Origin of the sequence: Aeromonas sp., from assembly GCF_050252055.1 — a bacterium.
In the GTDB taxonomy this organism is placed as follows: domain Bacteria; phylum Pseudomonadota; class Gammaproteobacteria; order Enterobacterales; family Aeromonadaceae; genus Aeromonas; species Aeromonas caviae.
The window spans coordinates 668606-830616 of record NZ_JBFWLQ010000001.1 but is presented as its reverse complement, the minus strand read 5'-3'; the positions used below and the strand labels follow the sequence as shown (position 1 = coordinate 830616).

Here is a 162011-nt window from a genome sequence, read left to right as displayed (position 1 = left end):
TTCTCGTTGGTGGTCATACGGTGACTCCGGATAACACGGTAGGGGTACCGTTTTGTTATCCGGTTTGAAGCCGTATGACCACTCCCTTTTGTGGGCAACTGTCAGGTGAATACCATCTCCATACAAACCGTAGTCCTTGGGCTACGGTTTTTTTATACCTGATTTCGATTTAGCCAACCTCTTACACTGCTCTCCCCTTCGGCGGGATATGCGCCCGACATGAACACTAAAGCCACGGGCGGGCACGGTATTGGTTCCCCCTGCAAACCGCCGAGTCGAGTTCAACGGGTCAGGAGCGCCATCAGGGATGATAGCGCAGCCGCAGCCGGCACAGGGATGTGCAGTCTGCGGCGCTCCGTCCGACCCGTTGGACGAGACGAGGGAACCCGCGAAGCGGGTGGTTTGCCGGGGGAGAAGACCTTTGGTGACTTTGGGTCTTTCCAAAGTCACTCGCCCCAGCCCGAAGGGCGGGCGAAACCCTGTCGAGGGCAGCGCCCTCGTGTCCTGCATGGCAAAGCCATGCCATCCAAGCGTTGGCTGGCATTTCGCCGGGGAATGACGTTAGCTCCCCCTCACCCTGGCCCTCTCCCGCAAGGGGAGAGGGGATCTGAGCGAAGGATGCCGAGGCTTCGGCAAACCACAAACAAAAACCGCAGCCTTGAGCTGCAGTTTTTATTTCTATTCCCCAAACACGCTTTGGCCCAAGCCAAAGCCCTATTTCCCCAACCCCTTGCACAGCACTCCTCCTGCGGCGGGATAGGCGGTGAGCGTCTCATAGAGGGCGGCGCGCAGGCTGCCGGATTGGCAGAAATCACAGCTGCCGCCAGCGTCGATATCGGTGATGCGGGCGCCTTGCAGCCCCTCCTTCACCAGATAGGTGCTGACAAAACGGTAGGTGCCGCTGGGGGTGTCGAGCGGGGTGCCCGGCTCGCCAAAGGTGAAGCGCACCTTGACCTCGCTGCGATCCCGGCTGCCGGCGATGATGCGCGACGAGAGGATCTCCGAGCCCAGCAGGTTATCCCAGGCGTTGGGCAGGAAGGGGTTGCCCTCGACGAAGGGGGGCTTCTCGTCCGGGGCTTCGCGAGTGGCTATCTCCCGCGCCTTGGAGGCAGCATTAAGCAGGCAGAGCAGCTCGGGGGAGACGATGCCTGGCAGTGCGCCGCCGAGATCGCTCTGATAGAGGCCGCTCGGTTTGACTTGGCGCTCCCAGACCAGAAACTCGGCCACCTTGGCCCGTACTTGGGCCTGCATATCGGGGGCAGTGGCGGCCACAGACAGCCCGGACGCCAGCAGAGGCAGGGCCAGAAACGGCCTCCAGTTCAACTTCATGACGTCATCTCCTTGTTATTCTTGAAAAACAGAGCCGCCATCGGGCCGGTTTATGCCGTATATTGGCCCTCTCCCTACCACAAAGGAACTGCCTCTTGAGACCCTATCCCGCCCTGTTGCTCTTGCTGGCAACCACTGCCGTTCAGGCCGAACAGGATTGTACTGCGCCGGTGACACAAACCGACATGAACATCTGTGCGTTTCAGGATTACCAGCGAGCCGATGCCAAGCTCAATGCCGCCTATAAAAAGCGGGTTGCCTCCCTGGAGAAGGCACAGCTGGAGAGGCTGAGAACTGCGCAACGGGCCTGGATCGCCTTTCGCGATGCCCAGTGCCGTTACGAGGCCGGCGTCTATGAAGGGGGATCAATGGCGCCCATGGTCCACAGCAGTTGTCTCACCCAGTTGACCGAGGCGCGCACCAAATACCTGAACACACTGCCAGACCAGCCATGATCAGAGGAGCCAACCAGATCAGGTAGGAACTGGGGGCAAGCAACAGACGGCTTGCAGGCACTCCGGTGAGTAATGATGCGAGCCCCCTCACCCTGACCCTCTCCCCCAAGGGGCGAGGGGATCAGACCGAAGGATGTCGAGGCTTCGGCAGGCTACAAACAAAAACCGCAGCCCAAGGGCTGCGGTTTTTTTATTGGCTCAACCTGTTGGCACCAGGCACCAACAGGACAACCGGCCTTAGGCACGGCGCCAGCTGGTCTTGCCGGCGCTGTCTTCCAGCACGATACCCATCTCGGTGAGACGGTTGCGGGCGGCATCCGCCGCGGCCCAGTTCTTGTCGGCGCGTGCCTGATTGCGCTCGGCGATCAGGCGCTCGATCTCGGTAACCTCTTCGTCTGCTTCGTCACCCTTGAGGAAAGCCTCGGGGTCTTGTTGCAGGATGCCGAGCACGGCGCCCAGTTCCCGCAGACGGGCACCGAGGCCAGCGGCGACAGCGATGTCTTCACCCTTCTGGCGGTTGATCTCGCGCACCAGGTCGAACAGGGCGGAGTAGGCTTCCGGGGTGTTGAAGTCGTCGTCCATGGCATCAACGAAGCGAGCCACCTGCTCGTCACCACCGGCGGCGGCCGCCGCCGGCAGATCGCGCAGGGCGGTGTACATGCGCTCCAGGGCGGCGCGGGCTTGCTTCAAGTTATCTTCCGAGTAGTTGAGCTGGCTGCGGTAGTGGCCAGACATCAGGAAGTAACGGACGGTTTCGGCGTCGTAGTGGGCCAGCACATCACGGATGGTGAAGAAATTGCCAAGGGATTTGGACATCTTCTCTTTATCCACCATCACCATGCCGCTGTGCATCCAGGTGTTGACGTAGTCGCCGCCGTGGGCGCAGCAGGACTGGGCAATCTCGTTCTCGTGGTGGGGGAACTGCAGATCGGAGCCGCCGCCGTGGATGTCGAAATGGTTGCCAAGGTGCTTGGAGTTCATGGCGGAGCACTCGATGTGCCAGCCAGGGCGACCCGGGCCCCAGGGGCTGTCCCAGGTCGGTTCGCCGGGCTTGGACATCTTCCACAGCACGAAGTCGAGCGGGTTGCGCTTGGCATCCACCACGTCGACCCGGGCACCGGCCTGCAGCTGCTCCAGATCCTGGCCGGAGAGCTTGCCGTAGTCGGCGTAGGACTCGACGATGAACATCACATCGCCGTTGTCCGCCACGTAGGCGTGCCCTTTTTCCAGCAGGGTTTCAACCAGGGCGATGATCTCGCCGATGTGCTGGGTGGCGCGGGGTTCGATGTCCGGGCGCACCATGCCGAGGGCGTCGAAATCCTGGTGCATGTCGCCGATGAGGCGCTCGGTGAGATCGTCACAGGTCACGTGCGTTTCGGCGGCGCGCTTGATGATCTTGTCGTCCACGTCGGTGACGTTGCGCACATAGGTGAGGTCGTATCCTGCATAACGCAGGTAGCGAGCGACGACGTCGAAGGCGACGAAGGTACGGCCATGGCCGATATGACAGTGATCATAGATAGTGACGCCACACACATACATGCCCACCTTGCCCGGGTGGATAGGTTTGAATTCTTCTTTTTGACGAGTGAGTGTGTTGTATATCTTCAGCATCTTATGACCACTGCCTGTGAGTAAAATGGCCTGCCATTCTAACCGCATCCGGTATAGAAAACGAGGCAGAAAAAGCCCCCTCTCCCCCCTGCCATCTATGCCGCAGGGCCTTGATGGGCTAGAATTGCCACCACTTTATGCCATACACCTGCGGGCACCTTGCTGCCCGCGTCAAAATGAAAGGACAACTCATGGTTACTCTGCACACCAACCACGGCGACATCACCCTGACCCTGAACGCGGAAAAAGCCCCGGAGACCGTGGCCAACTTCCTGCAATACTGCCGTGACGGTCACTACGACAACACCATCTTCCACCGCGTCATCGACGGCTTCATGATCCAGGGTGGCGGCTATGCCCCGGGCTTTGAAGAGAAAGAGACCCGCGCTCCCATCAAGAACGAGGCGGCCAACGGTCTGTCCAACAAGGTCGGCACCATCGCCATGGCCCGCACCATGGAGCCGCACTCCGCCAGCGCCCAGTTCTTCATCAACGTGAACAACAACGACTTCCTGGACTTCAAGTCCGCCACCACCCAGGGCTTCGGCTACTGCGTGTTCGGTGAAGTGACCGCCGGCATGGACGTGGTCAACAAGATCAAGGGCGTGAAGACCGGCAACTACGGCCGCATGCACCAGGACGTTCCGACCGAAGACGTCGTCATCACCAAGGTGACCCTTGCCGAGTAATCCCTGCCGGCCAGGCTCTGACACAACTGCGGCCCCGGCCGCAGTTTTTCCATCTGCCGCCCCCAACTGGCGCCGCCTCGACTATCTGGCCCAGGGCAACGAGCGTCAGCGCTCGGCCCACGCCCTGCTGAGCGGCGGCCTGTGGGATGAGCTTGGCCCCCTGTGCAACGATCTGGCCCTGGTGAGCACGATCGCCATCGGGCTGGATAGGCCCGGCAGCGATCTCGACATCCTCTGCCAGCATCCGGACCCGGCCTTCCTTGCCGCGACACTGGCCGCACAAGGCTGGCAGGTGCGAAGCAAGGGCGAACAGGTCTGGATCGCCGAGCAGCAACGCCACGGGCCAGATGACCAGTGCTGGCCAGTCGAGCTCTACCTCACCCCTGATCCCCTCGAGATGTGTCATGGCTGGCGCCACCTCAGCCTGATGGCCGTCCTGCTTGAGCGCTTTGGCGCCCCCTTCCACCGGGAGGTGCTGCGCCTGCGTTTTGATGAAGGGCTCAAGGGGGAAGCGGCCATGTGCCGCCTGCTGGGTCTGTCCGGCGACCCTTACGAGGCGTTGCTGACCCTGGAGGGCGTCAACCTTGCGGGGCTCTGCTGCCCTTCCCTCCCCCACCCGCTCGACGAGCAAGGTCACAGGCCTTGTCCGCCCCCCAGGCGGGACTCTCTTACCATGATGCCCAGGAACTCATGAGCACCCTCTTTATCAGTGACATTCACCTCAGCCAAGGCAGGCCCGACATGACGGCGGCCCTGGTGCGCTTTCTGGCCGAAGACGCGCCCGGTGCCGACGCCCTCTATGTGCTGGGGGATCTGTTCGAATTCTGGATTGGGGACGACGACCCCAACCCGCTCCACCGCGAGGTGGCCGATGCCTTTCTCGCCCTGAGCCAGCAAGGGGTGCCCCTCTATTTCATTCACGGCAACCGCGACTTCCTCTTGGGGCGCCAGTTTGCCAAACGGGCCGGCATGACCCTGCTCGGCGACCCCTGCGTCATCGAGCTGTACGGCGAGCGGGTGCTGCTGAGCCACGGGGATCTGCTCTGCACCCGGGACGAGGGCTACCAGAAGTTTCGCCGCATCACCCAACAGAAGTGGCTGCGCTGGCTCTTCCTGCGCCTGCCGCTCTCGCGCCGCCAGGCCATCGCCCACAAGATGCGCGGCCAGAGCCAGATGGAGAATGCCCACAAGAGCCAGATCATCATGGACGTGACTCCGGAGGCGGTAGACGAGATGCTGCGCCAGCACGGCTGCCGCCTGATGATCCACGGCCACACTCACAGGCCCGCCATCCACGACTTCACCCTGGATGGACGTGCGGCGCGGCGCATCGTGCTGGGGGACTGGTTCGAGCAGGGGTCGGTGCTGGTGTGCTCCCCCGCCGGGCAGCGCCTCGACACCCGCGCGCTCGGCTGAGGCCCTCTGCCTGCCATGGTCATGAGCGAGTCTCATATGACCATTTCTGACTCACGCCGTGCTGTGGCGGGATACAAGCAGGATCCCTGCATATACTCTGGTTCTCTGCACATAACGAGGAGATGACCATGGGATTTCTTACTTGGGTGGTACTGGGGCTGATCGTCGGCATCTTGGCTAAATGGATCATGCCGGGCAAGGATGGCGGCGGTTTCTTCATGACAGTGATCCTGGGGGTGGTCGGTGCCATGGTGGGGGGCTATGTCAGCACCCTGCTCGGGATGGGAACGGTCACCGGCTTCAACCTGCCGAGCATCATCATCGCCACCGTTGGCGCCCTGATCGTGCTGTTTGTCTACAACAAGCTGCGCAGTTGAGACCCAGCCACCCATCGATGCGAGGGCGCCAGTGGCGCCCTCGCTGTTTTCTGCCCCGCTGGCTCCATCTTGCCAAGACCACCCGCTCTCATCCCCCGTGCCTTAGCCCGGCCCGGGCTTGCATCATTTCTAGTTGAGGCGTCTAATAACCCCCATGCCAACCAGCGACGCTCTGCCCCGCCGCCCTCGCGGCCGCCCTGCCCAGCACGGGCACACCTATGCCGACACCCGGGATCTGTTGATCCGCCGGGGCATGGAGCTGCTGACCGAACAGGGCATCGCCGCCACCTCCATCGAGCGGGTGTTGCAGTCGACCGGGATCCCCAAGGGCTCCTTCTATCACTACTTCGCCACCAAGCACGACTTCACCCTGGCGGTCATGGATGCCTATCACCATTACTTCTGCCGCAAGCTGACGCGCTATCTGGAGGATGAGAGCCTGCCCCCCCTGGCCCGTCTTGTCGCCTTCGTCGACAGCGCCTGCCGGGGCATGACCCGTTATGCGTTCCAGCGGGGCTGCCTTGTGGGCAACCTGGGTCAGGAGGTGGTGCAACTGCCCCCCGATCTGCGCCTGCGCCTCGAGCAGATCCTCCTCGACTGGGAGGCACTGCTCGCCCGCTGCCTGAGGGATGCGGTGACGGCGGGGGAGCTGCCCCCTGATTGTGACTGCCCTGCCCTCGCCCATCAGTTCTGGATCGGCTGGGAAGGGGCCGTACTGCGCGCACGACTGGTGGGCGATACCGAGCCCATGCTCTCTTTTCTCCGCTTTTTCATGACCTTGGCCAAATAGGTTTTTTACGAAGATTAATAGTCAGTCAGTCCAATTAATGGGAGTAGACAAGATGTTCAACGGTATTCTGATCGAGAAAGACGAGGCGGGTTATCGCGCCAGCTACCAGAGCCTCTCCGAGGAGATATTGCCTGCCGGGGATGTGACCGTGGCGGTACAGTGGTCTTCCCTCAACTACAAGGATGGCCTGGCCCTCACCGGTGCCTCCCCTGTGGTACGCCGCTTCCCTCTGATCCCCGGCATCGACTTTGCCGGTACCGTGCTGGAGAGCCAGCATCCCGACTGGCACCCCGGCGACAAGGTGGTGCTCAACGGATGGGGCGTGGGCGAGACCCACAGTGGCGGGCTGGCAGAGCGGGCACGGGTCCGGGGCGACTGGCTGGTCGCCCTGCCTGAGCGCTTCCAGCCCCGGGACGCCATGGCCATCGGCACCGCAGGGTACACCGCCATGCTCTGCGTGATGGCGTTGGAGAAGCACGGCATCACCCCCGGTGACGGTGACATTCTGGTGACGGGCGCCAACGGCGGTGTGGGCAGCGTGGCGATCACCCTCCTGGCCAAGCTGGGCTATCGGGTCGTGGCCGCCACCGGGCGGCTGCACGAGGCCGACTATCTGACGTCCCTCGGCGCCGCCGAGGTGATCGATCGCGCCGAACTGGCCACACCGGGACGCCCGCTGGGCAAGGAACGCTGGGCCGGCGTCATCGACACCGTCGGCAGCCACACCCTGGCCAATGCCTGCGCCACTACCCGCTACGGCGGCGCCGTGGCCGCCTGCGGTCTGGCGGGAGGGATGGACTTCCCCTCCACCGTCATGCCCTTCATCCTGCGCGGCGTTACCCTCTATGGCATCGACAGCGTGATGGCACCGCGCCCGCTGCGCCAGCAGGCCTGGGCCCGACTGGCCGAGGATCTCGACCTGACCCGCCTCCATCTCCTCACCCGGGAAGTGCCCCTCTCCCAGGTCGTGACCCTGGGGGATGCCTTCCTGGCAGGCCAGGTGCGCGGCCGGATCCTGGTCAATGTCCAGGGGTGATGACTGACGCGATATGAGCCGGCTCGCCTGACCAAGTCAGGCGAGCCTCTCCAGGGCATTTCGCAGCCACACGGAACGTCACCCCCCCTTCCCATCGTCCATGACAATGGACAACAGATGCGTTCAAACACTCAAGTGCAGGTTTCCCGGACAGAGGGACCGAGACATCTCTATAGGCAGCACCTTCCCGCTGCGCCCCATCCCCCATCGATGCAGACAACCGTCACGCCTCATCGACAAGCCCCTGCCCTGGATACCCGTATTCGCCGAAATGAGGCCCTGTTCGCCCACGACTGCGAACCATTGTCTTGCCCACTGACAGACCCCCGTTAAACAATCGATGCATCGAACAAATAATTCAGAATAGGAATACGTTTTATTTATCACCGCATATAAAAAGGGCGCATAACCTTGTATTAAACCTGTTTTTTGTATGGAAAAGCCCGAATCAAATGACAGGGGTGCATTACACTCAAAACGACGCTTCATACCCAGAAAGTGTGAAGAGTTCGTCAACGAAGAGATGTCGGATGATTCTATTTTCTTGGCTGGAGTGTGCTTATGTTCGACTCGAAACTTAAAAAAGAGCTGGCAGCAGAACGAGAGAGGGCCTTGAAAAGCGAGGCTCTGGATCATGCCATGCACGATCATCTTCCCATGATTGAATTCACCACCGATGGTTATATTCTCGATGCCAGCCCGCTTTTTCTTCATTCCGTCGGCTACTCCCTCAATGAGATCGTGCAGCAGCATCACGCCATGTTCTGCATGAAAGAAGATACCGACTCTCCCTCCTATCGGGAATTCTGGCGAGATCTGGCAAATGGGCACAGCCAGCATGGCACCTTCCACCGGGTTGGCAAACAAGGCAAGGAAATATGGCTGGAAGCCACCTATTTCCCCGTCAGCCAGGGCGGAAAAATAATCAAGATCATCAAAATAGCGTCAGATGTGACGGTGCAACATGATCTGCTCATGACTCAAAAAGCAATATTTGAGGCGTTGGATCGCTCCCTCGCCGTCATCGAGTTTGAACCAACTGGTGTTGTTATTTCCGCCAACCGTAATTTCCTTGATACCATGGGCTATCGACTCGATGAAATTAAAGGCCATCAACATCGCATGTTTTGTGATGAGCTGTTTTACCGGGAACATCCCGATTTCTGGCAGGAGCTGGCTCAGGGTACGTTCAAATCGGGGCGCTTTCAGCGATTTGATAAAAAAGGCCATGAAGTCTGGTTGGAGGCAACCTACAACGCTGTGCGGGGCAGCCATGGCAAGGTGATCAAGGTCATCAAGTTTGCTTCCAATATCACCCCGCAGATCAGCAAAGATCAGGCCGTACAACATGTGGCCAAGGTGGCAAATGAAACATCTGTCACAACCAAATCCTCCGCCATCAAAGGAGAGGACATGTTGACCACCGTCGTCTCCACTTCGGACAATATTGTCAGGCAGATGGAACATGCCAGCACCTTGATGAGCAAGCTTCACGCTCAATCCCAGAATATCACCGCCATCGTATCCACCATCAGCAGCATTGCAGACCAGACCAACCTGCTCGCGCTCAATGCCGCCATCGAAGCGGCGAGAGCCGGCGAACAAGGCAGAGGCTTTGCCGTCGTGGCCGATGAAGTTCGTCAACTGGCGGCAAGAACCTCCCTATCGACCAACGAAATAGCCAATGTCGTCAGCCAGAATCAGCAACTCACCAGGCAGGTCAGTGAGCAGATCCAGTCCGCGGCAGACGGCGCCATCCACGGGCAAAAGCAGATCGATGACGTTGCAAAAGTGATGGAGGAGATAAGACACGGAGCAGAAGAGGTATCGACCATCATCTCGGAACTCTAGATAAATCTGGGAAGCACTCAGGAGCCTGCCATCGAGCAGGCTCTTTGATGTTCACACCAGGGGTCGCAGCTTGGCACGTGCAGATTCAAGAGATGAACCGGCTCTTCAGGTCGCTGCCATTCTGGCAGTCAATTGACTAGAAACAAAAAGGCCACTATTGCTAGTGGCCTTAGTAACTCTTTGATTTTAATGGTGCCTGAGGCCGGAATCGAACCGGCACGACGCGAACGTCGAGGGATTTTAAATCCCTTGTGTCTACCGATTTCACCACTCAGGCACCGCAATCGGTATCAAGTCCGCGGGCGGGCTTGTCAATATGGAGGCACGTTCCGGAGTCGAACCGGACTAAACGGATTTGCAATCCGCTGCATAACCGCTTTGCTAACGCGCCATGCAAAAGAGAGGAACTCTCTATTGTCTGAATTTGGAGCGGGAAACGAGACTCGAACTCGCGACCCCGACCTTGGCAAGGTCGTGCTCTACCAACTGAGCTATTCCCGCATCGGTCTGGCTGACTGCCTGACTGTGAGAACGCATTCTAGCGATGTTCCCAGCCCAGTCAACCAAAAACATTTAATACGCTGATCGTTCGGGTGTTTTTTACCCTTTTCCCACACTTTTGCAGCTCATGGCCGTTTCTCGGCGCCAGTGGCAGAGAAACGGCCATCTTCCCGTTTGGACTAGAACCGGGAGTGGTAGCTCAGATCGCCCCAGGCGGCCTTCATGTACTGGAACATGGACCAGAAGGTGAGCACGGTGGCCACGTAGAGCAGCACATAGGCGAGCCACACCATCCAGATGTCGTATTGCCAGATGAGGCCGGTGAGCGACACCATCTGGATCATGGTCTTCCATTTGCCAATCCAGCTGACCGCCACCGAGGAGCGCTTGCCAAGCTCGGCCATCCATTCACGCAGGGCGGAGATGATGATCTCCCGGCCAATCATGGTCATGGCGGGGATGGTGACCCAGACGGTGTTGTAGTGCTCGACGATGACCACCAGGGCCGCCGCCACCATGATCTTGTCGGCCACCGGATCGAGGAAGGCGCCAAAGGCGGTGGACTGGTTCAGCTTGCGGGCAAGATAGCCGTCAAACCAGTCGGTTGCGGCCGCCAGGATAAAGACGATGGCCGCCGCCATGTAGGACCACTGATAGGGAAGGTAGAACAGGATGACGAAGACGGGGATGAGCAAAATCCGAAAGAACGTCAGCAGGTTAGGAATATTTGTCATTATTTTCAGCCACTTCTTGTATGCCGCTACATGGTAGCCCCAAGCCGATCGCGGATGCAACCGAACTGGCGCCCTCCTTGGTCCATTAATCCATCAATAACCTCAGGATGCCGGTCATTATGGCATTTGGGAGCCCCCTGCGTCACGGCTCTTGTGCGCAGGCGGCACGCCCTGATGCCCCCTGGCGTGACCTCCTTCACACCAAAGGCAGCGCTAGAGCGAGTGCAATGCGTCGTGAATGGACTGGGCCAGCTCCTGGCTGATGCCGGGCACCTTGGCGAGCTCGTCCACCCCGGCTTTTTTCACCTCCTGCAAGCCACCCAGGTATTTGAGCAGCGCCTGTCGCCGTTTCGGCCCCACCCCGGGAATGTCCTCCAGGGTACTGGTGGTGCGCGCCTTGGCGCGCCTGGCCCGGTGGCCCGTGATGGCAAAGCGATGGGATTCATCGCGAATGTGCTGGATGAGGTGCAAGGCGGGCATGTCCGCCGGCAAATGCAGCTCTTCGTGGCTGTCCCCCAGGATCAGGGTTTCCAACCCCGCCTTGCGGGTCACCCCCTTGGCGATGCCCACCAGCAGCGGGTATTTGCCGCCGAGAAACTCCAACTGGCGCGCCAGGATCTCCTCCGCGCGGCGCAACTGGCCGAGACCGCCGTCGATAAACAGCACATCCGGCACCTTGTCCGGCTCCTGCTGCTTGCCAAAGCGGCGCTCCAGCGCCTGCTCCATGGCGGCGTAGTCATCCCCGCCGGTGATACCGTCGATGTTGAAGCGGCGGTATTCCGAGGAGAGCGGCCCCTCCCGGTTGAACACCACGCAGGAGGCCACGGTGCGCTCCCCCATGGTGTGGGAGATATCGAAGCACTCCATGCGGGCGATGGGGCTCTCGAGCTCCAGCAGCTCCTCCAGCTGATCGTAACGGGCGGTGATGGTGCTCTTGTGGGCGAGGCGCGAGCGCAGCGCAGTCTGGGCGTTGATGGAGGCAAGCTTGATGAAGCGGGCCCGTTCGCTGCGCGTCCGGCTCACCACCCGCACCTTGTAGCCGGCGGTCTGGCTCAGGGTGTCGGCGATGACGCTCTCATCCTCAAGCGCCACGTCCAGCAGCACCTCGCTCGGGATCTGCCGTCCCCCCTGCCCCGACAGATAGAACTGCAGCAGGAAGGATTGCACCACCTCGTCAAGCGGGGTATCGGCCGGCACTTTCGGGAAGTAGCTGCGCGATCCCAGCACCTTGCCCTGGCGGATGAAGAGCACGTGGATGCAGGCGGTCCCCTGCTCGAAGGCCACCCCCACCACGTCGAGCTCGTCCAGCACGTTGCCGCTCACCGACTGCTGCTCGGTGACCCGGCGCAGCGCCTGGATCTGATCCCGGTAGCGGGCCGCCTCCTCGAAGCGCAGATCGCCGCTGGCGGACTCCATCTTGCCCACCAGTTCGCCGATCACCTGCTGGTTCTTGCCCGCGAGGAACAGCTTGGCCAGCGCCACCTGCTGGGCATACTCGGCCTCGCTCACCAGCCCCGCCACACAGGGGCCGGCGCAGCGCTTGAGCTGGTAGAGCAGGCAGGGGCGGGTACGGTTGGCATAGACGGCATCCTCGCACTGGCGCACCGGGAAGATCTTCTGCATCAGGTGCAGGCTCTCGCGTACCGCGCCGCCGGAGGGGTAAGGGCCGAAATACTCCCCCTTCACCTTGCGGGCGCCGCGATGGACGCCGATGCGCGGGTGCCGATGGTCGGTGATGATGATCCAGGGGTAGGACTTGTCATCCCGCAGCAGCACGTTGTAGCGGGGCTGGTACTGCTTGATGAGGTTGTGCTCGAGGATCAGCGCCTCGGTCTCGGTGTGGGTGACCGTTACCTGCACATCGGCAATCTGGCGCACCAGGGTGCGGGTCTTGATGCTGTCGACATTGGCCCGAAAGTAGGAGGCGAGCCGTTTCTTGAGATCCTTGGCCTTGCCCACGTAGATGACGGTGCCGCCGCTGTCGTACATGCGATAGACACCGCTCTGGTGGGTGACGGCGCTCAGAAATGCCTTGCTGTCAAAATGGGGCTCGGGAGAGAGGGTCATCGGCAACTCGACTCAACGGATGAATGCAAAAAGACGGGGAGAGCATACTGCCCACAGCCTGCAAAAAGCAAAAGGCGGCCGGTGCCGCCTTTGGTGTCCACACGCCCCCGTTACAGGGTATCGGCATCCAGCATGCCATAACGAATGGCCAGATGGGTCAGCTCCACGTCACCGTTGATCCCCAGCTTGCTGAACAGGCGGTAGCGGTAGCTGTTGACCGTCTTCGGGCTCAGGTTGAGCTGCTCGGAGATGTCGGTCACCTTCTGCCCCTTGGTGATCATCATCATGATCTGCAGCTCCCGCTCGGAGAGGGACTTGAAGGGGTTCTCGTCGGCGGAGGCGAACTGGCTCAGGGCCATCTGCTGGGCGATCTCCGGGGAGATGTAGCGCTGACCGGAGTGAACCAGGCGAATGGCGTGGATCATCTCGTCCGGCGCGGCCCCCTTGGTGAGGTACCCGGCGGCGCCCGCCTGCATCACCTTGGTGGGGAACGGATTTTCTGAATGAATGGTCAGCACTATGATGCGTACATCGGGGCGGATCCGCAGGATCTTGCGGGTCGCTTCCAGACCGCCGATGCCCGGCATGTTCATGTCCATCAGGATCACATCGGGGTGATGTTGCCGACAGAAGGCCACCGCGGTTTCCCCGCTCTGCGCCTCGCCCACCACCTTGATCCCGCGGACGTCTTCCAAAATGCGTCTTATCCCTGTACGCACCAACTCATGATCATCGACCAGGAATACATTAATCACCCAAACACCCCGTTTTTTATCTCGTTATATGCCAGTTAGGGTTAACACGGCGTCTTGCATCATAACCAAACTCGATGATTTGGCAAACCATGGGCGGGAAAAGTTTGAAATTGCTCGTAAAATCCGTTTTAAATCAAATTATTATACAAAGAATCAATTAAAAAACGGCGCCCTGGGGCGCCGTGTTGCATCAAAGCCGTTCCGCCAGCCTCAACCGGCCAGCAGCGCTCGCACCTTGTCGAGATCGGCCTGGGTGTCCACCCCCACCGGCGGGGCTTGCAGCGCCTGGGCCACGTGGATCTTCTCCCCGTACCAGAGCACCCGCAGCTGCTCCAGGGCTTCGACCTGCTCGAGCACGCTCGGTGCCCAGTCCACGTAACGCTGGATGAAGCCTGCGCGATAGGCGTAGATGCCGATGTGGCGCTGGTAGTGATCGCCAATCTGCTCGCGGCTTTGGGTAAAGCGGTCCCGATCCCAGGGGATGCTGGCGCGACTGAAATAGAGGGCATACCCCTCCCGGTCGGTCACCACCTTGACGGCATTGGGATTGAACGCCTCTTCGGCATCCCTGATCGGCACCGACAGCGTCGCCATGGGCGCGCTGGCCGCGGCCAGGTTGTCCGCCACCTGGCGGATGATGACGGGGGGAATGAGGGGCTCGTCCCCCTGCACGTTGACGATGATGGTGTCGGCGGCAAAGCCGTAGTGACGGCACACCTCGGCCAGACGCTCGGTGCCGGACTGGTGATCCGGTGAGGTCATGCACACCTCGAACCCGGCAGCGGCGGCAAAGGGAGCCAGAGCCTGCTGCACCCGCTCGTCATCGGTGGCGACGATCACCCGATCGGCGCCCGATTGCAGGGCCTTCTCCACCACGTGCTGCACCATGGGCTTGCCGTGAATGTCGGCCAGCGGCTTGCCCGGCAGCCGGGTGGAGGCGTAACGGGCAGGAATGACGACGACGAAACTCATGGCTTCAGCTCTTCCAGCGCCAGGTGACGGGCCCGGTTCTCCAGCAGCACCGGGATCCCCTCCTCCAGGGGATAGGCCAGTCTGTCGAAGCGGCAGATGAGCTCCTGAGGGCCCTCGGCGTGCGCTTGATAGTGCAGTTTCCCCTTGCAGACCGGGCAGGCGATGATGTCGAGCAGTTTAATATCCAGTGCCACAACGAAACTCCTTTAACGATTTCCCACAGGCGATCTTGCCTGGCATGTCAATGTGCAGGGCCAGCCCCCGAGTCCGGGCGCTGGCCGTCTGTTCCAATCCGGTGGCGCCCGTCAGGGCGCCTGGTGCCCGTCCCTTCTTCCGGGCTGCGGGCCCAGGGTGCGCAGCAGCGCCTCCCCCAGGGCATCGGGCAGCTCGGCGCTGACCGGCAGATACCACCAGTTGTCCGGGGCGAAGGGGCGGCACTTGACCGCATCCTTCTCGGTCATCAGCAAGGGGCGCTGGCCGAAGCGGGCCAGCAACTCGGCGGCGTCGAACGCCTGGTGATCCCCGTAGCCGACGCTCTGCACCAGCTCGTAACCAAGGGCGGTCAGGGTGGCGAAGAAACGGGGGGGATGGCCGATGCCCGCCAGGGCATCCACCGGCCCCGAGAGGGGGGCCGTGAGAGGCGCATCGTCGCACACCCGGCGCAGGGTATCCGGCACCAGGCGCATGGCGTACTCGCCACGGGCGGGTTCGCCGCCGTTGCAGATGATGGCGTCCACCCGCTTGAGGCGGGTCGTGGGCTCGCGCAGCGGCCCCATGGGCAGCAGACAGCCATTGCCAAAGCGGCGCGCACCGTCCACCACCACCAGTTCGATGTCACGGGCCAGGGCATAGTGCTGCAGGCCGTCGTCGGTGACAATGATGTCCACCTCACCGCTTTGCTCCAGCAACCGCACAGCATCGGCCCGTCTGGGGGCCACCGCCACGGGGCAGCCGCAGCGTCTTGCGATGAGCACGGGCTCATCCCCGGCCTCGGCCGGGGTGCTGCTCTCATCCAGTCGATAGGGGTAATGGGGCGCCTTGCCGCCATAGCCGCGGCTCACCACGCCGGGGCGCCAGCCCCGGGCCAGGAGTTGTTCCACCAGCCAGACCACCACCGGGGTCTTGCCGTTGCCCCCCACCGAGAGATTGCCCACCACCACCACCGGCAGGGTGGCCCGATAGGCGCTGAGCCAGCCCCGGCGATACCCCAGACGGCGGACGCCGCTGATCAGGGCAAACAGCAGGGCGAAGGGGGCCAGCCCCCAGCGCCAGAGGCTGTTCCCGTACCAGAGTCTGGCCAGCATCAGCCCTTGTTACCCGTGGCTGTATTACCAAACTGAATGGCCCGCAGCTGGGCATAAGTACCATGCATGTCCATCAGGGTTTGGTGGTTGCCGCGCTCGACGATGTGTCCCTCGTCGATCACCAGGATCTCGTCCGCCTTCTCGATGGTGGAGAGGCGGTGGGCGATCACGAGGGAAGTGCGCGCCTTGCACAGCTCGTCAATGGCCGCCTGGATGTGGCGCTCGGACTCGGTGTCCAGGGCCGAGGTGGCTTCGTCCAGCAGCAACACCGGAGAGTCCCGCAGCAGGGCGCGGGCGATGGCGATGCGCTGGCGCTGGCCGCCGGAGAGGGAGGCGCCGTTCTCGCCGATGACGGTGTCATAGCCTTCCGGCATCTTGCTGACGAAGTCGTCCGCATGGGCGATGCGGGCCGCCTGCTGGATCTCGTCGCGGCTGTACTTCTCTTCCGCCGCGTAGGCGATGTTGTTGGCCACCGAGTCGTTGAAGAGGTGCACGTGCTGGGAGACCAGGGCGTACTGCTTGCGCAGCTCGCTCAGGCGGTATTCGCGGATGTTGACGCCATCCAGCAGAATTTCCCCCTCTTCGATGTCATAGAAGCGGGTCAGGAGGCTCGCGATGGTGCTCTTGCCGGAGCCGGAACGACCCACCAGGGCCACCGATTTGCCCGCCTCCACCTTGAAGCTGATGTTGCGCAGCGCCGGTGTCTCCTTGGTCGGGTAGGTGAAGGTGACGTTGCGAAACTCGATTTCACCTCGGGCACGTTCCAGGGTGCGAGTGCCGGTGTCCTGCTCCGGAGTGGAGTCCAGCAGACCGAACAGGCTCTGGCAGGCGGTGATGCCGCGCTGGAACTGGTTGTTCACGTCGGTCAGGCTTTTCAGCGGCTTGAGCAGCATCATCATGGAGGTGACCATGACGGTGAAGGTGCCCGCGGTCAGGGTCGCCTTGACGCTGTCGATGGTGGCGACATAGAGGAAGACTGCAAGGGCCACGGAGGCCACCATCTGGACGATGGGGCTGCCGATGGCGTCGGCGGCGACCATCTTCATGGTCTGCTGGCGCATCCGGTTGCTCACCTGGTAGAAGCGCTTGTCCTCCACCTCCTGGCCCCCGAACATCAGCACCTCTTTGTGCCCCTTGAGCATCTGCTCGGTGGAGGTGGTGATGTCACCCACCGCCTGCTGGATGTGGCGGCTTATCTTGCGAAAACGTCGGCTGATGATGCTGATGAGGATCCCGACCAGGGGCCCCACCACCAGGAAGATCACCGACAACTGCCAGGAGTGCCAGAACATCAGGCCCAGCAGGCCGATGACGGTGGCCCCTTCCCGCACCAGGGAGACCAGGGTCGAGCTCGCGGCGGACGACACCTGACCGGCGTCATAGGTCACCTTGGAGAGCAGGTTGCCGGTGTTCTGGCGGTCGAAGAAGCTCATGGGCATGGCCATCAGGTGGCTGAACACCTGCTGCTGCAGGCGCATCACCACGTGGTTGCCGACCCAGGCCATGCAGTAGTTGGAGAGGAAGGCGGCGCAGCCGCGCAGAGCCACGATGCCGAGGACGAAGAAGGGCATCCACTTGAGCACGCTGCTGTCGTTGCCGTTGAGCCCCTGATCGATAAGCGGTTTGATGGAGTAGACGAAGGTGGTATCCACGGCCGCATAACCCAGCATGCCAATGATGCCGCCCACCAGACCCAGCTTGCGATCCCGGACATAACCGAGCAGGCGCTTGAAGACGGTCCAGCTCTCTTGTGAGGTTTCTTGTTGCATGAATAGCCGTTAATAAGGGAAATGACGGGCTATTCTAGCCAAACCTTGGAGCTACACCAAGCGCCGCTGGCGCGATGGCTACAACCCGGGTCACAAATGAAGGCCGCCACTTGCCGGGCTGGCTCACCGGCTCCTCACTCCCTTCCCCATACCTGCGGCTGCCACCAGGGGCCGCCACGCCTGTACCAGGGCCCCTGCTCCCGCTCGGCCCGGATCCTGAGCCCCGCGCCCCCCGGCTCGATCAGGATGGCGCCATCCTGCCCCGTGACCCACTGCCGCGCCCCCTGGTATCGCGCCACCACCTCGGGGCGGGGAAAGCCCCACTGGTTCATGAAGCCTGCGCTGTGCACCACGAAGGCAGGTTTCACCGCCGCCACGAAGGGGGCCGTGGAGGAGGTGCGACTGCCATGATGCGGGCTCACCAGCAGGGTGCAGGCCAGCCCCGCGCCCTCACCCTCCTCCAGCGCCAGTGCCAGCAGGCGGCGCTCTGCCTGCTGCTCGATGTCGCCGCTCAGCAGCAACCGATGACGCCCGTCGTCCAGCTGCACCACGCAACTGTCATTGTTGCGCCCCGCCCCGGCTGCCAGGGGCCAGAGCACCCGCACATCCAGTCCCTGCCAATGCCACTGCTGACCTCGGCGGCAGGCCTGGGTAGCCGGTGCAAAGGGGAAGGAGGAGAGCTCCCGGCGCACCGCCATGCTCTGCAGCAGAGCCTGCCGGTTGCCCGCGTGATCCCTGTCTCTGTGGCTGATGATCAGGGTGTCGATCACCCGGATGCCGAGCCGGTTGAGCAGGGGCAGGATGGCTGCATCCGCCATGTTGTAGCCCCCGGGGTAGCGATCCCCGGTATCAAACAGGATGGCCCGATCCCCCCGGGTGACGAGCACCGAGAGCCCCTGCCCCACGTCCAGCACCCGCACCTGCCAGGAAGCGGGAGCAGGCCAGAGGGCGAGCAGCAGGGCCGCCGCCACCGGCCCCCCCAGGGTGCGCCCTCCCGGCAGGTGCCATCCCGTCCACAGCAGGATCAGCAGGGCGCTGGCGGGCATCAGCCAGCCGGGCACCGGCCACCAGAGCTGCAGGCGATCCGCCAGCTGCGTGAGCCCCCACAGCACCCACTCCAGGCCGAAGGCGGAGACCCAGAGCAGGCCGTGGGCCAGCAACGTGGAGAGGGGCGCCACCAGCACGCCGATGAGCGCCAGGGGAATGATGACAAGGCAGAACAGCGGCAGTGCCAGCAGATTGAGCAGAAACGCCAGGGGCGCCATCCCCTCGAACAGCAGCAGTTGCAGGGGCAGCAATCCGAGTAGCAGCAGAAGTTGCAGCCGCACCAGGCCGGGGCGATCGTGCAGCAGGCTCGCCAGCAACAGCAGGGCCACCGCCAGAAAAGAGAGCCAGAACCCCGCAGAATAGAGGGCGAAAGGGTCCCACAATGTCAGTACCACAAAGGCCCACAGCCAGATCCGGTGGCTCGGCCAGTCCCGCTTTAGCCAGCGCAGCAGGCTCCACACCAGCACCATGATGAGGGCACGCTCGGTGGCCACCGCAAACCCCGCCAGCCAGCTGTAGGTGGCCGCGAACAGGAGTGACACGCAGATAGCCCCGCGCAGCCCGAACAGCCGCCCGAGCCACCAGCCGAGCACCGCTACCAGAGCGATATGCTGGCCCGAGATGGCGATGATGTGGGTCAGGCCGCTGCCGCGAAAGAGTTCCCACTGGGCATCCGTGATCCCTCCCTGTTCCCCGAAGGTGAGGGCCGCCAGCAGGGGGGCCTGCGCCATCCCCTCCCAGGCGCGACTCGCCGCCGCCAGCCAGCGATCGCGCACACCCGGGGGCACGGCATCCAGGGCGATGACCCGGCGCAGGTTGCCGGTGGCGGTGATCCCCTTGCCAAGGAGCAGGCGCCGCCCATCCATCCCCGCTTCGTTGGCCAGGCCATGGGCCGGCTTGAGAGAGGTCACCAGGGTGACGCGGCTGCCGGCAGGCAACGGCGGCAACACCTGATAGGCATTGACCCGCACCAGGGGTGGCACGATGAGGGGGCGATCGTCCAGGGTGTCGAGGCGCAGCAGCAGGCGCGCAAATTTATCCCCCTCTTTCTCTCCCGAAGACTCCGTACTTTGCACGTGTGCGGTTATGATGTGGCTCGTTTTTTTGCCAAGCTGATCCAGCCAGGCAAGCCGGTAGTGCAAATTCACCTGCATCCAGAGGATGCCGAGCAGCAGAAACAGCAGCCGCCAGCAACGACCACCGGCGAGGGGGAGCGCGAGCAGCAGCATCAGGCCACCCCATTCCCATGAAGGCAGCCATGGCCAAAGCAGTGAGGAGCTTGCCCCCAGGGCAAACGACAACAGACGCAGATCCATGGAGCAAGTATTTAGCAAGGTTCAGAACATGCCCAAACGAATCATACAGCGCTGGCTACCCGACCCGGCGACCCTCAAGGAACACAAGCACTTGCGACTCTTTGGCAAGCTGCTGCTGGATGCCAACCTCTGGCATCTCAACCGGCGCTCCGCCGCCGGTGCCTGTGCGGTCGGCCTCTTCATGGCCTGGGTTCCCCTCCCCTGCCAGATGCTGCTGGCCGCTGGCGGCGCCATCGCCTGCCGGGTCAACCTGCCCCTCTCGGTAGCCCTGGTCTGGCTCTCCAACCCCCTGACCATGCCACCGCTGTTTTATGGCGCCTATCTGGTGGGCTGCCAGTTGCTGGGGCAACCCTCCCAGCACATCGAGATCACCTTCACCTGGGCCTGGCTGGTGTCGGTGTTCGAGACGGTGGCCCCGCCGCTCTTGCTGGGCTCCCTGGTGCTTGCCCTGCTGAGCGCCCTCGTCGGCTATGTCCTGGTTCGCGCGGGCTGGCGCCTGAGCACGGTGCGCCAGTGGCAAAAACGCAAGGTGGCGCGCCCATGCTGAATCGCTGGTTGGCCCGCTTCAAGATTGACCCCGATACCCTGCGCCAACAGAAGTGGTTCGCCCTCTTTGGCGAGCGACTGCTGACCCCCGCCCTCTGGCAAGGGGGAACGCGGGCCCTCTGTGGCGCCGTGGCGGCCGGGCTGTTCGCCAGCTGGGTCCCCATGCCCATGCACTCCCTGGTGGCCGTCGCCCTGGTGCTGGCGTTCAGCTTCAACCTGCCGCTGGCCCTCTTGGCGGTCTGGTTCAACAACCCGCTGACGCTCCCCTTCATGTACCTCTACGCCTATCGTACCGGTTGCCTGGTGCTGAACGAGACGCCAGCCCCTTTCCATCTCACCTGGTCCCTGCACTGGCTGGAGCAGGAGGCAGCCACCCTGGTGCCCCCCTTCCTGCTCGGCAGCCTGCTGCTGGCGGTGCTGAGCGCCGCCGCCGGCGCCTTGCTCACCCTGCTGCTGTTACAACTGGGCAAGCTGACCCGCCCCCGCTAGGTTGCCAGCACGCCGTCCTTGTCTCGGGCGGCGTGCCTTGCCATCGTCTGCCTCTGCCACCACACTCCTTGTAACCCGTTGTTTTTCGACCCCCATTCGAAACAAGGAGCCCACCATGGCCGAACCGCTCACGCTGGCCCATGCCAATGGCAACCCCCTCTCCCTGCTCCCCGCCATGGCCAATCGCCACGGCCTTATCACCGGGGCCACCGGCACCGGCAAGACAGTCACCCTGCAGGTGCTGGCGGAGGGGTTTTCCCGCCTAGGCGTGCCGGTCTTTCTGGCAGACGTGAAGGGGGATCTGAGCGGCCTGGGCGCCGCCGGCACCCCCTCTGCCAAGCTGGATGCCCGTCTGGCCCAGCTCGGCCTTCAGGCACCCGACTTTGCCGCCAGCCCCACCCTGTTCTGGGATCTCTTCGCCGAAGAGGGCCACCCGGTGCGGGCCACCGTCTCCGACATGGGGCCTCTGTTGCTTGCACGCCTGCTCGGCCTCAACGACACCCAAAGCGGGGTGCTGGAGCTGGTGTTCAAGGTGGCGGACGACGAGGGGTTGCTGCTGCTCGATCTGAAAGACCTGCGGGCCATGGTGCAGTTTGCGGGGGAGCACGCCAAGACTCTCACCACCCGCTACGGCAATGTGTCGACCGCCTCCATCGGCGCCATCCTGCGCAACCTCCTCACCCTGGAGAGCGCGGGCGGCGATCACTTCTTCGGCGAGCCCATGCTGGACATCCAGGATCTGATGCAGACCGACGAGGCGGGCCACGGCCATATCAATGTGCTGGCCGCCGGCAAGCTCACCCAGTCCAGCCGCCTCTATGCCTGCTTCCTGCTCTGGCTGCTCTCCGAGCTGTTCGAACAGTTGCCCGAGATAGGGGATCCGGAAAAGCCCGTGCTGGTGTTCTTCTTCGACGAGGCCCACCTGCTGTTCAAGGATGCACCCAGGGCGCTGCTGGAGAAAATTGAGCTGGTGGTGCGCCTCATCCGCTCCAAGGGGGTGGGCGTCTATTTCGTGACCCAGAGCCCGGCCGACATCCCCGACAGCGTGCTGGGGCAGCTTGGCAACCGGGTGCAGCACGCCCTGCGCGCCTTCACCCCGAGCGATCAGAAGGCGGTGCGCATCGCCGCCAACACCCTGCGGGCCAACCCTGCCTTCGACGCCGCCGGAGCCATCACTGAACTGGGGGTCGGGGAGGCGCTCATCTCCCTGCTCGACGAGAAGGGGAGGCCCAGCGTGGTGGAGCGCGCCTTCATCGCGCCCCCGGCCAGCCGCATCGGCCCCCTGAGCGCGGCCGAGCGCCAGGCGCTTATTCAGGGCTCATTGCTCTACGGCAGATACGACACCCAGGAGGACAGGGAGTCCGCGTTCGAGCGACTTCAGGAGACATCGCCCGCCGCCGGTGACGAGACCGCTTCCCCACAGACCGACCAGGGCGGCGGTCTGCTGGATGCCTTGAATGGCATCCTGTTCGGTCGCACCGGCCCCCGTGGTGGCCAGCATGATGGGGTGGTGCAGACCGCCGCCAAGAGCGTGGCCCGCACCCTCGGCAACGAGGTGGGACGCCAGCTGATGCGCGGGGTGCTCGGCTCCCTGCTGGGGAGCAGCAAGCGGCGCCGCTGATGCCGGAAAATGAAAAAGCCCGCCGATGCGGCGGGCTTTTGATGGCTGAAGCAAGGCGCTTGGCGCAGATGCTTCTCTCTTACAACACCTTGGCAATGGCGTCGCAGAGGGGATCAATGTTGGCGCGGGTGATGCCTGCCACGCTGATCCGGCCGGAGCCGACGATGTAGATGGCGAATTCGCTCTTGAGGCGCTCCACCTGATCCTTGGAGAGACCGGAGAAGGAGAACATGCCGTTCTGTTCGCGGATGAAACTGAAATCCTGGTTCACCCCCCGCTCGGCCAGCTTCTCCACCAGCAGCTCGCGCATCTCGCGAATGCGCACCCGCATGGCGGCCACTTCTTCCACCCACTCCGCATAGAGGGCCGGGTCGCTCACCACGGTGGTGACAACGGCGGCGCCGTGTGACGGCGGGTTGGAGTAGTTGGCACGAATGACGGTCTTCACCTGGGTGAAGGCGACGTCGGCCACCGCCTTGGTCGCGCAGACCAGGGTGAAGGCGCCGACCCGCTCGTTGTAGAGGCCGAAGTTCTTGGAGAAGGAGCTCGCCACCAGCAGCTCGTCGTGGCACTCGGCGAAGATGCGAAGGCCTTCGGCATCCTCTTCGATACCCCGGGCGAAGCCTTGATAGGCGAAGTCAAAGAGCGGCAGCCAGCCGGCGGCGGCACTCTGCCTGGCCAGGGCGCGCCACTGCTCGGTGGTGGGGTCGATACCAGTCGGGTTGTGGCAGCAGCCGTGCAGCAGCACCAGATCCCCCGCCTGCGCGTCAGACAGGGAGGCCTGCATGGCGGCGAAGTCGAGTCCCTTGGTGGCGGCGTCGTAGTACTTGTACCACTTGACGGTCAAACCGGCCGCCTGGAACACGCTGACGTGGTTCGCCCAGGTGGGATCGGAGATCCAGATGGTCTTGGCGAGATTGTTGCGTACCACGAACTCGGCGGCGATGCGCAGGGCACCGGTACCGCCCGGCGCCTGCGCCGTCTTGGCGCGGCCGCTGGTCACCAGGGCGGCATCACGGCCGAACAGCAGTTGCTGCACGATGCGGCCGTATTCGATATTGCCTTCGATACCGAGGTAGTTCTTGGTCTTCTCGTCGGTCAAGAGCTTCTGCTCGGCTTGCTTGACGCAGTGAAGGATAGGAGTGGCACCGGTCTCATCCTTGTAGATACCGACCCCCAGATTGATCTTGTGGCTGCGAGTGTCGGCACGGAAGGCTTCGGTCAGGCCCAGGATCGGATCCGCTGGGGCGGCAACAACCTTTTCAAACATGGTATTCCCTGTAGTCCGTTGAGTTCGTTGGCTGGCAAAGTAGGTTGGCAAACAAAAGCGCCCGTCCAGGGAGCGCTTCGTCAGCTCTTTATACCACTGCCTTCCATAGGGGAAAACCGCTTTCTCGGCGCCGCCTCAACCAATCCCGTGCCAATCCGGTGCCAGGGCACACACCTCGACCGACAGACCCCGATTCGACTCCACCAGATCATTGCACTGCGCCAGCAGCGCACGGGGGATACGGCTCGGCTCCCAGGGCCGGCCATCCCCCAGGGGAACCCCGTAAGCCGCCTTGATGGGCACCAGATCCCGGGGCAACCACCAGCTCGCCGGTCTCCCCAACCGCTGGGCCAATGCCAGTACTCTGTCGACCCCGGCCGGATCCAGGGCAGTGAGGTGGCTCCAGAGGGTCTGGGGCGGCAAGGCGGCGATCAGGGGCTCCAGCGTGCCGGGATCCTCGGCGGGATACCAGACCAGCAGGGCGTCGGCGGGCAGTGGCAACTCGGCGAAGGCGCCGACGGCATCGGTCGTGATCACCAGCTGTATCTCCCCCTCTCCCCAGAGGATCTTGCCAAGCTGCGCCAGGGTGCGGGCTGGCAGCGCCACCTCCCCCAGGGTCTGGAGCCAGGGGGCGGCATCCAGCAGGGTGCCGCCGCTGAGAAACAGGCTGAACGGCCGTGCGGCCCGCAGACGAAGGGGCAGATCACTGCAAAGCCGGATCCCCTTGTCTTCGAAGTCGATCTGCTCGATGGGGCTGAAATGACCCTCCCCCTTGCGATACAGGGCCGCCAGCACCCGCTCGTTGACCCTCTCCCCCAGTTGCCAGCCGTGGGATTGCAGCCACTCCTCGGGTTCCGGCGGGGCACTGGCCATCTTCGCCAGCATCAGCTCCCGGGTCAGATAGCGGTGCCCAGCAGGGGTGAGCTCATAGTGATGATTGCCAAGGGCCAGCAGCAACTGGTTGTCCCGAAGCATGCCGATGAGCGGCTGCCATTGACGACCGCGAACAGCCTGGGGGCCGCCGCTCAGCAACTGCTGTGCCAGCGCGCGCCACTCGGGGTGGGTGAAATCGATCAAAGGCATCCTTCCCTATCGGCCAATCTGCTTCAACAAATTGAATAATCTAGCGATTTACCAGAGGAGAACCAAGGGTGCAAAGAAGACAACGTGATATGGCGCAGGGCCAGAGGACGAAAAGTGGTGAAGGGGCCAAAAAACAGAACGGCCAAGCAAGCTTGGCCGTTCATCAACTAAATCAGCGCAGAGGCTAGATTAGAAGTTGTATTGCAGGGCAACAGTGAACTCGTCGTCCTTGTCGTTGATACCCTGGATTTTGTACTCGGTGTACGCCTTGAACTTGGAAGTGAAGTTGTACTGCACGCCCAGCAGGGTTTCGTCGACGATGTCTTCGTAAGAAGAACCGGCGGAGTTGGACAGTACCTTGCCTTCGGCGAAGTTGTAACCGGCCAGGAAGGTCCAGGCGTCAACGTTGTAGGAAGCAGCCAGCTCGTAGCCACGGCCCTTGTCCTTGTTGTTGCCTTGGGTGGTGTTGTCGTAGCTCAGGTCACCCTGGGTGTACATACCGGCGAAGTAGAAACCGTTGATGGCGTAGTGTGCGCCCAGGGCCCACTCTTTCTTGTCGCCAGAAGCGGTGCTGACGGTGCTTTCCAGGTCGGAGTAAGCGTAACCGGCGTTCAGGCCCAGACCGAAGTCGAAGTCGTAGCCAGCAGCAGCGGCGTAGCCGTAGTTGCGCTTGACGTTCGGACCGTAGACGTCGGTTTCCTTGATGCCTTGACCGATGTCAGTAACCTTGACGGCTACGTCATCGTTGGTCTGGTAGGACACTTTGCCCTTGAAGCCACCGAAGGTGTTGGAGTAGATGATCTGGCCTTCTTGACGACCGTCGTAGAAGTTACCTACGTCACCCCATTCGTTGAAGATATCGGTCGGCTCCAGCACGTCGTAGAACGCGGTGTCGGTCTGGCCGAAGATGATCTTGCCGTACTGGGTACCGTCCAGGCCGACATAGATGTGACGGGAGTTGAACTTGTTGTCAGAGTTTTCGGCGGATACTTGCCACTCGGTCTTGGCGATACCGGACCAGGTGTTGTTCAGGCCGACTTTGCCGGACCAGCCCAGACGGGAGGAACCAACCAGTTCAGCGTCGGTGTCGTCGTGGTCTGCGTACATGTTGGCTTGTACACGGCCGTAGATGTCAAAGGAGGTGCCGTCTTTGTCGTAAACGACAGCAGCGTTGGCTGCGGATGCGAACAGAGCCGGGATAGCAATAGCCAGAATTGTCTTTTTCATAGTTTCCAATGCCTACTGTAATTAAACACTAAGTCCTTGTTATTCCCTGTGTTAGCGATGTTCTTTGCATCACTATGGCGCCGAGACTATCACCGGGTTTTCGAATCCGCAATGAAAAAACTTGGAACTTTTTATGAAAACCATAGTCACAGGGAAAAATTTGTGAGCTGAATCTCACAATGTTTGCCCCATCAGGGAAAACGTTTACAGCGATACTCTCTGCCTGAATCCCTCTTTTTTGGTGGTTTATTGCAACCCCCTGTTCCCTCATAACATATGTGCAAAGCCGGGGCTGACCCGACTGCTTCTCCCCTGCCTCGACCCGGGCCGCCTGTTGCGGGTATCCTGTTGCCATCCACACCGACACGGCCACACCTTCTTTATGCTATCGACTCGCCTCAAAGCCACCATCCGCAGTACCTATCGCCAGATAGCCGATGGTTTACCCGGTTTTGTGCCGCGCAAGGAGCAGAATTTCCTGGTTGCCGAAATCGCCAAGACCCTGACGGGAGAATATGACAGGAGTCGCCGCATCCTGGTGGCCGAGGCTGGCACCGGCATCGGCAAGTCCCTCTCCTATGCCCAGGGGGCCATACCAGTGGCACGGCTGACCCAGAAGAAGCTGGTGATCTCCACCGCCACCGTGGCCCTGCAGGAGCAGCTCATCCACAAGGATCTTCCCTTTTATCACCGTCACAGCGAGCTGCCGTTTCGTTTCATGCTGGTCAAGGGGCGCCAGCGCTACTGCTGCGAGCACCTGCTGGAGCAGGCGGCAAACGGCAGCGAGATGGCCAATTTCGAACTCGACTTCGGCGCATTGAGCAAACACAAGCCATCGGATGCTGACAAGGCGTGCTACCAGGGGCTGTGGCAGGCCTACACCGAAGGCAAGTGGGACGGGGATCGGGACAACTGGCCCAAACCCATTCCGGACCCTTGCTGGGATCGCATCGCAGCCGACCGCCACACCTGCAACAAGGCCCTGAGCCACCATCAGCACTGCCCCTTCCACCGCGCCCGCAACGACATGGACGCGGCAGACGTGCTGGTGGTCAACCACGCCCTGCTGCTCTCCGACCTCACCATGGGAGGCGGCATCATATTGCCGCCGCCGGACGAGTGCATCTATGTGCTGGACGAAGCCCATCACCTGCCCACCATCGCCCGGGATCACGGCGCCGCCAGCGCCAGCATCAAGGGATCCCGCCGCTGGCTGGAAAAGCTGGTGCAAAGCGCTGGCAAGCTGGCCAGGACGCTGAACAAGGAGAGCCTGCTCGATCCCCAGCTCAAACTGCAGGATGCCCTGGCCTCTCTCCAGCCGGATCTCAAGGCCCTCGAGCAGTGGCTCGCCAGCAATGATCACCTCTTTGGCGGCGAGCCCCACCACAGATTCGCCGATGGGGTGCTGCCGGATCCCCTGACCATGCTGGCGGAAAACCTCAAGGAGGCGAGCAAGAAGGCGTTGCGGGCGCTGGACAGAATGCAGGGGGCCATCGGCGAGGCGCTCAAGGATGGCGAAATTCGTCGCAAGGAGGCCGAGCCTCTGCTGGCGGAGAGCGGTTTTCACTTGCAACGGCTCGAGAGCTTCTGCGCCCTCTGGGAGATGCTGAGCCGCCATGTTCCCACCGGCAAGACCCCCCTCGCCCGCTGGATGGCCAGAAGCGAGGACGGGGACATTTGGCTGCACGCCTCCCCCATCGAGGTGGGGTATCTGCTGGAGGAATGGCTCTGGTCCCGCTGTCTCGGGGCCGTGCTGGTGTCGGCGACCCTCACCGCCCTCTCCTCCTTCAGTTATTTTCGCCACCAGGTAGGGCTCAAGGAGCATGACGGCACCCGCTATCTGCGGCTGCGCTCCCCCTTCGACTACCACAAGGCCGAACTCTATCTGCCCAAGATGGCCCATGAGCCCAGTGCCCCCGCCTTCACCCAGGAGTTGATCGATACCCTGCCCCGCCTGCTGGCAGGCAAGGAGGCCAGCCTGGTGCTCTTCTCCTCCTATCGCCAGATGAACGAGGTGGCGGTGGGGCTGCGAGCCAAGGGGATGTCGCTCCTGGTACAGGGGGAAGCGTCCCGCAGCGCCCTGCTCCTCTTGCACAAACAGAAGTGCGACGGCGGCCAGGCCAGCATCCTCTTTGGCACCGGCAGCTTCTCGGAAGGGCTGGATCTGCCTGGCCACTACCTCACCAACCTGGTGATCACCAAGCTCCCCTTCGCGGTGCCCAACTCCCCCGTGGAAGAGGCAACCGCCGAGTGGATAGAGCAGCGCGGCGGCAACCCCTTCCTGCAACTGACGGTGCCGGAGGCGTCGCGCAAGCTCATCCAGGCCTGTGGCCGCCTCATCCGAAAAGAGGCGGATAGGGGGCGGGTCACCATCCTGGACCGACGCCTGCTGACCAAGCGCTACGGCAAGGGCCTGCTGGACGCCCTCCCCCCCTTCACCCGACGCATCGAGTGACACGGCTGACGCCCGCCATGCGCTCCCCTGACCCTCATGTCAGGAGGGGGCAGGAAGATAGAAGAGCACGCTGCCCGCAGGACTCGGGGCAGCGGGATCCACACCCCGCACACCGGAAGGCGCCATAAACGGCTATTGCCGCTGTGGGGCAAACCTGTAAAAATGACCCCCTATTTTTCAGTGGGCAATTGCCTGACTGTTCAAGGAGATGAAATGAAACTGACTGTTCTGGTACCGGCCCTGGCTGGTCTGTTGTGGGCAGGTAGCGCCCTGGCCGCTAGCCAACTGGAAATTACGAATCCCTATGTCATCCAGCTGCTCGATGGCGAACCCGTCAACCCCCAGCTGCTCGACAAAGCCACCGTCTTCTCCCTGGAGCCCGGCAGGCACCAGGTCGTGGTCGCCTTCGAGGGCAACTACTCCAGCCGCAGTGAAACCAAGCTGGTCACCGCCGAGCCCCTGGTGATCAACTTCACCGCCGCCGACAACCAGCAACTCTTCCTCGACTTCAAGAAGCCCCGCAAGGAAGAAGAAGCCAAGCGTTTCGTCAAGGAACAGAACGTCGTTCTGAAAGACAAATCCACCGGCCAGGTCCTGAAATCCGAGCAGTTCGTCATGCCGACCGTGGGTGGCTTCCAGCTGACCCGTGACTATCAGCAGGAGCTGCTGAAGATGGGCAAGGCCTTCAACCAGCCCAAGACTGTGTCCGTCTCCACCGCCGCCGTGATGGCTGCCGCCAGCGCACCGGTGGAAGTGGCCCCGAGCAAGGCCATGAGCAACCCGGAAGCCCTGACCCAGCTGCAGAGCTGGTACAACAAGGCCGATGCGGAGACCCGCAAAGCCTTCCAGATCTGGGTGATCCAGCAGCAGTAAGGCGCATCGCACGCCTGCATCGAGGGGAGCCTGGCTCCCCTTTTTCATACCCGTTCATGGCCGATGCTTCATGTCACTGCGCATCTTCTATCACCCCCACTACTCCGCCCTGAGGCTGCCCGAGCGTCACCGCTTCCCCCTGGCCAAGTACCAGGCGCTGTTTGAACGCCTCGTCGCCCTCGACTATCCGCTGGCACAGGCCACCCCTGCCAGCCGTGAGCAGATAGAGAAGGTGCACGATGCGGCCTATGTACAGGCCGCCCTCACCGGTACCCTCGATGAAGGGGCCATTCGCCGGCTCGGCTTTCCCTGGTCTCCCCTGCTGATTGAACGTACCCTGCACTCGGTCGGCGCCACCCTGGCCGCCAGCCGCCACGCCCTTGCGCAGGGCTGCGGACTGCAGATTTCCGGCGGCTACCACCACGCACACCGGGGGTTTGGCAGCGGCTTCTGCCTCTTCAACGATCTGGTGATCGCGGCACGAACCTGCCTGGACGAGGGACTCTGCGAGCGGGTACTGATCGTTGATCTCGATGTCCATCAGGGGGATGGCAGCGCCGCCCTGTGCACGGGCAGCCGCGACATCATCACCCTCTCCCTGCACGGGGAACACAACTTCCCCCGCCACAAGCCGGCCTCCCATCTGGACTTTCCCCTGCCAAGCGGCATGGAGGACGACGCCTATCTCGAGACCCTGGACCAGGCCCTCGCCCTGGCTCATCGCCTCTACGCCCCTGACTTCATCCTCTATCAGGCCGGGGTGGATGTGCACCGGGACGACGAGCTAGGCTACCTCTCCCTGAGCGACTCCGGCGTGCGCCAGCGCGATGCCATGGTCTTTGACTCTGCGCTTCGCCACGGGCTGCCCATCACCGCCGTACCGGGAGGGGGTTACCGGCGAGACTGGCAGCAGTTGATCCCGCTGCACCTCTCGCTCTTTGAAGCAGCAAGGCACCGGTTTGGTTGAGCGGCACCACCCGGCCCATGACGAAAAAGAGGCGACCCTTGGGTCGCCTCTTCTATATCCGTGCACAGGGATGATGACGCCGTCTGCCCTCAGGCATGGGCCATCGGCGTCGGGTGCTCGCCCATCTTGCGCAGCAGCATCAGCAGATAGACCAGGGAGACCCCGGCAATCACCATGAACAGCAGATGATCCGAGTAGTGCTGCATCAAGAGCGCGGTCAGGGTCGGCCCGAGCAGGCTGCCGATGGTGTAGCTCAGCAGCAGCGCCTGGTTCATGGCCACCAGTTGATGCTGCTCGACCTTCTCGCAGGCCCAGGCCATGGCCACCGGATAGAGCGTGAAGCCCGCGGCCCCCAGAATGAACAGCGTCGGTCCCATGGCCGCGTTGCCGAGCATCGCCATGGCCCCCAGGATCACCACCAGCACCTGTACCCGCAGCACCGGCAGGCGCCCGAAACGATCTGCCAGACGCCCCACCGGCCATTGCCCCAGGATGCCGGCGCTCACCATCACCGCCATCCAGTAGCCGATGGCCCCGTCGCTCACCCCCTGGTGGTTCAGATAGAGCGGCATCAGACCATAAAGCACCCCCAGCACGATGCCGGAGAGGATGCAGCCGTTCACCCCCAGACGCGCCTGACGCAGGCGCAGCATCGGCCAGACCGGAGTCCTGGCCTGGTGGTTGCCTGACGGACTGGCGATGCGGGTGAACAAGAGCGGCAGCATGGCCGTCAACACCAGGGCGGTCACCCAGGGCAGCACCGCCATCAGCGACGTCGGCACCTTGCTCACCAGCAGTTGCCCAAGCACAGTGCCCACGTAATAGACCATCATGTAGGCGGCCAGCAGGCGACCCCGATTGCGGGCGTTGCCGCTGCACATCAGCGCGCTCTCCACCACCACCCAGATCATGGCGCAGCCGACACCGGCGATGAATCGCCAGGCGAGCCAGCTCCAGAACGCCACGGTAATGCCGAGCCCGACGCAGCCTGCGGCAAAGAGCGCACTGGCCAGGTAGTAACTGCGATTGAAGCCGCAGCGGGCGATGAGTCTGCCCGCCAGCAGGGTTCCCAGCAAGTTGCCGGTGAAATAGGAGGAGCCGACCATGCCGACCTGCCAGGTGGGCAGATGCTCATGGGCGAGCCAGAGCGGCACCAGGGTATTCAATACCGCGATGGCCAGGGTCAGCAACAGCAGGCCACAGAGCAGGAGCAGCACCGGGCGGGAGTATGTGGTCATGGATAGAACCGTGGGGAGAGGCAAAATGCGAGCGCATCATGCCACCGCCTGTGCCTTTGTCAATCGGCACTGAGGCCGGGTCGCAAGGTTTTTCTGCCCACCGTGATGGCAACGCGGCAAGGCCCTCCCCTGACGGGAGCCTCATCCCCTTGATTGGCCGGCACGTTGGTCATGATAAGGAGAAGCGGGCGGTTGAATATCGACCCTGTGTCTCCCTCACGCCAGAGCGCCATGACCAGAAGAGGCGACCCTGGGCCGCCTCTTCTTTCTATCAAGCACAACCTATCGTGCACAACGCCGGTCAGCGCTGGCGCTTCTTGGCGTACTTGCGACGAGCCCGGGCCTGGCGCTCCTCTTCCCGCTCCGCCTTCTCCCTGGCTTTCTGCTCAGCCTCGGCCTCGGCCTCCACAATCTCGACGCTCACCATCTCTGGCGTCTCCAGGGAGATCCGCCCCAGCATGCCGGACCGGAATTCATTGACCAGGATTTCCGAGGCCTTGTGCAGATCCGCAAGCCCCCCCTTGCGCATGAAGCCGCGCTGACGGGCAATGAGATCCAGCAGCTCGATCTCGGTCTCCGGCAGCTCGCTCAGCTGGTAGCGTGCCTTGATGCGCTCCGGATAGGCCTTGATGAAGTAGTCGGCGGCAAACATGGCGATGTCGGCGTAATCGAAGACGGTATCCTTGATGGCCGCCGTGATCGCCAGTCGATAACCGCAGGCGGGCGGGTTGAGCTTGGGCCACAGGAAGCCAGGGGTGTCCGTCAGGATGACGTGGTTGTCGAGCTTGATCCGCTGCTGGGACTTGGTCACCCCCGCCTCGTTGCCGGTCTTGGCGATGATGCGCCCCGCCAGGGTGTTGATCAGGGTGGACTTGCCCACATTGGGGATGCCCATGATCATGGCGCGCACCCCGCGCAGCTCGAAGTTGCGCTCCGGCAGCATCTCGTGGCACAGGGTCAGCAGTTGCTTGATCTTCTCCGGCTCCTGCTGGGTCAGGGGCAGTGCCTTGATCCCCTTCTCCTGCTCCATGTGGGCCACCCACAGCGCGGTGATCTCGGGGTCGGCAAGGTCTGCCTTGTTGAGCACCTTGATCACCGGCGTCTCCCCGCGCAGCTCCGGCACCAGGGGGTTCTCGCTGGAGAAGGGGATGCGGGCGTCGAGCATCTCGATGATGACATCGACCTGGGGCATGACCTCTGCAATCTCTTTGCGGGCCTTGTGCATGTGGCCGGGGAACCAGTTGATGGACATATCCGTTACTCTCTCATTGGCATGCGGTCCCCTCTCGGGGCTGCGGGCGCTCGGGGTTGCGGGTGCGTGGTGATGCGCCAGACCGCTGGCACTCATCGCAAGGGGGCGCATTTTACCTGCTGCGGCCCCGATTTGACAGGCTATTCTGGCCAGGTGTTGTCACCCGGGTGGCCGGATGCCCACCACGCCACCGGGAGGTGAGTGGCAGAACACAATCAACATAACCCATTGATATAAGATAACATTTACAAGGCACTTTCACCGCATTGTCATCTCTCTTCACTAAAAGTGTCATCTGCCCCCTCTAGGCTGCGCTCAGGTTTCACAAGGAGCGAACCCCAATGAGAAAGATGGCAGGACTTGCAGTGATGATAGGCGCCGCCCTGGCCGCCGGCTGCAACTCCAACAACGACAGCAACACCCCGGAACCCAGCGCCAAGAACGTGATCTTTTTCCTCGGCGACGGCATGGGTCTCAACACCCTGACCGCCTCCCGGATCTATGGCGTCGGCGAAGAGGGCAGCCTCACCATCGACACCCTGCCGGAAACGGCCTTCATCAAGACCTTCTCCCACGATGCCCAGGTGACCGACTCGGCCCCCTCCATGGCGGCCTACATGACCGGGGTCAAGAGCAACAACGGCGTCATCAGCATGGACAGCGACGCCACCCAGGAGAGCGATTGCAGCCAGAGCGGCGGCAAAGCGGTGACCACCTTGCTGGAGCTGGCCAAGGCCGATGGCCGTGGCACCGGCGTGGTCACCACCACCCGGGTCACCCACGCTACCCCGGCCGCCACCTATGCCCATATCTGCAACCGGGATCTGGAGGCTGATATCGCCGTCCAGATGGTGCCGGGGGGCAGCGGTTACAACAGCGCCCTGAAGGAGGGGCTGGACGTGGTGCTCGGGGGCGGCAGCAGCTTCTTCCTGCCCAGCGCCGACAAGGGCAAGCGGACCGATGGTCGCAACCTCATCGACGAGATGAAGGCGAAGGGCTATCAGTTTGCCGCCACCCTGGACGAGCTGAACCAGGCCGATGCGAGCAAGCCGCTGCTGGGCCTGTTTGGCTCAAGCCACATGAAATATGACCTGGACCGGCCCGCCAGCGAGCCGTCACTGGCCCAGATGACCCTGGCTGCCATCAAACAGCTCAAGGACAAAGAGAAGGGCTACTTCCTGATGGTGGAAGGGGGGCGCATCGATCACGCCCTGCACGACACCAACGCCAAGCGCGCCCTGCAGGATACCCTCGCCTTCGACAACGCCATCCAGGCCGCCATCAATGAAGTGAAGAAAACCGATCCCGAGCTGAAAAACACCCTGATCGTGGTCACCGCCGACCATGACCACACGCTTGTGCTCAACGGCTACGCCAAGCGCACCGGCAAGACCACGGCAGGCAATGCGGGCGTGCTCGGGCTGGTGAAGAACTACGAGACCGGCGAACCGAGCAAGGATAGCGATGGCATGCCCTACACCATCATCGGTTTTGGCAACGGCTACAACCGGGTGGACGGCCCGCGCAGCAGCGTGGCGGCCCTCGACGACGCCACCGCTTCCGCCGACGACTATCACCAGGAGGTGGTGGTCAAGGTGGGCGAGATAGGCAACGAGACCCACGGCGGTACCGATGTCTTCCTCGGCGCCATCGGCCAGGGGGCGGAGCGCTTCCACGGCTCTCTCGACAACACCGCCGTGTTCGGCAAGATCAAGGCTGCGGCCAAGCTGTAAGGGATTATCAGGATGAACATCACCATGAAAAAGACGCTGGTCTGCACCGCCCTGCTCGGCACGCTTGGCGGCCTCTCCCAGGCGCACGCCGCCGATGCCAAGAACGTCATCCTCTTTATCGGTGACGGCATGGGCCCCACCGTGCTCACCGCCACCCGCCTGTTCAAGGTGGGGGAAGAGGGGGATCTCGAGATGATGAAACTGCCCCAGAGCGCGCGCATCAAGACCTTCTCCCACGATGCCCAGACCACGGACTCCGCCCCCTCCATGGCGGCCTACACCACCGGCGTCAAGATGAACAACGAGGTGATCGCCATGAGCAGCGACACCAGGGCAGTGGCACCGTCCAAGGATGCCAACGGCAACAAGGGCATCAACAACTGCACCAGCGACAACGGGAGCCCGGTGCCCACCCTTCTCGAGCTGGCCAAGGCGGCGGGCAAGTCGGTGGGGGCCGTCACGACCACTGAGCTCACCCATGCCACCCCGGCGGCGACCTATTCCCATATCTGCCACCGGGATGCGGCCTACGCCATCGCCGAGCAGGCGGTACCAGGCGGAGCCGGCTTCAACCAGGCACTGGGGGATGGGGTCGATGTGCTGATGGGGGGCGGCGCCAACCACTGGACGCCCTACAGCGCCAGCAACAAGGGCGGCCGGGCCGACGGCCGGGATCTCACCGCCGAGCTGACCGCCCGGGGCTACCGCTATGTCACCACCAAGGATGAGCTCTCTGCCGTCAACTCGGGCAAGGTGCTGGGGCTGTTCAGCACCAAGTCCCACCTCGACTACGAACTGGACCGCGTCGCCAAGGGGGCGGCCAGTACCCAGCCGTCCCTCTCCGAGATGACCGCCAAGGCGATCGATCTGCTCAGCCAGAACAGCCAGGGCTACTTCCTGATGGTGGAGGGGGGGCGTATCGACCACGCCCTGCATGCCACCAACGCCAAGCGATCGCTGACCGATGCGGTGGCGCTGGACGAGGCGGTCAAGACGGCCCTCGGCAAAGTGGATTTGAGCGATACCCTGATCGTGGTTACCGCCGACCACGACCACACCATGACCATCAACGGCTATTCCGCCAAGGGCAACAAGGTGCTGGATCTTGTCAAGAACGCCGATGGCTCGACCCAGAACGACGCGGACGGCAAGCCGTTCACTACTCTGGTATTCGGCAACGGCCCCAACCGCCAGGACCAGCGCCCCACCCTTACCAGCGATGAGGTGATGGCGGATGACTACCTGCAGGAAACCGGAGTCAAGCTCGGCTCCGAGACTCACGGCGGCGGCGATGTGATGCTGTTCGCGGGCGGCGCAGGCAGCAGCCAGTTCAAGGGCACCCTCGACAACACCCGGGTGTTCGGCAAGCTCAGGGAGGCCCTCGGCCTGTGATAAAGGAGCCCGGCACCGCGCCGGGCACCTTTTCCGTCGAGCGAGAGACGATGATGAAATATCTGCTTTCTTTATGGCTGCTGGGCAGCGCCCTCTCCTTCCCCCTCCTGGCCGACGAGGTGCCCGATCTGGCCGCCCGCATCCGCTACGTGGACAGGGTGACCGGCAGCGACGGCATCACCCGGGAGAGCCAGTGGCAGGAGAAGTGGCTGCGGGTCGGTGACCAGGTGTGGAGCCAGCGGCTCATTCCCGTTCCCCTGGCCCGTGCCTATCACGCCACCCACGATGCCCGCCCCGGCCACAAGCACTTCACTCACCAGATGGCGGCGCGCTGGGTCACCCGCAGCGAGGGAGACGCACTCCAGTTGCGCTACGCCGATGCCTGGCACAACCAGCTGGTGGAGGTGCCGCAGGAGGAGTACGGCCAGGTGGCCTTCCAGCCGGAGTGGGCGCGGATCCGCCACCTCATCAACCCTTCCCTGTTAGAGGGAATGACACCGCTGGATGAGGCCGCCCCCGACCAGGCGAACTGGTATGAGACCCGTGAAGGTCGCCAGCGTACCCGCATCCTCTGGTCGAGCCGCTGGCAGTTGCCCCTGGTGGTGGAGTCGGCAAGCCTCGACGGTTATCGCAGCTACCGGATGGAGGTGACGCTCAAGCCGCTGCCAAAGACCCTCCCCTGGCAGCAACTGGCAGGGTACCAGACCCTTGATCTGCGGGATTTCTTCGACTGATCCCCCCAGGCGGCAATCGCCTGGCTGACATGGCGTAACGGGATGTTACACTCTCTGTACTCATCCCGGACCCGAACATCCATGCGCCTTGTTACTCTGCTTCTGCTGCTCTCCCCTCTGATCGTCTGCGCCTTTTCGGCCCGTGCCGTGGTCGTCGTGGCCGCGGACATTCCCCCCTATGTGATCCGCGCCCAGCAGGGTGCACCGAGCGGCATGGCCATCGAGGTGCTGGAGGAGGCTGCCCGCCGCCTCGGGGAACCGCTCGAGATCGAGTTGATGCCGCTGGCTCGCGCCCTCAGCCAGGCCAGCCACCGCCCGGATGTCCTGTTGTTGCCCCCGGCCCGAAATCCCCAGCGCGAACCACTGTTTCTCTGGATTGCCCCCCTGCTGGAGGAGGCCTTCGTGCTGGTCAGCCATCGCCGTCACCATCCAGCGCCGCTCTCCATGAAGACACTGCCAGGCCTCACCGTTGGCGTGATGCGTGGCTCCCATAGCCAGAGCCTGATCCAGCCGCTGACAGGGGTTACCCGGGAGCTGGTCACCGAGGAGGTCAGCAACGCCAGCAAGCTGGCGCGCGGCCGCATCCAGGCCTGGGCGGTGGCCTGGAACACCGCCCGTTACAACCAGCAGCGGGCGGGTCTGCCGCTCCCGGATCTGGTGCGGGGCGAGACCTTGCAGCAGAGCACCCTCTACCTGGCCGCCAGTCCCCGCTTCTCCCGCAGCGAGGCGCTGCGCTGGCGCCGGGTCATTCAGGAAATGAGGGAGGATGGCAGTCTCGCGCGCATCCTGCACCAGTACGATTACCAGGCTCCCTGATGAGAAAGTCAGCCCAATTGCCAAACCACCCCAGAATGGTTATGGTATCTCCATGAAAGCAATCATGATTTTTTCCAGTACGCTCACACCCCGCTGAGCCCCCGCCCTCGCCCCGCTGCGCGAGTCGCTCGGGGGCATCGCTTTTGCTGTCTGCTTTTTACCCTTGCACCGTTTTTTGTCGACCAGTCTGCCCGTCATCCTGGTCCCTTCAGTCATTGATAAGGAAATACCCTATGAAACAGCCTCATCTCGTCATCTCCAGCCTGGATCTGGATCGCATCGAACAGCTGCTTGGCAACCACCCCCAGCACCTTGCCCTGCAAGAGGAGCTGGATCGCGCCGAGATCCGCGAACCCGCCGACATGCCGCCGGACGTGGTGACCATGAACAGCACGGTGCGCTTCAAGATGCAAAACAGCGGCAACGACTTCTGCCTGACGCTGGTCTATCCGAAGGATGTGCAGGGGGACGAATCGAAGATCTCCGTGCTGGCGCCAGTGGGCAGCGCCCTGCTGGGGCTCAAGGTGGGTGACAGCATCGCCTGGCCGGGGCCGGCCGGTCGCACCATCCAGGTGGAGATCCTGGAAGTGGTCTATCAGCCGGAACGCGCGGGGGAGCTGCACCGCTGACAAGCTGACAGGCTGCCATTCTGGTCTGATGCGACCAGGTGGCTGACTCGGTATGCCTTTGTCCGGTCGGAGCCGACGGCCACCGGCCGGGCATGACCTGACGGGGGATCAGGCCCCCTGACAAATCCGGTTCTTGCCCTCCCGCTTGGCCTGATAGAGAGCGCGATCTGCCTGGCTGAACAGGGTGTCAAAGTGCCATTCGCGGGCGCTGGGCACCCACCCCAGGCTGGCCGTCACCCGGACCCCCTTCAGCCCCAGCGTTTCTATCCCCTGGCGGATCTGCTCGCAGCGCGCCTGCTGGGCCAGGGGGTCCCGCTCGGGCAACAGCAGCACAAACTCCTCCCCGCCGAAGCGGCTGGCCACCAGATCCCGCTGGCCGGCAAGATAGCGACCCACCGCCTCCAGCACCCTGTCCCCGGTCTCGTGACCGTGGCGATCGTTGATCTGCTTGAAGTCGTCGAGATCCAGCACCACCAGCGCCCCCTGCCTTGCCATCGTCACGCAGTGGTCCATGAAGCCGCGCCGGTTCAGGAGGCCGGTCAGGGGATCCTGGCTGGCCTGTCGACGCAGGGCCAGGGCCCGGTACTGGGTACAGAGCAGCAGCACCCCGAAGGTCGACAGATAGTTGCCCATCAGCATGGAGAGGAAAGGGAGCACATTGACCGCATGCTGATCCATCAGGACCCGCACCTCGCCGCCGAGCAGGGCCCCCATGCGCACCAGATTGAAACCGTAGAGCAGGATATTGACCACGGTGAACACCAGCACAGCAGGCAGATAGTCAGGGTAGCCATGGCGCCAGATGAGCCAGACAATCACCGCCCCCACCATCATGTAGCTCAGGCAGGCCAGCAGCACCCGGGGGGCCATCTTGTCGTTGAAGATGACGCTCCAGCAGAGGATCAGCAGGTAGACCAGCATGAAGAGGGTGAATGCCCGCCAGTTTGGCGGCTCCCCGAAGAAGCGCTGGATGGCAAGTGGCATCAGGGCGAGGCAGAAGGTGATGAGCAGGTTGGCCAGCCAGATCCCCGCGATATGGGGGGAAAATGCCTGCATGAAGAAGAGCGATTGCGCCGCCAGGGCACAGAGGCTGGACCACCACCAGAGCCCGAGACCGGGTATTTCCCTGTGGGTCGACCAGATGATGGAGAGGGTGATGAATCCCAGGCTGTAGCCCCCGAGGGCCATCAACATCAGGGTAAATACGTCCAGATTGAGCAGAATTGAGGCGTCCATTCCCGAACCTTCCAATGGGGATGGCTGAGTATATGGGAAGCCCATGACAAGACACAGAGGGAGCCTATTGGCCGGGCAAAAATATTTGCCCGACTCGCACGCCCCATTCCCCGTGAAGCGTGCCGGACAACACCCTGTCTGTGCCCGGATTTTCCACCGAGACGGCCGCCGGATATTTTGCACTTGAACCGGCGCCATTAGATAGATATGTTGTTTTCATGTGGTTTTATGAGTCACCACGAGGGATAAAAGTCTCCATAACTTATTGAGTCTTCTGGCACAAACAGGTTTTGGTACATTTTTCATCCAACGAACCATTCATAGAATCTCATATGGGGCTTTTGCCCCGACCAAGACAATAATCCTGTCTTGCCTGCTGCCGGATGCAGCAGTCTCTTGTGCCATGGAGTCGCACGGGAGCAGGTTCAAGGCCGACCACATTTACGACAGAGACGTCATTTATGATCAAAAAACTCATTCTTTCTACCCTGCTGCTGTGCGGGCTGGCCAACGCCGCGCCCACTTCCACCCTGGATGCCGTACTGGAACGCGGTGTGCTGCGGGTCGGCTTCGATGCCGGCTATCAACCCTTCGAGATGACCAACAAGCAGGGCCAGTACATCGGCTTTGACGTGGATCTCGCCAAGATGGTCGCCAAGGAGATGGGCGTGAAGGTGGAGTTCGTCAACACCGCCTGGGACGGCATCATCCCCGCGCTCTTGACCGACAAGTTCGACGTCATCATGGGCGGCATGACCGTCACTCCCCAGCGCAACCTGCGCGTGAACTTTGCCGATCCCTACATCGTCGTCGGCCAGACCATCGTGCTTCGCAAGGACAAGGCGGGCGAAATCAAATCCTTCCAGGACCTCAACGATCCCAAATACAAGATCGCGGTCAAACTCGGCACCACCGGCGAGCAAGCGGTCAAGCGCATGATCCCCAAGGCCACCCTGCTGCAGTTTGAAACCCAGGATGACGCCAAGCTGGAAGTGATCAACGGCAAGGTGGATGCCTTCGTCTACGACCTGCCCTACAACGCCATCTTCGCGTCCCAGAACCAGGGCGCCGTGGTGCACCTCGACAAGCCGTTCACCTTCGAGCCGCTGGCCTGGGCCATCCGCAAGGGGGATCAGGACACCCTCAACTGGTTCAACAACTACCTGCGCCAGATCAAGGGCGACGGCAGCTACGACCGTCTCTACAAGAAGTGGTTTGAATCCACCGCCTGGCTGAACCAGCTCAAATAACCTCTCAAAGGGGCGGCATGCCGCCCCTTCACGCAGACTCCCCACACGATAACGACAAAAGAGGTTGTGACAGTGATCAACCCCAAACTCACAAGACAGATGGAAAAACAGCCCAATCAGCTGCTCTGGCACGGGATCTTCCTGCTGCTGGTGCTGGCCGCCATTTTCGGCATCTACAAGGCCGTGCAGGCAGTGGATTACACCTGGCGCTGGGAACGCATTCCCCAGTACATCGCCTATCAGGCAGAACAGAAACACTATGCCGAGTTTGACGGCACCGTGGTGGCGGACAAGGGACAGCTCTTCCTGCAAGACGATCTCGACCCCAGCCGCCGTCAGGCCATCGCTCCCAAGGGCTCCCAGCTGGCTGAAGGGGATACCGTCTTCCTCGGCGATACCCTGGATGTGCAACTGAGCTGGACCGCCGGCCCCATTGCCTGGGGCGTCTGGGTCACGGTCAAGCTATCCCTGGTGGCGGGCATCTTCGCCATCCTGCTTGGCACCCTGGCCGGGCTCGCCCGCCTCTCCCCCAATCCGGCCCTGCGCAACCTGGCCGTGACCTATGTGGAGCTCATCCGTGGCACCCCGTTGCTGGTGCAGATCTTCATCGTCTATTTCTTTATCGGCACCGTGCTGAACCTCGACCGATTCACCGCTGGTGTGGCGGCGCTCGCGGTCTTCACCGGCGCCTACGTGGCGGAGATCGTGCGCGCCGGCATCAGCTCCATTCACAAGGGGCAGATGGAAGCGGGCAGAAGCCTTGGCATGACCTCGGCCCAGACCATGCGCTACGTCATCCTGCCCCAGGCCTTCAAACGGGTGCTGCCACCGCTCGCGGGTCAGTTCATCAACCTCATTAAGGACTCCTCTCTGGTCTCCGTCATCTCCATCACGGATCTCACCAAGGCGGGGCGCGAAGTGGTCAGCTCCACCTTCAGCCCGTTCGAAGTGTGGTTCACCGTGGCTCTGCTCTATCTGGTGCTGACCGGCACTCTCTCCTTCCTGGTGCGTCGTCTGGAGGTGAAATATGCGCGCAGCAACTGATCCCGTTATCAAGGCGCCATCGGTGTCGAAACGTTCTGCCATCACCGGCACTCCCTGCCCCTTCCCGGTGCGTCGTCTGGAGGTGAACTATGCGCGCAGCAACTGATCCCATCATCAAGGCGAGCGGTGTAGAGAAGTTCTACGGCACCGAGGTGCACGCCCTGAAAAACGTCAGCACCCAGGTGGCCGAAGGGGAAGTGGTGGTGATCGTGGGGCCGAGCGGCTCAGGCAAGTCCACCTTCCTGCGCACCCTCAACCAGCTGGAGACCATCAACGATGGCAATATCGTGGTCGACGGCATCAGCCTCACCGAACCCGGGGATGTCAACAAGCTGCGGGAAGAGGTGGGCATGGTGTTCCAGTCATTCAACCTCTTCCCTCACCTGACGGTGCTGGACAACATCACCCTGGCCCCCCAGAAGGTGAGAGGGCTCTCTCGCCAGGAGGCAGAGGAGCGAGCCAAGGCCCTGCTGCTCAAGGTCGGTCTCTCCAACAAGGCCCAGAGCTACCCCTCCCAGCTCTCCGGCGGCCAGCAGCAGCGGGTGGCCATCGCCCGGGCGCTCGCCATGCAGCCACGCATCATGCTGTTTGACGAGCCCACCAGCGCCCTCGACCCCGAAATGGTGGGAGAGGTGCTGGACGTCATGAAGGGGTTGGCCCGCGAAGGGATGACCATGGTGGTGGTGACTCACGAGATGGGCTTTGCCCGGGAAGTGGCGGACAGGGTGCTCTTCATGGAGAGCGGCGAGCTGCTGGTGGACGAGAAACCCGCCGACTTCTTCGACAATCCCCCCTCCCCGCGCCTGCGCCAGTTCCTGAGCCAGGTGCTATAACCCGCGATGCACCAACACGAAGAGGGAGCCCATGGCTCCCTCTTCTATGCTTGCCTTCCCCCCAGATCATCTCCCTGGCGCATTGCTTGCCACAGCCTTTTGCCATCGGGTTGTCACCACGCCAACGAGCAAGGATGTTAATGAAATTTTAAATTCATCCGGTATGCTGACATCCAACTGGTCCAACCGGATGGCTCACATGGATGTGCAACTGCTCCTGCTCTACCTCTCGCCCCTCTTTCTGGTCTTCATCGGCTGGGAGATGTTCTACCTGCGAAAACACGGCGCCGCCTATCCCACAGCGGGATACCAGTGGAAGGATCTCTTCGCCAATGCCACCCTGGCACTGATGCATCAGGGGGGCGATGCCCTGGCAGCCATTGCCATCGCCTATCTCTATGACACCCTCTGGGGCTGGCGACTATTCGATATCGAACTGAACCTCTGGAGCCTCTTGCTGCTCTTTCTGTTGCAGGATCTCTGCTACTGGCTGTTCCACTTCGCGAGCCACCATGTCCGCTGGCTCTGGGCCTCCCACGTGGTGCACCACAGCTCGGAGCGGCTCAACCTCTCCACCGCCTTTCGCCAGAGCCTGATGTACCCGGTCTCCGGTATGTGGCTGTTCTGGATCCCCATGATCCTCATCGGCTTCCCCCCCGAGGCGGTGGTGGCCACCGTGCTCTTGAGCCTGGGTTTTCAGTTCTTCGTCCACACCCAGGTGGTGGGCAAGCTGGGCAAACTTGAATGGATCTTCAACACCCCCTCCCACCACAGGGTTCACCACGCCAGCAACGCCAGATACATCGATCGCAACTTCGCTGGCGTGCTCATCATCTGGGACCGGCTGTTTGGCACCTTCGTGGAAGAAGACTTGGGTGAGCCGTGCCGTTTCGGCATCACCAAGCCAATCCACAGCTTCAACCCCCTCACCCTCACCTTCCACGAGTGGCGCGACATGCTGCAAGAGGCCCGGGGCCTCCCCTGGCGGCAAAAGCTCGCCGTGCTGTTTGGCAAACCGGCGGGCCCCACCAGCGGTTGACCCACCGACCAGGATAAAAAAAAGAGCGCCCAGGGGCGCTCTTTTTCATGACAGGGACACCCCCCGGGTCAGACGTGAACGAAGGACCAGACGGCGGGGATCAGGCTCAGCAGCGTCACCCCGGCCAGCAGCCGTTCGCGCCCGCTGAGCCGCTGTTCGGCGCCGAGCTGGCGACGGCTGTAGAGAAACAGCAGCAGACCCGGCCCGTAGAGCAGAAGCGACAGCAGCAGGTACTCCACCCCGGCGGCGTAGAGCAGCCAGAAACCATAACCGCTCGACACCAGCGCCACCACCCGCATCAGGCCGCGGCCCTGCCCCCCCTTGCCACTGAAGACCAGCTTGAGCAAGAAGAGGCCGATGAGCAGGTAGGGTACCAGGATCATGGAGGTGGAGATGAGCAGCAGGTTGGTGTACCCCTTGCCAAGCAGCCACACCAGCAACAAGCAGCCCTGCACGGTCAGGCTGGTGAGCCAGAGCGAGGCGATGGGGGTGCCGTTGCGGTTCTCACGCCGGAAGATGGCCGGGAAGGCCCCGTGACGCGCCGCGCTGAACGGCACCTCGGCCGAGAAGAGGGTCCAGCTCACGTAGGAGGCGAGCACCGACACGATGAGGCCGGCGCTGATGAGCAGCTTGCCCCAGGAACCCGTCATCTGGGCCATCAATCCCGCCATGGAGGGGTTGGGCAGGGCCGCAAGCTCCGGGCGGCTCAATATTCCGAGCGCCAGCACCGAGATGAGCACATAGAGCAGCAGCGCCAGCACCACGCCGAGCACGGTGGCGGTGCCCACATCCCGCTTGTTTCTCGCCCGGGCCGAGAGCACCGCTGCCCCTTCGATGCCGGTGAAGACCCAGAGGGTGATGAGCATGGTGTTGCGCACCTGCTCGGAGACCGGTACCGCCAGGGTGCTGCCCTCCTGATCCGCCGCAAAGGTGACCGGATCGAACCAGTAGCAGGCGAACAGGATGAACAGCAGCAGCGGCAGGCTCTTGGCCAGGGTCGCCACCAGATTGAACAGGGCCGCCTGCTGCACGCCGCGGGCCACCAGCAGGTGCACCGCCCAGAGGATGCAGGACTCGCCGATGAAGGCCGCCAGGGTGTTGCCCTCGCCAAACCAGACCCGCTCCGGCGTGTCGACGAAGCTGCCCAGCGCCGCGAAGGCGATCACCAGATAACCCACCACGCCGATGGTGGCACAGAGCCAGTATCCCCAGGCGGAGAAGAACCCCACCAGCTCGCCAAAGCCGGCTCGGGCATAGCTGTAGATGCCGCCGTCGAGCTCGGGTTTGAGCCGCGACAGGTAAAGGAAGCTCATGGCCAGCGCCAGTATGCCGACCCCGGTGACGGCCCAGCCGATCAGCACGGCGCGAGCGCCCGCCACATCGGCCATGTTCTGGGGCAGGCTGAAGATGCCGGCCCCCACCATGGAGCTGAACACCAGCGCAGTGAGGGACCAGAGCCCGATCTTGCTCTCTTTCATGGGCGCTCCTTAACGCAGCCGGCTGGCCAGCGCCTCGATGTGTTCCGGGCCGATGCCGCAGCAGCCGCCGATGAGGTTTGCCCCGGCTCTGCGCCAGCGCTCGGCCCAGCCGAGGTAATCCTGCGGCCCCAGATCGCTGCGGATCTCGTCCAGACCGTCATTGGCAGTCGCCTCCTTGGGCTGGGGCGGGAAGGCGTTGGCATAGGCGCCGAGGCGAACGTCGGTGCGCCCCTGAACCTGCAACGCGGCGACGGCCACCTTGAGCGCCCCTTCAATCACCTCGGGCTGGCAGCAGTTGAACAGGATGGCATCCACCCCGGCCGACGCCAACGCGGTCACGGCATCCGCCACCCGCTCGCCGGAGCGCAGGGTAGGCTCACTGCCCGGCGCCTCGTCTTCCAGAGTAAAGGAGACCCAGAACGGCTTGCCGTCCTCGGGCAGCAGGGCCTTGAGGGCCAGGGGCTCGGCGATGAGGCTCATGGTCTCCGCCAGCCAGAGATCCACATGGGGTGACAGGGCACGGATAAGCGGTGTCGCCAGCTCGCTCACCCGCTCGGCCTGATAGAGGTCCGCACGATAGGAGCCAAAGAGCGGCGGCAAGGAACCAGCCACCTTGACGGCTCCCCCCTGCTCGTCGGCCACGTCTCGGGCCAGTTGCCCGGCCAGAGCCGCAAGTGCCTCCCCTTGGGCGGCAAAGCGTGCCTCGCCGATATGGAAGGGCACCAGGGCATAGCTGTTGGTGGTGATCACCCGGGCACCGCTCGTCGCATAGGCCTGGTGTACCTCGCGCACCGTCTCGGGCGCTTCCATCAACGCCAGTGCCGACCACTCCGGTTGACGGAACGGCGCACCACGCCGCGCCAGTTCACGGCCCATCCCGCCATCGAGTACCCACAAATCCTGCTTGTCCATCTCTGTCTCTCTGCGTCTCCCCGCCATGACGGGTGTTTATTGTGTGAAACCACATTAAGCCATCAAAACATCTAGACGGCTAGAAATCCCAAATATCATGACCCAAAGTAGAACAAGAGGCAATCGGGGGCTACGAACAAATCCGGGCAAGCTCAGGATGATGGCGGCAAAGGGAGGTCTCCCCGGCACAGGCATCACCTGGCCAGGCACTGAAACGACAAGAGGCCACCCCGGGGGGTGGCCTCTTGTGAAACAGGGGATCAAGGCGGGCACAGCCGCCGATAACCAGGGGCTCAGCGCCCGGCCAGCACCCGCTTGGTCTGCTTGACCCAGTCGGAGACCCGGCCCTGCTGGGGATAGCCCTGCCAGATCTGCTCCCACTGGGCGGGGCTGAGGGGGCGGCCCAGCCGACGCTGCACCCCGGCATAGAGGTAGTCGTGGGCCGTGGTGCGTGCCTGGGCCGAGGTGAGGAACTTGGCAACAGGGTCAGTGAGACGCACGTCCCGCATGCCGAGCAGCGGATAGTCGCTGTGCACCGCCGCCAGCATGGTCTCGCGCATGGCGGATTCGATGTAACCCCGGGCAAACAGGGCGGTGACCGATTCAAGCGACCCTTGATCCGGGCCGTGATACTCCTCGTCGAACACCGGGCTGGGCTCTGCCACGGCGCTTTGCACCACCGCATCGGGATCCTGCTGCGGGACCACCACGGCAGGCTGGGGAGCGACGGGTTTGGCAGGCGTCACCGGCTTGCGCGGTGCGCTCTGGCTGCAGGCACCCAGTGCCAGGGCGAGCGCCACACAGGCCAGCGCACGGGAATGAGTCTTCATCTTCATGATTGCTAACGAACTCCTTTAGGATTCCTGAGCGGGCTTCTCATTGCTCGCAGGTTCTACCCGGGTGACCAGCAACTGGTCAATCTTGTAACTGTCGATGTCCACCACTTCGAACTTGTAACCGGCATATTTGACCGAGTCGGTGCGCTTGGGGATCTTGCGCAGCATGTACATGATGAAACCGGCGATGGTCTCGTAGTTCTGGTTTTCCGGGAACTCCTCGATGTCGAAGGCGCGCATCACGTCGGAGATGGGGGTCACCCCGTCCACCAGCCAGGAGTTCTCGTCCCGCTGGACGATCTGCTCTTCCACCACGTGGGTGGCCCACTCCCCCATGACGGTACTCATCAGATCATTCATGGTGACGATGCCCACCACCAGGGCGTATTCGTTCATCACCACCGCAAAATCGCCGCGATGGTTCTTGAAGTACTCCATTGCCTCGTAGAGGTTGAGGGTGTCGGGAATGATGATGACGTTCTGCACCAGGGAGCCGCTGTTGAGATCGATGCTCTGGCCGCTGATGACGCGGATCAGCAGCTCCTTGGCATCCACGAACCCCTTGATGCTGTCGAGGTTGTGGTCGCACACCAGGAACTTGTTGTGGGGGTGCTCGGCGATCTTCGCCTTGATGCTCTCCTCCCCCTCTTGCAGGGTGAAGTAGATGAGGCTCTCCCGCGCCGTCATGGCGGAAGTGACACCCAGAGACTGGAGCTCGAACACGTTCTCGATGAGCTGGTGCTCCTCGCGCTGGATGACACCGGCTTCGGCACCTGCATCCATCACCGCATAAATATCGTCGGAGGTGATCTCGTCGTTGCGCACCATGGAGATGCGCATCAGCCGGAACAGGCCGTTGGCCATGCCGTTGAACAGCCACACCAGCGGCATCAGCAAGGTGACGCACAGCATCATGGGACGCACCACCACCACGGCGATCCGCTCGGGCATGGTCATGGCAAGGCGCTTGGGCATCAGGTCCGCTATCAGGATGAACATGCCGGTGACGAAGACGAACGAGGCCGCGGAGCTAATCTGGCCGAGCCAGGGCCCCTGGTAAAAGCCGGCTATCAGCTCCCTGATGGCGGGATTGAGGGCTGACTCCCCCAGGATACCGCCGAGGATGGCGACGGTATTGAGGCCTATCTGCACCACGGTAAAGAAGTTGCCCGGCTGGGCCTGCAATGCCAGCACCTTCTCGGCGTGGCGGTTGCCCTCGTCGGCCATCACCTGCAACTTGATCTTGCGGGAGGCGGCAAGGGAGATCTCGGAGAGTGAGAAGAACACGCTGCCGGCGACCAGCAGCATCAGAAAGAACAAACTATCGGCAAAACTCATGATTAACCTATTGCTACAGCCGCCTTAGCACAAGACGGCAAACTGGGCCCGGGAAACCGGACCGTGATTCCATCCGGGACTCACACAGGGGCCATATTCTAGCAGAAAAGCGCCCGCTGGGTGGCGTTATCTTGAACTGCCGTGCCATGCAATGAAAAAGGCGCTCAAAGCGCCTTTTTATTCAATCAGGGCTGGATTCCCGTCGTGCAGCCGCGACGGGAGCTCCACCCAAGGCGCCCTATCAGCCCTTGCCCAGCAGATCGCTCAGGTCATCGGCCTTGGTGTGACGCACATCCTTGCCCTTGACGTAGTAGACGATGTACTCGCAGATGTGCTGGCAGCGATCACCGACCCGCTCGATGGCCCGTGCCGCCCACAAGACGTTCAGCACCTGCGGTATAGTGCGCGGATCTTCCATCATGTAGGTCATCAGCTCGCGGATGATGGACTCGTACTCCCGATCCACCTTGTCATCTTCCTTGTAGACCGCCAGGGCGGCATCCAGATCCATGCGGGCGAAGGCGTCCAGCACGTCGTGGAGCATCTTGATGGTGCGACGCCCCATGTTCTCCAGCGACACCAGCGGTGGCTGGGGCTTGTTGGCGTTGTCGGTCAGCATGCGGGCAATCTTGTCCGCCACGTCGCCAATCCGCTCCAGATCCGTGATGGTCTTGATGATGGCCATCACCAGCCGCAGGTCGGACGCGGTGGGCTGACGCTTGGCGATGATGCGGGTGCACTCCTCGTCGATCGCCACTTCCATGGCGTTGACCTTGTGGTCGTTGGCCACGATCTTGCGCGCCGCATCCAGATCCTGGCCATGGATGGCGGCGATGGCGTCGGTGAGTTGCTTCTCCACCAGCCCCCCCATCACCAGTACCTGGTTGCGCACGCTCTCAAGCTCGGCATTGAACTGACCGGAGATGTGTTTGTTGAGGTTCATATTGTCCATACCAGTAATCCTTGTTGCTCCGATTATGCCTTAGCCGTTGAACTGACTGCCAATCTGTTTGTTGATGCCCATCTTGTTCATCTCAATCACCCTTGTTGCACCAACATGCCTTAGCCGTTGAACTGACTGCCAATCTGCTTGTTGATGCTCAACTTGCTCATCTCAATCACCGGCATCCCTTAGCCGTAACGACCGGTAATGTAGTCTTCGGTCTTCTTCTTGGCCGGGGTGGTGAAGATGGTGTTGGTATTCGAGTACTCGATGAGTTCCCCCATGTACATGAACGCGGTCTGATCCGAGACCCGCGCCGCCTGCTGCATGTTGTGGGTTACGATCACCACGGTGAACTGGCTCTTGAGCTCGTTGATGAGCTCCTCGATGGTGAGGGTGGAGATGGGGTCCAGCGCCGAGGTCGGTTCATCGAGCAACAGCACTTCCGGCTCGATGGCGATGGCACGGGCAATCACCAGACGCTGCTGCTGACCGCCGGAGAGACCAAAGGCGTTGTCGTGCAGACGATCCTTCACCTCCTCCCACAGGGCAGCACCGCGCAGGGAACGCTCGGCGGCCTCGTCCAGGGTACGGCGGTCATTGATGCCCTGCAGGCGCAGGCCGTAGACCACGTTCTCGTAGATGGACTTGGGGAAGGGGTTGGGGCGCTGGAACACCATGCCCACCTGACGGCGCAGGGCGGAGACATCCACGCTCTTGTCGTAGATGTTGTGGCCGTGCAGCTGGATCTCCCCCTCGATGCGGCAAATCTCCACCAGGTCGTTCATCCGGTTGATGCAACGCAGCAAAGTGGACTTGCCGCAACCGGACGGGCCGATGAAGGCGGTGACCTGACCCTTGGGGATCTTCATGTTGACGTTGAACAGCGCCTGCTTGTTGCCGTAGTACAGGTTGAGATCCTTCACCTCCAGCGCAGTCTGCTCCGGGGTCAGGTTGAGCAGGTCGGTGGCGGTGTGCGGGGCCGAACTCGGTGTTACGTTGATCATCTGTTTACCTCAAATTCTCTTGGTGGCGGCGGGCAAACGTCTTGCCCGCTGCCGGAATATCTGGTTGGCAGGGAAGGTCCCTGCCCGTCTCTGTAATGGCTGGATTAATGTTCCAGCGACCGGAATTTCTCGCGCAGGTGGTTACGAATACCGATCGCCGTCAGGTTGAGGCCGACGATCACCGTCACCAGCAGGAAGGAGGTGGCGTAGACCAGAGGACGCGCCGCCTCGACGTTCGGGCTCTGGAAGCCCACGTCATAGATGTGGAAGCCCAGGTGCATGAACTTGCGCTCCACGTGCAGGTACGGGAAGTTGCCGTCCATCGGCAACGTGGGAGCAAGCTTCACCACCCCCACCAGCATCAGCGGCGCCACCTCGCCCGCCGCACGGGCGATGGCCAGGATAAGGCCGGTCATGATGGCCGGGCTTGCCATGGGCAGCACGATGCGCCACAGGGTCTCGGCCTGGGTGGCACCCAGCGCCAGCGAACCCTGGCGAATGGTGCTCGGGATCCGGGCCAGCCCCTCTTCGGTGGAGACGATCACCACCGGCAGGGTCAGAATGGCCAGGGTCAGAGCAGACCAGATGACACCGGGGGAGCCGAAGGTCGGGCTCGGCAGCGCTTCCGGGTAGAAGAGGCGGTCGATGCTGCCCCCCAGGGTGTAGACGAAGAAGCCCAGACCAAACACGCCATAGACGATGGAGGGCACCCCCGCCAGGTTGATCACCGCGATACGGATGATCTTGGTCAAGCTGTTCTTGCCCGCGTACTCATGCAGGTAGACCGCCGCCACCACCCCGAGCGGGGTCACGATGATGGCCATCAGGATCACCATGAAGACGGTGCCGAAGATGGCCGGGAAGACGCCACCCTCGGTGTTCGCCTCCCGAGGGTCATCGGAGACGAACTTGCCAATCTGGTGGAACCAGTGACCCACCTTGGCCATCAGGCTCATGTCGTTGGGCCAGACTACATCCAGCACCCGGGACATCGGCATGGTCACCAGCTCGCCGCGCATGTCCTTGACGGTGATGCTGTCTCTGTCCGCCTGGGTACGCAGGGAGAAGAGCTCTTTCTCCAGCACCTGGTAACGGTCGTTGAGCGCCTGACGCTCGCTCGCCAGCTCGGCTTTAAGCTGATCGGTCAGCTTGTCATCCAGCTCGGCCTTGCGCTCTTTCAGGCGCAGGCGCTCCAGCTGGTAGTTGATGCTGCCGATGGCCCCTTTTTGCAGGTCGTTGGCTTGGCTTGAGAGGCCGTTGGCACGGGCCAGCACCCGCTGCAAGGCGGGATGCAGATCCGTGGTCAGCTCCTGGCCATCTTCCTTCACCGAGGTGATGTAACCATAGAAGTTGCCGTTGGTGGCGCGTTCAACCATGGCGAGCTCCGCCGGCTGGGTGCGCGATTTGATATCGGTCTCCAGCACCCAGCGAAAATCGAGGTCCACGAACTCCCGGTTGCCGGTCTTGACCAGATAACGGGTAATCTCTTCGCGCTCCTCCCCTTCCAGCGCCTGGCCTGCGGCGCGCAGGCGCTCCAACGGCACCAGCTCCCGGTCGTTGATCTCGCCAATCAGGACGCTCTTGTTGCCGCTTGCATCTTCAAGTTGCCACTCATAGATGGGATGGGGCCAGAAATAGACCAGACCACGCCAGCCAATCAGCAACAACAGACCCAGTACGGCCACCAGACTCAGGCTGACGGCGCCCCCCGTCATCCAGATCCAGGGGGCCCCCGATTTAAACCACTTACCCATTGTCGATTCCTTAGTCCTTACAGAGAGCTGTACTTTTCACGCAACCGCTGGCGGACGAATTCAGCCAGGGTATTGAACAAGAAGGTGAACACAAACAGCACGAAGGCGGCGAGGAAGAGCACCCGGTAGTGGGAGCTGCCCACTTCCGATTCCGGCATCTCCACCGCGATGTTCGCCGCCAGGGTCCGCAGCCCCTGGAACATGGAAAAGTCCATGATGGGGGTGTTGCCTGTGGCCATCAGCACGATCATGGTCTCGCCCACGGCGCGGCCAAGGCCCATCATCACCGCCGAGAAGATGCCCGGGCTCGCGGTGAGGATCACCACCCGGCTCAGGGTCTGCCACGGGGTCGCCCCCAGCGCAAGCGAGCCCTGGGTCAGGTGCTTGGGCACCGAGAAGACCGCGTCTTCGGCGATGGAGAAGATGGTGGGGATGACCGCAAAGCCCATGGCGATACCGACCACCAGTGAGTTGCGCTGGTCAAACTTGATGCCCATGTCGTGGGTCAGCCAGATGCGCGAATCACCGTGCATGAAGGCGTTCTCGATGATGGGACTCAAGGCGAAGGCGCCCCATCCGATGAACAGCAGCACAGGGATAAGCAGGATGGCGTGCCAGCCTTCCGGCAGCCAGGTGCGGCCGCGCTCCGGCAGATAGTTCCACACCAGGGCGGTGAGCAGCATACCCATGGGCAGCAGGATCAGCAGCAGGATCACCCCGGGCAGGGCCCCTTCGATGATGGGAGCGAGCCACAGACCCGCCAGGAAGCCGAGGATGACGGTCGGCAGCGCCGCCATGATCTCCACCGTCGGCTTGACGTATTTGCGCAGCCCCGCCGACATGAAGTAGGCGGTATAGATGGCGCCGGCGACACCCAGGGGCACCGCGAACACCATGGCATAGAAGGAGGCTTTCAAGGTACCGAACACCAGGGGCACCAGGCTCAGCTTGGCTTCGAAGTCGTTGCTGGCGGAGGTGGACTGCCACACGTACTGGGGCTCGGGATAGCCTTCATACCACACCTGTTGCCAGAGGGCAGACCAGGTTACCTCGGGGTGATCGTTCTCGACGTCAAAGACCTTGAAGTCATCCCCCTGCTGGGTCAACAGCAGGTTGTGGCGAGGAGAGATGGCAACGGCAGCCAGGTTGCCCCCGTCAACCTTCTCGCCAAGCAGCTTGGCTTCGCCGGTGGCATGGAAGAAGTTGATGGTGCCGTCGCTGCCTGCGCTGATGAAGCCCTTGCGAAAGTGCTCGGGGGTCAGCAGGGCGACCGGCGCGTCACCCTTGAAGTCACGGATCTGGGTGAACTGGCGCTTGCCATCCTTTGCCACCTCGAACCACTGGGAGATGACGCCGTTGTCGTTGCCCACCAGCAGGGAGGACGCACCGGAGAGCAGGGCCACCTGGGTCACGCTGGCATTGGGGGCGTTGATCTCCATGACATCGCGCAGGGAGATGTCATTGAGGTTGTGAATGTCGTAAACGGAGAGGCGGTTGCCCTCGCGCACGAACAACAGGCGCAGGTTCGGGGTCAGCAGCATCTGGTCAACATGGCGTGGCAGGGACGGAATGGTGTAGGTCTGGTTGCTCCACTCGATTTCGCCGGAGAGGAAATTCTCCTCGCCGCTCATCACCATCAGCACACCACGACCATCTTCGGTCACGGCCGCGGTCGCCATCTTGTCCTTGGTCGCCTCGAAGACCATGCGCGTCAGCGCCTTGCCCTGGGGATCGATCACCACGGGGGTCTCGCCGAAGGGATATTGCAGGCTGGGCTCGATGACGCGCACGTCATTGGGATAGGAGATCTTGAAATAGGGTTGCACCACCTGGGCCTTGCCGTCGGCAAACCCATAGGCGATGAGTTTCTGGCCCGGCGCAGGCGGCGCGACCGCCGTGATCTCGCCGTTCACCTGCGCCTCGCCAATCACCTGTCCGGTCTTGATCTTGCCATCCGGTTGCACGGCAAAGAACTTGACCTTCCCCAGGTCGCTGAAGCGGTAACCTATCTCGTTTTGCTCCTCGACCCCGAGCCAGGCGGTCTTGCCCTTGATGGGCAGGGTGAAGGAAGCGGTGCTCTCCATGCTGGCGCCATTGAAGATGGGCTTCACCACATAAAGCAGGTAGAAGAAGATAAGCAACAGCGCCACCAGCACCAGGGCTCCCCCTGTGGTGACGCCATATTTGGCCAATTTATCCTTGATCCGGCGTTTTCGACTGCCCGCCATGACCAGATTTAACGATTCCGATGACATGCAAGACCTCAATGTGAGCTAGGCTTGGCGGCATTATATGGCGGATGCATGACAGTTTTGTTACATCAACAGCGGCAAAGAGCGCGGGCTTCATCGCAGGGGTGGCAGTTGATATTCGGTGGGAAGCAGGCCGCCGGTCTGGCAGTGAAATAAAAGCAAACGGGGCCATCAGGCCCCGCTGTCATCTTGAGGAAGCGCCTCTTTCGCGGCGAGTCTGGCCGCCTTCTTCTCGGCGCGGCGCCGTTTGAAGAAATCCGACAGCTGGGCCGAGCAGGCGTCGGCGAGCACCTCCCCCGTCAGTGCCACCTGGTGGTTGTGGCGAGGATCCAGCAGGATGTCGAACACAGACCCTGCCGCCCCCGTCTTCAAATCCCGGGCACCATAGACCACCCGCTTGACCCTGCTGTGGATGAGGGCGCCGGCACACATGCAGCAGGGCTCCAGCGTCACATAGAGGGTGGTGTCGAGCAGGCGATAGTTTTCAAGCTGCTTGCCCGCTTCCCGAAGCGCCATCACCTCGGCATGGGCGCAGGCGTCGTGCTCGCTGATGGAACGATTCCACCCCTCTGCCACTATCTTGTCCCCCAGCACCAGCACGGCGCCCACCGGGATCTCGCCTATCCCCTCTGCCCTGGCTGCCAGGGCCATGGCATGGCGCATCCAGCGTTCGTCCTGCTCGCGCTGGCTGATCTGTGCTGCAACTTCAGATGGTTTCACGCCCTGATCCTCTCGTCGATATGATGTCGGCTTGCCTGGCCCCTGCACGGCATCGGCCGCGCACTCCCGGATTGCTGCGTCCCGGCCCTGGGCACACCGGGCCCCTTCCCCCTCGCGCTAGCCGGTAGCCCACGGCAGAAGATGCTGTCAATGAAAGAGAGGCCAAAGGCCCCGGCGACATCGGAACGCCCCGAGTTGGGTGTTCGCCACCCTGTGTCCGCCTAAGGGGGCGGCGATTATGCCAAAACTCCGGCCAGGGCCCAAGTTGCATCTTGGCTGAACAATAAAGAAGCAGTCGGCATCTCCCTGATAAAAAAGGAGTTGCGCCCGCCAAATCATCCGATTAGACTTCCTCCCCGTCAGCCGAGCTGACTCCGTCGGTGTGTAGCGCAGCCAGGTAGCGCATCTGCATGGGGTGTAGAGGGTCGGAGGTTCGAATCCTCTCACACCGACCAAATTCCCCGAAAATAGCCCAGTCAAACGACTGGGCTATTTTTTTGCCTGCACGCCCGACGCTTGCCTCTTTTCCTCTCGCCTCCCCCGTTCATCGGGTCGCCACTTTTTATTGGCATGAATTTTATACAGAACCACTTGAAGCTTTCATAAAGTGCCGCTAGGATACGCAACTTTTCCGCCGGCCATAAAAACAGGGAGGTGGACACTAGGGTGATGGAATCACCAACCGGCTTGCAATCAATGAGGCAAGCATCCATGACCCAAGCTGTTGACTCCCAGCCCGTTCAGCCCCTGATCTCCCCCACGCCCTCCGAGCTCGATTCCGCAGAGCACGGGTTTGGCAGTTCAGTGCACCTCGATGTGATCGATCTCGCCGCCCCGGATGAAGATTACTGAGACGAGCCCGTGCCATAGTGCGGTTCAAGACGCCGGTTTTGCTGTCCGGCACCACCCTTGACCCCGGTCAACAGACCGCCACCGCAAATAACGACAAAATGCTAGTTTTTATTCAAAAATCAGTTTAATTGACCATCTTCTGCGCCCCAACCTCCCTCTCCTTCATGGACACGCCTTGATACAAACCTACGTTATTGCTCGTCATTTCCCTCTCTCATGTTCGTCTTCGCCATTTTGACCCAATTTGACATTTTAGTTTTAAACACCAGTTCACTACCCTGTCACTTCATAACCCTCATGCAGGCTGGATTGAACGAAGGCATTTCATACAGCTGTTTTTGCAAAGCTTGGAGTAATGTCGGGATTTGTTTTTGCATTTGTAATTTTATTACGTAATTAGTTACATTTTTAACCCATCCCCTCTACCGAAATCCTCCCCCCTGCCGCCCCGGCGACCCAAGAGCATAACCATCTGCAAAGAGCTTTTACACTAATCACATAAATCCATTTAAAACAGCATCTTAACTATCATCAAAAAACACCCGTTTTAAAAATCAAGTTGACGAATCCGCCATTCTTTTGCACCTTATGAATCGTGTTACCCCGCTGTTACGGGGAGTTTGAAAGAAAGGGATATAGACGTTAGTCGTAGTTAATAAATTCAAAATGTAACTTTTGGAGGAGTACCCACTATGTCGGCACCGGCCCAGACCATCAGCAGCACCCGCCTGCGCATTCAAGGCGAGATGCTTCCCGATTACGCGCAGATCCTGACGCCGGATGCGGTGGCCCTGGTGTCCGAACTGGTGGAACGTTTCGCTCCCCAACGCAATGAGCTGCTGAAGCAGCGAGTCGCACGCCAGGCCCGTATCGATGGCGGTGAGTTGCCGGACTTCCTGCCAGAGACCGCCCATATTCGCGATGGTGACTGGACCATTCGCGGCATCCCCGCCGATCTGCAGGACCGCCGTGTGGAGATCACCGGCCCGGTCGAGCGCAAAATGGTGATCAATGCCCTCAACGCCAACGTCAAGGTCTTCATGGCCGACTTCGAGGACTCCCTGGCCCCGGCCTGGAACAAGGTGATCGAGGGCCAGATCAACCTGCGCGATGCGGTCAACGGCACTATTGCCTACCAGAGCCCGGAGGGGAAGGCTTATACCTTGAATCCCAATCCGGCCGTACTCATCTGCCGGGTGCGCGGTCTGCATCTGCCGGAGAAGCACGTCACCTTTGATGGTGCCCCCATTCCCGGCGGCCTGTTCGACTTCGCCCTCTATTTCCTGCACAACCACAAGGCGTTGTTGGCCAAGGGCTCCGGTCCCTACTTCTACGTACCCAAGCTGCAGAGCCATCTGGAAGGGCGCTGGTGGAGCGAGGTGTTCGCCTGGACCGAGGACAAATTCGGTCTGCCCCGCGGTACCATCAAGGCCACCGTGCTCATCGAGACCCTGCCGGCGGTGTTCGAGATGGATGAGCTGCTCTATCAGATGAAGGATCACATCGTCGCCCTCAACTGCGGTCGCTGGGACTACATCTTCAGCTATATCAAGACCTTGAAGAACCACCCGGATCGCGTCCTGCCGGATCGTCAGGTGGTGACCATGGACAAGCCGTTCCTCTCTGCCTACTCGCGACTCCTCATCAAGACCTGCCACAAGCGCGGCGCGCTGGCGATGGGGGGCATGGCTGCCTTTATTCCGGCCAAGGACGCGGCCGTCAACGAACAGGTGTTTGCCAAGGTGCACGCGGACAAGCAGCGCGAGGCCGACAACGGCCACGATGGCACCTGGGTGGCCCACCCCGGTCTGGCCGATACCGCCATGGCGGTGTTCAACGCCACCATTCCGGCGGGTGCCCAGAACCAGATCGGCGTGCTGCGCGAGCAGGATGCCCCCATCACGGCCGCCGACCTGCTGGCCCCCTGTGAGGGTGATCGCACCGAGGCGGGCATGCGCACCAATATCCGCGTCGCCCTGCAATACCTGGAAGCCTGGATCAACGGCAATGGCTGCGTGCCCATCTACGGACTGATGGAAGATGCCGCCACCGCAGAGATCTCCCGCACCTCCATCTGGCAGTGGATCCGCCACGGCAAGACCCTCTCCAACGGTCAGGCGGTGACCAAGGCGCTGTTCCGCCAGATGCTGGCCGAGGAGCAGGAGGTGGTCAGAGGCGAAGTGGGCGAGGCCCGCTGGCAATCTGGCCGTTTCGCCGAGGCAAGCGCCCTGATGGACGAGATCACCTGCGCCGACACACTCATCGATTTTCTGACGCTGCCCGGCTACGAGCGGCTGTGAGATCCGGGCCGGTAACGGCCCCCATAACAAGTCAATGGAAACGTGAAATCAATGAAAGAGGGAACTGATATGGCACTGACCCGTGAGCAACAGATCCAGGCTATCGAGAAAGACTGGGCAGAAAACCCCCGCTGGAAAGGGATCAAGCGCGGCTACAGCGCCGAGGACGTGGTGAACCTGCGTGGCAGCCTGCAGCCGACACACACTCTGGCCCAACGCGGCGCCGACAAACTGTGGGAGCTGATCCACGGCGGCGCCAAGAAAGGCTATGTAAACTGCCTCGGCGCTCTGACCGGCGGCCAGGCGGTGCAGCAGGCCAAGGCCGGCATCGAAGCCATCTATCTCTCCGGCTGGCAGGTGGCGGCGGACAACAACCTCTCCTCCACCATGTACCCGGATCAGTCCCTCTACCCGGCCAACTCCGTCCCCTCCGTGGTGGAGCGCATCAACAACTCCTTCGCCCGGGCCGACCAGATCCAGTGGGCCAACAAGGTTGGACCAGAGGACAAAGGCTTCATCGACTACTTCCTGCCCATAGTAGCGGATGCGGAAGCCGGTTTCGGCGGCGTGCTGAACGCCTTCGAGCTGATGAAGGGGATGATTGAAGCGGGCGCCGCCGGCGTGCACTTCGAAGATCAGCTCGCGTCCGTGAAAAAGTGCGGCCACATGGGCGGCAAGGTACTGGTCCCGAGCCAGGAAGCGGTGCAAAAGCTCATCGCAGCGCGTCTGGCAGCCGACGTCTGCGGCACCACCACCCTGGTGATCGCCCGTACCGACGCCAACGCGGCAGATCTGCTGACCACGGATGCCGACCCCTACGATGCCGGCTTCCTGACCGGTGAGCGCACCAGCGAGGGCTTCTACAAGGTGCAGGCCGGCATCGAGCAGGCCATCTCCCGCGGCCTGGCCTACGCCCCTTACGCCGACATGGTGTGGTGCGAGACCGCCAAGCCCGATCTGGACGAGGCGCGTAAATTTGCCGAGGCCATCAAGGCCCAGTACCCGGACAAGATCCTGGCCTACAACTGCTCCCCGAGCTTCAACTGGAAGAAGAACCTGGACGATGCCACCATCGCCCGCTTCCAGCAGGAGCTCTCCGACATGGGCTACAAGTACCAGTTCATCACCCTGGCGGGTATCCACAACATGTGGTTCCACATGTACGAGCTGGCCTACCAGTACGCCCGTGGCGAGGGAATGAAGCACTATGTCGAGATGGTGCAGCAGCCCGAGTTCGCCGCTGCCGAACGTGGCTACACCTTCGTGGCACACCAGCAGGAAGTGGGTACGGGTTACTTCGACAAGGTGACCACCGTCATTCAGGGCGGCCAGTCCTCGGTGACCGCGCTGACCGGCTCCACCGAAGAAGATCAGTTCCACTGATAGCTGTGTAATGCTCGCAAACAAACCCCGGCCAAGTCCCGGGGTTTGTCGTTATGGGGCTTAGAACCTATCCCAGTAGGCGTAATCGTTGAAGGCAGTTTGAACACGGACAGCGCGCAGAAACCGGAGCGTACTGTAGTACGTGAGGATTTCGAGCACTGCCCAGGTTCAAAATGGCGAATAAGTTAGCCTAATGGGATAGGTTTTCAGAGCTCGAGGATCTCTTTGACAAAGGGAATGGTCAGCTTGCGCTTGGCACGGAAGGAGGCGTTGTCGAGACGATTGAGGGTGGCAAGCAGGGTGCGCATGTCGCGGGAGAGGCGGTTGAGCAGGAAACGGCCCACGTCGATGGGCAGCTTGAAACCCCGCAGCTCGGCGCGCAGTTGCAGGGCGCTGAGTTTGCCCTCGTCGTCCAGCTCGTCGAGGTGGAAGCTCACACCCCAGTCGAGACGGGACGCGAGATCCGGCAGTTGCAGCCCCAGCTTGCGTGGCGCGCTGCAGCCGGTAACGATGAGCGTCCCCTCCCCCTTCTCCTTCCAGCGATTGTAGAAGTCGAACAGGGCCCGCTCCCACAGGGCGTTGCCGGCGATCGCCTCCAGGCTGTCGAGACAGACCAGGGGCAGGCTCTCCAGGGCATCGAGCATGCTGGGGTCAAGCTGTTCGAACTGATCGAGGGAGAGATAGGCCGCCGCCGCGTCGCGGGCGTTGACCTCGGCACAGGTGGCATGGAGCAGATGGGAGCGGCCCGACCCCTTGGCTCCCCAGAAATAGAGGAAGGGTGAGCCCTGACCGATGGCCGCATTCTTGAGGGCGGTGATCAGATGGGCGTTGTTGCCGGGATAAAAACTGACGAAGGTTTCATCATCCGGTAGTTGTACGGCTAAAGACAGTTGGGCCGGTTGCTTCACTCGTTGGGCTTTGACTGTGATATTTGCGGGCAAGTGTATCACCAGCGGGGCAGATAGAGAACCGCCCGGACCATGCCGGGCGGTCAGGATCCTCCCCCGGGATCAGGGCTGCGACCATTGATAGCGCAGGCCGCTCTCGTTGTCTTCCACCTGATGCAGGCGGCTCTCAAGTTGCAACCCCCTCACCAGCTCGGCCTTGTCTCCCTGCAGCGAGAGGTTGAAGGTCACCTTGTCCCCTTCCAGCTTGCCGATGGCCACCTTGGTGACACTGGCCATCCCCTGCAGCAGCTTCTGGATCTGGATCATGCCATCGATGTCGGACAACCCCTCCACCACCAGGGTCTGGCTGGAGGCGACACCGGATAGACGGGTACCGTACTGCTGCACCAACCAACCGGCCAGGGCATCGGCAAAGCCCTTTGCCACCTCGGCCTGGGTACCTGAACCCGAGCCCTTGGTCAGCTCGGTCAGCTCTCCTGCCTGCGCCCCCGGCTTGGCCCCATAAAGACCCCAATCGATGCTCCAGGCCTCCCCCTCCGGGGTGAGTTTGCCGAGCACCACCATTTCAGCGCCGTAACGCTGGCTCGCCTTGAGCACGGGATCGGCAAAGCGGCCCCAGACATCGGTGGCATTGACCGCCATGTTGTCATCCAAGTCCATCAGCGGGAGACTGACCGGCAGCCCCATGGCCTGGGTCTGGGCACGCAGCGCCTCGGACCAGCCATCACCGGACTGATCCGGCAGAATGCGCCGCTCCCCTTCGTCGACCACCAGCCAGATGGCGACCTGCGGCCGCACCGGGCCCAGCAGGGCAAACTTGCTCTGGCCGACCAGGGCGTTCACCTTGGCCACATTGAAATCCGCCTTGAGAAACTTGACCGAGCCGATGTCCTGATAGCTGTATTGCTGCACATAATCCGCCGGCGCCGCCAGGGCCTTCACCACATCCGGCTGGGTGAGGATATCGCGCTTGCCCGTCACCTTGACGAGCACATCCCCCAGCGCCTGGGACTGGGCGGCCGTCATGTCGCCACTGGTGGGAGCCTTGCCCTGATAGAGGTCGGTTACCTGGGCGGCCGATACCACGAGTGGCAGACAGCAGCAGAGGAGAGTCGCTAAGCGTTTCAGCATAAAGAAGATTCTCGAAATGGGGGATGGTGCTTATGGTAGCGGCAAGGCGCGCATGGCAGCAAGCAAAGGGGGGAGAAACAGCGGAGCCGGCAGGGTGCCGGCTCCGTTTGCGCGCCTTGGGCGCGGCGATGGGGTGATGCTTACTTGGTGCCGAAGATCTTGTCGCCGGCATCCCCCAGACCCGGGACGATATAGCCCTTCTCGTTCAGCCCCTGGTCGATGGAGGCACAGAACAGCTCCACGTCCGGGTGAGCGGCTTCCAGCGCCTTGATGCCTTCCGGCGCTGCAACCAGCACCAGCACCTTGATGGACTGGCAACCTTTCTTCTTGAGCAGATCGATGGTGGCGATCATGGAGCCGCCGGTGGCCAGCATGGGGTCGATGACCAGGGCCAGACGCTCTTCGATGTTGCTGACGATCTTCTCGAAGTAGGGGACAGGCTGCAGGGTCTCTTCATCGCGATAGATACCGACCACGCTGACGCGGGCGCTCGGCATGTGCTCCAGCACCCCGTCCATCATGCCAAGACCGGCGCGCAGGATGGGCACGACGGTGACCTTCTTGCCCTTGATCTGGTCGACTTCCACAGGGCCGTTCCAGCCATCGATGGTCACTTTTTCGGTTTCGAAGTCAGAGGTCGCTTCGTAGGTCAACAAACTGCCCACTTCCTTGGCCAGTTCACGGAAACGCTTGGTGCTGATGTCGCCTTCGCGCATCAGGCCGATCTTGTGCTTGACCAGGGGGTGTTTGACTTCAACGACTTTCATTATTATCTCCTCTAACCGGCGCCAAAAAAATCGCGGAATCATACAACAAAAGTCACGGCTTGTAGAGCTTTTCGATTCAAAAACGCGCAAACGATTTTCTTTCTGGTTTTTCGTGCCCGCTGGTAGAATACGCCCCGAATTTTACCCTCCACTTCTTTATATGACGGGGAATACGCGTGACTGACAAAACCTCACTGAGCTACAAGGATGCTGGCGTAGATATCGATGCCGGCAATGCACTGGTTGAACGTATCAAGGGCGTGTCAAAACGCACTCGTCGTCCTGAAGTCCTTGGTGGTCTTGGCGGCTTTGGGGCCCTGTGTCAAATCCCTGCTGGCTACAAGGAACCGGTACTGGTCTCCGGTACCGACGGGGTGGGCACCAAGCTGCGTCTGGCCATCGACCTGAAGAAGCACGACACCGTGGGGATCGACTTGGTCGCCATGTGCGTCAATGACCTCATCGTGCAGGGCGCAGAGCCCCTCTTCTTCCTCGACTACTATGCCACCGGCAAGCTGGACGTGGACACTGCCGCTGCCGTGGTCACCGGCATCGGCGCCGGCTGCGAACAGTCCGGCTGTGCCCTGGTCGGCGGTGAAACTGCCGAAATGCCTGGCATGTATGAAGGGGAAGATTACGACATCGCCGGTTTCTGCGTCGGCGTGGTGGAAAAGAGCGAGATCATCGACGGCAGCAAGGTTGGCGAAGGGGATGCCCTGATCGCCCTGGCCGCCAGCGGTCCCCACTCCAACGGCTTCTCCCTCATTCGCAAGATCCTGGAAGTCTCCAAGGCCGACGTGCAGCAGCCGCTGGGTGATACCACCCTGGCCAACGCCCTGCTGGAGCCGACCCGCATCTACGTGAAGCCCGTGCTCAAGCTCATCAAGGAGTGCGAGATCCACGCCCTGTCCCACATCACCGGCGGCGGCTTCTGGGAGAACATCCCGCGCGTGCTGCCCGCCAACACCCAGGCGGTCATCGACGAGCAGAGCTGGCAGTGGCCGGCGGTGTTCAGCTGGCTGCAACAGGCAGGCAACGTCACCCGCCACGAGATGTATCGCACCTTCAACTGCGGCGTCGGCATGATCATCGCCCTGCCGGCGGATCAGCTGGACAAGGCCCTGGCCCTGCTCAAGGCCGAAGGCGAGAACGCCTGGCACATCGGCCACATCGCCAAGGCGGCCGATGGTGAGGAGCAGGTCATCATTCAATGAATGATCGGATCAACGGCCAGATGACTTCCCCTATGAAACGCATCCTCGTCCTCATCTCAGGCAGCGGCAGCAACCTGCAGGCCATCCTCGATGGCTGTGCCGGCGGCAAGATTGCCGGTCAGGTGGTCGGCGTCATCAGCAACAAGGCTGATGCCTATGGCCTGGTGCGTGCCAGGGAAGCCGGGGTGGCAACCGCCATCCTGGCCCAGCAGCAGTTCGCCAGCCGGGAGGAGTATGATGCCGCCCTGCTGGCCCTGATGGCGGATTATCAGCCGGATCTGGTGGTGCTGGCCGGCTTTATGCGGATCCTGAGCGCCGACCTCGTGCGCCACTTCGCGGGGAGGATGATCAACATCCACCCCTCGTTGCTGCCAAAATACCAGGGTCTGCACACCCACCAGCGCGCCATCGAAGCCGGTGATGACGAGCACGGCGCCAGCGTCCACTTCGTCACCGAAGAGCTCGACGGCGGCCCGGTGATCCTCCAGGCACGGGTCCCCATCTTCGAAGGGGACAGTGCCGACGAGGTGGCGGCCCGGGTCCAGGTGCAGGAGCACAGCATCTACCCCCTGGTGGTGCAGTGGTTCTGCGAAGGGCGCTTGCAGATGCGAGAAGGGTCTGCCTGCCTCGATGGCAAGCAGCTTGGCCTGGCAGGCTATGCCAGCGAGTAACCGCGAGCAGCAGTAAGACACCACAAGGGAGGCTCAGGCCTCCCTTGTCATTTCTATCGACCAGCGCAATGGCTGTCATCACGTCCGATGACGCCGCTGCGCGGCTAATCGGCCCTACACCGGATTGTCGATATCGATAAAGGTGACCTCCAGCCCGTGCACGGTGGCGAGCCACTCTCCCAGCGCCTTGACGCCGTAGCGCTCGGTGGCGTGATGGCCTGCGGCGTAGAAGTGCATGCCCATCTCCCGGGCGGTGTGAATGGTCTGCTCGGAGGCTTCGCCGGAGATGAAGGCATCGATGCCCTGCTCCGCCGCCTGGCTGATGTAGCTCTGACCACCGCCGGTGCACCAGGCCACGGAGCGGATGAGCTCGGGACCACTGTCACCACAATGAAGCGGCTCGCGACCGAGACGCTCGGCAATCAGCTTGGCAAAATCGCTGCCGCTCATGGGCTCCTCCAGCTTGCCCACCATGGCGACGCTCTTGCTGTTCCAGGGTTCGAGGCCGCGACGCACCTTGATGCCAAGCAGCCTGGCAAGCTGGGCGTTGTTCCCCACCTCGGGGTGCACGTCCAGCGGCAGGTGGTAGGCAAACAGGTTGATGTCGTGGGTCAAGAGGGTCTTGAGACGACGCTGCTTCATGCCGGTGATCTGGGCCGGCTCGCCGCTCCAGAAGTAGCCGTGATGGACCAGGATGGCGTCAGCATCGGCGGCCACGGCGGCATCGATGAGGGCCTGGCTGGCGGTGACGCCGGTCACCACCTTGCGAATGCGCTCGCGCCCCTCCACCTGCAGGCCGTTGGGGCAGTAATCCTTGATGGCATGGGGTTCGAGCAGGTGGTTGAGCAGGCTTTCCAGTTTACGATGAGAGATCATGGGGGTCTCCTAGCTGGGCTCCCCATGTACTGCGCGGGGAGCCGGATTCCGATCGTCAGGGCCCATGATAATCGAGCCGGACCGGCAAGGCCATGCGCTTGTCAGGACTAGGCGGGCAGCTCGATGCCGGCGTCACGCATCTGGGCCAGCTTGTAGCGCAGGGTGCGCGGGCTGATGCCGAGCTTGTCGGCCACCGCTTTGCGACTGCCGTTGCACTCCTGCAGGGTGTCCAGAATGATCTGGTGCTCCTGCTGCTTGAGTTCGCCACCGAGCCCCTCCCCTGACAGCCGCTCGAGCGGGCGCACCAGGGTCTCGTCCGTCTCCTCCAGGATCAGGTGCTCACAGTCGATGAGGCCGTCTGGACAGAGGATCAGGGCGCGCTGCACCACGTTGTCGAGCTCGCGCACGTTGCCGGGCCAGGGGTGAGCCATCAGACGCTCTCGGGCGTCCTCTGCGAGCTGCGGCGTCGGCAGCCCCATCTGGCTGGCATGCAGCGCCAGCAGATGCTCCGCCAGGGGAAGAATGTCCCCCGGGCGCTCCCAGAGCGCCGTCCAGCGCAGGGGGAAGACGTTGAGGCGGTAGTAGAGATCCTCGCGGAACAGCCCGTCCTGCACCGCTTTTTTCAGATCCCGGTTGCTGGTTGCAATGACCCGCACATCCAGGGGGATCATCTTGCGGCTGCCGAGCCGCTCCACCTCTTTCTCCTGCAAGACCCGCAGCAGCTTGGCCTGCAGCCCCAGATCCATCTCGGTGATCTCGTCGAGCAGCAGAGTTCCTCCCTGAGCCTGCTCGAACTTGCCAGGGCACCCCTGCACCGCACCGGTGAAAGCGCCCTTCTCGTAGCCAAACAGGGTCGCTTCCAGCATGTTCTCCGGAATGGCGGCGCAGTTGATGGCGACGAAGGCCTGTTCTGCCCGGCTGGAGTGGTCGTGAATGTAGCGAGCCAGCACCTCCTTGCCTGTCCCGCTCGGGCCGGTCACCATGACGGTGGCTTCGCTTCTCGCCACCCGGGTCGCCAGCTGGAACAGCTCCGCTGTCCTGGGGTCCCCGTACACCACGGCACGCTTCTCCACCTTCTGGGCCGGCACATAACGGCTGACCTGGTTGAGCAGCACCTCGGGGGAGAAGGGCTTGGCCAGATAGTCGATCGCCCCCTCGCGCATGGCGCGCACCGCCCCGTCGATGTTGGCGTAGGCAGTCATCAGGAGCACAGGCACCTGGGGATATTGCTGGCGGATGTTGGCGAGCAGGGTCAGACCATCCATGCCCCCCATCTGGATGTCGGAGATCACCATGTCAAAGCGCTGACGGGACAGAGCAAGCAGGGCCCGCTCGCCGCTGTCCACCTCGCGGCACTCATAGCCACCGAGCAGCAGGGTATCCACCAGCGCCTCGCGCAGGCCGTTGTCATCTTCCACCACCAGAATGCGAGCCTGGGTCATGCCACACCTCCTACAACCAACATGGCCTTGTCGAGAATCATCTTCACCGGCGCTCCGGCTTTTGCGCGCCTCATGCCACTCCCCCCAACTGAACCTGTTGCTGATGCAGGGGGAAGGACAGGGTAAAACAGGTGCCCTCGCCAAGGACCGAGGCCACGCTTACCTCCCCCTGATGAGCTCGTACCACCGACTGCACCACCGCAAGACCGAGGCCCGTGCCCTGGGATCGGGTGGTAAAGAAGGGTTCGAAGATCTGGTTGAGCAGGGAGGGGGCCATCCCCTTGCCGTTGTCGATGACCCGCATCTCCACCCGGTTGCCGCTGCGCACAGCGCTCACCAGGAGCGAATCGGCGCCGGCCTGCCGGGCATTGGCGATGAGGTTGTTGATGGCCCCCGCCAGGGCACTGCTGTTGGCAAGCAGACAGAGATCGGGCTCAGGGGCCTCCAGATGCAAGGCGCAGCCCTGCTGCTGGCAGAAGGCTTCGGCCCCCGCCTGCACTTCCGCCAGCAAGCCCTGCACCGAGAGGGGCGCCACCACCTGGTTGTCGCCATTGCGGGCAAACAGCAGGATGTCGTTGATCTGCTTCTCGAGATCCTGCAGGCGCGCCATCAATTTTTGCTGGAACTGGCTGCGGGATTCAGGCTTGAGGGTGCGGTTGGCCAGGTTGGCCGCATAGAGCATGGCCGCGGAGAGCGGGGTGCGGATCTGGTGCGCCAGGGAAGCCGCCATGTTGCCAAGGGCGGAGAGGCGCTTCATGTGGTTGACCCTGTCCTGCAACTGGCGGGTCTCGGTCAAGTCGGTAATGAACACCAGTTGGCCGGGCTGATCCGGCAGCGGCTGAGTCGACAGCTGGACCCGGCGGCCGTCGCGCAAGGAGATCTCGTGACCGTCATCCTCACGGGGTTCGAAACAGCGGGCGATGATCTGGCGCCAGGAAAGGCCTTCCAGTGGCTCTCCCAGCAGCGCCAGGGCGGCAGGGTTTGCGCGGGTGATCAGCCCCTCGCCATCGAGCAGCAGCACGCCGGTCGGCAGCGCCGTGAAGATGGCGTAAAGCTGACTCACTTCATGTGACTGGAGAGGGGCATCCTGCTGCAAGATTGTCATAAAGCTGACCTCAAACTGGCGATTGAGTCAGCTTATTCAATTTCCATGCCATCAAAATAGGCTTTATTTATCAATGCATTGGCTCAATGCGTCAAAGCATTGACCTCAATTGTCCTTGCTCATGCCGTACTTCTTCATCTTCTCCACCAGGGTAGTGCGGCGCATGCTGAGCAGGTCGGCGGCGCGGGCCACCACCCCGTCCTGGGACTCCAGGGCCTGGCGGATCAGCTCCACCTCGAGGTCAGCCAGCATCTCCTTGAGGTTGACTCCTTCCTGGGGCAACTGCATGGGCAGGGGCATGGCGATGCCGGGATCCAGCTCTGGTGGGGACTGGAACACGGCAGCCAGGGCGTCCCGCTCGTCCATCTCGGTGAGCCGTTCATCTCGTGGCTCGCAAGGCAGCAGGCGATAGCGGCCGGGCAGATCCGCCACATCGACGATCTGGTTCGGATAGAGGATGAGCAGGCGCTCGATGAGGTTGGACAGCTCGCGCACGTTGCCGGGCCAGGCGTACTGCATCAGGGACTCCATGGCGCGCTGGGTCAGACGGATGATCCCCTTGTGCTGTTCGGCATGGCGATTGAGCAGCTCCTGCAGCAGCAGCGGGATGTCATCGGCCCGATCCCGCAGGGGGGGCGTCTCGATGGGGAACACATTGAGGCGGTAGTAGAGATCTTCGCGAAATGCCTGGGTGCGGATCATGGCTTCCAGATCCCGGTGGGTCGCCGCGATCACCCTCACATCTGCCTGGACGGCCTTGCCGCCCCCGACCCGGTCGAACTGGCGCTCCTGCAGCACCCGCAGCAACTTGACCTGCATCGGCAGCGGCATGTCGCCGATTTCGTCGAGGAAGAGGGTGCCCCCCTGGGCCAGTTCGAAGCGGCCGCGCCGGGCGGCAATGGCACCGGTGAAGGCCCCCTTCTCGTGACCGAACAGCTCGCTCTCGAGCAGCTCCGCCGGAATGGCGCCGCAGTTGATGGGCACGAAGGGGCCCGCGCTTCGGGCGGACAGCTCGTGGATGGCGCGAGCCACCACCTCCTTGCCGGTCCCGGACTCACCGAGGATCAGTACGTTGGCGTCGGTCTCGGCCACCTGGCCGATGAGACGGCGCACCTCCTGAATGCCCCTCCCCTTGCCCACCAGCAGGCGCAGCAGGGTCTGACCCTTGTCGTGGGTCTGATGACGGGGATGCAGGGAGATGAAGGCCTGGCAGAAGTGAAGATGACGGGTGAGGGACTCATAGGTAAAGGGCGCCTCGGCCACCCCGATGAAGTTGCTGCAACCATGGCTCGCCGGCATCAGGGAGAGGAAGGGCAGACGAGGATGGGCGGCAAGCAGCTCACTCAGGGCGCGCTCGCGCAGTTCCCCGGCCAGAATCCCCTGCAAGGGCCCGGCAGTCTCGATGGCCACATCGAGATCGCTCTCCACCACCTCCTGCCAGGGGATCCCCATGAAGGAGAGCACAGTCCCCAGTTGCTGGCGCCGCACATCATCGGCATCAACAAGCAGCACACCCATAGCCATCCTATCCATATTTTCACACCTGACGCCAAGTTATTGTTTTTTAAGTGCTTATTAAAACCAATTTCGCACTGTGTCATAAGGGGGACAAAGTGCCAAAATTCTGGCGGATTGTCAAAACTTGTCGCATCCTCCCGGACCCTGGCGGGACGGGGATCACGCTTCCAGCCAGATTGAGTATCGGATGAAAACCAGCGAAGGGGAAAGAATGACGCCGACAGGGTGCGGCGTCAGAGGAGGGATCAGTGTTTCACGCTCTCCTGGGGAGCGGCATAGCGGCACTCGGGAAACCGGCTGCAGGCGAGGAACAGGCGACCGGCATGGGGACCCTTTCGTGCTTCCCGTGCCACCAGGGGCGCGGCACAGCGGGGGCAATGAGGGGTCGTCTCCCGGGGCTCCTCCTCATCCGGATCGAGGAAGGGATTCTCCTCCATCAACACGGGCATTGCCTCTTCGGCCTGGGAGGGCGGCACCTGGGGCTCCCTGGCAACCCCCGGGTGTGACGTGCCCAGATCGACACCATCGAGCAGCAGCGGGCTGAAGGTCGGTTCGCGGCGCTCGCCGGGCAGCAGGTCATCCACCGGCGCCGTCGTTCTCGCCAGCAGGGGCAGCAGTTGCTCCCGCAACTCGTCGACCTGGTAGTGGCTGCTGGCCGGGATCTGCAACAGCGGCAGACCGGCGCCATCGCAGGCCGCCTTCAGGAAAAGATCCCGCGCCTTGCGCTTCTGGTGGCGGTGCCCCTCGTCATCCAGCTCCACGGCACACAGGAAAGAGAGATCCGCCGGGTGGCAGAGCAGAAAATCGAAGTGCTTCTCCCCTATCTTGCCGAGCGCCTGCTGGCGCTTGCCCTTGCCAAGGTGCGCCTCGGGCGTCAGTACATAGGAGGCTCGTACCTTGGCAAAGACACGGGCCTTGTCCCCCACCGCCTGGTCCAGCACCCCGAAGAAGGTGCGCTCCGCTGGGCTCATCAAGGTTTCCTGCAGATCATAGGGCTCGGCCTTGCCCCCTTTCTCCCTGCGCCAGACGATCACCAGCAGGAGCAACCCCAGCAACACGGCTCCCGATACGACAAGGCTATTCATACACGCACATCCCGTTTACAAGACAAATTCAGTTCACACCAGAGGAAGGGGCACACTCTACCACGGGGAAAGCGACTCAGGCAGCGCAGAAATCAAGCCCGTCCCGGCATTCGCGTTTTTTCACTGAATTTGCGCAAGGCGGGCTTCATATGGCCTGTCACAGCAGGCACAATGCTAGAGCCCATGGACGTTCTGGCGCACTCCCCGTCGCCGCCAGGCGTCAACGGACCCCACGCAGCCCCATTCAAGGAGAGCAGGATGCAAAAGCAATTGGTCGTCACCGTGATCGGCGCAGACAAACCCGGCATCGTCGAGAGCCTGGCCGATACCATCACCCGGCAGCAGGGCAACTGGCTGGCCAGCTCCATGAGCGAGCTGGCGGGGCAATTTGCCGGCATTTTGCACGTCGCCGTGCCTGACGAGCATTACCGCAGCCTGTGCGAGGCCCTGGTGATGCTGCCTGGCCTCACCGTGAGCTTCGCCGAAGGGCAGCTCAGCCCGCAACCGGCCCATCAGGTGATGCTGAGCGTCACCGGCAACGACAGACCGGGCATCGTCCATGAAGTGGCCAGCATCCTGCGCCAACTCAACATCAACGTCGCCGACCTCACCACAGGTTGCGAACCTGCGCCCCACTCAGGCGCCCCCCTCTTCTATGCCCACGCTCTGGTGGCCCTGCCGCCGCAGCTCGAACTGGACGATCTCGTCACGGCCCTGGAGTCCCTCTCCGACGACCTCGTCGTCGACATCGATCAGGATCTGAGCGAATAGTGTCGCCTGTCATAAATTTGTCATGGTTTGACGCCATAACTTCCGCGCAGACGCAACCAGAGCAAAGAGGCACCAGATGAGCACCGACAAGCAGTATGAAGAGAAAGAACTTAGCTGGCTCTCATTCAATGAACGGGTGTTGCAAGAGGCGATGGACAAGACGGTACCCCTCATCGAGCGGGTCCGCTTCCTCGGGATTTTCTCCTCCAATCAGGACGAGTTCTTCAAGGTACGGGTGTCGGACGTCAAGCGCCGCATCCTCATCAACGAAGTCCACGGCGGCGACGACGAGGCCAAGGTGCTGCTGCGCGCCATCCAGCAGAAGGTGATGGCGCTCGGCGAGGCGTTCGACAACACCTACAAGGAGCTGCTGATCGCGCTGGCTCGCCACAACATCTTCCTGGTGAACGAAAGCCAGCTCTCCGAGTCCATCCAGCAGTGGCTGCGGATCTTCTTCCGGGAAAAGGTGCTGCGCCACATCATTCCCATCCTCCTCAACAAGGAGGTCAACCCGGTCAAGTTCCTGAAAGACGAGCACACCTATCTCGCCATCGAGATGAAGAAGAACGGCCAGGTGATCCAGTACGCCCTGGTGGAAGTACCCACCGACGATCTGCCCCGCTTCTTCCAGCTACCGCCGGAGGGCACCCGTCGCAAGAAGCAGATCATCATCCTGGACAACGTTATCCGCTTCTGTCTGGACGAGATCTTCAAGGGCTTCTTCGACTACGACGAGATTGCCGCCTACGCGGTCAAGCTGACCCGGGATGCCGAATATGACCTCTCCGACCAGTTGGACTTGAGCCTGGTGGACAAGATGAGTGACGGCTTGAAACAGCGCCTCACCGCCATGCCGGTGCGCTTCGTCTACGAGCGGGAGATGCCGGCGGCCATGATAAGCTTCTTGAAGCTCAAGCTGCAGATCAGCTCCTACGACGCCATCATGCCCGGTGGGCGCTATCACAACTTCAAGGATTTCATCGGCTTCCCTAATGTGGGCCGGGATTATTTGGAAAACCCCAAGCTGCCGGCCCTCGATTGCCGCGACTTTGACGGCTTCGTCAACGCCTTCGACGCCATCGCCAAGCAGGACATCCTGCTCTACTACCCGTACCACAAGTTCCACCACTTCACCGAGCTGGTGCGCCAGGCGGCCTTCGACCCGGCGGTCAGCGCCATTCGCATTAACATCTACCGGGTGGCCAAGAAGTCGCGGATCATCCACTCCCTCATCGACGCCGCCAACAACGGCAAGAAGGTGACCGTGGTGGTGGAGCTGCGCGCCCGCTTCGACGAGGCGGCCAACATCGACTGGGCCAACATCCTGACCGACGCAGGCGTCAAGGTGGTGTTCGGGGTGCCCAGCCTCAAGATCCACTCCAAGCTCTGCCTCATCACCCGCCACGAGAACGGCGAGGCGGTGCGCTACGCCCATATCGGGACCGGCAACTTCAACGAGAAGACCGCCAAGATCTACACCGACTTCTCCCTGCTGACCCGCCATCCGGACATCACCGCCGAGGTGGAAAGCGTGTTCGAGTACATCGAGTACCCCTATCGGCGCTACAAGTTCAACCACCTGCTGGTCTCCCCCATCAACAGCCGCCGCCAGCTCTATCGCCTCATCGATAACGAGCTGGCCAACGCCAAGGCGGGGCAACCCAGCGGCATCACCCTCAAGATCAACAATCTGGTGGACAGAGACCTCATCAACCGGCTCTATGCCGCCGGCCAGGCCGGGGTGCCCATCCAGATGATCATCCGGGGCATGTGCGCCCTGCGCCCGGGGGTGCCGGGTCTGAGCGACAACATCCGGGTCATCAGCATCATCGACCGTTTCCTCGAACATCCGCGGGTGATGGTGTTCCACAACAAGGGCAATCCCCAGCTCTATATCTCCAGTGCCGACTGGATGAGCCGCAACATCGACGGTCGCATCGAGGTGGGCACCCCCATCTATGACGAGCGGCTCAAGCAGCGCATCCTCGACATTCTCGAGCTACAACTGAGTGATACCTGCAAGGCGCGGGTGATCGATGCCGACCAGAAGAACGAGTACGTGAAGCGGGGCAACCGCCGCAAGGTCCGTTCCCAGGTGGCGATTTACGACTACCTCAAACGCATAGAGTCAAACCATGGACAATAGTCTGTACGCCGCTGTCGATCTGGGCTCGAACAGCTTCCACATGGTCATTGCCCGCCTCACCGAGGGGCGGATGCAGATCATCGATCGCATCAAGGAGCGAGTGCGCCTCGCCGAAGGGATGGATGAGCAGCGCCGCATGTCCCCGGAGGCCATGGCGCGCGGGCTGGACTGCCTCGCCCTGTTCGCCGAGCGGCTCACCAACATCAAGCCGGATCAGATCCGCATCGCCGGCACCTACACATTGCGCCGCGCCAGCAACGCTCGCGACTTCGTGCGCGAGGCGGCCAAGGTGCTCAACCACCCCATCGAGATCATCAGCGGCCAGGAAGAGGCCCGCCTCATCTATCAGGGGGTCGCCCATACCCAGCACATCGAGGGCCAGGTGCTGGTGGTGGACATCGGCGGCGGCAGCACCGAGCTCATCATCGGCGAAGGGTTTGAGCACAAGGCGCTCACCAGCCGCAAGATGGGCTGCGTGAGCTTCACCCAGAGCTTCTTTGGCAACGGCAAGCTCGGCGAGAAGGCCTTCAACGCCGCCGTGCTGGAAGCCCAGCACCAGCTCGCCCCCATCATCAACCAGTACCGCAAGCTGGGCTGGCAGAGCTGCCTCGGCAGCTCGGGCTCCATCCGCACCGTGCGCGACGTGTTGCAGGGGGAAGAGTGGACCGATGGTGCCATCACCCTGGCGGGACTGGAGCGGCTGAAGGAAGAGATGCTCAAGCACAAGCGGGTCGATCAGCTCAAACTGGCGGGCCTCACCGAGGAGCGTCAGGGGGTGTTCGCCGCCGCGGTGGCCATCCTGCTCGGGCTCTTCACCTCCCTGCCCATCGAGCGGATGGAGTACTCCGACGGCGCCCTGCGCGAAGGGTTACTCTACGAGTTCGAGGAGCGCCTGCAGCATCACGACATTCGCGAACGTACCGCGCTTGCACTCAGCACTCACTATCGCATCGACAAGCGCCAGGCCACCCGGGTAGAGAGCAGCGTCCTCTCCCTGTTCGACGTCCTGAGCGGCCCCTGGGAGATGCCGGAAGAGCCCTATCGCGCCATCCTCGGCTGGGCGGCGCGGCTGCACGAGATCGGCCTTGCCATCAACTACAGCGGCATCCACAAACACTCCGCCTACATCTTGCAAAACACCGACCTGCCCGGCTTCAACCAGGACGATCAGGCCCTGCTGGCGGCCCTGGTGCGCTTTCACCGCAAGGGGCTCAAGCTCTCCGAGCTGCCGGCCCTGCCCAACCACGACGAGCAGACGGTGCTGCGCTGCATCCGCATCCTGCGCCTCGCGGTGGCGGCCCACCACAGGCGTCAGGACAACCTGCTGCCCGAGTGGAACGTGCAGGCCGCCGGGGATCAACTGGTGGTCACCCTGCCCCTGGACTGGTGCGACGAGAACAAGTTGCTGATGCAGAACCTGGAAAAGGAGCACCGCTACTGCCACGAGCAGGGCTGGCCCCTGCTGTTCCAGCTCGGGTGATCCGCTCCTCTGTGCAAAAAGGCAGCCGATGGCTGCCTTTTTTGTCTCTTGTCCTTTCCTACTGCAGATCCGGCAGGATCAGCTTGGCTATCTCGAAGTAGATGATGAGGCCGGTACCGTCCACCAGGGTGGCGATGAAGGGGGCGGAGACCACCGCCGGGTCGATGCGAAAGCGACGCAGCACCATGGGTATCACCGAGGCGACAGTGGCGCTCCAGAGCACGATGGCGACGATGGTCAGGGTCACCACCATGCCGATCTCGGGCCCCACCCCCAGGCTCCAGGCCCGCACCCAGGCCGCCAGCGCGATGGCGGCCGAGATGAGCAGACCGGTGGAGATCTCCTTTTTCAGCACGGTGCCGAGGTTTTTCAGGCTCACCTCCCCCACCGCCATGGCACGCACTATGGTGGTGGTGATCTGGGTACCGCTGTTGCCACCGGTACCGATGAGGAGCGGGATGAAGAAGGCCAGGGCGATGGCTGCCTCCAGCTGCTCTTCAAAGGCCCGCAGCACGGTGCCTGTGTAGGCTTCCGCCACGAACAGGATCAGCAGCCAGCCCACCCGCTTGCGCCACAACTGCCAGGGGGTGGCCTGCAGATAGGGGGTATCCAGCGGCGAGGAGCCCCCTTGCAGCTCCGCATCCTCGGTGGACTCCAGCTCCAGGATGTCGGCGGCATCGTCCACGTGGAAGACCCCCACCAGACGACCCTGATCTTCCACCGGCAGGAGCGAGAGGTCGCGGTCAATGAGCAGGCGGGCCGCCAGCTCCTGATCCGCCCGGGCGTTGATGCGCACCGCCTCCCCCTCCATCAGCTCCCCTACCGGCAGCAGCGGATCGGCGATCAGCAGCGATTTGAGGGAGACGCTGCCAAGGAGGCGCTGCTCGCCGTCAACCACATAGAGATGACCGAACAGCCTGGCCTGATCCCAGGCCCCGTGGATCAGCTGCTTGGCGCTTTCCACCGTCGCATCGGACTCCACTGCCAGGTATTCGTGGCGCATGTTGGCCCCCACCGACTCGTTCGGCCAGGCCAGCAGGGACTGGAAGGCTTTACGGGCGGGGTCTGGCAGCCGGGCGAGCAGGGTCTTGCGATCGTGCTCGTCGAGCCTGCGCAGGATGGCCAGCAGGTCCCGACGGGCCAGGGTGCCCTGTAGTATTCCCACGATGCTGCCATGCAGCCTGAGCAGCAGATGGCCGGCACACTCCGCCGGGAGGGAGGCGAGCAAGGACGCCCCTTCCGGCATGGAGAGGGTATCGAAGATGCAGTTGAGCTCTTCCGGGCGCAGGGTCAGAAGCTGATCGGCACGGGCCACCGGATCCAGGTTGTGAGCCAGCCAGTTGCGCAGGGCAACCGGGTCGAGCAGTTGATGACGATTGAGCAGGGTGTGTGTTTTCTTCATCACAGATGTCCTCATGTGATTTCAGGCGAACCTGAACGCCTCCGGCACCTGGCCGGATGCAACGGCAAGAAAACAGCAATTTGATTGACGAGTAACAGGCAGGAAATGACGCCGTCCGGCGTGTTTTCATCCCCACGTACCAGCTTTAGCACTGCATAACGTATCCGGCATGCCGGAAGCCACTTGGGTTGACACCTTAATCCGATGAAAACTGTCCTGATCTTGGGCGTCTCTGGACGTCGTGAGATCAGTGGCCTGTGTTTATGCAGGAGCCTCGCCTAACGAGATGCTGCGAACATTGATTGCACGGCGCTACCGTGCGGGCGGCATCATCTGCCCAGGCGCAGGTCGAGTCAAGGCAAACGGGCCCCTGGCAACGGGTTGTTACAAATTGGCCGGACGGCGGGCTCTTCATGAAACGAGGCTCCCCCGTGCGTGGCACGGGGGAGCCTGCGGTCAACGGACGAACGTCAGCGGATATAGTCGAAGAGGGTCAGCTTGCTTATCTTGCTGAAGGCGAGCTGGGAGGCGCTCATGGCTGCATCCTCCTTGGAGAGGGCCGCGATCACCTCGTACATGTCCGCCTCGGACACCTTGGCCCGCGCCTGCTGGTTCAGGGTGCTGAGTCCGTCGTTGGAGCTCATCACCTGCTCCAGGCTGTTCATCCTTCCCCCCAGCTCCCCCAGTCCCCGGTCTATCTTGGTTCTGGCGTTGCTCATGTGGGTGGTGGCATCGGAGACCGCCAGCTGGAAATCGCTCTCGGACAGGGTCGGATCGCGCATGGCGGAGATGAAATCGGACATGCCATTGAGGATGTTGTCGTTTTTCGGGGTATCCAGCACGAAGTTCTGGGTCGCCGACCCCGCAGGGAGGTCGAGGGTGAGCGCCAGGCCGTTGAAGGGGATCTTGTTGCCCGCCACATAGTCGCCGCTTTGCAGCAGGGTGCCACCGCTGTCACGGATCTCGTAGGTGTCCGGCGGCCCGGCCAGGGTGCTGACCGCATACTGGTTGCTCGGCAGGGAAGCATCATAGTTGTTGCGATAGAAGCTCTCGAAGTTCCCCTGATCCGCCACCGACACCTGGATGTTGCCACTGGCGGCGCTGGCGGTGCGCCGGGTCGCCACCATCTCGAACAGATCGAAACCGGAGTCGTTGGCCGGGATCTGCACCGTGGGAGAGACCTGGATGTTGCGCTGCCCCGTGTCCCCCTGGAACACATAGTTGCCGCTGGCATCCTTGACGAAGGGCTGGGTCTTGCTCTGATTGCCGCCGAAGATGTACTCCCCCTGGGAGTTCTTGCTGTTCATCAGGTCGAACATCTGCTTTTGCAGCCCCTCGAGTTCGCTCGCGATGGCGTTGCGCTCCTCGGAGCCCATGGCGGAGTTGTTCGCCTTCTGGATCAGGGTCTGGGCACTCAGCATGGCGTTGTTGAGGGAGGTCAGCACCGTCTCCTCGTGGCCCAGGCTGTTCTCCAGCAGGCTGCCGTTGACGCCGTACTGCTTGAAGAGATCGATCTCCTTGGTCAGCGCCATCTTCTGGCTCATGCCGGCCGGGTCCTCCCCGGAGCGAGAGAATTTATCCCCCGTCATCAACTGGTTGTAGGCGGTGTTCTGGCGCTCGCTCACCTTGCTCATGGAGGCAAGGTTGCGGTCATAGATCATGTTGGTGGTGATGCGCATGACTTACCTCACGGAGGAGAGCAGGGTGTCGAAGATGGTCTTGGCGGTGTTCACTATCTGGGCCGAGGCCGCATAGGACTGCTGGAAGCGGATGAGGTTGGCCGCCTCCTCCTCCAGATTGACGCCGGAGACACTCTCGAAGATGGCGGTACTCTGGGTCAGCTTCGCCTCGTTGGCCTGCAGCAGGGTCTTGGCCTGGCTGGTCTTGTTGCCAATGCCGCTCACCAGACCCGAGTAGGCATCGTTGAAGGTCATCTTGTCGTTGCTGGTGGCGGCGTTGTTGTTCTTGCGCACCAGCTCCTTGTTCTGCAGCTCCGCCAGCGCCAGGCCGTTGGCGTTGTCCGCAAAGCCGTCCTTGTTGTAGCTGAGCGTGAAGCTGTCGCTGGCCTCCACCTTGCCGGTGATGCTGAACTCATAGCCCGGGCTCTGGGTCGGATCGGCGTAAACCTTGGGCCCCCCCAGGGGGCTCTCGAGGGCGGCCATCAGGTTCTTTCCCTTGCTGGAGGCGGGGGCCACACCGAGCAGGTTGTTGTTCTTGTCATAGACCTCGTAGTTGCCGCTGCCGTCGATCTTGATGACCTGGGGTGCACTCGGGTCCAGGGTGTTGGTGCCAAAACCCGAGCCCGTGCCGGTGTTGTAGACACCGCCCAGCGTTATCTCGCCCGAGCCCAGGTTCTGGGATCCCTTGTCCGCCTTCAGGGGGGATGCCAGCGCGATATCCTCGGGACGGGTGATCGCCTGCTCCAGGTTGGCAGCCGCATTCCGGGTGGGTTGCAACAAGATCTTGTCACCCGCGACCGGAGTGCCGGAGAGATCGATTTCGATGCCGTGCCCCGCCACCTCGAAGGTGGCTGGCGGCGTGGTCCCCGTGGCGAGCGAGGTACGCTGCCCGCTGCCGTCGATGGCGAATACCTCGTAACCGGTGGCGCTGTTGAACCGCACCTCGTAGTCGAAGGTGGTGACCTCACTCCCCTTGCCGGGGACGAAGTTGACGCTGGCCGCCCCGTTACCCTGGTTGCTGGCGTAGGGCAGCCCCTGGCTTCCCTTGAGGGTGAAGAGATCCCCCCCAAGCTCGTTGTCGAGATCCATCCCCAGCCGGTTCTGCTGGTTCATGGCATCCCCCAGGGCGACGGCCAGCTGCCCCAGCTCCCGCTTGGCGGGCTCCAGATCACGGCGCGCGGTGAAGAGGCCACCGATGGCACCGCCAATATCCTGGTCGTTGATGCTGGCCTGGTTCTTGCCCAGGGTCAGCTGCAGGGAAGGCTCACGGGAATCCGGGTCCCCCGGCACCACCTTGAACTGGGCCACGCCGCCATCGAGCACCAGGGAGTGCCCTGTGCTCATGTTGACCAGCATGCTGCCATTGGGCTGGGTCACGGTGCGGATCTCCATCTTCTCGGAGAGCTGGCGAATGGCCTCATCCCGCTGATCGAACAGCATCAGGTTCTCTTCAGGGGAGCCCTGGGTACGGACGATGGCCTGGTTCAGATCGTTGATGCTGTTCAGCAGGCTGTTCACCCTGTCCGTCTCGTCCCCTATGGTGGCATTGATGGTATCGGACTGCTTGTCGAGCTGGGCGGAGAGGGTATGGAATCTGTCCACCATGCCGCTCAGTTCACTCAGGGTCGTCTTGCGCCCCCCGATCTCGGACGGTGACTCGTTGGCGGTGTGGAAAGCCTTGAAGTAGGAGGTGATGGTGGTCCCCACGCTGTTGCTGGCATCACCGAGCAGGCTGTCGAGCCTGAACAGTTGATCGTAGCGGGTGTTGGCCGCCTGATAGGCGGACGTATCCCGGCGCACCTCGGCCTGGGCATAGGCGTTGATGATCCGCTCGCTCACCATGTCGCCCGTCCCCAATCCGACGGAATTGGTGTAGATCAGGGTGCGTTCACGTACATAGCCCTGGCTATTGACGTTCACTATGTTGTTGCTGGTGGTCTGCAGCAGTCGCTGCTGGGCCAACACACCCGAGGTCCCAATTCCAAGCAGATCGCTTGCCATAGCTTACAGCTCCATCTCTGTGTTCCTGTCTGCAATGTTGCCGGGCGTCGAGTAACCGGCGATGGCATCACTGCGCAACACTTGTTTAAGTTTCCTGGCGTACTGGGGATCGGTGGCATAACCGGCCTGCTGCAACGCCTCGAAGTAACGGTCCGGGCTGTCCACCTTGGCCAGCGCCCCCTTGTAGCGACTCCCAGAGGTCAGGAAATCCACGTAGTCGTTGAAGCTCTCTTCGAACGACTCGTAGGAGCGAAACGCCGCCTTCTGGCGCGAGGCCACCCCTTGCTCGTATTCCAGGGTGCTCACCACCGCCTTGGGGCCTTCCCAACGCGGATCGGCCTTGATGCCGAACAGGTTGTGCGTCACGTTTCCGTCTGCATCCTTGATCACCCGCTTGCCCCAGCCACTCTCAAGGGCGGCCTGGGCCACCAGCACCGCCGGGCTCAACCCCAGCTTGTCCGCCGCCTTCTTGGCCAGCGGCATCAGCCTGTCGACGAACTCTTCCGGGCTGTCAAACACCTTGGCGCTGCCATCCAGGGCCGAAGGCCTCTGGCTGCTGCCCATGGGCGGCACGGTGCGGTGGGGGCGTCTTGGCATGGCCAGCGTACGCTCGGCCCCATTCAGCTCACCCTTCATTTCGTTATCAGCAAAATCTTTGCCAACTTTGGAGGCAGCAATCAGATCGTTGGAGGTACTGGGGGGTTGATAGGGCTTGTAGACCCGCTCGGTACGCTGGGGCAGCTTGAGTACCCGGCCATCCTGATGGGTGAAGGTCTGCTCGGGTGAGAGCTGCCTGGCCACCATCTCGGCGATGCCCAGCCCCCCCTTGCTCGACATGTCGGCAACCCGCTGCTCGTCCAGCATCCCTTCATAGAACTGGGTGTAGCTGCTGTTCATCGGGTTGCCCTCGGTGAGCACCGAGTTGGCCTGGCGCATCCCCTTGAACAGGGTCTGGGTGAAGATGGATTCGAACTGGCGGGCGGCCGCCATCAGGGCCCCTTGCTTCCCCTCCTTGCTCAGGCTCATCTGGCGCAGTTTGTCCAGGTTCTGGACGTCCTGCACCATGCCAATATTGATACCGCTCTGGGTGTCGAACTCTGCCATAACCTACCTCTTTGCCGCCCGTGGCAACCGCTTGCCGCTCACGAAATTACAGAATGACCAGTTGGCCCTGGATCGCGCCCGCCTGCTGCAGCGCCTCCAGGATCGCCATCAGATCCCCGGGGGCGACCCCCACCTGGTTCACCGCCCGCACCAGGTCGTCCAGGGTCGCGCCGGTATCGAGCTTGAACATCCGACCGGGATCCTGCTGCACGTTGATGGTGGAGTTGTTGGTGACCGCCGTCTGCCCGCCAGCGAGCGGATTGGGTTGGGAGACCTGCTGGTTCTCGGCGATGGTCACCGTCAGCCCACCGTGGCTGATGGCCGCCGGGCGCAGCTTGACCTCGCTGCCAATGACGATGGTCCCGGTGCGCGAATTCACGATGATCTTGGCGGACTCGCTCGCCGGGTCCACTTCCAGGTTCTCGATGGTGGAGAGGTAGGAAACCCGCTGGGCCGGATCCCGCGGTGCGAATACCTTGATGGAGGTGGCGTCCATCGCCTGGGCGGTGTTCGGACCCACCAGATCGTTGACCACGTCCGCCAGACGGCGGGCGGTGGTGAAGTCCGGCCGGTTCAGGTTGAAGGTGATGGTGTCGCCCTGGCTGAAGGAGTTGGGAACCTCCCGCTCCACGGTCGCCCCGTTGGCGATCCGCCCCACTGTGGGCGTGTTCACCACCACCTTGGAGCCGTCCGCCCCTTCGGCCCCGAGGCCACCGACCACCAGGCTGCCCTGAGCTACCGCATAGACGCGGCCATCCAGCCCTTTCAGGAAGGTCTGGAGCAGGGTGCCGCCACGCAGGCTCTTCGCCTCGCCGATGGCGGAGACGGTGACGTCTATGGTCTGACCCGGCTTGGAGAAGGGGGGCAGATCCGCGTGGATGGCCACCGGCGCCACGTCCTTGATCTTGGGCTTGATGTTGTCAGGCACCTTGATGCCGAAGTTGTTGAGCATGGTCCTGAAGGTCTGCTCGGTGAAGGCGTTGTTCTTCTCCCCCGTGCCGGGCAGGCCCACCACCAGACCGTAACCGATCAGCTGGTTGCTGCGCACCCCTTCCACCGAGGCGAGGTCCTTGATGCGGGATGCGTGCGCCAGCCCGAAGGGCAGCAGGCAGCACAGCAGGGCAAGCAGACGGAATCGGTTCATGACATCTCCTAACAAAACCTTCCTGATCCGGGACCCGTGAACGCCCCGGACTCTTGAGTCTTAAATGGGCCACCAGGGGCCGTTGAAGAAGCTGGTGAGCCAGCCCTGTTCCTGGGTGTTCGCCAGATCCCCGGTACCGCCGTAATAGATACGCGCATTGGCCACCCGCTGGGAGGAGACGCTGTTTTCCGAGCTCACGTCCTCCGGGCGCACCAGACCGGTGATACGGATATATTCGTTGCCATTGTTGAGCATGATCCACTTCTCGCCGCGCACCAGCAGGTTGCCGTTTGGCAGTACCTTGACCACGCTGACCGAAATGTTGCCCTGCAGGCTGTTGCTCTGATCCGCCTTGGCCTGCCCCTTGAAGGCACTGTTCTGGCCGATGGAGGCCGACAGATCGTAGGGCCCCGCCGTGACCGGCACGCCACCCAGGGTGACGGGGTCGAGCGCCAGCTTGTTGTCCTTGCCGCTCTGGGTGTTGGCCTTTTTCGACGCCGAGGTCGACTCCGCCAACTGGATGGTGATGATGTCACCCACCCGGTGCGCCTTGATGTCCGAGTAGATGCCGTTGACCTGCTCGGGCTGGAAGATGGCGCCGGTCGGGCGCACCGACACCGGCTCCGACTCCCCGTAAACGGGGGCGAAATCCGGATCATCCGGTTTGGCGGTATTGGGGGTACTGGTGCAACCCGCCAGCGTCAGCAGTCCCAGCATCCATATGGCTTTCATCATGACACTCCTTTCATCAGGTCCGCTGGGTCAGGAAGGACATCATGGAGTCGACGGCGGAGATGACCTTGGAGTTCATCTCGTAGACCCGCTGAGCCTGGATGAGATTCACCAGCTCCTCGGTCACGTTGACGTTGGAGGTCTCCAGCATCCCCTGCTTGATCACCCCCAGCCCGTCCGCGCCGGCAGTCCCCTGAATGGGGGCGCCGCTGGACTGGGTCTCGAGGAAGAGGTTCTCCCCCATGGGCTGCAGGCCGGTGGGGTTGACGAAGTCCGTGGTGTTGATCTGGCCCACCACCTGGGATTGGCCATCCCCCTTGAGCTGGACGGAGACCTGGCCATCCTCCCCCACGGTGACGCTCTGGGCGTTCTCGGGGATCTGGATCTCCGGTTGCAGCGGGTAACCGTTGCCCGGGGTGACGATGGTCCCCTCATCGTTCAGGGTGAACTGGCCGTTGCGGGTATAGGCGGCACTGCCATCGGGCAGCTGGATTTCGAAGTAGCCGCGGCCGCTGATCATCAGGTCAAGGGAGTTGTCCGTGGTCTGGACGTTGCCCTGACTGTGGTTTTTCTGGGTGGCGACCACCTTGGCCCCCGCCCCCAGCATCAGGCCGGAAGGGAGCTCGGTGTCCGCAGAGGAGCGACCGCCAGGCTGGTTGATGTTCTGATAAAGCAGATCCTCGAAGATGGCCCGCGCCTTCTTGTAGCCCACGGTGCTGGCGTTCGCCAGGTTGTTCGAGGTGACCGAGATGTTGGTCTGCTGGGCATCGAGGCCAGTCTTGCTGATCCAGAGTGCAGGATTCATGGGGTGCTCCTTGATTAGCTGATACGCAGCAGCTGGGTTTGTGCCTCGTCGTTCTCCTCGGCGGTCTTCATGATCTTGACCTGAGTTTCAAACTGACGTTGCAAGCGAATAAGGTTGGTCATCTCGTCGACCACGTTGACGTTGCTCCCCTCAAGGGAGCCGGCGATCAGGCCCACATCCGCAGACGCGGCCTCATTCTGGCCATCCTTGCGGCGAAACAGGCCATCCTGGCCTTTCTCCACCACATCTGCCGCCGGATTGACCAGCTTGATACGCTGGAAATCTTCCGGCAGGTTGGCGGCGGCCCCCTCGGGGCGGCCGCTGATGGTACCGTCACGATTGATCTCAATTTTCTCCATGGGCAGGGGCAGCACGATGGGCTGACCGGCATCATCCACCACATTCAGACCGGTGGAAGTCTGCAGATTGCCGGTGGCATTGAGCTGCAAGTTGCCCATGCGGGTATAGGCTTCCGCGCCGTTGGGATCCTGCACCGCAATCCAGCCCGGCCCATCGACGGCAACGTCAAGATCCCGACCCGTGGTCATCAGCATGCCGTGCTGCAGGTTCTGGCCCGGCCGCTCGGTCATGGCGAACACCCGCGTGGGCAGCCCTTCGCCAAACGCCTGCATGCTGCGCGCCTGCTCGAAGTCAGACTTGAAGCCAATGGTGTTGGCGTTGGCAAGGTTGTTGCCACGAACAGCCAGACTGTTCATGTTCTCCTTGGCCCCGGACATGGCGATGTAAAGCAGGTGATCCATGGGATCCTCCGTCAAACAGATGACTCTCACAGCTCAACTGCAAGTTGAATGCCAAGAGAGATGACGAAGACGGAATGAAAGGAGGAAATGAGGCGGGACTGACACGACAAGGGGCGCCGAAGCGCCCCTTCCAACTACCCGCCGTCTTAGCGGATCTGCAGTATGTTCTGCTGCAGGGAGCTGTTCACTTCCAGGGAACGGGAGTTGGCCTGGAAGTTGCGCTGGGCAGTGATGAGGTCGACCAGCTCGGTGGTGAGATCCACGTTGGACTGCTCCAGTGCCGACGACTTGATGGAGCCGAACGTGCCGGAGTTCGGGGTGCCGGGCAAGGCATCGCCGGAGAGCAGGGACTGGCGCCAGGAGGTGTCGCCGACCTGGGTGAGCCCCTGGGCATTGGCAAACTTCGCCATGGCCACCATGGCCACCTTGACGGTGGTGGCGTTGCTGTAAGTGGCGGAGACTATGCCATCCGCCCCGATCTCCACCTTGGTCAGGCGACCGACGGTGGAGCCGTCCTGGGTCAGCTTGCTCACTTCAAAGGGGGAGGCGTACTGGGTCACGGTACCAAGCTTGAACTCAATCTCCTGGGTGCCATCGGCGCCATTGGTGATGATACCGGCCCCCGCCGCCCCCAGGGGTTCCGTCTTGATGACCGCCGGGGTGGTGGGTGTGACCATCTTGCCGGAGGCATCGAAGGTCACCCGGGCGCTCAGGGGGGCCTGGCTCAGACCGGTCGCCATGGTGGTGGCCGTACCGCCTACGATGTCGATGGGCTTGTCCCCTTCATAGAGGTACATGCGCCAGGCAGTCGGCACCGCCGCTTGGGTAGGATCGGTCGGATCCGCTTCCTTGGTGAAGTACTGGGTGATGGTGTGTGGCTCGCCCAGGGAGTCATAGACCACCACGGAGGTGGAGGAGGAGTAGGTGGTCGAGTCCGTGGGATCGAATTTGGAGGCATTGACATCCATCAGCGTTTTCGTGCTGGAAGGCAGGTTGAAGCCAGCCTCGACCGTCGTGGTCTGCACCGGCTCACCGGCCTTGTCCGGGATCTGGATGGGCTTGGTGGCATTGATGCTCACCGCCTTGGGGGTGCCATCAGAGTTGATCTCGTACCCTTGCAGATAACCGCCGGAGTTGCTGACCATGTAGCTGCTCTCATTGAGCTTGAAGGCGCCCGCACGGGTGTAGGTGCGATCCAGGTTGGTCAGGCCGTCCGAGGTCACGAAGAAGCCGTTGCCCTGGATGGCGAGATCCAGCGCGTTGTTGGTGAATTGCAGCGCGCCCTGATGGAACTGCTGGGCCACCGCGCCAGTCGCCACCCCGTTGCCGACCTGGGTCTTGGCGTTGACGAAGATGGAGTTGGCATAGACGTCGGCAAACTCGGCACGGGACTCCTTGAAGCCGGTGGTATTGACGTTGGCAATGTTGTTCGCGGTGACGTTCAGGTCTTTTTGAGCCGCATTGATGCCGCTGAGGGCATTGTTGAATGACATGTCTTTCTCCTTAGATCACTGCGTTAGAGGACGAAGCCGACTGGGTGGTGGTCTTGCCGGTCGTCGCGCCAATTTCCAATACATCGGTCAGGTAGATGCCGCCCAGTCCCTTGAGTTTGAGGGTGCTGGGGTTGGTGCTCGTTCCCAGGGTGACGCTCTCCACCTTGGCGTAAGTCAGGGCGGGGACGCTCTCCGACTTGCCGTCGACGGTGGCATGCGCCTCTATCGAATACTTGCCGCTCTTGGCCTCGTTGCCGGACTTGTCCTTGCCATCCCATTCAAAGGCCACGTTCCCCTTGTGGCTCCCTTCGATGGCGAACTCCCTGATGACCTGGCCGCTCTCGTCCTTCACCGTCACCTTGATGTTGCTGCCGCCATCGCCGGTGGCGATGACCCCCGTGAGGGTGCCTCCCTTCTCCACGTAACCCGTGTTGGACGGGATCAGCACGTTCTGTCCCACCAGCGCGGAGGCCTGCAGCGCCTGGCTGGAGGTCATCAGGCTGTTGAGGCTCTCCATCTGGGTGGAGAGGCTGCTGATCCCCTGAGACGTCGACATCGAGGTCATCTGGGAAAGCATCTGGGCGTTGTCCACCGGTTTGAACGGATCCTGATAGGAGAGCTGCATGGTCAGCAGCTTCAGGAAGGACTCCTGATCCAGCTCCTTTTTCTGGGTACTGGTGTTGACCGTACTGGTCTGGGCCGACGTCGTCCGGTTGACGCCCAGCAGGCTGTCATAGGTATCTGCCACTTATGCTCCCCTCTCTAGGGCGTGCCCACTGGGCCGATTGTTGCCGCCTGGCAGGCGATCACGGGTCACTCTCATCCGGGTTCACCTCTGTCAGGACTTGCCCAGACCCAGGGTCTGCTGCAACATTTTCTTGGCCGCATCGGCCACCTGGACGTTGGTCTGGTAGCTGCGCGACGCCGCTATCATGTCCGCCATCTCTTCCACCATGTTGACGTTGGGCTTGAAGATGAAGCCATCCTTGTCCGCCATGGGGTGATTCGGGTTGTACTCCTTGAGCAGGGGCGCATCACTCTCGACGATGCCCTTCACATCCACCCCGACCGAGGCCTGCTTGTCGGACATGGCCTGATCCAGCTGGGCGGCAAAGACTGGCCGCCTGGCGTGGTAAGTTTTTTCCACGCTGGAGCTGACGCTGTCAGCGTTGGCCATGTTGCTCGCCACCGTGTTGAGGCGAACGGACTGCGCGCTCATGGCAGAGCCTGCAATGTCAAAGACCTTGAACAAACTCATCCTTGCTCTCCTTTCAGTGCCTTGAGCAGGCCGCTTATCTTGCTGTTCATGAATTCAAGGGAGGCCTGGTATTCGAGGCTGTTACGCAGGAACTCGCTGCGCTCCTGCTGCACGTCCACCGTGTTGCCGTCACCGGTATCCGGTTGCAGGGGATTGCGGTACTGGGTCGTGCCCGGGGTATCCATCTGCAAGGCGAAGTGCTTCTCGCTGGTGGTGCTGAGCCCGAACCCTTGCTGGCCCTGGGCATCCTGCAACGCCTGTGAGAAGTCGATGTCACGAGCCTTGAAGCCCGGCGTGTCCGCATTGGCGATGTTGCTGGACAACACCTCGGCACGCTTGGCGCGCACGCTCAGCGTGTACTGATGAACACCGAATGCCTTGTCGAATGAAATTGCCATAGCACACCTCCTGCTTCATGAATATTTAGCAAGAGGTGTGCCAAGAGGGTATTGAGCGGGGTTATTTGACCTTGTAGACGATGCCGGGGTTGCAGCGGATCATCTCGAACTTGTCGGTGAGGCCGGCCAGAGACTCGGAGGCCCCCAGCATCAGGTAGCCGCCAGGATTGAGGCTGCTGGCGAACTGGTTGAGGATCTTGGATTTCACTTCGGGCGCAAAGTAGATGAGCACGTTGCGGCAGAAGATGATGTCAAACTTGCCGAGCAGGCTGTAGCTCTCCAGCAGGTTGAGGGGACGGAAGCTGGTCAATTTTCTGACACGCTCCACCACCCGCATCTTGTTGTCGCCACAGGGTTCGAAAAAGAGTCGCTTGCGCTCGGGGGAGAGCCCGCGGGCCAGCGCCAGGCTGTCGTAGACCCCCTCCTTGCACTGGTTGAGCATGGTGCTGGAGATATCGGTCCCCACTATCTGCACCCCGCCCGGCAAGGTACCCGGCCGCTTGACTTGCTGCTCCAGCGCCGTCATGGCGATGGAGTAGGGTTCCTGCCCGGATGAAGAGGCGGCAGACCATATCTTGATGGGACGACCGCTCTTGCCAAGCTCCGGGAAAATCTTGTCGCTCAGCAGCTGGAACGGATAGGTATCGCGAAACCACAGGGTCTCGTTGGTGGTCATGGCATCGACCACCGCCATCTTGAGCTCCCGCTCGCGCACGCTCATCGCCCGGGTGACCAGATCAGACAGACTCTCGATACCAAACTGAGTCATCAAGGGCGACAGGCGGCTCTTGACCAGATACTGTTTGTTGTCACCCAGCACTATGCCGCTCTGTTGCGCCAGAAAATTGCTGAATTGCCTGTATAAGTCGTCCGAAAGTGTCTTCATGCAGTTGTTCTTCTTGATTAGAGAGCGCCTTGTACGGCCTTGGCCAATTCATCCGGCTGGAATTTGGCAATGAAATTGTTCGCTCCGACTTTCTGCACCATGGCCTGATTGAACACCCCACTGAGGGAAGTGTGCAGGATAACATGCAAATCCTTGAGGTTGGGATTGTTGCGGATCTCGGCGGTGAAGGTATAACCGTCCATCTCCGGCATCTCGATGTCCGAAATGACCAGGGCTATCTGATCCTTGATGGGACCGTTCTTGGACATCTCCAGCAACATGTTGAGCGCTTCCCGTCCATCCTTGGCCAGCACGCACTGCACCCCGATTGCCTCCAGTGCCCGTTGAACTTGCTTGCGCGCCACCGAAGAGTCGTCCGCAACCAGCACGGGACGCCCGTGAGGATTGCGCTCCACGCTTGCTTCCACCAGTTCGGTGGACACCTCGGTGGAGACCGGCGAGATCTCGTTGAGAATGCGCTCCACATCCAGGATCTCCACCAGCTCACCATCTACCTCGGTCACCGCCGTCATGTAGTTGATGCGACCTGCCCCTTTGGGTGGCGGCAGGATGGACTCCCAGTTCATGTTGATGATGCGCTCGACCGAGTGGACCAGGAACCCCTGAATGGAGCGGTTGTACTCGGAGATGATGATGAAGCACTTGGAGAGGTCCTGGATGGGGCGCTTGCCCATCGCCATGCTGAGATCGATCACCGAGATGGTCTGGCCACGGATATGTGCCACGCCGCGAATGCAGGAGTTGAGCTTGGGCATGACGGTCAGAGGGGGACACTGCAGCACCTCGCGTACCTTGAATACGTTGATGCCAAATCTTTGACGTCCATTGAGACGAAACAACAGCAGCTCCAGCCTGTTTTGTCCCACTAGCTGGGTTCGCTGGTTGACCGAGTCCAGAATACTCGCCATAAACACTCCCTAAAAATGCTTGGCACTGATCGTGCATGTCATTATGCATGCACATTGGCTTGCATCAGATCATCGTTGTTTCAACAATCGAATAATTCTGGAGCAAGCATAGTTAACTACGGTGGTATACGTGAATAACTTATCGACCGGTAAGCAAAAATGATTAGTAGACTTTTCCTTATCTTACTGCCGTTTTGCAGTCTGTCTCACGCCATGGCGTCCGAGGTCACCGACTATCTGCAAGAACAGGCACAGGCGTTCGTGCTCGACCAGCTCGATATTCCCCTCGATGCACAGGCCGACGTCAAGGCCGGTACCATTGACGAGCGCCTCCCCCTCACGCGCTGCGAAGATGCCCTCACCATTTCCCTCCCCGCCAGGATGGAGATCCGTCGCAACACCACCGTCTACCTCAAGTGCGAGGGAGACAAATCCTGGGATCTCTATCTACCGGTCCGGGTCAGCATCCAGAAACCCTATGTCACCGTCGCCGTCCCGGTTGCCAAGGGAGACATTCTGAGTGAACCCATGCTGACCCTGGCATACCAGGATCAGACCCTGATCCGTGGCGACTACCTTACCGACCCGACCACCCTCATCGGGGTACGCAGCAAGCGTGAGCTCAAACCGGGTCAGCCAATCAGACTCACCCAGGTATGCGTGGTCTGCAAGGGGGACCAGGTCACCCTGAGCGCCGAAAACAGCAGCATGCAGATCAAAACCATGGCCCGCGCCTTGCAAGATGGCAGCTTCGGAGACATGATCCGGCTTGTCAACACGCGCTCGGGCAGAACGGTGCAAGGCCAGGTCAGTGCAGTGGGCTCCGTGGTCGTGACATTCTGACACATGAATGCACTGCGCAATTTTTTTCTAAAGTTCTGACCGCCGTCACCGATACACAGGTAAGCGAACAGCAAAGCAGACGAAGGTAAACCTTATGGCTATCAACAATATCAACAACTTGGCTAACAACCGCCTGCAAAACAGCGGCAGCAGCCAAGGTGTAGCCACCAAGTCGGCGACCTCCAGCGAGAGCAGCCGTGCGACGACCGTCAAGAGCGACTCTGTCTCCTTGACCAGTGAGGCGCAGCAATTGCAACAGATGCAGAAGACCCTCAACACCGCCTCCACCGGTAACGAGAGCCGCGTCGAGAGCCTGAAGAAGGCCGTGGCCAGTGGGGAGTACAAGGTCAACAGCGAAGCCGTGGCCAGAAAGATGTTCAGCTTCGAAGCCGATCTGGATAAACGGTTGGGATGATGGACCTCCCTTCGCTGCTGCGCGCTCAGGACGACAACCTCTCCCAGATGCAAGGCTTGCTGGCAGAGGAGTTCGACCTCCTCAAGGCTCACCGGGCCCTTGCCTTGCCGGCACTCTCCGATCGCAAGCAACAACTGCTGGTGGCCATCGAGATGCTGGACAAGACTCTGGCAGAGCTACCCGACCTGCAGCAACAGCTGGGCGCCTTCCCGACCCAATTGCAGGCCCTTCAAGCCAAGCTGGAAGCCTGTCAGGAGCAGAACAACCTCAACGGACGTCTGCTCGAACTCAGCATTGTCTCCAATCGCCGTCTCGCCAGCTTCCTCAGCAAGCTCAGAGACAGCAGCTCCCTGACCTATGACGCCAAAGGCAATACCCGCTCAGGCACCCGCTCTTTCGGGATCAAGGCCTGATCTCCTCTCCCTCTTCTGGTTTCCTCTCCTTGTCAGCCCCTCATCAGAGCACCAGCTGCATCAGGGTTTCTCCATCCTTGCAGGCATGGATGCTCATGCAGCCCTCGTCATAGCGCCCATAACTGGCCACCCACTCGCCCCTTGGAAAACAGATAGACCCCGGGTTCATCAGGATCATTTCTCCCTCCTGGCGCAGCACAGGCACATGGGTATGACCGCTGATGAACAGGCTCCCTGCTGGCAGGGGCACGTTGCCGGGCTCATAGAGATGACCGTGGCTGACAAACCAGCGCCGCCCATCCACCAGCAGCTGGTTGTAGGGCGCCGTGATGGGGAAGTGGAGCAGCATCTGGTCCACCTCCGAATCGCAATTGCCACGCACCGCCATGATGCGGGGGGCCAGCTCGTTGAGCCTTGCCGCCACGGCGGCAGGATCATACCCCGCCGGCACCGGATTGCGCGGCCCGTGATTGAGCAGATCCCCGAGCAGCAGATAGTGATCAGGCTGCCAGGGAGCGAGTTGCGCCAGCACCTGCTCGAGGGCAGTCAGACTGCCGTGCAGATCCGAGATAATGGCAATCTTCATTCCACACTCCTCATGGCTGGCTGAAATAGAGATCCTTGGTGGCGATGGCGCCCTTGAGGTTGCGGCTCGGCAAGCCGCGCAGTGCCGGGTCCACCAGTCGCATCTGGTTGTAGTGATAGACGGGGATGACGGGCACCTCCTCCATCAGCAGTTGCTCGGCCTGATGATAGATCCCGGACCGGGCGTTGGCATCCAGGGTCTCGGAGGCCTGCTGCAGCAGACCATCGAAGGCGGGGTTGCAGTAGCCGCTCTCGTTCTGGGGATCCTGGCAGCGGAAACTGCCAAGCATGGACGACGGCTCGACATAATCACCAAACAAAAATGAACGAGCCAGCATGAAATCACCACTGTCCTTGGCTACCTGATAGGCATTCCACTCCATGTTGTTGAGGGAGACCTCGACCCCCAGCGGTTTCCACATGGCCGCCACCGCCAGGGCCAGCTTCTTGTGGTTCTCCGACGTGTTGTAGGTCAGCGTCAGCCTGAGGGGATGGGCGCTGTTGTAGCCCGCCTGGGCCAACAGTGCGGCGGCCCGGGCCAACCGGGTCGGCTGGTCTTCCCGGGAGAGGGGGATATCCAGCTCGTCATAACCCGGCATGGCGGGCAGCAGTGACCAGGCAGAGCGCTCCCCCTGGCCGCTCACCTTCTCGGTCAGCAGGTGGCGATCGATGGCCATGGAGAGCGCCTGGCGCACCCGCACATCCTGCAACTCGGGGCGATTGAGATTGAAGGTGTAAAGATAGGTGCCAAGCAGCGGCAGACCCCAGATCCGCTCCGGTGCCTCCTGCATGGTCTTCTGGTAGTACTCCAGCGCCACCTTGTTGGTGAGCTGGATCTCCCCCGCTTCGTAACGCAGCCGCTCCCCATGCTGGGAAGCGAGCGGCAGGTAGGTCACCCGCTGGATCCGGGTATGGGCATCATCCCAGTACTGGGGGTTGCGTTCGGCTTCGATGCGCTCGTTCACCACCCAGCTCGCCAGCTTGTAGGGGCCATTGCTCACCATCTTGCCTGGCTGGGTCCACTGCTTGCCAAACTGGGCGATGACTCGCTCGTTGACCGGCACGAAGGGGCGCTGGCTGACCAGTTGCAGGAAATAGGGAACGGGGCGCTCCAGGGTCACTTTCAGGATCTGGTCGCTTTCTGCCTCCACCCCCAGGGCATCGAGGTCGAGCGCCCCGGCATAGATGGACTGGGCATTGTTGATGCCGGTCGCCAACAGCAGGCCGGCGGAGGGGGAAGCCTGCGCCGGGTTCAGCAGCCGCCGCCAGGCGTAGACGAAATCCCGGGCGGTGAGGGGCTCGCCGTTGGACCATTTGAGCTGGGGGCGCAGGAAGAAGCGCCACACCAGCCCATCCTCGCTGGTCTCCCAGCGCTGGGCCTGGGCGGGCACTATCTTGCCCTGACCATCCTCGCTCACCAGCCCCTCGAACAGGTCCACCAGCACCACCTCCCCCGGGAAACCGGAGCGGATCAGGGCCGGATCGAGGGACTCGGGTTCGGCGCCATTGCCCTTGACCAGGGTCTGCCTGTCCGACAGCACGGGCTGCTGCACCACGGTAGTGGCCTGAAGCGGCGGCACCGCCATCAACCCGAACAGCAAGGGAGAGAGCAAGCGGCGGGCTGGCCTGGCGGCGAAACGGTAAAACATGACATCAACCTCGTTCAATTCTTTTGACTGCAATGGGGGGAAGGCCGGCGGCGCGCCTGGAACCGAATGCATCATGCCGCGCTTGTTATCCCCGAAGACGACCCGTATTGTATCGGGCCTGCCCGATAGAGGGAGTCTTTCGGGCTATTTTTTTCAAGGTTTTATGACGACACGGCCGCCACGGGTGGGCGCAATCGCCAGAAGGCGCACTCCCCTGCCCCGTTGGCAATCGGACCGGGGCGATGTGTCGCCTGCAAGTCCGGTTGTCGTCTACCGTTTCAGGGGTCTTTATGGGTTACGAATGGCTGGCGCTGGCTGCCGCCAGTTTATGGGCGATCGCCGCCCTCATCTCCGTCAAACCGGCTCGCCATCTGGGGGCCTTTGCCTACAGCCGCTGGCGGATGTTCCTGGTCAGCCTGATGCTGGCCAGCGCAAGTCTGGTGACGGGAGGCTGGCAGACCCTCACCGAGAGCGCCCTTCCCCTGCTGGCCCTCTCCGGCCTCATCGGCATCTTCGTCGGCGACACCGCACTCTTTGCCTGCATGAACCGACTCGGCCCCAGGCGCAGCGGTCTGCTCTTCTCCTGCCACGCCCTCTTCTCCGCCCTGCTCGGGCTCTGGCTCTTTGGCGAGCGGCTCGATGGTTGGCGCCTGCCGGGCGCCTTGCTGGTCCTGGCCGGGGTCATGCTCGCCATCCTGTTTGGTCGTCGTGGCAACAATCAGCAGAACGAATGGGAGCAGGTGCGCGGCCGCCTCGTGGTCGGCATAGCCCTTGGCCTCACCGCAGCCCTGTGCCAGAGCCTGGGAGCCATCATCGCCAAGCCGGTGATGATGAGCGGCACCGTGGACGCGGTGAGCGCTTCCGGCGTGCGCATGGGCAGCGCCCTCTTGGCACACTGCGTCTTGCGGGCGCTGCGCCTGCCGCTCGCCATGCCGCACAACCCAATCAACCGGCAGGTGCTCGGCATGATAGGCATCAACGGATTTCTGGCGATGACGCTGGGAATGACCCTGATCCTGGTGGCCCTGCGTCAGGGAGATGTGGGCATGGTGGCCATCTTGTCTTCCACCACACCGGTCATTCTGCTGCCCTTGCTGTGGTGGCACTCGGGGATGCGTCCCTCGCTCCCCGCCTGGGCCGGAGCCCTGCTGGCCACCCTGGGCACGGCCCTGGTGCTGGGAATGGGGAACTGAGCCCCGTCTCTCCTGCAAGAAGGAAGGACCAACACGCCCATCGGCGGCACTGAGCCGCCGATGCTCCCCCTTGCCGGACAGGGAGAGAGGCGATCGCGTCCCTAGAACAGGGCCACTTCCTCTTCGGTCAGCTCCCGGTATTCCCCCGGTGCCAGCTCATCGTCCAGAGCCAGATCGCCAATGCGTTCCCGATGCAGCCCGACCACCTTGTTGCCGATGGCGGCGAACATCCGCTTCACCTGGTGATACTTGCCCTCGTGGATGGTCAGGCGTGCTTCCCGCTCGTCCAGGATTTCCAGCTCCGCAGGGCGGGTCTTGTCGTTCTCGTTGCGCAGGTAGATACCGTCGGCAAAGAGCGAGATAGCCTCTTCACTCACGGGATCAGCCAGCCAGACATGGTAGGTCTTCGCGCACTCGTGCCGGGGCGACGTGATGCGATGGGACCACTGGCCGTCATCGGTGATCAGCACCAGCCCGGTGGTATCGAGATCGAGGCGCCCCACCACATGCAGTTTGCCCATGGCCGGCTCGTCGAGCAGGTGGAACACGGTGGCGTGATCCGGGTCCTCGTTGGAGCAGACGTATCCTTCCGGCTTGTGCAGCATGAAATAGCGATTCTGCAGGTTCAGGGTCAAGGTGACACCGTCAAACTCGATCTGGTGTTGCTCATTGATGTGAAAGGCGGGCTGCTTGACCAGCACGCCGTCTACCAGCACTTCCCCCTGACGGATCAGCTTGCCCGCCTGGGAACGGGTCAAATCGGAGCAATCGCAAAGAAATTTGTCGAGCCGCATGCAAAAACCTCGGAATCCATCATGATTGGGGGCGACATTATATCGGTCAGACCCGACAACACCAGTACTAAGCGACAGGGACTCAAGATGGCGCCTGACGCCATGATGTGCCAGTGATAGACTGCCGTCAGCAGACCGACATCACACATAATAATAAGCCCAGGATGTACCCATGAAGCCGACGAAGTCTCACCCCGTCATCCCCGTCAGCCAGTTGAAACCTGGCATGTACGTCATTGCCATTGCCAGCCAGACCGGCGCCATGGAAATTGCCCAGACGGGCATGGTGACCAACCCTCAACAGGTGGAGGCGCTGATCCGGCGCGGCGTGCTGACGGTGCGGGTGGATCTTGCCCGCAGCAAGCTGCCGGGAGGGGGCACGGCAAGCCCGGCGGATGTGGTGACAAACGGGGCGGGCTCCTCTCGTCAGATCGGCAGTGGTGAAGGGCGCGAGCTCAAGATCCGTCGGCTCTATCAGGAGGCGCGCGAACTCCAGGGCAAGTTCATTCGCCATCTCAAGGCCGGAGAGCCCATCGACATCACGCCCCTTGCCGCCGTGGCCGAAGAGATGGTCGATACCATGTTCACCCACGGCGATGCCATGCTCTGTCTGGCGCGGATCCGTGCCAAGGATGCCTACCTGATGGAGCACTCCATGAATGTCGCCATCCTCCTGGCGAACTTTGGCCGCTACCTGGGGCTGGATCGCAGCGTGCTCAAGGAGCTGACCCTCGGTGGCCTGCTCCACGACGTGGGCAAGATCATGACCCCGGACGAGGTGCTCAACAAACCGGGCAAGCTCACCGATGAGGAGCTGGAGGTGATGCGCGAGCACGTGGTCCACAGCCACGACATCCTGGCCGCCACCGCCGGCATCACCCCCATCATGCTGGAGGTGGCCGCCAACCATCACGAGCGGATCGATGGCACCGGCTACCCGCGGCGCCTCAAGGGGGATCAGCTCTCCCTCTACACCCGCATGAGCGGCATCGTCGATGTCTACGATGCGGTGACGGCAGACAGGGTCTACAAACAGGGCATGCAGCCAACTCAGGCGTTTCGCATTCTGCTCAAGGGGGTTGATCTGCATTTTGATGCCGACCTGGTAACCAGGTTCATCAAGTGCATGGGGGTCTATCCGGTGGGTACCCTGGTGCAGCTCTCCAACCAGCGCCTGGCCATCGTGATGCAGCGCAACGAACAGCAACCGCTCAAGCCCGTGGTCAAGGTGATCTATCACGCAGGCCATCGCCATTATCTCGAGGTGCAGTGGCTGGATCTCGCCAAAAACGGGGTTCAGGAGACCATAGAGAGCACGGTGGACCCCAAGGAGTTTGGCATCAACCTGGCCAACTTCGTCTAACCTGTCCGGCTTGTTGGCGGCTGCTCGCGGCAATGGCGAATCAGGAACTCCTCATCCAGCGGGGAGAGATCGAAGCGCAGGCAGGCCTCTTCGATGGCCCGGATGTCGTGTTGATGGTGTTCGCTGAGCCAGCGCACCGCGCGGCGCAAGTCTTCACCATGGGGCAGCAGGGTATGGTCGCTCATGGAATACCTCCGATCAGCCATCGACGCCAGCCCGTCAATCCGGGCGCTCACTTTTTAGCTTAGCCCGCCCGCACTCGCCCGGCAGACACCTGCGCCCTTGACGGTGCCCACCCTGTAGCAGGTATGCTCGACCCCTTCGGCGCCCTGCCGTGCGGGCGCCGCTCAAACAAGGATGCCGCATGCAAACCAAGGACAAGTGTCTGGCCGCCCTGGTCATTCTCTGCTGGGGACTCAACTTCGTTGCCATCAAGTGGGGGCTGGAAGGCATCCCCCCACTGCTGCTGGGAGCACTGCGTTTCGTCGGAGTCGTCTTCCCCGCCATTCTGCTGGTCCCCAGGCCTGCCATGCCCTGGCGCTGGCTGCTGGCCTATGGCGGTGCGATCAGCCTGGGCCAGTTTGCCTTCCTGTTCTGCGCCATGAAATTCGGCATGCCCGCCGGCATGGCCTCCCTGGTGCTGCAATCCCAGGTGGTCTTCACCCTGCTGTTCGCCATGATCTGGCTGGGAGAGCGCTGGCAGCCCCACCACTGGGTAGCACTGCCGCTGGCGGGAGCAGGTCTTTATCTCATTGCCACCCATGGGGAGGGCAACCTCACCCTCATCGGATTTGTGCTGACGCTGTGCGCAGCCGCCTGCTGGGGCCTCGGCAACGTCATCAATCGCCAGATAGGTCTGCGCTATCGCACCTCTCTGCCGAGCCTGGTCGCCTGGGGCGGGCTGGTGCCCATCCTGCCCTTCTTCGCGCTCTCCTGGCTGTTCGAGGGGCCCGAACTCATCGCAAGCAGCCTGCTCAACATCCGTTGGCAGGGCGTCTTGTGCGTGCTCTATCTCTCGTTTATCGCCACCTGGCTCGGTTATGGCCTGTGGGGGAGGCTGCTGATGCGCTATCCGGTGGCCCAGGTTGCCCCCCTCTCCCTGCTGGTGCCCTGTGTCGGCATGGTGGCCGCCGCCCTGCTGCTCGATGAACACCCCACTCCCCTGCAATGGCTGGGCTCGGGTCTGGTACTGCTCGGCTTCGTGGTGCATCTGCTGGGGGGCAAGATGCGCTTCTTGAAGACCCAAACCGAGGATTGACCTCGCCCGGGAAACTTCCCATCATGGGTCAGGCCCTCTTGGGCCCACCCCGTTATTTCGGCAGGACGCCATCATCAGGAGAGCAAGGACATGCGTCATCCGTCACTTTCGATCATCCCCTCTTTACCAGGCATCATGCGGGTCACGGCCATGCTGCTCCCCTTCTGCTGGAGCCCGTTCGGCTGGAGTGCCACCCTGCCGGCAGATCTCAAATGGGAGAGCAACGACACCGACCCCGTCTATGCAGACCCCGAGGCCAAGCGAGGCGGCACCTTCCGGGATTTCATGTCGAGCTTTCCGCTCACCTTGCGCAAATACGGGCCGGATTCCAACGGCGGTTTTGCAGCCTACGTGCGCGAGACCAACCTGCCGCTCCTGAGCACCCATCCCGTGACGCGTAATCCCATCCCCATGCTGGCCAACCAGTGGGCTTTCGGCACGGATAACAAGACGCTCTATTTTCGCATCAACCCCAAGGCCCGCTGGTCGGACGGCCAGCCCGTCACTGCGGATGACTGGGTCTTCACCCTCAAGATGATGCGCAGCAAGGAGATCAACGACCCCTGGTACAACAACTACTACAGCACCCAGATAAGCGAAGTGACCAAGTTTGACGATCACACCCTCGCCATCACCAGCGGCACCGAGAAGAGCCGGGAAGATCTGCTCGAAGCTCTCCCCTTCACCCCGGAGCCCAGCCACGCCATCAAGCTGACCGCCAACTGGGTCAAGGAGTACAACTGGAAGGTGCTGCCGGTCACCGGCCCCTACCAGATTGGCGAGCTCAGGAAGGGCAAGTCGGTTACCTTCGACCGGGTCAAGGATTGGTGGGGGAACGACGAGCGCTACTTCCAGCACCGCTTCAATCCGGATCGCATCGAGATCAAGGTGCTCAGGGATCAGAACATCGCCTGGCAGCACTTCCTGCGCGGTGAGCTCGACACCTTCCCACTCGTGATGCCCAACTGGTGGCATGACAAGAGCAAGACCGCCGAATTCGAGAAGGGCTATATCGAGCGACTCTGGTTCTACAACCAGACGCCTCAGCCCCCCATGGGGCTCTATCTCAACACCGCCGATCCCTTGCTGAGCAATCTCGACGTCAGACTCGGCATCCAGCACGCCCTCGCCCTGGACAAGATGATCGCGACCCTGCTGCGGGGGGACTACCAGCGTCTCAACACCTATGGCTCGGGCCAGGGAGATTTCACCAATACCGACCTCAAGGCGCGCCCCTTCGATCCCGCACTTGCTCGCGAATTCTTTGCCAAGGCGGGCTTTACCAAGACCGGGCCGGATGGCATCTTGCGAAACGACAAGGGCCAGCCCCTCTCCCTCAGCATCACCTACACCACGGCGGAACATGCACAACGCCTCACCCTGCTGCGGGAAGAGGCGAAAAAGGCGGGGCTCAACCTCGAGCTCAATCTGATGGATGCGTCTGCCGGCTTCAAATCCATGCTGGAGAAAAAACACCAGAGTGCCTGGATGGCCTGGAGCGGCGGTCGCTATCCCGCCTATTGGGAACACTTCCACAGGGTCAATGCCAACAAGCCCCAGACCAACAACATCATGAACATCGATGACGACAGGATCTCGGCCCTGGTGGAGCAATACGACAAGGCGTTCGATTTCGGCAAGAAGGCCGACCTCTCCCGCCAGATCCAGCAGCGACTCTATGAGCTCGCCAGCTTCGTCCCCGCCTATCAGGTGCCCTATACCCGGGCCGGCGCCTGGCGCTGGGTACGCCTGCCCAAGGTGCCGGCAACCCCCCAGAGCGACTTGCTCTACTGGCCCCTCGACGGCTCCAACTCGGGTTACAGCTTCGGCGGCCTGCTCTGGATTGACGAAGCAGCAAAGGCGCAGACCCGGGCCGCCATCAAAGAGGGGCAGACCTTCCCGCCGGTGACCATCACGGATACCACCTACCAGCAAAAATAGGGCAGCTGGCACCGTCGGCCCCAAAACAAAAGACCCCGCACATTGGCGGGGTCTTTGTTACAACCGGGATGGCACCAGGCAGAGGGCACTCAGCCGCGTTTGGCCTGCTTTTGCGCAATGGCGTCAGCGACGTCGGCCGGGTCCAGCACAATGCCTTCCTGATCCGGTGTCGGGAACACGGCCACGCAGAGATCATCCTGCTCCATGCCGTCCACCCAGCGATCCAGCCACACCTTGAGGGTAATGGACTGCGGCTTGCACTCGGCCCACTCCCCTTCGGCCCAGGCCTTGGCGTAGTCGGGATGCGGCCATACCGGGATGCAGTCTTCCTCTTCGGTCGTCAGCATCATGACGCCGTGTTCGTCGGTCAGGACAAACAGCTCTTCGTGCTCGACCAGCTTGCTGATGAAGTGATCAAAGCGGTAATCGGCGTTCAGTTGCAGCGCGGCATTGCGCTCGGTGTCGCTAAGTTCATAGCTCATCGGTCAAGTCTCTCGTTCAATAAAGGGCGACATGTTCACATCTTGCCGACCCCTTGTCCAGCAGGAGTAATGGGTCATCCGTCTTTCCATCACCTCACCCCAGCTCGGGGGTCAACAGCCGGAGTCCCGCGGTCTCACCCAGTCGCTCCCTCAGCCAATAGGCGGACTCCACCTCCACAAAGCAGAGCTGATCCCGCCCCGCAGCGACCCCCACCATGATCTGCTCAAGCCGTGCTTGCTGGGCGGCACTCCAGGCAGCAACCAGCTTGCCGCCATGGGCCTCGTCCACCACCTCACGGCGCAGCTCGAACAGGTTATCGGTGATCGGGCTGTTTATCTTGCTCGGGTGGCGCCAGTACATCTGCAGGTTGTCCAGCATCTCCTCATCGTAACTTGCAAGCGCATCGAGCTCCGGCGTCTCTTTACTCTGGGCCGCGAATTCACACCAGCCTGCCGACAAGGTAGCCAGACTCTGGGCATCCTTGCCATGCTGACGCAGGGTTGTCACGTCTTCCCCGCGAATGGCCGGCAACCAGAGATCTCCTTGATGTTGCGCCAGGAGAGGGAGCAGCAAGGAGGGAGCATAAACAGGAAAACGGGGACCCAGAGAGTGCAGCAGAGAGACCAGAGTAACAGTGATCATGAGACGCGCCTTGAACAAGATGACCTGGCATCACGCCTGGTCATGAGGGTGAACGAGGGTGCCATTCTAGCATGTTTGCCTTGCTGGGGGCGTTTGCGTCCAGTCGGACCGGTGATAGATAGCGTCCAAAAAAGCAGCGTTTGAACCAGAGCGGCCCCGATAAAGGCCAATTGTTTGAGCCAGCGCCCACTAAAGAGGCACCGGGGATGCTAGGTTGCATACATCTTTAGCGTAAGGAGTGCATCCATGAGTGGGATCAACCAGGTTTCTGACGATTTTGTGAATGAGCTGAAAATACTGGCGTGTTTTGATCCGGCCAACATGAGCCTGGGGATCAAGCTGCGCAGCGACATGTCGGAAGCGCTTTGCCAGGCGGCAGCGCGCCTGCACAGCCAGGGCCTGATCACCGCAGCAGATGGCGGCTATCTGACCCCTTTCGGCATGACCATGCTGGAGCATCTCCAACACCTGCTGGTCGCACTCAAGCCGAATTGAGCGGTTGTGGTGCCCAGAGCGAGAAGTTGAGCAACTCCCAGCGCTCTCCTTGTCGCAGCAGACAAGCAAACAGCAAAGGACCTTCGGGTCCTTTTATCTTGCCATCGACCAGCCACTCTCCCGCCCGTTTTGGCACCGGCTGTACCCTGATCTCATCGGGTTTCACCGCGTTTCCCAGACGAACATGTACAAACTGTTGACACACGGACACGGCATCATTCACCGCAGGATCCGGCGTTGGCGTGCTGGCCTGACCGGTCAACGCCACGGTCAGCAAGAGGGAGGAGATCAGGGTCATGACGCGTATTGATGAAGCCATGAAAACAAAAAGCCGTGGCACCAGAGGTACCACGGCTTTCTTAAATTCTGCAAGAATTACAGAGCAGTTACGTTCTCAGCCTGCGGGCCTTTTTGACCTTGGGTCACAGAGAACTGTACGCGCTGACCTTCAGCCAGGGTACGGAAGCCGTTACCTTGGATGGCGCTGAAGTGAACGAAAACGTCCGGGCCGTTTTCTTGCTGGATGAAGCCAAAACCTTTGGTTTCGTTGAAAAACTTAACGGTACCGGTGATCATGTTAGACATATCTTTAAACCTGTATTCAAAATAATTACTTATGCTTTTCAGCGGGTAAAGCTCAAAAAACGGGATTACTTATGAACAACAGGAAAAGATGTAAAACATCATATTCATTGACATAACTATCGCCCTTTCAAGCTGGTTGAGATTATACGTGCCTTTGTCGATTACGCAAACAAATTTGTACCCCGCCAGCGGCGGGGTACGGCGGTTTAGACCTGTGCCGACTCCAGTGCCTGAACCAGGGCTTTGAGGAAGCGAGCCGCCTCTCCACCGGTGCAGGCTCTGTGGTCAAACGTCATCGACAGGGGAAGTGCACGCACCGGGCGCGCCTCGCCGTGGATGAACACCACCTTCTCGAACAACTTGCCCGCTCCTATGATGGCCACCTGGGGTGGTGTGACGATGGGGCTGGCGTAACGGCCAGCGATGGCGCCAAAGTTGGTGAGGGTGATGGTTGCCCCCTGCAGCATTTCCCGCGGCACGGCACGGGCCTTCACATCGGCGATCATCCGATCCAGCCCCTGCCGTATGTCAGCCGGGTCCCGCTCTGCCACGTTCTCCATCACGGGCACATAGAGCCCATGCTTGGAGTCGACTGCGATGGCCACATTGACCTCCCTGAACAGACGCCGCGACAGGGTCTCTCCGTCAAACCACGCATTCATGGAGGGTTCGGCCCGACACGCCACGCCGATCGCCTTGATGAGGCGCACCGTCACATCTTCATCCGGGCGCCAGTGGCGCAAGTCCACTTCGTCGGTGATGCTCACCGGCACCACAGTCCGGTGCGAGAGCTCCATCGCCTTGGCCATGGCCCGGCGCGAGCCTTTCAGGAACTCGTTGCCGCTCTCCTGCTGGGCCTCGAACGCCTGTTGCACATCCTGCTCGGTCACCATGCCAGCGCTGCCGGTTCCCTTGACCTTGTCGATGTCCAGCCCCAGTTTTTGCGCCAGCAGACGTACCGCTGGCATGGCTTGCACCAGCGTGCCGCCGGGCGCCATGGCCCCCACCACGAAATGATCCTCGATATGCTGCTGATGGGCGCTGACCTTGCCAACGACAGTGCCGTCATCCTCGCCCCCTTCAAACTCCACTAGCGGTGCCCCGATGTGGAGGATGTCCCCCTCCTGCCCGCACAATCTGGCGATGACCCCGGCCACCGGTGAGGGCACATCCACCAGCGCCTTGGCTGTCTCCACCGACAGCAGTACCTGATCTACCTGCACCGTATCACCGGCGCTCACCTTCCACTCGACGATCTCGGCCTCGGCCAGTCCTTCGCCCAGATCCGGCAATTTGAAAAATTTCATGACCTGCTCTCCCTCTGCTGGGACATCACCAAACATTGACAGACACCATGGAGCCCTGTGGCCCAGGCACTTGCGCATCCGTACCTGTCGTGCGTCATAGCCACTGGTTCTCCATCAGTTGCCGAGCCGCCTGCGCGATCTCCTGCTCGGTGATGAGGTAATACTCCTCGTTGCGATAGTAGGGGACGGCGGCATCCACGCCGGTGAGGCGTCTTGGCGGCGCCTTGAGGGCAGTCATCGCCTCTTCGGTCACCTGGGACACGATTTCGGCACCCACCCCGAAACTGCCACAGGCTTCGTGTACTACCAGCAACCTCCCGGTCTTGCGTACCGAGGTCAGGATGCTCTCCATGTCCAGGGGTTTGATGGTGGCAAGATCCAGCACCTCGCACTGGATGTCCTGCTCCGCCAGCAGGTTCGCCGCCCGCATGACTTCCTGGATGCAGGCTCCCCAGGCCACCACAGTGATGTCCCGGCCGGGACGCAGGGTGAAGCAGACATCCAGCGGCAGGCCGATGCCGTCATCCACCACATCCGACTTCATGGAGCGATAGATGCGATCCGGCTCGAAGAACATCACGGGATCCGGGTCCCGAATGGCCGACAGCAGCAGGCCGTAAGCCCGCTTCGGGCTCGAAGGGATCACAACCCGCAGCCCGGGGATATGGGCAAACAGGGCCTCGACGCTCTCGCTGTGGTGCTCGGGTGAATGGATGCCGGCACCATAGGGGGAGCGGTAGACGATGGGACAGGTGACGCGGCCACGGGTCCGGTTTCGCATCCGCGCCGCCTGGCAGATGATCTGCTCCATGCCCGGGAAGATGAAGCCCTGGAACTGGAATTCGGCCACGGGTTTGAGCCCCTGGGTCGCCATGCCCACCGCCACCCCGGCGATGAGTCCTTCGGCCAGCGGCGTATCGATGACCCGCTTGAACCCGAATTTATCGCGAAGCCCCACGGTGGCGCGAAACACACCGCCGTTGACCCCCACATCCTCCCCCAGCACCACCACATCAGGATCGCGTGCCATCTCGTGGTGCAACGCCAGATTGATCGCTTCGAGCAGCGTGATATCGCTCATAGTCCCTCCCCGCTCTGCTGCATGCCCTTGGCGATGATGCGCTGGCGCTGGGCAAGATAGGCCTTCGGCAGCTCGGCAAACTGGTAATCGAGCAGGGTCTCCGGCGCCTGGGGCGTGATGGCCTCGTAGGCGGCAACGGCGCGTTCCACTTCCCGGCCCGCCTCTGCCAGCAGCGCCTGTTCCTGCTGCTCGTCCCACCAGCCCCGTTCAAACATGAACTGGCGCAGCCGCTTGACCGGCTCCCTGGCCCAGGCCGCTTCCACCTCGGCGCCGTCACGATAGCGAGTCGCATCATCGGCGGTGGTGTGATCCCCGAGCCGGTAGCTGACGGCTTCGATAAGCGTCGGCCCCTTGCCGCTGCGAGCCCGCTCGACGGCGGCGCGGGTCGCCTCATAGACCGCCACCACGTCATTGCCGTCCACCTGGAGGCTGCGCACCCCGGCCCCGATACCCTTCTGGGCCAGGGTGGGCGCGCTCGACTGCAACTTGCGCGGCACCGAGATGGCCCACTGGTTGTTGTTGATGATCATCACCATGGGGAGATGCCAGACACCGGCACAGTTGAGCCCCTCGAGGAAGTCTCCCTTGGAGGTGCCGCCATCGCCGATGGTCACCACGGCGACCCTGGGCTGGTTGCGCAGCTTGAAGGCGGCCGCGATGCCGGCAGCATGGGTGATCTGGGTGGCGATGGGAACGCAGATGGGCAAGTCTTCCGACAACTCGCCATCGGCCTTGTAGAAGACGCTGCCACGCTCGTCCCCGCCCCAATACTGCAGGTTCTGCTCCATGGGCACGCCCCTCACGTAGAGAGTGGGCATGTCCCGGTAGTAGGGCACATAGACATCCTCTGACTGCATGGCGAGCCCGACCCCGATCCCCACCGCTTCCGCCCCAAGATGGGATGGAAAGGTGCCGAGTTTGCCGGTTCGCTGCAGTGCTATCGCTTTCTTGTCGTAACTGCGCACCATCACCATGTTGCGGTAGAAGGTGTGCAGCATCGCCTTGTCCAGCCAGGTCGGCAGTGTCGCGACCGGGCGCCCCTCCTCATCGAGGTAACGAAGGAAGGGGATGTCGACATGGGTCATAACTGGCTCCTTGCCGTTGTCAGCGTCACCACCATGAGGTGACATTTAAAATGTAAACAACATGTTAATCAAAGGGCAACGAGATTCATCCAGGTAAGACCAGTAGAAACTTCTTTTATTTTCGAAGGTAATCGGAATTTTCGGCGAGCAGAAACAAAGAAGGGAGCCTGTTCAGGCTCCCTGTCATATCGAGTTCGGGATCACGCCCATCACCGCCATGCTGCTTGCCACCGCCCGTGGCGCAGGATCAGCATGACAAAAAGGCGTCAATTCACTCCCACAAACGGGTGGGTACCACCAGCAGCATGGTGCGCTGTCCGATGGCCACGTTGGCGTTGGGGAAGACCACCGCCTCCCGCGGTTTCTCTACCCTGTATTGCTGATCCCCATCTTCTGCCAGCACAAAACCCTGGGGAAATTCGGTGAAATTGTCCACATCGCTGGCAAACAGGAAGCGGAACTGCTCCGACTGCTTGTTGATCACCCGATCTATGGCAAAAAGGGTGAAGTCATCGGCTCGCCATGGCTCGAGGGCCACCTCATCCCGGGTCACCAGCTCCTGCAATGTCTGGCGCACCTCGATGAAGCGGGTCATGTCGTTTTCACCGAAGGGCCGCACCTTGCCCAGCTCCACCGTAAAGGCATGGGCGCCGTGCTGGTGCGAGCTGTAATAGCTGAAGGTGGTGGTCGGGCCGCTCGAGAGCAGTATGGTGCGCACGCCGCAGGCACCGAGGAAACGTACCTGCTCCTTGCAGTGGGGGCGTTCGTGGGGGAAGGGATAGACGGCAAACTTCTCGTGGCGCGAGCCGCGAATGGCGGTATGGAGATCGTAGTGGTAACGGGGCCTGGCCGAGTCGGCAAAGAAGCGGCTCACATACTGCTCCAGACGCATGGCGCGGATGCGCTCCCGGTTGCACAGCCCCTCCCCCTTGCTGTGGGCGCCCGAGAAGAGGCGGTTCATGTTCTCTTCCACCTCCCTCACCCCCTGGTTCATGGCGGCGGGGTTGCCAAAGAGGAAGAGCACCCGGTGACGAACCTTGAGCTCCTCTGCGAGCAACCGGGTCAGCAACTGGTTGCAGATCTCGATGGGGGCGGTCTCGTTGCCGTGGATGCCGCAGGAGAGGACGATGTCCTTGTGCCCAGGTTGCCCCGCCTCGGAAGCGGGTTCCAGGCAGATCACGCCGGTATCCCACACGCTCACCCGGGTACCGTCGGTCAGATTGAAGGCGAAAGGCTCGAGCTGCCACTCATGGCGGCGCGTCAGGGCCAAAAAGTCATGCTGGGGAATCATCCGTCTCACCCTTTAGTCTGGAATGCCATGGCCGGATTATACGCAAGGCAACCGGGCTTAAAATCAGTTTTTAAACAAATTCAAACAGTAAGGATACAAAAATGGCGAGAATGAGTGACAACACATGCAACAGGATCAAGCGGGGGGAAACACGGGAGAGGGAAAGTGGTGAACGGGTATCGGCAAGTGAAGACAGCATGCCTTCGGCAGACGGGTGGGCAGAATGCCCCTGGGATCAGCAGAAAAACAAGGCATCCATGCCCGGCTGATCAACCACGCCAGAACGGCTTGGTGGTCTCTTGATAGCGGTCGGCTTCGTTCAGACCGATGTCCTTGAGCAGGTAGGCGGGCAGCTCGGAGAGCTGGCGACGGCTGCGGCTGCGTTCCAGCCAGGTCAGGACGGTCATCTTGACGCGAGCAACCAGATTCGATTCGCTGGAATGCTGGTAACCGGCTTCGGTATAAGTCATGTTGGCCATGATATGGCTCCTCTCTCTAGTTCTGCGCAAGGCTCGGATTTGATGCGCAAAGCTTAGTCAGGGCGGGGAGGTGCCTCAATTGACGAATTTTGATACATGACATTAGTAAAAGTAATGGTTGATATCGCCAGGGCAATAACCATAACCATATGATTTTAAAATGAAATAATGCTGAAACTTTCCCCCTTTCAACCTGGCAGCATTTTCTCCTGCGCCACCCACTTCTAACTATGCACTTTCCCACGCTAGCTATGCACGGCACGACGACGAGTCAGCAGGGTGCAAACTCTCTGTCACCAGGTTTTGTTAACAAATAGATCGCAACAAGATCGTTATTTAACAAAAAGATACGAACAGGCAACCTGAACCGGATGCCCCCATGTCACCCCCATCGTCAGGGTGGCACCGGACACTTGGCACCCTGCTATCATACTGGTATGGTTATTTATACAGTAGTTTATCATGCTGCCTCCCCACGTTGTCCCAATATCATGCTGAACAAGGGAGCGGCACACACACAGGATCTGCCGATGGACACCTTTACCCCCACCGCCGCCCTGCGTCAACAGATGGCCCTGCTGGAGGCGTCGCTGGCACGCCTTGCCCGGCAACTGGGCCAGCTCGACCTGCTGGAGGCTCATGTCTATCCCCTCCCGGCCGTGGCCCAGGGGGAAGAGCATGAGCCCATCGAGGCCATCGAGGTGGGCTATCTCTCGGGCGAGGCGGCCCTGGCCGCCACCCTCGCCGCCTTTCAGGACCACAGCGCCCGCCCCGGCTGCTCCACCAAGGCGACCCACCGTCTGCCCGGCTGGCTGCGCTTTCCTGCCGCCTGCGCCAGGGAGCTGGCACCCGTCATCGAGGAGATCAACGCGCACAAGCTCGCCTTCAAGGCCATGGTGCAGGCGGCGGGCGGGCGGGACGAGAAGTTCGAGCTGGTGCACGGCGCCCTGCCCGGCGTCATCACCCTGCAGGTCTATCGCAAGCTGACCTGGCTTCAGGGGGATCTCCATTCGCTGGGCTTCACCTGGGCCGACAAGCAGAGCATCAGCCGCCTCAGCCGGGAGCAGGTACTGGAGATGCTGGAGCGCAGCCGCCGGTATGTACCGGCGCTCTTTGACAACGAAGAGTGGAGCAAGATGGTGGATCAGGAGGTATACGACATTCGCCGCCTGCCAGCGGATGCCGGCCTGCGGATCCGCAGGCCGGTCAAGACCCACCCCATGATCAACCTGCTCTGGCAGGACCGGGAGCCCCGCAAGCAGCAGATCAAGGCGAGCCTTCCCCTGCTGCTCTGCTCCGATACCCAGCCGGCCGTCACCCATCTGGGCCACTACCCGCCCAAGCTGCGCCAGGCACGCCGGGATCGCAAGATTGGCGGTGACCCCATCATAGAGCGGCTGCACCTCTACCTCTATCAGGGGTAGCGCAGGCTCGGCACCGCCACAAACGACAAGGGGAGCATCACGGATGCTCCCCTTGTCACATCGGGCGACAGCCCATCGCCGTCAGCTCATCAGCAGTGCCCGCAGGCTCTCCACATCCAGCCCCTTCACCTCGGACTGGCCGCTCAGGAGGCCGTCGGCCAGTGCCCGCTTCTCGTCGTGCAGCGCCACTATCTTCTCCTCCACCGTCTGCTCGCACACCAGGCGATAGACGGTCACCGGCTGGGTCTGGCCCATGCGGTGCGCCCGATCGCTCGCCTGATCCTCCACCGCCGGGTTCCACCAGGGATCGAGGTGCAGCACGGTGTCGGCCTGGGTCAGGTTGAGGCCCGTGCCCCCCGCCTTGAGGCTGATGAGGAAGAGCGGCACCGCTTCGTGGCGAAAACGCAGGATGGACTCCTGACGGGACTTGGCCGAGCAGCCCCCATCCAGATAGCAGTAGTCCCACTGCCGCTGCTCGATACGGCTGCGCAGCAGGCTCAGCAGATCGACAAACTGGCTGAACACCAGCACCCGGTGGCCACCATCGATGGCTTCGTCCAGCAGCGCCATCGCCTCGTCCAGCTTGCTGCTGGTCTGGGACCACTCCGGCATCACCAGCTGGGGGGAGCAGCAGAGTCGGCGCAGCCGGGTCAGGCCGCTCAGCACATGCATCAGGGCACGGCCATCGGCACTTTGCACCTGCTGCACCACCTCGCGCCGGGTCGCCTCGTAGAGCTGACGCTCCTCGGGGGAGAGGCTGATGTGATGGATGATCTCGGTCTTGTCCGGCAGCTCCGTCAGCACCTGTTGCTTGAGGCGGCGCAGGATGAAGGGGCTGATCACCGCCCGCAGCATCGCCATGTGCTGGGGATCCTTGACCGCCTTGCCAAAGCGGCGCTTGAACTCCCCGAGGCTCCCGAGCAGGCCGGGGTTGATGAAGCTGAACAGGCTCCACAGCTCCCCCAGATGGTTCTCGATGGGGGTGCCGGAGAGGGCAAGGCGAAAATCCCCGTCGAGCTGGAACAGCAGCTTGGCGCGTTGGGTACCGGCATTCTTGATCTGCTGTGCCTCATCCAGCACCATGCTCGACCAACGGCGGGACTTGAGCGCCTGGGAGAGACTGCCGAGCATGCCGTAGTTGACCAGGACGATCTGTCCGGCCCTGGCCCCCTGGATCAGGGTCTCCCGCTCGGCGGGATGGTCGAACACCACCACCTCGAGCTCAGGGGCAAAGCGGGCCACCTCCTCCTGCCAGTTGGTGACCACTGACTTGGGCACCACCACCAGCGCCGGGCCCAGGTGCTGGCGCATACGCAGCACGATGAGGGCCTGCAAGGTCTTGCCCAGGCCCATGTCATCGGCCAGACAGGCGCCAAAGCCGTGATGGGCCAGGGTCGCCATCCAGCGTACCCCCTCCTTCTGATAGTCCCGCAGCGCCGTCAGCAGCTCGGGGGGACAGCTCACCTCCTGCTGCCACTCCTGCTGGAGATTCTGCCAGGCGGCATCCCCCTCGGTGGTGATGACGGAGAGCAGGCGGGCCAGCGGATAGGCCAGCTTGTTGTTGATGCGCTGCTCGTTGTCCAGCATGGCGCCGAGCACGGTGAGGCGTTCCACCAGCTTGTCGCTCAGCATCAGGCTGGTTTTCTCGTCGAGCTGCACCGTGCGCTGGCCCGGTGTCAGCTGGCGCAGGATGAGGCGAAGATCGAGGATCTGGTGCTCGTCCAACGAGAGCGCCCCCTCCACCTGGAACCAGTCCTGACGCCGCTCGATGCGCAGGCTCAGGGCCGCTTCATCGAGGCTCTTGAGGCGGGCGCTGTCCTGGTGCCAGTGCACCACCACACCGGCGTCCACCAGCTCCGGCAGGGCGTTGACCAGGGTAAGCGCCTGCTCCCCGTCCAGCTTCCACTCGTTGCCGGGCAGGCCGATGGGCAACTGGTTGCGAAGGCGCTGGGCATCGTCCTTCTCGGCAGCCAGATCCCGCTGCCAGTAGTGATACTCCCGGATACCCTGGCGCACGATGGCCTCCCCCTTGCCCAGAGGCAAGGGCGGCAGGTCCCCCTCCCGGGTCACCAGCTGGACCACGAGCTGCCCCTCCTGCCAGTCGAGCAGGACGGAGGGAACGCCGGGCCAGGGGGCCAGCTCGGCATTGCCCCTGAGCCCCGCCACCTGGCTGTGCCAGGGGAGATCGGGGATCGCATCCAGCGTGCGTTGCAGCTCCTCGAGCCCGGCCGGCGGCAATGCCGGAATGGCCTCCAGGGCCGGTAATCTGTCCAGCAGTGCCTGCGGTGTCAGAATAAGCTGCCACAAATCCTGAGCCAGAGGGACGATGTGCGCACCGCGGGCGGCGGGAGCAGGATGTAGCCTGGCGCTCATGCCCTCCCCGCTCTGTACCAGTTGCAGCAGGGGGGCGCTGACGGCCAGTTGCAGCTTCTGTCCCTTGGCATTGAAGAGGCGAGGATGGTTTGCCAGGGGCACCCAGGCATCCCGGGGCAGCTTGCCCATGTTGCGCGGCAGGGTGCGCACCAGTGCCCAGTCCGCCTCGTCCAGCAGGCTGGCGTACTGGGTGGAAAGCAGGGCCGGATCGACCCTTCGCCCGGCGGTCCACTCCCCCTTGGTGCTCTGCTTCTGGATCTTGCACTCAAGCTCAGGCCCCTCTGCGTGGAGCAGCCAGACCAGCCGCTCCTGGGGCTTGCGCACCCCGCTCGAGCGTCCCAACCCCTGCAGCCAGTTGAGCCAGCTTGCAGAGGCGGGGGCCTTGCCTTCCTCCTCGGTGGCATCCTCTTCCTCCCCTTGAGCAGGGCGCAGCGCGCGCAGGGGCCAATGGGCGGCCTCCCGGCCCAGCAGGAGTCGCAGCAGATCCTGGCAGAAGGCCATCAGTCGATGCCGGGGCTCGGCGTCCAGCACGTGGGAGAGGTCCCACTTGTGCAAGATGGTCACCTGGGGGCTCTGCTCGCCGTGGCGCGCCAGGGCGCAGAGATCGAGCCAGAGGTAACCCCAGTGGAGCTCCTCCAGCGGCAGTTGCAGGGTATCGAACAGGCCGACCGCCTGGCCGTGGCGATCTCCGGCCCACTGCCCCAGCAGATCGGCCAGCAGGGGGGAGTGATGGCCCAGACTGCGCTGCCACTTCTTGCGCTGCTCGCTCCCCTGCACCGGATCTGCCTGTTGCAACCAGCCGAGCCAGAGCAAGGCGCTGAACATCCGAGGCCAGGGCGACGCCTCTTGCCCCTGCCACTGGCCAAGCGCCCCCAGCAGCCGCTCGGCCAGGGGTTGCTCATCCCCCTGCTGCGCCAGTTGTTGCAGTGCAGGCCAGTGAGTGGTTACCTCGCCCCCAAATGAACCGCAGAGCCACTCCCATTCGCGGGCGCGAGCCTGGATCTGGCCAGAGAGCGCCGGGGAGCAGGAGGCGACCAGCGTTGCCAGCGGCCAGCCCTCGTCAGGCTCTGCGTCAAGCAGGGCCTGCAGGGCGAAGTGTTCGAGCAGCAGGGCCTGCCAGGCGGGGCTGGAGCCTGCCAGCAGGCGGGGAGCATCGGGGAGATCCAGGAGGCTCAGGAGCTCGGCACTCTGGTAATAGGCCGGGATCTGCCCCGCCTCCCCCAGACAGAGCTCGCGCACCACCTCCTGTGCCCGCTCCAGGCCCGTGACCGAGGGGATGCGGGACCACTGCGGCATGGGGCACTCCCCCGCACGCACCGCCAGGATCAGGGTCAGGGTTCCCTCTGCCGTCAGACTCCACTGCTGCTCCGTTCGTTGACGGACAAGCCCCCACTGCTGCAACTGATCGAGGGTGTCGAGCAGCGCACGCCCGGGTGCGCCCGGGGCATAGAGGGTGTCTTGCAGGTAACGAGTGCTGGCGGCGCGCTGCAATTGCAGCTCGCACAGCAGGGCATGGCAATCTGAAGAGAGGGTGAAGGCTGACATCAGAACTCACGGGCAAGTGCAAAGGCGGAATTTTAACGGGAAAGCGGCGGCGGCTCGACCCTTAAGCGCGAAATAGTGCAAAAAAGCTGGCGCCTTTGATGGGTACGCGAGCGACAGGGCTGACAGGGCACTCGTCCCTGCCACCGGGCAACGGGCTGCAGGAGGGGCGCGCTCATCAAAAAAGGCGCCGCAGCGCCTTCTGGAGACAGGTTGTTGGCTCAGCCTTCCAGCCGTGCCAGACGGGCTTCCAGCCCCTGCAACTGCCCCTTGAGGTGCTCGACCTCTTCTTCGAGCGCTGCCAGTCTGTCTGCCGCCGGTGACACAAGGTTGCCAGCGGGCGCCGCGTCGGCCAGCGCCTGCAGATCCACCTCGCCACTGAACAGGTGCGCGTAGCGGGATTCCCGCTTGCCCGGCTCACGGGGCAGCTTCACCACATAGGGCCCCCGTTCGATGAGGGTGGCCAGCACGGCATCCACTTCGGTCACATCGTCAAAGCTGCACAGCCGGTTGGTGCGCGAGCGCAGCTCACCCGGGGTCTGCGGGCCACGCAGCAAGAGTTCGCAGATAATGCCGAGCTCCTGGGCCGAGAACTTCAGCTCACCGAACTCGGTATTGCAGAAACGATGCTGATAGCGGGGCACCCTGGCGTTGAAACCGGCGGTATTGACCACCAGACGGCGGCGGATCAGCTCGTCGATCACGGCGCGAATATCCAGCTCGGCGAGCTCCAGCACGGGTTCCCGGTTGCTCTTCTGGTTGCAGGCATTGACCAGTGCATTGAGCGAGAGAGGGTACTGATCCGGCGTGCAGATCTCTTTCTCAATCAGGCAGCCGATCACGCGGGCCTCTAATGGGCCTAGTACTATCTCCATGTCATACTCCCTTGCCAAACAAGACGTTAAGACGGTTATCTTAGCCAAGGCGCTTGCGCCGTCCAGCAGATAACCCCATTTTTGCGAGCCGATGAAACCCTTGCTGCAACCTTGTACAGCAAAACGGCCTCGGTGCGCAGGCGAGGTGAAGGGATGGCCGGGAACCTCTTTGGCAACCAGCCCCCTCCCCCTTCAACGAGGCGGGCACAAAAACCATCACGGCCGCAAAGGCGGCCGTGATGGTTGACAGATTGAAACGCCCCTCATGAAGAGGGCTTGCGCTCCAGGGTCGCGGCCACCTTTCTTGCGGCCGACACGGTGAGCAAAGGCTCACCCGGATAGAGCATCAGGGCGCTTGTCCGCAGGTTGTCCGCCTCCGCCGTGCGCCCCAGGGCATTGAGGGCGATCACCATGTTGGCGTAGATGTTGGCCCTCGGGGTATGGCGCACGAAGGCCTGCCCCCAGTCAAGGTAGGCTTCAAGCTCCGCCTGGTTGTTGGCCTGCAGACCGACCATGAGGCGCACCGCGTTCACGTCGAACTCCACCCGGGTCAGCCAGGCCATGGGGTTGACGATGTCGAGCAGGAGCGCAGGCTGCTTGTAACCGCCCCGCTCATACTTGGTCACCACCCAGGCGGTATGCATGGCGGTCAGCATGAAGGGGATGACGATCAGGGGAATGGCGATGGCCATGAAGCGCAGCAGCAACCAGGGGCGGCACAGATGGTCGCGCCAGTTGCCGTGGCCTTGCTCCTCTACCTCCGCATCCATCGCATACAGGAGCAGCAGCAGCGCCCACCACAGGGCGATGGCGTGGTAGAAGGGGTATTCGGTCTGGGTGTGCAGCAAGATGGGGGTCACCAGCGCAAGCAAGGCGGCGCCCTTGACCCAGCCCGCCCGGCTCAGACGCCACAGGAGGGCCCCGCCCATCAGCACCATGCCCAGCATGGGGGCCAGACCCCCTTCCACCGCCCAGTAGAGAAACTCGTTGTGGGGGTGATCCAGGTTGTACTCGATCTGCACCATGGCCGGGTTCAGCGCCTTGTCGGCCATGTAGTGATGGAGAAACACCGACTCGAAGCTGCCATAGCCCCAACCGGTCCAGGGCATCTGGGCAATCAGCTTGGCGGCGTAGGGCCAGTAGATGGAGCGCATGCCGCCGGACTGGTAGATCTCCAGCCCTCGTCTGGCTCCGGCCATCAGGTATTGCGAGGCCAGCCCGAGCAGAATGCCCAGGGCCACCAGCGCGAGCATCCGGCCCAGCCGCCGCTCACGACCCAGCTGGGCAGACAGCAGCAAGAGAGCCATCACGCCGCCCAGTTGCCCGACTCGCGATTGCAGGACCACCAGCAGCAGAGAAGTGGCCAGGATCACCCCATAGCGCAGCCCCTTGAGCCAGGGGTTGGCATCACCGCGCAGCTCCAGCCAGATGGCCAGTGACAGGCCGGTCGCCATGAAGCTCGCCATCACGTTGGGTTGCTGGAAGATGCCATAGGGGCGGTTGGTCTGGGTGTCGTACCCAATCCAGTTGCCCGGCACCAGCAGGTAGTACTGCACCAGGCCGAGCAGCGCCTCGATGGCAACGGCCCCCAGCAGCAGATAGAGCAGCCTGTCTCGCGCCTCGCGGTCGAATCGCCATTGATAGAGGCTTGCCAGAAACAGCAGGCCGGCAAACAGCCCCAGCAGCCGGGGAATGGCATAGTCCTTGAGCTCGAATCCCGGATAGGCCATCGGCAGCAACAACAAGATCCCCCCCAGCCACTGGGCCGTCAGCAGCGGCGAGACCACCAGTCGCTGGCTGAGGGTCACATGCCACAGCCCCAGCGCCATCACCAGGCTGGCGAAGATCCAGCCCCAGGTATTGAACGGCAGATAGAGCCCTGCCCCGCCTGGGTTGTGCATGAAAAAATGCATGCCAAGCAACCAGTAAAGGAGGCTGACAACCCCCAATATCCCTGTCGTCGACGTCACCGTCACTGCTCCCTGTTGTGTCATGCTCATGCTCGTTTTCTTCCGACACGCCATACATGAAGGGGGGCAAAGCCCCCCTTGTTCACTTCAATCATCCTTGTGCCGATTCCGGTCGGCGAAACGCATGGCGCACCAGCACGATGCCCACCCCCAGCATGCCACCGAGCAGGGTAGCCAGCACCACGACCAGAGGGCGCTTGGGCTGCTCGCGGCTCAGGGGCTCACTCGGCGAAGCCAGATAGGCGAACGACTGGAAGGGCTGTGCCTCAAGCTTGAGGGCCTCAAGACTGCCCAATTGCAGGCGCAGGTCGCTCAGCGCCGGGTTGAGGAACTCGGGGTTCTTGATCTCCTTGAGGATCTTGAGCTTCTCGGAGAGGGCGCGCGCCCCCAGATCGATGGGAAGGCTCCCCTGCTCCTGCAGATTCTGCACCGGCGCCTCCAGCCCGGCCGCCTGTGTAATACGCAGACCATATTCGGTACGCAGAATATCGTCTTGCAACTGCTTGAGGGTATCGGCCTTGGCACTCTCGAACTGGGTCTGCAGCGTCTTGATGCGGTTCTGCCAGATGGTATACAGCTCCTTGCCCTTGGCCGCCGACTCCTGATGCTGGATAAAGGCGATGTACTGCTCCAGCCGGGATTTGGCCTCCCCCGCCGTGGCCGCGGCAAAGGAGAGCGTCACCTCTTCACGCAATTTGTCCGGTGCCTTGGCGCTGATCCCCTCGGCCATCTTCTTGAGCAGCAGCCGCTTGCCTTTGGGGTCTGTGACGTCGGCCTGCGCGGCCTCGGCATCCAGGTAACCCCTTTCTTGCAGGAACTGGCGCTTGTTGTTGAAGCTGTTGAAGTTGTTGACGAAGTCGCCATAGAGCGCCTTCTTGTCAAAGGCAGTAAAAGCCGCCACCGGTACCTGGGCATTGATCAGCTGATTGATGTTGAGCTCGAGGGACTCCACCTCCTTGAGGGTGGGCGACCTGATCTCGGCCTGGCTGACCCAGACCTGGGGGGCCAGCAGGGCATAGGCGATACCTGCTGCGGCAAAGACGCCTGCGACCAGCAGGATCAGTATTTTCTGGCGCCACAGGACCAGGATCAGCTCACGCAGATCGATTTCATCACCGGAAGAGGCTTGCCAACCCTGGGGCAGCTGACTGTCTGAATTATCGAATACTTGTTTGTTCATATCGGGCTCTGAAGATGAGGTGATTGCCAGAGAGGGGCGTGACGGTCTTTCTCTGACAAGCGTAATGGCACATTGTCCATGAGGGGCCACTCAATAGCCAGTGTCGGATCCGACCAGTGAAGGGAGGCTTCCAGCTCGGGAGCGTAATAGTCGGTGCATTTGTAGAGCACCTGGGCCCATTCGCTCTGAACATAAAAGCCGTGGGCAAAACCTGGCGGGATCCAGAGGGAGGTTCCCTCCTCGGCCGAGAGCGACACCCCCACCCACTGGCCCAGGGTCGGGCTCCCGGCGCGCACGTCGACGGCCACGTCGAAGATGGTGCCTGCCAGCACCTGTATCAGCTTGCCTTGGGGCCGCTGGCGTTGATAATGCAGCCCCCGTAGTGTCCCTTGTCGGGAACGACTCAGATTGTCCTGAACGAAGCAAAAATCACCGCATCTGCGGGTGAAGAGATCGTGGCGAAACAGCTCCATGAAGTCGCCCCGTTCATCTGGATGACGCTGGTGGCGGATCTGGATAACATCCGGAATCTTCAATGAAATAAAGTGCATAGGTGTTTTCTTTGGAATAATGGGCAAGGATATATCACCCAATGGAGTGCCTTATCAATCCCAATCGGGGTGCATTTTGCCAAAGGGCTCTTGCAGCAGACGCAACAGATAGGCGCCATACCCGCTTTTTGCCAGTGGCTGTGCCAGTGACGCCAGCGCCTCGTCAGAGATCCAGCCCTGGCGCCAGGCGATCTCCTCCGGAGCAGCCACCTTGAGCCCCTGGCGTTTCTCCAGGGTCTGGATGAAGCTGCTCGCCTCCTGCAGGCTGTCATGGGTCCCGGTATCCAGCCAGGCAGCACCACGCCCCATGAAACAGACCTCCAGACTTTGCTGTGCCAGATAATGGAGATTGACATCGGTGATCTCGAGCTCTCCCCGTGACGAAGGGCGCAGGCCCCGAGCAATCTCGCTTGCCGTGGCATCGTAGAAATAGATGCCCGTCACTGCGTATTGACTGGCAGGAGATGCCGGCTTCTCGACGATCGACTCGACCCGCCCCTCACCGTCGAACCCCAGTACACCGTAACGTTCGGGATCCTGTACATGATAGGCAAACAGGGTGGCGCCTTGCGTCTTGGCGCTCGCGCGCTGCAACTGGCGGGGCAGCTCGGTGCCATAGAAGATGTTGTCCCCCAGAATCAGGCAGCAGGGGTTGCCGGCCAGAAAGGGTTCGGCAATGAGCAGCGCCTGGGCCAGCCCGGCAGGCTCTTCCTGCACCGCGTAGCAAAATTGCATCCCCCACTGGCTGCCATCCCCCAACAGCAGCTCGAAGCGGGACAGATCCAGCGGCGTGCTGATGATGAGAATCTCGCGGATACCCGCCTGCATCAGGGTTGAGAGGGGGTAATAGATCATGGGCTTGTCATAGACCGGCAGCAGTTGCTTGCTGATGGCCAGCGTCGCCGGATAGAGACGGGTGGCGGATCCCCCGGCCAGGATGATGCCTTTACGCTGGTGCATGGAACACCTCCAGAGGAGAACAGAGAGCCATCAAGACACGCGTCACGTCATTCACCTTCACACTGACTGGCAAGCCAGCGGCTCATCAGCCCTTCCCAGGCCGGGATCTGGATCCCGAACACAGTGGCAAACCGTCGACAATCGAGCCTGGAGTTGGATGGCCGACGGGCTGCCTGGGGCCAGTTTGCAGATGGAATGGGTTTTATCGGAACGGGCTGCGCCAGCAGACCAAGCCGACAACCTTCCTCAACCAGGGCCGATGCAAAGCCATGCCAGCTCGTCTCGCCTGCGGGACAGAGATGATAGAGGCCGCCCTTGTCTGGCGCCTTCACGACCTGTGTCAGCGCCAGGAGAACGGACGTTGCCAGCCAGTCCACCTGGGTCGGCGCCCCCCACTGATCCGCCACCACCTCAAGGGGCTGGCCCTCGTTGGCACGGCGCAAGATGGCACGGGCGAAGTGTGCCCCTTCCCCACCATAAACCCAGCTGGTGCGCACGATCAGATGATGGGGACAGAGCCCCTGAATGGCCTGCTCTCCGGCCAGCTTGCTGGCACCGTAGACATTGAGCGGGGCAGGCACATCCACCTCGCGCCAGGGAGCGCTGCCGGAGCCATCGAACACATAGTCGGTGGAAAAATGTACCAGCAGCGCCCCCCTGGCACCGGCTTCCCGGGCAAGCAGTGCGACGGCCTGATGATTGATACGCTCTGCCAGCTCGGGCTGGCTCTGTGCGAGATCGACTGCCGTATAGGCCGCACCGTTCAGGATGACATCAGGCTGATGGCGGTTCAGGGCGCTGATCAGCGCACCGGGGTCGGTGATATCACACGCATCCCTGCCAAGGGCCGTCACCTGCCAATGGGGATAACCTCGGCAAAGGGCAGAAAAAAGGGCTCGTCCCAACTGGCCACGAGCCCCCAGCAACAAGATCCGCATCGGGATTACCGCGCGCCAAAACCGGTCAGGATGGTGCGGATGGTCTTGAATACGATGAGCACATCCAGCCAGAGGGAGAAGTGCTTGATGTAGTAAAAATCGTGCTCGATCTTGATGCGGGTATCATCGGCATCGGCGGCATAACCGTGGACCACTTGCGCCCAGCCACTGATCCCGGGCCGCACGATGTGACGGTACATGTAGAACGGGATCTCCCGTTCGAACTGATCGACGAACGTGCGCTGCTCCGGTCTTGGCCCAATCAGGCTCATGTCCCCTTTAAGGACGTTGAAGAACTGCGGCAGCTCGTCGATGCGCAGCTTGCGGATCACCTTGCCCACCCGGGTGACGCGCATGTCGCCGTCCTGGGCAAACTGGGCGCCGGCTTTTTCCGAATCCTTGCACATGCTGCGGAACTTGTAGATGCGAAAATCCTTGTTCCCCTTCCCTACCCGGTTTTGCAGGAACATCACGGGGCCCGGACTCTCCAGCTTGATGAGGATCGCCGTCACCAGCATCAGGGGGGAGAACAGCGGGATCGCGATCAACGCGGCCAGAATGTCCATTCCACGTTTGATGAAGGCATAGACGGGGGACGGCAAGAGGGAACCAAGCTGGTTCTCGTGCAGATGATCAATCTTCACGCGCCCGGTCAGGGTCTCGCTGATCTGCTTGATGTGGTAGACGGGGATATGCGCCAGGGCGCAGCGCGCCAGGAAACGCTCCCACTCACCCGCCAGCTTCTCATCCCGAAGGTCTGCCACCACTGCGTCATAACGCACGGCCCCGAGATCGGGTTTGTCCAGCAGACGCCACTGCACACACTCGTGCCGGGTCAGGGCCTGATAGTCCCCAAAGGGTAGCAAGGCGTATTTGGGGGTCCGGTAACGGCGGCCGATGAAGTAGGCGAGCCAGCAGCAAAGCAAGGCAACCAGATACGACTCAAACAATACCTGGCGGCTGTAAGGCAGCCGCAGGAAGAAGAGAACCCCCACCAAAGTACCGTAGAGCGTCGTGACAGTCGGGATCATATAGGCCACAGGACTCGCGCCCGGATAGCGCAGGAAGCGATGCAGCACAATCCCGGTCAGCAGAAACGCCACAAAGGCACCGCTCAGGGTATTGATCCGGACGGCATCGAGGTGATGCCAAAATTCCAGGCCCCATCGCTCAATGGCAGGCAGGCAAACCGCAAGCAAGGCCCCGAAGATGAACAAGGCAGGAGGGCTGAATAACACACGTTCATACCAGCGTGAGTGACGGCGTTGAAAGGACAAAGTTACCCCCAGAGATCGAAATAAAGGTCAAATAAATACATAACTTTCTAATTCTACTCGCGAATTCGTTTTTTCAACGCGATGACGACATAGCTGAGCCAATGATACAAACTATCTGGCAAACTTAACAACAACTTGTGCCGATAGATATGCCACTGCCATTTTGCTGCGGTCAATTTATTTGCAGATAATGAGTTTGAACTCAATCTATAACGAGCAACGATGTCTTGAACGCAGGCAGCCTTTTTTGCAACCTTCATTATTGCAAGCCACATCAGGTAATCTTCATGCCCACAGCGCTCTTGGTAAAATGTGCCAAGCAGTTCGCGGTTATATATTCCCGTCAGATTTCCGATCCGGTTGCTGTTCAGCATATCCTTGTAGCTGAATTCCATCGGACTGGTTCGCACTGCCACGGTGCGATCAATGTCATCAGAGAGAAAAGTAGAGTAATTGCCACACACCACAGCATACCCTTGCTCCAGCAAAGATATCTGTTTTTCCAGTTTGTTTGATTCCCAGAGATCATCACTATCCAGAAAAGCAATATACTTGCCCTTGGCTGATTGAATGCCGACATTGCGGGCATTGGCTACACCACCATTATCCTTGAGCAGGATATATTCGATTCTATCATCGTGGATATCTGCCACAACATTCGCTGTGTCATCTGTTGATGCATCATCAACAATATAGAGGCGCCAATCGCCAAATGATTGGGACAATACAGATTCAACACTATGCCTTATATATCTTGCCGCATTATAAGCGGGCATGATAATAGACACTGATTCAAATGGCATTTATATCAACCTCATCCACTGTTTGACAATGATCTCGGGTGAATAGCGCTCTGCTGCAGACAAGGCTGCGAGCTGCATGTTTCTTCGTGCATCATCCGAGTTCATTAAAAAGACCAACTTCTCCTTGTATGCCTCCATGTCACCATCCGATACCAGGAATCCATCAACACCTTCGCTGATAATTTCTCTTGGCCCGGTCTTGCAATCAAATGCAACCGCCGGCAATCCAAAAGACTTCGATTCTATCAATACCAGAGGAAGGCCTTCATAATGGGAGGTCATCGCCAGAATGCTCGCATTGGCATACTCAATGTCAATGTTCTTGGCAGCGGGGAGCAAGGAAACTGTGTCAGCAAGCGCATGATCATCGACAATCTTTTGCAACTTGTCGCGATCCTCTCCATCTCCGATGACACGCAGCTCCCACCCCTTTTTATCGTCGATAGCAGCCCAGATATGCAATAAACGATCAAATGCTTTTTGATAGGTGAGACGACCAACCGCCAGGACGACTTTTTTCTTTTGTGCCAGGCTATCTGCACCTTGCACCGGAAATGCACTGGCGTTGGAAATAACACTCACATTGGCTTTGACCTTTCCATCGAGAATGGATTGATCATGTTGTGTCAATAACACCAACTCATCCGAAAGATGATAGCTTAAGCGTTTTAAAGCACGAATCCAACAAGGTGAAGTTTCGTAGGCTACATGCTCACTTAGAATAATTTTACTCTTGTGGCGCAACAAGAAATGAATAATCGATAATTGAAATGAGAGCCGCCCCATGGAGATTGATATCAATATATCACAGCAATGATTTTTTAGAAATTTTGCCAAAGCATACTGTGATGTAGATCCAACTACTTGACATGTGACTGACTCATTTAGATGATAGTATGGCTCTTGTTTGTTTAGAGTTAAAGATATAAGTGCAACATCGTAGCCTAATAACGAAAAACTATTAGCCAAAAATGATGCTACGCGTTCCGTTCCACCTGAACAACTAATATCATTAATGAAGATAGATATTTTTTTATTTTTTTGCATAGTTTGCCACTATATAAACTAACGACCTAATGGTATGAAATACATATCAACAAGATAAGGTGATTGAAAACCAATCGATATAACTAGCTGTAATACAAACACCGCAATACAGATAAATGTTGCAACACCAGAAGAAAATCTACTTGCTATTACCATTGGTAGCATGAAGACTTCGGCATATGAAAATGCTGTTGACAAACGCCCACTCAGAATACCAAAATCAGAAAAACCTATTCTCGTTGATATTGCTACAGACTGCATAAAAAACATAAATCTAAATAAGTTGTCATTCCAAAGTTTCATGGGCGACATTATGAGCACAAAAACAAATATGCCTACTGTTCTAATAACAGGAAGGGTTAATATACCGACAGGATCTGAGAACTTTTCGGATGCAGCATAACTCTGCAATCTAGATGACATACCAATCAGCATATCAAGTAGTATAAATTTAAATACAACAATCAAAAATATCATCATCAATGAGCATAAAAATACAACTTTCTTTCCTTTAAAAAGGGATGATGAATTAAAAATAAAGAACACAAGAGAAAACAAAAACAATATGAATGCTGACTGATGAAAACACGATGCGCATAACATCAATGCAAATAGATAAGTAACTCTCTTGAATACAATATAATGCGAAATAGCAAAAAAAGCTATGCTAATAGCCAATCCTTGGCGCATCTGCATAAATTGCTGCATAAAAAAATATGAACTTGATATATAAAATAAAAAAATCAGGTGATATTTTACATGCGTTAGCTTTGTTGTTTTATATATGAAAATAAAATTCAAAAATGAAAACAATGAAAAAAGAACAAACGAAGAGTCAGAAATTAAAGATAGAACATAAGCATACCATCCAAAGCCAATCTCAACACCTGATAACATATAAAAATCAGATGGACTGAATAGTGGATAGCTATTTATATCAAGAAACAATCTGTAGTATATTTGTGTATCGGGAGTCCCACCCCTCATCCCAACTAAAATTATAAAGGGGAGTGTCATCAAAATTGATACCGCAAAGCTTTTTTTGATTATCATCGTAATACTCAGTTGCTATTAACCATAACAAAATATTTTGTATTTGCGGAGTGAGAACATCTTATATTCATTAGATATGTTACATCATATTTCATTATCTAAATGAATAACTTTAAATGATGAAGATTGCGGAATTGATTGGATAGCATTCTTGAAAGTAGGTGTCATTGCATCCAAATAAAATACATTATTAACAATCCTTTTGTTACATATCAGGTTGTATTGACAAGAGCTCAAAAAACCATATAAATATATTTTTTTATATTTCTTTAAAAGTAATGATATCTCTTTCTCGGCTATATATTTTGCGTTAACAGTTTCAATACCCCCCATATTGAAAGTCTTTGACTCTCTTGGATGTGGGATATAATAACTCTTTCTTTCCGTCTTAATAAAATAATCCCAACATTGATCAAGGATAGATTCTATATCAACACCAGCATTCAATATCTCAGAATAGACTGACCCAAGTATAACATTACAAGCAGTTTCCATAACATCACTATCAGCAAAAAAGTCATCACTTTCATTTAATAAATCAATATTGATTGTTCTGGGTATGATATTTTTGCTACCATCATAAATAGTATAATGATATTGACTGGTTTTTTTTATTGATTCCATATCGAACTGTATCATCAATACTGTTCTACAAACCTTTCCTATCACGCCCACTTTTTGTGATTGATAGTAGATACTGCCAGGAATGATATTTGCCGAACCATCATCAAATGTAAATAGATGATTGAAGCTAACTCTTGATAGAATAAAATGAATTAATATATTATTGATAGAGGAAACAAATACAGCGTCATAGCGTCGCTTAAAGAAATGTCTGAAAATAGCCGGAAAGTAGAGCGGATATTTCAACTTCATATGAATAAACGTCACTTTACCGCAAATTTCTCTCATGTCCTGCAGTGTGTTTTTTGTGACATCATTATCTATTTTACTGATATAAAATAGTTCCACATCGTCAGGAAGAAGATTCCGGTGAGCAATAATGCGTGATGCAATAACCAACTGGAGATGGGTGTAACAGACAAAAAGATTCATTGTTGGAGAGCCGCTGAGTTTATTGCAATATTATTTTTTATAGGTGATACGCCAGGAAACAGTACTGACCCGTGATGCCAGCCACCATGTGGCAAAAAATCGAATGAACATCGAGATAGCAAAAGCCATTGCAACGCCCACTATACCCATATGCTCGATCAGGTAGACAAGCAGCGCAATGTTCAACAATCCGGTGGAGATAGTGACGGCAGACAAGGCACCGGTTCTTCTGGCATAGAAGATATAATTGGCCACCATCAGATACATTCCGCCAAAGGCTTGCCCAAGGCATAGCCAGCCGATGACCGTCGTTGCCCTTTGATACTCGGCGCCTGCGACCCATGTGACCACCCAGGGGCCGACGATGAATGAAAGGGCTCCCAGACCGGAAACAATAACAAAGAACAGATAAGTGAACTTGACCAGTCGTTGCAACTGATGAGGGTTATTGTCCGACAGGGTTCTGAACAGCCAGGGTACCAGCGCCTTGTTGATGGCATCAAATACGACAGCCATCCCAAGACTGAGCTGTACGCCAAGCATATAGATACCCGCCTCTGCCACCCCCAACTGCCGGTTGATAAAGAACCTGTCTATCGAGCTCAACAAGAATATCCCAACCACATGTGGTACCAGGGGGACCCCAAAAGAAAGCGCCTCTTTGAAAAACGCCTTCTTCAGGGGCAATAAAACCAGCAAGCGATCCCGATAAAGCAACAGCAGTCCAAATACGGCATACACGACACTGGTCGCCATCAGCGCATCAACACGTCCGGTGGCACCCTGCTGAAACCCGATAATCAACGCCAATGACAATATCAGTACAAGGACACTCTGGCTGACTTGCATGACGCCGAAAGAAACGGCCCGCTCTCTGATTTGCCACTGTCCCAATCTGAACTGAATAATGAAATTGGCACTGGAAATAACAAGCGCAAAATACACCCATGAGGTGGGTATATTCAGCCATTGACTGAGCTCCGCCGACAAAAAGAAGCAGACAACCCCGAGGGTCAGTGAGCTGAGCAGCAGGATATGCAGGCAGGTGCCATTGAACAGGGCCAGGGCAGAAGCATCGTGCTTGTCATAGAATTTGCGGTTGGCAGCCCCTACTGCGTTTAGCCCCGTCAGTGCGGCCAGCCCCGTGATCAGTGTCTGAAACATGGCTATCTGACCGTATTCATCCGGGGTCAGATAGCGCGTCAATATGGGCAGTAACAGGAACGGGACTAAGGCATTTAATATATTAGAAGCCAAGTAAATCGTTGAGTTTCTCAGCAGCCCGGTCAGTTTCAACATGCCTCGTCATCCAGCCGTTTCACGATTTTCGCCGGGTTACCGCAGGCAACGACATGATTTTTACCAATACCGGCCTGCTTAACATCCAGATGCCCCTGCTGAATAATAGGCCTGGTCACGTCATTAAAGGCATGATTGGATACATAGATATGCCCCCCGGCCCCCAGCATTGCATTCTCTTCGATTGATATCTGGATAGATAAGTCTGATTGATGGGATGCAAACAGCATTGAACCTGGTCTTATGACGACATTTTTCCCCAAGGAAATCCTGCCGGTTTCAATCGCATAGGCACCAAGACGAAAATCAGCACCCTCCCCAAAATATGAAAATTTGCGCATGCAGATTTTATGGGCCAGTCTCCTCGAAAAACAGAGGAAGTAAGTCAGGGGCATGCCAGGCCCCAACCGAGGGGCCGACCAAAGAAATTTCAATCTATCTATTATTCTTCTCATAGCGAAAAACCATCATCCACTATGATATTTTGCCCAGTCACATATTTGGCCTGATCTGACAACAGGAACATGATGCTGCCAATGATCTCCGACACATCCAGCATGCCTGCACCATGGGTGTGGCTCTTGTATGCCTGACAAAATGCATCTGGCTGATGATCAAATATGCCACCCGGGCTCACATTGTTTACCCTGAAACGGCTGTCATTGACATATGCTACCGCATACTTGCTCAAATGCTGTATCGCGGATTTGATCGCCGCATACTCGACCGGCATGGTCATTTTGGTATTGTTGTAAATATCAAACTTAGGTGCAACAACACCATATATGGATGAAATATTGACTAATGAAAAGGCTGTTTCATGTGCTTTGAAATAAGACGCACATTGCTGGGTAAACAGGAAAGCACTGCCAAGATGGAGTGAAAGATTTTCATTGAAACTGGCAAGGGACACATCAAAAAAATGCGCGCCATAGGTTTTGTTTCTCGGATAGGTCGTGTTGACCGCCCCATCCATATGTTCTTGTTGCGCAAAAAATGCCTTGAGGCTTTCCTCACTGGTCACATCCAGCTGTATCAACGTCAGATTGTCGTCTGCCGTATCCACACCCTGAGTGGAAAGACGCTGGGCCATGGCATCGACATTGATATCTGCCGCGATAACTTTGCCGCCCTGGGCAAGAATGGCAGGCACCAGACGAGAGCCCAGCAAGCCGCCGGCACCGGCCACCAGAATGCGTTTTTCGTTCAACAGCTGTTCCATTATTTCTGCTCTCCTACGATAGCTTCTGCCAGTTTGAAGTCGTAAATATCGTCAATATCGACCGCTCGTTCTTTCGGCACTTCGATACTGGTGACTTTCCCCGAGAACAGCCCGTAGTGTTCAAGCACAAAGGCAGGTGTCGTCGCATATACCACTGTCGTGATATCAAAAACCGGAGGCGCATCCTGACGCCGAGCAACATCGCCCGCCGGTTTATTGACCAACTCGACCCAGCCATCCACCGTTTCCTTTACCATGTTGAAATAGGGGCTGCGGTTGGCTGGCGTAACGGAGATACAGATATCGGCATTTTGCTCACGACGTTTGGCAATGGCCGCTTCAACATCACTCACACTGCGCAGCGGGCTGGTTGCCGGCAAGCTGATGAAACCATCGAATGCCCCATAATGCGCGCTCGCCCATTCAATGGCATGTCGCCAGGACAGCCACTCCGGGCTGGTGTCTGTCGCCAATTCGGATGGGCGCTCAATAACCACCGCGCCGGATGAGATTGCAACGCTGGCAATGGCAGCATCATCCGTAGAAACAAACACCTGGCTAATCGATGGTGATGCCAGCGCCGTATCGATGGAATATTGCAACAATGGTTTTCCCGCCAATGGACGAATGTTCTTTCCTGGCAACCCTTTTGAGCCGCCCCGGGCGAAAATGAACGCAAAATTTTTCATCTGATTCGAGATCCGGTTAGGTGTTATCGATGATGAGAGAACGCTTTGATTGCTTCGATCAATGCAACCGTTCGTGTGGCGTCATCGATAGAGATGCTGTGATGCTTGGCACCCTGAATAAGATTGACAAAATCGGCAATCATGCCGAGGTACATCTGGTTTTTATCCCAGGCGGGCTCACAATGAATGACCTCAATACCGTTGGCCGAGCTCAATGAGACCGAATTTTGAATCAGGTCCCATTCCAACGTACCTTCACTGCCAATCACGCGGCATTTGCGATGTGCTTTTCGTTGGAGAAAATCCAGATGAACCGTGGCAATGGCGCCCGTTTTGTCGCCAAGCATGATATCGGCCATGTCCTCAACCGACAGGCCAAGCTCTTCGGAAGAAGACAGACTTGCGTATTTGACTTGAAGTGGTCCAAGCAGCCACTGGATATAATCGAACTCGTGACTGAGCTCCAGCAACACCCCTCCCCCCAACTCTGCACGAGCAGAAACGCTGTGCCGAAAATCTTTGCTGGGGCGCCAATCAGGCAGGTATTGCCCGGTTTCAACCTGGACATGGTAGCAGCGGCCCACTTTCTGCTCAGTCAACAGATCTTTCATGAGCATGGCCGACGGTAAATAACGCAGGCAATAACCGACAGCCACCGGAGTATTGTGCTCATGGCTGGCAGCCTGAATGGCCTCACAATCGGCAAGCGATGCCGCCAGAGGTTTTTCAATCAGAACGGGAATGCCCGCTTTTATCAGAGGGATGGCATGGGCAGCATGCAAGGTCGCAGGGGACGCGATGATCGCAAAATCAATGCGATGCTGGATAAGTTCCTCTACTGAAGAGACGAGTACATCACAATCACTGATATCCGCTGCGGCAGCCTGACCACTGGCTGACATGGCGTAGATGGAAGCGGATGGATAAAGGTGCTTTAAGTTTCTTCTGTGGCGAACCGAGATATTACCGAGGCCAACGACAGCAATACGTTCCATTATGAGAGTAGCCCCAGTGAAGATATATCCGATTGAGCACGATTGAAGTCTTCCATGCGACCGATATCCAACCAGTACTCATGAATAGGAAACATCAAGACTTGCTTATTTTTATTCATATGTTGTTCAAGCAGAGTTGGCATATCAATGCGTTCCCCTTTGGCCACAGATTGTACGACATGAGGTGCAACAACATAAATCCCGGCATTGACAAAGAAATGATGAACCGGCTTTTCAATCATGCTGGTGATCTTGTTTCCCTCACCCGTGATGACGCCGTAGGGAATTTGGTAATCATATTCACGCACACACATGGTGGCATCAGCACCGTTTTCCACATGAAAATCGAGCAGACGATTGAAATCCACTGTGGTCAGCACGTCGCCATTGATCATGATAAGCGGCAGGGCAGGGATGTCGCCAGGCAGCAGACCCAGGGCACCACCGGTTCCCAGCGGGGTCTCTTCATAGACGTAACGAATATTGGCCCCCCAGGCTGAACCATCACCAAAATAACTAGTGATCTGCTCGGGCATATAGTGGGTGGAGATGTAGATGTTCTTGAAGCCAGCCTTGAGGAACTGGTTGAGCAGGGTCTCCAGTATCGGCTTGTCACCCACCTTGAGCATGGGCTTGGGGCAATTGTCGGTCAGCGGGCGCAGCCGGGTACCAAATCCCCCCGCCATGATGAAGACGGGATTGTCATAGCTCGGCGCTTGCGCCGCCTGCTCCCAGGTTTCCAGCCCAATCAGCTTGCCCGCATCGTCGACCACTGGCAGGGAAAGAACGCTTCGCGCTCGCATGGTTTCCAGCAACTGCGCACGGGTCAGTTTGGCCGAGACAGTGATGGGGGTGGAATTCATCACGGCCGTGACACTTTGCGTCAGGGAAACATTGTTCAGGATGGCGCGGCGAACATCGCCATCGGTCACGACGCCCAGCAAGTGCCGCGCGTCATCCACGACCAGACAAACCCGCAGTGCCTCTTCATTGATCACGGCCAGGGCATCACGCACTGAGTGTGCCGGCGACAACACCACTTTTTCCCAATTTTTGCTCATCCAATCCATCCTTTACTGCTTGATAGGCATCACGCTGCCCCGGGCAACGTATGCAATCTGCTTTTCTCCAAGAGAGCGCGTCAGCGTGGCGCCGGCCCCGACCACGGCATCAGAGCCAATTGATATGCCCTGGATCACGGCAGCTCCCGTACCGATATGGACTCTCTCACCCGTTACCACACCGCCGGATAACACGGCGCCCGGTGCGATGTGATTGTCGCCTCCCAGATGGCAGTCGTGATCCACGATGGCGCCACTATTGATGATGCTGTTGGCACCTATCCGGGTACCCGCCTGAATGATGGCCCCCGCCATGACCTGGGCCCCCTCTTCCAGCACGGCGTAGTCAGAGACCATGGCCTGTGCGCTGACGACGCTTGCAAAGCGGTAACCAAGGGCGCGATAACGGGAAAACAGCGTGGCGCGCAGCGGGTTGCCCGGCAGGGAGCCGATGCCATTGACCAACACCACCTCATCCGGATGGTGGGTCAGTATTTCCTCATCATGCCAGAGGGGAATATCAGCCAGTGCGGCGCGCGCTGTACCTGCGGCGGGCGCAACCAGGGCGATGGGAACCACTCCCTGGCTGCGCAGCATGTCGACTAGCACCGAGGCGTGCCCCCCTGCCCCGAGGACGATAACCGGTTTATTCACGGATAGGCTCACCCGCCTGATAGGCACGTTTGGCCGGTTGCCCCAGGAGCTGCCAGTAGGCATAGGGGCTCATTCCATCGCCAGGGCGCTTGATGGCGAGGTTGTCGGCACAGAGGATGGCGCCCTCCTCAATGTCGCAGGCAGCGACCAGGCTCTTGCGTGCGATCTCCTTGTTCTTGATCTCGCTCGGGCGAGGCCCTTTGATGCCGTCTCCCAGTGCCAGCTCCACATCGCGGATCCCTTTCACCATGGCGGCCAGTTCATCGGGTTCAAGAGAAGCCTTGTGATCAGGCCCTTCCATGTTGCGATCCAGCGTGAAGTGCTTCTCGATGAGGCAGGCTCCACGGGCGACTGCCGCCACCGGGATGGTGATGCCCTGGCTGTGATCCGAATAACCGACCGGCAACCGGAAGGCGTGCGACAGGGTATCCATGGCTTTGAGGTTGATATCCACCATGGGCGCCGGATACTCGGTCGTGCAATGCAGCAGGGTCACCTTGTTGGCAAGAGCGGCCTGACCAGCCTCGCTGGCATAGGCAGCCATGAAGGCGGCCTCACCGGGCTGCGCATCCTGCGGCGCGGTCAATCCGAAGGCTATCACCCCCAGGGCCGCCTCCACTTCTGCCAACGTGGCCATACCGGTCGAGACGATCAACTCGCAACCGGTGCGAGCATGGGCCAGTACGAAAGGCGCATTGGTCAGTTCCCCGGACGGGATCTTGAGGGTCTGCAACTTCAACCGGTTCACCAGAAAGTCCAGGCTCTCGGTATCGAAGGCGGTAGACAGAAACGCGATACCGAGAGACTCGCAATGGGCGATCAGACGAAGATGGGCATCGAACGAAAGCTCAAGGCGGGAGAGCATGGCAAACTGGCTCTCTTCCTTGCCGGTGTTGGCGGTTTGATAAGCAGCCTGCTTGGCCTGGCGGGTCACCAGATTGGCCGCCTTGAAAGTCTGAAACTTGACGACATCGACGCCTGCCCGGTGGGCAGCATCGATCAGTGCCACGGCGAGTGCTTCGTCGCCATTATGGTTGACGCCGGCTTCGGCGATGATGCGGATCATGGCGACGGACTCCTGTCGAGATCATGGAACTGTTTGATGGTGGGGATGGCAAAATGCTTCAGGCGTGCCACGATTTGGCCGCTGGCGTCCCCTGCACCATAAGGATTGACATAAGCATCCGGGCCCATAGGCTGCAAGGCCTTGGCAATGCATTGCGTAATGGCCTCTGCCTTCGCGTCGCAATGAAGCACACTCTTCGCTGCCAGGCGCCCTTGTTGGCGTTGGCCGATATTGATGGTCGGGACACCCAGAGAAGGCACTTCGATGATGCCGCTCGACGAGTTGCCGATCACGGCGGCACAGTGTTTCACCGCGCTCAGGTAACGTCTGTAACCCAAAGACGGGATGGCCAGCACGCGTGCAGGATTGGCTGTCGCATACTGCTCAAGCAGTGGAATGATGGCTCGACCACCGTCATCTGCATTCGGGTACGTCAGGATAACCTGATGGTCGGGATAGTTATCCAACGCCGCCAGCAAGGCACTGAAACTCTCCCTGGCCGGTTCATCGGCCAGAGTCACGGGGTGATAGGTCACCACGAAGAACGGTGAGTCCAACGTAAACCCAAGAGAGGATTGCAGCTCGTCCATGGACAGCAGCGGTGTCTTGATGATGTGGTCCAGACCGACGGCACCCACGTTGAACACCCGTTCAGGCGCCTCCCCCAACTGAATGACTCGCTGTCGATAAGGCTCGGCGGCCGTGAAGTGCAGGTAGCTCAACTTGGTAATGGCATGGCGAATGGCGTCGTCATAAGCCCCCTCGGTGATCTCGCCACCATGGAGGTGTGCTACCGGTATGCGCTGCAACATGGCCGCCTGGGCTGCCGCCAGCGCTTCAAAGCGATCCCCCAGGATCACCAGCACATCCGGTTGCAAGCGGGCCAATGCATCTGCCAGCCCGAGCAAGGCCACGCCCATGCTTTTGACCACCCCCACAGAGGTATCGGAGGAGAGCAGCATCTCGATGCGCTCATCGATCTTGAAGCCATCCTGCTCTATCTGCTGATAGGTCAGGCCGAACTCGGGGGACAAGTGCGTACCCGAGACGATCAGCTTGAGCTCCAGGTCGGGATCCGCGGCAATGTCTTTCATCAACCAATAGAGCAGCCCGTATTCGGCGCGAGTACCGGTAAAGACGGCAATGGTGTTGGCCATGTTCAGACCTCGACAGGCGAGCTGGGCAGGTTGATAAGATGGGCTTCCAACCATTCGGCATTGTTAAGCTCCCCACGCAAGGCATGAGAGAACATGGGCAGGCGATGCATCAGCTTCCATACAGGCCGGGTCATGACACCAGCCTTGTTCAGCTCGGTCAGCAACGTATCCCGCTGGGTCTGATCTTCACAGACAATCGCATTGAGCCAGTAGTTGGAGCGTCCATAAGAAGGCTCGGTCACAAACTGGCATGCTTGTCCCTTGAAGAACTCGGCATAGTGCATGGCAAGCGCCCGCTTTTGCGCCAGGAATTGCGGCAGGGCTTCCATCTGGGCACATCCGAGGGCCGCATTCAGATTAGGCATCCGGTAGTTAAAACCGGGTTCATCATGATAGAACTCGAACGGATGGGGTACCTTGGCGGTGGTGGTAATGTGCTTGGTGCGCGCCCCCTGTTCGGCATTCTGGCAGAGCACCATGCCACCCCCCCCCGTGGTGATGATCTTGTTGCCATTGAAGCTCAGGGCGGAAAACGCACTCAGCGTCCCCGTGTGTTTGCCTTTGTAGTAGGAACCCAGGCTCTCGGCAGCATCTTCTACCAGGGCGATGCCCCAGGCCTCGCACACGGCCTGAAGCTCATCGAGTTCAACCGGATGACCAAAGGTGTGCATGGGCACGACGGCTTTGAGGCGGCGTCCGCTTGCCTTGTGGATGGCACCTGTCTCGGTGCGAGACGCATGCTCTTCCAGCCAGTTGGCCAGGGCAACGGGACACAGACCCAGGCTCTGGCGTGATACATCGACGAACACGGGTTCTGCGCCCATGTGATACAAGGCATTGCAGGTCGCCACAAAGGTCAGGGGCTGGGTGATCACCAGATCCCCTGCCTGCACACCTGCCATGTAGAGCGCGATATGCAGCGCCGCCGTGCCATTCATGGTGGCAACGGCACGGGCTGAACCGGTAAAGGTGGCTATTTGCTGCTCGAACTGCTCAACATAGGCACCGACACTGGAAACGAAGGTGCTTTCGAGGGTATCGAGCACATATTGACGTTCATTGCCGGCAAAGGTCGGGGCGTGAAGAGGGATGAAGTCATCGGTTTTGTAGGTATCACGAATAAAACGTATCAATTGAGTATGCATACCGATTCCTTACATCTTGCCGTCGAGATATTTGCCCGTTTCTTTGTGACCAAAATCCGGGATCATGGCGAAGAACAACTCGACGATCTCTTTCTTGTCCCAGGCGCGTTTTGTTTTCATGGCTGCAATGGTCTGCTCGAAATGGTTGAGCAGATCATTCTGATATGAGGGTTCATTCTTGATGATGCCCAGGTTCTCGAACCGGGCCATATCCAGCACTTCCTTGTCCGTGAAGAACTCTTCGAAGTCTTTTTCACCCGTGGTGTCACTCTCGGTAAAGAGGCAGGGCCACATCCCCTGCTCGGGCAGGCTCGCCATCAAGGCTCTGGCTTCATCCTCGTCCTTGCACAGATGCGGCTTGTAACCATGCTGCTCCAGATACTTCACGGCGATTTCGGCGAAGGTAATCAGGTGCAGGGATTCGCTGAGCTTGGGGAAGAAGATATCCCTGTTCTCACCGAAGATGCAGGACATCAGGCACAGCTCACCGGACTCCTGGGGAGTCACGAAGTAGCGTTTGATGTCGTTGGGGGCGACGATGGGCTGACGCTTTTGCAAGCGCTGGTTGAAGCCATGCAGCAAGGAGCCATCGGAGAAGGCCACGTTGGCAAAGCGCGCGGTTGAAATGGCAATCTGTTCGCTGCGGCGCATCAGGAACATCTCCATGATGCGCTTGGACGCCCCCATCATGTTGACCGGATTGGCCGCCTTGTCCGTCGAAACACAGAAATACTTTTTCACTCCCATGTCGATGGAGTGCTGGATGGTTTTGTCCGTGTTGAAGACGTTGACATCGATCATGCGCATCAACGTGAAAGGATCTTTCTCGCTGCGTACATGTTTGAGCGCAGAAAGATTGAGCACGTAATCATAGGCGCCGTCAGCTTTGATAAAGGCGTCATATTCAATGGAGCCGATATCCAGGGCGAACGTCTGGAAATCACCATCGATATACCCGAACGAGCTGCGGATATCGCGCACCAGCTCGACCATGTTGTTCTCGCTGATATCGACCACATGCAATTTACGTGGATTTCTCTTGAAGATCTCTTTGGTTACCGCCTGGCCAATAGAACCGGCGCCACCAAGCACAAGAAAACGGGACTGGCTGACGATATCAGACAGCTGTTGCTCATTTTTGCCGATGTCATCAACGAACAGGTCTTTATTACGACCAATGAGACTCAAAATATTACTCTTCATATAAAAGATACCAATCTCAAGTTCAGTCCACGCAGGACGTGCAATATATCAATGATGAATTCAATCAATGTCGCGCATTTGCGAGAGATGCCAGGTAATCGTCTTGGACAATCCTGACTCAAAACTCTCCTGCGGCAGCCATTTCAATTCAGTGGCTATTTTGCCGGCATCAATGGCGTAACGACGGTCATGGCCGGGCCTGTCGGCCACATGGGTGATTTGATCCCGATAGCTTTTCACCCTTTCCCCGGGCTTTTCTCCCTCAAGAGGAGATGGGGACAAGGGGACCAGTTCGTCGAGCAGATCGCAGATGGTCTGCACCACCTCCAGATTGCGCTTCTCATTGTGGCCCCCGATGTTGTAGGTCTCTCCCACTCGCCCTTTGGTCAGCACCAGCAACAGTGCTCTGACATGATCCTCCACATAGAGCCAGTCGCGGATCTGATCTCCCCGGCCATAAAGCGGGATGGGCTTGCCAGCCAGGGCGTGGGCGATCGTTTGTGGAATCAGTTTTTCCGCATGTTGCCAGGGCCCGTAATTGTTCGAGCAGTTGGTCACCAGCACGGGCAGCCCGTACGTTCGGTGCCAGGCGCGCACCAGATGATCGCTCGATGCCTTGGCGGCAGAATAGGGGCTGCTCGGCGCATACGAGGTAGTTTCGGTGAAAAACGGCAGCGCGGCTCCGGAAGTCAACTCATCCGGATGGAGCAAATCGCCGTATACCTCGTCGGTGGAGACATGATGGAAGCGAAATGCAGCCTTGCGTACCTCGTCCAGATCGTTCCAATAGGCGCGTGCCGCTTCCAGCAACATATAGGTGCCGACGATATTGGTCTGGATAAAATCGGCAGGGCCTGTGATGGAGCGATCAACGTGGCTCTCGGCGGCCAGGTGCATTACGGCATCGGGTTGATGGGTTGTAAAGACCCTGTCCACTTCAACGCGATTGCAGATGTCGACCTGCTCGAACACATAACGATCGCTCGTAGATACAGACGCCAGAGATGCCGGATCCGCCGCATAGGTCAGCTTGTCCAGATTGACAACTGAGTCCCGGGTATGCTGGATGATATGGCGGACAACGGCAGAACCGATAAAGCCGGCACCACCGGTAACAAGAATTTTCATATCAGTGGGTGTTCATGCATGGTCAGTGAATAGCTGAGTCAGGCAAGGCCATACTTGTATGACCAGTATTCGAGGTCAATATTGCCTGAGAAAACCACGACAGCCAGAAGCTGGCAACAGTGTTAGCTACCGCCCTTGGGTTACAGCCCCCAGTATGCTGCTTTTAACCTGATTGTCAGTGCTGTTGGCCATCACATCCTCCAGCTTCTTGTTTTGATTGATGTTTAACAATGTTGTCGCATTACATTGCACACCCAGGCAGTCCGCAGCCTGCATTGCTCACATCTTGGGCTATCTGCGCCCCAAACCCGATTCGGGGTCAGATTCTATCTTGTTTAACCCAAAGATGAACAGTCAAAACAATAGGAAAGCGCCTATTGAAATCAGGATTCAAAAAAAACCATTCATGTGATACTGCCCTCCGTGAATCCACTCAGCCGTTGCCGGGGATTGCCCTGCTTTGTTCCAGCATCCAGGCCAGGGCATGTAAACATGTTTAATTTCAAACAATTAAATTCATACCTCAAGCGCGTGCAGGCACTCGGGGATGGCCTGACGCCAGCAAGGCCCCCCGCCCCTGTGTACCGGCAGGCTGAAAGCGGCAAGCCGCTTGTGCGATAAGAATGGTCGCGACCAGCCCCTGCACCGGCTCTGACCCTCAACACCCAGAAACCGGCAGGCACGGATAGCGAGCCTGAACACGAGGCTGATGACACAGCGTTGCATCATGGGAAATGCATGAGGAAAGAAGGCAGGGATGATTCAGTCCCGATACAGCGGGGTCAGGTAGGATCCGGATTGACTCTCCCTCTTGTTGACCCTCTAATTGACAGCCTGGACCCTCATCATCATGCATCTTATGAAAATCCTACTGGTTGAAGACGACAAGCTGCTCAATCACCACCTCTCCACCCTGTTGACCGAGGCCCAGAACCAGGTTTACAGCACGGACAATGCCCAGGTGGCGCTGCACTACGCAGCAGACTACCCCATCGATGTCGCCATCATCGATCTGGGCCTGCCTGACATGGATGGCCTTCAGCTCATCACCCGCCTGCGCGAGCAGCAGATCCCCTTTCCCATCATTGTGCTGACGGCCAGAGGCAACTGGCAGGACAAGGTGGAAGGACTGGAGGCCGGGGCGGACGACTACCTGGTCAAACCCTTCCAGAAGGACGAACTGCTGGCCCGTCTCAATGCGCTGGTACGCCGCAGCGCCGGCTTCATCTCCCCCAGAGTGAAGGCGGGTGACTACGAGCTGGATCTCTCCCGCAAGGAGCTGACCATCGCCGGCGAGGTCACTGTGCTGACCAGTTTCGAATATCTGATCCTGGAATACCTGATGCGAAATGCCCGTCAGGTGGTCTCCAAACAGCAGTTGCTGGATCAGCTCTATGGGGATGGTGAAGGGGATCCCAACACCATCGAGGTGATGGTGAGCCGGCTTCGCAAAAAACTGGATCCGGAAGGGAGCATCCAGCCCATCTCCACCATCCGCCGCCAGGGCTACATCTTCAACCTCGCCTGCAGCTGATGCACCTTGCCATGTTGCATCCCCTGACCCTGATCCGCCGCTCCCTGCACCTCAAGCTGATGCTGAGTGCCATGCTGGTCATCGCGCTCATCATGGCCTTCTCCGTCTACATACTCTACCTCGGCCATGCCGAGGAGCAGGCCCAGAAAGCCAGTGTCCGCATGCAGGAGAACCTCTCCAAGCTGTTCTCGTCAAAGCAGCCGGAGCCCCACGCCATGACGGATCTAGGCAAGCTCACCCCGGATGCCATCGATCCCAATCTCGACACCCTGATCTGCCGCGCCGACGGAGTGCTGAGCTGGTCCAGCCTGCACATGCCGGAGGTGGTCTCCATCAAGGAGACCATCTGCCGGGATCTGATGAGATACCTGGGGGGACTGGATCAGGACTATTTCTTCAAGCTGCATACCATCAAGAACGGCGAGAGCTACTTCATCTACAGCCTGCGTTTCCTGCGCAATCATGGCGCCGGCCCCACCACCTACTACGTGGTGATGGTCGATTCCGCCCGGCGCTATCAGGCCCAGACCCGCGATTACCTCTACCGCTGCATTCGCCAGGCGCTGCTCGCCTACTGTCTGCTGGGCGCTCTGTTGCTGCTCACCAGTTTCTGGAGCCTCTCCTCCCTGCGCACCATGGCGCGCCAGATTGACGAGATCCGCGCCGGTACGCGAGAGGCGCTGTCAAACGACTACGAGCGCGAGCTGACCCCCCTGACAAGCTCGGTCAACCAGTTGCTGGAGAACGAACGCCAGCAGACCCAGCGCTACCAGCACGCCCTCAACGATCTCGCCCACAGCCTGAAAACCCGGCTGGCGCTCATCCAGATCACCGCCCAGGAGCTCAAGCTCGGCCACGACATCCATGACAACATCAATGAACAGATCACCACCATGGATCAGATCATCCAGTACCAGTTGCGCCGCGCCGTCACCGGGCGAAAGCGCCTCGCGAGCAAGGGCACCGAACCGGTTCCCCTCATCGAGAAGCTGCTGGCCAGCCTCGCCAAGGTCTATCGCCACAAGAAGCTGCAGACCGGCTTCCAGTTTGACGACGATGTCTTCTTTCACGGCGAGCAGGGCGATCTGATGGAGCTGATGGGCAACCTGCTGGACAACGCCTGCAAATTCGCCATCAGCGAGATCCGGGTTCATGTCCGCCACCGGGAGAGCGGCCTGCTCATCGTGGTGGAAGACGACGGCCCCGGCATCGCCCCCGGCAAATCGCAGCAGATCTTCCAGCGCGGCGTGCGGGCTGACAGCTCCCCCGGCCAGGGGATTGGCCTCGCCGTGGTGACCGAAATCGTGCACAGCTACGGCGGCGAGATCCGGGTGGATGACTCCCCGCTCGGCGGCGCGAGATTCCACATCACCCTCCCCTGACAGCGCAGGGGCCAAGTACTGGCCCCTGCCGCATTCGGGCATTGCCATCCCGGTGCTTTCCCTGTCTCACACCTCACTCCTTATGCTTCGACCAGGCCAAGCACATGGCAGCGAGGCTGACGAGCATCAGAAGCTGGCCTGCAGCTCCCCTCAGCCCCATGCTCGCGCAGAAACGACAGGCATAAAAAAACCGGCCGCGAGGGCCGGTAAAACAGTTCAGGCTTGTCAGGTGACAATGCGCACCCAGCGGATGAAGACCGGTTTCAATTCCCTATGAAGCCCCGTCCTCTTGAGTACGTAGGTTCACTTTACGCCCCGGTCACTGAATCGGGACTGAACCATGTTCACCCTGGCAAGGCTCAGAGACGGATCCCGAGGGACTGGCGCAGATAGGCTCCCGCCCCGAGCAGCCCCGGCCCTTCATGGGTGATGAGGAAGACCGGAATGTCTTTGAGATAAGGCTTGAAGCGCCCCTTGTCCTCGAAGGCGACCCGAAAGCCCGATCCGATGAAGAACTCCTGGAAGCGCGGCACTATGCCACCGGCGATGTAGACACCGCCGAAGGTGCCCATGTTGAGTGCCAGGTTGCCGGCAAAGCGGCCCATGAGCACGCAGAACAGGCTCAAGGTGCGGCGGCAATCGAGGCAATCCCCCGCCAGCGCGCGCTCGGTGATGTCCTTGGGGGCAAAGGGTTCGGGCTCGCGGCCATCGGATTTGACCAGGCCGCGATAGAGATTGACGAGCCCGGGGCCCGAGAGGAAACGCTCCGCCGACACATGGCCCAGCTCGCCGCGCATCACCTGCAGCACCGCATCTTCCTCTTCCGTGTTGGCGGAGAAATCCACGTGACCGCCCTCACCCGGCAGGCTCAGCCACTGCTCACCGGCCTGCACCAGGTGGGCGACGCCAAGGCCGGTCCCTGCGCCATAGATGGCGATAGGCTTGCCGGCCACCGGGGCCGCGCCCCCGAGCTGGATGCGATCGCTCTCGCCGAGCACGGGCACCGCCATGGAGACGGCAGTGAAATCGTTGATCACCTGCAGGCGTGCCAGGCCGAGGTTGGCCTGCATCTCGCGGATGGAGAACTCCCAGCTGTGGTTGGTCATGGCGACCCAGTCACCATTGATGGGACAGGCGATGGCGATGCACGCCTCGCCCACGGTGGCATCGTGCTCTTCGAGATAGAGGCGCACCACGGCCTCCAGGCTGGGATGGGCCAGCCCCGAATAGGTTTTTGCCTGGGAAATGGCGCCCGTCGCCAGTTCGCAGAGGGCCAGCCGGGCATTGGTACCGCCAACGTCGCCCACCAGCGCATGGGTATGCTGCATAACAAACTCCTTCGTTACCGACTCGGGGCGGCCCTTACCGTCCCGACATTATTATTTGGCTGCAATACTACTCGAGCCCGCAGCCGGGCTGCGCGATTTATGCAGACAAGTGTGCGCCCGCTCACAGTGTTGTTGCTTTGCAACATTTGTAAGCGTTTTCAAGACGCAAATGGAAGTTTGCAACTAAAAACACGAAATAATTAGACATGAGTCATACTTTGCAGGGCCGAGATTAGTTCCGATAAGCGCTTGTCTTGTATAGTCATCGCGGAGACTGGAAACCTGCTTGAGCTGTGAATTTAGTGCACAGACACTGAAGTTAAATTACAAAAATGCCTGGTGGTAATGATGAATACCCTCGATAAAATTACGAACAATCTGGAAAGTTTCAGTAAATCAGAGCGTAAGGTGGCTGAAGTGATCCTGGCCTCACCCCAGACCGCCATTCACTCCAGCATTGCTACCCTGGCCAAGCTGGCCGATGTGAGCGAACCGACCGTCAACCGTTTCTGCCGTCGCCTCGATACCAAGGGTTTTCCCGATTTCAAGCTGCACCTGGCCCAGAGTCTGGCCAACGGCACCCCTTATGTGAACCGCCACGTGGAAGCGGAAGACGGCCCGGATACCTATACCGCCAAGATCTTCGAATCCACCATGGCCTGCCTCGATGCCGCCAAGAACAGCCTGGACATCTCGGCCATCAACCGCTGCGTCGATATTCTGACCCAGTCCAAGAAGATCAGCTTCTTTGGTCTGGGCGCCTCCTCCGCCGTCGCCCGGGATGCCCAGAACAAGTTCTTCCGCTTCAATATCCCCGTGGTGAGCTTCGATGACATCGTCATGATGCGCATGAGCTGCATCAACAGCAGCGAAGGGGATGTGGTGGTCCTCATCTCCCACACCGGCCGCACCAAGGCCCTGGTGGAAATTGCCGCGCTGGCCCGGGAAAACGATGCCACCGTCATCGGCATGACCGCCAAGGACTCTCCCCTGGCCCGCGAATGCAACCTGGTGCTCTCCATGGACGTGCCGGAAGACACCGACGTCTACATGCCCATGGCCTCGCGCATCGCCCAGCTCGCCCTGGTGGACGTGCTGGCCACCGGTTTCACCCTGCGCCGTGGCATGAAATTTCGCGAAAACCTGAAGAAAGTCAAAGAAGGTTTGCGCGAATCCCGCTTTGATACCCCGCACTCCTCCTGATCATTCGGGGGTCCGCCCCCGACTGTCTATGCCAACGGGCTTGGTGTAGTATCGAAATTCAATCAAACAAGGCCACCCAGATGGCCTGCCAGTTGGCGCCATGCCACATGCTTGACGGGGCAGTATTTCAAGTCATATCAACTTCACATTGGAGTCTTTCATGCCAAGACGTACAAAGATTGTTACCACACTCGGTCCGGCGACCGATCGCGACGGCATTCTCGAGGGGATCATTCGCGCCGGTGCCGACATGGTGCGGATGAACTTCTCCCACGGCACTCCTGAAGATCATATCCAGCGCGCCAACCAGGTGCGTGACATCGCCGCCAAGCTGGGCCGCCACGTGGCCATCATGGGCGATCTGCAAGGCCCCAAGATCCGCGTCTCCACCTTCAAGGATGGCAAGATCTACCTCGCCATCGGTGACAAGTTCATTCTCGATGCCGCCCTCGGCAAGGGCGAAGGCTGCCAGGAGCAGGTCGGCATCGACTACAAGAGCCTGCCGCAGGACGTGGTATCCGGTGACATCCTGCTGCTGGACGATGGCCGCGTGCAACTGAAGGTCGAGCAGGTCGAAGGCACCCGCATCCACACCACGGTGACCGTGGCCGGCCCTCTCTCCAACAACAAGGGCATCAACAAGAAAGGTGGCGGCCTCTCCGCCCCGGCCTTGACCGAGAAGGACAAGGAAGACATCAAGACCGCCGCCCGCATGAACGTGGACTACTTGGCGGTCTCCTTCCCCCGCAGCGGCGATGATCTGCGCTACGCCCGCGAACTGGCCCGCGAAGCCGGCTCCAACGCCAAGATCGTGGCCAAGGTCGAGCGCGCCGAGACCGTCGCCAGCGACGAGGCGATGGAAGACATCATCCTCGGCTCCGATGCCGTCATGGTGGCCCGTGGTGACCTGGGTGTCGAAATCGGCGACCCCGAACTGGTGGGTGTGCAGAAGAAGCTCATTCGCCACTCCCGCCGCCTGAATCGCGTGGTCATCACCGCGACCCAGATGATGGAGTCCATGATCAACGCACCGCTCCCGACCCGTGCCGAAGTCATGGACGTGGCCAACGCCGTGCTGGACGGTACCGATGCGGTGATGCTCTCCGCCGAGACCGCCGCCGGCCAGTTCCCCATCGAGACCGTGACCTCCATGGCCAGCGTCTGTGTGGGCGCCGAGAAGCACCCGAGCCTGAACGTCTCCAACCACCGCATGAGCTACACCTTCACCTCGGTGGAAGAGGCGGTGGCCATGTCCACCATGTATGCGGCCAACCACCTGGAAGGGGTCAAGGCGATCGTGGCGCTGACCGAGTCTGGCACCACCCCGCTGCTGATGTCCCGCATCAGCTCCGGCCTGCCCATCTTCGCCATGTCTCCTCACAACAAGACCCTGGCCTGGGCCAACCTCTACCGCGGCGTCACCCCCGTGCTGTTTGATGGCGACGAGACCAAGCCGGTCTACGAGGTGTGCCGCGACGCGCTGGACGTGCTCAAGGCCAAGGGACTGCTGCAAAGCGGCGACATGGTATTGCTCACCCACGGCGACAAGATGGAGACCGTCGGCAGCACCAACACCTGCAAGGTGATGATGGTCGAGTAATCGCCCCTCCTCCCTGCCACAAAAACGGCTCCCGCGGGAGCCGTTTTTTTATGGGATCTGCCCAGGTTCAACCGCGAAACAGCTCCACCTTGTCTCCATCCTGCAGGCTGCCGGCGCCGCGCACTACCACCTTGTCTCCCTGCTTGAGAGCGCCGCTCACCGCCACCTCCCGGCTGTCCCCAAAGAGCACGGTGACCGGCACCCGGTTCACCGTGAGCGCCTCGCCGCGCTGCTCCACCTGATAGACCACGCTTCCCTCGGTGCCGAGCACCAGGGCATCCCGTGGCAGCAGCATGGTGTGCTGCTCTCCCATCGGCAGCGCCACCCGCACTGGCGAGCCGATGATGAACGTGCCCGCTTCCGGCTTGAGGCGCAGCTCGATGAGCCGGGACTTGGGATCGGCGCTCGCCGCCCGCTGGTAATAGATGGCGTGGCTGCTGAGCTGCTCCCCTTCCACCCGCAACCGGGTCTGGGTGGCCAGTTGCCGGGCCCAGGCAATAGGCGCACGCAACCGGATGTCCGGCTGGTCCGGATTGACCAGCTCAAGCGCCTGTTCGCCCACATCCACATGCTCCCCCGGCTGGATGAAGTGTTCATTCACCACCCCGTCAAACGGGGCAAAGATGCGGCTTCTGCGCAGCTGCTCCTCAATCTGGCGCACCTGCACCCGCGCCAGCTGCTCGGCCAGCTCAGCCTGCTCCACGTCATAGCGCGCCTTGTCATACTGGCTCTGGGAGGCACTCTTTTGCTGGTGCAAACGATCCAGGCGCTGGAACTCGGCGCGAGCGTAACGCAGGTTGCTCCCCTCTCTGGCTTGTTCAGCCCTCGCCTGCTCCAGCGAGAGGCGCAGAGTCGCGCTGTCCAGGCGCAGCAACTCGTCCCCCGCCTTCACCCGGCTGCCAAACTCGGCTATCCACTCCACCCGACCGCTCACTTCGGCGCTGAGCGCCGCCTGCTGGCGGCTCGCCACCGTGCCGCTGACCCAGATGCTGGCCCCCGCCTCTCCCTGGGCCACCTCCGCCAGCGTCACCATCTTGCTTTGTGCAAGCGCAGGCAGCCCGCCAGCCAGCAGCAGAGCCCCCACCACCATCCTTGTGAAACCTTGTGTCATCGATGAGCTCCTTGCTCAGGCACGCTGCCGAAGGGCGTGCGGTATGTCGGTCTGCTCCCCCAACCGCAGGAAGGCGGGCAACAGGATCAGGGTGAAGAGGGTGCTGCAACTCATGCCGCCGACGATGACGGTGGCCAGCCCCCGGTAGATTTCGCTCCCCTCGCTCGGACTCAGCATCAGGGGCAGCATGCCGAAGATGCTGGTGAGGCTGGTCATGGCGATGGGACGCATCCGGCTTTGCAGAGCATCGGTGACTGCCGACTGTCGGCTCATCCCCTCCCGCTCGGCCATCCTGGTCTGGTGCACCAGCAGAATGGCGTTGTTGACCACCAACCCGAGCAGGATGACGAAGCCGATGATGGTGAGCAAGTCCATCGGCAGCGGCGCCACCAGACCGCTCAGGTGCAGCGCCAGCACGCCGCCTACGGTGGCGAGCGGCAAGGTGAGCAACACCAGCACGGCATCCTTGAGGGAGGCGAAGACCCCCCACAGCAGAATGAGCAGTATCATCACGGCGAACAGGAAGATGCTGCCGAGGTTGCCCAGCGCCTGCTGCAGGCTGTCGGCATTGCCGGCGACCCGCAGCTCCCCCCCGGCCGGCAGCAACGGCCGGATGGCGGCAAAGCTCTTGTGCTGCAGGGTGTCGAGCACCTGCTCCATGCTCATCCCCGCAGGGGGCGAAATCTGCAGGCTGATGCTGCGCCGCCCATCGGATCGGAAGATGCTCTCAGGCCCGAGTTGCGGCTCCACCCGCAGCAGTTCCCCAAGGGGAACGATACGCCCGGACGGGGTAGCAAGCGGCACCGCCTTGAGCTCGTCCGGGTTGGCGGAGGCCTGCCCCATCAGCAGGATGTCGAGCCGCTCATCCCCGTCGAAATATTCGCCGACCCGCAGACCATCGCCAAAGGTCTGGATGATGGCGGGCATGGGGGAGCGATCCCAGCCCACCTCGGCCAGGCGCCTGTCCTGGGGCACCAGCCGAAGCTCGGGAGCGGTGAAATCGAGCCCGGGTTCTGGCCTGACCTGGGCGCCGGGCAAGTCCCGCTGCACTATGGTCATGCTCTCCCGGGCCGCCTGATAGAGTTCGGGCAGCCCACCCCCCTGGATCAGCAGGGAGATGCTGTTTTCACTGTCAAAACCGCCAAACAGGGACCCCTGACCGCCAAACACCCGGGTGTCGGGAATGCCCACCAGCAACTGCTTCATCAAGAGCTGCTCCAGTACCTTGATCTGGCTCTCCTCCTTTGGCCGCACCCCGATCTGGGCACCGCCCGGGTAGCGCAGGATGTAGTAGTTCTTGAGGACAGGATCCTTCTCCCCTTTCATATAGGGGTCGAGGCGAGCAATCAGGGTATCGATCACCTCTTCCCGCTGGGCCTTGAGATTGACCCCCGGGGTGAAACTCATCCAGACATCGATGGCGTCCCGCTTCACATCCGGCAGGTAGTTCATCTTGGGCAGCAGCAGCCAGCTCGCCAGCACAGGCCCCGTCATCATCAGGACGATGATGGCCCAGCGCCTGGGGGCGGTGGCAGTCCAGCGGATCACATGGCGAGTGGCGCGGCACCACAGGCGCTCAAAGGGATCAATCAGCCGCTCGTGCCCCATCCAGCGCGCCGCCACCGCAGGCAACACCGTGACCGCCACCACCATGGAGACGGTCACCGCGCAGGCGATGGTGAGCGCAAGATCGGCAAACAACTGCCCTTCCACGTCGTTGAGCAGGAGCACCGGCAGGAAGATGGCGACCGTGGTCAGGGTGGACGCCACCAGAGCGGTCCACACCCGGCGGGTGCCCTCCAGCGCCGCCTCTCCCTTGCTGATATCACCCCGCTCATGGCGCCGGTAGATGCTCTCCAGCACCACGATGGCGGCGTCGAGCACCATGCCGACCGCAAACGCAATGCCCGCCAGGGAGATGATATTGAGGGTCCGCCCCATCACCTTGAGCAGGCAGAAGGTGAGCATGATGCTGATGGGAATGGCGATCGCGATCATCAGGGTCGCCTTGAGCTGGCGCAGAAAGACCCAGAGGATGGCGCAGGAGAGCAGCACCCCGAGCCCCAGGTTGGCGGTCACCATGCTCACCGCCCGGTTGATGTAGAGAGAAGCGTCAAACGACTGCTCCATGTGCAGGCCGACCGGCTCCAGCACCTCCCGGTTGAGCTCCCCGACCTTGGCCTTGATCCCCTCGAGCGCCGCCAGGGCATTGGCACCGCTCTCCTTGAAGATCTGCGCCGCGATGGCAGTGTTGCCGTTCTGGATGCGCAGCACCGGGTTCTCCTCCCGGGCCACTCTGATCTCGGCTACGTCCCGCAGATAGATGGGCAGACCGTCACGCCAGTCCACCACCTTGTCCCCCAGGGCCGCCACGTCATAGCGACCGGCAAAGCGCAGCTTGTACTCCCATCGTCCGATGTCGAGGGTGCCGGCCGACACATCCCAGCCCGTCGTTGCCCGGCTGGCGAGCACCGGGATCTCCACCCCCAGCTCGGCGGCGCGGTAAGGGTCGAAGCGGATCTGGATCTGGCGCTCGTTGATCCCCTCGATGTCGACCGTGGACACCCCGGGGATCCGCTCCAGCTCGGGCTTGACCCTCGCCTCGATCAGCGCCTGGTGATCGTCTATCTCTCCCTTGGCGCCGGGCAGTTGCTGGATGAAGAAGAAGGTCAGGGTGTCGTTGCTGCTGTAGTTGTTGACGTAAGGGCCACCGATGTTGTCCGGCAGCCCCGAGACCCGGTTCAGGCGGGAGATGACGTCAAGCTGGGCCCGCTGCATGTCGGTGCCGAGGGCAAACTCCATGTCGATTTCGGTGAAGCCGGGGTAGCTGTTGCTGCTGAGACTCTTGAGCCCCTGTACCCCCTGCATCTCCTGCTCGATGGGATCGGTTATCTCCGACTCCATCTCCTGGGGCGAGGCCGAACGCCAGTCCACCGTGATGTTGAGGTGAGGACGGTCTATGTCGGGAAACAGCTGGACGGGCAGTCCCCGGATGCTGAGCAGGCCCAGCAAAAAAATCAGCACGACCGAGACCGCCACCCAGATGGGGCGTTCGATCGCCGTTTTGGCGAGGTTCATTCACTCTTCCTGAGTTGTTGTTATCGGCCATTCCGATGGCCTTGCTTCCTGCCCCAAGGGTGGGGGCCATTGCATTAAACTGGAATTAATCGACCTTGTAAATGCCTGGTTAAACAACAAAAAACCGGCCACTAGGGCCGGTTGTCGGTTTATGCTCGGGGTCAGGCTGCATGCTCGACCGGGTTCGGTTGAGACAAACCTTCCAGCTCGCCAGGAGCGAAGTTGTCCACCTGGATAGCCTCGTAGCGCAGGGCATCGGCGGCCAGCAGCTTGTCCGCCTCCTCCTTGCCGAGGATGGACTGGGACAGGGCCGCAGCCACCAGCTCAGGCAGCGCCAGCTTGCGGGGCAGTCTGCCCTCTTTCTGGGCCTGCACCAGCTTCTTCTCGATGGGCTGCACCGAGACCATGGCCTGGAAGGCACGCTCCATCAGCCCCACCGGATCCGCCTCGTCCTTGCCCACATAACAGAGCGCGGTCAGACGATCCCGGAACTCGCCCGGCGTCATCATGGCCAGACAGATGGCATGGCAGCGATCGTCCGCCGGCATCTTGTAACCGACGCCGAACGGGAACACCACCCGCTTGAGTACGGCACCCACCACCTTGTTCGGGAAGTTCTGGAAGAAGCCCTCGAACGCCTTGCCAATCAGGTAGAGGTTGCGCTCCACCGCGTACTGCACGAACGGCAGGTCAGAGACCATGCGGCCCTGATCCTCGTAATGCTTGAGGGTGGCGGAGGCCAGGTAGAGGTGGCTCAGCACGTCACCCAGACGGGCGGAGATCATCTCCTTGCGCTTGAGATCGCCACCCAGCATCAGCATGGAGACGTCGGCGCACAGGGCCAGCCCCTTGCTCATGCGGGAGAGTTGCTTGTAGTAGCGGGCGGTTTCACCAGCCACCGGCGCGCTGTTGAACTGGCCCAGGGTCAGCCCCTGGAACAGGGCACCGAAGAAGTTGCCGGTACCGAAGGCGATGTGTTTCATCAACAGGGCGTCAAACTTCTCGAGACCGCGATCCACGTCGGTGTCGGCCGCCGCTTCCAGCTCGGCAAACACATACGGATGGCAGCGGGTGGCCCCTTGCCCGAAGATCATCAGGTTGCGGGTCAGGATGTTGGCCCCTTCCACCGTGATGGCCACCGGAATGCCCATGTAGGCGTAGCCGGTGTAGTTTTTCGGGCCCAGCTGGATGGCGCGACCGGCGTGGATGTCCATGGAGTCATCCATCACCTGGCGGGCCATCTCGGTCATGTGGTACTTGGAAATCGCGGTGACGATGGCCGGTGCCTGACCCAAATCCAGGGAACCTGCGGTCATGCGACGAGCGCCTTCGAGCTGATAGGTGAGGCCGCCGATACGGGCCAGCGCTTCCTGCACCCCTTCAAACTTGCCGATGGACATGCCGAACTGTTTGCGCACGTAGGAGTAGGCGCCCACGGTGCGGCTCGCCATGTGACCACAGGCGGTGCCAAGGGCAGGCAGCGAGATGCCGCGACCGGCGGAGAGGCACTCCACCAGCATGCGCCAGCCGCGGCCGGCGTAATCCGGGCCACCGATGATCCAGTCGAGGGGAATGAACACATCCTTGCCGAAGGTCGGACCGTTCAGGAACGCCAGCCCCATGGGGTAGTGGCGATCGCCGACGCGCACGCCTGGGTGACTGGTCGGGATCAGCGCACAGGTGATGCCGATCTCTTCCTTGTCACCCAGCAGTTTTTCCGGGTCATAGAGCTTGAACGCCAGCCCCAGCACAGTGGCACGCGGCGCCAGGGTGATGTAGCGCTTGTTCCAGTTGAGGCGAATGCCCAGCACCTCTTCACCCTTGTGCATCCCCTTGCAGACGATCCCCTTGTCCGGGATGGCGCCCGCATCGGAGCCCGCTTCCGGCCCGGTCAGGGCGAAGCAGGGTACCTCCTTGCCGTTGGCCAGCCCCGGCAGCCAGAAATCTTTCTGGGCCTGGGTGCCGTAATGCATCAGCAACTCGCCCGGGCCGAGGGAGTTGGGCACCATGACGGTGACCGCGACGCTCAGGCTCTTGGTGGCGATACGGGTGACGATGGTGGAGTTGGCAATCGCCGAGAACTCGCGGCCGCCGTAGGATTTCGGGATGATCAGGGAGAAGAAGCCTTCTTTCTTCAGATAGTCCCACACCGGCTCCGGCAGGTCCTTGGTCTCGTTGACGATCTTGAAGTCGTCCACCATGGCGAGCAGGGTTTCGACCTGGTTGTCGATAAAGGCCTGCTCTTCTGCACTCAGCTCGGCCTTGCCGTAGCCGTGCAGTTTCTTCCAGTCCGGGTTGCCGCGAAACAGCTCCCCGTCCCACCAGACGGAGCCGGCCTCCATGGCCTCCCGCTCCGTGGCCGACAGGGGCGGCAGTATCTTCTTGAAGATGCCGAACACGGGGCGGGTCACCACCTTTTTACGGATGGCGGGGACACCGAGCACCACGGCTATCGCCAGCACCAGCAGGACAAGCAATGTGATCATACCGAAGTTCCTTCTATTTCACTGTTTCCGTTGATTATTGTTAGGTGTTACACGGCCAGGGAGAGCCTGGTCGACTCCACGGGCGCCCCGACACCGGACGCCAGATAAGGAATGACGTTGCGCACCAGCCCTTCCACATCGAGCTGCTGGCCAAAATCGGCCTGGGCGATGTCACGCAGGGCATCCGCAGAGGCCATGGTGAAGACGACGGTGCCCAGGGTGAAGTGCAGGCGCCAGAAGAGATCCGCTGGCGACAAATCCGGATTGGCCTTGGAGATGGCCTGGGTGATCCCGTGCAGGGTCGTCCCATAATGGGTGGTAATAAAGCGGCGCAGGTGGCCCTGACTGTCGATATAGCCGCGCCCCAGCAACTGCATGAAAAGCGCCGGGCCATTCGCCCTGACGGCCGACAGTTTCATCAGGGGTTCGACAAAGCTCTCGAACACCTGCAACAGGGTCAGCTGATCCTGCGCCATCAACGTCTGCAACCGCCCGTCCAGTGCCGGCATGAAGAGGCTCAAATAACGGTCGAGCACCGCCTGGATAAGCTCCTTCTTGGAGCCGAAGTGATAATTGACCGAAGCCAGATTCACATCGGCCTCGCTGGTGATCAGACGCAACGAGGTATCGGCGAACCCCCGCTCGGCAAACAGCACCTCGGCGGCGTCGAGAATACGGTTCTTGGTATCGATTTTACTCACTGGACACCTCACTTAAACGAATGTTTAAAAAGTACGTTTCACGCCCACTCATGTCAAGAGAATGTGAACAAGTGTTGGCTAAATGTTTTTAATCAAAAAAGAGGGAAGATGGCGGGAACTTCGCGGCGAGACGGCACTCTATATCTATGCCACTGCAATTAAACATTAAGTCTCGCCCAACCTGCGCCATGCTAGTTGGGCATTTTTTTGCCCTGCCGTCACCCGATGCGCTGAAAGAGAACCAAAAAAAAACCGTCGCAGGTGCGACGGCGGGGAAAACGGGTCTGACTATCCAGTGTCGACCCATCGATGGGTGTTCAGGCTTGCATCGATGTCGCCATCCTCGCAGTGAAACGTCATCAGACTTTGTCAGCACAGACCCAAATTGTGACAAAGTATGGCAACCAGCCACATGGCCCGGCTTCGCCAATCTTGCTATGCTGTCGCCTCATGCCAGAGGGGAGAGAAGATGAAGTATAAGGTCGATACCCACACGCACACCGTCGCCAGCACCCACGCCTACAGCACCATTCACGATTACCTGCCCATCGCCAAAGCCAAGGGGATCAAGCTGTTCGCCACAACGGACCATGGCCCGGACATGGCAGATGCCCCGCATTACTGGCATTTCGTCAATCTGCACGTGTTGCCCAGGGTCGTGGACGGGGTCGGTATCCTGCGCGGCATCGAAGCCAACATCAAGAACATCGACGGTGAAATAGACTTCCCCGAGCGCTACGAATCGCGGCTCGACATGATCATGGCGGGCTTTCACGAACCGGTGTTTCCCCCCTGCGATCAGGCGACCCACACCCAGGCCATGATCAACGCCATTCGAAGTGGTCGGGTCGACATGATAAGCCACCCCGGCAATCCCGCCTTCCCCATCGATATCCAGGCGGTGGTCAAGGCAGCGGCAGAGTATCGAGTGGCGCTGGAGGTCAACAACTCCTCGTTCAGTCACTCCCGTGCAGGCAGTGAAAGCAACTGCCGCGCCATCGTCGAGGCGGCGCGCGATCTGGGTGCCTACCTCACTTTCGGCTCCGACTCCCACGTGGCATTCAGCCTCGGCGACTTTGATCACTGCCATCGGCTGGTCACCGAAGCCAACTTCCCACATGAGCGGATCCTGGCCCGCTCCCCCCGCGCACTGCTCGATTTTCTCGAGAGCCGCGGCCGTGCTCACATCCCGGAGTTCATTGACCTCTGATATGCCTTAACATCATGAGCCAACTCATAAAATCGAGTTGGCTCAATTGACTTGTCCGGCTTTTTTCACGACTCTGAACATCAAACCGCCGGTATAGCTCAGTTGGTAGAGCAGCGCATTCGTAATGCGAAGGTCGTAGGTTCGACTCCTATTATCGGCACCAGACAGACGAAGGGTTGGCCTCAGTGCGAGGCCAACCCTTCGTGCTTTTTGTCCCGGGTCTCGGGCCAAGACGCCGGTGTGACTGCGCCAGAACACCCTCCCCCCTCCAGGACACCGCCATCCGCGACGGTCCTGTTCATCTAGCCTGACGCACCAACCTGACCCCACCAACAGAGAGGGCAGCCAGGCAGCCACGCCCCGGCTGCACCTGGGCGAGCATCGTTATCCCGGGGCGCCTCAGCGCTGGGCATAGATCTGGTCGAACACCCCGCCCTCCTTGAAGTGAGTGCGCTGGATCACAGGCCACGCGCCGAAGGTCTTCACCACGTCGAGGAAGGTGGCGTTCGGGAAACGGTCTGCAAACTCGGCGAGGATCGCCGGGTTGCGCGGGCGTAGATAGTTGCTGGCAGCAATGCGTTGGCCTTCGTCGGACCAGAGATAGGCCAGATAGGCTTCGGCCTCCTTGCGGGTACCCTGCTTGTCGACCACCTTGTCCACCACTGACACCGGCAGCTCGGCCACGGCGGTGACGCTCGGATAGACCACCTCGAAGCTGCCACGACCGAACTCCCGGGCAATCATCTCGGCTTCGTTTTCGAACGTGACCAGCACGTCCCCTATGCGGTTCTGGATGAAGGTGGTGGTGGCGGCGCGGCCGCCGGTGTCGAGCACGGGAACCTGCTTGAACAACTTGCCGACAAATGCCCTGGCCGCATCTTCATCGCCCCCCTGCTCCAGCACATACCCCCAGGCAGACAGATAGGTGTAGCGGCCGTTCCCCGAGGTCTTGGGGTTGGGCACGATGACCTGTACCCCCTCCTTGAGCAGATCAGGCCAATCCTTCAGCCCCTTGGGGTTGCCCTTTCGCACGATAAACACTGTGGCCGAGGTGAAGGGGGCGCTGTGATCCGGCAGGCGATCCGCCCACCCCTTGGGCACCAGGCCCCCATGCTCGGCGAGGGCGTTGATGTCGGTGGCCATGTTCATGGTGATGACATCGGCGGGCAGGCCGTCGATGACGGCGCGCGCCTGCTTGCTCGATCCGCCGTGGGACATGTTGATCTGCAGTGGCTCCCCGCCTTCTGCCTGCCAGTGCTTCAGGAAGGCTCCGTTGTACTCCTTGTAAAAATCGCGCATCACGTCATAGGAGGCGTTGAGCAGGGTGGTCGCCTGGGCCAGCGGGGCGAGAGCCAGTCCTGCAACAAGCAGGGTGGCGGGCACGAGTCGTTTCATTTCACATCCTTGGAATGAGGGGCGAGTGACTGACTATAAGAGCCGACCATTTATTCTTTGAAAGAATAATTACTGCTCAGCTTATGCGATAAATGGCATCTCCTGGGTCCGGCGCAACGGATGACGGCGATGAGATGGTCACCTCCAGGCGGGTTATTATGGCTGCAGAGGGCGGCGCCCATGAGCGTGGGGCTCCTCCTGCCCGCTCCCTGCCACGGGCAGGGAGCGCCGTTGTCACCTGCCTCGATTTGGCTTCTCGACATGACAGATAAAAAACGGGGCGAACCTAGTGGTTCGCCCCTGATGCTTTTTACGTCAACCCCGAGGGGTCAACCCTGTTTGTCTGATGCCGGCTCTGCGTCCTTCGGCGCCTGCCAGCCGCCACCGACGGCCTTGTAGAGGGCGACCTGGTTACTCAGCTGGGCGAGCCGGGTGCTGATGAGCCCCTGCTTGGCGCTGAATAGGGAGCGCTGGGCATCGAGGCGGGTCAGGTAGCTGTCCACCCCTTGCTCGTAACGCACCTCCGCCAGCCTGAAGTAAGTCTGGTTGGCATCCACCAGCGCCTGCTGCGCCTGCAGCTGCTGCGCGTAGTCAGCCTGGGCACCGAGGGTGTCCGCGACCTCCTTGAAGGCGGTCTGGATGCTCTTCTCGTAGCTCGCCACCGCCTGCCTGGTCCCCACCTCGGCCACGTCCAGATCCGCAACGCGCTTGCCGCCATCGAAGATGGGCAGATTGATCTGGGGCATGAAGGTCCAGGTGCCGGTGCCGCCGTCAAACAGACCGCTCAGCTGGTTGCTGGCGGTGCCCGCCGTCGCGGTGAGCGAGATGGTCGGGAAGAAGGCAGCGCGGGCCGCCCCTATGTTGGCGTTGGCCGCCTTCAGGTTGTGCTCCGCCGCCAGGATGTCCGGGCGTTGCTGCAACAGGCTGGAGGGAGCCCCCACCGGGATCGGCGCCAGTTTCACCTCGGCCAGGCTAGCCGGTTGTGCCGCCAGCACCGGAATATCGGTGCCAAGCAGCAGGGCCAGACCGTTTCTGTCCTGCTTCACCAGACGCTGGTATTGCGCCTGGCTGACCTTGGCGTTTTCCAGTGCCGTGCGCCCCTGGGCCAGCTCCATCTCGGAGGCGGCGCCCAGGCGGTATTTGTGCTCGGTCAGGGCATAGCTCTCCTGCTCGGTGGCGAGGGTCGCCTGGCTCAGGGCCAGCAACTCCTGATCCGCCAGCAGGGTGAAGTAGGCATTGGCCACCGAGGCCACCAGCGCAATCTGGGTGCTGCGCTGGGTCTCGATTTGCGCCAGATAGGTCTCAAGGGCCTGATCTTTCAGGCTCTGGATCCGGCCAAACAGATCCAGCTCATAGGCGGTGATGCCGATGTTGGCGCCGTACTGGCTGCTGATGGTGCCCTGCCCCGTACTACTGAGATCGTCGGATCCCTGCTGGCGGGTGCCGCTGCCACTGGCGGCCAGGGTCGGCAACTGGGCCGCCCGCTGGATGCGGTATTTCGCCTCGTAGGCCTCGACGTTGAGGGCTGCCAGGCGCAGATCCCGGTTGCTCTCAAGGGCGGTGCCGATCAGCGTCTGCAGGGCCGGGTCCTGGAACTGCTGGCGCCAGGGGGCAAGTTCCCCCTTGGCGGCCAGGTCAGCTTGCCAGGAGGCGCCTTGGGGCAGCTCGGGGCGCTGGTAGTCGGGGGCCATGGAGCAGCCCCCCATCATCAGGGTCACGCCCAGGGCGATCAGGGTCTTAGTCATGGTTGATCTCCTTGGTGTGGACACTCTCTTCCCCGGCATGCTTGCGTTCGGTGAAATAGCGCATCACCAGCACAAAGAACAGCGGCACGAAGAAGATGGCGAGCACGGTGGCACTGATCATCCCCCCCATCACGCCGGTCCCGATGGCGTTTCGGCTGCTGGCGCCCGCCCCGGTGCTGATCACCAGGGGCAGTACCCCCAGGATGAAGGCGAGCGAGGTCATCAGGATGGGGCGCAGGCGCTGACGCGAGGCCTCCACCACCGCATCCCCGAGCCTCATCCCCTTGTCGTGCAGCTCCTTGGCGAACTCGACGATGAGGATGGCGTTCTTGGCCGACAGCCCGATCGTGGTGAGCAGGCCCACCTGGAAGTAGACGTCATTCTCAAGCCCGCGCAGGGTCGCGGCCAAAATGGCCCCCAGCACCCCGAGCGGCACCACCAGCATGACCGAGAACGGAATGCTCCAGCTCTCGTAGAGGGCCGCCAGACAGAGGAAGACCACCAGGAGCGAGATGGCGTACAGGGCCGGCGCCTGGGAGCCTGCCTGACGTTCCTGGAAGGAGAGGCCGGTCCACTCGATGCCGATCCCTTCCGGCAACTGTTTCACCATCTCCTCGATGGCCGCCATGGCGTCACCCGTACTCTTGCCAGGGGCCGCCTCACCGACGATCTCCATGGCGGAGACACCGTTGTAGCGCTCAAGACGGGGCGAGCCGAAGCTCCACTCCGTGCTGGCAAAGGCGGAGAAGGGCACCATCTGGCCCGCGCTGTTGCGCACGTACCACAGCTTCAGATCTTCCGGGTTCATCCGGAAAGGGGCATCCGCCTGCAGATAGACCTTCTTGACCCGGCCTCTGTCGACGAAGTCGTTCACATAGGAGGAGCCCCAGGCCGCCGACAGGGTGTTGTTGATGTCGGTGATGGAGAGCCCCTGGGCCAGCGCCTTCTCGTAATCGATCTTGATGTCGAGCTGGGGCGTGTCTTCCATCCCGTTCGGGCGTACCCGCACCAGGTTGGGATCCTGCGACGCCATGCCGAGCAGCTGGTTGCGCGCCTGCATCAGCTTCTCGTGACCCAGACCGCCACGGTCCTGCAGGAAGAAGTCGAAGCCGGTGGCCGTGCCGAGTTCCGGAATGGGGGGCAGGTTGAAGGCGAAGACCTGGGCTTCCTTGATGCTGAACAGGAACCCCATGGCGCGGCCGATGATGGCATTGGCGCTGCGCTCTTCCCCCTTGCGCTCACTCCAGTCCTTGAGCTTGATGAAGGCCATGCCGCTGTTCTGACCGCTACCGGCGAAGCTGAAGCCCGCCACCGTCAGCACGGAGTCCACGTTCTCTTTCTCATTCTCGAGGAAGTAGTCGCGCATCTCCCCGAGCACCACCTCGGTCCGCTCCTTGGTCGCCCCCACCGGGAGCTGCACCATGGACATGATGACCCCCTGATCCTCTTCCGGCAGGAAGGAGGTGGGCATGCGCATGAAGAGCACCGCCAGCACCGCCAGCATGGCCAGATAGATGATGCCGTAGCGGGTGCCCTGCTTGATCACCTTGCGCACGCCGTTCTGGTAACGGTTGGCGTTGGTGTCGAAGAAGCGGTTGAACCAGCCGAAGAAGCCGCGCTGGGCGCCGAATTCACCGTGCTTCATGGGTTTGAGCAGGGTGGCGCACAGGGCCGGGGTCAGGATCAGCGCCACCAGCACCGAGAGCACCATGGCCGAGACGATGGTGAGGGAGAACTGGCGATAGATGGCACCGGTAGAGCCACCGAAGAAGGCCATGGGCACGAACACCGCCGACAGCACCAGGGCGATGCCCACCAGGGCGCCGGTGATCTGGGTCATGGACTTGCGGGTCGCCTCGAGGGGGGAGAGATCCTCCTCGCTCATCAGACGCTCCACGTTCTCCACCACCACGATGGCGTCATCCACCAAGAGGCCGATGGCGAGCACCAGACCGAACATGGTCAGGGTGTTGATGGAGAAGCCGAAGGCCGCCATCACCCCGAAGGTGCCGAGCAGGACCACGGGCACCGCGATGGTCGGAATCAGGGTTGCCCGGAAGTTCTGCAAGAACAGATACATGACGCAGAACACCAGGAAGATCGCCTCGATCAGGGTCTGCACCACCTCCTCGATGGAGATCTTCACGAACGGCGTGGTGTCGTAGGGATAGACGATCTCCATGTTGGCCGGGAAGTACTCGGAGAGTTCACCCAGCTTGGTCCGCACGTGCTCGGCGGTGTCCAGGGCGTTGGCACCGGTCGCCAGCTTGATGGCGACGGCGGCGGTGGCCTGGCCGTTGTAGAGCGCGGTCGCGTCGTAGTTTTCACCGGCAAGCTCGACCCGGGCCACGTCCTTGAGCTGGACCTTGGAGCCGTCCTGGTTCACCCGCAGCAGGATGTTGTTGAACTCCTCCACGGTGGAGAGCCGGGTCTGGCCCATGATGGTGGCGGTAAATTGCTGATCGCTCACCGCAGGGGTCCCCCCCAGCTTGCCGAAGGCAACCTGGGCGTTCTGGGCCTTGATGGCGGCCTGAATGTCGGCCGGGGTCATCTGCACCCGGTTGAGCTTGTGGGGATCGAGCCAGACGCGCATGGAGTACTGGCTGCCGAACAAGGTGATGTCACCGACCCCGTCCAGACGGCTCAGGGGCTCCTTGATGTTGGCTACCACATAGTCCGCCAGGTCATCGTTGGTCATGGCGCCATCGGTGGAGATGAAGGCGGCCACCATCAGGAAGCTGCTGGAGGTCTTCTGGACCCGCACGCCCTGTTGCTGCACCTCTTGGGGCAGGAGCGACATGGCCTGTTGCAGCTTGTTTTGCACCTGCACCTGGGCGATGTCGGGATCCGTGCCCGGCTTGAAGGTGAGGGTCACGCTGACGTTCCCTGACGAGTCGGATTGCGCCGACATGTAGAGCAGGTGATCCAGCCCGGTCATGTTCTGCTCGATGATCTGGGTCACCGAGTCTTCCACCGTCTTGGCGGAGGCCCCCGGGTAGCTGGCGGAGATGCCAACCGCCGGCGGGGCGATGGTCGGGTACTGGGCCACCGGCAGGCCGATGATGGCCATGGCCCCGGCCAGCATGATCACCAGGGCGATCACCCAGGCGAAAATGGGTCTATCTATGAAAAAACGTGCCATGAGGCGACTACTCCATCCTACTGCTTGGTTGCCGGGGTCTGTTGTGCGCTGTTGCCGGCACGTTCAGTGGGCGCCACCACGACCCCGGGTTTGACTTTCTGCAGACCGGCGACGATCACCTTCTCGCCAGCCTTGAGACCGGACTCCACCACCCAGCTGTCGCCGGACATGCGGCCGACCTGCACTTCACGCAGTTCCACCTTGTTGTCCGCCGTCACCACCATGACGGTGGCACCGCCCTTGGGGGTACGGGTCACGGCAGTCTGGGGCACCAGCAGGCCTTGCGGGCGCTCGCCCTCCTGCAAGGTGGCACGCATGAACATGCCGGGCAGCAGCAGTTGATCCGGGTTGGGCACGATCACCCGCAGGGTCACCATGCCGGTCGCCTCGTCCACGGTCACGTCGGAGAACTGGAGGGCCCCTTTCTCGCCATACTGGCTGCCATCTTCCAGCTGGAAGCTGACACCGGCCCCGTCCTTCTCCCCCTGGGTCAGCTTGCCCTCGGCCACCAGGCGCTTGAGGCGCAGCAGGTCGGCGGTGGACTGGCGCACGTCCACGTACATGGGATCGAGCTGGGAGATGGAGGTGAGGCTGTCCGCCTGCTGGGCGGTGACCAGGGCTCCCTCGGTCACCGCCGATTTGCCGATGCGGCCGCTGATGGGGGCCGTGATGCGGGTGTAGGCCAGATTGATGTTGGCGGTCTGCAATGCGGCCTTGGCGGCCCCGATCTCGGCCAGCTGCTGTTTCCAGGCCGCGTCGGCGTCGTCATACTCCTGGCTGCTGATGGCTTTCACCTTCACCAGCTCGGCGTAGCGCTGGGCCTTGAGGCGGGCGCTGCGCTCGTTGGCCTCGGCCTTGGCGAGGTTGGCCTTGGCGGAAGCCACTTCGGCCTGATAGACGGCGGGATCAATCTGATAGAGCAGTTGACCGGCCTTGACGTCGCTCCCCTCGGTGAACAGGCGCTTGAGGATGATGCCGTTCACCTGGGGACGCACCTCGGCCACCCGCAGGGGGGCGGTGCGGCCGGTGAGCTCGGACAACAGTTGCAGGGGGGCCGTATGCAGGGTGACCACGTCCACGGCGGCGGGAGGCATCTCCCCCATGGCCTGCTGGGCCCCGTCCTTGTCACCACAGCCAGCCAGCAGGCCGCTTGCCAGCAAGGCAAGGCCGACCGAACGTGCGAGAATATGTTTATGCATCAAGTCTCTGAACCTCAGTTTCAATCAAAAAGAAGTGACAAAACCACAGGGTTTATAAGGCCCCTGTTGGTAAAACGGCGAAGATGAGGCAATATACATACATTCATGAATGTATGTAAGAAACTTTTTTCACTTTTAAACAGGACCGGAGTCAATGGCCAGACGCACCAAAGAAGAGGCGCAGCAAACCCGCTGCAACATCATGAGCACGGCCCTGGATCTCTTCTGCCAACAGGGGCTGGCACGCACCAGCCTGACCGATATCGCCAAGGCGACGGACCTCACCCGGGGCGCCATCTACTGGCACTTCAAGAATAAAGAAGAGCTGTTCGTCACCCTGTGGGAGGAGCTGTGTGCCCCCCTCTCCCACCAGCTCGATGCCTGTGTCGACGAGGCGGAGCCGGATCCCCTGGGCAAGCTGCGCAGCTTTCTCAAGGAGGTGATGCTCAAGATCAGCACCGAGCCCGCCCACCAGCAGATGTTCACCATCATGTTCAATCTGGAATCCATGGAGGGAGAGGCCGCCGTCATGCGCGAGCACATGCACCTGCAATCCATGAATTTCTTCCGGGATCTGGAGATCACCCTGGCCAATGCCGTGCACCGCGGCCAACTGCCCGAGGGGCTGGATCTGCGCCGCGCCGCCACCCTGCTCCACTGCACTCTGGACGGCTACATCATCAATTGGCTGCACTTCCCGGATCGCATCGATCTGATTGAGGAGTCGGACTTCCTCCTCGATACCCTGTTCACCCTCATCGCGAGCCCCACCCTTCGCCGCCACCCCTGAGTCAGCAAGACGCGCCGCCCCCGCCAATGCTCAACAGCCGGGGGCAAACCTGCTAGAGTAACGCCCCCCACCACGATGAGCCCGACACCCTTGCCACACGCCCCCGCGCCGGCGCACGACGCCGCCCCTCGCCCCGCCCTCGTGGCAGGCGCCCATGCCCCCTTCCTGGCCCTGCTGGGCAACGGCCGTCATCTGCTGGAGGCCGGTTGCGGGGCAGGAGAGGATCTGCGCCTCTTTCGCCAGCAAGGCCTCACCGTGACCGCCTTCGATGCGAGCCGGGCGCAGGCCGCTGCCGCCTCGCGCCTGTGCGGTCAGCCGGTGCGAGTCTGCCGCGTCGAGCAGATGCAAAGCGTCGTTCCCTATGACGGCATCTGGGCCAGCGGCTCCCTCCCCTGTCTGCCCGAGCACGAGATAGCCCCGGCGCTCGGTCATCTGGCCACCCTGCTCAAGGCCGGGGGCCCCCTCTACGCCTCCTTCCCCCACGGGAAGGGCGAACCGCTGCCACGGTCGGGGGAATATCCCCTGCAGACCCGGCTCGACGAGGCGGGACTGCGACGCCTGATCGCTCCCCTCCCCTTCACCCTGCACCATGGCTGGGTGGGGGAAGATGAAGTGAACGGCCCCTGGCTGCACGCCTTGCTGGTGCGGCGCTGATCCGCGAAAGCCCCCGGGGACAGTGACACCTCACGGCATTCAGCCCGTTAACAATATTTAACCCTGGGTTAACCACCATAAAGCAGACAAGATGCGGTGTTTGTGTTAAAAAGCGGCATTAAAATCAAAATTAAATAACAAATCAGACACCAACACCTGGATTCCCCCATGAAACTCGTTCTCAATCTGGTTGCCGGTATCCTCGCCGGCCTGCTGCTCGGTCTCTATGCCCCCGAATGGGTCGCCCGCGTGCTGTTCACCGCCAAGACGGTGATAGGCCAGCTCATCACCTTCACCATCCCGCTCATCATCCTCTTCTTCATCATGAGCGGCATCGCCAGCCTGCCGAAGAACTCCGGCAAGCTGCTGGGCAAGACGGTGGGGCTCTCCTACTGCTCCACCATACTGGCGGGCCTGTTCGCCTTCACCGTGGCGAGCCACCTGATCCCGCACCTGACCACGGCCGCCGAGCCCACCGCCGAGGCAGCCACCAAGCTCGCTTCCTACATCGACCTCGAGATCCCGCCCCTGTTCGGGGTGATGTCGGCCCTGGCCGCCGCCTTCGTGTTCGGCATCGGCATCAGCGCCACCCAGGCCACCGACCTGCGCCGGGTCGCCGATCAGGGCCGTGACATCATCGACCGCCTGCTGGCACGCGTGATCATTCCCCTGCTCCCCTTCTACATCGCCGGCGTCTTCGTCGAGATGACGGTGGAAGGCACCGTCTTCGCCACCCTCAAGACCTTCGGAGTGGTGCTGGTGATGGCCATCGTCATGCACTGGATCTGGCTCTGCGTCCTGTTCGTTGGCACCGGCCTCGCCCAGGGGCGCTCCCCCGTCATGCTCATCAAGAACATGCTGCCCGCCTACTTCACCGCCCTTGGCACCATGTCCAGCGCCGCCACCATTCCGGTGGCCCTGCAAGCCAGCAAGCGCAACGGCGTGAGCGACGGCATCGCCAACTTCACCGTGCCCCTGTGCGCCACCATCCACCTGTGCGGCTCCACCATCACCCTGGTAACCTGCGCCACGGCGGTGATGTTCCTCTCCGAGCACCTGGCCATTCCGGGCTACGGTACCATGGTGCCCTTCATCATGATGCTGGGCGTCATCATGATTGCCGCGCCGGGCGCACCGGGTGGCGGTGTCATGTCCGCGCTCGGCCTGCTCACTTCCATGCTCGGCTTCGGTGAGGCCTCCATCGCCCTGATGATCGCCCTCTACCTGGCCCAGGACAGCTTCGGCACCGCCTGCAACGTCACCGGTGACGGCGTCATCGCCCTGTGGGCCGACCGCTTCGCCCGGGGCGAGCCAGCACTCAGCACCGAGCAGAACGCAGCCTGATAGCGCAGGCAATAAAAAACGGGAGCCATCGGCTCCCGTTTTTCGTTGGCTGCACGCGGCTTGTCAGCCCCGGCGGCGGATCACCCCTTCTTGCATGGTGCTCGCCACCAGCACGCCGTCGCGGGTGAAGAACTGGCCGCGCACCAGACCCCGACCGCCGCTGGCGCTCGGGCTGTCCACCACGTAGAGCAGCCAGTCGTCCAGCCGGAACTCCCGGTGGAACCACATGGAGTGATCGATGGTGGCCACCTGCATGTCCGGCTCCCAGTAGGAGACCCCGTGGGGCTGCAGGGCGGCGAACAGGAAGTG

At 60.9% G+C, this 162011-nt stretch carries 144 protein-coding genes, 5 tRNA genes and 1 riboswitch (1 of these 150 cut by a window edge); of the genes, 52 read left to right on the top strand and 97 right to left on the bottom strand.

Features of this window, described 5'->3' with window-relative positions; all coding sequences use genetic code 11:
• Nucleotides 1-714 precede the first annotated feature (714 nt).
• The gene (locus AB7E19_RS03750; RefSeq protein WP_427934629.1) at nt 715-1329 is read right to left on the bottom strand and encodes a hypothetical protein; all 615 of its coding nucleotides are present in this window, start codon (nt 1327-1329) and stop codon (nt 715-717) included.
• Nucleotides 1330-1424: 95 nt separating this feature from the next.
• On the opposite strand from AB7E19_RS03750, the gene AB7E19_RS03745 reads away from it, so the two are divergent.
• Entirely contained in the window at nt 1425-1784 is a 360-nt protein-coding gene (locus AB7E19_RS03745; RefSeq protein WP_408785870.1) for a lysozyme inhibitor LprI family protein, read from the top strand.
• 237 nt (nt 1785-2021) lie between these two features.
• Here the strand turns inward: AB7E19_RS03745 and cysS are convergent, their stop codons facing one another.
• Nucleotides 2022-3398, bottom strand: a complete 1377-nt coding sequence (gene cysS, locus AB7E19_RS03740; RefSeq protein WP_427934628.1) for a cysteine--tRNA ligase — start codon at nt 3396-3398, stop codon at nt 2022-2024.
• Nucleotides 3399-3589: 191 nt separating this feature from the next.
• On the opposite strand from cysS, the gene AB7E19_RS03735 reads away from it, so the two are divergent.
• The 7 genes from AB7E19_RS03735 (at nt 3590) to AB7E19_RS03705 (ending at nt 9557) form a co-directional block, all read left to right on the top strand.
• On the top strand, nt 3590-4087 hold the full coding sequence (locus tag AB7E19_RS03735; RefSeq protein ID WP_010675220.1) for a peptidylprolyl isomerase: 498 nt from the start codon (nt 3590-3592) through the stop codon (nt 4085-4087).
• Nucleotides 4077-4781 carry a DUF4269 domain-containing protein gene (locus AB7E19_RS03730; RefSeq protein WP_427934627.1) on the top strand — a complete coding sequence of 235 codons (705 nt, stop codon included), beginning with the start codon at nt 4077-4079 and terminating at the stop codon, nt 4779-4781. The genes AB7E19_RS03735 and AB7E19_RS03730 overlap by 11 nt, the downstream gene beginning before the upstream one ends.
• Nucleotides 4778-5503 carry a UDP-2,3-diacylglucosamine diphosphatase gene (gene lpxH, locus AB7E19_RS03725; protein ID WP_103242916.1) on the top strand — a complete coding sequence of 242 codons (726 nt, stop codon included), beginning with the start codon at nt 4778-4780 and terminating at the stop codon, nt 5501-5503. The genes AB7E19_RS03730 and lpxH overlap by 4 nt, the downstream gene beginning before the upstream one ends.
• Before the next feature lie 128 nt (nt 5504-5631).
• Entirely contained in the window at nt 5632-5880 is a 249-nt protein-coding gene (locus tag AB7E19_RS03720) for a GlsB/YeaQ/YmgE family stress response membrane protein (protein ID WP_010675223.1), read from the top strand.
• 154 nt (nt 5881-6034) lie between these two features.
• Complete coding sequence (locus AB7E19_RS03715; RefSeq protein WP_427934626.1) at nt 6035-6670, top strand: TetR/AcrR family transcriptional regulator; 636 nt, start codon at nt 6035-6037, stop codon at nt 6668-6670.
• A gap of 52 nt (nt 6671-6722) precedes the next feature.
• Nucleotides 6723-7706 (top strand): MDR family oxidoreductase, encoded by a 984-nt coding sequence (locus AB7E19_RS03710; RefSeq protein ID WP_427934625.1) that lies wholly within the window; start codon nt 6723-6725, stop codon nt 7704-7706.
• A gap of 561 nt (nt 7707-8267) precedes the next feature.
• Nucleotides 8268-9557: a methyl-accepting chemotaxis protein gene (locus AB7E19_RS03705; protein ID WP_161469689.1), complete on the top strand. Its 1290-nt coding sequence runs from the start codon at nt 8268-8270 to the stop codon at nt 9555-9557.
• Nucleotides 9558-9747: 190 nt separating this feature from the next.
• Here AB7E19_RS03705 and AB7E19_RS03700 read toward each other — a convergent pair.
• The 11 genes from AB7E19_RS03700 to AB7E19_RS03650 form a co-directional block, all read right to left on the bottom strand.
• Nucleotides 9748-9834 (bottom strand) — tRNA-Leu (locus AB7E19_RS03700).
• A 40-nt stretch (nt 9835-9874) separates the two neighbouring features.
• Nucleotides 9875-9948 (bottom strand) — tRNA-Cys (locus AB7E19_RS03695).
• A 34-nt stretch (nt 9949-9982) separates the two neighbouring features.
• Nucleotides 9983-10058: transfer RNA gene (locus AB7E19_RS03690), tRNA-Gly, on the bottom strand.
• Nucleotides 10059-10237: 179 nt separating this feature from the next.
• Complete coding sequence (gene pgsA, locus AB7E19_RS03685; protein ID WP_010675229.1) at nt 10238-10792, bottom strand: CDP-diacylglycerol--glycerol-3-phosphate 3-phosphatidyltransferase; 555 nt, start codon at nt 10790-10792, stop codon at nt 10238-10240.
• A gap of 213 nt (nt 10793-11005) precedes the next feature.
• A complete protein-coding gene (gene uvrC / locus AB7E19_RS03680) occupies nt 11006-12859 on the bottom strand; it encodes an excinuclease ABC subunit UvrC (protein ID WP_161653772.1) in 1854 nt (617 codons plus the stop codon).
• A 110-nt stretch (nt 12860-12969) separates the two neighbouring features.
• Nucleotides 12970-13614, bottom strand: a complete 645-nt coding sequence (uvrY, locus tag AB7E19_RS03675) for a UvrY/SirA/GacA family response regulator transcription factor (RefSeq protein WP_010675231.1) — start codon at nt 13612-13614, stop codon at nt 12970-12972.
• A gap of 210 nt (nt 13615-13824) precedes the next feature.
• Nucleotides 13825-14586, bottom strand: coding sequence for a 3-deoxy-manno-octulosonate cytidylyltransferase (kdsB, locus tag AB7E19_RS03670; RefSeq protein ID WP_103260399.1), 762 nt, complete (start codon nt 14584-14586; stop codon nt 13825-13827).
• Nucleotides 14583-14780, bottom strand: coding sequence for a Trm112 family protein (locus AB7E19_RS03665; protein WP_010675233.1), 198 nt, complete (start codon nt 14778-14780; stop codon nt 14583-14585). Before AB7E19_RS03665 ends, kdsB begins: the two co-directional genes overlap by 4 nt.
• A gap of 111 nt (nt 14781-14891) precedes the next feature.
• Nucleotides 14892-15890 (bottom strand): tetraacyldisaccharide 4'-kinase, encoded by a 999-nt coding sequence (gene lpxK, locus AB7E19_RS03660; RefSeq protein ID WP_322131660.1) that lies wholly within the window; start codon nt 15888-15890, stop codon nt 14892-14894.
• Complete coding sequence (msbA, locus tag AB7E19_RS03655; RefSeq protein WP_042014329.1) at nt 15890-17659, bottom strand: lipid A ABC transporter ATP-binding protein/permease MsbA; 1770 nt, start codon at nt 17657-17659, stop codon at nt 15890-15892. The genes lpxK and msbA overlap by 1 nt, the downstream gene beginning before the upstream one ends.
• A gap of 134 nt (nt 17660-17793) precedes the next feature.
• Nucleotides 17794-19935: a DNA internalization-related competence protein ComEC/Rec2 gene (locus tag AB7E19_RS03650; protein WP_322131661.1), complete on the bottom strand. Its 2142-nt coding sequence runs from the start codon at nt 19933-19935 to the stop codon at nt 17794-17796.
• Nucleotides 19936-20050: 115 nt separating this feature from the next.
• Here AB7E19_RS03650 and AB7E19_RS03645 point away from each other — a divergent pair, with 115 nt between their 5' ends.
• The 3 genes from AB7E19_RS03645 to AB7E19_RS03635 all read left to right on the top strand — a co-directional run bounded on the left by AB7E19_RS03645 (nt 20051) and on the right by AB7E19_RS03635 (nt 22678).
• Nucleotides 20051-20569: a DUF2062 domain-containing protein gene (locus tag AB7E19_RS03645; protein WP_010675237.1), complete on the top strand. Its 519-nt coding sequence runs from the start codon at nt 20051-20053 to the stop codon at nt 20567-20569.
• Nucleotides 20563-21057: a DUF2062 domain-containing protein gene (locus tag AB7E19_RS03640; protein ID WP_039040273.1), complete on the top strand. Its 495-nt coding sequence runs from the start codon at nt 20563-20565 to the stop codon at nt 21055-21057. The genes AB7E19_RS03645 and AB7E19_RS03640 overlap by 7 nt, the downstream gene beginning before the upstream one ends.
• A 115-nt stretch (nt 21058-21172) precedes the next feature.
• Nucleotides 21173-22678, top strand: a complete 1506-nt coding sequence (locus AB7E19_RS03635) for a helicase HerA-like domain-containing protein (protein WP_254231567.1) — start codon at nt 21173-21175, stop codon at nt 22676-22678.
• 79 nt (nt 22679-22757) lie between these two features.
• On the opposite strand, the gene AB7E19_RS03630 is transcribed toward AB7E19_RS03635, so the two are convergent.
• From AB7E19_RS03630 to AB7E19_RS03620, 3 genes are all read right to left on the bottom strand, one after another.
• Nucleotides 22758-23948 carry an amino acid aminotransferase gene (locus AB7E19_RS03630; protein ID WP_010675240.1) on the bottom strand — a complete coding sequence of 397 codons (1191 nt, stop codon included), beginning with the start codon at nt 23946-23948 and terminating at the stop codon, nt 22758-22760.
• Between the two features lie 135 nt (nt 23949-24083).
• Entirely contained in the window at nt 24084-25025 is a 942-nt protein-coding gene (locus AB7E19_RS03625) for a hypothetical protein (protein ID WP_322131663.1), read from the bottom strand.
• Nucleotides 25026-25220: 195 nt separating this feature from the next.
• Nucleotides 25221-26258 (bottom strand): porin, encoded by a 1038-nt coding sequence (locus AB7E19_RS03620; protein WP_041214891.1) that lies wholly within the window; start codon nt 26256-26258, stop codon nt 25221-25223.
• Between the two features lie 382 nt (nt 26259-26640).
• On the opposite strand from AB7E19_RS03620, the gene dinG reads away from it, so the two are divergent.
• The 3 genes from dinG to AB7E19_RS03605 all read left to right on the top strand — a co-directional run bounded on the left by dinG (nt 26641) and on the right by AB7E19_RS03605 (nt 30553).
• Nucleotides 26641-28713 (top strand): ATP-dependent DNA helicase DinG, encoded by a 2073-nt coding sequence (dinG, locus tag AB7E19_RS03615; protein WP_322131664.1) that lies wholly within the window; start codon nt 26641-26643, stop codon nt 28711-28713.
• A 213-nt stretch (nt 28714-28926) separates the two neighbouring features.
• Nucleotides 28927-29586, top strand: coding sequence for a YccT family protein (locus AB7E19_RS03610; protein WP_039040268.1), 660 nt, complete (start codon nt 28927-28929; stop codon nt 29584-29586).
• A 70-nt stretch (nt 29587-29656) separates the two neighbouring features.
• Nucleotides 29657-30553, top strand: a complete 897-nt coding sequence (locus tag AB7E19_RS03605) for a histone deacetylase family protein (RefSeq protein ID WP_161648048.1) — start codon at nt 29657-29659, stop codon at nt 30551-30553.
• Between the two features lie 89 nt (nt 30554-30642).
• Here AB7E19_RS03605 and AB7E19_RS03600 read toward each other — a convergent pair whose 3' ends face one another.
• Together AB7E19_RS03600 and ylqF are read right to left on the bottom strand one after the other, a co-directional pair.
• Nucleotides 30643-31791, bottom strand: a complete 1149-nt coding sequence (locus AB7E19_RS03600; RefSeq protein WP_041214889.1) for an MFS transporter — start codon at nt 31789-31791, stop codon at nt 30643-30645.
• Nucleotides 31792-32092: 301 nt separating this feature from the next.
• Nucleotides 32093-33043 (bottom strand): ribosome biogenesis GTPase YlqF, encoded by a 951-nt coding sequence (gene ylqF / locus AB7E19_RS03595; protein ID WP_322131665.1) that lies wholly within the window; start codon nt 33041-33043, stop codon nt 32093-32095.
• 341 nt (nt 33044-33384) lie between these two features.
• On the opposite strand from ylqF, the gene AB7E19_RS03590 reads away from it, so the two are divergent.
• The 5 genes from AB7E19_RS03590 (at nt 33385) to rnk (ending at nt 38347) form a co-directional block, all read left to right on the top strand.
• Nucleotides 33385-34776, top strand: a complete 1392-nt coding sequence (locus AB7E19_RS03590; protein ID WP_182958000.1) for an alkaline phosphatase — start codon at nt 33385-33387, stop codon at nt 34774-34776.
• 24 nt (nt 34777-34800) lie between these two features.
• Nucleotides 34801-36168, top strand: coding sequence for an alkaline phosphatase (locus AB7E19_RS03585; RefSeq protein ID WP_171865824.1), 1368 nt, complete (start codon nt 34801-34803; stop codon nt 36166-36168).
• A 50-nt stretch (nt 36169-36218) separates the two neighbouring features.
• Entirely contained in the window at nt 36219-36902 is a 684-nt protein-coding gene (locus AB7E19_RS03580; protein WP_319858902.1) for a hypothetical protein, read from the top strand.
• Nucleotides 36903-36983: 81 nt separating this feature from the next.
• Nucleotides 36984-37718: a substrate-binding periplasmic protein gene (locus AB7E19_RS03575; RefSeq protein ID WP_010675251.1), complete on the top strand. Its 735-nt coding sequence runs from the start codon at nt 36984-36986 to the stop codon at nt 37716-37718.
• Between the two features lie 233 nt (nt 37719-37951).
• On the top strand, nt 37952-38347 hold the full coding sequence (gene rnk, locus AB7E19_RS03570; RefSeq protein WP_010675253.1) for a nucleoside diphosphate kinase regulator: 396 nt from the start codon (nt 37952-37954) through the stop codon (nt 38345-38347).
• A 108-nt stretch (nt 38348-38455) separates the two neighbouring features.
• On the opposite strand, the gene AB7E19_RS03565 is transcribed toward rnk, so the two are convergent.
• Nucleotides 38456-39583, bottom strand: a complete 1128-nt coding sequence (locus AB7E19_RS03565; protein WP_111896762.1) for a GGDEF domain-containing protein — start codon at nt 39581-39583, stop codon at nt 38456-38458.
• Nucleotides 39584-40044: 461 nt separating this feature from the next.
• Between AB7E19_RS03565 and AB7E19_RS03560 the strand changes: the two genes are divergently transcribed.
• The 5 genes from AB7E19_RS03560 to AB7E19_RS03540 all read left to right on the top strand — a co-directional run bounded on the left by AB7E19_RS03560 (nt 40045) and on the right by AB7E19_RS03540 (nt 43749).
• The gene (locus AB7E19_RS03560; RefSeq protein ID WP_010675255.1) at nt 40045-40833 is read left to right on the top strand and encodes a transporter substrate-binding domain-containing protein; all 789 of its coding nucleotides are present in this window, start codon (nt 40045-40047) and stop codon (nt 40831-40833) included.
• Between the two features lie 99 nt (nt 40834-40932).
• Nucleotides 40933-41877, top strand: coding sequence for an amino acid ABC transporter permease (locus AB7E19_RS03555; RefSeq protein WP_041201654.1), 945 nt, complete (start codon nt 40933-40935; stop codon nt 41875-41877).
• The gene (locus tag AB7E19_RS03550) at nt 41861-41983 is read left to right on the top strand and encodes a hypothetical protein (protein ID WP_257707084.1); all 123 of its coding nucleotides are present in this window, start codon (nt 41861-41863) and stop codon (nt 41981-41983) included. The genes AB7E19_RS03555 and AB7E19_RS03550 overlap by 17 nt, the downstream gene beginning before the upstream one ends.
• On the top strand, nt 41967-42710 hold the full coding sequence (locus AB7E19_RS03545) for an amino acid ABC transporter ATP-binding protein (RefSeq protein ID WP_041213147.1): 744 nt from the start codon (nt 41967-41969) through the stop codon (nt 42708-42710). The genes AB7E19_RS03550 and AB7E19_RS03545 overlap by 17 nt, the downstream gene beginning before the upstream one ends.
• A 199-nt stretch (nt 42711-42909) precedes the next feature.
• The gene (locus tag AB7E19_RS03540; RefSeq protein WP_043153890.1) at nt 42910-43749 is read left to right on the top strand and encodes a sterol desaturase family protein; all 840 of its coding nucleotides are present in this window, start codon (nt 42910-42912) and stop codon (nt 43747-43749) included.
• A gap of 68 nt (nt 43750-43817) precedes the next feature.
• Here AB7E19_RS03540 and AB7E19_RS03535 read toward each other — a convergent pair whose 3' ends face one another.
• The 9 genes from AB7E19_RS03535 to tadA all read right to left on the bottom strand — a co-directional run bounded on the left by AB7E19_RS03535 (nt 43818) and on the right by tadA (nt 54989).
• Complete coding sequence (locus AB7E19_RS03535) at nt 43818-45227, bottom strand: basic amino acid/polyamine antiporter (protein WP_043153853.1); 1410 nt, start codon at nt 45225-45227, stop codon at nt 43818-43820.
• A gap of 9 nt (nt 45228-45236) precedes the next feature.
• Complete coding sequence (locus tag AB7E19_RS03530; RefSeq protein WP_322131666.1) at nt 45237-46139, bottom strand: homocysteine S-methyltransferase family protein; 903 nt, start codon at nt 46137-46139, stop codon at nt 45237-45239.
• 293 nt (nt 46140-46432) lie between these two features.
• Nucleotides 46433-46975, bottom strand: coding sequence for a hypothetical protein (locus AB7E19_RS03525; RefSeq protein ID WP_039040256.1), 543 nt, complete (start codon nt 46973-46975; stop codon nt 46433-46435).
• An 18-nt stretch (nt 46976-46993) separates the two neighbouring features.
• Complete coding sequence (locus AB7E19_RS03520; RefSeq protein WP_041213150.1) at nt 46994-48313, bottom strand: hemolysin family protein; 1320 nt, start codon at nt 48311-48313, stop codon at nt 46994-46996.
• A 241-nt stretch (nt 48314-48554) separates the two neighbouring features.
• On the bottom strand, nt 48555-49265 hold the full coding sequence (gene phoU, locus AB7E19_RS03515) for a phosphate signaling complex protein PhoU (RefSeq protein WP_029314752.1): 711 nt from the start codon (nt 49263-49265) through the stop codon (nt 48555-48557).
• Nucleotides 49266-49444: 179 nt separating this feature from the next.
• Entirely contained in the window at nt 49445-50263 is an 819-nt protein-coding gene (gene pstB / locus AB7E19_RS03510; RefSeq protein WP_010675264.1) for a phosphate ABC transporter ATP-binding protein PstB, read from the bottom strand.
• 104 nt (nt 50264-50367) lie between these two features.
• A complete protein-coding gene (pstA, locus tag AB7E19_RS03505; protein WP_322131667.1) occupies nt 50368-52017 on the bottom strand; it encodes a phosphate ABC transporter permease PstA in 1650 nt (549 codons plus the stop codon).
• Nucleotides 52018-52034: 17 nt separating this feature from the next.
• Complete coding sequence (locus AB7E19_RS03500; RefSeq protein WP_322131668.1) at nt 52035-54272, bottom strand: ABC transporter permease subunit; 2238 nt, start codon at nt 54270-54272, stop codon at nt 52035-52037.
• Nucleotides 54273-54440: 168 nt separating this feature from the next.
• Entirely contained in the window at nt 54441-54989 is a 549-nt protein-coding gene (gene tadA, locus AB7E19_RS03495; protein ID WP_080770013.1) for a tRNA adenosine(34) deaminase TadA, read from the bottom strand.
• Nucleotides 54990-55367: 378 nt separating this feature from the next.
• Here tadA and AB7E19_RS03490 point away from each other — a divergent pair.
• The 4 genes from AB7E19_RS03490 (at nt 55368) to aceA (ending at nt 59524) form a co-directional block, all read left to right on the top strand.
• Nucleotides 55368-55444: transfer RNA gene (locus tag AB7E19_RS03490), tRNA-Pro, on the top strand.
• Between the two features lie 256 nt (nt 55445-55700).
• Complete coding sequence (locus tag AB7E19_RS03485; protein ID WP_010675269.1) at nt 55701-55841, top strand: hypothetical protein; 141 nt, start codon at nt 55701-55703, stop codon at nt 55839-55841.
• A 692-nt stretch (nt 55842-56533) separates the two neighbouring features.
• Complete coding sequence (aceB, locus tag AB7E19_RS03480) at nt 56534-58141, top strand: malate synthase A (RefSeq protein WP_201921610.1); 1608 nt, start codon at nt 56534-56536, stop codon at nt 58139-58141.
• A 69-nt stretch (nt 58142-58210) separates the two neighbouring features.
• Nucleotides 58211-59524 (top strand): isocitrate lyase, encoded by a 1314-nt coding sequence (gene aceA, locus AB7E19_RS03475; protein ID WP_010675271.1) that lies wholly within the window; start codon nt 58211-58213, stop codon nt 59522-59524.
• Between the two features lie 206 nt (nt 59525-59730).
• On the opposite strand, the gene hda is transcribed toward aceA, so the two are convergent.
• The 3 genes from hda to upp all read right to left on the bottom strand — a co-directional run bounded on the left by hda (nt 59731) and on the right by upp (nt 62330).
• On the bottom strand, nt 59731-60432 hold the full coding sequence (hda, locus tag AB7E19_RS03470; protein ID WP_010675272.1) for a DnaA inactivator Hda: 702 nt from the start codon (nt 60430-60432) through the stop codon (nt 59731-59733).
• Nucleotides 60433-60534: 102 nt separating this feature from the next.
• Nucleotides 60535-61563 (bottom strand): DUF2066 domain-containing protein, encoded by a 1029-nt coding sequence (locus AB7E19_RS03465; protein ID WP_104454387.1) that lies wholly within the window; start codon nt 61561-61563, stop codon nt 60535-60537.
• 140 nt (nt 61564-61703) lie between these two features.
• Nucleotides 61704-62330, bottom strand: a complete 627-nt coding sequence (upp, locus tag AB7E19_RS03460; RefSeq protein ID WP_005302745.1) for a uracil phosphoribosyltransferase — start codon at nt 62328-62330, stop codon at nt 61704-61706.
• Nucleotides 62331-62506: 176 nt separating this feature from the next.
• Here upp and purM point away from each other — a divergent pair, with 176 nt between their 5' ends.
• A complete protein-coding gene (gene purM, locus AB7E19_RS03455; RefSeq protein ID WP_010675274.1) occupies nt 62507-63544 on the top strand; it encodes a phosphoribosylformylglycinamidine cyclo-ligase in 1038 nt (345 codons plus the stop codon).
• A 32-nt stretch (nt 63545-63576) separates the two neighbouring features.
• Nucleotides 63577-64215 carry a phosphoribosylglycinamide formyltransferase gene (gene purN / locus AB7E19_RS03450; protein WP_010675275.1) on the top strand — a complete coding sequence of 213 codons (639 nt, stop codon included), beginning with the start codon at nt 63577-63579 and terminating at the stop codon, nt 64213-64215.
• A gap of 114 nt (nt 64216-64329) precedes the next feature.
• Here the strand turns inward: purN and AB7E19_RS03445 are convergent, their stop codons facing one another.
• The 5 genes from AB7E19_RS03445 to AB7E19_RS03425 form a co-directional block, all read right to left on the bottom strand.
• Complete coding sequence (locus AB7E19_RS03445) at nt 64330-65091, bottom strand: Nif3-like dinuclear metal center hexameric protein (RefSeq protein ID WP_010675276.1); 762 nt, start codon at nt 65089-65091, stop codon at nt 64330-64332.
• 107 nt (nt 65092-65198) lie between these two features.
• A complete protein-coding gene (locus AB7E19_RS03440) occupies nt 65199-66533 on the bottom strand; it encodes a sigma-54-dependent transcriptional regulator (protein ID WP_010675277.1) in 1335 nt (444 codons plus the stop codon).
• Nucleotides 66534-66603: 70 nt separating this feature from the next.
• Nucleotides 66604-67638 carry a sensor histidine kinase gene (locus AB7E19_RS03435; protein ID WP_427934621.1) on the bottom strand — a complete coding sequence of 345 codons (1035 nt, stop codon included), beginning with the start codon at nt 67636-67638 and terminating at the stop codon, nt 66604-66606.
• A gap of 105 nt (nt 67639-67743) precedes the next feature.
• Complete coding sequence (locus tag AB7E19_RS03430) at nt 67744-69162, bottom strand: sigma-54 dependent transcriptional regulator (RefSeq protein ID WP_041213159.1); 1419 nt, start codon at nt 69160-69162, stop codon at nt 67744-67746.
• Nucleotides 69163-69401: 239 nt separating this feature from the next.
• Entirely contained in the window at nt 69402-70241 is an 840-nt protein-coding gene (locus AB7E19_RS03425; RefSeq protein WP_319907827.1) for a DUF2726 domain-containing protein, read from the bottom strand.
• 258 nt (nt 70242-70499) lie between these two features.
• Between AB7E19_RS03425 and AB7E19_RS03420 the strand changes: the two genes are divergently transcribed.
• The 3 genes from AB7E19_RS03420 (at nt 70500) to ppx (ending at nt 74638) form a co-directional block, all read left to right on the top strand.
• Nucleotides 70500-71012, top strand: coding sequence for a glycine cleavage system protein R (locus AB7E19_RS03420; RefSeq protein WP_010675281.1), 513 nt, complete (start codon nt 70500-70502; stop codon nt 71010-71012).
• Nucleotides 71013-71088: 76 nt separating this feature from the next.
• A complete protein-coding gene (ppk1, locus tag AB7E19_RS03415) occupies nt 71089-73158 on the top strand; it encodes a polyphosphate kinase 1 (protein ID WP_010675282.1) in 2070 nt (689 codons plus the stop codon).
• On the top strand, nt 73148-74638 hold the full coding sequence (gene ppx, locus AB7E19_RS03410) for an exopolyphosphatase (protein ID WP_171865630.1): 1491 nt from the start codon (nt 73148-73150) through the stop codon (nt 74636-74638). Before ppk1 ends, ppx begins: the two co-directional genes overlap by 11 nt.
• Before the next feature lie 58 nt (nt 74639-74696).
• Here the strand turns inward: ppx and mgtE are convergent, their stop codons facing one another.
• The 14 genes from mgtE to AB7E19_RS03340 all read right to left on the bottom strand — a co-directional run bounded on the left by mgtE (nt 74697) and on the right by AB7E19_RS03340 (nt 89230).
• Entirely contained in the window at nt 74697-76040 is a 1344-nt protein-coding gene (mgtE, locus tag AB7E19_RS03405; protein ID WP_427934619.1) for a magnesium transporter, read from the bottom strand.
• Between the two features lie 123 nt (nt 76041-76163).
• Nucleotides 76164-76333: riboswitch (M-box (ykoK) riboswitch) on the bottom strand.
• Nucleotides 76334-76510: 177 nt separating this feature from the next.
• A complete protein-coding gene (flgL, locus tag AB7E19_RS03400; RefSeq protein WP_010675285.1) occupies nt 76511-77719 on the bottom strand; it encodes a flagellar hook-associated protein FlgL in 1209 nt (402 codons plus the stop codon).
• A 3-nt stretch (nt 77720-77722) separates the two neighbouring features.
• Nucleotides 77723-79720: a flagellar hook-associated protein FlgK gene (flgK, locus tag AB7E19_RS03395; protein WP_048207975.1), complete on the bottom strand. Its 1998-nt coding sequence runs from the start codon at nt 79718-79720 to the stop codon at nt 77723-77725.
• 3 nt (nt 79721-79723) lie between these two features.
• Nucleotides 79724-80824 (bottom strand): flagellar assembly peptidoglycan hydrolase FlgJ, encoded by a 1101-nt coding sequence (gene flgJ, locus AB7E19_RS03390; RefSeq protein WP_427934617.1) that lies wholly within the window; start codon nt 80822-80824, stop codon nt 79724-79726.
• A 46-nt stretch (nt 80825-80870) separates the two neighbouring features.
• Complete coding sequence (locus tag AB7E19_RS03385) at nt 80871-81968, bottom strand: flagellar basal body P-ring protein FlgI (protein ID WP_010675288.1); 1098 nt, start codon at nt 81966-81968, stop codon at nt 80871-80873.
• A gap of 60 nt (nt 81969-82028) precedes the next feature.
• Complete coding sequence (flgH, locus tag AB7E19_RS03380; protein WP_010675289.1) at nt 82029-82700, bottom strand: flagellar basal body L-ring protein FlgH; 672 nt, start codon at nt 82698-82700, stop codon at nt 82029-82031.
• Nucleotides 82701-82716: 16 nt separating this feature from the next.
• Entirely contained in the window at nt 82717-83505 is a 789-nt protein-coding gene (gene flgG, locus AB7E19_RS03375; RefSeq protein ID WP_010675290.1) for a flagellar basal-body rod protein FlgG, read from the bottom strand.
• A gap of 14 nt (nt 83506-83519) precedes the next feature.
• Nucleotides 83520-84266: a flagellar basal body rod protein FlgF gene (locus AB7E19_RS03370; protein ID WP_427934615.1), complete on the bottom strand. Its 747-nt coding sequence runs from the start codon at nt 84264-84266 to the stop codon at nt 83520-83522.
• 146 nt (nt 84267-84412) lie between these two features.
• Nucleotides 84413-85759 carry a flagellar hook protein FlgE gene (gene flgE, locus AB7E19_RS03365; RefSeq protein ID WP_010675292.1) on the bottom strand — a complete coding sequence of 449 codons (1347 nt, stop codon included), beginning with the start codon at nt 85757-85759 and terminating at the stop codon, nt 84413-84415.
• Between the two features lie 10 nt (nt 85760-85769).
• The gene (locus AB7E19_RS03360; RefSeq protein ID WP_045524147.1) at nt 85770-86507 is read right to left on the bottom strand and encodes a flagellar hook assembly protein FlgD; all 738 of its coding nucleotides are present in this window, start codon (nt 86505-86507) and stop codon (nt 85770-85772) included.
• Nucleotides 86508-86597: 90 nt separating this feature from the next.
• Nucleotides 86598-87017 (bottom strand): flagellar basal body rod protein FlgC, encoded by a 420-nt coding sequence (gene flgC / locus AB7E19_RS03355; protein ID WP_005329775.1) that lies wholly within the window; start codon nt 87015-87017, stop codon nt 86598-86600.
• Nucleotides 87014-87415 (bottom strand): flagellar basal body rod protein FlgB, encoded by a 402-nt coding sequence (gene flgB / locus AB7E19_RS03350; RefSeq protein ID WP_010675294.1) that lies wholly within the window; start codon nt 87413-87415, stop codon nt 87014-87016. The genes flgC and flgB overlap by 4 nt, the downstream gene beginning before the upstream one ends.
• 61 nt (nt 87416-87476) lie before the next feature.
• Nucleotides 87477-88301, bottom strand: a complete 825-nt coding sequence (locus tag AB7E19_RS03345; protein ID WP_010675295.1) for a CheR family methyltransferase — start codon at nt 88299-88301, stop codon at nt 87477-87479.
• Nucleotides 88302-88318: 17 nt separating this feature from the next.
• Entirely contained in the window at nt 88319-89230 is a 912-nt protein-coding gene (locus AB7E19_RS03340) for a chemotaxis protein CheV (protein ID WP_010675296.1), read from the bottom strand.
• Nucleotides 89231-89467: 237 nt separating this feature from the next.
• On the opposite strand from AB7E19_RS03340, the gene flgA reads away from it, so the two are divergent.
• From flgA to AB7E19_RS03325, 3 genes are all read left to right on the top strand, one after another.
• The gene (flgA, locus tag AB7E19_RS03335) at nt 89468-90073 is read left to right on the top strand and encodes a flagellar basal body P-ring formation chaperone FlgA (protein ID WP_308444226.1); all 606 of its coding nucleotides are present in this window, start codon (nt 89468-89470) and stop codon (nt 90071-90073) included.
• A 94-nt stretch (nt 90074-90167) separates the two neighbouring features.
• Nucleotides 90168-90488 (top strand): flagellar biosynthesis anti-sigma factor FlgM, encoded by a 321-nt coding sequence (flgM, locus tag AB7E19_RS03330; RefSeq protein ID WP_010675298.1) that lies wholly within the window; start codon nt 90168-90170, stop codon nt 90486-90488.
• The gene (locus AB7E19_RS03325; RefSeq protein WP_322131173.1) at nt 90485-90901 is read left to right on the top strand and encodes a flagellar protein FlgN; all 417 of its coding nucleotides are present in this window, start codon (nt 90485-90487) and stop codon (nt 90899-90901) included. Before flgM ends, AB7E19_RS03325 begins: the two co-directional genes overlap by 4 nt.
• Before the next feature lie 43 nt (nt 90902-90944).
• Here the strand turns inward: AB7E19_RS03325 and yfcE are convergent, their stop codons facing one another.
• Nucleotides 90945-91487, bottom strand: a complete 543-nt coding sequence (yfcE, locus tag AB7E19_RS03320) for a phosphodiesterase (RefSeq protein WP_010675300.1) — start codon at nt 91485-91487, stop codon at nt 90945-90947.
• Nucleotides 91488-91497: 10 nt separating this feature from the next.
• Nucleotides 91498-93135, bottom strand: a complete 1638-nt coding sequence (locus tag AB7E19_RS03315) for a peptide ABC transporter substrate-binding protein (protein ID WP_408821649.1) — start codon at nt 93133-93135, stop codon at nt 91498-91500.
• 290 nt (nt 93136-93425) lie between these two features.
• On the opposite strand from AB7E19_RS03315, the gene AB7E19_RS03310 reads away from it, so the two are divergent.
• The gene (locus AB7E19_RS03310) at nt 93426-94328 is read left to right on the top strand and encodes a DMT family transporter (protein ID WP_128295957.1); all 903 of its coding nucleotides are present in this window, start codon (nt 93426-93428) and stop codon (nt 94326-94328) included.
• A gap of 101 nt (nt 94329-94429) precedes the next feature.
• On the opposite strand, the gene rsuA is transcribed toward AB7E19_RS03310, so the two are convergent.
• Nucleotides 94430-95122, bottom strand: coding sequence for a 16S rRNA pseudouridine(516) synthase RsuA (gene rsuA / locus AB7E19_RS03305; protein WP_039040228.1), 693 nt, complete (start codon nt 95120-95122; stop codon nt 94430-94432).
• Between the two features lie 172 nt (nt 95123-95294).
• Between rsuA and AB7E19_RS03300 the strand changes: the two genes are divergently transcribed.
• On the top strand, nt 95295-96485 hold the full coding sequence (locus tag AB7E19_RS03300) for an HD-GYP domain-containing protein (protein ID WP_041213169.1): 1191 nt from the start codon (nt 95295-95297) through the stop codon (nt 96483-96485).
• Here the strand turns inward: AB7E19_RS03300 and AB7E19_RS03295 are convergent.
• A complete protein-coding gene (locus AB7E19_RS03295; RefSeq protein WP_010675305.1) occupies nt 96482-96670 on the bottom strand; it encodes a hypothetical protein in 189 nt (62 codons plus the stop codon). The genes AB7E19_RS03300 and AB7E19_RS03295 overlap by 4 nt on opposite strands.
• A gap of 179 nt (nt 96671-96849) precedes the next feature.
• Here AB7E19_RS03295 and AB7E19_RS03290 point away from each other — a divergent pair, with 179 nt between their 5' ends.
• A complete protein-coding gene (locus tag AB7E19_RS03290; protein ID WP_010675306.1) occupies nt 96850-97743 on the top strand; it encodes an EamA family transporter in 894 nt (297 codons plus the stop codon).
• A 135-nt stretch (nt 97744-97878) separates the two neighbouring features.
• Entirely contained in the window at nt 97879-99684 is a 1806-nt protein-coding gene (locus tag AB7E19_RS03285) for an extracellular solute-binding protein (RefSeq protein WP_409070726.1), read from the top strand.
• An 89-nt stretch (nt 99685-99773) separates the two neighbouring features.
• On the opposite strand, the gene AB7E19_RS03280 is transcribed toward AB7E19_RS03285, so the two are convergent.
• A complete protein-coding gene (locus tag AB7E19_RS03280; protein WP_010675308.1) occupies nt 99774-100166 on the bottom strand; it encodes a DUF2750 domain-containing protein in 393 nt (130 codons plus the stop codon).
• Nucleotides 100167-100260: 94 nt separating this feature from the next.
• Complete coding sequence (locus AB7E19_RS03275; RefSeq protein ID WP_045524136.1) at nt 100261-100809, bottom strand: hypothetical protein; 549 nt, start codon at nt 100807-100809, stop codon at nt 100261-100263.
• A gap of 246 nt (nt 100810-101055) precedes the next feature.
• Between AB7E19_RS03275 and AB7E19_RS03270 the strand changes: the two genes are divergently transcribed.
• Nucleotides 101056-101304: a TIGR02647 family protein gene (locus AB7E19_RS03270; protein WP_010675310.1), complete on the top strand. Its 249-nt coding sequence runs from the start codon at nt 101056-101058 to the stop codon at nt 101302-101304.
• Here AB7E19_RS03270 and AB7E19_RS03265 read toward each other — a convergent pair.
• The 7 genes from AB7E19_RS03265 to AB7E19_RS03235 form a co-directional block, all read right to left on the bottom strand.
• Entirely contained in the window at nt 101291-101602 is a 312-nt protein-coding gene (locus tag AB7E19_RS03265; RefSeq protein WP_103254967.1) for a hypothetical protein, read from the bottom strand. The two genes, AB7E19_RS03270 and AB7E19_RS03265, sit on opposite strands and share 14 nt — an antisense overlap.
• A gap of 77 nt (nt 101603-101679) precedes the next feature.
• A complete protein-coding gene (locus AB7E19_RS03260; RefSeq protein WP_005302803.1) occupies nt 101680-101889 on the bottom strand; it encodes a cold-shock protein in 210 nt (69 codons plus the stop codon).
• A 206-nt stretch (nt 101890-102095) separates the two neighbouring features.
• Nucleotides 102096-103196, bottom strand: a complete 1101-nt coding sequence (locus AB7E19_RS03255; RefSeq protein ID WP_010675312.1) for a dihydrolipoamide acetyltransferase family protein — start codon at nt 103194-103196, stop codon at nt 102096-102098.
• A gap of 94 nt (nt 103197-103290) precedes the next feature.
• Entirely contained in the window at nt 103291-104277 is a 987-nt protein-coding gene (locus AB7E19_RS03250; protein ID WP_052814703.1) for an alpha-ketoacid dehydrogenase subunit beta, read from the bottom strand.
• A complete protein-coding gene (gene pdhA, locus AB7E19_RS03245) occupies nt 104274-105362 on the bottom strand; it encodes a pyruvate dehydrogenase (acetyl-transferring) E1 component subunit alpha (RefSeq protein WP_103244601.1) in 1089 nt (362 codons plus the stop codon). The genes AB7E19_RS03250 and pdhA overlap by 4 nt, the downstream gene beginning before the upstream one ends.
• A gap of 271 nt (nt 105363-105633) precedes the next feature.
• Entirely contained in the window at nt 105634-106653 is a 1020-nt protein-coding gene (gene astE / locus AB7E19_RS03240) for a succinylglutamate desuccinylase (protein WP_225159933.1), read from the bottom strand.
• A gap of 269 nt (nt 106654-106922) precedes the next feature.
• Nucleotides 106923-107132 (bottom strand): DUF1127 domain-containing protein, encoded by a 210-nt coding sequence (locus tag AB7E19_RS03235; RefSeq protein WP_010675316.1) that lies wholly within the window; start codon nt 107130-107132, stop codon nt 106923-106925.
• Nucleotides 107133-107662: 530 nt separating this feature from the next.
• On the opposite strand from AB7E19_RS03235, the gene AB7E19_RS03230 reads away from it, so the two are divergent.
• On the top strand, nt 107663-108556 hold the full coding sequence (locus AB7E19_RS03230) for a DNA replication terminus site-binding protein (protein ID WP_103261376.1): 894 nt from the start codon (nt 107663-107665) through the stop codon (nt 108554-108556).
• Between the two features lie 81 nt (nt 108557-108637).
• On the opposite strand, the gene AB7E19_RS03225 is transcribed toward AB7E19_RS03230, so the two are convergent.
• The 8 genes from AB7E19_RS03225 to AB7E19_RS03190 all read right to left on the bottom strand — a co-directional run bounded on the left by AB7E19_RS03225 (nt 108638) and on the right by AB7E19_RS03190 (nt 119976).
• Nucleotides 108638-112474: a DEAD/DEAH box helicase gene (locus AB7E19_RS03225; RefSeq protein ID WP_286701219.1), complete on the bottom strand. Its 3837-nt coding sequence runs from the start codon at nt 112472-112474 to the stop codon at nt 108638-108640.
• A gap of 218 nt (nt 112475-112692) precedes the next feature.
• A complete protein-coding gene (locus tag AB7E19_RS03220; RefSeq protein WP_039040218.1) occupies nt 112693-113346 on the bottom strand; it encodes a YceH family protein in 654 nt (217 codons plus the stop codon).
• 263 nt (nt 113347-113609) lie between these two features.
• Nucleotides 113610-115247 carry a PglL family O-oligosaccharyltransferase gene (locus tag AB7E19_RS03215; protein WP_409070725.1) on the bottom strand — a complete coding sequence of 546 codons (1638 nt, stop codon included), beginning with the start codon at nt 115245-115247 and terminating at the stop codon, nt 113610-113612.
• 160 nt (nt 115248-115407) lie between these two features.
• Nucleotides 115408-116496 (bottom strand): LPS O-antigen chain length determinant protein WzzB, encoded by a 1089-nt coding sequence (locus tag AB7E19_RS03210; protein WP_261999550.1) that lies wholly within the window; start codon nt 116494-116496, stop codon nt 115408-115410.
• The gene (gene rfbC, locus AB7E19_RS03205) at nt 116493-117047 is read right to left on the bottom strand and encodes a dTDP-4-dehydrorhamnose 3,5-epimerase (protein WP_042017517.1); all 555 of its coding nucleotides are present in this window, start codon (nt 117045-117047) and stop codon (nt 116493-116495) included. The genes AB7E19_RS03210 and rfbC overlap by 4 nt, the downstream gene beginning before the upstream one ends.
• 54 nt (nt 117048-117101) lie before the next feature.
• The gene (rfbA, locus tag AB7E19_RS03200; RefSeq protein ID WP_045524120.1) at nt 117102-118007 is read right to left on the bottom strand and encodes a glucose-1-phosphate thymidylyltransferase RfbA; all 906 of its coding nucleotides are present in this window, start codon (nt 118005-118007) and stop codon (nt 117102-117104) included.
• A gap of 47 nt (nt 118008-118054) precedes the next feature.
• Nucleotides 118055-118945, bottom strand: coding sequence for a dTDP-4-dehydrorhamnose reductase (rfbD, locus tag AB7E19_RS03195; RefSeq protein ID WP_322131170.1), 891 nt, complete (start codon nt 118943-118945; stop codon nt 118055-118057).
• A gap of 5 nt (nt 118946-118950) precedes the next feature.
• Nucleotides 118951-119976, bottom strand: a complete 1026-nt coding sequence (locus AB7E19_RS03190) for a sugar transferase (RefSeq protein WP_322131169.1) — start codon at nt 119974-119976, stop codon at nt 118951-118953.
• A 39-nt stretch (nt 119977-120015) separates the two neighbouring features.
• Here AB7E19_RS03190 and AB7E19_RS03185 point away from each other — a divergent pair, with 39 nt between their 5' ends.
• On the top strand, nt 120016-120180 hold the full coding sequence (locus AB7E19_RS03185; protein WP_225315731.1) for a hypothetical protein: 165 nt from the start codon (nt 120016-120018) through the stop codon (nt 120178-120180).
• Between the two features lie 95 nt (nt 120181-120275).
• On the opposite strand, the gene AB7E19_RS03180 is transcribed toward AB7E19_RS03185, so the two are convergent.
• From AB7E19_RS03180 to rfbB, 16 genes are all read right to left on the bottom strand, one after another.
• Nucleotides 120276-121025 carry a glycosyltransferase family 2 protein gene (locus tag AB7E19_RS03180; RefSeq protein ID WP_199770492.1) on the bottom strand — a complete coding sequence of 250 codons (750 nt, stop codon included), beginning with the start codon at nt 121023-121025 and terminating at the stop codon, nt 120276-120278.
• Entirely contained in the window at nt 121026-122072 is a 1047-nt protein-coding gene (locus AB7E19_RS03175) for a glycosyltransferase family 4 protein (protein WP_322131168.1), read from the bottom strand.
• Nucleotides 122073-122090: 18 nt separating this feature from the next.
• The gene (locus AB7E19_RS03170; RefSeq protein ID WP_322131167.1) at nt 122091-123125 is read right to left on the bottom strand and encodes an EpsG family protein; all 1035 of its coding nucleotides are present in this window, start codon (nt 123123-123125) and stop codon (nt 122091-122093) included.
• An 84-nt stretch (nt 123126-123209) separates the two neighbouring features.
• Entirely contained in the window at nt 123210-124181 is a 972-nt protein-coding gene (locus AB7E19_RS03165) for a glycosyltransferase family 52 (protein WP_427934612.1), read from the bottom strand.
• 30 nt (nt 124182-124211) lie between these two features.
• Entirely contained in the window at nt 124212-125480 is a 1269-nt protein-coding gene (locus tag AB7E19_RS03160) for a lipopolysaccharide biosynthesis protein (RefSeq protein WP_322131165.1), read from the bottom strand.
• Nucleotides 125474-125821, bottom strand: a complete 348-nt coding sequence (locus tag AB7E19_RS03155; protein ID WP_239053815.1) for an acyltransferase — start codon at nt 125819-125821, stop codon at nt 125474-125476. Before AB7E19_RS03155 ends, AB7E19_RS03160 begins: the two co-directional genes overlap by 7 nt.
• Nucleotides 125822-125931: 110 nt before the next feature.
• Nucleotides 125932-126702 (bottom strand): oxidoreductase, encoded by a 771-nt coding sequence (locus AB7E19_RS03150; RefSeq protein WP_048207994.1) that lies wholly within the window; start codon nt 126700-126702, stop codon nt 125932-125934.
• Nucleotides 126702-127391 (bottom strand): acylneuraminate cytidylyltransferase family protein, encoded by a 690-nt coding sequence (locus tag AB7E19_RS03145; protein ID WP_322131164.1) that lies wholly within the window; start codon nt 127389-127391, stop codon nt 126702-126704. The genes AB7E19_RS03150 and AB7E19_RS03145 overlap by 1 nt, the downstream gene beginning before the upstream one ends.
• Nucleotides 127392-127414: 23 nt before the next feature.
• Nucleotides 127415-128386: a Gfo/Idh/MocA family protein gene (locus tag AB7E19_RS03140; RefSeq protein WP_048207996.1), complete on the bottom strand. Its 972-nt coding sequence runs from the start codon at nt 128384-128386 to the stop codon at nt 127415-127417.
• Nucleotides 128386-129447: a nucleotidyltransferase family protein gene (locus AB7E19_RS03135; RefSeq protein ID WP_322131163.1), complete on the bottom strand. Its 1062-nt coding sequence runs from the start codon at nt 129445-129447 to the stop codon at nt 128386-128388. The genes AB7E19_RS03140 and AB7E19_RS03135 overlap by 1 nt, the downstream gene beginning before the upstream one ends.
• Before the next feature lie 12 nt (nt 129448-129459).
• Entirely contained in the window at nt 129460-130101 is a 642-nt protein-coding gene (locus AB7E19_RS03130) for an acetyltransferase (RefSeq protein ID WP_322131162.1), read from the bottom strand.
• Entirely contained in the window at nt 130094-131167 is a 1074-nt protein-coding gene (gene neuB / locus AB7E19_RS03125) for an N-acetylneuraminate synthase (RefSeq protein ID WP_151027371.1), read from the bottom strand. Before neuB ends, AB7E19_RS03130 begins: the two co-directional genes overlap by 8 nt.
• Complete coding sequence (gene neuC, locus AB7E19_RS03120; protein WP_045524096.1) at nt 131164-132324, bottom strand: UDP-N-acetylglucosamine 2-epimerase; 1161 nt, start codon at nt 132322-132324, stop codon at nt 131164-131166. The genes neuB and neuC overlap by 4 nt, the downstream gene beginning before the upstream one ends.
• A gap of 2 nt (nt 132325-132326) precedes the next feature.
• The gene (locus AB7E19_RS03115; RefSeq protein WP_048208001.1) at nt 132327-133469 is read right to left on the bottom strand and encodes a LegC family aminotransferase; all 1143 of its coding nucleotides are present in this window, start codon (nt 133467-133469) and stop codon (nt 132327-132329) included.
• Between the two features lie 9 nt (nt 133470-133478).
• Entirely contained in the window at nt 133479-134672 is a 1194-nt protein-coding gene (locus tag AB7E19_RS03110) for a UDP-N-acetylglucosamine 4,6-dehydratase (RefSeq protein ID WP_048208002.1), read from the bottom strand.
• A 60-nt stretch (nt 134673-134732) separates the two neighbouring features.
• Complete coding sequence (gene rfbB / locus AB7E19_RS03105; protein ID WP_427934610.1) at nt 134733-135800, bottom strand: dTDP-glucose 4,6-dehydratase; 1068 nt, start codon at nt 135798-135800, stop codon at nt 134733-134735.
• A gap of 859 nt (nt 135801-136659) precedes the next feature.
• Between rfbB and AB7E19_RS03100 the strand changes: the two genes are divergently transcribed.
• Nucleotides 136660-137334: a response regulator gene (locus AB7E19_RS03100; RefSeq protein ID WP_041207018.1), complete on the top strand. Its 675-nt coding sequence runs from the start codon at nt 136660-136662 to the stop codon at nt 137332-137334.
• Between the two features lie 11 nt (nt 137335-137345).
• Nucleotides 137346-138716 (top strand): ATP-binding protein, encoded by a 1371-nt coding sequence (locus tag AB7E19_RS03095; protein WP_375338741.1) that lies wholly within the window; start codon nt 137346-137348, stop codon nt 138714-138716.
• 359 nt (nt 138717-139075) lie between these two features.
• On the opposite strand, the gene glk is transcribed toward AB7E19_RS03095, so the two are convergent.
• The gene (glk, locus tag AB7E19_RS03090) at nt 139076-140044 is read right to left on the bottom strand and encodes a glucokinase (RefSeq protein ID WP_427934609.1); all 969 of its coding nucleotides are present in this window, start codon (nt 140042-140044) and stop codon (nt 139076-139078) included.
• 348 nt (nt 140045-140392) lie between these two features.
• Between glk and AB7E19_RS03085 the strand changes: the two genes are divergently transcribed.
• On the top strand, nt 140393-141247 hold the full coding sequence (locus tag AB7E19_RS03085; RefSeq protein ID WP_029314760.1) for a MurR/RpiR family transcriptional regulator: 855 nt from the start codon (nt 140393-140395) through the stop codon (nt 141245-141247).
• Between the two features lie 160 nt (nt 141248-141407).
• Nucleotides 141408-142847: a pyruvate kinase gene (pyk, locus tag AB7E19_RS03080; RefSeq protein WP_041214849.1), complete on the top strand. Its 1440-nt coding sequence runs from the start codon at nt 141408-141410 to the stop codon at nt 142845-142847.
• 67 nt (nt 142848-142914) lie between these two features.
• Here pyk and AB7E19_RS03075 read toward each other — a convergent pair whose 3' ends face one another.
• From AB7E19_RS03075 to AB7E19_RS03060, 4 genes are all read right to left on the bottom strand, one after another.
• On the bottom strand, nt 142915-143958 hold the full coding sequence (locus AB7E19_RS03075) for an efflux RND transporter periplasmic adaptor subunit (RefSeq protein ID WP_322131160.1): 1044 nt from the start codon (nt 143956-143958) through the stop codon (nt 142915-142917).
• Nucleotides 143959-143973: 15 nt separating this feature from the next.
• Nucleotides 143974-147036, bottom strand: a complete 3063-nt coding sequence (locus tag AB7E19_RS03070) for an efflux RND transporter permease subunit (RefSeq protein WP_109422032.1) — start codon at nt 147034-147036, stop codon at nt 143974-143976.
• Between the two features lie 161 nt (nt 147037-147197).
• Nucleotides 147198-149522, bottom strand: a complete 2325-nt coding sequence (locus tag AB7E19_RS03065) for an acyl-CoA dehydrogenase (RefSeq protein WP_322131159.1) — start codon at nt 149520-149522, stop codon at nt 147198-147200.
• Between the two features lie 47 nt (nt 149523-149569).
• Complete coding sequence (locus tag AB7E19_RS03060; RefSeq protein WP_427934607.1) at nt 149570-150223, bottom strand: TetR/AcrR family transcriptional regulator; 654 nt, start codon at nt 150221-150223, stop codon at nt 149570-149572.
• A gap of 469 nt (nt 150224-150692) precedes the next feature.
• Here AB7E19_RS03060 and AB7E19_RS03055 point away from each other — a divergent pair, with 469 nt between their 5' ends.
• Nucleotides 150693-151433 (top strand): phosphatase, encoded by a 741-nt coding sequence (locus AB7E19_RS03055; protein ID WP_427934606.1) that lies wholly within the window; start codon nt 150693-150695, stop codon nt 151431-151433.
• Between the two features lie 87 nt (nt 151434-151520).
• Nucleotides 151521-151596, top strand: a tRNA-Thr gene (locus AB7E19_RS03050).
• A 236-nt stretch (nt 151597-151832) separates the two neighbouring features.
• On the opposite strand, the gene AB7E19_RS03045 is transcribed toward AB7E19_RS03050, so the two are convergent.
• The 4 genes from AB7E19_RS03045 to AB7E19_RS03030 form a co-directional block, all read right to left on the bottom strand.
• A complete protein-coding gene (locus tag AB7E19_RS03045; RefSeq protein WP_042881496.1) occupies nt 151833-152828 on the bottom strand; it encodes a sulfate ABC transporter substrate-binding protein in 996 nt (331 codons plus the stop codon).
• Between the two features lie 329 nt (nt 152829-153157).
• Nucleotides 153158-154573, bottom strand: a complete 1416-nt coding sequence (locus tag AB7E19_RS03040) for an efflux transporter outer membrane subunit (RefSeq protein WP_427934605.1) — start codon at nt 154571-154573, stop codon at nt 153158-153160.
• A complete protein-coding gene (locus AB7E19_RS03035; RefSeq protein WP_010673711.1) occupies nt 154566-157715 on the bottom strand; it encodes an efflux RND transporter permease subunit in 3150 nt (1049 codons plus the stop codon). Before AB7E19_RS03035 ends, AB7E19_RS03040 begins: the two co-directional genes overlap by 8 nt.
• A gap of 17 nt (nt 157716-157732) precedes the next feature.
• Nucleotides 157733-158914, bottom strand: coding sequence for an efflux RND transporter periplasmic adaptor subunit (locus AB7E19_RS03030; RefSeq protein ID WP_010673710.1), 1182 nt, complete (start codon nt 158912-158914; stop codon nt 157733-157735).
• A gap of 154 nt (nt 158915-159068) precedes the next feature.
• On the opposite strand from AB7E19_RS03030, the gene AB7E19_RS03025 reads away from it, so the two are divergent.
• The 3 genes from AB7E19_RS03025 to AB7E19_RS03015 all read left to right on the top strand — a co-directional run bounded on the left by AB7E19_RS03025 (nt 159069) and on the right by AB7E19_RS03015 (nt 161702).
• Complete coding sequence (locus AB7E19_RS03025) at nt 159069-159704, top strand: TetR family transcriptional regulator (RefSeq protein ID WP_045524073.1); 636 nt, start codon at nt 159069-159071, stop codon at nt 159702-159704.
• Between the two features lie 90 nt (nt 159705-159794).
• Nucleotides 159795-160358 carry a class I SAM-dependent methyltransferase gene (locus AB7E19_RS03020; RefSeq protein WP_223954481.1) on the top strand — a complete coding sequence of 188 codons (564 nt, stop codon included), beginning with the start codon at nt 159795-159797 and terminating at the stop codon, nt 160356-160358.
• 168 nt (nt 160359-160526) lie between these two features.
• Entirely contained in the window at nt 160527-161702 is a 1176-nt protein-coding gene (locus tag AB7E19_RS03015; protein ID WP_427934604.1) for a dicarboxylate/amino acid:cation symporter, read from the top strand.
• A gap of 63 nt (nt 161703-161765) precedes the next feature.
• Here the strand turns inward: AB7E19_RS03015 and tesB are convergent, their stop codons facing one another.
• On the bottom strand, nt 161766-162011 hold the final stretch of the coding sequence (tesB, locus tag AB7E19_RS03010) for an acyl-CoA thioesterase II (RefSeq protein WP_041213207.1). It continues 618 nt past the right edge of the window; only the last 246 of its 864 coding nucleotides appear in the window; the start codon falls outside the window, past its right edge; it ends in the stop codon at nt 161766-161768.

Coding starts and splice junctions, on each gene's coding strand:
- AB7E19_RS03750 (WP_427934629.1), bottom strand. CDS start 1,329: ATGAAGTTGAACTGGAGGCCGTTTCTGGCCCTGCCTCTGCTGGCGTCC.
- cysS (WP_427934628.1), bottom strand. CDS start 3,398: ATGCTGAAGATATACAACACACTCACTCGTCAAAAAGAAGAATTCAAA.
- AB7E19_RS03735 (WP_010675220.1), top strand. CDS start 3,590: ATGGTTACTCTGCACACCAACCACGGCGACATCACCCTGACCCTGAAC.
- lpxH (WP_103242916.1), top strand. CDS start 4,778: ATGAGCACCCTCTTTATCAGTGACATTCACCTCAGCCAAGGCAGGCCC.
- AB7E19_RS03720 (WP_010675223.1), top strand. CDS start 5,632: ATGGGATTTCTTACTTGGGTGGTACTGGGGCTGATCGTCGGCATCTTG.
- AB7E19_RS03715 (WP_427934626.1), top strand. CDS start 6,035: ATGCCAACCAGCGACGCTCTGCCCCGCCGCCCTCGCGGCCGCCCTGCC.
- AB7E19_RS03710 (WP_427934625.1), top strand. CDS start 6,723: ATGTTCAACGGTATTCTGATCGAGAAAGACGAGGCGGGTTATCGCGCC.
- AB7E19_RS03705 (WP_161469689.1), top strand. CDS start 8,268: ATGTTCGACTCGAAACTTAAAAAAGAGCTGGCAGCAGAACGAGAGAGG.
- pgsA (WP_010675229.1), bottom strand. CDS start 10,792: ATGACAAATATTCCTAACCTGCTGACGTTCTTTCGGATTTTGCTCATC.
- uvrC (WP_161653772.1), bottom strand. CDS start 12,859: ATGACCCTCTCTCCCGAGCCCCATTTTGACAGCAAGGCATTTCTGAGC.
- kdsB (WP_103260399.1), bottom strand. CDS start 14,586: ATGAGTTTCGTCGTCGTCATTCCTGCCCGTTACGCCTCCACCCGGCTG.
- lpxK (WP_322131660.1), bottom strand. CDS start 15,890: ATGCTGGCCAGACTCTGGTACGGGAACAGCCTCTGGCGCTGGGGGCTG.
- msbA (WP_042014329.1), bottom strand. CDS start 17,659: ATGCAACAAGAAACCTCACAAGAGAGCTGGACCGTCTTCAAGCGCCTG.
- AB7E19_RS03650 (WP_322131661.1), bottom strand. CDS start 19,935: ATGCTGCTGCTCGCGCTCCCCCTCGCCGGTGGTCGTTGCTGGCGGCTG.
- AB7E19_RS03645 (WP_010675237.1), top strand. CDS start 20,051: ATGCCCAAACGAATCATACAGCGCTGGCTACCCGACCCGGCGACCCTC.
- AB7E19_RS03640 (WP_039040273.1), top strand. CDS start 20,563: ATGCTGAATCGCTGGTTGGCCCGCTTCAAGATTGACCCCGATACCCTG.
- AB7E19_RS03635 (WP_254231567.1), top strand. CDS start 21,173: ATGGCCGAACCGCTCACGCTGGCCCATGCCAATGGCAACCCCCTCTCC.
- AB7E19_RS03630 (WP_010675240.1), bottom strand. CDS start 23,948: ATGTTTGAAAAGGTTGTTGCCGCCCCAGCGGATCCGATCCTGGGCCTG.
- AB7E19_RS03620 (WP_041214891.1), bottom strand. CDS start 26,258: ATGAAAAAGACAATTCTGGCTATTGCTATCCCGGCTCTGTTCGCATCC.
- dinG (WP_322131664.1), top strand. CDS start 26,641: ATGCTATCGACTCGCCTCAAAGCCACCATCCGCAGTACCTATCGCCAG.
- AB7E19_RS03610 (WP_039040268.1), top strand. CDS start 28,927: ATGAAACTGACTGTTCTGGTACCGGCCCTGGCTGGTCTGTTGTGGGCA.
- AB7E19_RS03605 (WP_161648048.1), top strand. CDS start 29,657: ATGTCACTGCGCATCTTCTATCACCCCCACTACTCCGCCCTGAGGCTG.
- AB7E19_RS03600 (WP_041214889.1), bottom strand. CDS start 31,791: ATGACCACATACTCCCGCCCGGTGCTGCTCCTGCTCTGTGGCCTGCTG.
- ylqF (WP_322131665.1), bottom strand. CDS start 33,043: ATGTCCATCAACTGGTTCCCCGGCCACATGCACAAGGCCCGCAAAGAG.
- AB7E19_RS03590 (WP_182958000.1), top strand. CDS start 33,385: ATGAGAAAGATGGCAGGACTTGCAGTGATGATAGGCGCCGCCCTGGCC.
- AB7E19_RS03585 (WP_171865824.1), top strand. CDS start 34,801: ATGAAAAAGACGCTGGTCTGCACCGCCCTGCTCGGCACGCTTGGCGGC.
- AB7E19_RS03580 (WP_319858902.1), top strand. CDS start 36,219: ATGATGAAATATCTGCTTTCTTTATGGCTGCTGGGCAGCGCCCTCTCC.
- AB7E19_RS03575 (WP_010675251.1), top strand. CDS start 36,984: ATGCGCCTTGTTACTCTGCTTCTGCTGCTCTCCCCTCTGATCGTCTGC.
- rnk (WP_010675253.1), top strand. CDS start 37,952: ATGAAACAGCCTCATCTCGTCATCTCCAGCCTGGATCTGGATCGCATC.
- AB7E19_RS03565 (WP_111896762.1), bottom strand. CDS start 39,583: ATGGACGCCTCAATTCTGCTCAATCTGGACGTATTTACCCTGATGTTG.
- AB7E19_RS03560 (WP_010675255.1), top strand. CDS start 40,045: ATGATCAAAAAACTCATTCTTTCTACCCTGCTGCTGTGCGGGCTGGCC.
- AB7E19_RS03555 (WP_041201654.1), top strand. CDS start 40,933: ATGGAAAAACAGCCCAATCAGCTGCTCTGGCACGGGATCTTCCTGCTG.
- AB7E19_RS03550 (WP_257707084.1), top strand. CDS start 41,861: ATGCGCGCAGCAACTGATCCCGTTATCAAGGCGCCATCGGTGTCGAAA.
- AB7E19_RS03545 (WP_041213147.1), top strand. CDS start 41,967: ATGCGCGCAGCAACTGATCCCATCATCAAGGCGAGCGGTGTAGAGAAG.
- AB7E19_RS03540 (WP_043153890.1), top strand. CDS start 42,910: ATGGATGTGCAACTGCTCCTGCTCTACCTCTCGCCCCTCTTTCTGGTC.
- AB7E19_RS03535 (WP_043153853.1), bottom strand. CDS start 45,227: ATGAAAGAGAGCAAGATCGGGCTCTGGTCCCTCACTGCGCTGGTGTTC.
- AB7E19_RS03530 (WP_322131666.1), bottom strand. CDS start 46,139: ATGGACAAGCAGGATTTGTGGGTACTCGATGGCGGGATGGGCCGTGAA.
- AB7E19_RS03525 (WP_039040256.1), bottom strand. CDS start 46,975: ATGAAGATGAAGACTCATTCCCGTGCGCTGGCCTGTGTGGCGCTCGCC.
- AB7E19_RS03520 (WP_041213150.1), bottom strand. CDS start 48,313: ATGAGTTTTGCCGATAGTTTGTTCTTTCTGATGCTGCTGGTCGCCGGC.
- phoU (WP_029314752.1), bottom strand. CDS start 49,265: ATGGACAATATGAACCTCAACAAACACATCTCCGGTCAGTTCAATGCC.
- pstB (WP_010675264.1), bottom strand. CDS start 50,263: ATGATCAACGTAACACCGAGTTCGGCCCCGCACACCGCCACCGACCTG.
- pstA (WP_322131667.1), bottom strand. CDS start 52,017: ATGGGTAAGTGGTTTAAATCGGGGGCCCCCTGGATCTGGATGACGGGG.
- AB7E19_RS03500 (WP_322131668.1), bottom strand. CDS start 54,272: ATGTCATCGGAATCGTTAAATCTGGTCATGGCGGGCAGTCGAAAACGC.
- AB7E19_RS03485 (WP_010675269.1), top strand. CDS start 55,701: ATGACCCAAGCTGTTGACTCCCAGCCCGTTCAGCCCCTGATCTCCCCC.
- aceB (WP_201921610.1), top strand. CDS start 56,534: ATGTCGGCACCGGCCCAGACCATCAGCAGCACCCGCCTGCGCATTCAA.
- aceA (WP_010675271.1), top strand. CDS start 58,211: ATGGCACTGACCCGTGAGCAACAGATCCAGGCTATCGAGAAAGACTGG.
- AB7E19_RS03465 (WP_104454387.1), bottom strand. CDS start 61,563: ATGCTGAAACGCTTAGCGACTCTCCTCTGCTGCTGTCTGCCACTCGTG.
- upp (WP_005302745.1), bottom strand. CDS start 62,330: ATGAAAGTCGTTGAAGTCAAACACCCCCTGGTCAAGCACAAGATCGGC.
- purN (WP_010675275.1), top strand. CDS start 63,577: ATGAAACGCATCCTCGTCCTCATCTCAGGCAGCGGCAGCAACCTGCAG.
- AB7E19_RS03445 (WP_010675276.1), bottom strand. CDS start 65,091: ATGATCTCTCATCGTAAACTGGAAAGCCTGCTCAACCACCTGCTCGAA.
- AB7E19_RS03440 (WP_010675277.1), bottom strand. CDS start 66,533: ATGACCCAGGCTCGCATTCTGGTGGTGGAAGATGACAACGGCCTGCGC.
- AB7E19_RS03435 (WP_427934621.1), bottom strand. CDS start 67,638: ATGACAATCTTGCAGCAGGATGCCCCTCTCCAGTCACATGAAGTGAGT.
- AB7E19_RS03430 (WP_041213159.1), bottom strand. CDS start 69,162: ATGGCTATGGGTGTGCTGCTTGTTGATGCCGATGATGTGCGGCGCCAG.
- AB7E19_RS03425 (WP_319907827.1), bottom strand. CDS start 70,241: ATGAATAGCCTTGTCGTATCGGGAGCCGTGTTGCTGGGGTTGCTCCTG.
- AB7E19_RS03420 (WP_010675281.1), top strand. CDS start 70,500: ATGCAAAAGCAATTGGTCGTCACCGTGATCGGCGCAGACAAACCCGGC.
- ppk1 (WP_010675282.1), top strand. CDS start 71,089: ATGAGCACCGACAAGCAGTATGAAGAGAAAGAACTTAGCTGGCTCTCA.
- ppx (WP_171865630.1), top strand. CDS start 73,148: ATGGACAATAGTCTGTACGCCGCTGTCGATCTGGGCTCGAACAGCTTC.
- mgtE (WP_427934619.1), bottom strand. CDS start 76,040: ATGAAGAAAACACACACCCTGCTCAATCGTCATCAACTGCTCGACCCG.
- flgL (WP_010675285.1), bottom strand. CDS start 77,719: ATGCGCATCACCACCAACATGATCTATGACCGCAACCTTGCCTCCATG.
- flgK (WP_048207975.1), bottom strand. CDS start 79,720: ATGGCAAGCGATCTGCTTGGAATTGGGACCTCGGGTGTGTTGGCCCAG.
- flgJ (WP_427934617.1), bottom strand. CDS start 80,824: ATGGCAGAGTTCGACACCCAGAGCGGTATCAATATTGGCATGGTGCAG.
- AB7E19_RS03385 (WP_010675288.1), bottom strand. CDS start 81,968: ATGAACCGATTCCGTCTGCTTGCCCTGCTGTGCTGCCTGCTGCCCTTC.
- flgH (WP_010675289.1), bottom strand. CDS start 82,700: ATGAAAGCCATATGGATGCTGGGACTGCTGACGCTGGCGGGTTGCACC.
- flgG (WP_010675290.1), bottom strand. CDS start 83,505: ATGAATCCTGCACTCTGGATCAGCAAGACTGGCCTCGATGCCCAGCAG.
- AB7E19_RS03370 (WP_427934615.1), bottom strand. CDS start 84,266: ATGGATCACCTGCTTTACATCGCCATGTCCGGGGCCAAGGAGAACATG.
- flgE (WP_010675292.1), bottom strand. CDS start 85,759: ATGTCATTCAACAATGCCCTCAGCGGCATCAATGCGGCTCAAAAAGAC.
- flgC (WP_005329775.1), bottom strand. CDS start 87,017: ATGAGTTTGTTCAAGGTCTTTGACATTGCAGGCTCTGCCATGAGCGCG.
- flgB (WP_010675294.1), bottom strand. CDS start 87,415: ATGGCAATTTCATTCGACAAGGCATTCGGTGTTCATCAGTACACGCTG.
- AB7E19_RS03345 (WP_010675295.1), bottom strand. CDS start 88,301: ATGAAGACACTTTCGGACGACTTATACAGGCAATTCAGCAATTTTCTG.
- AB7E19_RS03340 (WP_010675296.1), bottom strand. CDS start 89,230: ATGGCGAGTATTCTGGACTCGGTCAACCAGCGAACCCAGCTAGTGGGA.
- flgM (WP_010675298.1), top strand. CDS start 90,168: ATGGCTATCAACAATATCAACAACTTGGCTAACAACCGCCTGCAAAAC.
- AB7E19_RS03325 (WP_322131173.1), top strand. CDS start 90,485: ATGATGGACCTCCCTTCGCTGCTGCGCGCTCAGGACGACAACCTCTCC.
- yfcE (WP_010675300.1), bottom strand. CDS start 91,487: ATGAAGATTGCCATTATCTCGGATCTGCACGGCAGTCTGACTGCCCTC.
- AB7E19_RS03315 (WP_408821649.1), bottom strand. CDS start 93,135: ATGTTTTACCGTTTCGCCGCCAGGCCAGCCCGCCGCTTGCTCTCTCCC.
- AB7E19_RS03310 (WP_128295957.1), top strand. CDS start 93,426: ATGGGTTACGAATGGCTGGCGCTGGCTGCCGCCAGTTTATGGGCGATC.
- rsuA (WP_039040228.1), bottom strand. CDS start 95,122: ATGCGGCTCGACAAATTTCTTTGCGATTGCTCCGATTTGACCCGTTCC.
- AB7E19_RS03300 (WP_041213169.1), top strand. CDS start 95,295: ATGAAGCCGACGAAGTCTCACCCCGTCATCCCCGTCAGCCAGTTGAAA.
- AB7E19_RS03295 (WP_010675305.1), bottom strand. CDS start 96,670: ATGAGCGACCATACCCTGCTGCCCCATGGTGAAGACTTGCGCCGCGCG.
- AB7E19_RS03290 (WP_010675306.1), top strand. CDS start 96,850: ATGCAAACCAAGGACAAGTGTCTGGCCGCCCTGGTCATTCTCTGCTGG.
- AB7E19_RS03285 (WP_409070726.1), top strand. CDS start 97,879: ATGCGGGTCACGGCCATGCTGCTCCCCTTCTGCTGGAGCCCGTTCGGC.
- AB7E19_RS03280 (WP_010675308.1), bottom strand. CDS start 100,166: ATGAGCTATGAACTTAGCGACACCGAGCGCAATGCCGCGCTGCAACTG.
- AB7E19_RS03275 (WP_045524136.1), bottom strand. CDS start 100,809: ATGATCACTGTTACTCTGGTCTCTCTGCTGCACTCTCTGGGTCCCCGT.
- AB7E19_RS03270 (WP_010675310.1), top strand. CDS start 101,056: ATGAGTGGGATCAACCAGGTTTCTGACGATTTTGTGAATGAGCTGAAA.
- AB7E19_RS03265 (WP_103254967.1), bottom strand. CDS start 101,602: ATGACCCTGATCTCCTCCCTCTTGCTGACCGTGGCGTTGACCGGTCAG.
- AB7E19_RS03260 (WP_005302803.1), bottom strand. CDS start 101,889: ATGTCTAACATGATCACCGGTACCGTTAAGTTTTTCAACGAAACCAAA.
- AB7E19_RS03255 (WP_010675312.1), bottom strand. CDS start 103,196: ATGAAATTTTTCAAATTGCCGGATCTGGGCGAAGGACTGGCCGAGGCC.
- AB7E19_RS03250 (WP_052814703.1), bottom strand. CDS start 104,277: ATGAGCGATATCACGCTGCTCGAAGCGATCAATCTGGCGTTGCACCAC.
- pdhA (WP_103244601.1), bottom strand. CDS start 105,362: ATGACCCATGTCGACATCCCCTTCCTTCGTTACCTCGATGAGGAGGGG.
- astE (WP_225159933.1), bottom strand. CDS start 106,653: ATGATTCCCCAGCATGACTTTTTGGCCCTGACGCGCCGCCATGAGTGG.
- AB7E19_RS03235 (WP_010675316.1), bottom strand. CDS start 107,132: ATGGCCAACATGACTTATACCGAAGCCGGTTACCAGCATTCCAGCGAA.
- AB7E19_RS03230 (WP_103261376.1), top strand. CDS start 107,663: ATGGACACCTTTACCCCCACCGCCGCCCTGCGTCAACAGATGGCCCTG.
- AB7E19_RS03225 (WP_286701219.1), bottom strand. CDS start 112,474: ATGTCAGCCTTCACCCTCTCTTCAGATTGCCATGCCCTGCTGTGCGAG.
- AB7E19_RS03220 (WP_039040218.1), bottom strand. CDS start 113,346: ATGGAGATAGTACTAGGCCCATTAGAGGCCCGCGTGATCGGCTGCCTG.
- AB7E19_RS03215 (WP_409070725.1), bottom strand. CDS start 115,247: ATGCACAACCCAGGCGGGGCAGGGCTCTATCTGCCGTTCAATACCTGG.
- AB7E19_RS03210 (WP_261999550.1), bottom strand. CDS start 116,496: ATGAACAAACAAGTATTCGATAATTCAGACAGTCAGCTGCCCCAGGGT.
- rfbC (WP_042017517.1), bottom strand. CDS start 117,047: ATGCACTTTATTTCATTGAAGATTCCGGATGTTATCCAGATCCGCCAC.
- rfbA (WP_045524120.1), bottom strand. CDS start 118,007: ATGCACCAGCGTAAAGGCATCATCCTGGCCGGGGGATCCGCCACCCGT.
- rfbD (WP_322131170.1), bottom strand. CDS start 118,945: ATGCGGATCTTGTTGCTGGGGGCTCGTGGCCAGTTGGGACGAGCCCTT.
- AB7E19_RS03190 (WP_322131169.1), bottom strand. CDS start 119,976: ATGATCCCGACTGTCACGACGCTCTACGGTACTTTGGTGGGGGTTCTC.
- AB7E19_RS03185 (WP_225315731.1), top strand. CDS start 120,016: ATGCAGCACAATCCCGGTCAGCAGAAACGCCACAAAGGCACCGCTCAG.
- AB7E19_RS03180 (WP_199770492.1), bottom strand. CDS start 121,025: ATGCCATTTGAATCAGTGTCTATTATCATGCCCGCTTATAATGCGGCA.
- AB7E19_RS03175 (WP_322131168.1), bottom strand. CDS start 122,072: ATGCAAAAAAATAAAAAAATATCTATCTTCATTAATGATATTAGTTGT.
- AB7E19_RS03170 (WP_322131167.1), bottom strand. CDS start 123,125: ATGATAATCAAAAAAAGCTTTGCGGTATCAATTTTGATGACACTCCCC.
- AB7E19_RS03165 (WP_427934612.1), bottom strand. CDS start 124,181: ATGAATCTTTTTGTCTGTTACACCCATCTCCAGTTGGTTATTGCATCA.
- AB7E19_RS03160 (WP_322131165.1), bottom strand. CDS start 125,480: ATGTTGAAACTGACCGGGCTGCTGAGAAACTCAACGATTTACTTGGCT.
- AB7E19_RS03155 (WP_239053815.1), bottom strand. CDS start 125,821: ATGCGCAAATTTTCATATTTTGGGGAGGGTGCTGATTTTCGTCTTGGT.
- AB7E19_RS03150 (WP_048207994.1), bottom strand. CDS start 126,702: ATGGAACAGCTGTTGAACGAAAAACGCATTCTGGTGGCCGGTGCCGGC.
- AB7E19_RS03145 (WP_322131164.1), bottom strand. CDS start 127,391: ATGAAAAATTTTGCGTTCATTTTCGCCCGGGGCGGCTCAAAAGGGTTG.
- AB7E19_RS03140 (WP_048207996.1), bottom strand. CDS start 128,386: ATGGAACGTATTGCTGTCGTTGGCCTCGGTAATATCTCGGTTCGCCAC.
- AB7E19_RS03135 (WP_322131163.1), bottom strand. CDS start 129,447: ATGAGCAAAAATTGGGAAAAAGTGGTGTTGTCGCCGGCACACTCAGTG.
- neuB (WP_151027371.1), bottom strand. CDS start 131,167: ATGATCCGCATCATCGCCGAAGCCGGCGTCAACCATAATGGCGACGAA.
- neuC (WP_045524096.1), bottom strand. CDS start 132,324: ATGGCCAACACCATTGCCGTCTTTACCGGTACTCGCGCCGAATACGGG.
- AB7E19_RS03115 (WP_048208001.1), bottom strand. CDS start 133,469: ATGCATACTCAATTGATACGTTTTATTCGTGATACCTACAAAACCGAT.
- AB7E19_RS03110 (WP_048208002.1), bottom strand. CDS start 134,672: ATGAAGAGTAATATTTTGAGTCTCATTGGTCGTAATAAAGACCTGTTC.
- rfbB (WP_427934610.1), bottom strand. CDS start 135,800: ATGAAAATTCTTGTTACCGGTGGTGCCGGCTTTATCGGTTCTGCCGTT.
- AB7E19_RS03100 (WP_041207018.1), top strand. CDS start 136,660: ATGAAAATCCTACTGGTTGAAGACGACAAGCTGCTCAATCACCACCTC.
- AB7E19_RS03095 (WP_375338741.1), top strand. CDS start 137,346: ATGTTGCATCCCCTGACCCTGATCCGCCGCTCCCTGCACCTCAAGCTG.
- glk (WP_427934609.1), bottom strand. CDS start 140,044: ATGCAGCATACCCATGCGCTGGTGGGCGACGTTGGCGGTACCAATGCC.
- AB7E19_RS03085 (WP_029314760.1), top strand. CDS start 140,393: ATGAATACCCTCGATAAAATTACGAACAATCTGGAAAGTTTCAGTAAA.
- pyk (WP_041214849.1), top strand. CDS start 141,408: ATGCCAAGACGTACAAAGATTGTTACCACACTCGGTCCGGCGACCGAT.
- AB7E19_RS03075 (WP_322131160.1), bottom strand. CDS start 143,958: ATGACACAAGGTTTCACAAGGATGGTGGTGGGGGCTCTGCTGCTGGCT.
- AB7E19_RS03070 (WP_109422032.1), bottom strand. CDS start 147,036: ATGAACCTCGCCAAAACGGCGATCGAACGCCCCATCTGGGTGGCGGTC.
- AB7E19_RS03065 (WP_322131159.1), bottom strand. CDS start 149,522: ATGATCACATTGCTTGTCCTGCTGGTGCTGGCGATAGCCGTGGTGCTC.
- AB7E19_RS03055 (WP_427934606.1), top strand. CDS start 150,693: ATGAAGTATAAGGTCGATACCCACACGCACACCGTCGCCAGCACCCAC.
- AB7E19_RS03045 (WP_042881496.1), bottom strand. CDS start 152,828: ATGAAACGACTCGTGCCCGCCACCCTGCTTGTTGCAGGACTGGCTCTC.
- AB7E19_RS03040 (WP_427934605.1), bottom strand. CDS start 154,573: ATGACTAAGACCCTGATCGCCCTGGGCGTGACCCTGATGATGGGGGGC.
- AB7E19_RS03035 (WP_010673711.1), bottom strand. CDS start 157,715: ATGGCACGTTTTTTCATAGATAGACCCATTTTCGCCTGGGTGATCGCC.
- AB7E19_RS03030 (WP_010673710.1), bottom strand. CDS start 158,914: ATGCATAAACATATTCTCGCACGTTCGGTCGGCCTTGCCTTGCTGGCA.
- AB7E19_RS03025 (WP_045524073.1), top strand. CDS start 159,069: ATGGCCAGACGCACCAAAGAAGAGGCGCAGCAAACCCGCTGCAACATC.
- AB7E19_RS03015 (WP_427934604.1), top strand. CDS start 160,527: ATGAAACTCGTTCTCAATCTGGTTGCCGGTATCCTCGCCGGCCTGCTG.